215 protein-coding genes, 4 tRNA genes and 1 riboswitch (1 of these 220 cut by a window edge) are annotated in these 229,978 nt (G+C 69.2%); of the genes, 122 read left to right on the top strand and 97 right to left on the bottom strand.

Annotated features, from left to right (window positions below; translation table 11 throughout):
• Positions 1–43 carry the 5' portion of an oligoribonuclease gene (gene orn, locus DFR72_RS37710; protein ID WP_090071422.1) on the bottom strand. 563 nt of this gene lie to the left of the window's left edge, so only the first 43 of its 606 coding nucleotides appear in the window; it begins with the start codon at positions 41–43; its stop codon lies off the left edge, out of view.
• A 72-nt stretch (positions 44–115) separates the two neighbouring features.
• Here orn and DFR72_RS37705 point away from each other — a divergent pair, with 72 nt between their 5' ends.
• Positions 116–1,636 carry a helicase HerA-like domain-containing protein gene (locus DFR72_RS37705; protein ID WP_090071420.1) on the top strand — a complete coding sequence of 507 codons (1,521 nt, stop codon included), beginning with the start codon at positions 116–118 and terminating at the stop codon, positions 1,634–1,636.
• Here DFR72_RS37705 and DFR72_RS37700 read toward each other — a convergent pair.
• Positions 1,568–2,827: an MFS transporter gene (locus DFR72_RS37700; RefSeq protein ID WP_090071519.1), complete on the bottom strand. Its 1,260-nt coding sequence runs from the start codon at positions 2,825–2,827 to the stop codon at positions 1,568–1,570. The two genes, DFR72_RS37705 and DFR72_RS37700, sit on opposite strands and share 69 nt — an antisense overlap.
• A gap of 77 nt (positions 2,828–2,904) precedes the next feature.
• On the opposite strand from DFR72_RS37700, the gene DFR72_RS37695 reads away from it, so the two are divergent.
• Positions 2,905–3,840: a GlxA family transcriptional regulator gene (locus DFR72_RS37695; RefSeq protein WP_090071418.1), complete on the top strand. Its 936-nt coding sequence runs from the start codon at positions 2,905–2,907 to the stop codon at positions 3,838–3,840.
• Here the strand turns inward: DFR72_RS37695 and DFR72_RS37690 are convergent.
• From DFR72_RS37690 to DFR72_RS47600, 3 genes are all read right to left on the bottom strand, one after another.
• Positions 3,819–5,372 (bottom strand): PH domain-containing protein, encoded by a 1,554-nt coding sequence (locus DFR72_RS37690; protein WP_342768707.1) that lies wholly within the window; start codon positions 5,370–5,372, stop codon positions 3,819–3,821. The genes DFR72_RS37695 and DFR72_RS37690 overlap by 22 nt on opposite strands.
• Positions 5,369–5,851 (bottom strand): PH domain-containing protein, encoded by a 483-nt coding sequence (locus DFR72_RS37685; RefSeq protein WP_425459936.1) that lies wholly within the window; start codon positions 5,849–5,851, stop codon positions 5,369–5,371. Before DFR72_RS37685 ends, DFR72_RS37690 begins: the two co-directional genes overlap by 4 nt.
• 125 nt (positions 5,852–5,976) lie before the next feature.
• On the bottom strand, positions 5,977–6,108 hold the full coding sequence (locus DFR72_RS47600; protein WP_256239908.1) for a hypothetical protein: 132 nt from the start codon (positions 6,106–6,108) through the stop codon (positions 5,977–5,979).
• Between the two features lie 28 nt (positions 6,109–6,136).
• Here DFR72_RS47600 and DFR72_RS37680 point away from each other — a divergent pair, with 28 nt between their 5' ends.
• On the top strand, positions 6,137–7,375 hold the full coding sequence (locus DFR72_RS37680) for a helix-turn-helix domain-containing protein (protein WP_170176583.1): 1,239 nt from the start codon (positions 6,137–6,139) through the stop codon (positions 7,373–7,375).
• 228 nt (positions 7,376–7,603) lie between these two features.
• On the opposite strand, the gene DFR72_RS46530 is transcribed toward DFR72_RS37680, so the two are convergent.
• The 3 genes from DFR72_RS46530 to DFR72_RS37665 all read right to left on the bottom strand — a co-directional run bounded on the left by DFR72_RS46530 (position 7,604) and on the right by DFR72_RS37665 (position 10,854).
• The gene (locus tag DFR72_RS46530) at positions 7,604–8,917 is read right to left on the bottom strand and encodes a helix-turn-helix domain-containing protein (RefSeq protein ID WP_090071414.1); all 1,314 of its coding nucleotides are present in this window, start codon (positions 8,915–8,917) and stop codon (positions 7,604–7,606) included.
• A gap of 183 nt (positions 8,918–9,100) precedes the next feature.
• Complete coding sequence (locus DFR72_RS37670) at positions 9,101–10,600, bottom strand: AMP-binding protein (RefSeq protein WP_170176582.1); 1,500 nt, start codon at positions 10,598–10,600, stop codon at positions 9,101–9,103.
• Between the two features lie 53 nt (positions 10,601–10,653).
• Positions 10,654–10,854, bottom strand: a complete 201-nt coding sequence (locus tag DFR72_RS37665) for a hypothetical protein (RefSeq protein WP_090071413.1) — start codon at positions 10,852–10,854, stop codon at positions 10,654–10,656.
• Between the two features lie 175 nt (positions 10,855–11,029).
• Between DFR72_RS37665 and DFR72_RS37660 the strand changes: the two genes are divergently transcribed.
• Positions 11,030–12,217, top strand: a complete 1,188-nt coding sequence (locus tag DFR72_RS37660; RefSeq protein ID WP_090071511.1) for an NAD(P)/FAD-dependent oxidoreductase — start codon at positions 11,030–11,032, stop codon at positions 12,215–12,217.
• A gap of 5 nt (positions 12,218–12,222) precedes the next feature.
• Here DFR72_RS37660 and DFR72_RS37655 read toward each other — a convergent pair whose 3' ends face one another.
• A complete protein-coding gene (locus DFR72_RS37655; RefSeq protein WP_245983801.1) occupies positions 12,223–12,696 on the bottom strand; it encodes a MarR family winged helix-turn-helix transcriptional regulator in 474 nt (157 codons plus the stop codon).
• A gap of 82 nt (positions 12,697–12,778) precedes the next feature.
• Here DFR72_RS37655 and DFR72_RS37650 point away from each other — a divergent pair, with 82 nt between their 5' ends.
• The 8 genes from DFR72_RS37650 to DFR72_RS37615 all read left to right on the top strand — a co-directional run bounded on the left by DFR72_RS37650 (position 12,779) and on the right by DFR72_RS37615 (position 20,405).
• Positions 12,779–13,360: an FMN-dependent NADH-azoreductase gene (locus DFR72_RS37650; RefSeq protein WP_090071409.1), complete on the top strand. Its 582-nt coding sequence runs from the start codon at positions 12,779–12,781 to the stop codon at positions 13,358–13,360.
• A 10-nt stretch (positions 13,361–13,370) separates the two neighbouring features.
• A complete protein-coding gene (locus tag DFR72_RS37645) occupies positions 13,371–13,763 on the top strand; it encodes an NUDIX hydrolase (RefSeq protein WP_090071407.1) in 393 nt (130 codons plus the stop codon).
• A gap of 143 nt (positions 13,764–13,906) precedes the next feature.
• A complete protein-coding gene (gene rox, locus DFR72_RS37640; RefSeq protein ID WP_090071405.1) occupies positions 13,907–15,334 on the top strand; it encodes a rifampin monooxygenase in 1,428 nt (475 codons plus the stop codon).
• 45 nt (positions 15,335–15,379) lie between these two features.
• Entirely contained in the window at positions 15,380–16,330 is a 951-nt protein-coding gene (locus DFR72_RS37635; RefSeq protein ID WP_090071403.1) for a tetratricopeptide repeat protein, read from the top strand.
• Positions 16,330–16,653 carry a hypothetical protein gene (locus DFR72_RS37630; protein WP_090071401.1) on the top strand — a complete coding sequence of 108 codons (324 nt, stop codon included), beginning with the start codon at positions 16,330–16,332 and terminating at the stop codon, positions 16,651–16,653. Before DFR72_RS37635 ends, DFR72_RS37630 begins: the two co-directional genes overlap by 1 nt.
• Positions 16,654–16,695: 42 nt before the next feature.
• Positions 16,696–18,849 (top strand): protein translocase subunit SecD, encoded by a 2,154-nt coding sequence (secD, locus tag DFR72_RS37625; protein WP_090071399.1) that lies wholly within the window; start codon positions 16,696–16,698, stop codon positions 18,847–18,849.
• A gap of 10 nt (positions 18,850–18,859) precedes the next feature.
• Positions 18,860–19,231, top strand: a complete 372-nt coding sequence (locus tag DFR72_RS37620; protein ID WP_090071397.1) for a VOC family protein — start codon at positions 18,860–18,862, stop codon at positions 19,229–19,231.
• Positions 19,232–19,244: 13 nt separating this feature from the next.
• Positions 19,245–20,405 (top strand): lactate 2-monooxygenase, encoded by a 1,161-nt coding sequence (locus DFR72_RS37615; RefSeq protein ID WP_090071395.1) that lies wholly within the window; start codon positions 19,245–19,247, stop codon positions 20,403–20,405.
• A 51-nt stretch (positions 20,406–20,456) separates the two neighbouring features.
• On the opposite strand, the gene DFR72_RS37610 is transcribed toward DFR72_RS37615, so the two are convergent.
• Genes DFR72_RS37610 through DFR72_RS37595 form a run of 4 tightly spaced genes read right to left on the bottom strand, consistent with a single transcriptional unit; the run spans position 20,457 to position 23,530 of the window.
• Positions 20,457–21,239 carry an ESX secretion-associated protein EspG gene (locus tag DFR72_RS37610; RefSeq protein ID WP_090071393.1) on the bottom strand — a complete coding sequence of 261 codons (783 nt, stop codon included), beginning with the start codon at positions 21,237–21,239 and terminating at the stop codon, positions 20,457–20,459.
• A 9-nt stretch (positions 21,240–21,248) separates the two neighbouring features.
• Positions 21,249–22,589, bottom strand: coding sequence for a PPE domain-containing protein (locus DFR72_RS37605; protein ID WP_090071391.1), 1,341 nt, complete (start codon positions 22,587–22,589; stop codon positions 21,249–21,251).
• A gap of 4 nt (positions 22,590–22,593) precedes the next feature.
• Complete coding sequence (locus DFR72_RS37600; RefSeq protein ID WP_090071389.1) at positions 22,594–23,169, bottom strand: DUF3558 domain-containing protein; 576 nt, start codon at positions 23,167–23,169, stop codon at positions 22,594–22,596.
• Positions 23,170–23,185: 16 nt separating this feature from the next.
• Positions 23,186–23,530 (bottom strand): hypothetical protein, encoded by a 345-nt coding sequence (locus DFR72_RS37595; RefSeq protein ID WP_143086937.1) that lies wholly within the window; start codon positions 23,528–23,530, stop codon positions 23,186–23,188.
• A 216-nt stretch (positions 23,531–23,746) separates the two neighbouring features.
• Between DFR72_RS37595 and DFR72_RS37590 the strand changes: the two genes are divergently transcribed.
• Entirely contained in the window at positions 23,747–24,574 is an 828-nt protein-coding gene (locus tag DFR72_RS37590; RefSeq protein WP_090071385.1) for a prenyltransferase/squalene oxidase repeat-containing protein, read from the top strand.
• Here DFR72_RS37590 and DFR72_RS37585 read toward each other — a convergent pair.
• The 4 genes from DFR72_RS37585 to DFR72_RS37570 form a co-directional block, all read right to left on the bottom strand.
• Entirely contained in the window at positions 24,556–25,197 is a 642-nt protein-coding gene (locus tag DFR72_RS37585) for a helix-turn-helix domain-containing protein (RefSeq protein ID WP_245983800.1), read from the bottom strand. The two genes, DFR72_RS37590 and DFR72_RS37585, sit on opposite strands and share 19 nt — an antisense overlap.
• 68 nt (positions 25,198–25,265) lie before the next feature.
• Positions 25,266–25,337 (bottom strand) — tRNA-Val (locus tag DFR72_RS37580).
• A gap of 56 nt (positions 25,338–25,393) precedes the next feature.
• On the bottom strand, positions 25,394–26,776 hold the full coding sequence (locus DFR72_RS37575; protein WP_090071383.1) for a carbohydrate-binding protein: 1,383 nt from the start codon (positions 26,774–26,776) through the stop codon (positions 25,394–25,396).
• 112 nt (positions 26,777–26,888) lie between these two features.
• The gene (locus DFR72_RS37570) at positions 26,889–28,532 is read right to left on the bottom strand and encodes a bifunctional 3'-5' exonuclease/DNA polymerase (protein WP_090071381.1); all 1,644 of its coding nucleotides are present in this window, start codon (positions 28,530–28,532) and stop codon (positions 26,889–26,891) included.
• Positions 28,533–28,710: 178 nt separating this feature from the next.
• Between DFR72_RS37570 and DFR72_RS37565 the strand changes: the two genes are divergently transcribed.
• A complete protein-coding gene (locus DFR72_RS37565) occupies positions 28,711–31,125 on the top strand; it encodes a hypothetical protein (protein ID WP_143086936.1) in 2,415 nt (804 codons plus the stop codon).
• Here DFR72_RS37565 and DFR72_RS37560 read toward each other — a convergent pair.
• Both DFR72_RS37560 and pruA read right to left on the bottom strand, forming a co-directional pair.
• Positions 31,112–32,035: a proline dehydrogenase family protein gene (locus DFR72_RS37560; RefSeq protein WP_090071377.1), complete on the bottom strand. Its 924-nt coding sequence runs from the start codon at positions 32,033–32,035 to the stop codon at positions 31,112–31,114. The genes DFR72_RS37565 and DFR72_RS37560 overlap by 14 nt on opposite strands.
• 88 nt (positions 32,036–32,123) lie before the next feature.
• Positions 32,124–33,749, bottom strand: coding sequence for an L-glutamate gamma-semialdehyde dehydrogenase (pruA, locus tag DFR72_RS37555; protein ID WP_090071375.1), 1,626 nt, complete (start codon positions 33,747–33,749; stop codon positions 32,124–32,126).
• A gap of 93 nt (positions 33,750–33,842) precedes the next feature.
• On the opposite strand from pruA, the gene DFR72_RS37550 reads away from it, so the two are divergent.
• Positions 33,843–35,369 (top strand): PucR family transcriptional regulator, encoded by a 1,527-nt coding sequence (locus tag DFR72_RS37550; protein ID WP_090071373.1) that lies wholly within the window; start codon positions 33,843–33,845, stop codon positions 35,367–35,369.
• On the opposite strand, the gene DFR72_RS37545 is transcribed toward DFR72_RS37550, so the two are convergent.
• The 8 genes from DFR72_RS37545 to DFR72_RS37510 are packed head-to-tail and all read right to left on the bottom strand — an operon-like array spanning position 35,351 to position 41,415.
• Positions 35,351–35,968: a YidC/Oxa1 family membrane protein insertase gene (locus tag DFR72_RS37545; RefSeq protein ID WP_090071371.1), complete on the bottom strand. Its 618-nt coding sequence runs from the start codon at positions 35,966–35,968 to the stop codon at positions 35,351–35,353. The two genes, DFR72_RS37550 and DFR72_RS37545, sit on opposite strands and share 19 nt — an antisense overlap.
• Positions 35,969–36,009: 41 nt before the next feature.
• Positions 36,010–36,294, bottom strand: coding sequence for a DUF6412 domain-containing protein (locus tag DFR72_RS37540; protein WP_245983798.1), 285 nt, complete (start codon positions 36,292–36,294; stop codon positions 36,010–36,012).
• A gap of 10 nt (positions 36,295–36,304) precedes the next feature.
• The gene (locus tag DFR72_RS37535) at positions 36,305–37,027 is read right to left on the bottom strand and encodes a hypothetical protein (RefSeq protein WP_090071370.1); all 723 of its coding nucleotides are present in this window, start codon (positions 37,025–37,027) and stop codon (positions 36,305–36,307) included.
• The gene (locus DFR72_RS37530; protein ID WP_090071368.1) at positions 37,024–37,569 is read right to left on the bottom strand and encodes an RNA polymerase sigma factor; all 546 of its coding nucleotides are present in this window, start codon (positions 37,567–37,569) and stop codon (positions 37,024–37,026) included. Before DFR72_RS37530 ends, DFR72_RS37535 begins: the two co-directional genes overlap by 4 nt.
• A gap of 46 nt (positions 37,570–37,615) precedes the next feature.
• Complete coding sequence (locus tag DFR72_RS37525) at positions 37,616–38,203, bottom strand: nucleoside/nucleotide kinase family protein (RefSeq protein ID WP_090071505.1); 588 nt, start codon at positions 38,201–38,203, stop codon at positions 37,616–37,618.
• Positions 38,200–38,757 (bottom strand): ribonuclease FAU-1 family protein, encoded by a 558-nt coding sequence (locus DFR72_RS37520; protein WP_090071366.1) that lies wholly within the window; start codon positions 38,755–38,757, stop codon positions 38,200–38,202. Before DFR72_RS37520 ends, DFR72_RS37525 begins: the two co-directional genes overlap by 4 nt.
• Entirely contained in the window at positions 38,735–40,000 is a 1,266-nt protein-coding gene (locus DFR72_RS37515) for an FAD-dependent oxidoreductase (protein WP_090071365.1), read from the bottom strand. Before DFR72_RS37515 ends, DFR72_RS37520 begins: the two co-directional genes overlap by 23 nt.
• Positions 40,001–40,059: 59 nt before the next feature.
• Positions 40,060–41,415, bottom strand: coding sequence for a GAF domain-containing protein (locus DFR72_RS37510; RefSeq protein ID WP_245983796.1), 1,356 nt, complete (start codon positions 41,413–41,415; stop codon positions 40,060–40,062).
• Positions 41,416–41,612: 197 nt separating this feature from the next.
• Between DFR72_RS37510 and DFR72_RS37505 the strand changes: the two genes are divergently transcribed.
• The gene (locus DFR72_RS37505; protein ID WP_090071361.1) at positions 41,613–42,950 is read left to right on the top strand and encodes an aldehyde dehydrogenase family protein; all 1,338 of its coding nucleotides are present in this window, start codon (positions 41,613–41,615) and stop codon (positions 42,948–42,950) included.
• Here DFR72_RS37505 and DFR72_RS37500 read toward each other — a convergent pair.
• Both DFR72_RS37500 and DFR72_RS37495 read right to left on the bottom strand, forming a co-directional pair.
• Positions 42,947–44,515: a beta-N-acetylhexosaminidase gene (locus tag DFR72_RS37500; protein WP_090071359.1), complete on the bottom strand. Its 1,569-nt coding sequence runs from the start codon at positions 44,513–44,515 to the stop codon at positions 42,947–42,949. The two genes, DFR72_RS37505 and DFR72_RS37500, sit on opposite strands and share 4 nt — an antisense overlap.
• Positions 44,516–44,622: 107 nt before the next feature.
• Positions 44,623–46,095 carry a CYTH and CHAD domain-containing protein gene (locus DFR72_RS37495; protein ID WP_090071358.1) on the bottom strand — a complete coding sequence of 491 codons (1,473 nt, stop codon included), beginning with the start codon at positions 46,093–46,095 and terminating at the stop codon, positions 44,623–44,625.
• A gap of 150 nt (positions 46,096–46,245) precedes the next feature.
• Here DFR72_RS37495 and DFR72_RS37490 point away from each other — a divergent pair, with 150 nt between their 5' ends.
• Together DFR72_RS37490 and DFR72_RS37485 are read left to right on the top strand one after the other, a co-directional pair.
• Positions 46,246–47,055, top strand: coding sequence for a hypothetical protein (locus tag DFR72_RS37490; protein WP_090071504.1), 810 nt, complete (start codon positions 46,246–46,248; stop codon positions 47,053–47,055).
• A 39-nt stretch (positions 47,056–47,094) separates the two neighbouring features.
• On the top strand, positions 47,095–47,406 hold the full coding sequence (locus DFR72_RS37485) for an ArsR/SmtB family transcription factor (RefSeq protein ID WP_090071500.1): 312 nt from the start codon (positions 47,095–47,097) through the stop codon (positions 47,404–47,406).
• On the opposite strand, the gene DFR72_RS37480 is transcribed toward DFR72_RS37485, so the two are convergent.
• Together DFR72_RS37480 and DFR72_RS37475 are read right to left on the bottom strand one after the other, a co-directional pair.
• Complete coding sequence (locus DFR72_RS37480; protein ID WP_211335661.1) at positions 47,384–48,919, bottom strand: amidohydrolase; 1,536 nt, start codon at positions 48,917–48,919, stop codon at positions 47,384–47,386. The genes DFR72_RS37485 and DFR72_RS37480 overlap by 23 nt on opposite strands.
• Positions 48,916–50,166 carry a lysine N(6)-hydroxylase/L-ornithine N(5)-oxygenase family protein gene (locus DFR72_RS37475; protein WP_090071356.1) on the bottom strand — a complete coding sequence of 417 codons (1,251 nt, stop codon included), beginning with the start codon at positions 50,164–50,166 and terminating at the stop codon, positions 48,916–48,918. Before DFR72_RS37475 ends, DFR72_RS37480 begins: the two co-directional genes overlap by 4 nt.
• 93 nt (positions 50,167–50,259) lie before the next feature.
• Between DFR72_RS37475 and DFR72_RS37470 the strand changes: the two genes are divergently transcribed.
• Positions 50,260–51,207, top strand: coding sequence for a methionyl-tRNA formyltransferase (locus tag DFR72_RS37470; protein ID WP_090071498.1), 948 nt, complete (start codon positions 50,260–50,262; stop codon positions 51,205–51,207).
• A gap of 63 nt (positions 51,208–51,270) precedes the next feature.
• Positions 51,271–51,912, top strand: coding sequence for an HNH endonuclease family protein (locus DFR72_RS37465; RefSeq protein ID WP_090071355.1), 642 nt, complete (start codon positions 51,271–51,273; stop codon positions 51,910–51,912).
• Between the two features lie 67 nt (positions 51,913–51,979).
• Here DFR72_RS37465 and DFR72_RS37460 read toward each other — a convergent pair whose 3' ends face one another.
• Positions 51,980–52,630: a hypothetical protein gene (locus tag DFR72_RS37460; protein WP_245983795.1), complete on the bottom strand. Its 651-nt coding sequence runs from the start codon at positions 52,628–52,630 to the stop codon at positions 51,980–51,982.
• Between the two features lie 358 nt (positions 52,631–52,988).
• On the opposite strand from DFR72_RS37460, the gene DFR72_RS37455 reads away from it, so the two are divergent.
• Positions 52,989–53,204, top strand: coding sequence for a hypothetical protein (locus tag DFR72_RS37455; RefSeq protein ID WP_090071354.1), 216 nt, complete (start codon positions 52,989–52,991; stop codon positions 53,202–53,204).
• Here DFR72_RS37455 and DFR72_RS37450 read toward each other — a convergent pair.
• Together DFR72_RS37450 and DFR72_RS37445 are read right to left on the bottom strand one after the other, a co-directional pair.
• Positions 53,201–53,470 carry a DUF2277 domain-containing protein gene (locus DFR72_RS37450; RefSeq protein WP_090071353.1) on the bottom strand — a complete coding sequence of 90 codons (270 nt, stop codon included), beginning with the start codon at positions 53,468–53,470 and terminating at the stop codon, positions 53,201–53,203. The genes DFR72_RS37455 and DFR72_RS37450 overlap by 4 nt on opposite strands.
• Before the next feature lie 7 nt (positions 53,471–53,477).
• Positions 53,478–54,038 carry a helix-turn-helix domain-containing protein gene (locus tag DFR72_RS37445; RefSeq protein ID WP_090071352.1) on the bottom strand — a complete coding sequence of 187 codons (561 nt, stop codon included), beginning with the start codon at positions 54,036–54,038 and terminating at the stop codon, positions 53,478–53,480.
• Positions 54,039–54,088: 50 nt separating this feature from the next.
• On the opposite strand from DFR72_RS37445, the gene DFR72_RS37440 reads away from it, so the two are divergent.
• Positions 54,089–54,901: an NAD(P)/FAD-dependent oxidoreductase gene (locus DFR72_RS37440; protein ID WP_090071350.1), complete on the top strand. Its 813-nt coding sequence runs from the start codon at positions 54,089–54,091 to the stop codon at positions 54,899–54,901.
• On the opposite strand, the gene DFR72_RS37435 is transcribed toward DFR72_RS37440, so the two are convergent.
• Both DFR72_RS37435 and DFR72_RS37430 read right to left on the bottom strand, forming a co-directional pair.
• Complete coding sequence (locus DFR72_RS37435) at positions 54,885–56,594, bottom strand: sensor histidine kinase (RefSeq protein ID WP_090071348.1); 1,710 nt, start codon at positions 56,592–56,594, stop codon at positions 54,885–54,887. The genes DFR72_RS37440 and DFR72_RS37435 overlap by 17 nt on opposite strands.
• Positions 56,591–57,256, bottom strand: a complete 666-nt coding sequence (locus DFR72_RS37430; RefSeq protein ID WP_090071346.1) for a response regulator transcription factor — start codon at positions 57,254–57,256, stop codon at positions 56,591–56,593. Before DFR72_RS37430 ends, DFR72_RS37435 begins: the two co-directional genes overlap by 4 nt.
• Before the next feature lie 80 nt (positions 57,257–57,336).
• Between DFR72_RS37430 and DFR72_RS37425 the strand changes: the two genes are divergently transcribed.
• A complete protein-coding gene (locus DFR72_RS37425; RefSeq protein ID WP_090071344.1) occupies positions 57,337–58,134 on the top strand; it encodes a DUF3152 domain-containing protein in 798 nt (265 codons plus the stop codon).
• A gap of 96 nt (positions 58,135–58,230) precedes the next feature.
• Positions 58,231–59,136, top strand: a complete 906-nt coding sequence (locus tag DFR72_RS37420; protein ID WP_090071342.1) for a LysR family transcriptional regulator — start codon at positions 58,231–58,233, stop codon at positions 59,134–59,136.
• Here the strand turns inward: DFR72_RS37420 and DFR72_RS37415 are convergent.
• Positions 59,093–59,854, bottom strand: coding sequence for an AraC family transcriptional regulator (locus DFR72_RS37415; protein ID WP_090071495.1), 762 nt, complete (start codon positions 59,852–59,854; stop codon positions 59,093–59,095). The two genes, DFR72_RS37420 and DFR72_RS37415, sit on opposite strands and share 44 nt — an antisense overlap.
• An 88-nt stretch (positions 59,855–59,942) precedes the next feature.
• Here DFR72_RS37415 and DFR72_RS37410 point away from each other — a divergent pair, with 88 nt between their 5' ends.
• Entirely contained in the window at positions 59,943–60,746 is an 804-nt protein-coding gene (locus tag DFR72_RS37410; protein WP_090071340.1) for an NAD(P)H-binding protein, read from the top strand.
• On the opposite strand, the gene DFR72_RS37405 is transcribed toward DFR72_RS37410, so the two are convergent.
• Positions 60,722–61,105, bottom strand: a complete 384-nt coding sequence (locus tag DFR72_RS37405; RefSeq protein WP_090071338.1) for a hypothetical protein — start codon at positions 61,103–61,105, stop codon at positions 60,722–60,724. The two genes, DFR72_RS37410 and DFR72_RS37405, sit on opposite strands and share 25 nt — an antisense overlap.
• Before the next feature lie 98 nt (positions 61,106–61,203).
• Between DFR72_RS37405 and DFR72_RS37400 the strand changes: the two genes are divergently transcribed.
• The gene (locus DFR72_RS37400) at positions 61,204–62,691 is read left to right on the top strand and encodes an HNH endonuclease (protein ID WP_484169624.1); all 1,488 of its coding nucleotides are present in this window, start codon (positions 61,204–61,206) and stop codon (positions 62,689–62,691) included.
• Positions 62,692–62,728: 37 nt separating this feature from the next.
• Here the strand turns inward: DFR72_RS37400 and DFR72_RS37395 are convergent.
• Both DFR72_RS37395 and DFR72_RS37390 read right to left on the bottom strand, forming a co-directional pair.
• Positions 62,729–62,801: transfer RNA gene (locus DFR72_RS37395), tRNA-Arg, on the bottom strand.
• Positions 62,802–62,930: 129 nt separating this feature from the next.
• Positions 62,931–64,010 (bottom strand): LacI family DNA-binding transcriptional regulator, encoded by a 1,080-nt coding sequence (locus tag DFR72_RS37390; protein WP_090071334.1) that lies wholly within the window; start codon positions 64,008–64,010, stop codon positions 62,931–62,933.
• Between the two features lie 72 nt (positions 64,011–64,082).
• Here DFR72_RS37390 and DFR72_RS37385 point away from each other — a divergent pair, with 72 nt between their 5' ends.
• The gene (locus tag DFR72_RS37385) at positions 64,083–65,246 is read left to right on the top strand and encodes an MFS transporter (RefSeq protein ID WP_090071493.1); all 1,164 of its coding nucleotides are present in this window, start codon (positions 64,083–64,085) and stop codon (positions 65,244–65,246) included.
• Here DFR72_RS37385 and DFR72_RS37380 read toward each other — a convergent pair.
• On the bottom strand, positions 65,224–65,748 hold the full coding sequence (locus tag DFR72_RS37380; protein WP_143086935.1) for a hypothetical protein: 525 nt from the start codon (positions 65,746–65,748) through the stop codon (positions 65,224–65,226). The genes DFR72_RS37385 and DFR72_RS37380 overlap by 23 nt on opposite strands.
• 35 nt (positions 65,749–65,783) lie before the next feature.
• Between DFR72_RS37380 and DFR72_RS37375 the strand changes: the two genes are divergently transcribed.
• On the top strand, positions 65,784–67,715 hold the full coding sequence (locus tag DFR72_RS37375) for a bifunctional copper resistance protein CopD/cytochrome c oxidase assembly protein (RefSeq protein WP_245983794.1): 1,932 nt from the start codon (positions 65,784–65,786) through the stop codon (positions 67,713–67,715).
• Positions 67,716–67,732: 17 nt separating this feature from the next.
• Here DFR72_RS37375 and DFR72_RS37370 read toward each other — a convergent pair whose 3' ends face one another.
• Genes DFR72_RS37370 through DFR72_RS37360 form a run of 3 tightly spaced genes read right to left on the bottom strand, consistent with a single transcriptional unit; the run spans position 67,733 to position 70,066 of the window.
• Positions 67,733–68,530 carry an ABC transporter permease gene (locus DFR72_RS37370; RefSeq protein ID WP_090071329.1) on the bottom strand — a complete coding sequence of 266 codons (798 nt, stop codon included), beginning with the start codon at positions 68,528–68,530 and terminating at the stop codon, positions 67,733–67,735.
• A gap of 8 nt (positions 68,531–68,538) precedes the next feature.
• Entirely contained in the window at positions 68,539–69,462 is a 924-nt protein-coding gene (locus tag DFR72_RS37365; protein ID WP_090071327.1) for an ATP-binding cassette domain-containing protein, read from the bottom strand.
• Positions 69,455–70,066: a TetR/AcrR family transcriptional regulator gene (locus tag DFR72_RS37360; RefSeq protein WP_090071325.1), complete on the bottom strand. Its 612-nt coding sequence runs from the start codon at positions 70,064–70,066 to the stop codon at positions 69,455–69,457. The genes DFR72_RS37365 and DFR72_RS37360 overlap by 8 nt, the downstream gene beginning before the upstream one ends.
• 252 nt (positions 70,067–70,318) lie before the next feature.
• On the opposite strand from DFR72_RS37360, the gene DFR72_RS37355 reads away from it, so the two are divergent.
• The 4 genes from DFR72_RS37355 to DFR72_RS37340 all read left to right on the top strand — a co-directional run bounded on the left by DFR72_RS37355 (position 70,319) and on the right by DFR72_RS37340 (position 81,881).
• Positions 70,319–70,714, top strand: coding sequence for a single-stranded DNA-binding protein (locus tag DFR72_RS37355; RefSeq protein ID WP_170176581.1), 396 nt, complete (start codon positions 70,319–70,321; stop codon positions 70,712–70,714).
• A 259-nt stretch (positions 70,715–70,973) separates the two neighbouring features.
• Positions 70,974–72,650, top strand: coding sequence for an energy-dependent translational throttle protein EttA (gene ettA, locus DFR72_RS37350; protein ID WP_090071321.1), 1,677 nt, complete (start codon positions 70,974–70,976; stop codon positions 72,648–72,650).
• 18 nt (positions 72,651–72,668) lie between these two features.
• Entirely contained in the window at positions 72,669–76,556 is a 3,888-nt protein-coding gene (locus tag DFR72_RS37345) for a hypothetical protein (protein WP_090071319.1), read from the top strand.
• A gap of 381 nt (positions 76,557–76,937) precedes the next feature.
• Positions 76,938–81,881, top strand: coding sequence for an NAD-glutamate dehydrogenase (locus DFR72_RS37340; RefSeq protein ID WP_090071317.1), 4,944 nt, complete (start codon positions 76,938–76,940; stop codon positions 81,879–81,881).
• A gap of 57 nt (positions 81,882–81,938) precedes the next feature.
• Here the strand turns inward: DFR72_RS37340 and DFR72_RS37335 are convergent, their stop codons facing one another.
• Complete coding sequence (locus tag DFR72_RS37335) at positions 81,939–82,436, bottom strand: DUF2975 domain-containing protein (RefSeq protein WP_090071315.1); 498 nt, start codon at positions 82,434–82,436, stop codon at positions 81,939–81,941.
• An 85-nt stretch (positions 82,437–82,521) separates the two neighbouring features.
• On the opposite strand from DFR72_RS37335, the gene DFR72_RS37330 reads away from it, so the two are divergent.
• Both DFR72_RS37330 and DFR72_RS37325 read left to right on the top strand, forming a co-directional pair.
• Positions 82,522–82,953: an acyl-CoA thioesterase gene (locus tag DFR72_RS37330; RefSeq protein WP_090071313.1), complete on the top strand. Its 432-nt coding sequence runs from the start codon at positions 82,522–82,524 to the stop codon at positions 82,951–82,953.
• Positions 82,946–83,572: a DUF8010 domain-containing protein gene (locus tag DFR72_RS37325; RefSeq protein ID WP_090071491.1), complete on the top strand. Its 627-nt coding sequence runs from the start codon at positions 82,946–82,948 to the stop codon at positions 83,570–83,572. Before DFR72_RS37330 ends, DFR72_RS37325 begins: the two co-directional genes overlap by 8 nt.
• A 63-nt stretch (positions 83,573–83,635) precedes the next feature.
• On the opposite strand, the gene DFR72_RS37320 is transcribed toward DFR72_RS37325, so the two are convergent.
• The 4 genes from DFR72_RS37320 to DFR72_RS37305 all read right to left on the bottom strand — a co-directional run bounded on the left by DFR72_RS37320 (position 83,636) and on the right by DFR72_RS37305 (position 88,801).
• Positions 83,636–85,228 carry a glycoside hydrolase family 13 protein gene (locus tag DFR72_RS37320; RefSeq protein WP_090071311.1) on the bottom strand — a complete coding sequence of 531 codons (1,593 nt, stop codon included), beginning with the start codon at positions 85,226–85,228 and terminating at the stop codon, positions 83,636–83,638.
• 57 nt (positions 85,229–85,285) lie between these two features.
• Positions 85,286–85,669 carry a globin gene (locus DFR72_RS37315; RefSeq protein ID WP_170176580.1) on the bottom strand — a complete coding sequence of 128 codons (384 nt, stop codon included), beginning with the start codon at positions 85,667–85,669 and terminating at the stop codon, positions 85,286–85,288.
• Positions 85,670–85,787: 118 nt separating this feature from the next.
• The gene (locus DFR72_RS37310) at positions 85,788–86,618 is read right to left on the bottom strand and encodes a mechanosensitive ion channel family protein (RefSeq protein ID WP_245983806.1); all 831 of its coding nucleotides are present in this window, start codon (positions 86,616–86,618) and stop codon (positions 85,788–85,790) included.
• An 86-nt stretch (positions 86,619–86,704) separates the two neighbouring features.
• On the bottom strand, positions 86,705–88,801 hold the full coding sequence (locus DFR72_RS37305; protein WP_245983793.1) for a prolyl oligopeptidase family serine peptidase: 2,097 nt from the start codon (positions 88,799–88,801) through the stop codon (positions 86,705–86,707).
• Between the two features lie 151 nt (positions 88,802–88,952).
• On the opposite strand from DFR72_RS37305, the gene DFR72_RS37300 reads away from it, so the two are divergent.
• Positions 88,953–89,621 (top strand): HNH endonuclease, encoded by a 669-nt coding sequence (locus DFR72_RS37300; protein ID WP_372511352.1) that lies wholly within the window; start codon positions 88,953–88,955, stop codon positions 89,619–89,621.
• A 19-nt stretch (positions 89,622–89,640) separates the two neighbouring features.
• Here the strand turns inward: DFR72_RS37300 and DFR72_RS46005 are convergent, their stop codons facing one another.
• Positions 89,641–90,165 (bottom strand): DUF2345 domain-containing protein, encoded by a 525-nt coding sequence (locus DFR72_RS46005; RefSeq protein ID WP_170176579.1) that lies wholly within the window; start codon positions 90,163–90,165, stop codon positions 89,641–89,643.
• 270 nt (positions 90,166–90,435) lie between these two features.
• On the opposite strand from DFR72_RS46005, the gene DFR72_RS37290 reads away from it, so the two are divergent.
• The 3 genes from DFR72_RS37290 to DFR72_RS37280 are packed head-to-tail and all read left to right on the top strand — an operon-like array spanning position 90,436 to position 92,370.
• Positions 90,436–91,638: an MFS transporter gene (locus tag DFR72_RS37290; protein WP_090071301.1), complete on the top strand. Its 1,203-nt coding sequence runs from the start codon at positions 90,436–90,438 to the stop codon at positions 91,636–91,638.
• A 20-nt stretch (positions 91,639–91,658) separates the two neighbouring features.
• A complete protein-coding gene (gene ctaJ / locus DFR72_RS37285; protein WP_090071299.1) occupies positions 91,659–91,904 on the top strand; it encodes an aa3-type cytochrome oxidase subunit CtaJ in 246 nt (81 codons plus the stop codon).
• A complete protein-coding gene (locus DFR72_RS37280; protein ID WP_090071297.1) occupies positions 91,891–92,370 on the top strand; it encodes a DUF5130 family protein in 480 nt (159 codons plus the stop codon). The genes ctaJ and DFR72_RS37280 overlap by 14 nt, the downstream gene beginning before the upstream one ends.
• Positions 92,371–92,419: 49 nt before the next feature.
• On the opposite strand, the gene DFR72_RS46525 is transcribed toward DFR72_RS37280, so the two are convergent.
• The 3 genes from DFR72_RS46525 to pepN all read right to left on the bottom strand — a co-directional run bounded on the left by DFR72_RS46525 (position 92,420) and on the right by pepN (position 96,764).
• The gene (locus tag DFR72_RS46525) at positions 92,420–93,055 is read right to left on the bottom strand and encodes a GNAT family N-acetyltransferase (RefSeq protein WP_211335659.1); all 636 of its coding nucleotides are present in this window, start codon (positions 93,053–93,055) and stop codon (positions 92,420–92,422) included.
• Entirely contained in the window at positions 93,052–94,131 is a 1,080-nt protein-coding gene (locus tag DFR72_RS46520) for a barstar family protein (protein ID WP_211335658.1), read from the bottom strand. The genes DFR72_RS46525 and DFR72_RS46520 overlap by 4 nt, the downstream gene beginning before the upstream one ends.
• A 71-nt stretch (positions 94,132–94,202) precedes the next feature.
• On the bottom strand, positions 94,203–96,764 hold the full coding sequence (gene pepN, locus DFR72_RS37265; protein ID WP_090071295.1) for an aminopeptidase N: 2,562 nt from the start codon (positions 96,762–96,764) through the stop codon (positions 94,203–94,205).
• Between the two features lie 163 nt (positions 96,765–96,927).
• Between pepN and DFR72_RS37260 the strand changes: the two genes are divergently transcribed.
• The 5 genes from DFR72_RS37260 to DFR72_RS37235 all read left to right on the top strand — a co-directional run bounded on the left by DFR72_RS37260 (position 96,928) and on the right by DFR72_RS37235 (position 102,660).
• A complete protein-coding gene (locus DFR72_RS37260) occupies positions 96,928–97,536 on the top strand; it encodes a mycothiol-dependent nitroreductase Rv2466c family protein (protein ID WP_090071293.1) in 609 nt (202 codons plus the stop codon).
• Positions 97,537–97,595: 59 nt separating this feature from the next.
• Positions 97,596–98,441 (top strand): DNA-3-methyladenine glycosylase family protein, encoded by an 846-nt coding sequence (locus DFR72_RS37255; protein WP_090071291.1) that lies wholly within the window; start codon positions 97,596–97,598, stop codon positions 98,439–98,441.
• A gap of 821 nt (positions 98,442–99,262) precedes the next feature.
• Entirely contained in the window at positions 99,263–100,615 is a 1,353-nt protein-coding gene (locus tag DFR72_RS37245; protein WP_090071289.1) for an aldehyde dehydrogenase family protein, read from the top strand.
• 41 nt (positions 100,616–100,656) lie between these two features.
• A complete protein-coding gene (locus tag DFR72_RS37240) occupies positions 100,657–101,871 on the top strand; it encodes a GNAT family N-acetyltransferase (RefSeq protein WP_090071287.1) in 1,215 nt (404 codons plus the stop codon).
• Positions 101,872–101,928: 57 nt separating this feature from the next.
• The gene (locus DFR72_RS37235; RefSeq protein ID WP_090071285.1) at positions 101,929–102,660 is read left to right on the top strand and encodes a hypothetical protein; all 732 of its coding nucleotides are present in this window, start codon (positions 101,929–101,931) and stop codon (positions 102,658–102,660) included.
• On the opposite strand, the gene DFR72_RS37230 is transcribed toward DFR72_RS37235, so the two are convergent.
• Both DFR72_RS37230 and DFR72_RS37225 read right to left on the bottom strand, forming a co-directional pair.
• The gene (locus DFR72_RS37230) at positions 102,657–103,457 is read right to left on the bottom strand and encodes an Fpg/Nei family DNA glycosylase (RefSeq protein WP_090071283.1); all 801 of its coding nucleotides are present in this window, start codon (positions 103,455–103,457) and stop codon (positions 102,657–102,659) included. The genes DFR72_RS37235 and DFR72_RS37230 overlap by 4 nt on opposite strands.
• Positions 103,450–103,899 (bottom strand): ribose-5-phosphate isomerase, encoded by a 450-nt coding sequence (locus DFR72_RS37225; RefSeq protein WP_090071281.1) that lies wholly within the window; start codon positions 103,897–103,899, stop codon positions 103,450–103,452. The genes DFR72_RS37230 and DFR72_RS37225 overlap by 8 nt, the downstream gene beginning before the upstream one ends.
• Before the next feature lie 27 nt (positions 103,900–103,926).
• Between DFR72_RS37225 and DFR72_RS37220 the strand changes: the two genes are divergently transcribed.
• The gene (locus DFR72_RS37220) at positions 103,927–104,592 is read left to right on the top strand and encodes a 2-phosphosulfolactate phosphatase (protein ID WP_425459935.1); all 666 of its coding nucleotides are present in this window, start codon (positions 103,927–103,929) and stop codon (positions 104,590–104,592) included.
• Positions 104,589–105,197, top strand: coding sequence for an MBL fold metallo-hydrolase (locus DFR72_RS37215; RefSeq protein ID WP_090071277.1), 609 nt, complete (start codon positions 104,589–104,591; stop codon positions 105,195–105,197). Before DFR72_RS37220 ends, DFR72_RS37215 begins: the two co-directional genes overlap by 4 nt.
• Here DFR72_RS37215 and DFR72_RS37210 read toward each other — a convergent pair.
• The 3 genes from DFR72_RS37210 to DFR72_RS37200 all read right to left on the bottom strand — a co-directional run bounded on the left by DFR72_RS37210 (position 105,178) and on the right by DFR72_RS37200 (position 106,331).
• Positions 105,178–105,513: a histidine triad nucleotide-binding protein gene (locus DFR72_RS37210; RefSeq protein ID WP_090071275.1), complete on the bottom strand. Its 336-nt coding sequence runs from the start codon at positions 105,511–105,513 to the stop codon at positions 105,178–105,180. The genes DFR72_RS37215 and DFR72_RS37210 overlap by 20 nt on opposite strands.
• A gap of 186 nt (positions 105,514–105,699) precedes the next feature.
• Positions 105,700–106,035, bottom strand: a complete 336-nt coding sequence (locus DFR72_RS37205) for a VOC family protein (RefSeq protein WP_090071273.1) — start codon at positions 106,033–106,035, stop codon at positions 105,700–105,702.
• A complete protein-coding gene (locus DFR72_RS37200; RefSeq protein ID WP_211335657.1) occupies positions 106,032–106,331 on the bottom strand; it encodes a winged helix-turn-helix transcriptional regulator in 300 nt (99 codons plus the stop codon). Before DFR72_RS37200 ends, DFR72_RS37205 begins: the two co-directional genes overlap by 4 nt.
• Positions 106,332–106,388: 57 nt before the next feature.
• Here DFR72_RS37200 and DFR72_RS37195 point away from each other — a divergent pair, with 57 nt between their 5' ends.
• Positions 106,389–106,943 carry an NAD(P)-dependent oxidoreductase gene (locus DFR72_RS37195; RefSeq protein ID WP_090071271.1) on the top strand — a complete coding sequence of 185 codons (555 nt, stop codon included), beginning with the start codon at positions 106,389–106,391 and terminating at the stop codon, positions 106,941–106,943.
• 161 nt (positions 106,944–107,104) lie between these two features.
• On the opposite strand, the gene DFR72_RS37190 is transcribed toward DFR72_RS37195, so the two are convergent.
• Positions 107,105–107,175 (bottom strand) — tRNA-Gly (locus DFR72_RS37190).
• A 62-nt stretch (positions 107,176–107,237) separates the two neighbouring features.
• Between DFR72_RS37190 and DFR72_RS37185 the strand changes: the two genes are divergently transcribed.
• Positions 107,238–107,311, top strand: a tRNA-Pro gene (locus DFR72_RS37185).
• A gap of 46 nt (positions 107,312–107,357) precedes the next feature.
• On the opposite strand, the gene DFR72_RS37180 is transcribed toward DFR72_RS37185, so the two are convergent.
• Positions 107,358–108,119 (bottom strand): alpha/beta hydrolase family protein, encoded by a 762-nt coding sequence (locus DFR72_RS37180; RefSeq protein ID WP_090071269.1) that lies wholly within the window; start codon positions 108,117–108,119, stop codon positions 107,358–107,360.
• A 19-nt stretch (positions 108,120–108,138) separates the two neighbouring features.
• On the opposite strand from DFR72_RS37180, the gene DFR72_RS37175 reads away from it, so the two are divergent.
• On the top strand, positions 108,139–109,890 hold the full coding sequence (locus DFR72_RS37175) for a hypothetical protein (protein ID WP_143086934.1): 1,752 nt from the start codon (positions 108,139–108,141) through the stop codon (positions 109,888–109,890).
• A 9-nt stretch (positions 109,891–109,899) separates the two neighbouring features.
• Here the strand turns inward: DFR72_RS37175 and DFR72_RS37170 are convergent, their stop codons facing one another.
• A complete protein-coding gene (locus DFR72_RS37170) occupies positions 109,900–110,838 on the bottom strand; it encodes an ABC transporter substrate-binding protein (protein ID WP_090071265.1) in 939 nt (312 codons plus the stop codon).
• Positions 110,839–111,180: 342 nt separating this feature from the next.
• On the opposite strand from DFR72_RS37170, the gene DFR72_RS37165 reads away from it, so the two are divergent.
• The 3 genes from DFR72_RS37165 to DFR72_RS37155 are packed head-to-tail and all read left to right on the top strand — an operon-like array spanning position 111,181 to position 115,006.
• Complete coding sequence (locus DFR72_RS37165; protein WP_211335656.1) at positions 111,181–112,098, top strand: quaternary amine ABC transporter ATP-binding protein; 918 nt, start codon at positions 111,181–111,183, stop codon at positions 112,096–112,098.
• 1 nt (position 112,099) lies between these two features.
• Positions 112,100–114,040: an ABC transporter permease gene (locus DFR72_RS37160; protein ID WP_090071259.1), complete on the top strand. Its 1,941-nt coding sequence runs from the start codon at positions 112,100–112,102 to the stop codon at positions 114,038–114,040.
• 12 nt (positions 114,041–114,052) lie between these two features.
• Complete coding sequence (locus DFR72_RS37155) at positions 114,053–115,006, top strand: ABC transporter substrate-binding protein (RefSeq protein WP_090071257.1); 954 nt, start codon at positions 114,053–114,055, stop codon at positions 115,004–115,006.
• Positions 115,007–115,077: 71 nt separating this feature from the next.
• Here DFR72_RS37155 and DFR72_RS46000 read toward each other — a convergent pair whose 3' ends face one another.
• Positions 115,078–115,254 (bottom strand): hypothetical protein, encoded by a 177-nt coding sequence (locus DFR72_RS46000; protein WP_170176578.1) that lies wholly within the window; start codon positions 115,252–115,254, stop codon positions 115,078–115,080.
• A gap of 169 nt (positions 115,255–115,423) precedes the next feature.
• On the opposite strand from DFR72_RS46000, the gene DFR72_RS37150 reads away from it, so the two are divergent.
• A complete protein-coding gene (locus DFR72_RS37150; protein WP_090071255.1) occupies positions 115,424–116,560 on the top strand; it encodes a cytochrome P450 in 1,137 nt (378 codons plus the stop codon).
• Here the strand turns inward: DFR72_RS37150 and DFR72_RS37145 are convergent.
• From DFR72_RS37145 to DFR72_RS37110, 8 genes are all read right to left on the bottom strand, one after another.
• Positions 116,557–118,032 (bottom strand): PKD domain-containing protein, encoded by a 1,476-nt coding sequence (locus DFR72_RS37145; RefSeq protein WP_090071253.1) that lies wholly within the window; start codon positions 118,030–118,032, stop codon positions 116,557–116,559. The genes DFR72_RS37150 and DFR72_RS37145 overlap by 4 nt on opposite strands.
• A gap of 13 nt (positions 118,033–118,045) precedes the next feature.
• Positions 118,046–119,560, bottom strand: coding sequence for a PKD domain-containing protein (locus DFR72_RS37140; protein WP_090071251.1), 1,515 nt, complete (start codon positions 119,558–119,560; stop codon positions 118,046–118,048).
• Between the two features lie 120 nt (positions 119,561–119,680).
• Entirely contained in the window at positions 119,681–120,580 is a 900-nt protein-coding gene (locus tag DFR72_RS37135; RefSeq protein WP_090071249.1) for a glycoside hydrolase family 18 protein, read from the bottom strand.
• Between the two features lie 3 nt (positions 120,581–120,583).
• Positions 120,584–123,493, bottom strand: a complete 2,910-nt coding sequence (locus DFR72_RS37130) for an alpha-mannosidase (RefSeq protein ID WP_090071246.1) — start codon at positions 123,491–123,493, stop codon at positions 120,584–120,586.
• A 22-nt stretch (positions 123,494–123,515) separates the two neighbouring features.
• On the bottom strand, positions 123,516–124,634 hold the full coding sequence (locus DFR72_RS37125) for a glycoside hydrolase 5 family protein (protein ID WP_211335655.1): 1,119 nt from the start codon (positions 124,632–124,634) through the stop codon (positions 123,516–123,518).
• A 20-nt stretch (positions 124,635–124,654) separates the two neighbouring features.
• Complete coding sequence (locus DFR72_RS37120) at positions 124,655–125,476, bottom strand: carbohydrate ABC transporter permease (RefSeq protein ID WP_090071242.1); 822 nt, start codon at positions 125,474–125,476, stop codon at positions 124,655–124,657.
• Positions 125,473–126,342 carry a carbohydrate ABC transporter permease gene (locus DFR72_RS37115; protein WP_090071240.1) on the bottom strand — a complete coding sequence of 290 codons (870 nt, stop codon included), beginning with the start codon at positions 126,340–126,342 and terminating at the stop codon, positions 125,473–125,475. Before DFR72_RS37115 ends, DFR72_RS37120 begins: the two co-directional genes overlap by 4 nt.
• A 7-nt stretch (positions 126,343–126,349) precedes the next feature.
• Entirely contained in the window at positions 126,350–127,603 is a 1,254-nt protein-coding gene (locus DFR72_RS37110) for an ABC transporter substrate-binding protein (RefSeq protein WP_090071238.1), read from the bottom strand.
• 112 nt (positions 127,604–127,715) lie between these two features.
• Between DFR72_RS37110 and DFR72_RS37105 the strand changes: the two genes are divergently transcribed.
• On the top strand, positions 127,716–128,705 hold the full coding sequence (locus DFR72_RS37105; RefSeq protein ID WP_090071236.1) for a LacI family DNA-binding transcriptional regulator: 990 nt from the start codon (positions 127,716–127,718) through the stop codon (positions 128,703–128,705).
• 27 nt (positions 128,706–128,732) lie between these two features.
• Here DFR72_RS37105 and DFR72_RS37100 read toward each other — a convergent pair whose 3' ends face one another.
• Positions 128,733–129,632, bottom strand: a complete 900-nt coding sequence (locus tag DFR72_RS37100; protein ID WP_090071234.1) for a LysR family transcriptional regulator — start codon at positions 129,630–129,632, stop codon at positions 128,733–128,735.
• A 542-nt stretch (positions 129,633–130,174) separates the two neighbouring features.
• Between DFR72_RS37100 and tig the strand changes: the two genes are divergently transcribed.
• The 8 genes from tig to DFR72_RS37060 all read left to right on the top strand — a co-directional run bounded on the left by tig (position 130,175) and on the right by DFR72_RS37060 (position 139,088).
• Entirely contained in the window at positions 130,175–131,521 is a 1,347-nt protein-coding gene (gene tig / locus DFR72_RS37095; protein ID WP_090071232.1) for a trigger factor, read from the top strand.
• 199 nt (positions 131,522–131,720) lie between these two features.
• Positions 131,721–132,308, top strand: coding sequence for an ATP-dependent Clp protease proteolytic subunit (locus DFR72_RS37090; protein ID WP_090071481.1), 588 nt, complete (start codon positions 131,721–131,723; stop codon positions 132,306–132,308).
• Positions 132,309–132,343: 35 nt separating this feature from the next.
• On the top strand, positions 132,344–132,958 hold the full coding sequence (locus tag DFR72_RS37085; protein WP_090071479.1) for an ATP-dependent Clp protease proteolytic subunit: 615 nt from the start codon (positions 132,344–132,346) through the stop codon (positions 132,956–132,958).
• 328 nt (positions 132,959–133,286) lie between these two features.
• Positions 133,287–134,567: an ATP-dependent Clp protease ATP-binding subunit ClpX gene (clpX, locus tag DFR72_RS37080; protein WP_030479397.1), complete on the top strand. Its 1,281-nt coding sequence runs from the start codon at positions 133,287–133,289 to the stop codon at positions 134,565–134,567.
• Positions 134,568–134,632: 65 nt separating this feature from the next.
• Entirely contained in the window at positions 134,633–135,211 is a 579-nt protein-coding gene (locus tag DFR72_RS37075) for an RBBP9/YdeN family alpha/beta hydrolase (RefSeq protein ID WP_090071230.1), read from the top strand.
• A 43-nt stretch (positions 135,212–135,254) separates the two neighbouring features.
• Positions 135,255–136,556 carry a serine hydrolase domain-containing protein gene (locus DFR72_RS37070; protein ID WP_245983791.1) on the top strand — a complete coding sequence of 434 codons (1,302 nt, stop codon included), beginning with the start codon at positions 135,255–135,257 and terminating at the stop codon, positions 136,554–136,556.
• Positions 136,520–137,770 (top strand): serine hydrolase domain-containing protein, encoded by a 1,251-nt coding sequence (locus DFR72_RS37065; RefSeq protein ID WP_090071228.1) that lies wholly within the window; start codon positions 136,520–136,522, stop codon positions 137,768–137,770. The genes DFR72_RS37070 and DFR72_RS37065 overlap by 37 nt, the downstream gene beginning before the upstream one ends.
• A gap of 19 nt (positions 137,771–137,789) precedes the next feature.
• On the top strand, positions 137,790–139,088 hold the full coding sequence (locus DFR72_RS37060; RefSeq protein ID WP_090071225.1) for a serine hydrolase domain-containing protein: 1,299 nt from the start codon (positions 137,790–137,792) through the stop codon (positions 139,086–139,088).
• Here DFR72_RS37060 and DFR72_RS37055 read toward each other — a convergent pair.
• The 3 genes from DFR72_RS37055 to fdhD are packed head-to-tail and all read right to left on the bottom strand — an operon-like array spanning position 139,085 to position 141,953.
• A complete protein-coding gene (locus DFR72_RS37055; protein WP_090071223.1) occupies positions 139,085–139,969 on the bottom strand; it encodes an alpha/beta hydrolase in 885 nt (294 codons plus the stop codon). The genes DFR72_RS37060 and DFR72_RS37055 overlap by 4 nt on opposite strands.
• Positions 139,970–140,008: 39 nt before the next feature.
• Positions 140,009–141,139 (bottom strand): CaiB/BaiF CoA transferase family protein, encoded by a 1,131-nt coding sequence (locus DFR72_RS37050; protein WP_090071476.1) that lies wholly within the window; start codon positions 141,137–141,139, stop codon positions 140,009–140,011.
• A complete protein-coding gene (gene fdhD / locus DFR72_RS37045) occupies positions 141,126–141,953 on the bottom strand; it encodes a formate dehydrogenase accessory sulfurtransferase FdhD (protein WP_090071221.1) in 828 nt (275 codons plus the stop codon). Before fdhD ends, DFR72_RS37050 begins: the two co-directional genes overlap by 14 nt.
• A gap of 65 nt (positions 141,954–142,018) precedes the next feature.
• Between fdhD and DFR72_RS37040 the strand changes: the two genes are divergently transcribed.
• The 4 genes from DFR72_RS37040 to DFR72_RS45995 all read left to right on the top strand — a co-directional run bounded on the left by DFR72_RS37040 (position 142,019) and on the right by DFR72_RS45995 (position 145,213).
• Positions 142,019–143,533, top strand: coding sequence for a phytoene desaturase family protein (locus DFR72_RS37040; protein WP_090071219.1), 1,515 nt, complete (start codon positions 142,019–142,021; stop codon positions 143,531–143,533).
• 47 nt (positions 143,534–143,580) lie between these two features.
• Positions 143,581–144,072: a hypothetical protein gene (locus DFR72_RS47260; protein WP_090071217.1), complete on the top strand. Its 492-nt coding sequence runs from the start codon at positions 143,581–143,583 to the stop codon at positions 144,070–144,072.
• Between the two features lie 401 nt (positions 144,073–144,473).
• Positions 144,474–145,031 (top strand): ArsR/SmtB family transcription factor, encoded by a 558-nt coding sequence (locus DFR72_RS37030; protein ID WP_090071215.1) that lies wholly within the window; start codon positions 144,474–144,476, stop codon positions 145,029–145,031.
• A 23-nt stretch (positions 145,032–145,054) separates the two neighbouring features.
• Positions 145,055–145,213, top strand: a complete 159-nt coding sequence (locus tag DFR72_RS45995; protein ID WP_170176577.1) for a hypothetical protein — start codon at positions 145,055–145,057, stop codon at positions 145,211–145,213.
• Position 145,214: 1 nt separating this feature from the next.
• On the opposite strand, the gene DFR72_RS37025 is transcribed toward DFR72_RS45995, so the two are convergent.
• From DFR72_RS37025 to DFR72_RS37015, 3 genes are all read right to left on the bottom strand, one after another.
• Positions 145,215–147,503, bottom strand: a complete 2,289-nt coding sequence (locus DFR72_RS37025) for an FdhF/YdeP family oxidoreductase (RefSeq protein WP_090071474.1) — start codon at positions 147,501–147,503, stop codon at positions 145,215–145,217.
• Positions 147,504–147,653: 150 nt separating this feature from the next.
• The gene (locus DFR72_RS37020) at positions 147,654–148,526 is read right to left on the bottom strand and encodes a hypothetical protein (RefSeq protein WP_090071213.1); all 873 of its coding nucleotides are present in this window, start codon (positions 148,524–148,526) and stop codon (positions 147,654–147,656) included.
• 30 nt (positions 148,527–148,556) lie between these two features.
• Positions 148,557–149,312, bottom strand: a complete 756-nt coding sequence (locus tag DFR72_RS37015) for a hypothetical protein (protein WP_090071210.1) — start codon at positions 149,310–149,312, stop codon at positions 148,557–148,559.
• A gap of 85 nt (positions 149,313–149,397) precedes the next feature.
• Between DFR72_RS37015 and DFR72_RS37010 the strand changes: the two genes are divergently transcribed.
• From DFR72_RS37010 to DFR72_RS36955, 13 genes are all read left to right on the top strand, one after another.
• Positions 149,398–152,025 carry a valine--tRNA ligase gene (locus DFR72_RS37010; RefSeq protein ID WP_090071208.1) on the top strand — a complete coding sequence of 876 codons (2,628 nt, stop codon included), beginning with the start codon at positions 149,398–149,400 and terminating at the stop codon, positions 152,023–152,025.
• Complete coding sequence (gene folC / locus DFR72_RS37005; RefSeq protein ID WP_090071206.1) at positions 152,022–153,368, top strand: bifunctional tetrahydrofolate synthase/dihydrofolate synthase; 1,347 nt, start codon at positions 152,022–152,024, stop codon at positions 153,366–153,368. Before DFR72_RS37010 ends, folC begins: the two co-directional genes overlap by 4 nt.
• Positions 153,365–153,757, top strand: coding sequence for a DUF4233 domain-containing protein (locus tag DFR72_RS37000; RefSeq protein ID WP_090071204.1), 393 nt, complete (start codon positions 153,365–153,367; stop codon positions 153,755–153,757). The genes folC and DFR72_RS37000 overlap by 4 nt, the downstream gene beginning before the upstream one ends.
• Positions 153,758–154,259: 502 nt before the next feature.
• Positions 154,260–154,556 carry a PE domain-containing protein gene (locus DFR72_RS36995; protein WP_090071201.1) on the top strand — a complete coding sequence of 99 codons (297 nt, stop codon included), beginning with the start codon at positions 154,260–154,262 and terminating at the stop codon, positions 154,554–154,556.
• 13 nt (positions 154,557–154,569) lie between these two features.
• A complete protein-coding gene (locus DFR72_RS36990; protein WP_170176576.1) occupies positions 154,570–155,175 on the top strand; it encodes a DUF3558 domain-containing protein in 606 nt (201 codons plus the stop codon).
• The gene (locus DFR72_RS45990; protein ID WP_170176572.1) at positions 155,172–156,491 is read left to right on the top strand and encodes a WXG100 family type VII secretion target; all 1,320 of its coding nucleotides are present in this window, start codon (positions 155,172–155,174) and stop codon (positions 156,489–156,491) included. Before DFR72_RS36990 ends, DFR72_RS45990 begins: the two co-directional genes overlap by 4 nt.
• A gap of 1 nt (position 156,492) precedes the next feature.
• Positions 156,493–157,191 (top strand): ESX secretion-associated protein EspG, encoded by a 699-nt coding sequence (locus DFR72_RS36985; protein WP_170176575.1) that lies wholly within the window; start codon positions 156,493–156,495, stop codon positions 157,189–157,191.
• Positions 157,192–157,234: 43 nt separating this feature from the next.
• A complete protein-coding gene (locus tag DFR72_RS36980) occupies positions 157,235–157,663 on the top strand; it encodes a hypothetical protein (RefSeq protein WP_090071195.1) in 429 nt (142 codons plus the stop codon).
• Between the two features lie 51 nt (positions 157,664–157,714).
• A complete protein-coding gene (locus DFR72_RS36975) occupies positions 157,715–159,223 on the top strand; it encodes an alkaline phosphatase D family protein (protein ID WP_090071193.1) in 1,509 nt (502 codons plus the stop codon).
• A 21-nt stretch (positions 159,224–159,244) separates the two neighbouring features.
• Complete coding sequence (locus DFR72_RS46515) at positions 159,245–160,489, top strand: hypothetical protein (RefSeq protein WP_177224634.1); 1,245 nt, start codon at positions 159,245–159,247, stop codon at positions 160,487–160,489.
• A 94-nt stretch (positions 160,490–160,583) separates the two neighbouring features.
• Positions 160,584–166,022 carry a pullulanase-type alpha-1,6-glucosidase gene (pulA, locus tag DFR72_RS36965; protein WP_090071191.1) on the top strand — a complete coding sequence of 1,813 codons (5,439 nt, stop codon included), beginning with the start codon at positions 160,584–160,586 and terminating at the stop codon, positions 166,020–166,022.
• A 50-nt stretch (positions 166,023–166,072) separates the two neighbouring features.
• Positions 166,073–166,555, top strand: coding sequence for a MarR family winged helix-turn-helix transcriptional regulator (locus DFR72_RS36960; RefSeq protein WP_211335654.1), 483 nt, complete (start codon positions 166,073–166,075; stop codon positions 166,553–166,555).
• Positions 166,556–166,664: 109 nt separating this feature from the next.
• Entirely contained in the window at positions 166,665–168,038 is a 1,374-nt protein-coding gene (locus DFR72_RS36955) for a DHA2 family efflux MFS transporter permease subunit (RefSeq protein ID WP_245983790.1), read from the top strand.
• Here DFR72_RS36955 and DFR72_RS36950 read toward each other — a convergent pair.
• Positions 168,035–168,652, bottom strand: coding sequence for a hypothetical protein (locus tag DFR72_RS36950; protein ID WP_245983789.1), 618 nt, complete (start codon positions 168,650–168,652; stop codon positions 168,035–168,037). The two genes, DFR72_RS36955 and DFR72_RS36950, sit on opposite strands and share 4 nt — an antisense overlap.
• Positions 168,653–168,749: 97 nt before the next feature.
• On the opposite strand from DFR72_RS36950, the gene ndk reads away from it, so the two are divergent.
• Positions 168,750–169,160, top strand: a complete 411-nt coding sequence (gene ndk, locus DFR72_RS36945) for a nucleoside-diphosphate kinase (RefSeq protein ID WP_090071184.1) — start codon at positions 168,750–168,752, stop codon at positions 169,158–169,160.
• Between the two features lie 322 nt (positions 169,161–169,482).
• Here ndk and DFR72_RS36940 read toward each other — a convergent pair whose 3' ends face one another.
• Complete coding sequence (locus DFR72_RS36940) at positions 169,483–170,070, bottom strand: GNAT family N-acetyltransferase (RefSeq protein ID WP_090071182.1); 588 nt, start codon at positions 170,068–170,070, stop codon at positions 169,483–169,485.
• 55 nt (positions 170,071–170,125) lie between these two features.
• On the opposite strand from DFR72_RS36940, the gene DFR72_RS36935 reads away from it, so the two are divergent.
• The 4 genes from DFR72_RS36935 to DFR72_RS36920 are packed head-to-tail and all read left to right on the top strand — an operon-like array spanning position 170,126 to position 174,659.
• The gene (locus DFR72_RS36935) at positions 170,126–171,040 is read left to right on the top strand and encodes an ABC transporter ATP-binding protein (protein WP_425459934.1); all 915 of its coding nucleotides are present in this window, start codon (positions 170,126–170,128) and stop codon (positions 171,038–171,040) included.
• The gene (locus tag DFR72_RS36930; RefSeq protein ID WP_090071177.1) at positions 171,040–171,813 is read left to right on the top strand and encodes an ABC transporter permease; all 774 of its coding nucleotides are present in this window, start codon (positions 171,040–171,042) and stop codon (positions 171,811–171,813) included. Before DFR72_RS36935 ends, DFR72_RS36930 begins: the two co-directional genes overlap by 1 nt.
• The gene (locus tag DFR72_RS36925) at positions 171,810–172,652 is read left to right on the top strand and encodes an ABC transporter permease (protein ID WP_090071175.1); all 843 of its coding nucleotides are present in this window, start codon (positions 171,810–171,812) and stop codon (positions 172,650–172,652) included. Before DFR72_RS36930 ends, DFR72_RS36925 begins: the two co-directional genes overlap by 4 nt.
• Positions 172,653–172,697: 45 nt before the next feature.
• Positions 172,698–174,659, top strand: coding sequence for a TIGR03960 family B12-binding radical SAM protein (locus DFR72_RS36920; protein WP_090071173.1), 1,962 nt, complete (start codon positions 172,698–172,700; stop codon positions 174,657–174,659).
• A gap of 56 nt (positions 174,660–174,715) precedes the next feature.
• Here DFR72_RS36920 and DFR72_RS36915 read toward each other — a convergent pair whose 3' ends face one another.
• Complete coding sequence (locus DFR72_RS36915) at positions 174,716–176,146, bottom strand: S8 family peptidase (RefSeq protein WP_170176574.1); 1,431 nt, start codon at positions 176,144–176,146, stop codon at positions 174,716–174,718.
• Positions 176,147–176,351: 205 nt separating this feature from the next.
• Between DFR72_RS36915 and DFR72_RS36910 the strand changes: the two genes are divergently transcribed.
• The 7 genes from DFR72_RS36910 to DFR72_RS36880 all read left to right on the top strand — a co-directional run bounded on the left by DFR72_RS36910 (position 176,352) and on the right by DFR72_RS36880 (position 184,322).
• Complete coding sequence (locus tag DFR72_RS36910; RefSeq protein ID WP_090071169.1) at positions 176,352–177,077, top strand: TIGR03936 family radical SAM-associated protein; 726 nt, start codon at positions 176,352–176,354, stop codon at positions 177,075–177,077.
• A 213-nt stretch (positions 177,078–177,290) separates the two neighbouring features.
• The gene (locus DFR72_RS36905) at positions 177,291–180,350 is read left to right on the top strand and encodes a translation initiation factor IF-2 N-terminal domain-containing protein (protein ID WP_090071167.1); all 3,060 of its coding nucleotides are present in this window, start codon (positions 177,291–177,293) and stop codon (positions 180,348–180,350) included.
• 265 nt (positions 180,351–180,615) lie between these two features.
• Positions 180,616–180,927 carry a 50S ribosomal protein L21 gene (rplU, locus tag DFR72_RS36900; protein WP_030479431.1) on the top strand — a complete coding sequence of 104 codons (312 nt, stop codon included), beginning with the start codon at positions 180,616–180,618 and terminating at the stop codon, positions 180,925–180,927.
• A gap of 14 nt (positions 180,928–180,941) precedes the next feature.
• Entirely contained in the window at positions 180,942–181,199 is a 258-nt protein-coding gene (gene rpmA / locus DFR72_RS36895) for a 50S ribosomal protein L27 (protein ID WP_090071165.1), read from the top strand.
• 133 nt (positions 181,200–181,332) lie between these two features.
• Positions 181,333–182,781 carry a GTPase ObgE gene (gene obgE / locus DFR72_RS36890; RefSeq protein ID WP_090071163.1) on the top strand — a complete coding sequence of 483 codons (1,449 nt, stop codon included), beginning with the start codon at positions 181,333–181,335 and terminating at the stop codon, positions 182,779–182,781.
• A gap of 4 nt (positions 182,782–182,785) precedes the next feature.
• The gene (gene proB / locus DFR72_RS36885; protein ID WP_177224633.1) at positions 182,786–183,913 is read left to right on the top strand and encodes a glutamate 5-kinase; all 1,128 of its coding nucleotides are present in this window, start codon (positions 182,786–182,788) and stop codon (positions 183,911–183,913) included.
• Between the two features lie 10 nt (positions 183,914–183,923).
• Entirely contained in the window at positions 183,924–184,322 is a 399-nt protein-coding gene (locus tag DFR72_RS36880; protein ID WP_090071159.1) for a VOC family protein, read from the top strand.
• Here DFR72_RS36880 and DFR72_RS36875 read toward each other — a convergent pair.
• Both DFR72_RS36875 and DFR72_RS36870 read right to left on the bottom strand, forming a co-directional pair.
• Positions 184,285–185,550 carry an MFS transporter gene (locus DFR72_RS36875; RefSeq protein WP_090071157.1) on the bottom strand — a complete coding sequence of 422 codons (1,266 nt, stop codon included), beginning with the start codon at positions 185,548–185,550 and terminating at the stop codon, positions 184,285–184,287. The two genes, DFR72_RS36880 and DFR72_RS36875, sit on opposite strands and share 38 nt — an antisense overlap.
• Before the next feature lie 12 nt (positions 185,551–185,562).
• On the bottom strand, positions 185,563–186,141 hold the full coding sequence (locus tag DFR72_RS36870; RefSeq protein WP_090071155.1) for an alpha/beta fold hydrolase: 579 nt from the start codon (positions 186,139–186,141) through the stop codon (positions 185,563–185,565).
• Positions 186,142–186,197: 56 nt separating this feature from the next.
• Here DFR72_RS36870 and DFR72_RS36865 point away from each other — a divergent pair, with 56 nt between their 5' ends.
• A complete protein-coding gene (locus tag DFR72_RS36865) occupies positions 186,198–186,563 on the top strand; it encodes a VOC family protein (protein WP_245983788.1) in 366 nt (121 codons plus the stop codon).
• On the opposite strand, the gene DFR72_RS36860 is transcribed toward DFR72_RS36865, so the two are convergent.
• Positions 186,545–187,444: an AraC family transcriptional regulator gene (locus tag DFR72_RS36860; RefSeq protein ID WP_090071151.1), complete on the bottom strand. Its 900-nt coding sequence runs from the start codon at positions 187,442–187,444 to the stop codon at positions 186,545–186,547. The genes DFR72_RS36865 and DFR72_RS36860 overlap by 19 nt on opposite strands.
• Positions 187,445–187,526: 82 nt before the next feature.
• Here DFR72_RS36860 and DFR72_RS36855 point away from each other — a divergent pair, with 82 nt between their 5' ends.
• Positions 187,527–187,937, top strand: coding sequence for an anthrone oxygenase family protein (locus tag DFR72_RS36855; RefSeq protein ID WP_090071148.1), 411 nt, complete (start codon positions 187,527–187,529; stop codon positions 187,935–187,937).
• Here DFR72_RS36855 and DFR72_RS36850 read toward each other — a convergent pair.
• Positions 187,915–189,099 carry a cytochrome P450 gene (locus tag DFR72_RS36850; protein WP_211335652.1) on the bottom strand — a complete coding sequence of 395 codons (1,185 nt, stop codon included), beginning with the start codon at positions 189,097–189,099 and terminating at the stop codon, positions 187,915–187,917. The genes DFR72_RS36855 and DFR72_RS36850 overlap by 23 nt on opposite strands.
• 54 nt (positions 189,100–189,153) lie before the next feature.
• Complete coding sequence (locus DFR72_RS36845; RefSeq protein ID WP_090071146.1) at positions 189,154–191,238, bottom strand: RecQ family ATP-dependent DNA helicase; 2,085 nt, start codon at positions 191,236–191,238, stop codon at positions 189,154–189,156.
• A gap of 30 nt (positions 191,239–191,268) precedes the next feature.
• On the opposite strand from DFR72_RS36845, the gene DFR72_RS36840 reads away from it, so the two are divergent.
• From DFR72_RS36840 to DFR72_RS36745, 23 genes are all read left to right on the top strand, one after another.
• Positions 191,269–192,567 carry a glutamate-5-semialdehyde dehydrogenase gene (locus DFR72_RS36840; RefSeq protein WP_211335667.1) on the top strand — a complete coding sequence of 433 codons (1,299 nt, stop codon included), beginning with the start codon at positions 191,269–191,271 and terminating at the stop codon, positions 192,565–192,567.
• 16 nt (positions 192,568–192,583) lie between these two features.
• The gene (locus DFR72_RS47790; RefSeq protein ID WP_342768704.1) at positions 192,584–192,778 is read left to right on the top strand and encodes a hypothetical protein; all 195 of its coding nucleotides are present in this window, start codon (positions 192,584–192,586) and stop codon (positions 192,776–192,778) included.
• A 12-nt stretch (positions 192,779–192,790) separates the two neighbouring features.
• Positions 192,791–193,753, top strand: coding sequence for a cytochrome P450 (locus tag DFR72_RS36835; protein ID WP_342768703.1), 963 nt, complete (start codon positions 192,791–192,793; stop codon positions 193,751–193,753).
• Positions 193,754–193,934: 181 nt separating this feature from the next.
• Entirely contained in the window at positions 193,935–194,516 is a 582-nt protein-coding gene (gene nadD, locus DFR72_RS36830) for a nicotinate-nucleotide adenylyltransferase (RefSeq protein WP_090071143.1), read from the top strand.
• An 85-nt stretch (positions 194,517–194,601) separates the two neighbouring features.
• A complete protein-coding gene (cspE, locus tag DFR72_RS36825) occupies positions 194,602–194,805 on the top strand; it encodes a transcription antiterminator/RNA stability regulator CspE (protein ID WP_030468099.1) in 204 nt (67 codons plus the stop codon).
• Positions 194,806–194,947: 142 nt separating this feature from the next.
• Positions 194,948–195,331 carry a ribosome silencing factor gene (rsfS, locus tag DFR72_RS36820; RefSeq protein WP_090071141.1) on the top strand — a complete coding sequence of 128 codons (384 nt, stop codon included), beginning with the start codon at positions 194,948–194,950 and terminating at the stop codon, positions 195,329–195,331.
• A gap of 8 nt (positions 195,332–195,339) precedes the next feature.
• Complete coding sequence (locus DFR72_RS36815; RefSeq protein WP_090071139.1) at positions 195,340–195,945, top strand: histidine phosphatase family protein; 606 nt, start codon at positions 195,340–195,342, stop codon at positions 195,943–195,945.
• On the top strand, positions 195,942–196,655 hold the full coding sequence (gene octT / locus DFR72_RS36810) for a diglucosylglycerate octanoyltransferase (RefSeq protein WP_090071137.1): 714 nt from the start codon (positions 195,942–195,944) through the stop codon (positions 196,653–196,655). The genes DFR72_RS36815 and octT overlap by 4 nt, the downstream gene beginning before the upstream one ends.
• A 20-nt stretch (positions 196,656–196,675) precedes the next feature.
• Positions 196,676–197,569 (top strand): DegV family protein, encoded by an 894-nt coding sequence (locus tag DFR72_RS36805; protein WP_090071468.1) that lies wholly within the window; start codon positions 196,676–196,678, stop codon positions 197,567–197,569.
• 87 nt (positions 197,570–197,656) lie between these two features.
• The gene (locus tag DFR72_RS36800; RefSeq protein ID WP_090071135.1) at positions 197,657–198,355 is read left to right on the top strand and encodes a ComEA family DNA-binding protein; all 699 of its coding nucleotides are present in this window, start codon (positions 197,657–197,659) and stop codon (positions 198,353–198,355) included.
• A 587-nt stretch (positions 198,356–198,942) separates the two neighbouring features.
• Positions 198,943–201,051 (top strand): ComEC/Rec2 family competence protein, encoded by a 2,109-nt coding sequence (locus tag DFR72_RS36795; RefSeq protein ID WP_090071133.1) that lies wholly within the window; start codon positions 198,943–198,945, stop codon positions 201,049–201,051.
• A gap of 4 nt (positions 201,052–201,055) precedes the next feature.
• Entirely contained in the window at positions 201,056–202,558 is a 1,503-nt protein-coding gene (locus tag DFR72_RS36790; RefSeq protein WP_090071131.1) for a recombinase family protein, read from the top strand.
• Positions 202,555–202,887 (top strand): hypothetical protein, encoded by a 333-nt coding sequence (locus DFR72_RS36785; RefSeq protein WP_090071129.1) that lies wholly within the window; start codon positions 202,555–202,557, stop codon positions 202,885–202,887. Before DFR72_RS36790 ends, DFR72_RS36785 begins: the two co-directional genes overlap by 4 nt.
• Before the next feature lie 126 nt (positions 202,888–203,013).
• The gene (locus DFR72_RS36780; protein ID WP_114773898.1) at positions 203,014–203,256 is read left to right on the top strand and encodes a hypothetical protein; all 243 of its coding nucleotides are present in this window, start codon (positions 203,014–203,016) and stop codon (positions 203,254–203,256) included.
• Complete coding sequence (locus tag DFR72_RS36775; protein WP_090071127.1) at positions 203,253–203,540, top strand: hypothetical protein; 288 nt, start codon at positions 203,253–203,255, stop codon at positions 203,538–203,540. Before DFR72_RS36780 ends, DFR72_RS36775 begins: the two co-directional genes overlap by 4 nt.
• Entirely contained in the window at positions 203,537–204,112 is a 576-nt protein-coding gene (locus tag DFR72_RS45985; protein WP_090071125.1) for a hypothetical protein, read from the top strand. The genes DFR72_RS36775 and DFR72_RS45985 overlap by 4 nt, the downstream gene beginning before the upstream one ends.
• Positions 204,113–204,645: 533 nt before the next feature.
• Positions 204,646–204,933 carry a hypothetical protein gene (locus DFR72_RS36770; protein WP_090071123.1) on the top strand — a complete coding sequence of 96 codons (288 nt, stop codon included), beginning with the start codon at positions 204,646–204,648 and terminating at the stop codon, positions 204,931–204,933.
• Positions 204,930–207,239, top strand: coding sequence for a bifunctional DNA primase/polymerase (locus DFR72_RS36765; protein WP_090071121.1), 2,310 nt, complete (start codon positions 204,930–204,932; stop codon positions 207,237–207,239). Before DFR72_RS36770 ends, DFR72_RS36765 begins: the two co-directional genes overlap by 4 nt.
• A 255-nt stretch (positions 207,240–207,494) precedes the next feature.
• Positions 207,495–207,950 carry a helix-turn-helix domain-containing protein gene (locus DFR72_RS48005; RefSeq protein ID WP_090071119.1) on the top strand — a complete coding sequence of 152 codons (456 nt, stop codon included), beginning with the start codon at positions 207,495–207,497 and terminating at the stop codon, positions 207,948–207,950.
• Positions 207,951–208,168: 218 nt separating this feature from the next.
• Positions 208,169–208,339 carry a hypothetical protein gene (locus DFR72_RS45980; protein WP_170176573.1) on the top strand — a complete coding sequence of 57 codons (171 nt, stop codon included), beginning with the start codon at positions 208,169–208,171 and terminating at the stop codon, positions 208,337–208,339.
• On the top strand, positions 208,336–208,779 hold the full coding sequence (locus tag DFR72_RS36755) for a hypothetical protein (protein ID WP_090071117.1): 444 nt from the start codon (positions 208,336–208,338) through the stop codon (positions 208,777–208,779). Before DFR72_RS45980 ends, DFR72_RS36755 begins: the two co-directional genes overlap by 4 nt.
• Positions 208,776–209,039 (top strand): hypothetical protein, encoded by a 264-nt coding sequence (locus DFR72_RS36750; protein WP_090071115.1) that lies wholly within the window; start codon positions 208,776–208,778, stop codon positions 209,037–209,039. The genes DFR72_RS36755 and DFR72_RS36750 overlap by 4 nt, the downstream gene beginning before the upstream one ends.
• Before the next feature lie 9 nt (positions 209,040–209,048).
• The gene (locus tag DFR72_RS36745) at positions 209,049–209,759 is read left to right on the top strand and encodes a recombinase family protein (protein WP_090071113.1); all 711 of its coding nucleotides are present in this window, start codon (positions 209,049–209,051) and stop codon (positions 209,757–209,759) included.
• Between the two features lie 300 nt (positions 209,760–210,059).
• On the opposite strand, the gene DFR72_RS36740 is transcribed toward DFR72_RS36745, so the two are convergent.
• Positions 210,060–210,806, bottom strand: a complete 747-nt coding sequence (locus tag DFR72_RS36740; RefSeq protein ID WP_090071111.1) for a DUF3800 domain-containing protein — start codon at positions 210,804–210,806, stop codon at positions 210,060–210,062.
• A 707-nt stretch (positions 210,807–211,513) separates the two neighbouring features.
• Here DFR72_RS36740 and DFR72_RS36735 point away from each other — a divergent pair.
• The 3 genes from DFR72_RS36735 to DFR72_RS36725 all read left to right on the top strand — a co-directional run bounded on the left by DFR72_RS36735 (position 211,514) and on the right by DFR72_RS36725 (position 213,376).
• Positions 211,514–212,731, top strand: a complete 1,218-nt coding sequence (locus DFR72_RS36735) for a helix-turn-helix domain-containing protein (protein ID WP_090071109.1) — start codon at positions 211,514–211,516, stop codon at positions 212,729–212,731.
• Between the two features lie 61 nt (positions 212,732–212,792).
• Entirely contained in the window at positions 212,793–213,050 is a 258-nt protein-coding gene (locus DFR72_RS36730; RefSeq protein WP_090071107.1) for a hypothetical protein, read from the top strand.
• Entirely contained in the window at positions 213,047–213,376 is a 330-nt protein-coding gene (locus DFR72_RS36725) for a hypothetical protein (RefSeq protein WP_090071105.1), read from the top strand. The genes DFR72_RS36730 and DFR72_RS36725 overlap by 4 nt, the downstream gene beginning before the upstream one ends.
• 196 nt (positions 213,377–213,572) lie before the next feature.
• Here DFR72_RS36725 and DFR72_RS36720 read toward each other — a convergent pair whose 3' ends face one another.
• From DFR72_RS36720 to DFR72_RS36705, 4 genes are all read right to left on the bottom strand, one after another.
• Positions 213,573–214,145, bottom strand: coding sequence for a hypothetical protein (locus DFR72_RS36720; RefSeq protein WP_090071102.1), 573 nt, complete (start codon positions 214,143–214,145; stop codon positions 213,573–213,575).
• Between the two features lie 262 nt (positions 214,146–214,407).
• Complete coding sequence (locus tag DFR72_RS36715; RefSeq protein ID WP_143086932.1) at positions 214,408–216,582, bottom strand: cell division protein FtsK; 2,175 nt, start codon at positions 216,580–216,582, stop codon at positions 214,408–214,410.
• A complete protein-coding gene (locus DFR72_RS36710) occupies positions 216,575–217,489 on the bottom strand; it encodes a DUF2637 domain-containing protein (RefSeq protein WP_143086931.1) in 915 nt (304 codons plus the stop codon). Before DFR72_RS36710 ends, DFR72_RS36715 begins: the two co-directional genes overlap by 8 nt.
• A complete protein-coding gene (locus tag DFR72_RS36705) occupies positions 217,456–218,070 on the bottom strand; it encodes a helix-turn-helix domain-containing protein (protein WP_090071096.1) in 615 nt (204 codons plus the stop codon). The genes DFR72_RS36710 and DFR72_RS36705 overlap by 34 nt, the downstream gene beginning before the upstream one ends.
• Before the next feature lie 355 nt (positions 218,071–218,425).
• On the opposite strand from DFR72_RS36705, the gene DFR72_RS45975 reads away from it, so the two are divergent.
• On the top strand, positions 218,426–218,881 hold the full coding sequence (locus DFR72_RS45975) for a hypothetical protein (protein ID WP_090071094.1): 456 nt from the start codon (positions 218,426–218,428) through the stop codon (positions 218,879–218,881).
• 80 nt (positions 218,882–218,961) lie between these two features.
• Here DFR72_RS45975 and thrC read toward each other — a convergent pair whose 3' ends face one another.
• A complete protein-coding gene (gene thrC, locus DFR72_RS36690) occupies positions 218,962–220,218 on the bottom strand; it encodes a threonine synthase (RefSeq protein ID WP_090071092.1) in 1,257 nt (418 codons plus the stop codon).
• Between the two features lie 11 nt (positions 220,219–220,229).
• A riboswitch (SAM riboswitch) is annotated at positions 220,230–220,373 on the bottom strand.
• Between the two features lie 78 nt (positions 220,374–220,451).
• Here thrC and holA point away from each other — a divergent pair.
• Positions 220,452–221,429 carry a DNA polymerase III subunit delta gene (gene holA, locus DFR72_RS36685; RefSeq protein WP_090071090.1) on the top strand — a complete coding sequence of 326 codons (978 nt, stop codon included), beginning with the start codon at positions 220,452–220,454 and terminating at the stop codon, positions 221,427–221,429.
• Between the two features lie 10 nt (positions 221,430–221,439).
• Here the strand turns inward: holA and DFR72_RS36680 are convergent, their stop codons facing one another.
• From DFR72_RS36680 to DFR72_RS36655, 6 genes are all read right to left on the bottom strand, one after another.
• Positions 221,440–222,249 carry a class I SAM-dependent methyltransferase gene (locus tag DFR72_RS36680; RefSeq protein ID WP_090071088.1) on the bottom strand — a complete coding sequence of 270 codons (810 nt, stop codon included), beginning with the start codon at positions 222,247–222,249 and terminating at the stop codon, positions 221,440–221,442.
• A gap of 98 nt (positions 222,250–222,347) precedes the next feature.
• Positions 222,348–222,614 (bottom strand): 30S ribosomal protein S20, encoded by a 267-nt coding sequence (gene rpsT / locus DFR72_RS36675; protein WP_030479455.1) that lies wholly within the window; start codon positions 222,612–222,614, stop codon positions 222,348–222,350.
• A gap of 125 nt (positions 222,615–222,739) precedes the next feature.
• Positions 222,740–225,004: a glycoside hydrolase family 3 N-terminal domain-containing protein gene (locus DFR72_RS36670; protein ID WP_143086930.1), complete on the bottom strand. Its 2,265-nt coding sequence runs from the start codon at positions 225,002–225,004 to the stop codon at positions 222,740–222,742.
• Between the two features lie 115 nt (positions 225,005–225,119).
• Complete coding sequence (locus DFR72_RS36665; RefSeq protein WP_090071467.1) at positions 225,120–226,511, bottom strand: AAA family ATPase; 1,392 nt, start codon at positions 226,509–226,511, stop codon at positions 225,120–225,122.
• 17 nt (positions 226,512–226,528) lie between these two features.
• A complete protein-coding gene (locus tag DFR72_RS36660) occupies positions 226,529–226,756 on the bottom strand; it encodes a type II toxin-antitoxin system antitoxin (protein WP_090071084.1) in 228 nt (75 codons plus the stop codon).
• Entirely contained in the window at positions 226,756–227,688 is a 933-nt protein-coding gene (locus DFR72_RS36655) for an SPFH domain-containing protein (RefSeq protein WP_090071082.1), read from the bottom strand. The genes DFR72_RS36660 and DFR72_RS36655 overlap by 1 nt, the downstream gene beginning before the upstream one ends.
• A gap of 72 nt (positions 227,689–227,760) precedes the next feature.
• On the opposite strand from DFR72_RS36655, the gene DFR72_RS36650 reads away from it, so the two are divergent.
• Positions 227,761–228,195: an NUDIX hydrolase gene (locus tag DFR72_RS36650; protein ID WP_090071080.1), complete on the top strand. Its 435-nt coding sequence runs from the start codon at positions 227,761–227,763 to the stop codon at positions 228,193–228,195.
• A gap of 43 nt (positions 228,196–228,238) precedes the next feature.
• Positions 228,239–229,579, top strand: coding sequence for a polysaccharide lyase 6 family protein (locus DFR72_RS36645; protein ID WP_090071078.1), 1,341 nt, complete (start codon positions 228,239–228,241; stop codon positions 229,577–229,579).
• Positions 229,580–229,978 lie beyond the last annotated feature (399 nt).

Here is a 229,978-nt window from a genome sequence, read left to right as displayed (position 1 = left end):
GTCCGGTCATCTCGCAGTCGATCCACACCAGACGATCCATCACGCCGGAAACATTACTGCGCGGAGCGTCAACTTCGAGTGGCGGCGTGCAGCAACCTGATTACGCTCCTCGTGCATGACGGCTCAAGCTGAGATCGCTGCCGGGTACGCGTCGGAGAGCGCGGCCATCGAGCTCGGCGCCGTGCTGGTCGACGGGACGGTGGAGCCGAGCGCCCACGTCCGCATCCCGCTGGCCATGGTCAACCGTCACGGACTTGTCGCGGGCGCAACGGGAACCGGCAAGACGAAGACCCTCCAGCTGCTCGCCGAACAGCTGTCGGACAACGGCGTTCCGGTGCTGATGGCGGACGTGAAGGGCGACCTGTCCGGCCTGTCGCAGCAGGGTGCGGACAGCGACAGGACCAAGGCCCGGGCCGCGGACACCGGTGACGACTGGCAGCCGGCGTCGTACCCCGTGCAGTTCCTGTCGATCGGCACGGGCGGTCTCGGCGTTCCCCTGCGCGCCTCGATCACGAGCTTCGGGCCGATCCTGCTGTCGAAGGTGCTGGGCCTGAACGACACCCAGGAGTCGACGCTCGGGCTGATCTTCCACTGGGCCGACAGCCGCGGCCTGCCGTTGCTCGACACCAAGGACCTGCGCAGCGTCATCCAGCACCTCACCGGAGACGAGGGCAAGGCGGACCTGAAGGGCATCGGCGGTGTCTCCAGCTCCACGGCGGGTGTGATCCTGCGGGCGCTGGTCAACCTGGAGGCGCAGGGCGGCGACCGGTTCTTCGGCGAACCGGAGCTCGACCCGGCCGACCTGATGCGGCAGCGCGACGGCAAGGGCGTCGTGAGCCTGCTGGAACTGGCCGAGCTGCAGGGCAACCCCGCGCTGTTCTCCACGTTCCTGATGTGGCTGCTGGCCGAGCTGTTCGAGACGCTGCCCGAGGAGGGCGACGTCGAGAAGCCCAAGCTCGTCTTCTTCTTCGACGAGGCACATCTGCTGTTCTCCAACGCCTCCAAGGCGTTCCTCGACCAGATCACCCAGACCGTGAAGCTCATCCGGTCCAAGGGCATCGGCGTCTTCTTCTGCACGCAGCTGCCCACCGACATCCCGAACGACGTGCTGTCGCAGCTCGGTGCACGAGTTCAGCACGCACTGCGCGCGTTCACGCCCGACGACCAGAAGGCGTTGGCGCGCACGGTGAAGACGTACCCCACGACGCCGCACTACGACCTGGAGAAGGCCCTCACGTCGCTCGGCATCGGCGAGGCGATCATCACCGTGCTGAGCGAGAAGGGCGCGCCGACACCGGTCGCGTGGACCCGCCTGCGGGCACCGCGCTCGTTGATGGACACCATCGGCAACGACGCGATCAAGCAGGCGTCCCAGGCCTCGGACCTGCACGGCAAGTACGCGGAGACGGTCGACCGCGAGTCGGCCTACGAACAGTTGATGCAGAAGGTCGCGCCGCCGCAGGAAGAAGAACGAGCCCCGGACGCTCGTGCACGGCGACAGGAGAAGGAGGAACCGGGGCTCGTCGAGAAAGTGCTGGGCAACAGCGCCGTGAAGTCGTTCCTGCGCTCAGCGGGCAGCGCCCTGGCGCGCGAGATCACGCGCGGCATCTTCGGGACCTCGCGCAAGCGACGCTGACAGCACGGCCGCGCCGATGCAGAGGGCGCCCGCGACGTACCAGGCCAGGTCGTAGCTGCCCAGGTGGTCGCGGGTGAGCCCGGCCGCCGAGGCCGCGACGGCCGCGCCGAGCTGGTGCGACGCGAACACCCAGCCGAACACGACAGGGCCGGACATGCCGAAGTACTGGCGGCACAGCGCCACGGTCGGCGGCACCGTCGCGACCCAGTCCAGGCCGTAGAAGATGATGAACACCAGCATCGACGGGTGCGCCGCCTCGCCGAACAGCTGCGGCAGCAGCATCAGCGACAGGCCGCGCAACGCGTAGTAGCCCGCGAGCAGCAGCCGCGAGTCGACGCGGTCGGTCAGCCAGCCGGACGCGATGGTGCCCACGATGTCGAACACGCCGACCAGCGCGAGCAACCCGGCGGCGGTCGTCGTCGGCATGCCGTGGTCGTGCGCGGCGGGGATGAAGTGCGTGCCCACCAGACCGTTCGTGGACGCTCCGCAGATCGCGAAACCACCGGCCAGCAACCAGAACGGCCGGGTCCTGGCCGCCGTGGCCAGCGCACCCAGGGCGCGCTTGGCCGCGCCACCGGACGGTGGCGGGGGAGTGTCCTCGGTCGCGCCGAGCGGCAGCAGCCCGACGTCACGCGGGTACTCGCGCAGGAAGAGTCCCGCCAGCGGCACGACGGCCAGTGCGGCGATGCAGATCACCAGCGACGCGTACCGCCAGCCGTAGGACTCGGACAGCCAGGCCACGGTCGGCAGGAACACCAGCTGGCCGGCCGCGCCACCCGCCGTCAGCACGCCCGTGACCAGGCCGCGGTGCTTCACGAACCAGCGTCCGGTGATCGTCGCGACGAACGCCAAGGCCATCGAACCGGTGCCGACACCGACCACGACGCCCCACAACATGACCAGCTGCCAGGACGCGGTCATGAACACCGTCAGCCCGCTGCCGATCGCGACCATCGTCAACGCGCTGGTCACCACGATCCGCACGCCGAACCTGTCCATCAGCGCGGCCGCGAACGGCGCGGTCAGCCCGAACAGCAACAGGTTGATCGAGATGGCGAGCGAGATCGTGCCGGTCGTCCAGCCGAACTCCGCCTGCAGCGGCTCGATCAACGCACCCGGCGCGGCCCGGAACGACGCGGCGCCCACCAGGGCGATGAAGGACACACCTGCGACAACCCAGGCCCAATGCAGTCTCACGCCGACAAGGTTCGGCGATGGGCGACCCGGCGACCAGTGGCCCGATGGCCAACATGTGAAAGAATCAGGCCATGCACCGGATCGCCGTCCTCGCGCTCGAGAAGTCCGTCGCGTTCGACATCGGCAGCTCGACGCACATGTTCGCGCGGCTGGAGGACAGGTACGAGGTCGTCGTCTGCTCGCCGGACCGCCGCCCGATCCCGACCACCGGCGGCTTCACCATCGCGCCCGACCACGGCCTGGAGGTGCTCGAGGACGCGGACACGGTGCTCGTGCCGGGCACCCATTACCAGCCGGCACGGGAAGGCAGGCTCGAACCGGCCGTCCTGGAAGCCCTCACGACGACGAACGCCCCGCGGATCATGTCGATCTGCACCGGCGCGTTCGTGCTCGCCGCCGCCGGGCTGCTCGACGGCAGGCCCGCGACCACGCACTGGAAGACCACCGACCAGTTCAGCGCGCTCTACCCGAAGGTGCGCCTCAACCCGGACGTGCTGTTCATCGACGACGGCGACGTGCTGACGTCGGCGGGTGTCGCGGCGGGCATCGACCTGTGCCTGCACGTCATCAGGTCCGACCACGGCAGCGAGGTGGCGAACTGGGTCGCCCGCTACTGCGTCGTCCCGGCGTGGCGGCAGGGCGGGCAGTCCCAGTTCGTCGACCGGCCGGTGCCGAACTACCCGGACACCTCGACCGCGCTCGCCCGCGAATGGGCGCTGGAACGGCTCCAGGAGCCGCTCGACCTCGCCGCGATGGCCGCGCAGGTGCGGATGAGCGTGCGCACGTTCACCCGCCGGTTCCGCGCGGAGACCGGCATGTCACCGGGCCAGTGGCTGACGCAGCAGCGCGTCGACCAGGCCCGGCACCTGCTGGAGTCCACCGACCTGCCGATCGACCAGGTCGCGAGCCACGCCGGTTTCGGGACCGGCGCGGCTCTGCGGCAGCAGCTGGCCGCCTCGATCGGGGTCTCGCCGAGCGCCTACCGTCAGACGTTCCGCTCGGCTTGATCGTCCACAGTGGAGTCGACCAGGAACGGGCGCAACAGGTCCGGCACGGCCTCGTCGGCGAGCGCCAGCCCGTGCGACTCGCCGACGTCCGTGACGTGGTAGATGCCCGCACCCGCCGCGGTGGTCGCGCCGATCGTCATCAAACCGCTGCGGCGCTGGAAGAACGACCGCTGGATGCGCCAGCCGATGATGCCGGTGCGCTGCAATGCGACGGTGCTGCGCACCAGGGAGTTGTTGCGCGTCACCAGATAGCGCTCGTCCAGGGCGTTGCCGAGCGACCGGTAGTTGTCCCAGCCGACCAGAGCGGCGAACGGGATGATCGCCACCGGGATCGGCCACGCCCACGACGGCGCCCAGATCGCGAGGCCCGTCGCGATCACGACCCACGGCAGCACGTGCCGGAACATGCTGCGGCGCAACGCGGCGAACGGGTGCTTGTGGAGCCGCAGCGTCGTCGGGTCGTTGCCGACCTTCAGCACGTCCCGCGACACCTGGTGCGCCACCGACAACGGTGCGGGCGGCAGCAGCAGGTTGCTCTCGCCCTTCGAACCCAGGCCGGTGGTCACCGCGGCGAGCTTGGCGCCCTTGCCGGCGCGCACCAGCAGCGGTTCCTGGATGTCGACGCCGCGCAGGCGTTGCTCCTCCACCGAAACCGAGCGGGTGGTGAGCAGACCCCGTTGCACGCGCACGGTTCCGTCCGGCTCGCGGGTCAGCCGGTAGTTCCAGAACTGGAGGATGTAGAGGGGGATCGACAGGACCAGCCCGGCCACGGCCAGCACGACCACGAACACGGCGAACAGTGCGAGGCTCGGGTTCTCGAACAGCCACTCCCACAGGTCCTGCACCGGGTGCAGGCCGAGGTCGTCTGCGTAGTTCGACAGCACGCCGAACAGGGCGCCGATCGCGACGAGACCCGACAGGGACAACGGCGCGAACTTCAGCCACTTCAGGTCCAGCTGCGAGATGACCTCGGACTCGGGCACCGGAACCGGTTCCGCGTGCTCGCCCTCCGCCGTGGTCGCCGTTCGGGGAGCGACTCCCTTCTGCAGCAACAGCAACCGCAGCCGTTCGGCCTCCTGCTGCGTCACCGCGTCGAGCGTCAGGCCGTCCGTGCCGGGAACGTCCTGCTGGCCCGTGCCGATCCGCACCGCCGAGAGCCCGAAGATCCGGTGGCCCGGCTTGGAGGTGAGGTCGACGGTCCTGATGCGATCACGCGGCACCGCGATCTGCTTGCGGGTCAGCAGTCCCGTGTGCAGCTCGACCTGGTCGTCGGTGATGCGGTACCTCGTGGTGCGCCAGATGAGGTAGCTGAACACGAGGATCGCCGCGACCGTCGCGCCGCTGGCGATGAGCCGCCACTTCTCGCCGTTGCCGGTGAACAGCAGCACGAGGATCGGCACCAGCATCGCGATGCCCTCGTTGAGCGGCCGCACGACCAGCATCCGCACGTGCAGGCGGTGCCACTCCTGCAACGGCTCGACGAACTCCGGTGCGGCGGGAAGCCCGGCCGGCACCTCCGCGGGAGTGCTCACGTGGCATCACCGGGCGTGGCCTGCGTGGTGTTGGTCAGTTCCACCACGAGCCTCTGCGCGACCTCGTGCTCCAGGCCCTCGATCTCCACCGGCCCGGCGGCCGACGCCGTCGTCACGGTGACGGTGGACAGGCCGAGCATCTGCTGGAACGGCCCGCGTTTCGTGTCGATCGTCTGGATCCGCGACACCGGTGCGACTCTCCACTCCTGGCTCAGCCAGCCGGAGAGGGTGTAGACGGCGTCCGGCGTGGTCTCCCAGCGGTGGACGCGGTAGCGCCAGCTCGGTTCGACCGCGGTGTGCACGATCCCGACGACCAGCGTGGCGATCATGAGCACGAACTCCCACGTCGGCGGCTCGTCCACCAGCAGGAACACGACCAGCTGGGGCACGAAGAGCACGAGCCAGAAGAAGGCGGCCTGCATCGTCCACAGCAGGACGGACTTCGGGCTCACCTGGTGACGAGGCGTGCGCAGTTGCAGAGTCACCCCACAAGGGTGCCTCACCCGTACGCACCGGTGTGGCCAGGTGTGTCAATTGGTGTGTCGGTGGCCGGGGTGGTCCTGCTTGCGAGGGAGGCAGGACCACCCCGGCTCACGCGATCCGGTCAGGGCTGGGCGCAGTACGGCGGGGTGAACTTGTCGCTGTCGTCAGCCGAGGCCGCGCCCGACATCGCCAGCAGTGCCCCCAGACTGAGGATCACGGCGGCGACGGTCCGAGCGATAGTGTTCGACTTCATTGAGGGGCTCCTTCGTTAGGTGGCGGCCGTGGATGAGGGCAGGAAGTCGTTGACGAGGTTCGGTGCGCGGTTGCGGGCGGTCCGGCTGCAGCGTGGTTTGTCGCAAAAGGACCTCGCGTGCCCCGGAGTCTCGATGAGCTACGTGTCCCGGCTCGAGTCCGGCGAACGCGTTCCGTCGCCCACCGTCGTCCGCAGGCTCGCCGAGGTGCTCGGCGTCGACCCGTCCGAGCTGGTCGTCGACGAGGACCGCACCGCCATGCAGGACGAGGCGCTGGCGTGGTGCGAGGCGCTTCTGGCGTACCACGACGGAGACCTGGTCCTGGCCGTCGATCTGCTGGAAACACTGGGAAAGCGGTCGGACGAGGAGATGTTCGGCTGGTGCGTGCGCTGGACGCGCCTGGTGATGCTCGCGAGGCAGCGCGACCACGAGGGTCTGCTGCTGGCGGCGGCGAAGCTGCGCAAGTCGTGGTCTCCCGGTCCGGCGGTGGACGCGCTCGTGGAGATCCTGCGCGCATCCTCGTTGCGGCGCCTCGCCCGGACGGCCGAATCCGTGCGGGCGGCGACCGAGGCCGTCGAGCTGGCGAGCGGTGACGGCGAACGGGTGCGGCGCGTGCACACGCGCGCGCTGATCGCCTTGTGCGCGGAGCTCACCGCGGCCGGGCGGCTGGCCGACGCCGAACAGGTCGTGGACCAGCTTTCCGCGCGGCTGCCCGAACTCGGCCGCGACCGGCTCGCGATCTCCACGTGGTGGGTGCGCGCCAAGGTCGCGGATCGCCTGGGGGACCGGATGGAGGCCGCGCACTGCATCCGCGAGGCCGTCGCGCTGCTGGACGACTTCAACGGCGATCCCGAGTACCGCTGCCGGGTCCGCCTGGCCGGGGCGTCCATCGCGTTGCGCACGCCGGGCGCGAACCTCGACGAGGTGGTCGCGATGCTGGACGAGGTCGAGACGACGATCGCCGCGATGCGCCGGCAGGACGACCTGCTCGCGCACGCCCGTGCGTTGCGCGCGGAACTGGCTCTGCGCGACGGAGAGGTCGGCCGGGCCCGCGAGCTGGCGGAGGTCGCCCTCGCCACCGGACAGCTCGACGCCGAGCAGCAGCTGCGGTGCCACCTGCTGCTCGTGCGGGCGGCGGACGAGGTCGATCCGCATGGAGGTGGCGACGCGCGCACGGCACTCGCCGCGCTGCTGGAGAACATCAACCCCGAGGGCGTCGACCCGCTGCTGTGGCGAGACGTGGCACGCATCGCGCTCCGAAAGCACTGACGCGGGCGCCCGGCGGCGTTGCCTGCCCATGACCGTCCCTCGCTCATCAACTGGACACGTTGTTAACGGAGCATGACACAGACCAGTTACCCATCACATCACCCAATTCAACCGCACGGATGTGGGTAGAACACCCGGGAACCGGCAGTTCCTCGTCACCGGCAAGCGTCCGAACGGGCGATGGTCACCCGGTCCGCTCGGACCAGTTGTCAATCAGTTGACAATGCATTACTGGCCGGCGGTCAGGTTCATCCACCAGACGATCGCTCCGGAGCGGCCGTTGACGGCAAGGGTGGTGTAGATGCGCTGGAGGTGGTTCTGCACGGTCTTGGGGGACAGGCCGAGCGACTCCGCGATCATCGCCGTGCTCGCCCCGGCGGCCACGAGCCGCAGCACCTCGATGCCGCGTTTGGTGAGTCCGGCTCGCAACGCGCGGGCGATCCGGGCGTTCGTGTGCTCCGCGGTACCGGTCTCGTGCAACTCGCCCACGTTCGGCACGCGCACCACCGCGTTCTCCCGCTTGGGCTCAAAACGCTTGTGCGCCAACTGTTCCACGAGTCGTGACGACAGGTCGTGCTCGCGCATCCGCAGCAGGTCGCGACCCTCCTGCAGTTCCCACAGGCGGTACTGCTCCAGCTGCATCCGCGCGTGGCGCAGCGCCCGTTCGAGATCGCCGGTGCGTTCGTGCGCCTCGCTCAGCTGCTGGTGCGCGTGCACCGCCACTTCCCGTGCCAGGCAGCTCATCGCGAGTTCGGCGGCCTGGGTGAGCTGGGTGATCTGCTCGGGATGGCGCGCCCGCGCACCGCTGAGCCGCGCGCGTGCCATCAGCGCCTCCGCCCGCGCCACCGGACGGTTCCTTCCGGCAAGCAACTGGTCAGCGCGCTGCCAGCTGCGGTGCGCACGGTCAAGTTCACCCAGATCGATGCGCACGTGTGTCAGCAGGACGTTGACCATCGCCATCCGCACCGGGTCACCGAGCGACTTCCAGCGGTCGCGCACTTGAGCGCACAACGCTTCCGCGCGGCGGAGCTTGCGCACGCACGGCTCCCCGTCGAGGCTGCAGCGGCTCTCCTCGGTGCGGATCATGCAGTGCTCGTGGTACTGCATGCGCATCACCCGTGCCTGTTCGAACAGCACCGAGCCGATCAGCTCGTTGTCGCCGGTGAGCTCCGCGAGACCCAGTGCGCGGGCGAAGGAGTTGAAGCTCCGCTCCCGCGAGTCGAGCCGCAGTTCCACCACGGCACGGGAGAAGCTGCACCGCGCCTGGAGTCCGATGTGGCGGTTGGCGGCCGCGATCGCCTGCACCTTGTCGATCGTGTCGAGCGCGCTGGGCCACAGTCCCCGCTTGCCCAGAGCCACCGACTGGGCCAGGACACCCTCCGCCACGCCTTCCGCGTCGTCCAGCCACGAGTACGCGGCCACGGCCTTCTCCGCGTACTCCAGGGCCTCGCCCGGCCTGCCTTCGTCCAGCGCTATCCGCGCCTCGCGCAGGTTGTGCACGGCGTTGGATCGCGGATCCGCGGTCCTGCCCGGAACCGTCATCGTCGAGCCCCCTAGTTCGGAGGCTGAGCCTAGTGGTGCGGCCCAAAACCTTGGCGGTCCGTTTCACGCTCAGCAGGGCGGCTCGCGGCACCGCCCCCACACGTCCGGTATGAGGACGTGGGGGCGGCACCACGATCCACCCGTCTGACCGCGAAACGGCCCGGCAAATTTCGGGCCACACCACTAGTGCTGTTCGCGCAACTGACGTTTCAACACTTTTCCGGCTGCGTTGCGCGGCAACTCGTTGACGAAGAAAACATCACGGGGAACGGAGTAACGCGCGAGATTCGCCTTCACATGTTCACGTATGTGTTCGGCCGTCAGGGTTTTTGCGCCGACAACGAACGCGGCGAGGCGCTGGCCCCATTCCTCGTCCGGCACGCCGAGCACCGCCACCTCCGTGACGCCGTCCAGTGTCGAGAGGAGGTCCTCGACGTCGTGCGGGTAGACGTTCTCGCCACCCGAGACGATCATCTCGTCGTCGCGTCCGGCGACGAACAGCAAGCCGTCCTTGAGGTAGCCGAGGTCGCCGGTCGACATCAGGCCGTTCAGCGACTCCTTGCTGGTGCCGTTGGTGTAGCCGTCGAACAGCATCTCGTTGCCGACGAAGATCCGCCCGGTCTCGCCCGGTGCCACCGGTTCGCCCTGATCGTCCACAATGGCCAGTCTGGTGCCGAGCGGCGGTCGTCCCGCCGTGCCCGGCTCGCGCAGCATCTCCTCCGGGGTGGCGATGCTCGCCCAGCTCACTTCCGTTGAGCCGTAGAGGTTGTAGAGGACCGGGCCGAACTCCTCGAGCGTGCGGGCGGCGACCTTCGGCGGCAGGGCGGAGCCGCTGGACGCGATGATCCGCAGCTTCGGCCGGTGTCCCGCCTCCAGCATGCGTTGCAGCATCACGGGAACCACGAACATCGCGGTGCACCTTTCGGCGTCCTTCAGTGCCTGCGCCGGGTCGAACCTGCGGCGCAGCACCAGGGTGGCGCCGAGGACGAGCCCGAGCTGGAACGCGGCGAGGCCCCAGGCGTGGAAGAGCGGGGAGGTGATGGAGATGACGTCGCCGTGCCGCAGCGGGATCCGGGACAGCAGCGCGGCGGCGGGCGCGAGGCTCGCGGGCTCAGGCCTGCGGGCGCCCTTCGGCGTGCCGGTGGTGCCGGAGGTGAGGATGATCAGCCGGCCGCGCGGGGGCCTGCGGGGGAGTGACTTCGTGGGCCCGTTGGTGATCAGCGACTCGAGTTCGTCGGTGAAGAACACCGGCAGGTCGGGGACGACTTCGGCGAACTCGCGGTCGGCGACGATCCTGTCGATCTTCTGGTCCTGGGCGACCTGGGCCAGCTGCCCGCCGCTCAGGCTCGTGTTGAGCAGCACGGCGTCCGCGCCGATCTTCGTGCACGCGGTCATCGTCTCGATGAAGGCGCGGCCGTTGCGGCACAGCAGTCCGACGCGTTCTCCTGGGCGGAAGGCGTGCGCGAGCCTGCTCGTGCGCTCGTTGACTTCCGCGTACGTGAGCACGCCGTCGTCGTCGATGATCGCCGCGCGGTCCGGGTGCCGTCCCGCGCCCGTCTGGTAGCCCCACGCGAGTGTGATGTTCCAGTGCAGATACCCGCGTACGGTGCCGGCGAGCCCTCGCGGGCCCAACGGCCGGATCACTCCGGCTTTGACCAGGGTCAGCAGCACGCGGGTCACCATGCGACCCACTCTGCCAGCTACCTACTAGCGAGTAGGTAGCTGTGTGACGGCGGTCACACGTCGGTGTTGGACGCGCTCACCACGGCGTCGCGCAATGCCGCCCGCAGGCGGCCGACCTCCAGTGGTGTCAGCACGGCGGCCTCTCCCGGCGGCACGGTGATCACTATGTGCCCCTGGCTGACGAACACCGTCATGTCCCGTCGGCGCGAAGCGATGTCGCGGCAGCTCACCTGCCACTCCTCTTGGGCTCCCACGGGTTTCGTCCTCCAGCTCACTCGGCGCGCCGGCCCGGTGTTCCGGCGCTCGCGTCAGAGAGACGCGGGTCACCGCCGGTCATGACGGAGCTTCGGCCTTCTCCGTTCGGCGACCGCGCCGAGCTGCGGATAGCGTCGCACGTGGGACGAGACCAGGTCACCTGAAGGGGTGAAGATGGCGGAACCGCAACGCATTGTGATCGTCGGTACGGGCCTCGCCGGTGCCTCCGCTGCGGGAGCGCTCCGGGACCGCGGCTACGGCGGCAAGATCACCATGTTCGGCACCGAACTCCACCGCCCGTACGAACTTCCCGCGCTGTCCAAGGACGTGCTGCTCGGCAAGGCCGCGGAACCCGCGTGGGTGCACGAGCCGGGCTTCTACTCCGACAACGAGATCGACCTCCAGCTCGGAGTGTCCGCACTGGAGCTGCGGCCCGGCGATCACACGATCGTGGACTCGGACGGAGCGGTGCGCCCCTACGACCGGCTCCTGCTCGCGACCGGCTCGCGGCCGCGTGTTCTGCCTGGCGCCCAAGGACATGTGCTGCGCACGCTCGACGATTCGCTGGCGCTGAAGTCGGCGCTGCGCGAGGGCCGGCACGTCGTGATCGTCGGCGCGGGCTGGATCGGTTGCGAGGTCGCGTCCGCCGCCCGCGCCCACGGCTGCCGCGTCACGGTCGTCGACCCGCTGGCCGAACCGCTGGTGCGCGTGCTGGGCGCCGAGATGGGCGCGACGTTCCGCGGCCTGCACGAGGAGCACGGCGTGGAGTTCAAGCTGGGCACCGGTGTCTCGAGCTTCTCGCCGTCCGGTGTGCGCCTGGATGACGGCACCGAACTGATCCCGGACGTCACGGTGCTGGCCGTGGGAGCGGCACCACGACTCGAACTGGCCGAGGCCGCCGGTCTGGAGCTGGCGGACGGCGGCATCGCGGTCGACGCCACGTTGCGCACGTCCGCCCCCGACGTCTTCGCGGCCGGCGACGTCGCGGCGCAGGACCACCCGCGCTACGGCCACCGCGTCCGCGTCGAGCACTGGGCGAACGCGAAGGACCAGGGCACGCACGTGGCGGGGTCGCTGATCGGGCTGAACGACCCTTACGTGAAGTCGCCGTACTTCTTCACCGACCAGTACGACCTGGGCATGGAGTACCGCGGCCTCGCGGGCCCGGACGACGAGCTGGTCGTGCGCGGCGACCTCGCGTCGCGGGAGTTCATCGCGTTCTGGCTGCGCGACGGACGGCTGCGGGCGGCGATGAACGTCAACGTCTGGGACCACGGCACGGCGTTGAAGGCGCTCGTGGACGCGCAGGCGGCCGTGACGCCGGAGCAGCTGCGCGAGGCCGACCTGGGGGCGCTCGTCTAGATCGTCTAGATGCAGGAGCCGTGCATCGGGCCCTCGCCGCGCGAGAGGTCCTGCAGGGCCTTGCGGATGATCGCCATCTCCTCGGGGGAGAAGCGGGAGTGGAAGGCGCGTTCGACCTCGGCGAGCGCGTCACCCGCCTCCTTCTGCAGCTCCCGGCCCTTGTCGGTGATCACCGGGGTGCGTACGCGCCGGTCGTTGGGGTCGGGGACGCGCAGGACCAGACCGCTGCGCTCCAGCTTGTCGAGCTCGCTGGTGAGCGTGGTCTTGTCGAGGCCGAGCATCGCGCCGAGCTTGAGCTGGGTGCGCTGGACCTCCTCGTTGGCGAGGGCCTGCAGCACCAGCTGACCACGCAGCGAGATCCCGAACTTCGCGATCTCCTCGGCGTATGCGCCGCCGACGCGCTGGGTGGCGCGGTGCAGCAGCCAGTTGAAATCCCACTTCTCCAAGCAGGCTTCGACGATCTCCGGCTGCTCCTCCATGTGTCCCATCCTACATCCCGGAGGAGATGTTCTCAGATAAGAACATCTTGACTCGGAAGTTCTGCACTCGTATGTTCCGAGTATGACCAATTTGCTTCACATCGACACGAGCATTCGGTACGAGGGCTCCGTGACCCGCGAGGTCTCCAGCGCGTTCGCGGAGAGCTGGCGTGCCGCGAACCCCGGCTCCGGCTACACCTACCGCGATCTGCACGCGTCGCCGATCCCGCACAAGGACGGCACGGACCAGGGCATCGCCGCAGGCCTGATCGCCGAGGTCGACGCCGCCGACGTGCTCCTCATCGGCGCGCCGATGTACAACTTCTCGATCCCGTCCACCCTGAAGGCCTGGATCGACCAGGTCGCGACCTCCGCGAACTTCGCTCGCGAGGACGGCACGTTCGCGTGGGGCGGCAAGCGCGTAGTCGTCGTGACGGCCCGTGGCGGTTCGTACAAGCCGGGCACGCCGCGAGCGGGCTTCGACTTCCAGGAGCCGTACCTGCGCGCCGTGCTGTCGATGGTCGGCCTCGACCAGAACCTGGAGTTCGTGCACGCCGAGCTGACCCTGGCCGACGTGGTGCCGCAGATGCACCAGTTCCGCGAACTCGCCGTGGAGTCGCTGGCCGACGCGCACCGCGTGGTCAAGGAACTCGCCAGCGCCTAACCTCGGTCGCGTGATCGACAAGGTGGCTTGGATTTACCTGAAGGACGGCCGCGTGCTCGGCACCCGGTCGGCAGGCAAGGACACGTACTACCTGCCCGGCGGCAAGCGCGAGCCGGGGGAGTCCGACGTCGAGACGCTCGTGCGCGAGATCCGCGAGGAGCTGTCCGTCGAGGTCGACGCGGCGTCGGCGGAGCACGTGGGGACGTTCGAGGCCCAGGCGCACGGCCACACGTCGGGGGTGACCGTGCGGATGACCTGCTACACCGCGTCGTTCGACGGGGAACCGGTGGCATCGGCCGAGATCGAGGAACTCGCCTGGCTGACCACCGCCGACGCGGACCGGATCTCGCCGGTCGACCGGATCATCTTCGCCCACCTGAACGAGGCCGGGCTTCTCCTCTGACCCCCTGGAAACGGCGAAAGAGGAGAGCGCTGCTCTCCTCCCACTTCAACATATAGCGCACCCGGGGTCTTGCCACAAGACCCCGGGTGTACTCCATCATTTCCCAGCCAACGTCATCTACCTGGGGAAATGGGGAAAACTCCATGATCGACGTCATCATCGCCGGCGGTGGACCGACCGGCATGATGCTGGCTGGAGAACTGCGGCTGCACGGCGTGGGCGTGGTGGTGCTGGAACGGGATCCGGAGCCGACCGAGGTCGTCCGGGCGCTCGGCCTGCACGCCCGCAGCATCGAGGTGCTGGACCAGCGCGGCATCGCCGACCGGTTCCTGGAGGCGGGCACGACGCATCCGCTCGCCGGTTTCTTCGCGGGCATCGACAAGCCCGCGCCGGAACGGCTGGACACGAAGTACCCGGTCGTCCTCGGCCTGCCGCAGCCGCACATCGAACGGCTGCTCACCGAACACGCCGTCGAGGCCGGCGCCGAGATCCGGCGCGGAAGCACGGTGACCGCGTTCAGCCAGGACGACGACGGCGTGACCGTCGAACTGGCGGACGGCACCTCGTTGCGGGCGCGGTACCTGGTCGGGTGCGACGGCGGCCGCAGCACCGTGCGCAAGCTGGCCGGCATCGACTTCCCCGGTGAGCCGTCGCGGGTGGAGACGCTGCTGGGCGAGATGGAGATCGGCGTCCCGTGGGAGGAGGCGCTGCCGCTGATGCTGGAGGCCCGCAAGACGCAGAAGCGCTTCGGCATCGGCCCGATCGGCGGCACCGCGACGTACCGCGTCATCGTGCCCGCGGAGGGCGTGAACGAGGACCGGGCGGTCAAGCCGTCCCTGGACGACTTCAGGGAGCAGCTCGTCAAGATCGCGGGCACCGACTTCGGCGTGCACTCGCCGCGGTGGACGTCCCGCTTCGGCGACGCCACCCGGCAGGCCGAGCGCTACCGGTCCGGCCGCGTGTTCCTCGCGGGGGACGCGGCCCACGTCCACCCGCCGACCGGCGGTCAGGGGCTCAACCTCGGCGTGCAGGACGCGTTCAACCTGGGCTGGAAGCTCGCCGCGGCCGTGCACGGGTGGGCTCCGGAGGGGTTGCTGGACAGCTACGAGGCCGAACGGCATCCGGTGGCCGAGGAGGTGCTCAACAACACCCGCGCGCAGATCGAGCTGATGAAGGTCGAGCCCGGCCCGCAGTCCGTGCGGCGGCTGCTCACCGAGCTGGTGCAGTTCGAGGAGGTCAACCGGTACCTGATCGAGAAGATCATCGCGGTCTCGGTCCGGTACGACCTCGGCTCGGAGAACGACCTGGTCGGACGGCGGATCGGTGACCTCGCGCTCAAGCGCGGCGGCCTCTACGCCCAGATGCACGCCGGTCGCGGCGTCCTGCTCGACCAGGCCGGGACGCTGTCCGCCGCGGGGTGGGCGGACCGGGTCGACCACGTCGTCGACGTCACCGAGGACCTGGACGCGCCCGCGGTGCTGCTGCGGCCGGACGGCCACGTGGCGTGGGCCGGCGAGGACCAGGCAGGCCTGGAACGGGAGCTGACCCGCTGGTTCGGGACGGCTCGCTGAGGTCACCCGTTCGGGGGCAGGAGGCGCTTTGCCACACTGTGCGGCGTGTCCGAGCCGATGACAGCGGTACTCCTGCGTGCCGCCGACCTCACCGCCTCGGGGAAGCCGCGGCAGGCGATCGACCTGTTGCGGCCCCTCGTGGCGGCGAACCCTCGGCACGCCGAGGCGTGGTGCCGCCTCGCCGGCGCCCACCTCGACCTGGGTGAGGCGGACCAGGCCCTCGACTCGGCCAAGCGCGCGATGGTCCTCGACGGCGAGCCCGCCTGGCCTCAGCGGCTGGCGGCCCTGGCGCTGAGCGACCTCGGCCGGCACCAGGAGGCCGCGGTCGCCGCGCGCGAGTCCGTGCGGCGCAAGCCCGGCGACTGGCGCTGCTACGTCGTGCTCGCCGAGGTCCTGGCCGACAACCCGGACGGCGCCGTCGAGGCGTTCGACTCGGCCCTGCACGCCTCCCAGCTCGCACCGACCGAGGCACGGGCGTTCCAGGTGCTCGGCGACGCGGCACTGCGGATGCGCGACTGGGGCACCGCCGAGCACGCGTACCGCTCGGCGATCAAGCTCGACCCGTCCGACGCGGACTCCAAGGCGAACCTCGCGACCGTGCAACGGCGGCGCTCGTCCAAGCCCGCGCCGCTGCAGTTGAACAAGGTGCAGGTGTGGCGTTCGCTGCGCACGCTCTCGTTGCTGCTGATCGGCGGCGGTTTACTCGGGTTGATCGCCGGCATGCCCCGGCCGACGCCCTACCTGGGCTTCTTCACCGGCGCGCTGGTGCTGTGCTGCCTGGTCGTGGCGCTGCGGCTGCGTCCGTACAAGCTTCTTCTCAGCCTGCGCAAGCTCGCCGTGACGGTGTCCCTGCTCGCCGCTTCGGCCCTCGTCCTGCTCGGCTGGACCGTCGCTTTGTTCTTCGGGGCTACGACGATGCAGCCACTTGTGCTTTCCTGGTTGTGCGCTGTCGTGGGGGGAGCGCTCGTCTACGTCGGTGGAGGCAGGAAGCGGTGATGCGTCGCAACGCGGTCGCGCTCGCGTTCCTGCTGTTCCTCGGGCAGCTGTTCATCGTCGCCGCGCCCGCCGAGCCCGTCGCCGCCGGGTCCGTCATCCGGCACGGCCACGACTTTGCGAACCTGCCGGTCACCGCGCCCAAGCCGCACAACCCGAACGCCGCCCAGGTCCCGCAGGCCCAGGTGGCCTCCGACGTGCCGCCGATCGCGAAGCCCACGATGCCGCTCCGGTTCGTCGTCGCCTTCGCCCAGCGCCTGCACCGCACTCCCGACGGCCTCCGCTGGACGCCCCAGCCCGCTCGTTCACCGCCTTCCGGTCGCTGAGTCCCTCCTCCAGCAACCCACTTCCGGAAGGTCTTCTCACCCATGTCGCGCGACAACGCGCGACGAGGGCTGCTCGTGCGCGCACTCATAGCGCTCGGCGTCCTCGTCGCCTCCGCTTTCCTGCTGCTCACCACCGATCCCCGCCTCGGCCTCGACCTGCGGGGCGGAACCCAGATCGTCCTCGAGGCCAAGGGCGACGCCGACGCCGCCGACCGTTCGCTGGAGGTGCTGCGGCGCCGCGTGGACGCGTTGGGCGTCGCCGAACCGGTGATCGCCCGCTCCGGCGAGAACCGCATCGTCGTCGAGCTGCCCGGCGTCCAGGACCCGCAGGAGGCCGTGAAGGTCCTCGGTCAGACCGCGCAGCTCACCGTGCAGCGCAACGGCCAGACCGTCATGACCGGTGAGGGCATCTCCGACGCCCAGTCCGCGCGCAACCCGCAGGGCGCGGGTTTCGTGGTCAACATCCAGTTCCAGGGCGACGCCCCGGCGAAGTGGCAGAAGGTGACCGGCGAGGCGGCCTGCGAGCAGTCCGGCACCCCCGGCCGGCAGATCGCGTTCGTGCTGGACGGCAAGCCGATCTCGTCCCCCGAGGTCAGCCTCGACACGCCCTGCGGCGCCGGTCAGGCAGGCGGCTCGACCACGATCACCGGCCGTTTCTCCCAGGCGGAAGCCAAGGAACTGGCCCTCGTCGTCCGTTCCGGCGCGCTGCCGGTACCGGTCGAGGTGATCGAACAGCGCACCGTCGGCGCGACCCTGGGCGCCGAGGCCATCGAGGCCAGCGCCAAGGCCGCGATCATCGGCATCGCCCTGACGTCGCTGTTCCTGATGTTCGCCTACCGGCTCGCCGGGTTCCTGGCCGTGGTCGCACTGGTCGGCTACGCGGGCGTCGCGTACGCCGGGCTGCTGGCCGTGGGGGCGACGCTGACCTTGCCGGGCCTGGCCGGCTTCGTGCTGGCGATCGGCATGGCGGTGGACGCGAACGTCCTGATCTTCGAACGAGCCCGCGAGGAGTACGCGAGGAAACCCAACCTCCGGCGCGCCTCGGAGAGTGGTTTCCGCGGTGCCCTGAGCGCGATCGCCGACTCGAACGTGACGACCCTGCTGGCAGCCGGTCTGCTGTTCTGGCTGGCCACAGGCCCGGTCCGCGGCTTCGGCGTCACCCTGACCATCGGTGTGCTGGCGTCGATGTTCAGCGCCCTGGTGCTCTCCCGCGTGCTCGTGGTGTGGGCGCTCGGCACCCGCTTCGTCACCAAGCGGCCGCGCCTGAGCGGCCTGCACACCCTCGGTTTCGTCCGCCAGCGCCTGTCCGTCGTGCTGTACCGCCGCCCGTCGCTGTGGCTGATCAGCGCCGGTGCCGTCGTGCTCGTGGCTTTCGCGGGTCTCTTCGCACGGGGCCTGAACCTGGGCGTCGAGTTCACCGGTGGCCGCATGCTCGACTTCACCGCGGGCGGTTCCATCGACCCCGGCCGGGTGCGCACCGCCCTGGCGGACGCCGGCTTCTCCGACGTGGTCGTCTCGTCGTCGGGCAACGAGGTCTCCCTGCGCACGGCCCCGATCGACGACGCCACCTCAGCCCGCCTGGGCGAGGTCGTCTCCTCGGCCGTCGACGGCGGCGCCCGCCAGGCCAGCAACGAGCTCATCGGCCCGTCGCTGTCCTCCGAACTGCGCCGCAACGCCGTGATCGGCCTGGCCATCGCCGTAGCCGCCCAGCTGGGATACCTGGCCGTGCGCTTCGACTGGCGCCTCGGTCTCGCCACGGTGGCCGCGCTGCTCAGCGACGTCCTCGTGCTCATCGGCGTGTTCGCGTGGATGGGCAAGACGGCCGACGGCGTGTTCCTGGCGGCACTGCTGACCGTGATCGGCTATTCGGTCAACGACTCGGTCGTGGTCTTCGACCGCCTCCGCGAACTGCGCGGGTCTCGCTTGAAGGCCTTGTACCCGGACGTGGTGTCGGACGCGGTCGTCCAGACCGTGCCGCGCACCGTCAACACCGGCCTCGGCGTGCTCTTCGTCCTGGCGGCGTTGCTGGTGCTCGGCGACGGCTCCCTGGCCAACTTCGCGATCGCACTGCTGATCGGCCTCGTCGCCGGCACGGTGTCCACAGTGGTCACCGCCGCACCGATCGCGATCTGGCTGGAGTCGCGCTGGCCCAGGCGAGCGGTTTCGAAGAAGCGTCCGGTGGGGGCACACGCCTAGCGTTCTGCGCATGATCACTCATGTGCACTCGACCACCGTCAACGTCCGCGATCTCGACGAGGCAGCGAGCTTCTACGTGGACGTGCTGGGCTGGGAGAAGCGGCAGGACAGCACCGAGGCGGGCATGCGCTGGCTGACCGTCGCTCCTCCCGGCGCCCGGACGGCGTTCGCGCTGTCGCAGGCGGACGCGCCCAACGTGTCGTTCGCGATGGGCTGCGGGATCTCGCTGATCACGGACGACGTCGACGGTGACGTCGCTCGGCTCGTGGCGAAGGGGGTGAGGGTGAAGGGGAAGCCGGAGACCATGCCGTGGGGTGATCGGGCCACCTGGTTCAGCGATCCTTTCGGCAACGAGTTCTTCCTAGTGCAGCTCGCTTCGTAGCAAAGTAGGCGGCATGACCTCCTTCGCCGCGTACCAGAACGAGATCTACCTGCAGGGGCTCGGTGGCGCCGTGCCGCCGTTCACCACCGATCCCGACGCGCTGGAGCAGTCCGCGCGCGACAGGCTGGGACCGGGCCCGTTCTGGTACGTGGCGGGAGGCGCGGGTTCGGGCGCCACCGTGCGGGCGAACCGCGAGGCGTTCGACCGCGTGCGGATCGTGCCGCGGATGCTGACCAACGCGACCGAACGGCATCTGGGCGTGTCGGTCCTCGGCACGGAGCTGCCGGCGCCGGTGATGCTCGCACCCGTTGGCGTGCAGTCGATCCTGCACCCGGACGGCGAACTGGCGACCGCGCGTGCGGCCGCCGAGCTCGGGGTGCCGATGGTGTTGTCGACCGCCTCCTCGCACACCATCGAGGAGGTCGCCGAAGCGTCCGGTGACGGGCCGCGCTGGTACCAGCTCTACTGGCCGAACGACCCCGACGTGTGCGCGTCGTTGCTGGACCGGGCGCGCAAGGCCGGGTACACGGCGCTGGTCGTCACCTTGGACACCTGGACGCTGGCGTGGCGGCCGCACGACCTCGACCAGGCCTACCTGCCGTTCCTGCGCGCGGTCGGCACGGCGATCCCGTTCAGCGACCCGGTCTTCCGCGCCGGGCTGCAGAAGTCGCCCGAGGAGGACCTGCCGATGGCGATCCTGCGGTGGGTGCAGCTGTTCACCGGCACCGACAAGTCGTGGGACCAGCTCTCGTTCCTGCGCGAGCACTGGGACGGGCCGATCGTCCTGAAAGGAATCCAGCACGCCGACGACGCCCGCAAGGCCGTGGAGTACGGAATGGACGGTGTCGTCGTCTCCAACCACGGCGGGCGGCAGGTCGACGGTGCCGTCGGGTCGCTGGACGCGCTGCCGTCCATCGTCGAGGCGGTGGGGGAGCAGGTCGACGTCCTGTTCGACTCCGGCATCCGCACGGGCGCCGACATCGTGAAGGCGCTGGCGCTGGGGGCCAAGGCCGTGATGGTCGGGCGGCCCTTCGCGTACGGGCTGGCGCACGGCGGCCAGGTCGGTGTGCGGCACGTGCTGCGCAGCCTGCTCGCGGACTTCGACCTGACGCTCGGGCTGTCGGGTCACCGCAGCCCGGCCGACCTGGGGCCGGACGCCCTGCGGTTCTCCTGAACGACGTCAGCCGGGTCGCAGGAGCTGCGACCCGGCTGTCGTGACGTCCTCTTACGGCATCGTCGCGGTCATCCGCGTCAACGTGCCGAAGTCGGCCGGCTGCACCCGCAGCCAGCCGTCGCTCTTGGCCGCGAGGTACCGCCCGCTCGGCGTGTCGATGAACGTCAGCGGGTTGGCGCAACGCTGCTTGCGGCCCAGGTGGTCGCGCTTGGCCGAGAAGACCTGACCGCCGCCGGTGCGCGGCTGGCTCATGATCTCGTTGAGCTGCGCGACGAGCTGGTCGTTCGGCGTGCTCGTCGGCCGGCTCTGCTGCAGGAACGAGCCGGTGTCCTCGTAGGACGGCTGCGGCCGCTTCTGCTGCAGCGCCTCCTCGGGCAGCGTGATCGGGTTGCCCCTGCCCGCCGGGGTGGGCGGCAATGCGCCCACCAGCGCCTGCGGAGCCTCCTCCGCCCGCACCGGTTCGAGCACGAACTGCTGGTCCGGCGTGAGCACGATCCGCAGCGCGTCCTGGCCGTTCGACACGACCAGCACGCTCTGCTGCGGGCCGTCCTTCAAGCTGAAGAACGCCCAGTACTCCACGCCGGCCTCGACCACGAGCCGCAGCGCGTTCGTCAGGTCCGGGTGGATCTGACCGCCGCGCGCGAGCCCGTACTGCTCGAGCTGCGCCCACGCCGACCGCTGCAACCGTTCGAGCTCGCTCACGTCACCCGACTCGAGGAGGTCCTCGTCGAAGTCGACCTGAGCGAGCAGCGCACGGTGCATCGTCGGCAGGCCCGCGGCCTGCCACGCCTGGTAGAGCGCCGTGACAGGGATGGCGACCCTGCTCCGCAGCACGTTTCCCCCTTATCCGCCGATGACCGGCGGAGCGACCATCGTTCCATCGCCGAAGATGTCTTCGGTCTCCTGAAGGTACGACGCGGACTTGTGCTCCGAGTCCTCAGCACCTTCACCACGCCCACCACCGGCGCCCATACCGCCGGCACCCATGCCCGCGGCACCACCACGACCGGCGGCACCCGCGGCACCGGCACCGGACGGCCCGAAGCCACCAGCACCACCACGACCGTCACCGGTGACACCGGCCGCGCCACCGAAGCCGCCGCCCATACCGCCAGGTCCACCCATGCCCTTGGCCGCCGCAGCGCCACCGAGACCACCACCGGCACCACCGCCGGGCCCGCCGATACCGCCGCCGGCGCCACCACCACGACCGCCGCCCGCGCCACCACCTGCACCACCGCCGGGGCCGTTGAGCCCGCCGGGACGGTTGCGCGGGTTGTTGGGGTCGAGCGGACCGCCAGGCCTGCGCGGGTTGTTCGGGTCGAGCGGACCGCCGGGCCTGCGCGGGTCGTTCGGGTTGTACACGCCGTCCGGCGGCGTGATCGGAACGCCGATGTCGGGCCGCGGGCGGCCGATGTCGGTGGGCGGAGGGGTGAACTTGGGGTCGTTCACGCCGGCCGTGCCGGTGTCGTCGTTGCCGCCGGTGCCCGGCGGCTTCACGCCGGACAGGTCCGTGCCGCCGTCAGGTCCGCCGCCGATGCGGTCGCCCCCACCTCCGGGAGGCGTGCCGATGCTGGGCGGCGGCTGGGTCTGCATCCCGACCCTGTCGATCATGTGGTCGCCACCCGGCTGCTGTTCGACGGACCCGTCGTTGGCGGTCGGCGCGATGAACGTCGGCTGGTTGCTCATGCTCGCGTTGACGGCGCCCGCGTACTGGTTGAAGGCCCGGATGTTCTGCTCGCTGACCTGCTGGTTCTGTTCGAGCTTCTTGTCGTAGTCCGTGTCCCACGGACGGAAGTCGTTCAGGAACGGCTTGTCGGGGACGGTCGGCGGCTTGGACATCGAGTTCTTAGCATCGACGTAGGCGTCGCCGACGGTGTCGGCGGTCGTGCCCGCCTGAGTCGCCGAATCGCCCGTGACGGTGGCCCACGTCGCGAGCGGTGAGGTCCCACCACGCGCCGCGTCACCTGCGGAGCCTTCCCAGGCGGCGCCGGAGTCGCGCACAGCCTTCTCGATCAGTTGGGCGACGTCGCCGTGGCCGCTCGAAAGATCACGCCAGCCCTGCGCGGCGAGTGAGGTGCTCTGCCCCGGACCGCTGCCGTTCTCGAACCACTTGTAAATCGTTTCGCCACCCGCGAAGGGAAGAATCGCGAAACCGCCGATGTTCGGCTCATCCCCAGCCATCTCGCTATCCCTTCAGATTTGTGATGATCAGCTGCGCGACGCGCTCAGTCTCAGGGCAGGGCTTCTTGGTCGCGCGCTCGTCCGCGGCGCTAGCGAACTGAACCGTGACCGAGTCGCTTTTGGAGACCTGGATCGAGCTCAAGCAGTACATCGCTCCATCGGTCTGGTCAGTGGAGACGACCCGGACACCGTCGATCTTCTTGTCCACGAAGACCGGGTTGGACTTGACGTTCTCGACCTGGGTTTCGAAGTCCTTGCCCTTGGTCACCGAGATGTCGTAGGTGGAGTTCTTGATGACGTCTTGGCCCTTCCACACGCAGTTGGGGCCGAGTGCGGCACTACCTGCCTGGGGCGTTCGCACTGAACCGAGCGTCGTGACCTGGGTGGCGGTGAGGATGCTGCACGGGTCGTTGACGAACTTGGCGATGCTGAGCCCGGTGTCGGACCCGTCGCTGGTGGGCTGGCTGCTCGTCTGCTGGCCGCCGGTCGTCGGAGCGGTGGTCGGGTTCCCGCCGGTCTGAGTGGCAGCGCACCCGGCCAGTGCGACGGAGGCGAGCACGGCGGTGAGCAGAGCGGTCATGCGCTTCAAGATCGTGTCAGCCCTTCATCGCGGACTTCGCCGCTTCGTCGGTGGCCCGGTACTCGGCCAGGGCCTTCTCGATGTTGTTGATGGTCTGTTCCAGCGCCTTCTGGGCCTGCTCGTTCGCCCACTGGTAACCGCCGGGCTCAGCGCCTGCGGTCTTGCGCATGGCGAGAGTCGCGTAGCCGCTGTAGGGATCGGGGCCGGGAGCACCGGACATCTGGATCTTCTGGCCCGAAGTCCTCAGCTCCACCAGCTTCTCGATCGCTAGCTTGAGGCCGTCGATCATCTTCTGGGCCTGGTCCGGGTCGACGCTGAACTTGGCGACTCCGCCAGCGCCTGCACCAGCCGCGGCGCCCACGGCTGCACCGATACTCTTGCCCACCGCCCCGGCAGTCTTCACGGGTACGAGTGCGTCGAACATCAGCATCCTGGCCAGCTCCCCTCAGAACTCCACACCCCTGTCAGAGGATTTTCGCATAGGACCGGTTCCCTGCGGAGGCGAACGAATCAGCAGATCAGGTCACATGGCCGATTCGTTCAAGACCGCGCACCGCGAGCGGCATAGGTTCGGGGCATGATCGAGCAAGCGAGGACCTTCCTCTGGCACAACGCCCGCACGCTGGAACAACGCTGGTTCGAGCACGCCTTCGACGGCGGGAGGGCCGAGCACGTGGTCCAGGCGGTGCTGGCCTACCGCAACGACGACGGTGGTTACGGGCACGGGCTCGAACCCGACCACCGCGGGCCCACCAGCCAGCCGTTGCACGCCCTGCGCGCGCTCCAGGTGTTCGGCGAGGTCGGTGCCCCCGAACACGCTGAATCGGTCCTGACCTGGCTGAACAACACCTGCCCCGACGGGAGCGTCCCGTTCGGCATGTCGACCTCGAAGGACCACCCCAAGGCACCGTGGGTCGCCGCCGACGACCAGGGCGGACTCCTCCTGACCGCCCAGATCGCCGCCGCCCTCCACGCGCTCGGCGTGACGGACCCGTGGCTCGACAAGGCGACCGCCTACTGCTGGCAGGAGATCGAGGAACTCGAGAACACCCACCCGTACGAGCTGCGAGCTGCGGCGATGTTCCTGGACGAGGTGCCGGACCGGGCCAGGGCCGAACTCGCCGCCGAGAGGCTCAGGCACCTCAAGCCGAGCACCGAGGGGTACGCCGAGGGCGAAGGCCTGGACCTGCACATGTACGCGCAGAAGCCCACCAGCCTCGCCCGCGCGTGGTTCAGCGACGACGAGTTCGGCAAGGACCTCGACCAGCTCCAGAACGGTCAGCAGGAGGACGGCGGCTGGACCTTCGGCTTCCCCGCCTTCACCCCGATCGCCGACTTCGAATGGCGTTCCATCGCCACGGTCGACGCCCTGCTGACGCTGCGCCGCTACGGCCGGATCAGCTGACCGAGGGGCACGCCGGCCAACGCACGCACTTCGCGGGCCAGGTGCGCCTGGTCCGCATAGCCCGCTTCGAATGCCACGGCCGAGAACGGCACGCCCTTCCAGGCCAGCCGCAGCGCCGCGTCGAAGCGCAGCACCCGTTGCAACACCTTGGGCGGGTAGCCGAACGCGTCCAGGCACCGCCGCCGCAGCTGACGTGAGCTCAGCCCGATCTCCCAGGCGACCGCACCGACGTCACCGGACCGCAGCAGCGACGCGGTCGCGGCCAGCGCGGGATCGACGACAACCCGCGAAGCGCAGAACGACACCATGTCCGAGAAGGAGTCGAGCCGAGCCGCGGGAACCAGCTCGGACAGCGGCACGCGCAGGTCCCGGACGGCGTGCGCGGGCACCCCGAACACCGACGGGAACGCCCCGGGTGGCAGCCGCACGCCGTACAACGTGCCCGGAGCGACCGCGGCGAGCTGAGCCGAGGTGTCCGGTCCGGCTACGTACAGCGTGCCGGACGCGGGCGTCCACATCAGGTCCGTGCACCCGTCCGGCACCACGCGCTGCACTGTCGGCGATGACGCCGTGCGCGTCCACAGGCAAGCCAGGCCCGCGGGAGCGGGACGTTCGGCGTACACCAGCCGACCGTACCTGCTCGGCGACAACAAGAAACGGGCCCGGTCAAGTGACCGGGCCCGTTCTCTAGTGGACGATACTGGGATTGAACCAGTGACCCCTACCGTGTCAAGGTAGTGCTCTCCCGCTGAGCTAATCATCCGTGTCGTACGGATGACATCTTAGCGGACGAACTCTCCCCAATGCGCACGCAGGGGGTCAGAGGCCGAACTTCACCCAGTTCACGCTCACATAAGCCGCCGGCTGGCCGCTAGTGAACGTCACGTACACGTCGTGGGTGCCCGAGATGTTCGAGATGTTCGCGGGAATCGTTCTCCACGCGTCCCACCCACCGGTGTTGCCCACCGCGAACGAACCCGCCGGAGTCGCCGTGCGCGAGCCCAGCCGCACTTCGACCAGGCCGCTCACCCCGCCGCCGGCGCCTGAGGCGACCCTGGCGAGGAACTGCCGGGCAGGGCCGGAGCCGAAGTTCACGCCGGAGAACTTCAGGTAGCCGCCGTTCGCGATCTGGTGCACGCCGGAGCCACCATCCCCCGGCGCCACCGAACCACCGGAGCGTTCCGAGGCGTTCTCCGCCTGCAGTTCGCTGTACGCGGAACCACCGCCGCCGGGGTTCGACGTCGTGGTCGTGGTCGTCGGGGGAGTGGTGGACCCGCCGCCAGCCGAGTACACGGCCACGTAGTCCACGACCATCGAGTGCCCGGACTGGGTGGCCGCGACAGGGGTCGGCTGGTTGTTGTTCAGCGCGTTCGGGAACGCGCCGCCCATCGCGAGGTTGAGCAGGATGAAGTGCCCCGCGTGCGACGTCATCGCGTTCCACACGTTGACGCCGACACGGGCCTGCGTCACCTGGTGGAAGGACTGGCCGTCGACGAACCACGTGAACGTCTTCGCGGCGTCGTCCCACTCGAAGCGGTAGGTGTGGAAGGCGGACTGGCAGGACGAGCCGGGGCACGTCCGCGAGTTGCCGATGCCGGTGAACTCGCCGCAGGCACCGCCGGGAGCGACGTCGCAGTGCAGCACGCCCCAGACGGAGTTGATGCCGTTGACGTTCTCCATGATGTCGAACTCGCCGATGCCCGGCCAGTTCCAGTAGTTGCCGCGGTACGGCGCGCCGAGGGTCCAGAACGCGGGCCAGTAGCCCAGGGCTGCCTCGCCCGTGACGTTCGGCATCTGGATGCGACCCTCGATGGCGAGCTTGCCGCCGGCCGCCGGCTTGAAGTTGGAGCGCTGGGTCTCGATGCGCGCCGACGTCCAGCCGCCCCCGCCGTCCTTCAGGGCGGTGATGCGCAGGTTGCCGTTGCCGTCGAGCTTCAGGTTGTTCGTGCTGTTCGTGTAGTTCTGGATCTCCCCGGTGCCCCAGTTGGCAGGTCCGCCCGGGTAACCGTGGCCGGTGTCGATGATCCAGTTGGCGCTCGACGGCAGCGATCCGTTGGAACCGTTGAAGTCGTCGCCCCACACCTGCGTCCATCCCGCGGCAGGGGGTGGGATAGCAGCGTTGGCGGACATGGCGGCGATCGCCAGGGGTACCGCGGCAATAAGAGCTGTCGTGGCCGCCAGGATGCGGCGTCGTTGCCTCATGCGCGGGTGACCTCCTTGTCACGGGTGCAGTCCATTTATGAGAGCGCTCTCACGGTGTAAGAGCAAGCGCCCGTTCGGACCAACGGCCGAGAACGAACCGTCTCGTTTGGACTTATTTCGCGTCGGCGTAGCAGGTCACGGGCACCGCGTTCATCGGGAAGCGCACCGATGTCTCGCCGAACAGCAGCCGGGTCGCCTCGCGCCCGGCCGCGGCGATCGCCTCGACCACCGCGTCGGCATCCGCGCGCGGGCAGTGCACCAGCACCTCGTCGTGCTGGAAGAACACCAGGTGCGCGTCGGCGGGCAGCTTTCCCCGCAGCACGCCCAGCAGCGCCGCCGTCCAGTCCGCCGCACTGCCCTGCACCACGAAGTTCCGGGTGAACCGCCCCCAGTTGCGCGCCGCCTGCCGCGACGAGCTCGACGACTCGCCGGAGTCGTCGGCGCCCCCGGTCAGCTCCTGCCACGCCGCGGACGGTGTCGGTGACGTGCGGCCCAGCCGCGTGCGCACCATCCGGCCCTGCTCGCCGGCCCTGGCGGCGTCCTCCACGTACCCGACCGCGACCGGGAACCTCTTGCGCAGCACGGCGAGCAGCGGCCCGGCCTCACCGGACGTGCCGCCGTACATCGCCGACAGCATCGCGATCTTCGCCCGCGGCCGCTCGCCCTTGAACGAGTCCTCCGCCAGTGCCGCGTAGAGGTCGTCGTCCCCGCAGACCTCGGTCAGCCGCGGATCTCCTGACAGGGCAGCGAGAATCCTCGGTTCGAGCTGTGACGCGTCCGCCGCGACGAGGCACCAGCCGTCGTCGGCGATCACCGCCTGCCGCATCAGCCGCGGGATCTGCAACGCGGCCCCGCCTCGTGACGCCCACCGCCCGGTGACGACGCCGCCCACGACGTAGTCCGGCCGGAACCGCCCGTCCTCGACCCACGTGTCGAGCCACGACCAGCCGTGCGCCACCCACAGCCGTGCGCGCTCTTTGTAGTCCAGCAACGGTTTCACCGCGGGGTGGTCGACCTTCTTCAGCACCCAGCGCCGTGCGGACGGCACCTCGATGCCCGCTCGTGCGAACGCCCGGACGATGCTGGCCGGCGCGTCCGGGTTCATCTCCCGGCCGCCGAACGCCTCCTGGATCTCATCCGCCAGGTCCTGCAACAACTTCGGCCGCTGGCCGGGTGCCGGACGCGGCCCGAGGACCTCCTCCAGCAGCCTGTTGTGCACGTCCTCGCGCCACGGCAACCCGTGGTGCGTCATCTCCGCGGCCACCAGCGCCGACGCCGACTCCGCCGCGATCAGCAGCCCCAGCGCCGGATTCCGTTGCTGCGCGCGGAAAACCAGTGACAACGCGGCCAGCGGATCGGTGTCGCCCGGCAGCACCAACGGATCCGGCCCGAACAACGTGAGCGCGTCGTCCTTCTTGGGCGGCCCGACATCGGCCGGAGCGGGCAGCCCGAGCACCCGTGCCAACGCACCCGCGAGCTCCTTCGGCTCGCGGTGCCGGCCCTCCACGCCGAGCAGCAACGCCTCGGTCAGGTGCAGGTCCCAGCACCGGTCGACGCGCACCCCGGCGGCGAGCAGCACGGGGTAGACCTCGGACGTGTCCGCCCAGACCCAGCGCGGTCTGTGGGCGCGCTCCAGCGACGCGACGGCGGCGGCCGGCGACGAAGCCGTCATCGCGGGACCCGCCGGAGTCCCGTCGTCGTGCAGCTTCTGCCACCGGCCGGCGCCGTCAGCGTCGATGACGAGGGCGACCAGCACGTCTGAGATTGTGCCGGTGAGGTCTGACAATTTCAGTCCAGGGTGAAACCGACGCCATCACAGGTAGCTGTTGGACCTTCTCCAAGCCAGTAGACATTGGGGTGAAGGAAAAACGGGAAAAGGCCACGATGGTGTGGTCTTCCTACCCCTGGGCTGACCAGCGACCGACTATGGGACGGTGGACCGAGCACTCAGCGTTGCCGCATTGCTGGATCCCACCCAGCAGGTGGTCCCCTTTCACGGCAGAGAAACCGAGCTGCACACCCTCACGCTCTGGCGCGACAGCCCCGTGCCCCAGGCGTCCCTGCTGCTGCACGCCCCGGCGGGCGCGGGCAAGACCAGGCTGCTCCAGCAGTTCCAGGAGGAGTGCTGGGACGATGCCGAGCACGGCAGGCTGCTGGTGATCGATGACGCCGACCGGCTGCGCTGGCAGGACGTCTTCCTGCTGCTGCAGGACACGCTCCGGCACGGACCGCAGCGCACGCGCGTGCTGCTGGCGGCGAGGACCACGGGCTGGTGGTGGTCCTCCACGCGTCAGCGCATCGCGGACTTCGACCACGAGGTCATGGCCGTCGAGCTCGCCGCGACCCTCGAAGACCGCGAGGAGTCGTTCACGCTCGCCTGCCAGCACTTCGCCAAGGAGCTCGACGTCACGGCCCCGGACGAGCCGCCGCCGAACATCGCCCAGGAGACGGTCCTCGACCTGCACATGGCCGCGCTGACCGCGGTGCACGGCGATCCGTGCGACGTGAACCGCACCCAGCTCGTCCGGCAGCTCCTCAAGCACGACACCGGCCGCAAGACCGGCCGCATCGCGGAGGACTACCTGGCGGTCGCCACCCCGGACACCCCGGACCCTGACCTGCTGGCGCGCGCCGCCGACAGGTGGCCCGCGCTGAGGCCCCGGCTCGACGAGCTGGTCACGGGGAACCCGAAGATCGTGCGCGACATGGCCCGCGACAGCCTCCGCACCGCCGCGGAGATCGGGTCCACCGCCACCGCGGAGGCCATCGCCCGCGAGGTCTTCCGCGACGAGCGGTTCGCCACCGACGCGATCCCCTCGATCCTCACGCGCCGGCTGCTCGAGCGCGCCGACGACGTCCTCGAACGGGCCGAGATGTACGGGATGCTCAGCGCCCGCACGATGCTGTGCGGCCTGCGCCAGGAGTCCGTCGAGGCCTCCGAGGCGGAGGTCGGGTGCTACCGCGAGCTCGTGGCGCGCGACCGGGAGAACCGGCCGCTGCTCGCGGACGCGCTGGGAGACCTGGCGCTCAGGCTGATCAACGCCCAGCGGGGCGACGAGGTGCTCGCCGTCTCGGAGGAGGCGATCGACCTCTGGCGCGAGATCGCGGAGGACGACCCGGAGACCATTCCGCAGCTCGCGTCCGCGCTGGAGCAGATCAGCTACCGCTACCAGGCGCTCGGCCGCGACGAGGACGCGATGACCGCCATCAGCCGCGCCACCCTGCTCTTCCAGGAACTGGCGAAGACCCACCCGGCGCTCTTCCGCGCCGACTTCGCCAGGGTCGCCGCCGTGATGGCCCGCCGCTTCCACTTCGAGGGCAACAGGGAGCACGCGGCGGACTCGATGCAGCTCTCCATCGCGAACTGGAGGGTGGTCGCGCAGGAGGACCCGCGTTTCGAACCCGAGCTGGCCCGCAACCTCGTCGCGGCGGGCGCCATGTTCGTCGACCTGGACAGGGCGGAGGCCGCGAACGAGACCCTGAAGGAGGCCGTGGACCTGTTCCGCCGCCTCGCCGTCGCTCACCCCGAGACGTTCGGCACCGAGCTCGCCGACGCGCTGACGCGGCGCAGCCAGGCGTTGCTGGAGCTGGCCGACGACATCGACGCCGCGCTCACCGCGCGAGAAGCAGTCATGCTCTGGCGCGAGACGGGCGACCGCAAGGGCCTGGCCGCCGCCCTGGTCAACGTCGCCAAGGTCGTCGGTGACGTCGGCGCGGCCGAGGAAGCCGTCGAGGTGTACCGGGAGCTGGTCGCCGAGGACCTCGTCCGGAACCAGGCGGACCTCGTGATCGCCCTGGCGACTCTGGTCGATCAGCAGCTCCTGCACGACCAGGACGGCCAGGCGATGACCACGGCCGACGAGTGCCTCGACCTCTGCCGCCGCCTGCCGTCGCAGCTCGTGGAGTTCTTCGGCGCGAAACTGGCGCCACCGCTGCAGAACACGGCCCGCGCACTGTCCGATTCGGACCACCACGTCCGCGCGGTGGGGATGTCCGAGTTCACGGTCGAGATCTGCCGGGCGCTGCGGCCGCGGACGGCACCGACCGTCTACCTCTCGGCTCTCCAGCGGCACGTGTGCAGACTCCGTGCCGCGGAACGCAAGGAAGAGGCGCGCAACACCGCGCACATCGCGATCGTGTTGTGGCACATGGCCGGTCTCGATCTCGACGCGCACGCCGACTACGCCGACGCGCTGACGATCTACGGCCGGCTCTGCGCCGAGACGGGGTACGGGACGGAGAAAGCACTCCGGCTCACCCGCCGCGCGGTCGAGATCCTCCGCGGGGCGGGTGAGCCGGTGAAGTTGCAGTTCGCGCTGGAAATGGTCGAGGACCTCAGCTCTTGGTGAGCAGCGACCGGGCGAAGAACGCCACGTTGGCCGGACGCTCCGCGAGACGGCGCATGAAGTAGCCGTACCACTCGTCGCCGTACGGCAGGTACACGCGCATGCGGTTGCCCTCGGCGGCGATGCGGCGCTGCTCCTCGGGCCGGATGCCGTACAGCATCTGGAACTCGTAGGTGTCCTTCGAGCGCGCGGACGCCAGGTCGGCGGCGATCGCGATCAGGCGCGGGTCGTGCGAGGCCACCATCGGGTAGCCCTCGCCCTCCATGAGGATCTTCAGGCACCGCACGTACGACAGGTCGACGTCGTGCTTGTCCTGGTACGTAACGGAAGCAGGCTCCTGGTACGCGCCCTTGCACAGCCGCACGCGCGAACCGGAGTACGCCAGGTCGCGGCAGTCCTGCTCGGTGCGCTTCAGGTAGGCCTGCAGCACCGCGCCGACCCACGGGAAGTCCACCCGCAGCTGACGCAGGATGCCCAGCGTGGAGTCCGTGGTGGTGTGGTCCTCCATGTCCAGCGTCACGGTCGTGCCGACGACGGCGGCGGCCGTGCAGATGCGGCGAGCGTTCTCCAGCGCGATCTTCTCGCCGTCGATCGCCAGCGACTGGCCGACGGCGGACAGCTTGACCGACACCTCGGCGCCCTGCGTGAGGCCCTGCGACTCCAGCCTCGACAGCAGCGTCAGGTACGCCTCGACGGTGTCGTTGGCCTGCGACTCCTCGAAGGTGTCCTCGCCGAGGTGGTCCAGCGTGACCAGACGGCCGTCGCCGAGCACCTTGGCGGTCGCGCGGATCGCGGAGGAGACGTCGGCGCCGGCGACGAACCGCTCGACGACGGGCCGGGTCAGCGGCGTCGACTCGACGAGCTTGCGGGCACCCGCGCTGCGGGACGCCAGAAGGAGGCTGGAGCGCAACATGGTTCACGTCCTCGGGGTGTGAGAGGTGAGGGGAACGTCGATGTGCTTGTGGCTCAACGACGTTCCCCTCACTTCAGGAGGGCTGGATCTAGCCCTGGTGCGGGTGGAGGTGGGAGGTGGGCGCCGCGAAGGTCTCCTTGATGGAGCGCGGGCTGACCCAGCGGAGCAGGTTGTGGACCGACCCCGCCTTGTCGTTCGTGCCGGACGCGCGGCCGCCGCCGAACGGCTGCTGGCCCACGACGGCACCGGTGGGCTTGTCGTTGACGTAGAAGTTGCCGGCGGCGAACCGCAGCTCTTCCTGCGCGTGTGCCACGGCGGCGCGGTCACGGGAGATGATCGAGCCGGTCAGCCCGTAGGGCGCCGCGCTCTCCATCTGCTTGAGCACGGTCAGGTAGTCCGCGTCCTCGAACACGTGGATCGCGAGCACCGGGCCGAAGAACTCGGTGGTGAACACGGAGTTCGTGGGGTCGGAACCGAGGAGCACGGTCGGCCGGACGAAGAAGCCGTCGCTGTCGTCCGCGGTGCCACCGGCGGCGATCTCCAGCGACGAGTCCGCACGGGCGGCCTGCAGCACGCCCGACAGCTTGTCGAACGAACGGCGGTCGATCACCGCGCCACCGAAGTTCGAGAAGTCGGTGACGTCGCCGTAGGTCAGGGCGTCGACCTCGGCCAGGAACTGGTCGGAGATCTTGTTCCACACCGAGCGCGGCACGTAGGCGCGCGACGCGGCGGAGCACTTCTGGCCCTGGTACTCGAAAGCACCGCGGATCAGGGCGACGCGCAGCACGTCCGGGTCGGCCGACGGGTGCGCCAGGATGAAGTCCTTGCCGCCGGTCTCGCCGACGATGCGCGGGTACGAGCGGTAGTTCGCGATGTTCGCGCCGACCTGCGCCCACAGCTTCTGGAACGTCGGGGTGGAGCCGGTGAAGTGGATGCCCGCGAGGTCGGGGGAGTTGAGCGCCACCTCGGACACCGCGAGGCCGTCACCGGGCAGCAGGTTGATGACGCCGGGCGGCATGCCCGCCTCTTCCAGCAGCCGCATGGTGAGGTGCGCGGCGAACGACTGGGTGGGCGACGGCTTCCACAGCACCACGTTGCCCATCAGCGCGGGCGCGGTCGGCAGGTTGCCGGCGATGGCCGTGAAGTTGAACGGCGTGATCGCGTAGACGAAGCCCTCGAGCGGGCGGTGGTCCGTGCGGTTCCACACCCCGGGGGAGGAGATCGGCTGCTCGGCCATCAGGTTGCGGGCGAACTGCACGTTGAAGCGCCAGAAGTCGATCAGCTCGCACGCCGCGTCGATCTCCGCCTGGATCGCGGTCTTCGACTGGCCGAGCATCGTCGCGGCGTTCAGCGTCTGACGCCACGGGCCGGCCAGCAGGTCGGCGGCACGCAGGATGATCGCCGCGCGGTCGTCGAACGACATCGCGCGCCACGCCGGAGCGGCCTCACGGGCGGCCCGCAGCGCGTCGGTCGCGTCCTGCTGGGTCGCGCCGGCCAGCGTGCCGAGGACCGAACGGTGGTTGTGCGGCTGGACGACGTCGAAGCGCTCCCCGCCACCCATGCGCTGCTCGCCACCGATGGTCAGCGTCAGGTCGAGCGGCTCCTTCTGCAGCTCGACCAGCTTGGCCTGCAGCTCAGCGCGCTCCGGGCTACCGGGGGCGTACTGCAGGACCGGCTCGTTGACCGGGGCGGGAACCTGGGTGACCGCGTCCACTCGGACTCCTCTTTGACTCGGCGTCGGTACGCAAACCGTAAGTCCGCGCGACCTCGCCTCACTTGTTCAACAGGCCAAGATTCATCAGGTCAGATGTACGATCGAACAGTGTCGAGCCTTCGCCACGTTCTGATCGCGCTCGGCGACCCGCTCGTCGAACTCCAGGTCGCCCCGCGCGGCCTGGAGGTGGACGTGCGCGATGTGGTGATCATGGATCCGGACGATCCGCCGGACGTGGCGGCCGGAGACCTCGCCCTGCTCATCGGAGCCCGAGGCCGGGCCGCACTACCGCTGATCAGGGCCGCCGGACGAGCCAAAGCCGCCGCCGTCGCGGTCAAGGAGTCGTCCCAAGCCCTCGTGCAGGCCGCCACGGACGCGGGCGTGGCGTTGCTCGAAGTCCGACCCGAGGTCCGCTGGGGGCACCTGGAGTCCCTCGCCAAGGGCGTCCTCACGATCACGACCGACGACGGCGAGGTCCTCGGCGACCTGTTCGCGCTCGCGCAAACGATTGCCACGCTGACCGGCGGCATCGTCAGCATCGAGGACACCGCGAGCCGCGTGCTCGCCTACTCCCGCTCGTCCGACGAGGTCGACGAGCTGCGCCGGCTCTCGATCCTCGGCCGCCAGGGCCCCGAGCCGTACCTGAAGATGCTGCGCGAGTGGGGCGTCTACAACCTGCTGCGCTCAGGCGAGGAGGTCGTCCGCATCGACGAACGCCCTGAGCTGGGCATCCGCCGGCGCATTGCGGTCGGCATCCACGCGGGCCAGCAGCCGCTCGGCACGATCTGGGTGCAGGAGGGCGACCAGCCGCTGACCGAGCAGGCCGAACGAGCCCTGCTCGGCGCCGCCCGCGTCACCGCCCCGCACCTCATCCAGCAGCGCAACCAGCCCACGTCCAGGTTCCGCGAGAACCTCCTCGCCGCCCTGCTCACCGGCCGGATGGACGCCGTCACCGTCGCCGGTCAGATCGGCGCCGACCCGAAGAAGCCCGCAGCGGTCGTGGTGTTCGCGGTGCGCAGCGCCGAGGGCGACCGCAGCGAACACGAACTCCGCCGCGCCGAGATGACCGGACTGATCTCCGTGCACGCGGCGGCGTACCGGCGCAGCGCGCTGGTCAGCGAGTCCGGCGGCCGCACCTACGTCCTGCTGCCCGACCTCGCCCCGAACGCCCAGCTCCTGAGCCTCACGCGGGAGATCGTCACCACCGCACGCCGCCACCTGCACACGGCGGTCCAGGCGGCGGTCGGCTCGACGGTGTCCACACTGGACGACGCGCAGATCTCCCGCCAGGAGGCCGAACGCGTGCTGGACGCGATGGCCCGCGACCTCGACGCCGAGGTGGCGACGCTCGCCGACGTCCGCTCCCAGGTCCTGGTGAGCGAGATCCTGGCGCTGCTCCAGGACAACCCGCGCATCAGGGACCCGAGGATCGACGCGCTCGACCCGGAGCTCGCGAAGTCACTGCTGGCCTACCTCGACGCGCTGGGCGACGTGCGCGCCGCGGCGGACCGGCTGCACGTGCACCCGAACACGTTGAGGTACCGGCTCAAGCGGATCGACCTCGACCTCGACGACCCGCTCGTCCGGCTCATCGCCCAGCTTCAGCTCAGGATGCGGTAGAGCAGCGCCCGTTCCGCGATCGTCCACGTCGTCGTGGTGAGCAGGTACAGCCCGGCGGCCAGCGGCAGGTACGCGGCCACCAGGATCGTCCCGAACGGCAGCACCTTGACCAGCCCGGTCATGAACCCCGGGGTGGGCGTGGTCGTCGTCCGCGACTGCTGCCACTTCACGGTCACATAGGCGACCACGGCCAGCAGCCCGAACAGCACGAAGAACACCCACGCGAAGCCGGTCGTGAAGTGCGTGCCGAGCGAGATGCCGAACAACGTGCCCTCCAGCAGCGGGTTCGGCGTGGTGACCACCTGGTAGATGACCATGAAGAACGGGACCGTCGCGAGCATCGGCAGCATGCCCGCGAACATCGAGACGCCGTTCTTCTTGTAGACCTTCTGCGACTCCTCCGAGAACCGCATCATGTCCTTGCCGTACTTCTTCTGCAGCTTCTGGATCTCGGGCGCGAGCTTGGCCTTGGCCTTCTCCCCGCGCACGGCCGCGCGGTAGAAGGGGTGCAGCGCGAGCCGCACGACGATCGTGAACAGAACGATGGCGAGCGCGGGCATGCCGAAGCTCGCCAGGGCAGCGCCCAGGTCAGCGAACAAGGGAGGTCTCTCCGTCTTGAGTCGGGGATTTGCGGGACGTGTCAGAACGTCCGGCATCCCGGTGCTCGAGGACGGGACTTGCCTGCGGCGTCGGGGTTTCGCAGCCGCAGTTGCGCTGTTCGCTGGGCCCGTCCGCGGATCGAGAGCGACCGCGCCGGTGCCACCGACAGCGGCACCAGCGCGACGACCACGATCAACGCGAGGGCGAGCGCGGTCACGGCCGCGACGACCTCGGTCGGAGACGAGAACAACGTGAAGGCGTAGAGGGCAGGCAGGAAGACCGCGAGCACGAGCATCGCGCGCTGTTTGGTCTCCGGCCGCCACATGCCTTGCAGGTTACCTGGACTTGACGGGAATGGGGGCGGTCTGCAGGACAACGCCTGCTTCGTCGTAGAGCCTGACGTCCTTCGGCTTGCCCAGGCTCGGCCACCAGGACACAACCCGGCCGTTGCCGATGGTCGCGGTCACCTCCAGCCCGTCCTCGGTGCTGATGACCACCTTGCCGACCGCGCGGCTCACCCGTCCGGTCAGGACGGTCATGGCGTTGCGACCACCCACTTCGTGCATGCTCACGGACGGGAGGAAGTCGGCGAACAGCCTGTCGCCGAGCGGTTCCTGGTCCTGGAGGTTTCCCCTTCCGTTCATGCCGACGCCTGCCGGTGTCCGCAGGCACAGCATCTCGGACTGCGGACCGATGTACTGCACCATCGTCATGTCCCCGCGCTGGTCGACGACGGCCACGTCCCGGGGGGCCGGCCAGTCCGGCCCGTTCACCCCCCGTCCGGCGTCGTGCTGGTCGAGCGTCCTCCCGCAGTCCGCCAGCACGGGTGCCAGGTCGCCGGGCGCCCTCGGTTCGGCGGTCCACGCCGCGGAGGCGTCCTGGTTCGTCGGGGTCCACAGCACCAGCGTCACGGCGACGGCGGCCACGAGAGCCGTCGCGGGCACCGTGAAGCGCCACCACCGGCGGGACGGCTTCGAGCTGATCTCGTTCAGCAGCGCGTGTTCGCGGACCTGGAGCCGCATCGGGTCGAGCTGCGGGATGTCCGGGGTGATGTTCACCGTGCCTCCTCAACCAGTGCGCCACGCACGGTGCGTTGCGCGCGAGCGAGCCGGGACTTCACCGTGCCGACCGGGATGCCGAGCACCTGGGCGATCTGCGCCTGGCTCAGGTCCGACCACGCGGACATCTCCAGCACCTCCCGGTCCCCGGCGGACAGCTTCTCCAGTTCCGCGATCACCTCCCGGGTCCTGGCCTCCGCGTCCACCCGCCGTGCCACGTCATCGGCGTGGTCGTCGTCGGCGTGCTGCGGCGGAACCTTGCCCAGCGCGGCCTTGTACCGCGTGCGAGCGCGTTGGTGGTTGCGGGTGACACCCAGTGCGACTGTGTAGAGCCACGGCAGTAAGGAGTCCTCCACGGTCACGGACGTGCGTTTGCGCCAGGTCTCCATGAACACCACGGACACCAGGTCCTCGGCGACCGCCCATGTACCGGTGCGGCGCAGGCAGTAGGCGAACACGGCCTGGGCGTGGCGTTCGAACAGCTGCCCGAACGCCTCGCTCACACCGGCCCGGACCTGCCCCCAGAGTTCTTCGTCGGTCACGGACCCTCCTCTCTGCCCCGCCTATGTCCGCGGCGGGCAGAGCGGTTCACGACTCGACCAGGCCCGGCCGTGCGGGGTGGTCGTAGCGCACGAAGAGGTCGGCCACAGGGTCGTAGTCCTCGAACGCGGGCAGCGTCCACTCCTCGGTGGTCTTGCGCTTGAGCGCGCCGGGGGAGAGCCACAGGTGCACGGTCAGCTCGGCCGGCAGCCACCGGTCGAGCATCAACGTGCCGTCGACGAGCACGACCCCGTTCTCCGGCAAGTCGACGTACTCGGCGCGGCTGGCGCGGTCCGTGGCGGCGTTCCACAGCGACGGCAGCACCTTGCCGTCCATCGCCGGGTCGAGGACCTCGCGCTGCAGGCCGCCGAAGTCGAACCAGTCGTGCCGGTAGGAGTACGAGTCGGTGCGGCCGTGTTCGAGCCGCACCGAGGCCGGGCGCAGGAAGTCCTGAAGGGACACTCGCTGCACCGCGCGGCCCAGGGCGCGCAACGGTTCCACGACGGCGTCCGCGAGCCTGCCGGGTTCGGCGGCGGGTGCGCCGTCGACCAGCACGCGCACCCGCCCGTCGATCTCCGACACCTGGCCGGCGATCTCGGCGACGAGCGTGTCGAACGTGAGCGGACGGACCTTCACCGCCAGTCCGATGAGGGTCGCCAGTCCGCCCAGGCCGTGTCCCACCAGATCTCACCGGACGCCAGCATCTTCTCGATCTTGAGCCCCTCGGCCCTGATCGCTTCGGCCTCGCCGGCGGAGTACTTGCCCGACGCGACCTGCTCCTCGAACTCGTCGAGGTCGCGCTGCGCCCAGGTGCCATCCGGGGCCAGGGTGTAGTCCAGCGCGTGGTCGAGGGTCTCGAACCCGTCCTCGACGCGGCGGTAGGGCGCCTGCAGGTTCAGGTAGTAGTTGCCGAACACCCGGTCGTCGCCCTTCCAGAACAGGTCGACGGAGTAGGCGTCCTGCGGGCGGTGCAGCATGAGCTTGCCGTGACCGCGCCAGAAACCGCGTTCGGGCTTGTCCCACGGGTGCGGGTGGTGGTGGTCGGGGTAGGTGAGCCTGGTGCCCGGCTCGACGAACACCGCGAGCAGTCCCGGTTCGTCGACGATCACCCTGGTCGGCATCTCCGACCAGACCTTGCCGTGCAGCACCTCACGCCGCACCACGACCTCACCGGGCGTGAACAACCTCATGGTCAGAACTTACGTGATCACGCTCCGCCGCGTCCTCGGCCAGCATCCTGCGCTTGAGCACGGGCACGGCATTGGTCACGCGCAGGAACGTCCGCTGGAACACCGCCGCGACCCGTCCGATCACCGGCTTGTGGACCAGACTGCTGCCGTTCATCATCTCGCGCGACGATTCCACGGCCTGGAAGCCGTACTCGATCATCTCCCGCTCGTACTCGCCGATCGCCCGCACCGCGTCCTCGCCCTCGGTGAGCTTGCGGCACAGCAGTTCCGCGTCCCGCAGCGCCGTGTTCGCGCCTATGCCGCGGCCGGGGGTCATGAGGTGCACCGAGTCGCCGATCATCGTGACGTTGCTCGGCTGCCACGGCCGCAGCCGCTCGGACGTGCGGACCCTGATCTGGAACACGGTCTCCGGTGTGGCCAGCGCGAAGAGCTTGCGCAGGTGCGGGTGGAACTTCGGGGTCAGGTTCAGCACGACCTGCTTGAGCTCGGACTGGCTCATGTCCTTCATGTCCGGGAACTTGTCGTGCGAGGCCGCGTAGCCCCACATGATGTAGTCGTCCTCGACGCCCGTGCCGTCGAAGCGCATCACGTGGATGATCACGAACTCGCCGCGCGTCCCGAACAGCAACGTGATGCCGCCGTCGGCAAGGGGCGGCAGCAGTTTGGCGTTCTCCTCGGTCAGCGGCAGCTTGCCCGCGATCGAGGTGATGCCGGTGTCGACCACCTTGGCGTCCGGCAGGTACTGCCTGCGCACCCTGGACTGCGCGCCGTCCGCGCCCACCAGCACGTCACCCGTCTCGGACGTGCCGTCGTCGAAGAACGCGGTGACGGTGCCGTCGTCGTTCTGGGCGAAGCGCGTGAACGTCTTGTCGAACCGCACGACGTCGTCCAGGCCGCCGAGCAACGCCGTGCGCATCGCGATCCGGCTGACCGACTTCTCGCTGCGGCTGGCGTCGCGGTCCGTGTCGACCTCGCCGACCAGCAGTTCCCCGTACTTCTCGGTGCGCATGACGATGTGCTTCGGCGGCCGGGCGGTGGTGCGGACGAACTCGGCGAACACGTCCGGGGGTAAGCAGCTGTGCAGCGCTCTGCTCCCGTCCGGGCTGATCCCGACCCGGTAGCCGATCAGCATGCTGCGCGGCGTGCGGTCGCGTTCGAACAGCGCCACGTCCACGCCGGCCTTCTTCAACCCGTGCGCCAGGCACAGGCCCCCGGTCCCCGCCCCGATGATGAGTACGCGCATGGCAACCCCCCGTTGCTAAGTCTCTTAGCAACGAAGATATTCAGTCTTCGAGAGGCTTGTCAATCGTCCTGGCTGAGTCTCCGAAGGCGCGCGGTGGCGATGGCGAGTCTGACGTCGTCCGGCGGCAGCAGCTTGACCAGCTGTTCCAGCGCCTCGACGTCGTGTTCGCCCGAGTCGGTCTGGGTGAACGTCCACAGCGCGTTCGCGTCGCCGCGCTGCAGGACCGCCTTGCGCACCCCGGTCGCCAGGTCGTCCCGTTCGGCCAGCACGACGGGCGCCTCGGAGCGGCGCAGCAGCGAGCCGCGGTACCTGCTCGCGGCCAGCGGCACGTCGGCGGCCTTGAGTGCGGCCCGCACCGCCAGGAAGTCGGTCTCGACGTCGGCGGTGAGCCGGTACGGCCTGGTCGCGAGGACGTCCGGGCCCAGCTGGGCGCGCAACCGGTGCAGCTCGGCGCGCACGGTCGTGGGGTTGCCACGCTCACCGTAGAGGCGCAACGCGAGCTGGTCGGCCGTCAGCCTTCCCTGCAACGTCAGCGCCGCCAGGATCTCCGCGTGCCGCAACGAGATCGGCACCTCGCGGCCGTCCAGCACGACCTTGGGCTCCGGCAGCAGGAACGACAGCGACAGCACGCTGCGCCGCACGTGCCGCTGCCGGGGAATGCGCAGCAGGTAGCCGTGGGCGAGCGGCTCCAGCACCGCCTCGCGGCCGTCCGGCAGCTCGACCCGGTCGGTGGAGACGTCGACGCGCGAGGGCAGCAGCCCGTACGGCTCGACGGCCACGACCCGGCCGGTCGGGCTGAGCAACGCGCCGGGCTCACCGCGCAACGCGATCAGGTGGCGCATGTTGCGCGCCCGCAGTTCCTCGTCCTGCGCGTGCATCCTGGCGAGCATCTCCGACTCGGCGAGCCGTGCCGACGCCGACACCAGCGCCACCATCGAGGGATGGACGGTCTCTATCGGGCCGCTGAGGTCGACGACCCCGATCGTGGTGCCCGTGTCGGGGTCGCGGATCGGGCTCGCCGCGCAGGTCCAGTGGTGGTAGGTCCGCACCAGGTGCTCGGCAGAGTGGACCGTGACGGGCGAGTTCACCGCCAGCGCCGTGCCCATGCCGTTCGTCCCGGCCGCACCTTCCGACCAGAGCGTTCCCTCCGCCAGGCCGACGTCCTCGGCACTGCCGCGGGTGTCCTTCGAGCCCTCGCACCACAGGATGTGGCCTTGGGCGTCCGCGACGATCATGATGTGCTTCGCCTCTTCCGCGAAGCCCAGCAACGTCTCGCGCAGCAGCGGCAGCGTCGGGTGCAGCGGATGCCGTTCGCGCAGGTCGGAGAGCTCGTCGGCGGCGAACACGGTCGGCGCGGTGTGCAGGTCGGGATCGACGTTGGCGGCGAGTGACCGCTGCCACGACGCGGAAATCACTGAGCGTGGCAAATCAACCGTGTGAGTACCACTCAACACGGCATCTCTGACTCGACTCAGCAACAGCGCGTGTTGCCCGGGTTCGTGGGTCACTGATCCATCCACGGCTTGCAACGAGCATGCAACGTTCTGCTGCCTACTTTCTCATTTTCCCCACCCCAGGTATCCGGTGGGCCGTCTTTGGCAGGGAGTCGAAAATGACGCAGTACGCGGCGCCGGGGCAGCCCGGCAGCGTGGTCGCGTACCGGGCGAGGTACGACCACTTCATCGGAGGCGACTACGTGTCGCCCGTGACCGGCGAGTACGTCGAGATCGTCACTCCGGTGACCGGTGACGTCTTCACCGAGGTCGCCCGTGGCACCGACGCCGACCGTGCCCGTGCGATGCACGCGGCCAGTGGCGCCGCACGCGCCTGGGGGAACACCACGCCCCGAGAGCGCGCCACCGTGCTGTGCGAGATCGCGGACCGCATCGAGGAGCACGCGACCGAACTCGCCGTCGCCGAGACGTGGGACAACGGCAAGCCGGTCCGCGAGGCCCTGGTCGCCGACCTGCCGATGCTGATCGAGCTGTTCCGCCAGTACGCCGCCGTCGTCCGCGCCGAGGTGGGCGAGGTCGAGCAACTCGGCCGCGACACCTTCGACTACCGCTCGTTCCAGCCGGTCGGCGTCGTGCACGAGCGCATCTCGTGGACGTTCCCGCTGATGAACGCCTGTCGCGTCCTCGCGCCCGCGCTGGCCGCCGGCAACGCCGTGGTGCTGGAGCCCGCGCTGCAGACCCCGGCGTCGATCCACGTCCTGCTGGGCGTGATCGCGGACCTGCTGCCGCCCGGCGTCGTCAACGTCGTCACCGGCTCCGACGACCACCCCGTCGTCGCCGGCCGCTGCCCGAACATCTTCTTCTCCGACGTCACCGCGCGGCGCGACAGCTTCCTGGACAAGGCGCTGGAGGGCTTCGCGATGTTCGCGGCCAACCAGGGCGAGATCTCCACGGCCCCGTCGCGCGCGTTGATCCAGACCGCGGTCTACGAGGAGTTCCTGCACCTCGCGACGGTCCGCACGGAGGCGTTGCGTGCGGGCGACCCGCTCGACACGGACACGATGATCGGCGCTGTCGTGAGTCTTGCGCAGCGCGATCGAGTTCTTGCGTACGTGGAGCGCGGCAAGGCCGAGGGCGCCCGCCTGGTGACGGGTGGCGAGGCCTCCGGTCACTTCGTGCAGCCCACGATCTTCGAGGGCGACCACCGTTCCGGCGTGTTCTCCGACGACGTGCTCGGTCCCGTCGTGTCGGTGACCCGGTTCGACGACCGCGACGACGCCCTGAAGATCGCCAACGAGTCCGCCGCCCAGTTCGGCGCCGGCATCTGGTGCCGCGACGTCGCACTCGCGCACAACGTCGGCCAGGACCTGCGCGCCGAACGGGTGTGGGTCAACAACTACCACGCGTACCCGGCGAACACCGCCGTGCTCGCCGGGTACCGCCGCGTGAAGCACCTGCTGGTCAGCTACTCCGACCGCGGGCAGGGGTATTTCTAACGCTTCCAGGGCACCTGGGCGCTCGCGTAGAAGTTGACGCCCTGGACCTTCCAGCGCGGTCCCTGTGCGCCCAGGCGCGGGGCGAAGCGGTCCCAGTCGTGGACGGCTGCCGGAGACCAGCCGAGCTCGGCCGCGACCGGCAGCCTCGGGAACGCCATGTACTCGATGTCGGCGGAGGTCCTGATGGTCTCCGTCCACAGTGGAGCTTCGACGCCGCGGACGTCGGCCTCGGTCACGCCGTTCAGGTACGCGCCGGGGTTCCAGCTGTACGCGTCCCGGACCTCGACCAGGCCCGCCCAGTCCAGGCCGAGCTCGGTGTTCTTGTCGTACTTCATGTCGAGGTAGATGCGGTTCGCCGGCGACATCAGGACCTTGTTGCCGCGCTGGGCCGCCGCGGCCACGTTGGCGTCCGTCGTGGTGGTGCCCCAGAACTGCGGGACCACCGTCGTGTCCTTGGTGGTCTTGATGAACTCGTGCCAGCCGACGGTGGTCTTGCCGTACTTCTTCACGATGGGCAGGACTCGGTTCATGAACGTCACGTAGTCGGCGTCGGGGGTGCTGAGGGCCTCGTCGCCGCCGATGTGGAAGTACGGGCCCGGGGTGATCGCGGAGACCTCCCGGATCACGTCCTCCACGAACTTGTAGGTGATGTCGTTGTTGATGCAGAGGGAGCTGAAGCCGACCTCTGTGCCGGTGTAGAGCGGGCGCTTCCTGCCGTCGCAGTTCAGCTCGGCGTAGCTCGCCTGGGCGGCGTTGGTGTGGCCCGGCATGTCGAACTCCGGGATGACCGTGATGCCCCTGCTCGCCGCGTGGGCGACGATGTCCCTGTACTGGTCCTGGGTGTAGAAGAGCTTGCCCGTCCGGCCACCCACCTCCGTGCTGCCCCCGATCCTGGTCAGCTCGGGCCAGCTCTTGATCTCCAGTCGCCAGCCCTGGTCGTCGCTCAGGTGGAGGTGGAAGTAGTTGATCTTGAAGGCGGCGATCTGGTCCACGTAGCGCTTCACCTGGTCCGGGGTGAAGAAGTGGCGGGAGACGTCCAGCATCGCGCCTCGGTGGTGGTACCTGGGGTGGTCCAGGATGCTCGCGCCTGGCACCGTCCACGGGCCTGGCTGTGTGGTCTTGGCCTCGGCCTTGGGCGGGAGGAGCTGGCGCAGGGTCGCGATGCCGTTGAAGTGGCCGGCCGGTGAGTTCGCCCGGATGACCACCTGTTTCGGGGTCACGTCCAGCTGGTAGCCCTCAGGGCCGGTCCTGGGGTCCGCGCCGCCGGTCAGGACCACGCCGCCGCCGGAGACGCCGTCCACGACCGGGAGTGCGTAGCCCGTGGAGGGGCGGAGGACCTTCGCCAGCAGCTCGGCCGGTTTGCGGGCGTCCTGGGTCGTCAGCTGGATCTTGGCGGCCGCGGTGAGGGTGAAGGTGATGTCCGGACGGGCCTTCACCTGGACCGGCTGGGGGACCAGCTCCTGCAACGGGGTCGGGGCTGCCGCTTCTGCCGTGTTGGTCACCAGCACTCCTGATCCGGCGATCACCAGTGCCGCGAGCGCGGCCTGCAGTCGTTTCGCTTTCACGCCATCCTCCACAGGGCATGGGCGGACCTGGCGGCGTTCGGTCACGGTTTCAGGGGCGGGGATTCGGTGTCAAGGTTCAGACCAATTTCGCCGCTGTGCCCGTGTGGTCAGAGGTGTTCCTTGCTCAGCTTGTGCCACAGGGCGGGGAGAGCTGCTTCTGTTTTGTGCGCCAGCTCCACCTCTTTGCCGTAGAGCAGGCCGAACGTGAAGCCGTTCTCGTCGCCCCTGCCCAGGTCCAGCAGAACTGGGCGTGCGACTACCGAGTCCTGGTGGTCGCCCAGGAGGGTCTGGACGTCCTTCGCGCGCTTGCGCAACGCCTTGGCGTGCTTGCCCAGTGCTGGTTCGGCGACCTCGGCCGAGTAGCGGAGGCGCTTCGCCGCCTTGCGGGCCTCGTGGAGCGGTTCGTCGCTGTTCGTGGTGGCGAGGGCCTCCTCCACGCGGACGTCGAGGCGGTGACGGGCCTTCTCCACGAGGCGCGGGAGGACGTCCTTCGCCTTGCCCGAAGCCAGCGAGGTCAGCGCAGGCGTGGTCAGCAGCGTGTCGATGGTGTTGAGGAGGGTGAAGTAGCGCTCGCTGTTCAGCGCTGCCACGGAGTCCTTGTGCGCCTTGGCTTCCAGGGGCGCGAAGTGGCGGGTCATGCGGGCTGCCACGTCACCGAGGACCAGTTCGGGCGGGAGGGCGTGCAGGCCCTCTTCGAAGCGCATGCGGAGCACTTCGAGGTCGCGCGAGGTGCCCAGGACCGAGGCCAGCCACTTCAGCTCGTCGGTCAGGGCGCGGGTCTGTTCGCGGTCGACGATCTTGCCGAAGGCCTGGAGGGCCGAGCGCATGCGGCGGGTGGCCACTCGCATCTGGTGGACGGCGTCGTCCTCGTTGCGACGGACTCGCGGGTCCTGGTTCTGGAGGGCGGCTCGTTGTTCGTAGAGGTAGGCGAGGACGACGTCGCCTGCCGTCGGCTTCTTGCCGAGGGTGGGGCCGGAGTCGCGTTTCACGCCGATCACCTGGGAGAGCTTGGACTTCGAGGACGACGGGACGATGCCCGCGTCGCCCAGGTGGCGTTCCACGGTGTCCAGGAGGGCCCGGTCGCCGCTCTCGCCCAGTTCCACCTCGATCTCGCGCCACGAGGTGGTGGTCGTGGAGGAGCCCATGGTCTGGGCGGTGACGACGTCGTCGACCACCTCGGCGAGCATGTCGCCCTTGTCGTTGGTCAGCTGCCAGCGGCGGCGGTTCGTGCGGATCTCCGCCACCGGGGTCAGGTCGCCGCCCCTGGTGTGGGCGCGGACCAGGGAGGAGAGGTCCTTCGGGGGCTTCTTCACCGCGCGGCCCAGGGGGACGTGGAGTTCCTGGCGGGAGTCCTCACCTGCCGGGAGCTTGAGGTGCCAGCCCTCGTCGTTGCCGCCCACCCGCCTGCGCAGGGTCACGCCCGCGCGGGCCAGGCGGTAGTCGTCCGTGTCGAAGTAGGTGGCTTCGAGGTCGAACTCCTCCGGGCCGGTCGCCACGCCGGTGATCTCGGTGAGGTCCGGCAGACTCGCGTCCGATGGTGCCTCGTACTTGCGTTCGGTCTCAGTAACGGAGGTCGCCATTATCTATTAATACCTCGTTTTGTCCGGGTTCACCCAGCGTTGTGACGGTGCGTGAGGGTGGTTCCACGGCTGGGCGGAACCACGCCTCTAATGCGTGCATTCGCCGGGTACCCGCTTTTCGCGGTCCACTGTGTCCGGTTCGCTGGTCGGGTGCCCACGGAGAAGGAACGGCTCGACGTGGTCGAGCCGCAGGTCGCCACGTTGATCAGTCACGTCGGTCAGCTCACGGCGGAGCTCGAGCGCGTCACGGCCCGGTTGACGGTGCTGCAGCGGCGGTTGTCCGGTGCCGGTGACGGGCCGCCGGCCGAGCTCGACGCGGTGACCGGTGAGGTCGAGCCGCTGGTCGAGGCGTTGCGCAGGGCGTGGGACGCGGAGCAGGAGATCCTCGCTGATCCGGCTCGGGTCGCACTGCGGCAGGAGGTGCTGGAGTTCGACGGGCTCAAGGCCCGCCGCGACGACGCCAGGTCCAAACTGGACGGTGGGCGGGTGCCCCGGTTCGAGCGGGACGCGCTGTCGCACGAGGTGCGCCAGATGGAGTGGCTGATCAACGCGAACGAGGCCAGCGCGCAGCGGGCGGCCGAGCGGCTGGAGGCCGACGAGGACGCCATGGGCGAGGAGTGGCGCACCGAGGCCGTGCTCGCGGGGGAGAAGGCTCGCGGCGAGATCAAGGACGCGGCCGCGCGGCGCCTCTCGGAGGCGCTCGGGCAGTACGCGCGGATGCCGGTGTGGTTCCGGGTCGGGCTGGGCGAGATCCCCACGCCGGACCCGTCGTTCTGGCTCGAGTCGGCGATCGCGGTGCTCGCGTACCGGCTGGAGTACGGCGTCACGGACGCGGTCACGCCGCTGGGCACCCCGCCGTCCGCGGCGTCGGGCAGTGAGAACTGGGTCCGGCGCGCGAACGTCCACGCCGACATCACCGACCGCCTGACGACGTTGGCCGCGACCTTCCACCTGCAGTAGCCTGTTCTGCAACCGTCCGGTTGCAGAAAGGGTGTGCGCGTGAGTCAGGTCGACGACGTCTTGGCCGCGCTCGCCGATCCGATGCGCCGGCGGATCCTCGACCTGGTCGCGGCGAAGGGGGCCGCGTCGGCGTCGGCGCTCGCCGCCGAACTGCCGGTGAGCCGGCAGGCGATCGTGAAACACCTGGCCGTGCTGGAGAAGGCGGAGCTGGTGGCGTCCGAGCGCGCCGGCCGGGAGAACAACTTCTCCGTCCGGTCGGTCGCGCTCGACGCCACCGCCTCGTGGATGGCCTCGCTCGCCTCCCAGTGGGATCAGCGGCTGGCCGCCATCAAGAAGATCGCTGAGTCATGAGGGTGCCGCCGACCATGGTGGCCAGCACGGGGATCTCCGCGATCGCGTCGCTCGTGCGCGGGTCGTCGCCGAGCACGACGAGGTCCGCGAGCTTGCCCGGGGTGAGGCTGCCCAGCACGTGCTCCTTGCGGCACGCGTAGGCGCTGCCGAGCGTGTACGCGCGGATCGCCTCCTCGACGGTGATCGCCTCGTCCGGCCCGACCGCCCGGCCGCTGGACGACCTCCGGCGCACCATGAACTCGATGGCGCGCAACGGGGCTCCGTCCGCCACCGGCCGGTCCGAGCTGCCCGCGATCGTGATGCCGTGGTCGAGGAACGCACGTCCGCGGTACATCCACGGGGCCCGGTGCGCGCCCATGATCTCGCTGTAGTCGTCGCCGTAGGAGTGCAGGAAGGTCGGCTGGATCACGGGAACGACGCCGAGTTCGGCGATCCGGCCGAGCTGGTCCGGGCGGACGAGACCGCAGTGCTCGATGCGGTGCCGCGCTTCGGGGCGCGGGCGTTGCCGTTGCGCTTCCTGGACGGCGTCCAAGGCGAAGTCGATGGCCCTGTCGCCGATCGCGTGGATCGCGAGCTGCCAGCCGGCGTGGTGACCGTCGACGACCGCCGCCCGCATGGACTCCTCGGAGTCGGCGAGCTGGCCCGAGCCACCGGTCCCGAGGTACGGCTCGGACAACGCGGCCGTGCGCGCCATCATGCCGCCGTCGGTCCACAGCTTCAGGGCTCCGAGCGACAGCATGTCGTCGCCGAACCCGGTGTGCAGGCCGAGGTCGATCGCGCGCGGAACGCCGTCGGACGCATCCGCGGTGACGTCGTGCAGGACGTGCGCGGACACCATGAGCTGCACGCGGATCGGCAGCCGGGCGCGTTGGTACGCGGCGGCTTCGAGCGGGCTGCTGGCGATCAGGCCGGCGCCGATGCCCGCCTCGGCGCACATCGTGACGCCCTCGGACAGCACTTGGCGGGCGCTCTCCTGCAGCTCGGCGGTGATCTCGCCGAGCGAGTACGGCAGCCGCAACGTGCGAGCGGCCAGCTGCTCGTCCTCGGTCAGCCAGCCGTCGCTCGTGATTCCTGGAAGACGGTTCAGCACCACGGAGTTCACGACGCAGGCGTGCCCGGACAGGTCGGCGACGTACACCGGCCTGCCGCCGCTGATCCGGTCGAGGTCCAGTGCGGTGAGCGGGCGGTCCATGATCCGGCGGTCGTAGCCGGACGCCTCGATCCAGCCCGTGCCGGGCGCACCGGCGAGCCGGTCGAGGATCTGGGTGATCGCGGTCAGCCCGGTGATGTCGATCGTGCGGCGGCCGTTCCACGCGAGGTGCGTGTGGGCGTCGATGAAGCCGGGCAGCACCACGGTCCCGCCCAGGTCGACGGTCTCGGCGGCGGGCAGGTCCGCGACCTGCCCGTCCAGTCCCGCGATGCGGCCCTGCCAGATGCCGATGGTGTGCGCGGCGGGGCGTGCCGGGTCCATCGTGATGGCCCGGCAGCCCGTCAGCTTGAGATCGAGTTTCACGCGGTCGCGAGGACCGGGACAGGAGTGTTGGTCAGCACGGACGTCAGGATCTCACCCGAGCGCACCGCGACGTTGGACAGCAGCGACGACGTGATGCCGTGCGAGTGCTCGGTGCCGCCCTGCAGGTAGATGCCGCCCCTGAGCGACGTCTGCACGCGGTAGTCGCGGCCCACGACGAGACGACCCGTCTCGTCTCGGGAGCAGGTCTCGTCGAGCGCACCGAGCATCGGCGCGGCCTCGTCGTAGCCGGTCGCGAGCAGCACGAGATCGGTGTCGACGAACTCCTGTTCGCCGGTGACGAGCGACTGGACCACCGCACGCGCGCCGTCCGCCGACTCCTCGACCGCGACGAGCCGGGTCATCTTCATCATCTTCAGGCGCTCGGTGCCCAGCACCTTCTCCTGGTACTCGGTGCGGTAGAGCTGCGCGATCAGGTCGACGTCGACCACGGAGTAGTTGGTGTTGCGGTGGTAGTCCATCAACCGCTGCTTCACGGCGTCCGGGGCGTCGAAGTAGTGGTCGACGGCATCGGGGTCGAAGATCCGGTTCGCGAACGAGCTGTCGTCCGCGGGGGAGTAGCCGTAGCGGGAGAACACCGAGCACACCTCGGCGCCGGGGAACTCGCGGTGCAGGTACGCCACGGCCTCCGCGGCGCTCTGCCCGGCACCGACGACGACACAGCGCTTCGGGTCCTTCAACGTGCCGACGCGGTGCAGGAACTCGCTGTTGTGCCACACGCGATCCGACAGCGTGATGCCCTCGGGCACGGCCGGGCGCAGTCCGGTCGCGAAGATCAGGTTGCGGGCGTGGTACACGTCACCCGTGGCCGTCGTCACCTCGTACAGGTCGTCCTGGATCGCTTCCACGCCAACGGCTTCGGTGCCGTAAGAGACCACATCGTCGACCTGGGCGGCGGCCCACTCGAAGTAGTCGTGGAACTCGACGCGCAGCGGGAACAGGTTCTTGTGGTTGACGAAGTCGATCAGCCGTCCCCGGTCCCGCAGGTAGCAGAGGAACGAGAACCGGCTGGTCGGGTTCCGCATGGTGACGAGGTCCTTGAGGAACGACACCTGCATGGTGGCGTCGTCCAGGAGCATGCCCCGATGCCAGCCGAACGCCTGTTGGCGTTCCAGGAACACCGCCGTGACAGGGGTTTCGGCCTGCTCGTTGTGCTCGGTCAAAGCGATGGCGAGCGCCAGGTTCGAGGGACCGAACCCGATACCGACGATGTCGTAGATCGGATGCATGAGCACCGAACTTAGGGGAGCCTAAGCTATCTTCGCAAGCCGTCAGTTAGGTTAGCCTGACCGTATCGCACCGAAGTGAAGGAGGACACCCCCATGAGGGTCGTCATGTTCGGGTTCCAGACCTGGGGTCATCGCACCCTGCAGGCACTTTTGGCGTCCGAGCACGAGGTCGTCCTGGTGGTGACCCACCCCAAGGGTGAAGGCGCGTACGAGAAGGTCTGGAGCGATTCGGTCGAGGACCTGGCCCGCGAGAACGGCGTCGACGTCCTCGTCCGCGAACGGCCGGAGGACCAGGAGCTGCTCGACGCGCTCAAGGCCGCCGAGCCCGACGTGATCGTCGCCTGCAACTGGCGGACGTGGATCCCGCCGCAGGTCTTCGCGCTGCCCGAGCACGGCACGTTGAACGTGCACGACTCGCTGCTGCCGAAGTACGCGGGCTTCTCGCCGTTGATCTGGGCGCTTCTCAACGACGAGAAGGAAGTCGGCGTGACGGCGCACATGATGGACGACACGCTCGACGCCGGCGACATCGTGCTGCAGCGCTCGGTCCCGGTCGGCCCGCGCGACACCACGGCCGTGCTGTTCGAGAAGACGCTGGAGCTCTTCGGCCCGATCACGGTCGACGGTCTCGCCGAGATCGCCTCCGGCCGCACCGACTTCGTGAAGCAGGACCGTTCGCAGGCCTCGTTCTTCCACAAGCGCGCCGAGGAGGACCTGCGCATCGACTTCACCTGGACCGCCGAGGAACTGGACCGCCTGGTGCGAGCGCAGTGCGCGCCGTACCCCAGCGCGTTCTGCTTCCACCGCGGCCAGCGCCTGGAGATCATCGAGGCGGACGTCTCCGCCGAGGTCTACGGAGGCACTCCCGGCCGCATCTTCTACCGCGAGGGCGACGGCGTGACGATCGTCGCCGGCGCCGAGGCCCGCCGCGGCAAGAGCAAGGCGTTGCTGGTCAAGAAGGTTCGTACCGCCGATGGCACCGAGCTCGAGGCGCAGGAGTACTTCCGGCACATGGGCGGCTACCTGACCTCGCGCCCGTAGACCCGACACGCTGATCACGGGCCGGGTGACCGGTCCGTGATCGGCATGGTCGATCATGGGCGCATGAATCGCGCGGCGGTGACGTCACTGGTGGTCTTCGTGCTGCTCGTGGCGGTCGGCTGGTACCTCACGAATCTCCAGTCGTCACAGGAGAACCCGCCCACCACGCCCGTTCCCGTTCCGACCGGTTCGGCGGACCTCGCCGCCCTGAAGATCGCGCCCGAGGGCAAGATGGCCGGCTACAGCCGCGACCGCTTCCCGCACTGGGCCTCGCAGGGGAACTCCTGTGACACCAGGGAGATCGTGCTGCAGCGCCAGGGCACCGACGTGAAAGCGGACAAGGACTGCAAGGCCACCTCGGGCGCCTGGAACAGCGTCTACGACGGCGTGGTGGTCAAGGAGGCCGGCGAGGTCGACATCGACCACACCGTGCCGCTCGCCGAAGCGTGGCGCTCGGGCGCCGACAAGTGGACCGACGACGAGCGCAAGGCGTTCGCCAACGACCTCGGCGGCATCCAGCTGATCGCGGTGACCGCGAAGTCCAACCGCTCCAAGGGCGACCAGGACCCAGCGAAGTGGAAGCCGCCGGTCGCGGCGTACGGGTGCACGTACGCGCGGCACTGGATCTCGGTGAAGGTCAGCTACAAGCTGACCGTGGACCAGCCGGAGTACGACGCGCTGGCCGCGCTTCTCCAGACCTGCTGATCACACGAACTGGAACGTGCCGACGACACGGCCCGACCCCCCAGGCGGGCCGCGTCGTCTCATCCCCCTACCCGACCTGAACGGACTCGAACAGGCCGGACAGCTTCCAGTGCGTCACGTACCCCATCGCCTCGGCGGCGATCAGCACGTCGAGCTTCCCGAGGTTCGTGCGCGCCGGCATCTGGTACGCCTTGCCGCGCCGCGCGTCGAGCACCATCGGGATGGCGCCCGGCAGTGTGTCGGCGACCGTGTGCTGCAGGATCCGCAGCCCGACGTTCGCCGCCTCCCTGGTCAGCGGCACCTCCTTGGTGTGCACGAGCACCGCGTACGTCGTGCCGTCCTTCTTGCGCAGCCCCAGGTGCGGCCGCACCTTCAGCGTCAGTTCGCCGGCGCGGTAGGTGGCGCCCTCCACCGGCACCCCCGTCGCCTTGAACGACGCCAGCCAGGGCAGGAAGCCGTCGGCGATCTCCTCGAACGCCCGCGGCTGCCCCGTGCGGTTGGCGTTCATGATCGCCTTCTTGAGCTCGATCTCGGGTTCGGTCGCGTTGACCGCTCGTCGCATGGCGTCGCGGATCGGGTTGTAGAACCCGCACACCCGCGTATCGGAGGCCAGGTACATCCCCCGCTGTTCCGACACGATGTTGATGCGCCCACGCTGACCGCTCATGACGTACTCGGTGAACGACAGTGCGGTGACGCTGACGTTGTTGTCCGGCAACGTTTTCTCCCCTCGTACCGCGAGCTTCACCTGACGTTATCCAAGAGGTCTGACAGAAACGGGGCTGCTCCGAACGGCGCAACCGCTACTCAGCGTCGATCAGTCACCCGAGTGGGTGACACGTAGCGTTGCGACCTACGTCGCAATCGGTGAACGGATGGTGACCGACCGGTAACCGATCATGCGCATGACCGTTCGTCTGCCGTTCGCCGACGCTCACCGAACGCTCACCGCAAGACCAGCGGGAGTAACCCTCCGTAGAAGATCAACTCAGGAGAATGGAGTTCACCAGGAGGCGTCACGACGAGGGAGCACGATGGCGGTCAAGGCGGAGCGTTCACCCGATAGAGCGGGTGACGTGGAGGTTCCGCAGCCTCGGCAGCTGGAGAGGTGGCTCGTCCACCCCGGCAACTGGCCGCACGCGATGCAGGTGACGATCATCCTCGTGCTGATCGCACTGCTGCTGTGGGCCATCGCCGTCACGCTGGGCCCTGACCAGGCCTTCATCGTCGGCTCCGCGGGCATCGCGGCCAAGCTGATCTGCATGTACCTCGACACCCGCGTGCGGAACTAACTGCCGTAGCGCTCAGCCGCACGCGCCTTGGCCTTCGCAGCCTCGACCTCGCGGTCCTTCGGCGGCGCCGTGGTCACCAGCGCGTCGAGCAGTTCCTGCGTCGCCGCCGCCACGGCCGCGACGGCCTTGTCGTACGCGGCCTGGTTCGCCGCGGACGGTTTCGCGGCCCCGCCCACCTTCCGCACGTACTGCAGCGCGGCGGCCTGCACCTCGTCGGACGTGGCGGGCGGTTCGAAGTTGTGGAGCACCCGGATGTTTCGGCACATGCCTCCACTATGACCTGTTCGGCGGCGCCGCGCGGGTGTGGATGCGTTCTCCCTGCTTGCCGAACAGGCTGATGATCTCAGCGGGCTTGCCGTCCGCGCTGCTGAAGCTGTGCGGCTGCCGGCAGTCGAACTCGGCCACCTCGCCCGCGCGCAGCACGATCTCCTTGTCGCCGAGGCGCATCCGGATCCGCCCGCTCAGCACGTAGAACCACTCGTAGCCCTCGTGCACCCGCGGTTCGTGCAGCTCTGAATCCGTGATGATCATCTTCCACGCTTGCAGCGGCCCGAGCGAGCGGGTCAGCGGGATGCCCACGCGGCCGTGGTCGAGCTGGCGCGGCTTCATGGTGACGCGCGGATCGCCCACCTCGGGCGCCCCGACCAGGTCGTCCAGCGACACCTGGTAGGTCCGCGACAACGGCAGCAGCAGCTCCAGCGTCGGCTTGCGCTGGTCGGTCTCCAGGCGCGACAGCGTCGACTTCGAGATGCCCGTCATCTCGGACAACGACGCCAGTGTCAGGTCGTGCTCGGCCCGCAGCGCGGCGAGCCGTTGCCCCACGGTTGTTGCCATAACAGCAACTTACTTTGCCAAAACTGGACTGTCGACCGCACTCTCGAACCATGACGTACGAAGTGGTGATCATTGGTGGGGGAGCGGCCGGACTGAGCGCCGCTCTGATGCTGACCAGGGCGCGCCGCAGCGTGCTCGTGGTCGATGGTGCCGAGCCGCGCAACGCGCCGGCCGCGCACATGCACAACTACCTCTCTCGCGACGGCTTCTCGCCGTTGGAACTGCTCAAGCACGGCAGGGCGGAGGTCGAGGGCTATGGCGGAGAGATCGTCAACGACGAGGCTCGCGGCGTCACGGCGCTCGACGACGGGTTCGCGGTCGACCTGAGCGAGCGCACGGTGCGTGCGAAGCGCCTGCTGTTCGCGACCGGCCTGGTCGACGAGGTGCCGGACAACCTGCGTGAACGCTGGGGCCGTGACGTCTTCGGCTGCCCGTACTGCCACGGCTACGAGGTCCGCGACCAGAAGCTCGTCGTCTTCGGCGAGGAGATGAAGGTCGCGCTGGTCCGTCAGTGGTCGGACGACGTCACCCACGTGCCGTCGGTCGACGGCATCGAGGTCGAGGACGACCGGCTGGTCGCCGTGATCTCCGGCGGCGAGCGGGTGCCGGCCGACGCGCTCGTGTACTCCGCACCGGTCAAACCGCGTGACGAGTTCCTGCTGGCGTTGGGTGCCGAGACCGAGGAGACGATGGCCGGCCCGTTCGTGCGCACGGACGCCAAGGGCCGCACGAGCGTGCCCGGGGTCTACGCGGCCGGCAACGTCACGGATCCGACGGCCATCGTGATCGTCGCCGCCGCTCAGGGAGCGCAGGCGGCCGGGATGATCAACGTGGACCTGCTGGGCCTCATGCCAGCAGGCTGATCCGGAACGTCGACCCCTCGCCGAGGGTGCTCGTCACCGACACCGTGCCGCCGTGCGCCTCCACGAGGTGCCGCGTGATCGCGAGGCCGAGTCCGCTGCCGCCCGTGCGGCGGCTGCGGGACTTGTCCGCCCGCCAGAACCTGTCGAACACGTGCGGCACGTCGTCCGGCGCGATGCCGGTACCGGTGTCCGTGACCTCCAGGACGGCCTCGTCCTGCCACCGGAACAGCTTCACGACGACCTCGCCGCCGGGCGGGGTGTAGCGCACGGCGTTCGCGACGAGGTTGCCGAGCGCCTGCCGCAGCCGCACCGGGTCCGCGGTGATGTGCACCGGAGTGGTCTCCGCGCGCAGCAGGATCTCGCGGTTCTGCTGCGCGTTGACGACCTGGTCCACGACGTCGTCCAGCGCGATCGGCTCGGGGTGCAGCCGCAACGTGCCCGCGTCGGCCTGGGCGAGGTCGTGCAGGTCGTCCACGAGTCGTTGCAGCAGGAGGGACTCCTCCAGCAGCATGTCGATCAGGTGCGGGTCCGGTTCGGCCAGTCCGTCCTGCGTCGCCTCCAGCCAGCCGGTGATGTTGCCCAGCGGCGTGCGCAACTCGTGCGCGACGTCGCTGACCATGGCCTGCCGCTGGCGTTCGGTCTCGGCGAGCTTCTCCGACATGGCGTTGAACGACCGCGCGAGCTCGCCGATCTCGCCCGAGCCGCCGTCCACCCGTGCCGTCCGATCGCCTTCAGCGGTGCGCTTCGTGGCGGCGGTGAGGGCTCGGATCGGCCGCACGAGCTGTGTGGCGGTGAGCCACGACGCGAACCCGGCGAGTGCGAGAATTCCCAGCGCCACCACCGTGATCCGGGTGGCGCCGGTCGTCGAGAGGTCGATCGCCAACGGCTCGTCGCCGGTCGGTGAGGTGAGGAACAGCTGCGCGGGCGCCGCGACGAACGGCCTGAGCTGTTCGCGACGCGAGCTGTCCATGCACGCCACCACCTCCGGTGGCGCGCCGTTGACGGTCGTGATCTCCCAGTCGAACGTGTTGGGGCCGGGCGACTTGTCGTAGTTCCTGCCCTCGAAGGTGCGCTGGCCGAGGCACTTCGAGAACAGCGCCTGGAGCTGTCCGTACGCGGCCTTCTCCGTCACCGTGAGCGTGTAGAGCCGGTAGCCGACCGAGCAGTCGTCCCACTGCGAGAGCTCACCCGGCCCCAGGTTGGACAGCCGCGGCCGTCCGTTGGGCGCTTCCACGATCGTGATCCTGCTGACGCACTGGAGGAGCTGGTCCGCGTAGGCGTGCAGCGTGCGGTACTCCTCGTCGTCGAGCTTGAACGGCCCGACCGCCCTGGGATCGATCTTCCCGTTGACGTTCAACGGGTCGACCAGCGCCTTGGGCGTGATAGGCAGCTGCGGTGAGTTCTCGTCCCCGGTGTCGACCAGTGTCGTGCCGTTGCCGTCGGTCAACGCGATGCGGCGACCGTACTTCCGCGCTATGTCGTCCACAGTGGACTTCGCGCCCGTCCAGTCCCTGTGCGTGGCCGCGTACCGCACCAGCTCGTCGAAGATCTGCGCGTCCGTCTCGAGCGCGTCGCCCTGCTCCTGCCGGATCGCCCCCGTCGTCGCCTGCGACGCGAGCCACGCCGTGACGGCGATCGAGCAGGCCGCGATCACCAGGGAGAACAGGAAGAACCGGACGAGGAGGCTTTTCATACCAGCTTGTACCCGATGCCGTAGACGGTGAGGAGTCGTTCCGGCCGGCGCGAGTCCTGCTCGATCTTGCGGCGCAGCTTCATCATGTGCACGTCGACCGTGCGAGCGGTGATGAACCCGTCCTCCAGCAGCTGCTCGCGCGTGAACACCCGTTGCGGCTGCGCGGCCATCTTGGCCAGCAACCGGAACTCGGCCGGAGTGAGGTTCACCAGCTCGTCCTTGATGCGCACTTCATGCCGGATCGGATCGACGGTCAGATCGCCGACCTTGAGCACCGTGGCGTTCGTCTCGCGCGCACGGCCGGTGCGCCGCAGGATCGTCCGCACCCGCGCGACCATCTGCCGTGGCCGGAACGGTTTGGTGATGTAGTCGTCGGCGCCCAGGTCGAACCCGAGCAGCACGTCGTCCTCGGTGGACCGCGCGGTGAGCAGCACGATCGGCACGTCCGACTCGGTCCGGACGGCGCGCATCACGTCGATGCCGTCCACCAGCGGCATCATCACGTCGAGGACCAGCAGGTCGGGGTTGCGGCGCCGCGTCTCGTCGATCGCCGCCCGTCCGTCGTGGACGACCACCACGGAATGCCCGTCGTGCTCGAGGTACCGGCGGACGAGTTCAGCCTGGTGAACGTTGTCCTCCGCGACGAGGATGTGGGCGCACACAGTCCGAAGTATGCAGGCCTTCACGACAGTCAAGCGGGACGCAAACAGGTTCTTCATCAGTTCCGGCGAGCGTTGCCGTCATGAGGGTGCACCTGGCTCTGGCGGCGGTCGGGCTGACCGCGATCCTGCTGACGACGACGCAGCCGGCAGGCGAGACGTCCCCCGCGGCCGCTCCGGCCACGCCGCCGGTCACGTCCGACGCCACGCGCGCCGAGGTCCCGTCCTCGCCGGCACCACCACCGCCTCCACCGCGCGTCTACGCGTCCAGCTCGGACCTGCCCGACGGCCCGGAGTTCCCGGTGGCCGGCACCGGCACGTTCCACGTCGTCCCCGGCAGCGGTCCGGTGGTCGGCTCGGGTCCGTTGCGCACCTACGCCGTGGAGGTCGAGAACGGCATCACCGTCGACGAGCAGGCCTTCGCGGCGTTCGTGGACGCAACTCTCGCTGACCCGCGCGGCTGGACGGCTCGTGGCGCGCGCTCGGTGCAGCGCGTCTCCGGTGCCGCGTCGGTGCGTGTGCGGCTGACGTCCCAGCAGACCGCCCGCACCGTCTGCGGCTTCGAGATCCCGGTCGACGTCTCGTGCCGTGACGGCAACTTCGTGTTCCTCAGCGCCGCCCGCTGGATCCGCGGCGCCGTGGCCTTCCTGCCGGACCTCCACACGTACCGGACGTACATGGTCAACCACGAGGTCGGGCACGCGTTCGGGCAGGGCCACCAGCCCTGTGGCGTCGCCGGTGGCCCGGCGCCGGTGATGATGCAGCAGACGTTCAGCGTGTCCAACGACGAGATCGTCCGCATCACCGGCGGCGTTCCTCAGGGTGCGTTCATCCCGCAGGACGGGAAGGTGTGCGCGCCGAACGGGTGGCCGTATCCATGACCTTGAGCCGGCAGACCGTGCGCATGAGCCTCGTGGATCACCAATTGGCGCGTGTGCTCACTTGTGGTTGATGTCCGGCTCCATAGCCTGGGCGGCATGGACGTGGACACGAGGCTGCTGAGGTACTTCGCCGCCATCGCCGAGGAGGGCAACCTCACGCGCGCTGCGCACCGGCTCTTCGTGTCGCAACCGTCGCTGACAAAGCAGCTCAAGCACCTGGAATCGCAGCTGGGCGTGCGGCTGTTCACGCGGTCCAGCACCGGGATGAGGCTGACGGAGGCCGGTCACGCCCTCGCCGCGCGCGTCCCGCCGATGCTCGCGGGCTGGGACGTGGCGGTGAGCGAGACCAGGAGCGCCGCCCGCGTGCTGCGCGTCGGCTTCCTGGCCAGCGCGGCGAACGACGCGACGCCGGCCATCGTCCGCGAGTTCGGGAGGGTCCGGCCGGGCTGGCGGGTCGACCTGAAGCAGGCCCCCTGGTCGGACCCGTCGGCGGGCCTCGCCGGCGCGGAGGTGCCCGTCGCGTTGCTGCGATTACCGTTCCCGGGCGAGGAGACGTTCGGCGTGCGGACGTTGTTCAGCGAGTCCCGTTGTGTGGCAATGCCTTCCGCGCACCGGCTGGCCGGCCGTTCCTCGATCGACTTCCCCGAGCTGTGGGACGACCCGGTCATCGTCGCCCCCGCCCTGAAGGGGACCTGGCGCGAGCACTGGCTGGCGTTGTCCGAAAGAGACGGTCGCGAGGTCCGCGTCGGTGCTGTGACCGAACACCCCGACGAGTTCCTCAGCGCGATCGCCGGAGGCTGCGGCATCGCCCTGGTTCCGGCTTCCACGTCCCACTTCTACTCGCGGCCGGACATCGTCTACGTGCCCGTGCGAGGCGTGAGTCCCAGTGAGGTGGCTGTGGCGTGGCTGCCGGACCCCGGTGAGGCGGCCGTCGACTTCGTCCGCTGCTGCCTCGACGTCACGCGCTCGCGGCGCACCGGGTGCGGCACTCGCTCGGGCTGAACCCGTGCACGCGCTTGAACGCGGCGCTGAACCCGAACGCGTCCGCGTACCCGACCCTGCGCGCCACCGAAGCCACCGTCGCCGACGACTCGGCCAGCAGATCGGCCGCCAGCGCCATCCGCCACTCCGTGAGGTACGTCAGCGGCGGCACCCCGACCAGCCTCGCGAACCTGCCCGCCAGCGTCGTCCGCGCCACACCGGCCTCCTTGGCCAGCAGGGCGAGCGTCCAGGAGCGTTCGGGACTCGCGTGCATCGCCTCGAGGACGGGCCCGACCACCACGTCGGCCCGGGCACCGAGCCACCCGTCGCCGTGCTCGCGGTCGAACCACTCCTTGAGCGCGCACACCATCAGCCAGTCCAGCAACCGGTCCGCCACCACCCCCGGCCCTTCCATGCCGATGGTGGCGTAGAACTCCGCGCACCCGTCCACGCCCGGCGCCACCAGCGCGTCCGGCAACACCGCGGTGAGCCGCCGCGCCACGGCCCCCGTGATCTCGTACGTCCCGCTCACCACCGACGCACGCCCCTGCGCCGCGACGGACTCCTGCACCACCAGGATGTCCCCGGCCCTGGCGGTCTCCCCGCGCACGCTGATCTCACCCGACGCCACCGCGTACAACGTGAGCCCAGGCAACACCCGCGTTCCGTCGATCTCGGTCCGGCGCACACCGGCGCCATCCGCGCGCACCCCGCGCAGCAGTTCGTCGAACGGCTCCATGCCGTCCACGATACGGCCCGAACGATCGAACATCGTCGATGAACTCTCGCCCATGTCCTCTCCCCGCCCACACGGGTTGGCTGAGCACATGACCGAAGAGATCCTCGTCCTGGGCGCAACCGGCAAGACGGGCCGCCGCGTGGTCCGCACCCTCGAAGCCGCCGGCGCCACCCTCCGCAAGGCCTCCCGCGCGACCGGCTTCGACTGGAACGACCAGTCGACCTGGAAGCAGTTCCTGCACGGCGCCACCGCCGCCTACCTGATCGCCCCGGAAGACCCGGCCGCAGCGTCACCGTTCGTGGAACTGGCCGCGGCCTCAGGCCTCCGCCGCGTAGTCCTGCTCTCAGGCCGTGGCCTCGACCAGATCCCACCGGACGTCTTCCGGGGCATGCACGCCGCCGAGAAGGCGGTCACCTCGAGCGACCTGCCGTGGACCGTCCTGCGGGCCAACAACTTCCACCAGAACTTCTCCGAGCAGGTCTGGCAGCCCGAAATCGACGCGGGCCGCCTCTCCCTGCCCGTCGACGACACCCCGGAACCGTTCGTGGACGTCCAGGACATCGCCGAGGTAGCCGCCCTGGCGCTCACCACCGACGACCACCAGGGCCGGATCTACGACCTCACCGGCCCGGAAGGAGTCACCTTCGCCACCGCAGTCGCCAAGATCGCCGCAGCCACCGGCCGCACCATCGAACTGGTCAAGCTCACCCCGGCCGAATACCGCGAAGCCCTGCTGGCCCAAGGCGCCCCAGAAGAGGTGACCACCGAACTGAACGGCATGTTCGAAAGCATGCGCAAGGGGAAACTGGCCACCCCGACCGACGACGTAGCCCGCCTCCTGAACCGCCCAGCCACCAGCTTCGACGCCTACGTCTCGGAAACCTGGCGCTGACGAGGCAACAACAGGTGCACGGCAAACCCGGCCGCCGTGGCCAGCACCGCCTGGTAGACGACCGACCCCTGGTACCCGCCCCCGACGAGGAACGCGGCGTCCAGCCCGGTCGTCCACCAGCCGGCCAACTCACCGAGCCCCAGCACGTGCCACCCGAAGAACCCGGCACACCACCCGCCGACCACCCAGGCAGCCTGCCCGCCCCGCCGCACGAAGAGGAACGCCGACACCGCGGCCACGGCGTTGAAGGCCAGCGCGATGCCGGTCAGCGTCGCGCCGGGGCTCCACAGCAGGGTCGCCGCCGTCTGCACCACGAGCACGCCGACGACCAGCCCGATGCCCAACCGCGTCTTGTCCACACGCCGATTATTCAGCTCTGCACGTCACCGCCCGATAGCAGTCCTCATTGCGGCATATGGCGGCTGTTTGTGCGGCGTCTGGTTGAAATCGTCCTTAGGTGGGTCTTGGGGACATCACCGCAGATGCGGTACGCACGGCAATGGCGGAGCACGACCGTCTTGGGTTGGTCGACTTCTGCGACGAGCGCGGCTTCGACCACTTCCGCAACTACGTGATCGCAGACAGCGCCCGCAGGTACGGCACGCGGGTGATCGCAGCTGCCGCTCACGGCGAACTGCCCGGCCAAGCACCCCTGACGCCACTGGAAGTCGCGGACGACGCCCTCGTCAACCAAGTCCTGGAAGGACTGGGGTTCGAGGTGAAGGAGCTGCGCCCACCCAAGTGGACACGCGAGGAGCTGATCCTCGCCTGCTCGCAGCTGTTCTCGAACGACCGGGTGGCCCAGCGGGTCAACGACCCCGCTGTGCAACAGCTCGCGGCGTTCCTGCGCCAGCTGCCGTTCCACGCTCCGCAGGACCGCGGGCTCAACTTCCGGTCGGTCAACAGCGTGCAGCGCAAGCTCTTCGACCTCGGAACCAGATTGCCTGGATACAAGGGCAAGCCGACCCGTGGCGGAGCCTTGGACAAGGTCATCATCGGTGAGTTCCGCGCCGATGAGGCGGAGATGCACCGCCGGGCTGCCGCGATCCGCGCCGAGCACGAGCCGAAGGCGTGGGCGCTGTTCTCCGCTCAGGGCCAGCCGAGCGACGAGGCAGGCGTGCTGGGTTCGAGTTTCGTCTACGACAACGGGGCCAGTCGTTCGCAGGAGCTCCGCGAAGGCCACGTGGTTGTCATCCACGACGACGAGGACGTACTCGGCATCGCCCGGATCGGTCGCATAGACCAAGAAGACGGGCATGCGGGTGCCACTCGGTACGTCGCGCATTACGGCGGGACCTGGTGTGCGCTCGACGGGGCCGTCAGTGCCGACGATCTCAAGGACGCGTCCGCCGACATGGTGGCGCAGGACGCGATCACGCCTCTCGACCTCGACAAGGTCGAGGCGATGCTGGCGCGAGTTGCCGTGTCACTGCCCTCCGAGGCAGCCGAAGCCCGTTCCGTTGCGAAGATCAGGTCGATACGGCGCAGAGTCACCGGCAAGGACGCACCTGTCGGAGGGAACGGAGAAGCACCTACAGGTGGACGGCGCGAGGTCAAGGCGAAAGCCCGCAAGGGCCAGGACAAGTTCCGGAAGAACCTGATCCAGCGCTACGGGTACGTGTGTGCGGTCACTGGTCGATGTCCGGCTGAAGTGCTGCAGGCGGCGCACCTTCGCAGCTTCGCCGAACACGAGACGCACAACCTCGACGAAGGCGTGCTGTTGCGCGCTGACGTGCACCTGCTGTTCGACAGCGGCCTGTTGACGGTCGATCCAACGACCCGGCGCGTGGTTCTGGCTCCTTCGCTGAGCTCCTACGGCCAGTACACCCAGTTCGACGGCGCGGAGTTCGCTGAGGGGCCCTGCGAGAAGGCCATCACTGACCACTTCCTCGCGGTCACCGGGACGTGGACCGGGCAGCAGGATGGTGACGAAGAAGGCCTCTGACCTGTTCACACAGGTCAGAGGCCCTTCATCACTGAGGCGCCCCTGGCAGGATTCGAACCTGCGACCTCGGGATTAGAAGTCCCTCGCTCTCTCCACTGAGCTACAGAGGCTGGAGGGGTGCGAAGGCCGCCACGAAGTGCGACCACCGGTGCCCCCACCGGACACATCGTCCGGAGTCGATCGACTGTTTCCGCCCTACGACCAAACGGGTGACGAAAACCGTCTAAACGTGACACGGATCACGTTCGTGGGGCCGTTGAGGCTCTCTCCACGAGGGAAACGTCGAGTCTCGTTGGCCGTGGCGGTCTCCCGCCGGCCAGTAATTTCAGGGCCAGTTCGCCGGCTCTGCGGCCCTTGTCGGCCAGGGGTTGACGCACGGTAGTCAACGGCGGGTCGCTGTAGGCCGCTTCGGGGACGTCGTCGAAGCCGACGACCGAGAGGTCTCCTGGGACGGTCAGGGTCAGGTCCCGGGCCGCTTGGAGGGCTCCGAAGGCCAGTTGGTCGGACGTGCACAGCAAAGCGCTCGGGCGTGGCGTGCGGGTGAGTAGCCACCGCGCGCCTAGACGTCCGAGTTCGCGATCACTGCCGCGCGCCTCCCACACCGGGACATTGTCCGGTTCCACCCCGGCTTTTTCCAAAGTGTCGAGGTAGCCGCCCAGGCGGTCTCGGCTCACCCGGAACGGCACGGCCGAACGGCGCTCGGGTGAGACCGGTCCTGATAGGCCGTCCGGGTGCAGTGCGAACGTCAGGATGCCGAACCTGAGGTGTCCCAGGGCGAGCAGGTGTGCCGCGGCCGCGCACGTGCCGGTGTAGTCCTGCACCTCCACTCGCGCCGAGTCCGGCAGCACCGGCTGGTCGATCACCACGAGTGGCAGTCCGCGGGCGGCGACGGCGTCGAACGCCGGGGCGGAGTCGGGTAGCGAGTAGGCGACCATCACGTCTGCCTGTGCGCGCGACACGATCGACGGGCGTGGGCCCCCCGTGGAGTCGCCTGGCATCAGGACGAGGCTGTGGTCGTGGCCGTCGACGGTCTGGGCCAGGCCGTCGAGCACGATCGAGAGCGCCGGGTCCGAGAACGCGCCGGACAGGCCCTGCGGCAGCATGAAACCCACGGCGGCGGACGAACGGGTCGCGAGTGAGCGGGCTACCGGGTCGGGGCCCGCGTAGCCGAGGGAACGCGCTGTCTCGAGGATGCGTTCGCGCAGGGTCGACGACAGCTGATCAGGCCGGTTGTACGCGTTCGACACCGTTGCCCTGGAGACCCCGACGGCCGCGGCGACGGTGTCCAGCGTCGGCCTGCGTCGGCGGTCGGAGTCCACGGACGCATCGTATGCGAGAGATCGCATCCCCATCGCTGGCGCTGCTGAAGCGCTTCAGTCATGCTGGAACGCATGTCCCCACGCCTGGCCACGTTCGTCGTCTTCCTCTTGAACGGCGCGGTCTTCGGCACCTGGGCCTCCCGCGTGCCCGCGCTCGCCGAACAGATCGGCGCGGAGGTGGGCAGCCTCGGGCTGGCGTTGCTCGGGGCGAGCGCCGGTCTGGCGTTCACGGCGCCGTTGGCGGCACGGATCTGCGCGGTCTACGGGTCGCGTGGGGTCCTGATAGCGAGCAGTCTCCTCAGTCCGCTGCTTCTGCCCGTGCTCGCGCTGTCGCAGTCACCGCTGCAGTTCGGACTGACGCTCATCGCGCTGGGAGCGAGCGTCGCGGCGATGGACGTGTCGATGAACATCGCCGCGGTCGTCGTCGTCCGAGCCTTGCAACGGCCGTTGATGCCGCAGTTCCACGCGGGCTTCAGCGTGGGCGGGCTCATCGGGTCGTTGGGCAGCGCTGCGGCCGCTCAGGCGCATTGGACGCCCATGGAGCACTTCGTCCTGGCGGCGGTTGTCGGCGTGCTGGTGACCGCGCTCATCGCCAAGAGGATCCCCGGAGGAGTAGGGGAGCGTCATAGGGAAGAAGTCACCGAACGAGCGAGCGTGCTCAAGAGCCCTGTTCTCTGGCTGTTGGCGAGCGTCGCGCTGTGCAGTGCCATCGCGGAAGGGGCGGCGGCGGACTGGTCGGCGTTGTTCATGGTGCGTGAGCGCGGAATGAGCGACGCGGCGGGTGCATACACCTATGCGGGCTTCTCCGTCACGATGGCGCTCTCACGGTGGTTCGGCGAACCGATCCAACGGCGCCTGGGCCCGCACCGCCTGCTCGCCACGGGTGGAGGCCTGGCCGCGACGGGTCTGGCGCTCGCGGTGGTCGTCCCGTTCCCCGCGGCCGGCTACGTCGGGTTCGGCCTGGCCGGACTGGGCCTCGCGTTCTCGTTCCCCGTGGTCATGGACCTCGCGAGCGAGACCGGCAAACGTGCGGACGGCAGCGGTGGCGAGCGTGAGCTCGGGCTCGTGACGACGATCGCCTACACCGGGTTCCTCGCGGGGCCGCCGATCGTGGGCGGGCTCGCGCACGTCAGTTCTCTCGTGGTCTCACTCGGGTTCGTGGCGCTCGTCACGGCGCTGATCATTCCTACGACCTTGCTGGCCAGGAGGGCTGCTAGGCAGGCGGCATCCGTTTGAGCGCTTCCCGGCGGATCGGCTCCAGCGCCTTGCTCGCCGTGCTCTCGGTGGCGTCGCCGCCCATGCCGATGGCGACCAGCAACGACTCGTCGCGCGTCACGGCGATGGTGGCCGTGCACACCATGTCCTTGTCCGAGGACTGCCGGGCGCAGCTGAGCCACGTGGCGTGCTTGGCGGTCTCGATCTCGCGCCCGTCCGCCTGGGACTTCTTCGACTCGTCGAACGACCGGTAGGGCACCGCCACCATCACGTACGGGCCCTCGTTGAGCGTGTACAGGCACGAGTTCGCCAGCTCGGTCCGCGGCACGGGCTTGAACTTGAGCGTGCCGAGCGGCTTGAGGTCCTTCTCCGTCACCAGGGCGCACGGGTCGACGCCGGCGGTCTTGCGCGGCGTCTCGATGGCGAGCGGCGGAAGCGGTGCCGCGACGGGTTCGCCCTGGATGGAGTACGTGCATCCGGTCAGCGGAAGCAGCACGAGCAGGAGAAGGACAGAACGTCTCACACGGCGCAACACTAGAGGGTCGTAGGCTCCGGGGCGTGGCAATCGAACGCTCCACCAGAACGGGTTTGGTGCCCCTCGTCGTCATCGGCTTCGCAGTGGCGGCCATCGCGGCCGTCCTGCTGAGCTCGTTCGAGAGCGACCCCCCGGCGGGGGTGCAGATCGTGCGAGTGCTGACCGAGACGGGTGCGGTGGTGACCATCGGCTCGTTGTTGCTGGCGGCGTTCCTCGTGCCACCGCAGAAGTCCGGCACTCTCGCAGCGGACGGCTACGCGGCGATGCGCACCGCCGGGTGGTTCGCGCTCGTGTGGCTTGTGGGCGCCCTGCTGTCAGTGCCGTTCACCACAGCGGCCGCGATCGACCGTCCGGTGAGCTCGTTCAGCTTCAGCCAGATGATCGCGACGGCGATGCTGCTGGAGCAGTCCAAGGCGTGGCTCCTGACGGCGATCATCGTGGCGTTGCTCGCACTGGGCTGCCGTCTGGTGTTGTCGTGGGGATGGACGACGGTCCTGCTGTTCGGTGCCATCTTCGCGTTGGTCCCGGTTGCGGTCACGGGACACTCGTCGTCCGGCGGCTCGCACGACATGGCGACCAACAGCCTGCTGTTCCACCTCGTCGCGGCGGTGCTGTGGGTGGGCGGCTTGATCGCGCTGCTCGCGCACGGCAGGCGTGGCGGCGCGCACCTCCCTCTCGCCGCGACGAGGTTCTCGAAGATCGCGCTGGTCTGCTGGATCGTGATGGCCGTCTCGGGCGTGGTGAACGCGCTGGTGCGCATCACTCCGGCCGACCTCGTGACGTCCACCTACGGCTGGCTGACGCTCGGCAAGCTGGCGTGCCTGCTGCTGCTCGGCGTGTTCGGCTACTTCCAGCGCGAACGCGGTGTGAAGGGCGTGGTCGACGGCAAGCCGCACGCGTTGCTCAAGCTCGCCGGCCTCGAAGTCCTGCTGATGATGTTCACCATCGGCCTGGCCGTGGCGCTGGCCCGCACGCCTCCTCCCGGTGGCAGCACCGAACTGCCCAGCCGCACGGAGATCGCGATCGGCTACGACCTCGACGGCCCGCCGGCGCTCGCGGCCATCCTGTTCGACTGGCGCTTCGACCTGGTCTTCGGCACCGCGGCGCTGGCCCTCGCCCTGCTCTACGTCCTGGGCGTGCGCCGGCTGACCAAGCGCGGTGACAAGTGGCCGGTGGGACGCACCGTCGCGTGGCTGTGCGGGTGTTTCTCGCTGTTGTTCGCGACGTCGTCGGGCATGGGCCGGTACTCGCCCGCGATGTTCAGCGTGCACATGGAGGCGCACATGGTGCTGTCCATGCTGACGCCGATCCTGTTCGTCCTGGGTGGACCGGTCACGCTGGCGTTGCGCGCGCTGCCGGTCAACAAGGAGGTGCCGGGGCCGCGGGAGTGGGTGCTGGCCTTCGTGCACTCACCGGTCGCGCGGCTGCTGACGAACCCCTTCGTGGCGCTGGCGTTGTTCGTCGGTTCCTTCTACGCCCTGTACTTCTCGGGGCTCTTCGAGGCCGCGCTGCCGTTCCACTGGGCGCACCTCGCGATGAACGCGCACTTCATCCTCGCGGGCTACGTCTTCTACTGGCCGGTGATCGGCGTGGACCCGTCGCCTAACAAGCTGCCGCCGCTCGGCCGGTTGGGGCTGCTGTTCGCGTCGATCCCGTTCCACGCGTTCTTCGGCGTCGTGCTGATGAGCTCCGCGAACGTCATCGGCGAGCAGTTCTACCGCGGCCTCGCGTTGCCGTGGGTGCAGAACCTGCTGGAGGACCAGCGGCTCGGCGGCGGCATCGCGTGGGCGGCGGGCGAGATCCCGCTGCTGGTGGTCATGGTCGCCCTGCTCACGCAGTGGGCGCGGCAGGACGGCCGTGACGCGAAGCGGTACGACCGCAAGGCCGACTCCGATGGAGACGCCGACCTCGAGGCCTACAACGCGATGCTGAAGAAGATGGCGGGCAAGGACTAGCGCAGCAAGGACACGAATCAGACGGACAGGGGGCGGCGGAATCCGCGGACCGCGAAGAACGCGCCGATCGCCGCGATCGCGCCGCTCGTGACCAGTGCGCCGAGCACACCCGTGACGGGGTGGGCGAGCGCCAGGCTGCGGGCGGCGTCGACCGCGTAGGTCAGCGGGTTGACCTTCGCGATCGCCTGCAGCCAGCCCGGCAGGCCGTTGACCGGCACGAACGCGCTGGACGCGAACATCAGCGGGAACATCGCCAGGAAGCCGACGGTCTGCATGAGCTCGGCCTTGCGCACCCACGCGGCGATCGCGATGAACACCCAGCTCAGCGCCCAGCCGACGACCAGCGCCAGGCCCAGCGCGGCGAGGGTGCCGAGCATGCCGCCGTCCGGCCGGAACCCGAACACCAGGACACCGAACGCGATCATCAGCACCAGCTGGAACGCCGTGCGGACGGCGTCGGACAGGTTGCGCGCCAACAGAACCGTGCTCGGGCGGATGGGCAGCGAACGGAACCGTGCGAGCACACCGTTCGACATGTCCTGCACGAGCCCGATGCCGGACGCGAGAGAGGACTGCATCGCGGTGTTCACGAGGATCGCGGGCAGCAGGTAGTTGATGTAACTCATGCCCGGCGGGAAGTTCGCCGTGGACGTGATGCTGCTGAAGATCTGGCTGAACAGCGTCAGCATGATCAACGGCTGCAGGATGCTGAAGAAGACGAGAGCGGGTGTGCGCAGCAGTGCGCGCAGAGAACGGCCAGTCAGCACGAGGACTTGCGTCGGGTAGCTGCTGCCGTGCCAGGTCAAAGTCGCCATGATTCCCCCTAGTTCGCAGCGAGAGTGAGGTAGACGTCGTCGAGAGTCGGCTCTTTGAGGCCGATTTCGTGCGCCTCCAAGCCGTTGTCGTCCAACGCGCGCACGACCGTCGCAAGGTCGCGTGACGCGCTGACGGGGGTCGTGAGCGTGAGGCCTTCGGCGACGGGGGTGAGCCCCACGGAGCTGATGGCTGCCAGCGCGGTGTCCACTTCGGACACCGAGTCGAGCGTGACGGTGACCGTGCGCTGGCCGACCTGGGCCTTCAGTTCGGCGCTCGTGCCGGACGCGACGACCTTCCCGTGCGACAGCACGGTGATCGAGTCGGCCAGGCGGTCGGCCTCGTCCAGGTACTGGGTCGTGAGCAGCACGGTCGTGCCGTCCGCGACGAGCTTCTCGACGATCTCCCACATCGCGAGGCGGCTGGCCGGGTCGAGGCCGGTGGTCGGCTCGTCCAGGAACAGCACCTCGGGGTTGCCGACCAGCGACGCGGCCAGGTCGAGACGCCGTCGCATGCCGCCGGAGTAGGTCTTGGCGTTGCGCTTGGCGGCGTCGACGAGGTCGAACTGCTCCAGCAGGTCGTCCGCGCGCGAGTGGGCCTGCTTGCGGCTGGCGCCGAGCAGACGGGCGATCAGGACGAGGTTGTCGTGGCCGCTGAGCTGCTCGTCGACGGCGGCGAACTGACCGGTCAGGCCGATGCGGCTGCGGACCTCGTGGCTCTGCTTCACGACGTCGAACCCCGCGACCCTCGCGCTGCCGCTGGACGGGGGCAGCATCGTGGTGAGCAGGTTGACCAGCGTGGTCTTGCCGGCGCCGTTGTGGCCGAGCAGGCCGAGCACGGAGCCCTTCTTCGCGGTGACGCTCACGCCGTCGAGCGCGTTCACGTCGCCGAACCTCTTGCTCACCTCGTGCGCTTCGATCATGAGCTCAGACATCTGTTCCCCCTGTTTTGAGTGCTCCGTGCAGGAACAGCTCCACGATGGCGGCGGGTTCGGCCTCGGTCTGGCCGAAGCCCGAGCCCATGCGGTTCGTGAAGACGGCGCCGAGCAGCATCCGCCCGGCGAGGTCGGGGCTGACGCGCAGTTCCGCGTCGCCGAACAGGCCGGCGACGGCGTCGGACAGCTGCTGCATGCCGATCGGCGGTCCCTTGTGCTTCTTGTGGTCCTCGTCGCGCGGCTGGTAGCCGGACTCCCGCAGCGCGCCGATGACACCCCACATCCGGTCGAGGTAGCCGCTGAACGTCGCCACTCCCGCGGTGAGCCGCTCTTCGAGCGGTACGTCCGCCGGGATCGCTTCGAGGCGTGCGACCTCTTCGTCCGAGTGCAGCGCGCGCTGGATGCACGCGTCGAGCAGCTCCGCCTTGTCCTTGAAGACGCGGAACACCGTGCCTTCCGCGATTCCGGCCGCGGCGGCGATCTGGCTGGTGGTGACGTTCGCGCCGGCTTTCACGACGAGCGGCAGCGTGGCCTGGACGATCGCCTCGCGGCGGTCTTCCGGGCTCATCGCGGGGGCGCGGCGGCGGCGTGGTTCCTCTGACACGTCCGCAACTGTATGAGTGAGTACTCACTCATGTCAATGAGTGGGCGCTCACTCACTCGACGCGCTCCAGCGTCGCCCTAGCACGGACCCCCGACGATTCCGCGGTCCGAGGCCGTTCAAGATCTCGACCTGTCCACAACCCGCGAGTTGTCCACAGATCCGCCGCCACCCCACCCCGGCCACCCGCCTCCGGAGCAACCTGGTCCAGAACCCCGCGACCTGGAGGCAAGCCCGATGTCCTGGAATTCCACCGTGATCACCGTTGTTGGCACTGTCGTCAGCGACATCACCTACAAGCACGGCGAGGACGGCAAGACGAACGCGTTCTTCCGCATCAACTCGACCGAGCGCCGGTACAACACGGTGATCGGCGACTGGGAGGACGGCGAGACGCTGTGGATGGGTGTGTCGTGCTGGCGCAAGCTCGCCGACAGCGTGAAGACCACGCTGTCCAAGGGTGACCCCGTGATCGTCCAGGGCAAGCTGCGGATCCGTCATTACGAGAAGGACGACGTGAAGCGGCAGGCGTTCAGCCTCGACGCGTTGCACGTCGGGCTGGACTTGAGCCGGGTGCAGTCACTGGGCTCCGCCCCGCTCGTTGAACCGCGGGTCGCCGAAGATCCGGCAGAGGAACCCGTTCCGTTCTGAGCCGTTCGGGGCAACCCGGTTCCGGACTTCGGGAACACGCCCGAACCGGCGGCACCGCCGGAGAAGAATGCACGTACCGAGATCCACGAAGGAGGGAAGCTCGTAGATCGGAGCCGCTGAGGACCGATCGCCGAGGGTCGTTCACGTTCGAACGGAACGGGCTGGTCACCGAGTCGCGTGACGCTCGATCCGGACGTGCGCGCCTGCTTGTCGGCGACCGAGGTCAGGAGCCTCTGGGCACCGCTCTACGATCGCCGCCATGGCCGAGTTCATCTACACCATGAAAAAGGTGCGCAAGGCGCACGGTGACAAGGTCATCCTCGATGACGTCACGATCATGTTCTACCCCGGCGCGAAGATCGGTGTGGTCGGTCCCAACGGCGCCGGCAAGTCGAGCGTGCTCAAGATCATGGCGGGGCTGGACACACCTGGCAACGGTGAGGCCTACCTGGCCCCCGGCTACACGGTGGGCATCCTGCAGCAGGAGCCGCCGCTCAACGAGGAGAAGACCGTCCTCGGCAACGTCCAGGAGGGCCTGGGCGAGATCAAGGTGAAGCTGGACCGCTTCAACGAGATCGCCGAGCTGATGGCGACCGACTACTCCGACGAGCTGATGGAGGAGATGGGCAAGCTCCAGGAGGAGCTCGACCACGCCAACGCGTGGGACATCGACTCGCAGCTCGACCAGGCGATGGACGCCCTGCGCTGCCCGCCGCCGGACTCCGACGTCACCAAGCTCTCCGGTGGTGAGCGCCGCCGTGTCGCGCTGTGCAAGCTGCTGCTGAGCAAGCCCGACCTGCTGCTGCTCGACGAGCCCACCAACCACCTGGACGCGGAGAGCGTCCTGTGGCTGGAGCAGCACCTCGCGCAGTACACCGGCGCCGTGCTCGCCGTGACCCACGACAGGTACTTCCTGGACAACCTGGCCGAGTGGATCCTCGAGATCGACCGCGGCAAGACCCATCCCTACGAGGGCAACTACTCCACGTACCTGGAGAAGAAGGCCGAGCGTCTCGCGATCTCGGGCAAGAAGGACCAGAAGCTGCAGAAGCGCCTCAAGGACGAGCTGGAGTGGGTGCGCTCCGGCGCGAAGGCCCGCCAGGCCAAGTCGAAGGCGCGTCTCGACCGCTACGAGGAGATGGCGGCCGAGGCGGAGAAGACCCGCAAGCTCGACTTCGAGGAGATCCAGATCCCGCCGGGCCCGCGTCTGGGCAACGTCGTGGTCGAGGCCGACAAGCTCAAGAAGGGCTTCGGCGACAGGGTCCTGATCGACGGTCTGTCGTTCACGTTGCCGCGCAACGGCATCGTGGGCGTCATCGGTCCGAACGGCGTCGGCAAGACGACGCTGTTCAAGACGATCGTCGGTCTCGAGGAGCCCGACGCCGGCAAGGTCAAGGTCGGCGAGACGGTCCTGCTGTCCTACGTCGACCAGAACCGCGGCGGCATCGACCCGAAGAAGAACGTGTGGGAGGTCGTGTCCGGCGGACTCGACTACATCCACGTCGGCAACGTCGAGATGCCGTCCCGCGCGTACGTCAGCGCGTTCGGCTTCAAGGGCCCGGACCAGCAGAAGCCCGCGGGCGTGCTGTCCGGTGGTGAGCGCAACCGCCTCAACCTCGCGCTCACGCTCAAGCTCGGCGGCAACCTGATCCTGCTGGACGAGCCGACCAACGACCTGGACGTCGAGACCCTCGGCTCGCTGGAGAACGCTCTCGAGCAGTTCCCCGGCTGCGCCGTGGTCATCTCCCACGACCGGTGGTTCCTCGACCGCGTCGCCACGCACATCCTCGCGTGGGAGGGCACGGACGAGGACCCGTCGAAGTGGTACTGGTTCGAGGGCAACTTCGAGGGCTACGAGAAGAACAAGCTCGAGCGCCTGGGTGCGGACGCCGCGAGGCCGCACCGTGTCACGTACCGCAAGCTGACACGGGACTGAGAGGGCAACGGCGACGTCGTGGCGGCGAGGGGCGAGACGCAGGCGAACGTCGAGGTGAGCACGCTGGTCGTGCCCGCCTGGATGCTGCGTTGGCGCGCACCCGAGCTCGCTCTGGTGCTGGGCGAGCGAGCGGTTGCGCTCGCCTCCACCCGCCGCGACGAAGCCGACCGCCTGCGTGCGGAGTCGCTGGTGGTCTTCGCGGGCAACCGCATGGGCCGCGGCGTCCGCATCGCCGACAGGGCGATCGACGCCCTGAAGGCGGCGGAGGCCGCCGGTGAGTACGAGACCGCGTGGCTGCTGCGGGTCGAGCTCGCGGCGTGCGCGCGGTCCGTGGGAGCCCCGCTGACGGGGTTCGCGGCGGTCACGCCGGTGCTCGAAGCGCCGGACGTGCCCGCGGAACTGCGGGCCTCCGCGCTGGTGCAGGCCAGCGAATGCCTCGTCACGGTCGGCCGCGGCGACGAGCCCACCCAGGCTCTCGCCGAGGCGGACCAGCTCTACGTCGCCGACACGACGCTCGACGACGACACACGTCTGCTGCTGCGTGGCCTGATCCGCGCGGTGCAGGCCGCGCAGCACCGGCGGTGGGGTGATCTCGCCGCCGCCATCGGTGCCGCCCGTGAAGGCCTCGACCTGCTGAGCAGGTTCTCCGATCCGTGCGCGGACAGCGGCCAGGCAGCCGGCCGGCTCACGCTGGAGCTGGTGCTCTCGCTGATGGACGCGAACCGCCTGCTCGACGCGAGCGACGTCGGCGCGCCGCTGCTCGACCGCCCGGTGCGTGCGCCGTCGGCGTCCGAGGTGGGGTGGTTGCGCCTGGCGCTGGCCACGCGCGTGCACCTGCCCGCCGGCAGGGTCGCGCTGGCCAGGGAGATGCTGCGCGAGGCCGCGGCGAGCGCCGAACGCCACCAGCTCGACACGTTGCTGGCCGAAAGCCTGCTCGCGCTGGCCCACGTGCACGAGGTGTCCGGTGATCTGGCCGACGCGCTGACAAATCTGCGCTCCGCCCACGCCGCCGAACGCCGCCGTGCGCGCGCCGTCTACGCGGTGCGTGCCCGGCTCGCCGCCGAGTTCTCCGGCGTCCACCGCCAGCCCGCCGACCTGCACCAGCAGCTGGCGAGCGTGCTCCGTCCCGTCGAGGGCATGCAGGTGGTCACCGACGGCGTGCTGTCCGCCGCACTGAAGCAACAACTCCGGCAGTGGCGCCCGGTCCAGGTCCGCAAGGGCGACGGGCTGAAGGTCAAGCGCGTCCGGCGCGCTGCCGAAGACATGACCGTGGAAGGTTTGTCCGCGGCCCGACAACACGCCGCCGACCGGTGGCGCATGGTCCAGCCGTTCGGCGAGCCCGATGACAAGACCCCGGAAGCCGTGGAACCGCCACCCGCACCCCTGCCGTCCTCCTCTCCGTCTTCGTCTTCCTCCGACCGCACCGTCCCCGCCTCCGGCCTGATCGCCTCCGCGGGCGCGATGGTGAGCGGCCGCCGCCGTGCCGCCCGTGTGGCCGCCGGCGAGATCGACGACCGGCCGACCACCATCGCCGAAATTCCCATCACACCGGCACTTCCTGATCCAGAGCCTCCGCAGGAGCAGCCGCCGCTCACCGTCGAGCAGGAGCGCAAGCGCAAGGTCGAGCAGCAGCTCATGGAGCTGCAGCGCGAGGCCCGCCGCCAGATCGAGGCGGAACGCGCGGCCCGCGCCGAACAGCGCGCCCAGGCCGAACGCGAAGCCCAGGCCGCCGAGGAAGCCGCTCGCCGGGAAGCGGCCCGCGAAGAGGCGGCGCGCCAGGAAGCCGCCAGGCAGGAAGCCGCGCGCCAGGAGGAAGCTGCCCGGCAGGAGGCAGTCCGCCAGGAGGCGGCGCGTCAGGAACTGGCCAGGCAGGAAGCCGCACGCCAGGAAGCCGTGCGCCGGGAGGAAGCCCGCCGCGAGGCAGCGCGCCAGGAAGCGGTCCGCCGCGACGTCGCCCGGCAGGAGGCGGCGCACCAGGAGGTCGCCCGCCAGGCCGTCGAACGCGAAGAGGCCGCCAAAGAAGCTGCTGCCCGCGAGGAAGCCGCTCGTGCGGAGGCCGCCGCGCGCGACGAGGCGTCCGGATCCCAGTCGGAGAGCGTGCTGGACATGCTCAAGGCCCAGGGCCTGCGAGCAGGCGGCCGCCGCCGCCGTGACGCCGAGCCCGAGACCAAGACGCCGTCGTGGCGCGTGGAACCCCCGTCGGGCCTGCGCCAGGACAGCCCCGCCGGGGAACCGTCGCAGAACTACTTCGAGGACTCCGGCATCTCGGCCCGCCCCGGCTACTTCGGCGACGACGCGGCCTCCCCGGACAGCCCCGGCCGCTCGGGTCTCGCCGCGGCGTTCTCCCGTCCACCGGCGGCCCCGGACTTCGGTCCCCACGTCGACGACCCGGCCTACCCGCTGCACACCCCTGCGGCGGGCTTCCCGGCCGCCGCCGACCCGGACGAGCGCAAGCTCCCGGACCTGGACTTCAGCGGTCTCGACTTCAGCGCCCCGAAGCCGAGGTCCGTCGCCTCCATCCCCGTCCCGCCCACTCCGGCGGAGGCCCCGGACCAGGAGCCGGAACCCGAGCACAAGCCGCTCCCGCCCCTCCCGGACCCGATCCCGTCCGTGCCGGTCCCGGCCGAGATCCCGCCGGCCCCGGAACGGGACCTGCTGTCGGCGACGTTCCTGAGCTCGGCGGACGTGGACGACGACCCCTCGGACGCCCCGACGACCCCGGTGCGCGTGCAGTCGCAGCCGGACCAGGCCCAGCCGGCGTCCGGCGTCCAGAGCAGCTTCGGCACGCAGGCCACCTTCGGCACCCAGTCCTTCGGCTCACCGGCGGCGTTCGGCACCCCCTTGGCCTACAGCACCGAACCGGCGACTCTCGCCGAGCAGCAGGACGGTCCGGTCTCGCCCGACTCCGACGCGCCGACCGAGAAGCGCTTCCGCGCGGTCGGCGAGCCCGATCCGGCAGGCGACGCCCCGCGCACCACCCCGGCGAGCGAGCCCGCCGACCGGTCGGGCCGCCCCAGCAGCCGTCGCAGGCCCAGTGAGCTGAGCCTCGCCGACCTGCTGGCCGAAGCACTGGTCGCCTACGAGACGGGCCGCCGCACCGACGAGGAACTGCTCGAGGTCTCGGAACTGAGCACCTCGGACTGGTCCGCCACGCCACCGGGACCGGACGCGACGACGCCAGACCAGCCGGCCCGCCCTGCCGAAGCCGAGCCCTCCGCCGATGCGAACCTCGCGTTGCCGGCGGGGGAGTCGTTCGGCGCGGCCACCGGTTTCCAGACCGGCTCGCAGCCGGCGGCGGAAGTCACGCCCGGCTCGGACGCCTACTTCCAGCCGGGCCGGCCTGTCGGCGACCAGCAGGCCGCGCCGGACGCGGAGTTCGGTTCGAGCCGGCCGTTCGCTTCCCAGCAGGACTCGACGGCGGAGGCCACACCTTCGTCAGACGCGGTGTTCGGTTCGGACCGTCCGTTCGGTGCGCAGCAGGACCCGGTAGCGGATCCTGTGGCCACGTCGGACGAAGCGTCCGGCGCGCACCGGCGGTTCGGGAGCCAGCGGGATCCGGCGGCGGACACTCCGCCGAGTTCGGAGGCGTTGTTCCGGCCAGGCCTGTCCTTGGACGCCCAGCAGGATTCGGAGGCGGCGGGTCGGCGGTTCCGGGCCGAGCAGGACTCGGCGGCGAAGACCCCGCCCAGTGGGGTCCCGCTGTTCGGGGCGAGCCAGGCCTTCGGTTCCCGGCAGTCCACAGCGGAGTCGTCGAGCCAGTTCCTCGCGGAGCCGGCGCCGGAGTCAGCGCAGGAGAAGACCGGGCCGATCGCCGCGGTGCCGGCGGCGTCGGACAGCGAGACCACCGGCCCGATTCGTCCCTTCCGGGCGGACGGGTCTCCCGGCTGGACGTTGCCGGGGGCGTGAGGGTGGTCAGCACCACACCTCAAGCCTTGCCCAACCCCGCCTGCCCGGCGCCGGGAGAGGAGTCGCGGGAGCGGCTGCCCGGCGACCAGTGGTGGGCCGGCCGGTGACGTGGTGCGGTCCGGCGGTGGTCACGATGCCGCTGGGCCCATGATCGGATGAAAGCTGTGGGTCGAACGGGTGTCGGGGCCGGTGCAGTTCGCCGGTGCCCGGTCGGGTCCACGGTGCGGAAAGCCTTGTCGCCACTGATGATGTGACTCGATTCAGCCCACGATTCAGTGGTCCGTCAGAGCCCCTCCCGTTGCCGGTGACGGCCGCCACCCCATCTAGGGTGGGGTCGGACCCGGCACACAGAGGTGCCGGATAGCGTGGAGTCGCCTGAAGATGACCTCGACTGGAGCCCCGACCCGAACCGACGACGTCTCCGCGGCCCCCGCCGCGGGTGATGGGAGTCCAACGGCCAGTCCTGAGCAGGTCCGTGACGAGCTGATCGAACGGGCCGCCGCCAATGCCCCCGAACTCGCTGATCTGATCCGCCTCTTCTACCGGCACGTGCCCGCCGAGGAAGTCAACGACGACGACCCGGTGGACCTGGTCGGAGCGGTGCGGTCGAACTACCAGCTCGCCGAGAGCCGCGTTCCCGGACGCGCCGCGGTGCGCATCCTGAACCCGACCCGCGGGAACGACGGGTGGCAGTGTCCCGTCACCGTGGTCCAGGTCGTCACCGACGACATGCCCTACCTCGTCGACTCGGTCGCGTCCGAGCTCACGCGGGGTGGCGTGCAGGTGCAGCGAGTCGTGCACCCGATCGTCGTGGTGCGGCGTGATCCGGTCACCGGCGAGCGCACCGAGGTGCTGCCGACCGCCGATCCGGCTGATCCGCCCGCCGACGCGCTGGCCGAGTCGTGGATGAACATCGAGGTCGACCTCATCACCGACCCCGATCGTGCCCGCGAGCTCGAGACGCGGCTGTTGTCGGTGCTGACCGACGTCCGTGAGGTCGTCGAGGACACCGATCGCATGGCCGCCACGGCGCTGCAGCTGGCCGAGCAGCTGGAGAAGGAGCCGTCCGAGGCGACCGAGGACGGCTCGAAGCTGCTCAGGTGGCTCGCGGACGGGCACTTCACGTTCATGGGCTACCGGCAGTACGAGCTGGTGCACGAGGACGGCGAACCGGCGCTGCGGGCCGTGCTCGCGAGCGGTCTCGGCGTGCTGCGCCAGGACAGCCTCGCCGCGCGCAGCCTGACCGCCGGGCCGGACAACGGCGTGCAGGCGCTCAGCCCGGACCTGCTGGTGCTGACGCAGGCGAGCGCGCAGAGCAGCGTGCACCGCAGCGTCTACCCCTACTACGTGGGCGTGAAGACGTTCGACGCCGAGGGCAACGTCTCCGGCGAGCACCGCTTCCTGGGCATCTTCAGCACCACCGCGCTGCACGAGAACGTGCTCGACATCCCGGTGATCGAGCGCCGCGTGCGCGACGTGATCCACCGCGCGGGCTTCCCGCTGCAGTCGTACTCCGGCCAGCGGATGCTCGAGGTCATCCAGAACTACCCGCGCACCGAGCTGTTCTCGGTGGACGCCGAGACGCTCTACCAGGTGACGACGGGTGTCATCGCGCTCGCGGAACGCCGCCGGCTGCGGCTGTTCCTGCGCCGCGACCCGTTCGGCCGGTTCTTCTCGTGCCTGGTGTACCTGCCGCGCGACCGCTACACGACGACGAGCCGCCTCGCGATGCAGGAGGTGCTGCTCGCCGAGCTCGGCGGCCTGAACCTCGAGTACAGCGCGCGCATCGGCGAGTCCGCGCTGGCCCGCGTGCACTTCACGGTGCACACGGACCCCGCTCGCACGCTGGAGCCGGACGTCCACGCGATCCAGGCCAAGCTCGCCGAGGCCGTGCGCAGCTGGGACGACCGGATGGTCGAGGCCGTCGTCGGCGGCAACGGCGAACTCGGTGCCGAGTCGGCCACGGAGCAGGGCCAGCGGTTCGCCACGGTCTTCCCCGAGGCCTACAAGGAGGACTTCCCCGCGGCCACCGGACTCGAGGACTACCGGCGCATCGAGGCCCTCGTCGAGGGCGACCTCGACATGGTCTTCTACGTGCCCGAGAACGCCGAGGCGGGGGAGCGGCGCTTCAAGCTCTTCGTGACCGGCGAGGGCATCACTCTGTCCGACGTGCTGCCGATGCTGCAGCGCATGGGCGTCATCGTGGTCGACGAGCGGCCGTACGAGATCGCCCGCGAAGACGGCGTGCAGTGCTGGATCTACGACTTCGGCCTGCGCATCGACAAGGCCGCGCTCGCCCAGCTGTCCGAGGCCGACCTCGACCAGGTGCGCGTGCGGTTCCAGGACGCGTTCGCCGCCGCCTGGCGCGGTGAGGCCGAGGTCGACAGGTTCAACTCGCTGGTGCTGCAGGCCGGGCTCACCTGGCAGCAGGCCGCGATGCTGCGCGCGTACGCGAAGTACCTGCGGCAGGCGGGCACGCCGTACTCGCAGGACTACATCGAGGACGCCGTGCTCAGCCACACCAGCGTGGCCATCGCGCTGGTCGCGTTGTTCGAGGCCCGGTTCGACCCGAGGCTCGACGACGCCACGCGCGCCGACCGCACCGAGACGATGGTCGTCGAGACCGGCAAGCTGATCGACGACGTCACGAGCCTCGACGCGGACCGGATCCTGCGCAACCTGCTCACGCTGATCAACGCCACGCTGCGGACGAACTACTTCTTCCGCGACGCGGACGGCAACGCGCGGCCGTACCTGTCGGTCAAGCTCGACCCGCAGTCCATCCCGGACCTGCCGCAGCCGCGGCCGAAGTTCGAGATCTTCGTGTACTCGCCGCGCGTCGAGGGCGTGCACCTGCGCTTCGGCAGCGTCGCGCGCGGTGGTCTGCGCTGGTCCGACCGCCGCGAGGACTTCCGCACGGAGGTGCTCGGCCTGGTCAAGGCACAGGCCGTGAAGAACGCGGTGATCGTGCCGGTCGGCGCTAAGGGCGGCTTCGTCGTCAAGAAGCCGATCGCCCCGACCGGCGACCCCGGCATCGACCGCGAGAACTTCATGTCCGAGGGCATCGCCTGCTACAAGATGTTCATCTCGGGCCTGCTCGACCTCACCGACAACCTGGTGAACAACGAGGTCGTGCCCGCGTCGCAGGTCGTGCGCTACGACGCCGACGACACGTACCTGGTCGTCGCCGCGGACAAGGGCACCGCGACGTTCTCCGACATCGCGAACGGTGTGAGCCAGAGCTACGGCTTCTGGCTGGGCGACGCGTTCGCCTCCGGCGGCTCGATCGGCTACGACCACAAGGCCATGGGCATCACGGCCAAGGGCGCGTGGGAGAGCGTGAAGCGCTCGTTCCGCGAGCTCGGCGTGGACACGCAGACCGAGGAGTTCACCGTCGTCGGCATCGGCGACATGTCCGGTGACGTGTTCGGCAACGGCATGATGCTGTCCGAGCACATCCGGCTCGTGGCCGCGTTCGACCACCGGCACGTCTTCATCGACCCGAACCCGGTCGCCGCCACGTCGTTCGCCGAGCGCGTGCGCCTGTTCAACGTGCCGCGCTCGTCGTGGGACGACTACGACCGCTCGCTGATCAGCGAGGGTGGCGGCATCTTCCCGCTCACGGCCAAGTCGATCCCGATCTCAGAGCAGGCCCGCGTCGCGCTCGGGCTCGACGAGGGCGTCGTGAAGCTGTCCCCGCCGGAACTCAAGAAGGCGATCCTGCTCGCGCCGGTCGACCTGCTCTGGAACGGCGGCATCGGCACGTACGTCAAGGCGTCGACCGAGTCGCACGGGGACGTCGGCGACAAGGCGAACGACTCGATCCGCGTCAACGGCGACGAGCTGCGCGTCAAGGTCATCGGTGAGGGCGGCAACCTGGGGCTGACCCAGCGCGGCCGCATCGAGTTCGCGCGTGCCGGCGGCAAGGTCAACACCGACGCGCTCGACAACTCCGCGGGCGTCGACTGCTCCGACCACGAGGTCAACATCAAGATCCTGCTGGACCAGCTGGTCCGGGAGGGTTCGCTGGAGCAGGTGCAGCGCAACGAGGTCCTCGCCGAGATGACCGACGAGGTCAGCGACCTCGTGCTGGCGGACAACTACTCGCAGAACAACGTCCTCGGCGTCAGCCGGGCGCACGCGGCCCCGATGTTGTCGGTGCACGCGCGCCTCACGGCCGACCTGGAGGCTCGCGGCGCGCTCAACCGCAAGCTGGAGGCGATGCCGAGCGCGGCGGAGTTCAAGGCGCTGGAGAAGAGCGGTGCCGGTCTCACGTCGCCGGAGCTCGCCACGCTGCTCGCGTTCACGAAGCTCACGCTGAAGGAAGAGCTGCTGGCGAGCGACATCCCCACGATCGACACGTTCACCCGCAAGCTCCCGGACTACTTCCCGAGCCTGCTGCGCGAACGCTTCGGCGCCGCGATCCCGAACCACCCGCTGGCACGGCAGATCATCACGACGGTCGTCGTGAACGAGGTCGTCGACGGCGGCGGCATCTCCTTCGCCTTCCGCCTGGCCGAGGAGATGAGCGCGTCGGTGACGGACGCGGTCCGCGCCTACGCCGTGGTCACCCAGGTCTTCGACCTGCCGTCTGTCTGGCGCGAGATCGAGGCGCTGGACACCGTGGTGCCGACGGACGTCCAGGACAACATGGTGCTGGAGACCCGCCGCCTGCTGGACCGCGCGTCCCGCTGGCTGCTCTCCAACCGTCCCCAGCCGCTCCCGGTCGGCTCCACGATCAACCGCTTCCGCGGCGTGGTCGAGGAGCTCAGCCCCTTCGCCTTCGAACTGTTGCAGGGCAAGGAACTGGACGTCGTCGCCGGCAAGGCGGACCGGTACGTCGAACAGGGCGTCCCCGCCGAGCTGGCCCGCAAGGTGGCCGCGCTGCTCTACATGTACGGCCTGCTCGACGTCACCGAGATCGCCGAGCTGGCCGAACGCGAGTTCGGCCCGACCGGCGGCGCGGGCCCGGAGCGCACGCACCGGGAGACGGCCGAGCTGTACTTCACGCTGTCCGACCACCTCGACATCGACCACATGCTGGACTCGGTGACGAGCCTGGAGCGCGGCAACCGCTGGCACGCCCTGGCGCGGCTGGCTCTCCGCGACGACTTCTACTCGTCGCTGCGAGCCATCTCCGTCGACGTGCTGAGGGCGAGCGACGAGGGCGACACGGCGACCGAGAAGATCTCCAAGTGGGAGCAGGCCAACGCTTCCCGCCTGGCTCGCGCGCGCGGCGCGCTGGAGGAGATCAACCGGGTCCACCAGCTGGACCTCGCGACCCTGTCCGTCGCCGCCCGCCAGGTGCGGAGCATGGTCAGGTAGGAGCACGGACGAAGACCGGGGCGCCGCGGAATCCCCTCCGCGGCGCCCCGGTCTTTTTCAGACGACCTGCTCCAGCTCCGCGCGCTGGGCGATCGCGCGACCGAGCCACTGCCGCCCCACGACGACGAGCAGCGCGACACCGATCGCCGCGATCGTGCCGACGGCGGACCCCATCCACAGGCCCAGGACCTCCATGCCGTCCGCGGGCGAGGGGATCTCGGCGAACGTGACGTAGACGAACAACCAGGCGAGCACAGCGGCTCCGGCGGCGATGGCACCGATCGCGACGCTGGTCCACGTGAGCGAGCCGGACTCGAACACGGTGCCCTCGGCCGCCCTGTGCAGCATCCCTCCCAGCGCCACCGCCAGAACCTGGAGGCACGCGACGAAGATGATCGCCGAAGCCACGAACGGCACCCGCACCGCTTCGTAGGGCGGGAAGAGGTCGACCTCGTTCGCCGCGGTCGCCGGGATCACCGCGACCTGCGCGAACAGGCCACCCAGGACCGCGACGGCGAGCAGGGCCTGCAGGAAGAACACCACGACGCGAGACATAGATCGAGTATCGAGAGCTGCCTATCGCTTTTCAATCGGCTGGTGTGGAGGTCCTGTGAAGGTCGGTCAACGGTAGGGTCCCTGCATGGGTGTCTTCGTCACTGGTGTGCGGCCTCGATGGTCGGACATGGATGCGTTCGGCCACGTCAACCACGCGAACACGGTGACGTTGCTGGAAGAAGCCCGGATCGAGCTGCTGTTCACCGAGGCCGCCCGCCACGGGGTCAAGGAACTGGCCGAGGGCATGGTCGTGGCGAAGCTCGTGGTCGAGTACCTCGCGCCGATCGTGTTCACCGGCGAGAGCGTCCTGGTGGAGATGTCGGTGCGGGAGCTGAAGTCCGCGTCGCTGACGCTCGACTACGTGGTGCGTGGCAGCCGTGAGGCAGACAGCCCGGTGGTGGTCAGGGCGGAGACGCTCATGGCGCCCTACAACGTGACGACAGCACGACCGCGCAGGCTGACCGAGGCCGAGCGCGACTTTCTCGCCGGGTGGCGTGCAGGGGGAAATGGTGCCTGAGCTGGTGTTGGCCGACGCGGCCGAGAGAGACGACCTCGGGGCGTTCGCCGCGCGGGCCGTGCGGCTCGACGCGCAGACCGTGGTGCGGCTGCGCAACCGCGACGAAGAGATGCTCGACGCGTGGGTGGCCACGCCGTTCGACGCGCTCGCGACGCGAACCGTTGCGGGACAAGCGACTCCGGCGGACGTCACGGTGTCCGGCTCGGAGCTGCTGACGGGCCTCGCGGTGATGCGCGACGAACGCATCGACCCGGGCCCCGCCAAGGACCTGATGTGGCGCTCGGCCCTGCCGCCCACCGACGGCTGGCTGATGGTCGACCGGCTGCCGGTCGAGGTCGTCGCCAAGCTGGCGGACGAGGGTGTCGAGGTGGCGCGGGAGAACACCGGGCCGCAGGGCACGCCGCCGGCGTCGTTGCTGGACCAGACGGTGCTGACCGTCAGCGGGTCCGGCCTGGACGTCAAGATCCCGCTGCGGGTCCTGTTCGCGTTGTCGGGCATGGGTTTCCTCGGCGAGGACGGCGACGTGCGGGTGACCGGGACCGACTCGTGGCTGCGGATCGACGCCCGTTACGGCGCAGTCGTCCGCCGCCGCCACTCCATGCTGCCGCTGCTGGTCTGACTCTCCGGAACAGGAAACAGCGCCCCAGGCAACGGCCTGGGGCGCTGTTTCGCGATCAAGAACTCAGACGAGCCAGACGGCCGTGTCCGGCGGCAGCTGGTCGCCGTCCATCGGACCGGACGACAGCAGCACCTGGCCGGGAGGCAGCGGCACGGACGCGCCCGAGGTGTTCAGGGCGCAGATCAGCCCGCCACCCTTGCGGCGGAACGCGAAGCAGCCGGCCGGGGCGCCGTACCACTCGAGCTCCTCGCCGGCGAAGCCCGCGTTGGACTTCCGGTGCTCCAGCGCCTCGCGGTAGAGCGAGAGCATCGAGCCCGGGTCCTCCAGCTGCGCCTCGGCCGTGAGGTGGTCCCACTCGTTCGGCTGCGGCAGCCAGGTGTTCACGGCCGTGGAGAACCCGAACGGAGGGCTGGTGCCCTCCCACGGGATCGGCACGCGGCAGCCGTCGCGCCCGCGCTCGGTGTGGCCGGAACGCTCCCAGGTCGGGTCCTGCAGGGCCCAGTCCGGCAGCTCCACGTTGGGCAGGCCGAGCTCTTCGCCGTTGTAGAGGTAGATCACGCCCGGCAGCGCCAGCTCGACCAGCGTCATCGCGCGGGCCCGCTGCTCGCCCAGCGCGCCGCCGCCGTAGCGGGTCACGTGACGCACCACGTCGTGGTTCGACAACGTCCACGTCGCGGGCGTGCCGCTCAGGGCGACCGCCGCCAGCGAGTGTTCGATGGCCGTGCGGACGGCGTCGGCGTCGAAGCCGGCCTCGACCAGCCGGAAGTTGAAGCCCAGGTGCAGCTCGTCGGGACGGACGTAGGCGGCGAAGCGCTCGTCGTCCTTCACCCAGATCTCGCCGACGGCCATGGTGCCGGGGTAGCCGTCCATGACCTTGCGGATCATGCGGTGGATCTCGTGCACGCCGTCGTTGTCGAAGCGCGGGTCGTGCACGTCGTCGGACAGCACGCCCGGGGCCTGGACGCGGATCTCCATGTCCGGCAGGCCTTCCGGCTTGGCCATGCCGTGGGCCACGTCGATGCGGAAGCCGTCGACCCCGCGGTCCAGCCAGAACCGCAGCGTGCGCTCCAGGTCGGCGCGGACCTCCGGGTGCTCCCAGTTGAGGTCGGGCTGCTCCGGGGCGAACAGGTGCAGGTACCACTGGCCGTCCGGCACGCGGGTCCACGCGGGGCCGCCGAAGACGGACGTCCAGTTGTTCGGTGGCTGCGAGCCGTCGAAGCCGCGGCCCTCGCGGAAGATGTAGCGGGCGCGCTCCATGCTGCCTGGACCGGCCTGCAGGGCCTCCTGGAACCACTCGTGCAGGTCGCTCGAGTGGTTCGGGACCAGGTCGACCGTCACGCGGATGTTGTGCTCGTGCGCGTCCGCCACCAGCCGGTCGAACGCGGCCAGGTCGCCGAAGATCGGGTCGACGTCACGCGGGTCGGCCACGTCGTAGCCGTGGTCGGCCATCGGTGAGCGGTAGAACGGGGTGAGCCACAAGGCGTCGACCCCGAGCAGCTCCAGGTAGCCGAGGCGGGAACGGATGCCGTCGAGGTCACCGACGCCGTCGCCGTTGGAGTCGGCGAACGAACGCACGTAGACCTGGTAGAAGACGGCGTCACGCCACCAGGCGGACTCTTCGGCGATCTCGGGGGTGAGGTCGGAGGATCGGCGCACGGGGGGTCATCCTGCCATTCGTCTCGCTGCTAAAGGACCCGAACGGGTGATGGGCGGTCAGGAGAAGCTGTTCATCAAGCTGTTCGCCGCCATCTCCATGTAGTCCCAGAGCTGCTTGCGGTGAGCCTCGTCCAAGCCGGCCTCGTCGACGGCGATCCTCATGCAGCGCAGCCACGCGTCCCGCTCGATCGGTCCGATCTTGAACGGGACGTGACGCATCCGCAGCCTCGGGTGGCCCCGGTTGTCCGAGTAGGTGTGGGGTCCGCCCCAGTACTGCACCAGGAACAGCCTCAGCCGCTCCTCCGCAGGTCCGAGGTCCTCTTCCGGGTAGAGGGGGAGGAGGACGTCGTCGGCCTTCACCTCTTGGTAGAAGCGCGCGACGATGCGGTGGAACGTCTCCTCGCCACCGACCTGTTCGAAGAAGCTCACGGGGTTTCCCACGTACCCATCCTGACTCACGGGGGCCACTGCCTGCAGGCCGCCCCGGCTGTTGGCTCCGCCATAGGGTTGTGAACTGGCAGGACGCCGGATGATCATCGTCTCGAATGGGTGTTCTAACTCACTTGGCGGTGAAGCCGGCTTCCTCGAGGGCGGGCATCAGTTGCGCGCGCAGGTTGCGCTGGACCGCCCACTGGCGGCCGGGGCGCGTCTTCGCGGTGACCCGCAGGGTGATGCCCTCCGGCGTGAACTTCTCGACGCCGAGCACCTCGGGCTTGGCCGTGATGTCCGCCTTCAGCGGGTCCTTGTCGGCCACCTCGGTGACCTTGCGCTCCAGCACCTGGGTGGCCTCGACGAGGTTCGCGCCGTAACTCAGCGGAAGGTCGACGACGGCGACCGCGAAGCCCTGCGACGAGTTGCCGACGCGCAGGATCTCGCCGTTGCGGACGTACCAGACCGTGCCGCCGGTGTCCCGGATCGTGGTGGTGCGCAGCGCGACGGCCTCGACGGTGCCGGTGGCGGGGCCGAGGTCGACGACGTCGCCGACGCCGTACTGGTCCTCCAGCAGCATGAACATGCCGGCCAGGAAGTCCTTCACCAGGTTCTGGGCGCCGAAACCGATGGCGACGCCCAGGATGCCCGCCGAGGTCAGGATCGGCGTGATGTTGATGCCCACCACGATCAGGATCTCGAGGAAGGCGATGCCGAAGATCAGGATCGTGACGATCGACTTCAGCACGGAGCCGATCGTGCGGGCGCGCTGCTCGCGGCGCTCGGAGATGAGGTTCCCGAGCGCCTGCGGAGCGCGTTCCCGCAACGGCTTGAGCAGGCCCGGCTTCTTGCCTTCCTTGCCGGGCGTGGTGATCCGGTCGATGACCTTGCGCAGCAGAGCCCTGATCACGAAGGCGGCGATCAGGATCACAACGATCTTGATCGCGCCCGTGATGATCACCGCGCCGTACTTGTCGACGAAGGTGACCGCCTCGGCGGCCTTGTTCGTGACGTCATCCACGGGACTGGTCACCTGGTCGTGCCCTCCTACAACTCCATGCCGGTGGCATTCGCGAGAAACGTCAGCTGGTCCACGGCGAGAGCCACCGTCCGGCTGACGGACCGGCCCGCGTGACCGACCTCGGTCTCGCGGCGGATCAGCACGGGGTGCTTGGTCGGATCACTTGACGAAGCGTGCTGCAGTGCCGCGCACATCTTCCTGGCGTGGTTGGGGTCCACACGAGAATCCGACTCGAACACCGTGAACAACACAGAAGGGTACTCAACGTCCGTTACCACTCGGTGATAAGGCGAGTAGGAGAGCAGCCAGCCCAGCTCCTCGGAAACGCTTGCGCTGCCGTACTCGTCGGCCCACAACCGTCCGAGCAGGAACTTCTCGTAGCGCACCATGTCGAGCAGTGGCGCTGAGCACACCACGGCCGCGTAGAGCTCGGGGCGCTGGGTCAGCGCGGCGCCCACGAGCAGGCCGCCGTTGGACCCTCCCATGATCGACAGCTGCTGCGGCGTCGTCCACCCGTCGCGGATCAGGCGCTCCGCGGCGGCGTGGAAGTCGTCGAACACGTTCTGCTTGTTGGCGCGCATACCGGCGACGTGCCAGTCCTCGCCCTCCTCGTCGCCGCCGCGCAACGACACGTGCACCCACACGCCGCCCGCCTCGACCCACGCCAGCGTGGTCGCGCTGTAGCCGGGACCGCGGCCGATCGCGAAGCCGCCGTAGCCGGTGAGCAGTGCGGGACGGGGCAGGTCGGGCTTCTGCTCGCCGCTGACGACGAACATGTGGACCGTCGTGCCGTCCTTGGACGCGTACGCGATCTGCTGCGTCGTCACGGCCGGCAGCTCGACGCGGCCGGGCGCGGCCTCGTGCAGCACCGTTTCACCCGTGGCCTTGGAGAACCGGAACACCGACAGCGGCGTCACGAAGTCCGTCCACCCGAACCACAGCGTGTCCTGGTCGTGGGGCGTCTGGGCGTCCACAACGGACATGCCGTGCAGCGAACCCGTGCCGGGCAGCGGGATCTCCCGCTTGTACGCACCGGTCGCGGCGTCGTGCAGGTGCAGTTCGGACACCGCGTGCCTGGTGCGCAGGACGACCAGGTCGCCGTTCAGCAAGCGCACCCCGTCGAGGACCGAGTCCGGTTCCTCGGCGATGAGCTCGGTCCACTCGGTGGGGTTCGCCGGGTCGGCCACGCACAGCCGCTGCCGGGGCGCGCCGTGGTTGGTGTGCAGGTAGAGCCTGCCGTCGCGGGCGACGGACGCCGAGCACTGCACGCCGGCCTCGGTCAGGACCACGGGCACGAGCGCGCCGTCGCCGTGCAGGTCCGCGATCCACACGGAGTCGTGCTTCAGCGTGCTGGGGGCGCCGCTCACGACCAGCCAGCGGCCGTCGTGCGAGAGGTTCAGCGAGTAGTAGAAGGTGTGCGCCTCGCCGTCGCCGTGCACGTTGAGGTCCGTGTCCGGGTCCGTGCCGACGCGGTGACGCCACACGCGGCGGTGGAACAGCTTCTCGTCCTCGGGCAGCAGGGCAGGGTCGAGCTGGCGGACGTAGAAGAACTCCTCGCCGCCCGGCAGCCAGCCGATCGAGGAGTAGCGGCAGCGGTCGATCGGGCCTTCGACGTGCTCACCCGTCGCGACGTCCATGACGTGCAGCAGCGAGTGCTCGTTGCCGCCGACGGACACCTGGTAGGCGAGGCGCTCGCCTTCGAGGCTGGGGGACCAGCCGTCCAGGGTGGTCCGGCCGGACGGGTCGAGCGCGCTCACGTCGAGGAGCACGCGCTCGGTGCCGTCGCTCTCGCGCACCATGACGACGGGGTGGTCCTGCTCGGGGCCGCGGCGGGTGAAGAACGCCCTGCCCGCGCGCCAGGTCGGCGTGGACACCGAACCCGTGCGCATCAGCTCCTTGAGGCGCTCGCCCAGGCGTGCACGGCCGGGCATCGCGTCCAGCCAGGAGCGTGCGAGCACGTCCTGCGCCTGCGACCACTCCGCGGTGCGGGGGTCTGCCGTGTCCTCGAGCCAGCGGTACGGGTCCGAGACTTCGCGCCCGTGGATCTGCTCGGCGAGGTTTAGCCGCTCGGCGATCGGGTAGGCGATCGTCGCAGGCAGTGGAGTGGAAGGTGCCTCTGTCACCTTGTCAAGAGTAGCGGCTCTTGAAAACCATCTCCGATAGGGAGCTCGTTCACCCCAGGTTCGATCACACATCCGTGACGCGTCACTTATCACACGTGATTTTTTCCTGGTAAGTGTGGTCTCCTATGGCTGAACCGGTGGAGGTGGTCGCGTGCCAGACCGACAACCGACCCCTATCGGCGGCTCGTCGCCAGGCGAGACGGCGCCGACGGTCCTCCCATGCCGAAATCAGCCCGAGCTGCGGGCGGTGCCGGATGTGGATCGAGACGGGGGAGGTTCCGGTCCGATGCCGGCGGTCTTCCCCTGGGGAAGACGCAAGGTCCTGCTGCTGAACGCCACGTTCGAGCCGCTCACGGCGTTGTCACTGCGCCGCGCGGTCGTCCTCGTGGTGTGCGGGAAAGCCGAAGTCGTGCACGGAGACGCCTCCGGGCTGGTGCTGCACTCGTCGAAGTCCGAGGTGCTTGTACCGTCCGTGATCCGGCTGAGCTCCTACGTCCGCGTGCCTTATCGAGGTCGCGTGCCGATGACCCGTGCCGGGCTCATGCACCGCGACCGTTATCGCTGCGCCTACTGCGGCGGGCGGGCCGAGACGATCGACCACGTCGTGCCGCGCTCGCGTGGCGGACCTCACACCTGGACCAACTGCGTCGCCTGCTGTGCGAAGTGCAACCACCGCAAGGCGGACAAGATGCTGTCCGAGCTGGGCTGGCGGCTGCGCGTCGTTCCCGCGGCGCCGCGTGGCCCGCACTGGCGGCTGCTCGCCGGGGTGGCCGAGGCTGATCCGCAGTGGTTGCCGTACCTGGGTGAGCCGGCGGCCTGATCCCGCCGTTCGAGCCGGGTCAGGCCGCGAGGGAGAAGTCGTTCTGACGTGCGGTGATGCGCACGGAGTCCTGCTGCGCCGTGATGCGGACCGAGTCGTCCATGGTGATGCGGACGCTGTCGTCGTGGGCGGTGATGCGCACCGAGTCGTCGTGCGCCGTGATCCGGACGCTGTCGTCCATCGTGATGCGGACGGAGTCCTGCGCGGTGATGCGGACGCTGTCGTCGTGGGCCGTGATGCGCACGGAGTCGTCGTGGGCGGTGATGCGCACGGAGTCGTCCATGGTGATGCGGACGGAGTCCTCACGCGCAGTGATCCTGACCGAATCCTGCTGAGCGGTGATCCGAACGGAGTCTTCACGCGCAGTGATCCGGACGGAATCGGCACACGTGATCCTGACCGAATCGCTCGCCGTGATGCGCACCGAGTCTGCCATGGTGATGCGCACGGAGTCGTGGGCCGTGATGCGCACCGAATCGGTCGCGGTGATCCGAACGGAGTCGTCCATCGTGATCCGGACGGAGTCACTCGCGGTGATACGCACTGAATCGTCCTTGTAGCTCGGAAGAGTGAAGGTCACGGCCTGGGGGCGGGTCATCGTGAACATTTTGTGTCCTCCAGCTCGTTCGGGGCGGGTGCGCAAGACCCGTATAGGTGAAAAGCTAAGAGCTGAGTGTTCCGGGAACAAGACCCCAAACCGGCACCCGTTCGCCTCCGACCGGGTGAGGACTGACCGGGTGTAACCGCTGCGCCGCACGAGAGCACACGCTGCCCTTACTGGCCGGTATGGACACGCTCTGTAGCGTTCAACCTGATGGAACGTGACGTGCGTCATACGGCAAAAGGCGTGCACGGACGGGGTTTCCGAGCGCTCACCGGAGCTTGGGCGGTGTCGCTCGTGGGCGACGGTGTGCGCGTCGTCGCGCTGCCCTTGTTCGCCGCGGCCAGCACCCGCAGCCCGCTCGCGGTGTCCGCCGTGGCCGTCGCCCTGACCCTGCCGTGGTTGCTCGTCGCGCTGCCCGCGGGCGCCCTTGTGGACCGTTGGAGACCGAGAACTGTTGTCCTCGCGGCACATTGGCTGCGCGCCGGGGTGACCGGACTGCTCGCGCTGGCGGTCCACACCGGACACGCGACGGTCGTCGTCTTGTGCGCCACGGCTTTCGTGCTGACCTCCGCGGAGACGTTCGCGGACTCGGCGTCCCAGGTGCTGCTGGTCGAGCTCGCGGGGCCGGACGACCTGGAGGCGGCCAACGGCCGGTTCGTGACGGTCGAGACGATCGGCATGGACCTCGCCGGCCCGCTGGCCGCCGCGGTGCTCTTCTGGTGGGCTCCGGCGGCCTGTTTCGCCCTCGACGCGCTCTCGTTCGTCGTCGCCGCGGTGCTCGTGTCCCGAGTGCCGGACGTCGCTCCCGACCGTTCCGGAAGCGATCTTCGCGGGCAACTGGCCGAGGGCGCGCGGTTCCTGGTGCGGACTTCTGGCCTGCGGTCACTGGTAGTTGCCGTTGCAATCACAGCTCTCTGCGCGGCCGCGATCAACGCCATGTTGGCGCTCTACTCCATCCAGGTACTCGGCCTCGCCGAACCGGTGGTTCCGTTCCTCGTCGTGTGCATGGCGGCCGGTGCTCTGCTAGGCGCCCGGTTGTCCCCTCTGCTCGCGGCGCGGTGGGGCGCCGGACGGGTCATGGTCGCGTTCCTGGCGTTGCTCGGCGCCGCGTTCGCGTTGTTCGGCCTCACGCCGTGGCTGCTGGTGGCGGTGCTCGCGTGCGTGCTGTGCGGAGTGGCGTCCGCCGGCTGGAACGTCCTGTCCGCGACGCGGCGGCAACGGCTCACACCAGGTCCGATGATGGGCCGTGTGACCAGCGCCTATCGGGTGCTCGCCTGGGGCCTCTCGCCGCTGGGCGCGGGCCTCGCCGGTCCGCTCGCCGACGCGACGTCATTGGGCACCGTGTACGTCGTGGCGGGCTCGATAGTGGGATTGACCGCGATCTTGCTGGCCCGGCCGCTCGCGCGCGGCTGAGTTCGGCTACCGTACCCGCCGTGACCATCGTGGAGACCGTTCTCGTCTTCGCGCTGATCCCGCTGGCGATCTACGGCGTGATCACGCTGCTGACGGTGAGGCCAAAGGCCACCCGGATTCCCCGGTACAGGCCCGGCCAGGAGTGGGGCTACGCCCCGGTGTGGTGGAGCGCGAACCCGGCAGGGTTGAGCGTCGAGCACCACAGCGCCGCCGAGTCCGGTACCTCGGGCTCGACCGCCAAGGGAGGCGCACGTGGCAACTGGTAAAGCGATCGAGGCCGTCGACCCGTCGACGCTGCCCCTCGGTGCCGTCGTGACGAACAGCGGCCGGGTGTCCGTGGCGAAGATGTACGAGCCGCACGCGCCGGAGCTGCCGTTCACGCCCGCCCAGCTCGCGCAGCTGGACGAGGCGCTGACGCTCTCCAGCCGCAGCACGGGCCTCGACTTCAGCGTGTACCTGGGCGAGCTCGGCTCGAACGCCCACCAGCGCGCGCAGGAGCTGCACGGCTCCACGGAGCGTCCGTCGCACCACGTCCTCGTGGCCGTGTCGCCGGGTGAGCGCGTCGTCGAGATCGTCACGGGCGAGGAGTCGCACCGCCGTCTCGCCGACCGCGGCGCCAAGCTCGCGGTGATGAGCATGGTGGCGTCCTTCAAGGAGGGCGACCTCGCGGGCGGCCTCGTGTCGGGCCTGCGCATGCTGACCGACCAGGCGGGCAACGCGCCCCGTTCCTGATCCCACTTCTCCGAACGCCCCCGGTGTCGCACCGGGGGCGTTCGCGTCTCTAGGGGCTGACCGCGTTGTGGCCGACGACGAGGTCGGAGATCTTCTCCCAGCCGAGCTTGCGGTAGAGGTGCACGCCGTCGGCGGAGGCGAACAACAGACCGGTCTTCGCGCCGTCCTCCACCGCCGCCCCGATCAGCGCGCCCATCACGACACTGCCGAGGCCCCGCCGCCGGTGTGCCTCCGCGGTCTCGATGCGGTGGGCGACGGCGTCCTCGCCCACGACGGCCATCAGGCCGCTAGCCGCCACCTCGCCGTCCGCCAGCACCCGCACGCCGATCACAGGGCCCCTGGTCACCTCCACCGCATAGCCCGCGGGCGGTTCCGGTGCCGGGTGGCCCGCCAGCGCGCGCCTCATGAACGTCTCGTCCGGCCGTGCCACGACCATTCCGGCCGCTTCGAGGTCCGCGCAGACCTCCGCCGGCGCGTGCGTGGGGACGCTCAGCCAGTTCGGTTCGCTCGTGGCCGCCACGATCCTGGCCAGCGCGGCGGTCTCGGCGTCGTCCGTCGCGATCCACTCGAACCGCCGGTGCGGCCGGTCCACGTGCACGACCAGGTAGCCGTCGCGGTACTCGGACGTCAGCCCGTCGGCCGCGATCCAGCCGCGGTGCCAGCGCTCGACCAGTTCGCCGATCATGCCTTCTCCTCCAGTCGCACGGTGATGCCGCTGTCCCGCATCAGTTCCACCACCTGCCGGAGGTAGTCGGGGATCGCGTCCCCGGCCACCTGCGCGTCGTTCCACACCAGGGTGAAGCCCGGCTTGACGCCCCAGCCGCCGTGCAGGCAGTCCTGCAACGCGTTGACCTCCCTGCCGAAGTAGCCACCCGGCCCCACCAGCGCCTCGTTCAACGCCAGGTGCAGACTCCTCCAGTCGGTGACGTACCGGCCGTCCACTTCGTACCTGCCGCCCACCTCGTCGGACTCGAACCGCTTGCGCGCCAGGTACGTCAGGTCACCCCAGGCCTCGCGTCCGCCGTCGTCGAAGGGTGCCCAGAGGTTGCGTTCGGCCGGAACACCCTCGCGCCACAGGTCCCACACCGCACGCGCCGACGGCGCCGGGCGGTCGCGCCAGCGCGGCGGTGTCCGGGTGGGCGGCTGGTCGAGGACGACGTCGAAGAGCCCGTCGCCCAGCGCGGACGGGGTCACCGATGCGGTGTCCAGGGCGATCGGCACCTCGGCCATGACCCTGCCGTGCCGGTCCAGCGCGTGCAGGCGATCCCCGAAGGTGTACAGGTGCGAGCACTGCCGCATCGGTCGAACGCGTTCAGGGTGCTCGACCCCGATCAAAGTGATGGGCGGCCACTCGTGGCCGTGCCAGGGCCGGGGGAACCCGTCGGCGCCGAGGAAGTCACCCAGTTGCTCGTCGTCGCGGAACAGCAGATGTCGTGGCGCGGGCCCGAAAGCGGAGCCGGCGTCGTCCAAGCGCACGGCCGCACTGGCGACGACGTCCACCAGGTCGCCGTTCGGCACGGTGCCGTGCACGACCAGGTCGGTCAGATCCCACCACTGCGCCTCGTCGTCCACGCACACCTCGAGCGCGAAGTCCCCGGCGAGATCCGCGAACTCGCGCGGGCACCCGCGCAACACGACTCGTTCACGCGCGACCGGCACCGGGTCGGTGAACAGCCCGTCGACGTCGATGGCGCGTGCCACGACCTCCGCGACTTCGTCATCGCCGGTCTCGTGCCAGTGCACGACTTCGTAGCGGAACAAACACACCCCCAGAAGACGGGAAGGCCCCGTGCCGCATTCAAAGCGACACGGGGCCTTCCTGCCAAGCGGATTCAGGAGCGGTCGAACTCCTGCGCGGCGAGCGCTCGCACGATGCCCGCGCGGCCCTCGGACACCAGGCGGCGCAGCGACGGCGGGTGCTCGTCGGCGAGCCACGCGTCGGCGGCCTCCACAGTGGACTTCGCGATCGACCACGCCGGGAACATGCCGACGACCATCGACTGCGCGCGCTCGGACGAGCGGCGGTCCCACACGCCCTTCACGTCGCGGAAGTAGCGCTCGACGTACGGTGCGAGCAGCTCCTTCTGACCGGGGTGCGAGATGCCCGCGATGATCGCCTCGCTGACCGCGTTGGGCAGGTCGTCGTCGTTGACCGCCCGGTCCCACGCCTCGTCCTTGGCCGCGACCGTCGGGCGCAACGCACGCGCGGACTGGGCGCGGCGGTGACCGGTGGAGGTCGGGTCGCGCTCCTCCTCGGCGTTGATCTCCGGCAGGTCCGCCTTGCCGTGGGCGACGAGCGCCTGCAGCAGACGCCAGCGCAGGTCCGTGTCGACGTCCAGGCCCTCCAGCACCGCGGTGCCGTCGTACCAGCCGCGCAGGACGTCCACAGTGGAGTCGTCGAGCACCGACGAGGTCAGCGCGTTCACGAACGCCAGCTGGTGGTCGGAGCCCGGCTCGGCCGCCTGCGCCAGTTCCAGTGCCTTCGCCACGAACCGGCGCCAGCCCTCCGGGCGCCACGAGGCGTCCGCGTAGGACGACAGCGAGGTCTGCGCCTGCAGCAGAAGCCGTTGCACCACACCGACCTCGGACTCGGAGCCCAGGCCGCCGAGCACCAGGTTCACGAAGTCGCGGGCCTTCAGCTCGGCCTCACGCGTCATCTCCCACGCGGCCGACCAGCACAGCGTGCGCGGCAGCGGTTCGGCGATGTCGGAGATGTGGTCGATCAGCCCGGCCAGCGAGTCCGGGTCGAGGCGCATCGTGCAGTACGTGAGGTCGTCGTCGTTGACCAGCACGATCTTGCCGCGGTGCACGCCGACCAGCTCGGGAACCTCGGTGCGGTCGCCCGTCACGTCCAGCTCGTGGCGGTGCGTGCGGACGAGCTTGCCCGTGCCGTCGTCGTCGTAGACGCCGATCGCGATGCGGTGCGTGCGCAGTTCGCCGGCACCCGGACGTGCGCCGCCCTGCAGCACGGCGAACTCGGTGAACTTGCCGGACGCGTCAACGGTGAACTTGGGGCGCAACAGGTTCAGGCCCGTCGTCTCCAGCCACTGCGCGCTCCACCACGACAGGTCGCGGCCCGACGCCTCCTCCAGCGCGCCCAGCAGGTCGGCCAGCGTGGCGTTGCCCCAGGCGTGCTTGCCGAAGTAGACCCGCAGGCCCGCCAGGAAGTTCTCCAGCCCGACGTACGCGACGAGCTGCTTGAGCACCGAGGCGCCCTTGGCGTAGGTGATGCCGTCGAAGTTGACCTCGACCGCCTGCACGTCGGAGATGTCGGCGGCGACCGGGTGCGTCGAGGGCAGCTGGTCTTGCCGGTACGCCCACGACTTCTCGATCTTCGCGAACGTCGTCCAGGCCTGGCGGTACTCGGTGGCCTCCGCCTGCGCGAGCACGGACGCCCAGGTGGCGAACGACTCGTTCAGCCACAGGTCGTCCCACCAGCGCATGGTCACCAGGTCGCCGAACCACATGTGCGCCATCTCGTGCAGCACGGTCTCGGCGCGGCGCTCGTAGAGGTAGCGGGTGACGCGGCTGCGGAAGACGTAGTCCTCGAGGAACGTGACGCAGCCGGCGTTCTCCATCGCGCCCGCGTTGAACTCCGGCACGAAGCACTGGTCGTACTTGCCGAACGGGTACTGCACGCCGAAGGCCTTGTGGAAGAACCCGAAGCCCTGCTTGGTCTCGGTGAACAGCCGCTCGTGGTCCATGTGGGGAGCGAGCGAGGCTCGGCAGTAGATGCCGAGCGGGATCTTGAAGTCGCCCTCGGCGAACTCGTCACGCCACTCGGCGTACGGGCCCGCGACCAGCGCCACGATGTAGGTCGACATCGGCTTGGTGGTGGCGAACGTGTGCACGTCCGCGCCGCCCTCGCCGGGCTCCGTGGCGGTGATCTCGCCGTTGGAGATGACCTTCCAGTCGTGCGGCGCCGTCACCTTCATGGAGTAGACGGCCTTGAGGTCGGGCTGGTCGAAGCACGCGAACATGCGCTTGGCGTCCGCGGTCTCGAACTGCGAGTACAGGTACACGCCGCCGTCGACCGGGTCGACGAACCGGTGCAGGCCCTCGCCGGTGTTCATGTACCGGCAGTCGGCCTCGATCGTGAGCTCGTTGGTCTCCGCGAGGTCCGGCAGCTTGACGCCGTCCTCCTCGCGGTAGCCGGAGACGTCGAGCTCGCTGCCGTTGAGCACAGCGCGGTGCACGGTCGCCGCCACGATGTCGATCCACGAGGAAGCACCCGGAGTCCGGCTGCGGAACACCACTGTGGTGGTGGAGCGGAACGTGTCCGAACCCGGCTTTCCGCCGCCGTCGGTCAGGTCCAGCTCGATCCGGTAGGACTCCACTTCCAGCAGCTCAGCACGGTCCTGAGCCTGGTCGCGGGTGAGGTTGGGCGCGGCCACTGGTCACCTCGTCTGCCGCGCGTGTGGTTACGCGCTGACGTCGTCGGGAATGGTTATGACTCCCGCATCCAATCACGGAACCGGCGCTCGGGAAGAGATGACAGGGTGATCTGGTTGGGCTGATGGGGCGATAACGCCACCGACCGTCACTAAAGGGGCACGCATGACCGACAAGGCGAAGGTCGACTTCTACTTCGACCCTCTTTGCCCGTTCGCCTGGATCTCCTCCCGGTGGATCCTGGAGGTGGAGAAGGTCCGCGACATCGACCTGAGCTTCCACGTGATGAGCCTCGCCGTGCTGAACGAGGGCCGCGACCTGCCCGAGCAGTACCGGGAGCTCATGACCAAGGGCTGGGGCCCGGTTCGCGTGGCCATCGCCGCGGAGCAGAAGTTCGGCAACGAGGTGCTGCCGAAGCTGTACACCGCGATGGGCACGCGCATCCACAACGAGGGCAACCAGGACTTCGACGAGATCATCAAGCTCGCGCTGGCCGACGCCGAGCTGCCGGCCGAGCTCGCCGAGGCCGCGCACTCGACCGAGTACGACGAGGCGCTGCGGGCTTCGCACCACCGCGGCATGGACCCGGTGGGCATGGACGTCGGCACGCCGACCATCCACATCGACGGGGTCGCGTTCTTCGGCCCGGTGCTGACGAAGATCCCGCGGGATGAAGAGGCGGGCACGATCTTCGACGGTGCCCGGATGCTCGCCGGCTTCCCGTACTTCTTCGAGCTCAAGCGGACCCGTTCGGGTGAGCTCGACTTCAGCTGAGGCTGACCGGCCCGTCCGGCCGGATTTTTTGTCAGGGGTGCTCGCTAGCGTCTCCTGACATGGCAGACCACCGCGTAGAAGTCGCAGTTCAGGGGCCCTGGTCGCTGGCGACCTCCAGGGCTTTCTGGGAGGGCTTCACGCCGTCGGCGTTGCCCGAGCGCGAGGGCGAGGCGCTGCGGGCGGCGTTCCTGGTCGAAGGTGAGTGGCGCCGTGCTGAGGTCTCCGTGACCCAGCGCGGCGCCACTGCCGTTCTGTCCCTGTCCGGCGACGGTGATCTGGACCTGGCGGCGGCCCAGGTGTGCCGGTTCCTGTCGCTCGACGTCGACGGGCGGGCCTGGCCGGAGGTCGCGCTGCGCGATCCGGTGATCGCGTCGGCTCAGGCGTCTTTACCCGGTTTGCGGCCGTGCGGCTTCTACTCGCCGTACGAGGCGGCGGCCTGGTCGGTGCTGGCGCAGCGAGTCCGCATGGCGCAGGCGGCCGCGGTGAAGGCTTCGCTGCTGCGGGAAGGCGTGTTCCCGGCACCCGCGGAGTTGCTGGCGCTCGACCTGGACCTGCCCGGCCGCAAGCCCGAGTACCTGCGGGCGGTGGCGGAGGCGGCGCTGGACGGGCTGCTGGACGCCGTGACGTTGCGCGCGATGAAACCCGCGGCCGCCGTGCTGGCGGTGCAGCAGGTCAAGGGGCTGGGACCGTTCGCGGCCGAGCTGGTCGTGCTGCGCGGGGCGAACGCTCCGGATGCCGTGCCGCACAACGAGTCTCGCCTCGCCGACGAGGTGGCTGAGCGGTACGGGCGGCCGTTGGCCGAGGTGTCCGAGGCCTGGCGGCCGTACCGGACCTGGGCCGCGGTGCACCTGCGGGTGCTGCGGGAGCGGCGGCTGGGAGGTGCGATGGCTGCTTCTGGCCGGTGAACGGCCGGCGGGCGTAGCGGCCGTGACTCGCGGCCTCGCGAAGGTGCTCGACTGCTGGGTGGCCTCTTTTGGGCGGGTGTTGTGACGCTCAGGGGTGGCGCGGTCTGTCCGGCGCCAAGCACTTGACGCCGGGCACCTGACGTCGGGCACTGGGCACCTGACGTCGGGCACTGGGCACCAGGCGCTGGACACCGGGTACCGGGCGCTGACGCGGGGCGCCGGCACCGACGCCGGCCACTGACGCCGGGCGCCGGGCACCTGATGCTGGGCACCAGACACTGGGCACCTGACGCCGGGCACTTGACGTCGGGCACTGGGCACCAGGCGCCGGGCACTTGACGTCGGGCACTGGGTACCAGGCGCTGGACAGCGGGTACCGGGCGTGGACGCGGGGCGCCAGCACCGACGCCGGCCACTGACGCCGGGCGCCGGGCACCTGATGCTGGGCACCAGACACCAGACACCAGACACCGGGCACCAGACACCAGACACCGGGCACCAGACACCGGGCACCAGACACCGGGCACCAGACACCGGGCACCAGACACCGGGCACCAGACACCGGGCACCAGACACCGGGCACCAGACACCGGGCACCAGACACCGGGCGCTGGGCGTCTGAGGCCCGGCGCGCCGGGCCTCGGACGCTGGGTGTGGGTACCTGGCGCCGGGTGTGGCTATTGCCCGCACGGCTTCTCCGGCCACCGGCCTGACCACCACTTCACCCGTTCAGCACCCAGGTCGGCGTGACCCGCGCAAGCAGATGTGACAGTCTGGACCCCATCAGCGTTGAAAGTGTCACATCCGCCTGGAGGGCTCTCGTGATCGAGGTCGTCAACCCCGCCACTGAGGAAGTCATCGGCACGCTCGCCGAGGGCACACCGGCCGACGTCGACGCGGCCGTGGCCGCGGCGGTCAAGGCGTTCCCCGCGTGGGCGGAGACCTCGGCGGACGAACGGGCGAAGGTCGTCCGGGCGATCATCGACGGGTTGAAGGAACGGGCCGGTGAGCTCGCGGCGGCCATGACGCGGGAGATGGGGACGCCGCTCACCTTCAGCCAGAAGGTGCAGGTCGCGAACCCCGTCGCCATCGCAGAGGGTGTCGCGGACGTGCTGGAACGCGGGTACTTCGAGCCCGAGGAGATCGGCAACTCGCTGGTCTTCCGCGAGCCGGTCGGGGTGGTCGCGGCCATCACGCCGTGGAACTTCCCGTTGCAGCAGATGGTCGCGAAGGTCGTGCCGGCGCTCGCGGCGGGCAACACCGTGGTGCTCAAGCCGAGCGAGCTCGCGCCGCACACCGCCGACCTGCTGGGCGAGATCGTCTCGGCCGCCACTCCGGCCGGGGTGTTCCAGCTGGTGCACGGCACCGGGGCGGTGGTCGGTGAGGCGCTGGTCGCGCATCCGGACGTGGACATGGTGTCGTTCACCGGTTCCACGAAGGCCGGGCGGCGGGTGTCCGCGGTGGCCGCGGAGACGGTGAAGCGGGTCGCGCTCGAACTGGGCGGCAAGTCCGCGTGCGTCGTGCTCGACGACGCCGACCTCGGGCGGGCCGTGAAGATCGCGGTCGCGAACTCGTTCATGAACAACGGTCAGGCCTGCAGCGCGTGGACCCGGTTGCTGGTGCCTGCCGAGCGCCACGACGAGGCCGTCGAGCTGGCCGCGCAGGCCGCGAAGAAGTACACGCCCGCGGATCCGGCCGAGCCGTCCACCCGGATCGGGCCGGCGGTGTCGAAGGCGCAGCGCGACCGGGTCGTCGGGTACATCCGCAAGGGTGTCGATGAAGGTGCGACGCTGGCCGCCGGTGGGCCCGAAGCGCCGCTGCCGCAGGGGTTCTACGTCGCGCCGACGGTGTTCGGCGGGGTGACGCCGGAGATGACGATCGCGCAGGAGGAGATCTTCGGGCCGGTGCTGTCGGTCATGCCGTACGCCGACGAGGACGACGCGGTGCGGATCGCGAACTCCACCATCTACGGGCTCGCGGGTGCCGTGTTCTCCGCGGACACCGAGCGCGCCCTGCGGGTCGCCCGGCGGCTGCGCACCGGGCAGGTCGACATCAACGCCGCCGCGTTCAACACGAGCGCGCCGTTCGGCGGGTACCGGCAGTCGGGCAACGGGCGCGAGTTCGGCAGGTTCGGGCTGGACGAGTTCTGCGAGGTCAAGTCGGTCCAGCGGTAATTGAGCTGCGAGTCGCGCCGCACCCGCGTATCACTGCGGGCATGGCTGACTCGGCGCTGAGCATCCGGACCATCGACGAATCCGACCTGCCCGACTTCCAGCGGGTGATGGCCTGGGCGTTCCTCGGCGATCACTCGGGGGAGGACAGCAAGTGGCTCAAGGTCCTCGAACGGGACCGGGCGCACGCGGTGTTCGACGGCGACGAGATGATCGGCACCGCCGGGATCCTGACCCGCGAGATCACCGTTCCCGGCGGTCGTCAGGCTCCGGCGGGCGCGGTGACCGTGGTGTCGGTGAAGCCGGGCCATCGGCGTCGTGGCGTGGCGTCGTTGCTGATGAAGACGCAGCTGCACGGCATGCACGAGGACGGTGAGGCGCTCGCGATGCTGTGGGCGTCGGAGGGCTCCATCTACCGCAGGTACGGCTACGGCGAGTTCGCGACGAGCATCGCCATGCTCACGATGCCCACGCGTATGGCGTTCCACCCTGGTGTGCACGTCAGCGATGCACGGATCCGTCAGGTGTCGCGAGAAGAAGCGCTGCCTGTCATGCGTGAGTTCCACGAGCAGGTGCGGACGACGCGCGTCGGCTGGCTGAGCCGTGTCGAGCACACCTGGGACGTCCACCTCGCGGACCGCGAGGTGGACCGCGACGGGCTCACCTCGTACCGCTACTGCCTGCATCCCGAGGGCTATGTGGTGTTCCGGGTCAAGGCGAACCGTGATCCGGGCGGCCCGGCCAGCGAGCTGCACGTGCGCGAGCTGGTGTGCACGACCGAGCAGGCCTACGCCGACCTCTACCGGTTCCTGCTGGACATGGACCTCGCCGGGGAGATCTCCTTCTACACCGCCTGGGACGACCCGATCACGCACATGGTCGACAACCCGCGGAAGGTGCGGCGCGAGGCCGGAGACGCGTTGTGGGTGCGCCTCGTCGACGTCGACCGGGCGCTGCCGCTGCGCGCTTATTCGTCCGATGTGGACAGTGTCCTGGAGGTCGAGGACTCGTTCTGCCCGTGGAACTCCGGCCGCTGGCGCTTCACGGTCAAGGGCGGCGAAGCAACGGTGACGCGCACCGAGGACCCGGCCGACGTGTCGCTGGACGTGGCCGCACTCGGCAGCGCTTTCCTCGGTGGCGTACGGCTTTCCGTGCTCAAGCGGGCACACCGCGTGGTCGAGCACACGCCCGGACACGTGAACGCGCTGACGACGGCGTTCCTCGGTGTGACTGAGCCGCACTGCCCCGAGGTGTTCTGACGGAACTCACGGCGGTCGTTGCTCGTTGACGGATTACCTGGTGTGGGAGGTAATGCCGTGGGCACCATCGTGTGGGTCGTAGTGCTGGTACTGCTGGTCGCAGGCGTGTTCTACCTGGTCAGCCAGAGCAACGCGCGCAAGGCGCGGGAGCTCGACGACGCCAAGGCGGAAGCACGCCGCTGGGTCGAGCGGCTGGGCGGGCAGGTGATGAGCCTCACCGGCAGCAACACCGCCTCGACGCAGGCGATGGCGGACGCGTCCGAGCGCTTCACCGCCGCGGGCTCCCAGATGGAGCAGGCCCGCACGATCCCGCAGGCCCGGCTGGTCACCGAGACCGCGATGGAGGGCCTGCACTACGTGCGCGCGGCGCGGGAGGCCATGGGCATGGACCCCGGCCCCGCACTGCCCGAGAGCGCGGCCCAGAAGCAGGCGGGTGCCGTCAGCGAGGACCGCCAGGTCGCTGTCGAGGGCCACCAGTACGCCGCGTCGCCGAACTCCGGTTCGGGCACGCCCTACTACTACCCCGGTGGCGTGGTCGCCGGACGCCCGGTACCGCGTGGCTGGTACTCCGAGCCGTGGTGGAAGCCCGCGCTCGTGGCCGGTGCCTGGGGCGTCGGCACGTTCCTGCTGATGGACGCCATGTTCTCCGGCATGCACGGCGTTGGCGACTACGGCATGGGCGACATGGGCATGGGCGACGCCGGCATGGGTGACATGGGCGGTGTCGCCGACGCGGGCGACACCGGTGGCTTCGACTTCGGCGACATGGGCGGCGGGTTCGACTTCTAGGGCTGGCAGGCAGGGCACCAGAAGAGGTTGCGAGCCGCCAGTTCGGTGGTCAGGACCTCGGTGCCGCAGACCAGGCACGGCTCCCCGGCACGGCGGTAGACGTACACCTCACCGCCGTGCCGGTCCACGCGTGGCGCGCGGCCCATGGCACGGGGCATGTGCTCGGCGCGGACGGTGTTGATCTGCCCGACCTTCACGCCGTCCTTCATCAGCACGACCAGGTCCGCCCAGATGGCGTCCCACAGCTCGCGGCTGACCTTGTTGCCGACCAGCAGCGGGTTCACGTTGTGCCGGAACAACACCTCGGCGCGGTAGACGTTGCCGACGCCCGCGAGGACGCTCTGGTCCATCAGCAGCACGGCCAGCGACTGCTTCGACCGGATGATCCGCTGGTAGGCGCGGTCCGAGTCGGCGTCGCGGCGCAACGGGTCGGGCCCGAGCCGGTCGCGGATCGCCTTGACCTCGGCCTTGTTCAGCACCTCGCACGCGGTCGGGCCGCGCAGGTCCGTCCAGTGGGTCTCGCCCACCACGCGCATGCGGACCTGGCCGACGGGCAGCAGGACCGGCAGCGGCGACTCGGTGAACGTCCCGTACAGACCGAGGTGGACGTGCACGATCGCGTCCGGGCCGTAGACGTGGAACAGGTGCTTGCCGTGGGCCTCGGCGCGAACGAGCGTGCGTCCGTCCACAAGGGACGCCGAGAAGCGTCCCTGCGGACTGGTGACGGACACGGGCCTGCCCGCGTACCGGCGCTGGTGCAGCCGCGCGAGGCGGTGCAGCGTGTGGCCCTCAGGCACGGTCTTCGTAGGCGCTGACCTGGTCGATCCGGCGCTGGTGGCGCGGCTCGCCCGAGAACGGCGTCTTGAGGAAGGCCGACACGATCTCGGTCGCCTCCTCGGCGGTGTGCTGGCGGGCGCCGATGCCGACGAGCAGGGCGTCGTTGTGCTGGCGGGCGAGCTGCGCGGTGTCGACGTTCCACGCCAGCGCGGCGCGGGCGCCCTTCACCTTGTTCGCGGCGATCTGCTCGCCGTTGCCCGAGCCACCGATCACGACGCCGAGGCTGCCGGGGTCGGCGACGACCTTCTCGGCCGCGTCGACGCAGAACGACACGTAGTCGTCCAGCGCGTCGTACTCGTGGGCGCCGACGTCGACGACCTCGTAGCCCTGCTCGGTGAGAGCGGTGGACAGGTGGGACTTCAGCTCGAAGCCAGCGTGGTCTGCTGCCAGATAAACGCGCACGTCAAGGAGTCTGACACGCTGGTGGGTGTGTTCAGCCAGGAGGGGTACCAGCTGAGGCTGGAATGGGGGCCCGAGGGCGTTGACGCCCTGCGGGGCTGTGACGTGCTGGTCATCGTCGACGTGCTGTCGTTCACGACGTCCGTCGACCTGGTGGTGGGCAACGGCGGCCAGGTGCGCCCGTCGCGGTGGAAGCCCTCGTCGGGGAAGACTCTGCGACCAGCGTCACTCGCCGGGGAGAGCGGACTGGTCGAGCTGCCGTCGCCGAACGGCTCGAACCTGTGCTTCCTCGCCGCCGAGACCGGAGCCCACGTGCTGGCGGCCTGCCTGCGCAACGCCACGGCGGTGGCCAGGCGGGCGCAGGAGCTGGGGAAGACCATCGGGGTGATCCCCGGCGGCGAAAGGTGGGGGCTCGACATCCTCCACTCGGGTCCGCGTGAGTTCGGGCCGTTGCGGCCGTGCGTCGAGGACTACCTGGGTGCCGGAGCGGTGCTGGCCGCGCTGACGGGTACGGCGTCGCCGGAGGCCAGGCTCGCGGCCACCGCGTTCCGGACCACCGACGTGCCGGCCGCGGTGAGGGGCTGCGGCTCGGGACGGGAACTGGTCGAGAACGGTCACTCCGCCGACGTCGACCTCGCGGTGCGGATCAACGTCAGCACCGCCGCTCCCGTGCTGGTCGACGGGGTGCTGCGGTGATCGAGATCGCGGACGGCGTCTTCATCCGCCGCCACGCCGAACTCGACCTCACGCTGGGGCTCGTCACCGGGTCGGGCGACTCGCTGCTCGTGGATTCCGGCATGGACCTCGCCCTGGCGAGCGAGGTCCGGCCGTCGCGGATCGTGTTGACGCACAACCACTTCGACCACGTGCTGGCCACCGAGGCGTTCCTGCCGTGCGAGGTGTGGGCGCACGAGGGATGCGTGGTGGACGAGTCGCTGCTCGAAGAGCGCGCCAAGTACTACGACGAACCGTTCGAGGGCACACTCGTCGCGCCCACCCACACGTTCCGCGACACCATCGCGCTGGACGTCGGCGGCCGGCGGGTCGACCTGCACCACTTCGGTCCCGCGCACACCTCGCACGACGTGGTCGTGCACGTGCCCGACGCCGGCGTCGTGTTCGCGGGCGACCTGGTGGAACAGGGCGCTCCCGCCCAGGCGGGCCCGGACGCGACGCCGTCGAACTGGCGCCACGTCCTCGACCTGCTGCTGGAACTCGCACCGCGGATCGTCGTGCCGGGCCACGGTGACCCGGTCGACGCGAGGTTCGTGCGCGAGATGGTCATCCCGGAGGCCACGTGAGGCCGCGTCCACCGAGGATGTGGCAGTGCACGTGGAAGACGGTCTGGCCGCCGTCCCGGCCGGTGTTGAAGACGAGGCGGTAGCCGGACTCGTCGATCCCCTCGGCCTTCGCGACCTGGTGCGCGGTGGCGAGGACCTGCCCCGCGAGCACCGGGTCGACGTCGCCGATCGCCGTGTGGTGTTCCTTGGGGATCACCAGGACGTGCGTGGGCGCCTTGGGGTCGATGTCGCGGAACGCGAGCGTCGTGTCGGTCTCCGTCACGACGGCCGCCGGGATCTCGCCCGCGACGATGCGGCAGAACAGGCAATCGGTCACAACGGCATCGTATTGGTCCCCAAGGACTCTGTTGCCGTTGCTCGCCGCGGACTACTCATGGCGGCGTGAAGGGCGCCAAACTGCTGCTCGTCGTGCGGTGCCTCATCAGCTTCGCGATCGGCGTGCTGCTCCTGGTCCTCGCGATCCGCTTCGGTGAGGTGCTCTGGCGCGCCGTCCAGTAGCGGCTCAGCGGACGAAGCAGAACTCGTTGCCCTCCGGGTCGCGCATGACCTGGAAGCTGCCCTTCTCGTCGGTGTGCACGACACCTTCGCGGGTCGCCCCGAGGCTCACCGCCTTCACGACCGCCGCCTCGATGTCCTCGACCTCGAAGTCGAGGTGGAACCGGTTCTTCACGTCCTTGCGCTCCGGCACCGGCTGGAACGACATCCGCACGCCGCCGGGCGGCTCGACGTGCGACCAGCCGTGCTCGCGGTCCACCGGCTCACCGCCGAGCAGTTCCGCCCAGAACCGCACGAGCCGGCCCGGGTCGTTGCTGTCGAGCACGATCTGTTCGAGCCTCACGTCTCCACCAGGTTCTCTCGGGCCCAGTCACAACACAGGTCGAGCAGTCCGAGCACCCTGCGCCCCTGCTCCGTCAACTCGTACTCGACCCGCGGCGGGTTTTCCGCGAACGCCTCGCGCGAAACCGTGCCCTCGCGCTCCATCGCCCGCAACGTCTCGGCGAGCACCTTGGGCGTCACGCCCGGCATCTCGGCGCGGAGCCCGGTGAACCGCCGCCGCCCGTCCTGCAACGCCCGCAGCACGTGCGCGGTCCACTTGTCACCGATCTGGTACGGCAGGTCGTGCGCGCATTTCACCTGCTCACCCCCGATATCGTTGCGGTAACCGGACCCCCGCACCCTACCTTCGCGCTCATGGCGAAGATCGTTGTTTTCGGAGCGTCCGGCAAGGCCGGCAAGGAGATCGCGGCCGTCGCGGAAGCTCGCGGCCACGAGGTGACCAGGATCGGGCGCGACCCCGGTGTGCAGGCCGCGGCCGAGGTGGCGGCGGGCTACGACGTGGCGGTGAGCTCGGTGGCCGACCTCTCCCGCGACCCGGCCGAGTTCTACACCGAGGCCGCCCATGCCCTCGTCGCGTCCGGTGCCGGTCGGATCATCGTGGTCGGCATCTACACGTTGCTGGAGACCGCACCGGGTGTGCGCGTCATCGACGGTCCGGACTTCCCCGCCGAGCACAAGCCGTTCTGCCTGGGACACGCGGCCGGCGTCGAGGTGCTGGCCGCGTCCGACGCCGACTGGCTGGTGATGAGCCCGTCCGGCAACTTCGGCGGCACGCCCACGGGCACCTACCGCTTGGCCTCGGCCGATCCGTCGGACGAGCTGACCTACGAGGACTTCGCGCTGGCCGTGGTGGACGAGATCGACGACCCGGCGCACCGCCGCACGCAGGTCGGCATCGCCTCGGCGTGATCCAGCTCACTGAGCAGGGCTGACCGTTTCGAGCGGGCAGCCCAGATTGGGGGTCCGGGGGTGGGCCGCCCGGCGTGGGGTCTGGGGGCTCGGCCCCAGAGAAAAGACGAGAGGCCGGCCCGGTCTGCGCTCTCCGCAGACATGGGCCGACCTCGGTCGCGAGCGGGCGACGGGAATCGAACCCGCGTAGCTAGTTTGGAAGACTAGGGCTCTACCATTGAGCTACGCCCGCGTTGCCGCCCCGTGTGGGGCTGCGATCAATACTTTAGCGGGTGGCGGTAAGATGAGTGCAACCGGGGCGTGGCGCAGCTTGGTAGCGCACCCGCTTTGGGAGCGGGGGGTCGCAGGTTCAAATCCTGTCGCCCCGACGGTTGACGAAAGCCCTCGACGAGCACGCCGTCGAGGGCTTTCGGCTCACTTCACGAGGTAGCGGCCGGCCCAGGCCGCGAGCACCTCCGCCACGTACGCGGCGTCCGCGCGGTCGGTCAGCAGGTGGTCGGCGCCGTCGAGCGAGACGAACGACTTGGGGTGGCGCGCCGAGTCGAAGACGAGCCTGGCGTTGTCGACGCCCACCGTGTCGTCCTGCGGGGAGTGCATGACGAGCAGCGCCCGGTCCAGGCCGGCGATGCACGCGGTCTGGTTCTGCCGGTTGATGTCGAGCAGGAAGCCGTTGCTGATCCGGAACGGGCGGCCGGCCAGCTGCACCTCGGCTACCCCATGAGTCTCGATCTGCTCCTTGGACGAGCCGAGCAGGTGCTCGACGTGCGAGGTGTCGAAGGGCGCGCCGATCGTCACCACGGCCTTCACCTCCGGGATCTGGTGTGCGGCGGCCAGCACGGCGGCGCCGCCCAGTGAGTGTCCGATGAGGACGCTCGGGGCTCCGATGGTGTCGCGCAGGTGGCCCGCGGCGCAGACGAGGTCGTCGACGTTGGAGGTGAACGTGGTGTTGGCGAAGTCGCCGTCGGACTGGCCGAGGCCGGTGAAGTCGAACCGCAGCACCGCCACGCCGCGTTCGGCCAGGCGGCGGGAGATCCGGCTGGCGGCCACCGAGTCCTTGCCGCAGGTGAAGCAGTGCGCGAACACGGCGGTGGCCACGACGTCGCCTGCGGGCAGTTCGAGGCGGCCCGCCAGTACCTGGCCGTCGTTGCCCGCGAAGACCGCTTTCCGGTTGTCCATGACCTCTATGGTGCGTCACGTGCGCTACCAGTACCTCGACGCCCGGCTGCGGCAGGCTTTCGACGACGCCGGGCTCGATCGCGGGCAGCGGGCGTTGCTGCAGGGTGTGCTGCGTGCGCTCGACCCCGACGCGCACCTCGGTGAGCACGTCGCGGGGCTCAACAGCGCGTACCTCGCCGTCACTCGGGTTCAGACCGCGCTGGAGAGTCACGCGACCGAGGACCAGCCCCGGTGGAACCTGTTGCGGCGCATCATCGCCACCTCGCTCGCGTGCATGGACGCCGCCAAACCCGCCTACGCGCACGGCGGCGGGCTGGAGCTCGCCAAGGCCCGCAGGGTGCTCGTGAAGGTCGACGCGGCCATCGCCGCCGACGGACAGAAGTTCGATCCCCAGGTGGCGGCCGACGCGGCGGCGAAGCTCGATCCGAAGAAGCTGCGCGCCGCGGTGCAGAGGTGGGTCACTCCACTGTGGAACGGCGTCGAGCTCCCGTTGCGCGCCAGGATGATCGCCGAGGTCGCTGTGGTCGTGGCGGTGCACGGCAGGGACGGCAGGCAGCTCAGGACAGACCTGCTGCGGTGGCTCAAGAAGCGCGGTGATCTCGCCGAGGTGCTGTGGCCCCGCAGGCAGAAGCACGTCGTCGCGTTCGTGGTCAGGGGCGCTCGGGTCCTCCGGCACCTGGACGGGCTGTTGCCCGGTGCGCGGCAGGAGCCCCTGCACCGCAACAGGTTGCCGAAGGACGACTTCCTGAAGGAGGCGGTCAGCGGGTCGTCGGTGCTGGTGCGGGTGCCGGTCGAGGCGGCGGACGTGCACACGGCGGCGCTGAGGGGGCGCCGGATCCTCAGCGAGGTGCTCGACCAGTACGCGGCGGGGGAGCGGCTCACCGAACTGACCATCGCGCCGGTCTGGCAGGTCAGCGAGCCGGGCGGACGGGTCACGCGCGGCACCGAGCACCGGCGCACGGTCGGCAATGCCTACCCGCTCACCGCGTACTGGCCGGCGGAGCTGCGCAGTGCGATGCGGGTCGCGAACCTGGCGCGGCAGGTCGACGCGCCGATGGCCAGCGCGGGGCTCGCGTGGAGTGCACTGGAGGCCACCGGGCTCGATCCGGGCAAGATCGCGTGGCTGGCCAAGGCCTGTGCGCTGCAGATGCTGCGCCAGCACCTCGTCAGCCTGCACGTCGTGGTCACCAACCACGACACGGACCTGCGCAAACCGCTCGACGCGCACGTGCCGACCACCGGCGTGAAGCACCACCTGAAGTCGGTGGACGCCCGGCTGGAGGCACTCGTCCGGCACAACCGGCCCGACGCCCAGCTCGACGCCGCCCAGAAGGCCATCACCGCGCTCGCCGAGAGCGAGGGCGGTCTCGTGCAGGACCTCACGGAACTCTGGCGCGCCAGGCTCGCCGACTCGAAGGTCCTCGCGGGCTGGTTGCGCGAACAGGAGAACACCGCCGCCGCGCTGCTGGAGTGGCTCTACGTCACCAGGAACCTGGCGTTCCACGCGGGACGGTTCGCCTCGCCCGCCGACACCCTGACCGCGCACGCCGGGCAGGCCGTCGCCGACCTCACGCTCGAGTTCCTCGGGAACTGGCGCACCGTCGAACGGCGGAGCCGGCAGGAGACCTCCGCCGTGGAGATCTACCGCCGGCTCGCACAACGTCAGGACCAGCTGGTGGCCCGGCTCAAGCGAGCGGGGTCCGTGCGCAGGCTCAGCGTCGAGGACATCTCCGGGCCCGACGAGAAGTGGTGGTCGCGCGGCCGGAACTGAGGCCGATAGTTACGGCTTGGCCTTCGTCAGCCAGTCCTCGACCCGGTCCGGGTTCGCCTCGACCCACCGCTTCGCCGCCTCGTCCGGTGACATCTTGTACTTGGCGATGAACGAAGCGACCGTGTCCTGCTCGTCGTTGCTCCACTGGAAGTTCCGCACGAGCCTGGCCGCGGGGCCGCCCTTGTCCATGAACTTCTTCGACGCGATCTTGTCGAGCTCGTAGCGCGGGTAGTCGCAGGCGACCTTGGCCGGGTCCGCGTCACATCCCGCCGTGTACTCGGGCAGCTCGATCTTCACCAGCTCGATGTCGAGGTGCAGCCACTGCGGTTCGAAGAAGTAGCCGATGAGCGGCGTCTTCTTCTCCTGCGCCTGGCGGAACGCCTTGATCGAGGCTTCCTCGCTGCCCGCGTAGACGACCTTGTAGTTGAGGTTCAGGTTCTTGACCAGGGCCTCGTCGTTGGTCACGAACGACGGGTCGCCGTCGAGCACCTGACCCTTGCCCTCGGACTGGACGGTCTTGAACTTCTCCGCGTACTTGTTGAGGTTCTGCCAGTTCGTGATGTCCGGGAATTCCTTCTTCATCCACGGCGGCACGTACCAGCCGATCACACCTTTGTTGCCGGACGGGCCCACCCGCACGGCGGTGTGCCTCTCCTCGATGTACTTCTGCTTCAGGTCCTCGTGACCCCAGTTCTCCAGGATCACGTCGATCTCGCCGGAGTCGAGGCCCTGCCAGGCGGTCTGTTCGTCGACTTCCTTCTTCGTCACCTTGCAGCCGAGCCGCTTCTCGGCGAGGTACGCGACAACGGCCGCGTTCGCCGCGTAGCCGACCCACGGGTTGACCGCGATGGTGATGGAGTCGCAGGGCTCGGTGGGTGCTGCGGAACTGGAGCGCGGTGACGCCGTCGACCCACTGCCACAACCGGCAAGTGTCAACACGAACGTCATTGCCAGAGCGATTCTGGGGGCTTGCACGAACAGCTCCTCGTCGGGGGGAAGAGCGGCGCAGGAAACCGCTCAGTTCACTTTTTCCCCATCGATCAGACCGAGTCAAGTCATGGGATGATTGGTTGTCCACAAAGGATTTTGTTTGTGCCGGCCCTTGACCGTATCCGTGCGAAGGTCAATGCTGTCGCGCATCGAGAAACGGTGTGCGCAGTCCGCAACAGGTCGGAGTGGTTTGGCGTGGATCCCGTGATTTCGGTCAGGGACCTGTGGAAGGTGTTTGGCCCCAAGGCATCTCAGCTGGCTGCCTCGGACGAGCTCAAAGCGTTGTCGCGGCAGGAGTTGATGGAACGCACAGGTTCCGTCGCCGCCGTGCGGGGAGTCGACTTCGACGTCGCTCCCGGTGAGATGTTCGTGGTGATGGGACTGTCCGGTTCGGGTAAGTCCACACTGGTGCGTTGTCTCACGCGGCTGGTGGAACCGACCGCGGGCACGATCATGTTCGAAGGCGAGAACATTCTCGAAGCGGACCCGAAACGCCTGCGCGACCTGCGCAGGAACAAGTTCTCCATGGTGTTCCAGCACTTCGGTCTGCTTCCGCACCGGACCGTCGCCGAGAACGTCGGTTACGGACTGGAAATCCGCGGGGTACCGCGCGCGAAACGCGGGGAGCGCTCCCAGGAAGTGATCGACCTGGTAGGACTGTCCGGAAACGAGAAGTCCTATCCGGATCAGCTCTCCGGTGGCATGCAGCAACGCGTCGGTCTCGCGCGCGCACTCGCCGGCGATCCCGACGTCCTGTTCTTCGACGAACCCTTCTCCGCGCTCGACCCGCTGATCCGACGCGACATGCAGTCCGAGGTCATCAGGCTGCACCGCGAGGTCGGCAAGACGATGGTCTTCATCACCCACGACCTGAGCGAGGCGCTGAAACTGGGCGACCGCATCCTGATCATGCGCGACGGCCAGGTCGTGCAGGTCGGCACCGGTGACGAACTGGTCGGCGCGCCCGCGGACGACTACGTGCGCGACTTCGTGCGGGACGTGCCCAAGTCGCACGTGCTGACGCTGAAGTGGATCATGCGTCCGCCGCGTCCCGACGACGAGCTCGACGGGCCGGAGCTGTCGCCGGAGACCGTGGTGCGGGAGGCCGTCCGCAGCGTGCTGAGCGCGGACAAGCCGGTGAAGGTCGTGCGGAACGGCGAGTTGCTCGGTGTGGTCGCGGACGAGGAGATCCTCGGGGTCGTGGCCGGGGAGGCGTGACATGGTCGCCGTCGCCGCCGCTCGGCAGCCACCTCGGGTGTTCCAGCACAAGAAGTCCCTGATCTTCGCCGGCATCGTGCTGGCCTGGCTGGTGCTGTGGCTGGTGTTCCGCAACGTCGGGACGCTCGCGCTCGGCGCCGCCGACCTCACCCCGCTGCACCGGTGGATCAACGAGGTCAACGACGCCGTCGGCGCGTCCAGGAACTCGAACCCGCTGTTCCTGTACTTCTTCAACGAGATCCGGCTCGTCATCGACGAGTTCGTGACCTTCATCCAGGCCATGATCGCGCAGCCGTCGTTCGGCCGGCCCGTGCCGGTGATCGGCTGGCTCGGCGTGGTCGCGATCGCGGGCTTCGTCAGCCTCGCAGTGGCCGGCTGGCGGATCGCGCTGCTCGCCGTCGCGGGCTTCGTGTTCCTCGGCCTGCAGGGCTTGTGGCAGGAGAGCATGGACACGCTCTCGCTGACCCTGGCCGCGGTCGTGATCTCGTTGCTCATCGGCATTCCGCTGGGAATCTGGGCGGGACTGTCCGATCGGGCCAACCGGATCCTCACGCCGGTGCTCGACTTCATGCAGACCATGCCGACGTTCGTGTACCTGGCGCCGTTGACGTTGTTCTTCCTCATCGGCCCCGCCTCGGCGACGATCGCGACGCTGATCTACGCGGCACCGCCCGCGATCCGGATCACCGCGCACGCCATCCGCTCGGTGCCGCGCAACACCGTCGAGGCGAGTGAGTCCCTTGGTGCGACGCGGAGCCAGACGCTGGTGAAGGTGCTGCTGCCGTCCGCGCGCAAGACCATCGTGCTCGGCGTCAACCAGACGATCATGGCCGCGCTGGCCATGGTCACGATCGCCGCGCTGATCGACGCGCCGGGCCTCGGCAAGACCGTCGTGAAGGCGTTGCAGACGCTCGACGTCGGCACGGCGTTCAACGCGGGCCTCGCGATCGTGGTGCTGGCCATCGTGCTGGACCGAGTGACGACCGCCGCCGCGAACGAGCGCCGCACGCTCCCGCGCTGGGCGCTGTTCGGCGGTCTCGGCGTCACCGGTGTCTGCGTCTACCTCTCCTACACCTACCTGTGGGCGGCGGAGTTCCAGTCGGACGTGGAGATCGGCACCGCGATCCGCAAGGGCGCGACCGCCGTGACGGAGTGGGCGCAGGACTCGCTGCCGGTGATCACGGACGGCTTCAAGGACTTCGTCACGTTCGCGTTGATCAACCCGCTGCAGGCGCTGCTGGCCGAGTCGCCGTGGTTCCTGGTGGCACTGGTGATCGTCGCGCTGTCCTTCATGATCGGCGGTGTGCGACCCGCGATCGTCTCGGCCGTGTGCGTCGGCCTGCTGATCGCGACGGGCCTGTGGCAGGACTCGATGATCACGCTGGCGTCCACGCTGGTCGCCACGATCATGGTGATGGCCCTGGGCGTGGTAGTGGGTGTCTGGATGGGACGGAGCACGCGCGCCGACCGGTTCATCCGGCCGGTCCTCGACGCCGCCCAGGTGATGCCCGCCTTCGTCTACCTGGTGCCGTTCCTGGCGTTGTTCTCCGCGTCGCGCTTCACCGCGATCATCGCGGCCGTGGTGTTCGCGGCGCCGGTGGCCATCAAGATCATCGCGGACGGCATCCGCGCGGTGTCGCCCGCGACCGTCGAGGCGTCCACGGCGCTGGGGTCGAGCTCGTGGCAGACGATCGTGAAGGTGCAGCTGCCCATGGCGCGCGGCGCGCTCACCCTCGCCGCCAACCAGGGGCTGATCTACGTGCTCTCGATGGTCGTCGTCGGCGGTCTCGTCGGCGCCGGCGCGCTCGGCTACGACGTGGTGGCCGGGTTCTCGCAGGGCCAGTTGTACGGCAAGGGGCTCGCGGCCGGTGTCGCGATCGTCGTGCTGGGCGTGATGCTCGACCGCCTCACCCAGGCGGCCGCCAAGCGGTGGACCAACTAGGAGGTCTGGAAAGTGGCTAGGCACAGCGTGCTGGGAGCAGTGCTCGTAGGAGCACTCGCCCTTGCTGGTTGCGGTGGCGCCAAGGTCGGTGACACCTCCTCGGGTGCGACCGGCGACTGCGGCACGTTCAACCTCGCGATCAACCCGTGGGTCGGTTACGAGGCGAACGCGGCCGTTCTCGCGTACGTGGCCGAGAAAGAGCTCAAGTGCAAGGTCACCAAGAAGGAGCTCAAGGAAGAGGTGGCCTGGCAGGGCTTCGGCACGGGTGAGGTCGACGCCGTGGTGGAGAACTGGGGCCACGACGACCTGCGCAAGAAGTACATCGACGAGCAGAAGACCGCCGTCAGCGCGGGGTCCACGGGCGTGAAGGGGCAGATCGGCTGGTACGTGCCGCCGTGGCTCGCCAAGGAGCACCCCGACATCCTCGACTGGAACAACCTCAACAAGTACGCCGACAAGTTCAAGACCTCGGAGTCCGGCGACAAGGGCCAGCTGCTCGACGGCGACCCGTCGTTCGTGACCAACGACGAGGCTCTGGTGAAGAACCTGAACCTCAACTACAAGGTCGTCTACGGCGGCAGCGAGACCGCGCTGATCCAGGCCTTCCGCCAGGCGGAGAAGGACAAGAAGTGGGTCCTGGGCTACTTCTACTCCCCGCAGTGGCTGCTCAACGAGGTCAAGCTGGAGAAGGTGAAGCTGCCCGCGTACACGCCGGGCTGTGACGCCGACGCCGAGAAGATCGCCTGCGACTACCCCGACTACGACCTCGACAAGCTCGTGTCGAAGAAGTTCGCCGACGCCAACGGCCCTGCCTTCCAGCTGGTCAAGAACTTCAAGTGGACCAACGAGGACCAGAACACCGTGGCGAAGTACATCGCCGAGGACAAGATGAAGCCCGAGGACGCCGCCAAGAAGTGGGCGGACGCCAACGCCGACAAGGTCAAGGCCTGGCTGCCCACCGCCTAGCGAGAGCACGAGTCGCAGGGGGTGTGGTTCCTGGACGAGAGGAACCGCACCCCCTGCGACCACCCCCGGCATCACGCAGCCTGCGGCCCGGCGGGAACCTCAGGCTCGTGGCGGTGTGTCATGCGGTGCCACCACGAACGCGGCTTCCCGCCGTGGCGGTAGTACTCGCGGGTCCGGCGGGCGTCCTCCCGCAGAGCTGCCTGCCGGTAGTCCATCTCCGCCTTGATCGCTTCGGGCGTCCACTCCATCTGACTCACTCCTCGGTTCGTCTTCCTGATGACGATGAGATTGCGCCTGAGGGGCGGCCTCCGACATCGGACGATCACCTAAGGCATCGCCGTGAGACCCCTTACGCCGCGCCCCGGTAGCCGGATCAGCGGATCCCGGCGGGCCGGGTAAGGGGCCACGATCGAGGGCATGACTGCCGCCCACTTGCCCACGCGACCTGGAAAGTTCTTCGATCCCACCACCGAGGTCCACTTCGACGAGGCACTCGACACCTGGCACGTCTTCAGCCTCGGCGACGTCCAGCGGGTGCTCTCCGGCGAGGAGCACTTCTCGTCCGGCTACGGCCTCACCGACGAGACCAGGCCGCTCGCCAACCCCGTGCTGAGCGGCATGTGGGCCGCGGACGGGCAGCGCCATCGCGACCTGAGGGCCGCGGTCGCCGACCCGTTCAGCCCGCGGGTGATGTCCCGGCTGGAGACGCAGATCCGCGCCATCGCCACCGAACTGGTCGACGGGCTCGAACCCGGCGGCTTCGACGTCGTCCCGCGCATCGCCAAGCCGTTGCCCACCAGGGTGATCTGCCACCTGCTCGGCCTCGACCTCAGCGCCGAGGAGCGGATGACCGAGTGGCTGGAGCAGTGGTACCAGGACTCCGTCACGACCAACACCGTGCCGCGGCAGGCCGAGATGGCGGAGTTCTTCGCCGCCGAGCTGGACCGCCAGCGCGCGGAGCCGGGTGACGGGCTGATCGCCGAACTGCTCGCCGTGCAGGCCACCGGCTACCAGGTCGGCGGCAGGCCGATGTCGGACTGGGACCTCATCGGCTACTGCGCGATGCTGCTCGGCGCCGGCGTGGACACGACCGCCGCGACGATCCCGAACGCCGTGCTGTTCCTGACCGAGTTCGGCTGCTGGGAGGAGCTGCGCGCGGACCCGTCGCTGATCCCGGGGGCGGTCGAGGAGACCATGCGCTGGTACCCGGTCTTCCCGGCCCCGCGCAGGCTGGTGCTGCGGGACGTCACGATCGGCGGCCAGGAGATCAGCGCGGGGCAGTGGGTGAGCGGATGGCTCAGCGCGGCCAACCGCGATCCCGTGCGCTACGCCGACCCGGACACGTTCGACATCCGGCGCAGGACGCGGATCATGACGTTCGGGCACGGGCCGCACCACTGCCTGGGCGCCGGACTCGCGCGGCTGGAGAAACGAGTGCTGCTCGAAGAGATGGTGCGCCGGCTTCCCCTGTTGCGCAGGGACACCGGCGCACCGCTCGTGCGGCGTCAGTGGATGCTCGACAACCTCGAGACAGCCACCTTCCGCTTCGACTAGTCGATCACGGCGTTGGTGCCCGCCGCCTTGCGCACGCTGGTCGTCTTCGCGCGCGCCTGGTTGTCGTCGGGCTTGGCGTCCGCACCCCAGCCGCGGTCGGGCATGGTGGCCTCCACCCGGAACTCCACCGAGCCCTTCGCGGCGTCCTCCGCCGAGTAGGTGTAGGCGAACGGGAAGTCGGTCCGGCCGGACGCGGACGCCGCGACCCACTGCGTGCCGTGGCCGATCTCCAGGTCGTAACCGCTACCCGAGGTGCTGACCTTGTAGAGCGTCACGCGGACGTTCTCGTCGTGCCGGGTGTTGGCGACGCTCACCTTGATCGGCTTGGTCTGGCCCGCCCGTGCCGACGCCGGAACGGAGAACGCGGTCACCGCCACGTCGTGCGTGTCGACCTTCAGCACCTCCGAACCGGTGCCGGTGCGGCCGTCCTTCGTCGAGCCGGTCACCGTGACCGTGTACTCGCCGTCGGCGGCGTACCGGTGCTTGATCTGCTGACCGGGCACGATCGGCGCCGAGCCGCCGTCGCCGAAGGACACCGTCCCGGTGACCAGTGGCCGCTGGTCACCCGAGAACGGCTCCAGCGTGACGTCGGTGAACACCGTGGGGTTGTTGGGGTACGTCCCCACGGACGGAGCCAGTGGTTCCGCCTCGGCGAACTCCACGAAGAACGGCGCCGCGGACTCCGGCGAGTCCGCCACCCGGACCAGGTACGACTCACCGGGCGTCGCCGAGAACACGTTGTGCTGGTAGTTGTTGCCGCCCGACGGCTCGCAGTCCACTTCGGACAGGTCGGAGGCGCGGTACACGCTCACCGCCGTGCGGTCGGACAGCACCTGCACGAACTTCGGCGAGGCCGGCGTGTAGCGGTACCAGGCAGACTGCGTCGCACCGGCGTCGCAACTGGCTGCCGGTTCGCCGGGCTCCGCCGACGCGCGCCGCAGATCTCCCTCGTGCCGCTCGGAGATCTCCACCGGCGCGGCCGACGCGCGGTCGTCGTTCGGTGCGGGGGCGACGGGGGTCAGGGACACGTTCACCGGGCCGCCGTACCACGAGTAGTACTCGACGAGCAGGACGTGGTAGGTCACGCCGGCCTGAACGCGGAACGTGTCGTCGAACGGGCTGCTGGAGGTGCAGGCACCCGCCACCGGCGTGAGCGAACCGCGCTCGCCGGTGAACACGCCGAAGAACGGCCCGAACCGCGTCGACTGCGCCCGCAGCCGGACGAGGCCGTCGGCGGATGCGGTGTGGCGCAACCAGACCGAGCCCTCACCCCAGTGGTTGCAGGCGCTCGGGTCGTCGGCCGCCTTGGTGGCGCCGGTCGTGTCGATCGTCGACTGGAACGGCAGCGCGGAAACCTCGGCCGCGCTGTCGAAGTCGTCGGCGGCCGGAGCGGCCAGCGCCACGGCGGGAGCGAACGTCGCGAACACGGCCGCGGCGAACGCGGACGCGAGAATTCTCTTGGACAGTCTCATGATCTCCCCCGGATCAGTTCGCGACGGCGGCGGCGGACACCAGCGCCGGCCGGACGGTCGTGGCGATGGTGATGACCTCGTTGTCCGACGGGATCGCGTCCCGCACCGGGTACTCGAGCTGCGGTTCGACGACCGCGCGGAACGAGACCTTGCCGGTCACCGCGTCCTGCGGGGTGAAGGTGTAGGCGAAGGGGAACTTCACCTTGCGGGTCGGGTGCGCGGGCACGTCGATCGTGAGCGTGCCGACCTCCTGCCAGCCGTTGCCGTTGCCGTTGTCGCGGTAGACGGTGGTCTTCACCTTCTCCAGGTAGCGGGTGTTCGACACCTGGACGGCGATCTGCTTCTGTTCACCGGCCCGCGCACTGGCCGGCACGGTGAACTTGGAGATGCCGACGTCGTGCGTCTTCACCGTGACCGTCGTCGTGTCCGTCGCCGTGCGGCCGTCTCCGGCCGTCGACCGCACGGTCACCGTGTAGACGCCGTCCGCGGCGTAGCGGTGCGACTTGCTGGTCTCCGTGCTGGGCGCCGCGGTGGCACCGTCGCCGAAGTCCCACTCGGTGGTGACGGGGTCGTTGTAGTCGGCCCGGTGGTCCACCTGGAAGCCGATGTTCTCGAAGAGGGACCGCTCGTGGCTGTAGCCGGTGTAGACCTGCGTCGTGAACGGCGCCGACTCGCTGAGCCGCAGGGTCGAGGGGGAGCTGTAGTAACCGCCGCCGGACCACTGGAAGTAGTAGGTCTTGCCCGCGGTGACCGCGACCGACTTGCCGTCGTAGTGCTGGGAGCCCTCGCAGCCGACGAGCGTCAGGTCGTTGATCGAGGTGCCCTCGTAGACAGCCGCCGTGGGGCCGGAACCCCAGCCGTCGACGTGCATGAGCACCGAGTGGTTCCTCGTGGGCGTGTAGGCGTACCAGACGGACGGCGCGCCCGAACCGGCGCACCCGCCGGCGTTCGGCTCGCCGACCTCGCGGGAGGCACGGGTGAGGTCCGGGTGCGGCGCGCTGAACGGCAGTGCCGTCACCTGCTCCGCGTTCGCGAGATCGTCGTTGGGCAGGTGGGAGATCCGGTCCAGCGCGAGCTTCACCTGACCGCCCGCCGAGCTCGTGCCGCCCACCATGAAGTGGTAGGTCGTGCCCGCCTTCGCCGGGAACGTGAGCGGCGTCGCCCGATCGGTCGTGCACCCGTCGTAGAACGCGTTCCAGACCTGCTCCAGGTCGCCGCGCTCACCCGTGAACGTCGCCACGTTGAGGTCGCGGTCACTGCCCTCGGTCTTCAGCCGCAGCAGGCCGTCCTCGGTCGCGGTGTAGCGGAACCAGGCTGAACCCTGGACCGAGTAGCCGCGGCAGCCGTACGGGTCGTCGCTCGCCTTGGTCGACTCCGTCGTGTTCTGCTCGACGGAGTACGGCAGCGCGCCGACGACCGTGGCGGCGTCGAAGTCGTCGTTGGACGGTGGCGCCGCCTGTGCCACACCGGGCACCAGCACCCCCATGAGCACGGCGGCCGCGACCGCCAGCGATCTCGCAGAAGGCATGCGAAAGTTCCCCCTAGAACCCCAGAACCCCGCGCCTCCGAACGGCCGGGGTCACCCCGGCCTTTAATCGCACCGGGCGGGGATTTCGTTGCCCGCCCGGTGCAAGTTGCTCCGTTCGGCCTACTTCTGCCAGGCCGTGACCTCGCCTGCCCACCGCCACGGCTCGGTGGTGCCACCGGGCAGCGAGTTGAAGTACTCCCAGCCGGCCACACCACCGAAGTCGGCGTACTTGGTCTTCAGGCTCGTGACGGTGTTCTTCAACGTCGTCATGTTCACGTAGCCCGACCCGCCGTTGGCCGAGCTGGTGAGGGCGCCGAGCACGACCTTGTTCGCCGGGATCACCTGCCGGTTGACGATCTGGTCGTAGTGCGCGGTGCTGCCCGCGTTGCCCCAGCCGTTGTAGAACTGGCCGTTGAACCACGCGATCTTCGAACCGTGGCTGCGGTACAGGTCCTCGTAGTTGAAGCCCGACAGGTTGCCGCCGCCCCACAGCGCACTCGCCACCGGGGAGAGCGTGACGATGAAGTTCGCGCCGAAGTCGGTCTTGAGCTGGTCGATCACCCTCCGGATGCCCGCGATCGACATCCGCTCCTCGACGTCGAGGTCGACGCCGTTGAGCTTGTAGGTGCGGATCGTGTCGCGCAGCAACGGGTAGTACTCGGCGAACCGGGTGTCGAGCCGCTGGAACGAACCCGGCGCCGCGCCGCCGACCATGCCGATCACGTTGACGCCGCGTGCCTGCATCGCGGCGAGGTCCGTCCACATCTGCGCGTACCGCGAGTGCGACGGCGGGTGGTCGTTGAGGTGGACGACCTTGTTGTCGTTGAGGTGGATCGCGGCGACGAGGACGTCCGTGACGTCGGTGTTGCGGTCGACCAGGGGCTTGGGCGAGACGTACGTGCCGGTCGCGCCGTTGCTGTACTGGGTCTGGTAGTAGACGACGGTTCGCTTCTGGGTGGCCGCCTGGGCCGGTGGCGTGGCGAGCGCCACCAGCAGCAGGGCGAGGAACAGCTTCTTCATGCGCTACCTCGTGAATCGCAGGGTGATCACTTGGAACGGACGCAGCACCACCTCGGCCGACGCGCCGGCCAGGGGCCGTTCGAGCAGGTCGGTCTCCTGGATCGCCTGGTAGGCGAAGGAGGTGCTGATGGAGGCGCGGGCACGGCCGCCGTGCGCCTCGTAGAGCCGGACGACGACGTCGCCCGACCGGTCGTCGGCCAGCTTCACGGCCTCGACCCTCACCGCCGGGTTGTCCGTGCGCACCAGCGGTTCTGGTGCGTTCGAACCCCGGACGGCCTGTGGCGGCAGGTTGATGCGGTACCCGGCGTCGATCGCCTCCGGGATGCCGGCGCCGACCACGAGGGCGTAGCGGAAGCGGTGCTCGCCCTGATCGGTCTCGGGGTCGGGGAACCTCGGTGCGCGCAGCAGGGACAGGCGCACGGTCGTGGTGGTTCCGCCGTCGTCACGGGTGGTGCGGGTGACCTCGTGGCCGTAGGTCGAGTCGTTGACCACCGCGACGCCGTAGCCGGGTTCGCCGACGTGCAGGTAGCGGTGGGCGCAGATCTCGAACTTCGCCGCCTCCCACGAGGTGTTCGTGTGCACCGGCCGGTGCAGGTGGCCGAACTGGGTCTCCGCCGTGGAGACCTCGGCGCGCAGGTCCAGCGGGAACGCGATCTTGAGCAGCTTCTCCCGTTCCTGCCAGTCGACCTCGGTGTCGAAGTCGACCTGCTTGGCGCCTTCGCGCAGCCGGATGGTCTGGGTGAGCACGGAGTTGCCGAACTTCGCCCGCACGACGACGCCATCTTGCGCGTCGACGCGTTCGGACGGGATCAGGTCGGCCTTCCAGTTGCGGTAGAACGGGTCGATGTCCCAGGCGTCCCACTGGTTCGGGTTGTCCCGGTGCAGCTGCGGCATGCCCGCGAACCCGTGCGGTGGCAGGACTTCGCGGTCCTCCTCCAGGTCGAGGACCGAGAGCACGATGCCGTCGGCGTCGATCGTGACGCGCAGCCGGCCGTTGTCGAGGACGCCGTCCACGGGCGCGACGAACGGGCGAGGGGCGTCGCCGCCGAGCACGTCGAACGTGAGCTGGTCGTCGCCGTCGCCCTTCAGCGCGTCGATGGCCTGTGCGGTCAGCGCTTTCAGTTCCGACGCCACGCGGGCGTAGGTGGCCTCGGCCTCGCGGTGCACCCAGGCGATCGAGCTGCCCGGCAGGATGTCGTGGAACTGGTGGAGCAGCACGGTCTTCCACAACCGGTCGAGATCCTCGTACGGGTACTCGTGGCCTGCCAGAGCCGCCGCGGTGGACCAGTGCTCGGCCTCGCGCAGCAGGTGTTCGCTGCGGCGGTTGCCCTGCTTGGTCTTGGCCTGGGTGGTGTAGGTGGCGCGGTGCTTCTCCAGGTACAGCTCGCCCGCCCACACCGGCGCGTCCGGGTACTCGTCCTGCGCGGCCTGGAAGAACTCGCGCGGCGGCTCCACACGAACGGTCGGTGAGCCTTCGAGGTCCGCTACGCGGTGCGCGGTCTCCATCATCTCGCGGGTGGGGCCGCCGCCGCCGTCGCCGTAGCCGAACGGGACCAGCGAACGCGAGGCCTTGGCGTGCTCGGCGAACTGACGTGACGCTCGTGCCAGCTCCTCGCCCGAAAGCGACGAGTTGTAGGTGTCGACGGGCGGGAAGTGCGTGAAGATCCGCGTGCCGTCGATGCCCTCCCACCAGAACGTGTGGTGCGGGAACTTGTTGATCTGGTTCCACGACAGCTTCTGGGTGAGGAACCAGCGCGAGCCCGACAGCTTGATCAGCTGGGGGAGCGCGGCGCTGTAGCCGAACGAGTCCGGCAGCCACACCTCCTCGGTCTCGACGCCGAAGTTGTCCAGGAAGAAGCGCTTGCCGTGCACGAGCTGGCGGGCCATCGCCTCGCCGCCGGGCATGTTCGTGTCCGACTCGACCCACATGCCGCCGACCGGCACGAACTGTCCACTGCGGACCTTCTCGCGGACGCGGTCCCAGACGTGCGGGTGGTGCTCCTTCATCCACGCGTACTGCTGGGCCTGCGAGCAAGCGAAGTAGAAGTCCGGGTACTCGTCCATCAGCTTGGTGACGTTCGAGAACGTGCGCGCGCACTTGCGGACGGTCTCCCGCAGCGGCCACAGCCAGGCGGAGTCGATGTGCGCGTGCCCGATCGCGGAGACCTTGTGCGCGGAGGCGTTGGCGGGCAACGAGAGCACGCCCGCCAGTTCCGCGCGGGCCAGCTCGGCCGTCGCGGCGACCTCGTTGAGGTCCAGCGCGTCCATCGCCCGGTCCAGTGCGTGCAGGACCTTGTGCCGGCGCGGGTCGTGGTCCGGCAGCTCCCTCATCAGCGACTGCAGCACCTCGATGTCGAGCATCAGGTGCCACACCTGCGGCCGGAACACCGCGAGCTCGGCCTTGAGGATCTTGTACAACGGCTCGGTGCCCGCCGTCTCCTTGTCGCCCAGAGGGGTCGGCAGGAACGGGTGGAAGTCGAGGATCGTCGGGTTACCGGCCGCCTCCAGGTAGAAGAGGACCTCGCGGCCGTCGACGGGCAGGTAGGTGTTGCGCGGCTCGATGCCCTTGATGGGCAGGCCTTCCGCCGTGTACGCGAGCCCCTCCGACTGGAAGCCGGGGCCGGGGTGCGTGAAGCCGAGGTCCAGCACGACCTCGACCTGTTTGCCCTGCCACGACTCCGGGACGCTGCCGGTCAGCCGGAACCAGCTCGTGCTCCACGGCGCGCCCCAGTCGTCGCCGACGGCGGCCGGTTCGTAGGTGGCCCGCAGTGCCTCGGCGACCGGGACGGGCTCGTCCGGCACGGTCCAGACGGCGAGCTCCAGCGGCGCGGTCTCGCCGTAGACGGCCGGGCGGATGCGTTCCTTCAGCGTGCGGTTGAGTCGTTCTTCCAGCAGCGCGCGTTCGTCATGCACAGTGTTCAATCCCCTTTTTGGTTCAGCCCCGCGCAATCGAAGCCCGCACGCCGTCCCGCGCGAGGCTCATCCACTCTTCGAAGAAAGCACCGCCCGGTCCCCACGAGGGCCGGTCGCCGTGCAGCTTGATCGGCGTGCGCTCGACCGGTTCGTGCGCTGCCTCGCGCACGATCCGGGCGATCGCCTCGCCGAGCGGCTTGACCTCGCGTTCCGTCGTCAGCAGCCCCAACTCGTACTCGCGTTCGGGGAAGTCCACCAGCGCACGGTCGACGTCGTGCGAGCACCACCACGTGACGCCCCACAGGTTCGAGCAGGTCAACACGTTCGCAAGCGTTTGCTCGGCGAACTGCGGTGCCTGCTCGGCGGTGATCTCGGGCTGTGCGGCACCGACCTCTTGCAGCCACACGGGCCGTTGCGGGTCCTCGGCGTGCGCTTTCGCCAGTTCGACGAGGTACTCGGCGTGATGGACGCTCTCCGGTGACATCGACCCGTAGCGCTGCGCGGTGCCGTTGAAGACCCAGGAGTGCACGGTCGTCATCGCGCCCTTGTTGGCTGCGTGCTCCGGCAGGAACGCGTGCTCGCTTTCGTACCAAACGGCGTCGTACTCGGAGTGGACGTGCGGGAAACCGGGTGCGGCCTTCTCGCACTCGTCGAGCAGCGCGTCGATCCACTCACCGGCCTGTGCGGGTGCGCAGGGGTTCGACTCGGTGAGCAGGTTGACCTCGTTGCCCAGCGTGAACCCGAGGAAGTTCGGCTTGTCCCTCAGCGCCTCGGCGAGCGTGCGGACGTAGAACCGCTGCCCGTCGATCACGTCGGGGTCGGTGAAGATGTTGCGGCGGTGCCAGGTCTGCACCCACGACGGGTAGAAGTCGAAGCTCGACAGGTGCCCCTGCAGCACGTCGACCTGCACGTCCAGGCCTGTCTCGTGCGCCGCGTCGAGCATCTGGGCGAGGTGCTCGACGGCCTGGGGCCGGACCAGACCTCTGTTGGGCTGGAACACCGGCCACAGCGGGAAGACCCGCACGTGGTCCAGGCCCAGGCCCGCGATGGACTCGAAGTCGGCCTTGACGTCGTCGAGCGAGAAGTCGAGCCAGTGGTGGAACCAGCCGTGGGAAGGGGTGTAGTTCACGCCGAAACGCAAGGCAGAACTCCTTCTGGGGATCATCCCTTGATCGCGCCTTCTCCCACTCCGCGGAAGAAGTGCTTCTGCAGCAACAGGAACAACAGGATCAGCGGCACGACGGCGATGATCGTGCCCGCCGCGACCAGCCGCTGGTTCTGCACGAACGTGCCCTGGAGGTAGGCCAGGCCGATGGTGAGCGTGTACTTCTCCTGGTCGCTCAGCACGATGAGCGGCCACAGGAAGTCGTCCCAGCTGAACATGAACGAGAACAGAGCCACCACGACCAGCGTGCCCTTCACCGACGGCAGCGCGAGGCGGGTGAAGCGCTGCCACGCGTTGGCGCCGTCGATGATCGCCGCCTCCTCGACTTCGGCGGGCAGTGCGAGGAAGGCGTTGCGCAACAACAGGACGTTGAGCGCGGCGACCGCGCCGGGCAGCACGACGCCGGTGAGGGTGTTGGTGAGCCCGAACCCGCGCATGACCAGGAACAGCGAGATCATGATCGCCTCGAACGGCACCAGGATGCTGCTGGCGAAGACCACCGCGGCGAACCTGCGGCCCCGGAACTCGAGCCGTGCCAGGGCGTAGCCGGCCATCGCGGCACCGAGGCAGTTCGTGATCACGTTCACGCTCGCGACGCCGAGCGAGTTGAGCGCGAAGTTCCAGACCGGCACCACGTCCGCGACCGCGGCGTAGTTGCCGAACGTCGGGTCGTCCGGGATGAAGTCGGGCACGAACACGTCCTCGTTCGGTCCCTTGATGCTCGTGGCGAACTGCCACAGGAACGGCCCGATGCTGATCGCGAGGACGGCCAGCAGCCCGAGGTAGCGCAGGGCCAGGTGCAGATGGGCGCGCTTCACAGCTGGTCCTCCCTGCGGTTGAGCTTGAGGGTGACCAGCAGCAGCCCCAGCAGGACGACGAACAGCACGATGCTCAGCGCCGACGCGTACCCGACCTCACCGGTCAGGCCGCGGCCGGTCAGCTGGATGAGCATCACCAGCGTGGTGCTCGCCCCGCCCGGCCCGCCGGACCCGCCCGACAGCAGGTAGATCTCCGAGAACACGCGGAACCCGTTGACCGCGCTCAGTGCCGCGACCAGCACCATCGTCGGCCTGATGCTCGGCACGGTGACCGACCAGAACCTCCTGACCGGTCCCGCGCCGTCGACCATCGCCGCCTCGTGCAGGTCCTTCGGCACGTTCGCGAGCGCGGCCAGGTAGATCACCATGTAGTAGCCCAGGCCGCGCCAGATCGTCACCACCATCGAGCTGATCAGCAGCAGCGTCGAGTCGGTCAGGAACCCGATCCTGCTGCCACCCAGCGCCTCCACCACGTTGTTCACCAGGCCGCGGCTGTCGAGCAGCCACGTCCAGATGAGCCCGACCACGACCGTGGACGCGATCACCGGCGTGAAGAACGCCGTCCGGAAGATCCCGATGCCCGGCACGACCTTCTGCACCAGCATCGCGATCAGCAGCGGCAACAGCACCAGCGGTGGCACGACACCCACCATGTAGAGGCCGCTGTTGCGCGCCGCGGCCCAGAACTTGGGGTCCTGGGCCATCCGCACGAAGTTGTCCACACCGGTGAACTGGCCGCCGCCCAGCGCGCTCGCGTCCGTGAACGCGAGCACGATCATGTTCAGGAACGGGAAGATCGTGAACATGAGGCAGATGGCCAGTCCTGGAGCCAGGAACAGCCACGGCGTGTACGGGCGATGAGTCATGTGCGGCCTACTTGAGGAGCCGGTTGCACTCGGCGACGGCGTCGTCCAGCGCCTGTTTCGGCGACTTCTTGCCGAGCATGGCGTCGGCCAGCTGCTGCAGGAGGGCTTCGCGCATCTGGTCGCTGAACTGCACGGGCGTGTAGTTCACCGCGGTCTTGAGCTGCTTGGCCGCGGCCACCCGCACACGCGCCTCGTCGGTGCCGTCCTCCGTGGTGAAGTACGGGTCGTCCCCGCCCTTGGAGGTGCTCGGGAAGATCGAGGCGAGCTTGGCGAACTTCACCTGGTTCTCGGCGTTGGTGACGAACCTGCCGAACGCCAGCGCCGTCGCCTGGTTCTTGCTGCTCTTCGGCACGCTCACGCCGTGCAGGAACATGTTGGCGCTGCCCGTGTTCGTGATGGGCGTGGTGATGCCGATGTTCGCGTAGAGGCTGGGCGCGTCGGTCTTGAACTTCCCGAGGTCGTACGCGCTGCCGGAGTTGAGCGCCGTCTGCTGCGCCATGAACTTGGCGCCGGCACCGGTGTAGTTCTGCGTGAGCGCCTCGGGGATCAGCGCGCCCGCGTCGTACATGCGCTTGTAGCTCTCGGCGAACTCGACGCCCTTGGGCTCGTTGAACGTGAACTTGTCGTTCTCGAACAGCTTCACGCCGTAGAGCCCGAAGTCGGCGATGCTCGGGGTCTGCCCGAGGATCGCGATCTTCTTCCCGGCGAGCTTGAGCGCCTGCTCCTCGAGCTCCTTGAAGTTCGTGGGGGGCTTGTCCGGGTCGAGGCCCGCCTGCGTGAACAGGGCCTTGTTGTAGAAGATCGGGCCGGTGTTGAGGTACCAGGGGAAGCCGTAGCAGCCGCCCTTGCCGGGGATCTCGAACGCCTGCCAGGCGTTGCCGAGGTACTCGGCCTTGGCGTCCTCGAGCGACTCGTCGAGGTTGACGAGCTGGCCCGCCTTGGCGAGCGGGAAGCTCAGGTCCGGCGGCACGTTGATGACGTCGGGGAGGCTCCCCGCGCTCGCGTCCGCCATGACCTTGGCCAGGTACCCGTCCGCGGGCTGGTCGACCCACTTCACCGTGGTGCCCCGGTGCTGCTTCTGGAAAGCTTCCACGACACCGTTGACGTAGTCGGTGTACTTGGGTTTGAGCGACCAGGTCTGGAAGGTGATCTCACCCGTGACCTGGCCGGTTCCGCCTGTGGACGTGCTGGACGTGCCGGACAGTCCGCATCCTGCGACGGGCACCGCCGCCAGGCCCGCGAGGAACGTGCGCCTCTTCATCGAAAGCCACCTCCTTGGTGGCGGACCCTAGCTAAACCGGTTTATCTCCGGCTAGCCTCCGACCGTCTTGTTGTCTTGTTCCGGACAGGGCGCGGCACTTGAAGGGCACTGGGTGAAGAGGCCAACGATCAAGGACATCGCGGCGGCGGCAGGCGTGTCCAAAGGAGCGGTGTCGCTGGCGTTGAACGGGCGCTCCGGCGTGTCCGAGTCGACGCGGTCGCGGGTGCTGGAGGTCGCCTCGACGCTCGGGTACCGGCCGTCGGTCACCGCTCGGGCGCTGTCGTCCGCGTCCGCCGACGCGGTGGGGCTGGTGCTGGTGCGGCCGCCTCGCGCGCTGGGGGACGAGGCGTTCTTCTTCCAGCTGATCGCCGGGATGCAGTCCGAGATGTCCTGCGCCCTGCTGCTGCAGGTGGTCTCCTCCCGTGAGGAGGAGGTCGAGTTGTACCAGCGGTGGTGGGCCGAGCACCGGGTCGACGGGGTGTTCCTGGTCGACCTGCTGGTGTCGGATCCGCGGGTCGAACTGATGCCGTCGCTGGGGTTGCCGGCCGTGGTCGTCGGCGGGGCCGGGCACCACGGGGCGCTCGCCTCGGTCTGGGCCGACGACTACGCTGCCATGACCTCCGTGGTGGAGCACCTGAAGGCGTTGGGGCATCAGCGGATCGCCAGGGTGGCCGGGCTGGCGTCGTTGTTGCACACGGTCCGGCGGGACTCGGCGTTCGCGTCGTCCGTTGTGGACGGTGTGGTGGTGGCCGGGGATTACACGGCCGAGTCCGGGGCTCGCGCCACGCGGGAGCTGCTGGGGATGGCGGAGCCGCCCACGGCGATCGTCTACGACAACGACGTGATGGCGGTGGCCGGGGCCGAGGTGGCTGCCGCGCTGGGCGTCGCTGTGCCGTCCGAGCTGTCGATCGTGGCCTGGGACGACTCGGTGCTGTGCCAGCACGGGCGGCTGACCGCGCTGTCCCGGGACACGTTCGCGTTCGGGGCCCGGGCCGCTCGGGCGCTGGTGGCCGTGATCGGCGGTGCTTCGCCGACCGACGTCGAGGACGTGCTGCCCGAACTGGTGGTGCGGGGGAGTTCCGGGCCGGCGCCCGCGGTGTAGGTGGGGTGGTGCCACCCCACCCACGCGTCAGGTCAGCGAGGCGACCTGGTCGCTCACCACTTGGGCCGCAGCCGACACCAGGGCCGTCACCGCGGGGTTCGTCGAGTTGTCCTGGCGCCAGCCGAACTGCGTGTAGACGCGGAACGTCGGGGACCAGGGCAAGCGGACCAACCTGCCGTCGGCCAGTTCCGAGGACACCGTGACCTCCGGCATCAGGGCGATGCCCAGGCCCGAGGCGACCGCTCGTTTCGCGGCGTCCACCGAGTCCAGTTCCAGGACCGGGGCGCGGGTGTCGTCGTAGCCGAGGGAGTGTTCGAACAGCTCGTGGTACGAGGCGCCGTTCTCCGCCCGGATCAGCGTGCTGCTGGTGATGTCGTCCTCGGCCAGCGACTGTCGCTGGGTGAGCATGTGGTTCGGGCCCGCCACCATGACCAGTGGCTCGGGGCAGAGGACCGTCGTCTCCAGACCCTCACGCGGTTCGATGGCGCCGATGAAGAAGGCGCAGTCGAGTTGGCCGTCGCGCACCGAGTTCAGGTTGTTCAGCGCGTTGCGCGAGTGCAACGAGAGTTGTACCGACGGGTAGCGCCAGCACATGTATTCGATGAGTGGTAGCAGACGGTAGTCGGTCAAACTCTGTGCGGAACCGATGACGAGTTTGCCGTGCGGCTCGCCGTTCATCGTGATGGCTTTTCGGGCCTTTTCGGTGAGGTTGATGATGTTTCGCGCGAACGGGAGTAGCTCCACGCCCGCGGACGTCATCTGGATACCTCTGGGAAGGCGTCGGAAAAGGACGACCCCGAGGCCCTCCTCCAGTGCCTTGATGCGGGTGGTGATGGTCGGCTGCGAGCAGTTGAGCGTGGCAGCGGCCTTGGTGAAGCTCCCTGTCTGAACCACGGTCGTGAACGCGAGAAGCTGGCGTGTCTCCATCAGGCGGATCCTCGGGGTAAAACGGTGCGACGACTTTTTCTCGTTCGTTCCCGTGGTCCTGTTACGGATGGTGCGGGAGCAGTAACGCTACCTGTCCGCTGCGGAGGGCAGATTGGTGCTTATGGAGTCATCTTGATCGGTCGCGAAAGGCGGCTGCGGCCGAAAGAGTGAAATTGTCCGGAGCGCTTTGACGGGCGGTAGCTGGGTGACTCTTTTCAGTTAAGCCTTTCGCCAGGCGAACAAAACAACGCCGCCACCCTGAGTGGGTGACGTCGTGGAGGACCCGGGCAGGGCGGTGGCGAGCAGGCTGGAAGAAGTCATCGAGATCGATGTCCTCCAAGATCACGGTTGACGCCCCGCGGCGGACCGGGCGGGCCCTGGAGACCACGCCATCGGCAGGGGCGGGAAGCCCGTCACCGGCCCAAAGCGGGGTGGCGGCGGTCACAGTGCGGGTCTCGCCTAGACTCGCTGGGAATCCGGGCGTCCCGAAGTGGCGGTATCCGGCTGTCTTGCACGTTCTTGTTCGTATCGAGGAGTCCACGTTGAAGAGCACCGTCGAGCACCTGAGCCCGACGAGGGTCCGGATCAACGTCGAGGTGCCGTTCGACGAGCTCAAGTCGAACTTCGACCAGGCGTACCGGAAGCTCGCGAAGCAGGTCCGCATCCCCGGCTTCCGTCCTGGCAAGGCCCCCGCCAAGGTCCTGGAGAACCGCATCGGCCGCGCCCCGGTGCTGGACGAGGTCATCCAGGAGGCGATCCCGGCCAAGTACCTGGAAGCCGTCAACGCGGGTGAGGTGCGCACGCTCGGCCGGCCCGACTTCGAGGTCACCAAGATCGAGGACGGTCAGACCCTCGAGTTCACCGCCGAGGTCGACGTCCGTCCCGAGATCACCGTGCCCGCCTTCGGCGAGCTCGCCGTGACGGTCGACGAGCAGGAGGTCACCGACGAGGACGTGACCACCCAGCTCGACGAGCTCCGCGCGCGCTTCGGCACGCTGACCGGTGTCACCCGCCCGGTCGAGACCGGTGACTTCGTCATCGTCGACCTGTCCGCGACCGTCGACGGCGAAGAGGTCGAGGAGGCCCGCACCAGCGGCCTGTCCTACGAGGTCGGCTCCGGCCAGCTCGTCGAGGGCATCGACGACGCGCTCGTCGGCGCGTCCGAGGGCGAGACCAAGACCTTCGCCACCACGCTCGTCGCCGGTGAGCACGAGGGCCGCGAGGCCGAGGTCACCGTCGTGCTGAGCAGCGTCAAGGAGCGTCAGCTCCCCGAGCTCGACGACGAGTTCGCGCAGCTCGCCAGCGAGTTCGACACGCTCGACGAGCTCAAGGGCGACCTGCAGACCCGCCTGGCCCGCGTCAAGAAGATGCAGCAGGGCGTGCAGGCGCGCGACAAGGTCCTCGAGGCGCTGCTGGAGACCACCGAGGTCCCGCTGCCCGAGGGCATCGTCCAGGGTGAGATCGACGCACGGAAGCACGACGCCGTGCACGCCTTCGACCACGACGACGCGAAGTTCGCCGCGTGGCTGACCGAGCAGGGTCAGTCCGAGGAGGAGTTCGACGCCGAGCTGCGCAAGGCCGCCGAGCAGGCCGTCAAGACGCAGCTGGTGCTCGACTCGATCGCCGACGCCGAGCAGGTCACGGTGTCCGACGGTGAGCTCACCGAGCGGATCATCTACCAGGCCCAGCGCTTCGGCATCAGCCCGGACGAGTACGTCAAGCGCGCGCAGCAGTCCGGTCAGCTCGGCGCGATCTTCGCCGACGTCCGCCGCGGCAAGGCGCTCGCGAGCGTCGTGCGCCAGGCCGAGGTCAGCGACTCGGCCGGCCAGAAGCTGGACCTCGAGGAGCTCTTCGGCGAGACGAAGTCCGATGAGGACGGCCAGGAGTAGCGACGACCGAGTTGTTCGCCCTTCCCCCGCGAGTGGGCGAGCTCCGGAAATACAGCTGATAGCGAACGCGGGCGGTGTCGGGCATCTGACGCCGCCCGCCTTCGTTAAGGTCGATCGCAGAGAGTTTTTCGCTTCCAGATTCGTTCCACCTGGAGTTAGGCAGGCAGACGTGACGCAGCACTCCTTCCCGACCCCCGAGATGCGGTCGGTGACCGCCGGGATGAACCTCAACGACTCGGTGTACGAGCGGCTGCTCCGCGAGCGGATCATCGTCCTGGGATCACAGGTCGAAGAGGGCATCGCCAACCAGATCACCGCTCAGCTGCTGCTCCTCGCCGCTGAGGACCCCGACAAGGACATCACGCTCTACATCAACTCGCCGGGTGGCTCCGTCACGGCGGGCATGGCCATCTTCGACACGATGCAGCTGATCCAGCCGGACGTGGCCACGTACGCGATGGGCCTCGCTGCCTCCATGGGGCAGTTCCTGCTCTCCGCCGGCACGCCCGGCAAGCGCCACGCGCTCCCGCACGCCCGCATCCTCATGCACCAGCCGTCGGCCGGTGTCGGTGGTACGGCCGCGGACATCGCGATCCAGGCGGACATGCTGACGCGCACCAAGCGCGAGATGGCCGAGCTCATCGCCGAGCACACCGGGCAGAGCCTCGAGACCATCACCCGCGACTCCGACCGCGACCGTTGGTTCACGGCGCAGGAAGCGCTGGAGTACGGCTTCGTCGACAAGGTCGTCACCAGGGCCCAGCCCGTCGGCGACTCGAACAACTGACGTCAGCTAGGAGACCTCAAGTGAGCCAGTTCCACATGCCTCAGTCGCGGTACGTGCTGCCGTCGTTCGTGGAGCGCACCAGCTACGGCATGAAGGAGTCGAACCCGTACAACAAGCTCTTCGAGGAGCGCATCATCTTCCTCGGCGTGCAGGTTGACGACGCTTCGGCGAACGACGTCATGGCGCAGCTGCTGGTGCTCGAGTCCGAGGACCCGGACCGCGACATCCTGATGTACATCAACTCGCCGGGTGGCTCGTTCACCTCGCTGATGGCCATCTACGACACGATGCAGTTCGTCCGCCCGGACATCCAGACCTACTGCCTCGGCCAGGCGGCCTCCGCCGCGGCCGTGCTCCTGGCGGCTGGAACGCCTGGTAAGCGCCACGCGCTGCCCAACGCGCGAATCCTGATCCACCAGCCTTCGATGGAGGGCGCGTACGGTCAGGTGTCCGACCTGGAGATCCAGTCGAACGAGATCCAGCGCGTGCGCCGCCTGATGGAATCCACCCTCGCGCGGCACACGAACCGGACGGCGGAGGAGGTTCGCGAGAGCATCGAGCGCGACCGCATCCTCACGGCCGAAGAGGCCAGGGAATACGGCATCGTCGACACGGTGCTGCCCTACCGCAAGCTTTCCGCCAAGTCCTGACGGGCGACGGTGGGTGAGGTGCGCTCGTGAAGAGCGCTCGCCTCGCCCGCCGCCCGGTGTCCGCCTGGGAACGCTCCAGGTTCCGGGCCTTGTCCTGGTGGCTGGGAAAATCCCCGGCTCCTGGGCATCGCGCACCACCCGACACGCCGATGTGACCGGTTGTCCGGCCTGATCGGCGCGTCGGGGGACGCGGGTCCTCCCCTGAAACGGGGTCGGCCAGGTACCGTCAGGAGAACGGGCTCAGCACCCACAGCCAGTGGGACTGCCACAGCAAGTCAGCAGGCGCACTACAGCAGGTGTGCGCCGGAGGGGACATAGGTCAGCGGTCATGGCGCGTATCGGTGACGGCGGCGACTTGCTGAAGTGCTCTTTCTGCGGAAAGAGCCAGAAGCAGGTGAAGAAACTCATCGCCGGCCCCGGCGTCTACATCTGCGATGAGTGCATCGATCTCTGCAACGAGATCATCGAGGAGGAGCTGGCCGAAGCCGGCGACGTGAAGCTCGACGAGCTGCCGAAGCCCGCCGAGATCCACGAGTTCCTCGACCAGTACGTCATCGGACAGAGTGACGCCAAGCGCACCCTCTCCGTCGCCGTCTACAACCACTACAAGCGCATCCAGGCGGGCGACCGCGGGCGCGAGGGTCGTGACGACGGCGTCGAGCTGGCGAAGTCGAACATCCTGATGCTCGGCCCGACGGGGTGCGGCAAGACCTACCTCGCGCAGACGCTCGCGAAGATGTTGAACGTGCCGTTCGCCATCGCCGACGCGACAGCGCTGACGGAGGCCGGGTACGTCGGTGAGGACGTCGAGAACATCCTCCTGAAGCTCATCCAGGCCGCCGACTACGACGTGAAGCGCGCCGAGACGGGCATCATCTACATCGACGAGGTCGACAAGATCGCTCGAAAGAGTGAAAACCCGTCGATCACGCGCGACGTGTCCGGTGAGGGCGTGCAGCAGGCACTGCTGAAGATCCTGGAAGGCACCACCGCCTCGGTGCCCCCGCAGGGCGGCCGCAAGCACCCGCACCAGGAGTTCATCCAGATCGACACGACGAACGTGCTGTTCATCGTGGCCGGTGCCTTCGCGGGTCTGGAGAAGATCATCCAGGACCGCGTCGGCAAGCGGGGTCTGGGCTTCGGTGCCGAGGTCCGCTCCAAGGCCGAGGTGGAGTCGTCGGACTTCTTCGCCGACTCCATGCCGGAGGACCTGATCAAGTTCGGTCTGATCCCCGAGTTCATCGGGCGTCTGCCGATGGTCGCCTCCGTCACGAACCTCGACAAGCCGTCTCTGGTGATGATCCTCACCGAGCCGAAGAACGCACTGGTGAAGCAGTACCAGAAGCTCTTCGAGATGGACGGCGTGGAGCTCGAGTTCACCAAGACCGCGCTCGAAGCGATCGCCGACCAGGCGATCCTGCGCGGGACCGGTGCTCGTGGCCTCCGGGCGATCATGGAAGAGGTCCTGCTCCCCGTGATGTACGACATCCCGAGCCGCACGGACGTCGCCAAGGTCGTCATCACCGAGCAGACGGTGAAGGAGAACGTGAACCCGACCATCGTGGCTCGGCAGCCCTCGCGCCGGGAACGCCGGGAGAAGTCCGCGTAAGTGATCTTCTTGGACCGGCCCCGGCAACTCGTTGCCGGGGCCGGTCTTCGTTCTAAGGTGGAGCCATGTCGCTGCCTCACGTGCTCCTGCTCCACGGCTACACCGGTTCCGGCCCCGGCCACTGGCAGCGCTGGCTGGCCCAGACGGTGTCCGAGCACGGCGGCCTCGCCGACCTGCCGCACTTCAGCAGCCCCGAGGCACCCGACCGGGACACGTGGCTGCGTGAGCTCGACACCCACCTCGAAGCCCTGCCCACCGACCGCGAACGGGTCGTCGTGGCGCACTCGCTCGGCTGCTACCTCTGGCTGCACCACGCGGCCCGCGAGTCCATCGCCCACGTCGACCGCGTGCTGCTCGTCGCCCCGCCGGCGCTGGACCACCCGGAACCGGCCATCAAGTCGTTCTTCCCGGCCCCGCTCGACCCGGCGAACCTGCGCCGCGCCGCCACCGACACCCGCCTGATCGCGGGTGAGGGCGACCCGCACTGCTCGATGCAGGCCGCGAAGGAGCTCGCCGAGGCGTTGCGGATCGAGATCGACGTCCTGCCGGGTGCCGGCCACGTCAACATCGACGCGGGCTACGGGGAGTGGCCCGCGGTGCTCAAGTGGGTGCGGTCGAGGACGGTGCCGCTCTCACCGCGCTAGGCCCGCGCAGGACAGGGCCTGCACATCACTTCCTGGGGGGAACGTGAACGAAGCGATCGACTGGTTGCGGAGCAGGCTGCCCGAACTCGTCGCGGAACACGGCGTCGGTGCCCAGGTCGCGGTGTTCGCGGACGGCGAGCTCGCCGACGCGGCCGCAGGCGTGCTCAGCACCGCCACCGGTGAGCCGGTGACCACCGGGTCGTTGTTCCAGATCGGGTCGATCACGAAGGTGTGGACGGCGACGCTGGTCGCGCAGCTCGTGGAGGAGGGCCTGCTCGACCTCGACCGTCCGGTGCGGGAGGTCCTGCCCGGCTTCCGCCTCGCCGACGAGCAGGTGGCGCGAGTGGTCACGCCGCGGCAGCTGCTGTGCCACCTGGGCGGCTTCGAGGGCGACCAGTGGTTCGACACCGGGACGGGCGACGACTGCGTCGAGAAGTTCGTGGCGCGGCTCGCCGACGCCCGTCAGCTCACCGAGCCGGGGGAGCTCTTCTCGTACTGCAACGCCGGCTACGTCGTCCTGGGCCGGATCGTGGAGGTGGTGCGCGGCAAGCCTTTTCACGTGGTGCTGCGTGAGCGGCTCGTGGCGCCGCTGGGCTTGACGAACGTGGCCACGCACTACGACGAGTACCCGGAGCACCAGGTCGCGGAGGGCCACCTGCCCGTCGGAGGGACGCAGCGGCCCGTCGACAGGATGATGCCGGGCTCCGACGCTCCGGCCGGTTCGGCGTTCGCCATGAACGCGCGCTCTCTCGTGAGTTTCGCTCGCATGCACCTGGAGACGACGACCTACGACTCGATGCGCGTGGAACAGGTGAAGACGCCTGACGGCGGTGGCTGGGGTCTGGGGTGGACGGTGCACAACTACCCGGACGGCACCGTCGGCATCGGTCATGGTGGCGCCACCATGGGCCAGGACGCGGCCCTGCGCGTGCTCCCGGACGCGGGCGTGGCGATCGCGGTCCTCACCAACGGAGGTGCCGCCGGGAAGCTCCAGTACGCCGTGTCGTCCCACCTGCTCGCCGAACTGGCCGGCGTCCGCCTCGCCGAGCTACCCGTGCCGCCGACGTCGGCGATCCCCGTGGACGCCGACCGCGTCACCGGCGTCTACCGCTCATCCGCGGTGAACATCCACGTGACTCCCGCCCCGCCCGGCCGGGTGCGGGTCCGGTACGAGCCGCGGAACTGGATCGCCGAGGCGACGATGGCCGACGAGGGCACCGAGTACACCGCCCTGGACCACGACGCCCTGATCGCCGTGGACGAGCCGCACACCGTGCTCCGGCTGGTCCGTCGCGGTGACCAGGTGAGATGGGTCCACTTCGGCAGGGCGGCGGTGCGGCGGTGAACGCCGCCGAGTGGATCACCCGCAGGCTCCCGGAACTGCTCGACGAACACGGCGTCGTCGGTGCACAGCTCGCCGTGCTGGCCGACGGTGAGATCACCGACGTGGCCGCAGGAGTGCTGAACACCGGCACGCGGGCGCCGGTGACGACGGAGTCGCTCTTCCAGATCGCGTCGATCACCAAGGTCTGGACGGCGACACTCGTCCAGGAACTGGTGAACGAGGGCAAGCTCGACCTCGACGGTCCGGTGTCCGGCGTTCTGCCGGGCTTCCGCCCGGTGATCACGCCGCGACAGCTGCTGACGCACACGTCGGGCCTCGACGGCGACCTGTTCCACGACACCGGCTCGGGTGACGACGCGGTCGAGAAGTTCGTGGCACGGCTGGCGAACGCCTCGCAGATCGCGCCGCCGGGTGAGGTGTGGTCGTACTGCAACAGCGGCTTCACGGTGCTCGGACGGATCGTGGAAGTGTTGCGCGGCAATCCTTTCAACACCGTCCTCAAGGAACGGCTGGCAGCACCGCTGGGGCTCGCCGTCGCGACGACCTACGAGGAACGCACCGCATCGCACGCCGTAGGGCACGAGGACGGCAGGCCGGTGCCCGATCCGGGCCCGGAGTCCGACTGGCCCGCGGGGTCGGCGCTCGCGATGAGCGCGCGGACCCTGCTCGCGTTCGCGCGCATGCACCTGGCGACGCCGGCGTTCGCGGTGATGCGCGAGCCGGCGGTCTCGTTGCCGGACTTCGGGAATCACGCTTCCTGGGGCCTGGGCTGGGAGCTGCCGGGCTACTCCGGCGGCCTGGTGATCGGCCACCACGGCGCGAACAGGGGCCTGGCCTCGTTCCTGCGGATGGCACCGGAACGCGGGATCGCGGTCGCCCTGCTGACCAACGGCGGCGAGGCACGCGAAGTGTTCGACGACGTCATCGAGAACGTCTTCAGCGAACTCGCGGCCGTGCGCAGGCCGGAACCACCGACGCCGCCCGGTGCACCCGGACCGGTGGACGAGCGCTTCCTCGGCACCTACCGTTGCGCCGGCCACGAAGTCGTTGTCACGCAAGCAGATCACGGCGGCGTGCGGGTCGTGCTCGACGGTGAGGACCGCGAGTTCGTGGCTTTGCGCGACGACGCCTTGATCGCCTTGGAGAAGCCGCACACCGTGCTGGTGCTGATGGGTGATCTGGTGCACTTCGGGCGGGCCGCCGCCCGGATCTGAATCCTCCTGGGGGAGAAACATGATCAAGCTGGACGAACTGGTCGAGGAACACGGCGTCGTAGGCGCCCAAGTCGCCGTGCTGCACAACGGCGAAATCGTCGACATGGCAGCAGGTGTGCTCAACAACGTCACCGGCGAGGAGGTGACGACGGACTCGATCTTCCAGATCGGGTCGATCACCAAGGTCTGGACGGCCACGCTCGTGCAGGAACTGGTGAACGAGGGCCTGCTCGACCTCGATCGCCCTGTGCGCGACGTGCTGCCGGAGTTCAGGCTCGCCGACGAGCAGGCCGCGCGGATCATCACGCCACGGCACCTCCTCACCCACACCGGTGGCTTCGACGGCGATCTCTGGCACGACACCGGCAGCGGTGACGACAAGATCGAGAAGTACGTCGAGCTCATGGCAGACGCACGGCAGGTGGTGGCGCCCGGTGAGTTCTACACGTACTGCAACAGCGGGTTCGTGGTGCTCGGCCGGATCGTGGAGGTGTTGCGCGGCAAGCCTTTCAACACCGTGTTGCGGGAACGCCTGATCGAGCCGCTCGGTCTGCGCACCGCGGCTACCAGCCACGCCGAGTACGCCGCCCAGACGTGTGCCACGGGGCACCTGGGCAAGGAGCTGAAACCGGCCGAAAAGCTGATGACCGAGGGAGACGCTCCGGCGGGTTCGGTGCTCGCGATGAGCGCCCGAGATCTGGCGGCGTTCGCGCGGATGCACCTGGACACCGGCGAGTTCGTCGCGATGCGGGAGACCCAGGTCGTGATGCCGAATTTCGGGCTCGGCGGCACACAGGGCCTCGGCTGGATCGTGCAGCGCTACGCCGACGGCCAGACCGGCGTGGGCCACACCGGATCGACGCTGGGGTTCGAGGCGTACCTGCGGGTGATGCCCAGTGCCGGGATCGCGATCGTCGTCCTCACCAACGGCGGGCAGAGCCTGCCGTTGGTGCGCGCTGTCTTCCAGAAGGTCCTGGGTGACCTGGCGGGCGTCACACTGTCCACATTTCCCACGCCACCCCTGGTGCCGGTGCCGGTGGACGTGGAGAAGGTCGTCGGCGTCTACCGGTCCGCAGGGATGGAGGCGCACGTCAGCGAGGGGGACGGAGGCAGGGTGAGGTTGCGGTTCGTGGCTCTCGACCACGTCTTCGCGGCTCTCGTCGACGACGAGGAGCGCGAGTTCACCGGGTTGCGCGACGACGCCCTGATCGCCGTCGAGAAGGAGGACGGGTACCACCCGGTGATCGTCCTGTGCGGCCGCGACGAGCAGGACCGGGTGAAGTACCTGCACTGGGGCAGGGCGGCCCGGCGCGTCTAGACCGCGCGCTTGGCGTACTTGGCGAGGAACCGCACGACGTCGGGCGTCACCTTCCGGTACAGCCCGTCGTCGTGCCCGCCGCCCTTGACCGCGCTCGCCTCGGGCCGCACGTCGCGGATGAACCGGCGGGTGCCCTCGATGAACCTGTCGCGGTCGCCGATCCACACACCCAGCGCGGTCGGTCCGGTCGACTTCAGGTGGCGCAGCGGGTCGAGCGACGCCCACTCGCGCTCGTTCTTGAACGCACGCCGCTTGGCCATCTCCGGCCACGTCGTGATCAGGCCGGGGGAGATGGCCGCGGCGGCCGCGACCGGGTCGCCGCGCTCTGCCCGGCGGCGGGCGTAGAGCAGCGAACCGAAGCCGCCCATGGACACGCCCGTCACCGCGAACGGCTCGCCGTAGCCGCGTTCCTTGAGCCAGCGCGGGACCTCGTCGAGCAGCATCGCCATCGGGTCGTCGCCGGGGACGTTCTCGTGCCAGTAGCTGTCCCCGCCGTCGACCGCGACGAAGCCGAACGCGGGTACCGAACCCTTCGCGACGGCGGCGGCCAGGACCTCGGTCAAGTTGCCCACGGCGGCGTGCCTGGCGTCGCCGTGCAGGCCGTGCAGGAGGATCGACATCGGCAGGCCGCGGGTGTTCGCGCCGGCCGGGAGGTAGAAGGCGAGGGTGACCTCGCGGTGGCGGGCGGCCGAGTACACGCGCTCGAAGCGGATCATCGGCTTCGCGGCGGACGTGGCCCGCACCTTGTCCGCCGTCGCGATCTGCCGCTCGACGGCGTCGGACGACGACGAAGACACGTACGTCACGACGCCGGTGGCCGTCGCGACGACCACGCCGATCGCCGCGAGGAGGGTGCGGCGGCTGTACCTCGGTTCCCCCATGCTCACCTCATCGCGTGGGCACCGTTCCTCGTTTCCTTCTCAGAGGACGGAACGCACGCGCAGGGAAGACAGTTCCTCACTCGAATAGCCCAGCCACGTCAGCACGTCCTGATTGTGCTCGCCGAGTGCCGGGACCGCACCCGGTGACCACTCGAAACCGGCTACCGGCGGCGGCAGCATCCGCGCCGTTCCGCCGGGAACCCGCACGTCACACCACGTGTCGAGCTGCGGGTGGGTGGGCAGGTCGGTGATCGGGCGGGTCAGTGCGGCAGGCACGTCGGCGGCGTCCAAGGTGGTCAGCAACTCGGCCGCCGTGAGGTCCGAGAACGCCTGTTCGAGCAGCTTCTGCAGCTCCTCCCGGTGCTCCACCCGCGACGCCACTGTGGCGAACCTCTCCTGCGGGGCGAGCCCGATGAGGCCGCACAGCCGCTGCCACTGGCCGTCGTTCTGCACGGCCAGGTGCACGGCGCCGTCCGCACAGGCCACCGGCCCGTACGGCGCGATGCTCGGGTGGTGCGCGCCCGAACGCGGGGCCGCGGCGCCCGTGCCGGCGGCGTAGAGCATCGGCTGGTGCATCCACTCGGCCATCGCCGCGAAGAGTGACAACCGCAGCCGCGCGCCTTCACCCGTCCGGCCGCGTCGCAGCAACGCCGCGAGCACGGCGGCCTGGAGCTGGACGCCCGCCGCGATGTCCGCGACCGAGATGCCCGCCCGGGCCACCACGTCACCCTCGCCGGTCAGCGACACCAGCCCGGCCTCGGACTGCACCAGCGCGTCGAACGCCTTGCGATCCGCGTACGGGCCGTCCCAGCCGTAGCCGGACAGCTCACCGACGACCAACGCCGGCGGCAGCTCCAGCGCCAGCCGCTGCCACACCCGCGGCGACAGGTTGCACAGCAGCACGTCGGCCCGTGCCACGAGCCGGTCCAGCACCTCACGGCCGTCGGGGTGGCTGATGTCCAGCGACACCGACTCCTTGCCGGCGTTCGTCCACGCGAAGTACGACGACACCTCACCGCACGACGAGTCGTAGTGGCGCGCGAAGTCGCCGGTGCCGGGCCGCTCGACCTTGATGACCCGCGCGCCCAGATCGGCCAGCAGCCGCGTCGCGTACGGCACGGCGACGGCCTGCTCCAGGCTCACCACCACGACGCCGTCAAGCGGTCTCAACCACGCGCTCCCCACCGGTGTAGACGTTCATCGAGTCGCCGCGCAGGAAACCGACGAGCGTCATGCCCTGCTCCTCGGCCAGCTCGACCGCGAGCGACGACGGCGCCGACACCGCGGCCAGCACCGGGATCCCGGACATCGCGGCCTTCTGCACCAGCTCGAACGACGCCCGCCCGGACACCATCAGCACCGCGCCGCGCACCGGCACGAGGTTCTGCAGCACGGCCCAGCCCAGCACCTTGTCGACGGCGTTGTGCCGGCCCACGTCCTCGCGCACGACCAGCAGCTCACCGTCGACGAACAGCCCGGCCGCGTGCAGCCCGCCGGTGCTCTCGAAGACCTTCTGCCGTTCCCGCAACGCGTCCGGGAAGCCCGTCAGCGCCTCGGGTGTGACCCGGACCTCGTCCAGTGCGGGGGAGTAGCGGGTCTTGAGCTTGACCGCGTCCAGCGCGCCCTTGCCGCACACCCCGCACGACGAGGTGGTGTAGAAGTTCCGCTCCACTCCGGTGTCCGGCGGCGGCACGCCCTCGGCCAGCGCGACGTCCAGCACGTTGTAGGTGTTCATCCCGTCCGGCCCGGTGCCCTCGCAGAACCGCGCGATCGAGATGTCCTCCGACGACCCGATGACGCCCTCGCTGAGCAGGAAGCCGTGCGCGAGCTCGACGTCGTGGCCGGGCGTGCGCATCGTGACCGCCAACGCCTTCCCGTTGACCCGCAGCTCGAGCGGCTCCTCGGCGGCGAGCGAGTCGACTCTGCGCCGACGACCGCTCGGCGACACCCGTTCGACCGCTCGGCGCACCGTCACTCGGCCCATGTGCACATCTCCTTCGGACCGCTATGTTCCCCACCGACCAGGCTACGTGGGAGGGATTCCGGGGCATGGACGACGTCGTGATCGTGGGGGGCGGCCACAACGGGCTGGTGGCGGCCGCGTACCTCGCCAGGGCGGGGAAGTCGGTCAGGGTGCTGGAGAAGTTGCCGCACGTCGGCGGGGCCGCGGTGAGCGCCTCACCGTGGGAGGGCGTCGACGCCCGGCTCTCGCGCTTCTCGTACCTGGTCTCGCTGCTGCCCGACCAGATCGTGTCGGACCTGGGGCTGGAGCTGGCGCTGAAGTCCCGTTCGGCCTCGTCCTACACGCCGAACGGCAAGGGCGGGCTGCTGGTCGAGCGCTCGCCGGGCGAGGCGACGGTGAGGTCGTTCGAGGCCGTGTGCGGGTCGCTCGACGACTGGGAGCGGTGGCAGCGCTGGTACGCCGACCTGGAGCTGCTGGCGCAGGCGCTGGCGCCGACCCTGCTGCAACCGCTGGTGTCCCGCGAACACCTGCGCGTGCACGTCGACGCGGTGGTGCGCGGCCGGTGGTGGGAGCAGGTCTTCGAACGGCCGCTCGGCGCGACGCTGCAGGAGCTGTTCGATGACAACCTGGTGCGCGGTGTCGTCGCCACGGACGCGTTGATCGGCACGCACTCGTCGCTGCATTCGTTGCGCGCCAACAAGTGCTTCCTCTACCACGTGATCGGCAACGGGACAGGGGAGTGGAAGGTCCCGGTCGGTGGCATGGGCGGGGTCACCGCCGAGCTGGAACGGGTCGCGCGCGAGGCCGGTGCGCGGATCGTCACCGGTGCCGAGGTCACGTCCGTCGAGTCGGACGGCAGGACCGCCTCGGTGACGTACGGGGGCGAGACGGCCGAGGCCCGGTTCGTGCTGTCGAACGTGGCGCCGTCGGTGCTGGGACGGTTGCAGGGCAAGGAGGTCCACGACGCGCCCGGCTGCCAGTTGAAGATCAACATGCTGCTGCGGAAGCTGCCCGAGCTCAAGTCCGGTGTCGACGCGCGGCTGGCGTTCGCGGGCACGTTCCACCTCGACGAGTCCTACGACCAGCTGGAGATCGCGTACCTGGAGAGCGCCGCCGGGCAGGTGCCGTCGGTGCTGCCGGGCGAGATGTACTGCCACTCGCTGACCGACCCGTCGATCCTCGGGCCGTCGCTCGCGGGCCACGAGACGCTGACGCTGTTCGGCCTGCACCTGCCGGCGTCGTTGTTCGAGGGCCGCAACGCCGAACTGCGCGACGAACTGGTGCAGCGCTACCTCGGCCAGCTCAACGCCCACCTCGTGGAGCCGATCCAGGACTGCCTCGCCGTCGACGCGCAGGGCACCCCGTGCATCGAGGCGCGCACCCCGCTCGACCTGGAGGAGGAGCTCGGCCTGCCGGGTGGCAACATCTTCCACGGCGAGCTCGACTGGCCGTTCGCCGAGACCGACGAGCAGGTCGGCAGGTGGGGCGTGGAGACCGACGTGGACAACGTCTTCGTCTGCGGTGCGGGCTCCCGTCGCGGCGGCGGCGTGAGCGGCATCGGCGGCCACAACGCCGCACAGGCGGTGCTCGAACGCATTTGAGACATTTTTGATGACACTCCGCGTCATCTCTGGTTACAGTTGCCGGCGTGGGGGACTTCTACGGGATCGCTGAGATCGCCGACGCCATGGGGCTCAGCCGGCAGCTGGTGGCCGTCTGGCGCAAAAGACGGTCGCACGGCATCCCCGAGCCGGACGCGGAACTCGCGTCCGGTCCGATCTGGCGCCGCGAGACGGTGGAGCCGTGGATCGAACGCACGCGTGGCCGCCTCGGCCTCGCGGGCACGCGGGAGTCCGCGAGCAGGAGCCTCCGGCTCCGCACCTGCCGCCGCGTGCTGCGGCTGGCGGCGCTGATGCTGGAGGACCCGCAACGGCCGCGTGTGCTCAACGAGGCCGCGGACCAGTTGCGCGACCTGATCCACGAGGTCGACCAGTCCGCGGACGACGTCGTCGGCGCGCTGCTGCGCGAGCTCATCGAGCCCGTGCGCGACCCGGACGTTCCCGCGGAGTTGTTGCGGGTGCCGGTGATCGAGTCGTTGCCGCTGGTGACCGCCGTCGCGCGCAACTCGCCAGACTGGTGACGAGGGTGCCCGGCGCGGCCAGTGCCATGTCGGCGTGGGCGTCCCACATGTCGCCTTGCTGGCCGTTGCAGGCATCGGGGCGAGCGTCATCGCGAGCATGATCTCCAGCGACCGCAACCACTTCCGTCGCAGCACCGCGGTCAGGCGCAGGTCGTACGCGAAGTGCACGAGCCGGTCGAAGTGGTTGCGGTCCCAGGAGAACGCCTCCGGCAGCCGTACGCCGAACAGCGCTTCCGTGGCCTGCGCCTCGACGCCCACGGAGCCACGAGCGCCACTGCCGTCAACGAGCTGTGCAACGCCGTGTCATGCACACATCGTGGCTGATCTTGGACCGCGTTATATCAGGACTTCTATATCAAGGAATCTTGCTAAGGGTTCCTTGATAAGCGTACGGTGGTGCCATGACCGAGGCTCCGCTCAGTGATCCCAAGGCGCTCCGCGCGTTGTCGCACCCCTTCAGGTGGAAGCTGATCCAGCTGCTCACCGAGCAGGGTCCGCGCACCGCGACGCAATGCTCCGAGAAGCTGGGCGAGAGCGTCGCGAGCTGCTCCTACCACCTGAACATGCTGGCCAAGTACGGCTTCGTCACCGAGGTCGAAGGTCCGGGCCGGCAGAAACCGTGGCAGATCGTCAGGGGTCGCCAGTCCATCTCTCCGGAAGGGCTGGAGGGGGAGGCGGCGATGGCGGCCGAGGCCGCGGCGATGGCCTACCTGGACCAGGAGTTCGAGCGCACGCGGGAGCGCTTGCGTCAGCGCGAGCACCTGCCGGAGGACTGGCGCAAGTCCGTCGGCACGGAGGGGCACATCAAGTTCCTCACCGCCGAGGAGACCGCGGAGTACCTCGCGGAACTGCAGGCGGTGCTGAACAAGTACGACGAGCGCAGGACCGACGAGTCGCTGCGGCCTGAGGGTGCCAAGCCCGTCAGGGTGTTCCTGAGCGTCACGGTCGCCACCGAGTAACAGCCATCCGAGGGAGAACTGTCATGATCTCGCACCACGAAGCGTTTGCTATCGCGAAGTACCGGCAGCAGGAGTTCGAGGCCGACGCGGCCGCGCGCCGGCTCGTCAAGAAGTCCGAAACCGTTGCGGCCAAACCCGAACGACGCCTGTTAAGGCTCTTCGTCCGGGTCCGGCCCGCGTAGGTCAGGCGACGGGCTCCAGGCGCACGATCACCGACTTGGAGGTCGGCGTGCCGGAGATGTCGGCCTTGGAATCCAGTGGCACCAACGGGTTCGCCTCGGGGAAGTACGTCGCCACGCACCCGCGCGCGGTCGAGTAGGAGACGATCCGGAACGACTCGGCGCGGCGTTCGACGACGCCCGTCGGGTCGTCCTTCCACTCCGACACGATGTTCACCATCTGGCCGTCGGAGAACCCGAGGGCCTTGACGTCGTCCGGGTTCACGAACACCACGCGACGGCCGTCCTTCACGCCGCGGTAGCGGTCGTCCAGGCCGTAGATCGTGGTGTTGTACTGGTCGTGGCTGCGCAGGGTCTGCATCAGCAGCCGGCCCTCGGGGATCTCGATGACCGTCAGTTCGTTCGCGGTGAAGTTCGCCTTGCCGGTGGTCGTCGCGAACTCCTGCGAGTCGCGCGGCGGGTGCGGCAGCACGAAACCGTCGGGCTGACGCACGCGCGTGTTGTAGTCGGTGCAGCCCGGCACGACGCGGGAGATGTGCTCGCGGATGACGTCGTAGTCCTTCTCGAACTCCTCCCACGCCACGGGGTGCGAGGCGCCGAGGGTCTTGCGCGCGAGCCGGCAGACGATCGAGATCTCGGACAGCAGCTGCTCCGATGCGGGCTTGAGCCGGCCCCGTGAGCGGTGCACGACCGACATCGAGTCCTCGACCGTGACGAACTGCTCGCCCGAGTGCTGCACGTCGCTCTCGGTGCGGCCCAGCGCGGGCAGGATCAGCGCCGTCCTGCCGTGCACCACGTGCGAGCGGTTGAGCTTCGTGGAGACGTGCACCGTCAGGGAGCACTGCTCCAGCGCCTTCTCGGTCACCGGGGTGTCCGGGGTGGCGCTGACGAAGTTGCCGCCCATCGCGATGAACACCTTGCCGCGGCCGTGGCGCATCGCGTTGATCGCGTCGACGGTGTCGAAACCGTGCTTGCGCGGCACGGAGATGCTGAACTCGCTCTCCAAGGCCTGCAGGAACTTCTCCGGCATCTTCTCGTAGATGCCCATCGTGCGGTCGCCCTGCACGTTCGAATGGCCGCGTACCGGGCACAGGCCCGCGCCCGGCTTGCCGATCATGCCGCGCAGGAACATGACGTTCGTGATCTCGCGGATCGTGGGCACGCTGTGCTTGTGCTGCGTCAGACCCATGGCCCAGCAGGCGATCGTGGCCTTCGAGTCGACGAACATGCCGGCCACGCGCGTGATCTGCTCGCGGGTCAGCCCGGTCGCGGCGATCACCCGCTCCCAGTCGAGCTCGCGCACGCTCTCCGCGTACTCCTCGAAGCCGTGCGTCTTCGCCTCGATGAACGTCTTGTCGAGCTTGTCCCACTGCAGCAGCAGGTGACCGATCGCCTGGAACAGCGCCTGGTCCCCGCCGACCCTGATCTGCACGAACTCGTCGCACAGCGCGGTGCCCTTGCCGACGATGCCGGCGACGTTCTGCGGGTTCTTGAACCGCATCAGGCCCGCTTCCGGCAGCGGGTTGATCGCGATGATCTTCGCGCCGTTCTTCTTGGCGTCCTCCAGCGCGCTGAGCATGCGCGGGTGGTTCGTGCCGGGGTTCTGGCCGATGACCACGATCAGGTCGGCGAGGTCGAAGTCCTTGATCGACACCGAGCCCTTGCCGATGCCGATCGTCTCGTTGAGCGCCGAGCCGGACGACTCGTGGCACATGTTCGAGCAGTCCGGGAGGTTGTTGGTGCCGAACGAGCGGACCAGCAGCTGGTAGAGGAACGCGGCCTCGTTGCTGGTGCGGCCGGAGGTGTAGAAGATCGCCTCGTCCGGTGATGACAACGCTGTCAGCTCGTCGGCGATGAGCGTGAACGCGTCGTCCCAGCTGATCGGTGTGTAATGCGTCGCACCGGGCCGCAGAACCATCGGTTCGGTGAGCCGGCCCTGCTGGCCGAGCCAGTAGTCGGTCTTCGTCCGCAGGCTCCCGATGGAGTGCTCGGCGAAGAACTCGGGCCCGATTCGTCGTTTGGTGGCTTCCTCCGCGACGGCCTTCGCGCCGTTCTCGCAGAACTCCGCCATCTTGCGGTGACCCTGTGGTTCGGGCCACGCGCAACCAGGGCAGTCGAAACCTTCACGCTGGTTGAGCAGTCGCAACGTCTTGACCGTGCGCCCGACCCCCATCTGCTCGACCGCGCGGTCGAGCGACACGAGCACGCCGGGAATACCCGCCGCCCAGGTCTTGGGAGTGCTGACTTCGAGCGCGGACTCGTCGACGTCGTGCTGCGGGGGCTTGCTGCTCATGCGTCCCATTGTTCGCTGATCGACGTCGGCGCCGCCAGCGCCCCCGAAGAACGCGGCGGCGTCGCCCGTCACGGGCCCCAAGGGGTTGAACGGTCCGTGCCGGTCAATTGTGATCGCCGTCACTGCGTCCCGGCACCTCTGAAAGAGTGATCAATCGCAGGTGTCGGAGATCGGCATCTGACCGTCGGCCGAGAAGTACTGCTTCTTGTCGCCGGGAGCTCCTTCGCCGTGCAGCCGCGGTTCGGTGAACGGCGGCGCCAGGAAACCGTCCTTCGCCGCCTTGCACGCGATCGAGTACTGGTGGCCGGAGGCGTCCGACGGCCACAGGCCCTGCGGGGTGATCGAGTAGGTGACCTTCTCGCGGACGACCGAGACGATCTCCATCTGGTCGAACAGGCTCTTCGGGTCCGGCGGCTCGAACGCGTAGGCGAACACGTAGTCGGCCGTGACCGCGGGGAGGCCGTCCTTCTCGCCGAGCGTCATCTTCCCGGACGCCTTCACACCGTTCGGCAGCAGCTTCGTGCCCTGCTTGAGACGCGTGGTCCAGCCGCCGATGTCCTTGGTGACGTGGTCGCGCACCTCGGGCGCGAGCAGACCGAGGAACTTGTCCGGCTTGTGCTCGCCGAGCATCACCGGATCGATGCGCGCCGCGACGAGGGCCTGCCGGACCTGCTCGAACGCCGGATCGGCGTCCGGCGCGACGATGCCCTTGTCGCCGTCAGGCCACTGCTCGGCGGGCGTGCCGGTGAAGGGGATCGCGACGTTCACGCCCGAGTACGGCAGCTCGACCTGCGGCAGGTCCACCGACGGCAGCGAGGCCCCGCTGAACCTCCCGGTCCTGTACAGGCCGAACAGCACCGCGCCGATGACGACCAGCGCGATGGCGGAGACGACCTTGCCGCTGTGCCTGCGCATCCGTGCCTGCCGCCGTTGCCTGCGGATCTCCCGCTTGGCGCGTCTGTTCGCGGCGCGGATCCAGGCCGCGTCCTTGAGGTCAGGATGATCTTCGATGTCGTGCTTCACTTCGTCCCCCAGTGCTTCTTCATCGGTTGGTCACGCGCTCACGCCGCAGGTCGAGCCGCCGGCGAACTGCGGCGCCAGGTAGCCGTCGGTCTTGGTGGAGCACGCCGCGTGGTCGATGCGGATCTTCGTGGTCCTGATCTGCAGGCCCTGCGGGATCAGGCGGTAGTCGGCGATCGCGTGCAGCAGGACGACGAAGTCCTCGGGACCGCCCACGGCTGTCCGGTCAGCGGGCGCGAAGGCGTAGGCGATCAGGTAGTCGCTCCGGACGACGTCGACGCCCTCGTCGTCGACGGCGGGCGCGATGGTGCCCTTGACCTTGATGCCGCCCGGCAGCAGCGTGGTGCCCTGCTTGAGCCGGGTCACCAGCGTCGGCAGGATCGGCATCCAGGCCTCGCGCGCCTCGGCGGGCACCAGCGAGAGGAACGCGCTGGGGTCGTGCCCCACCAGCACCGCGGGGTCCAGCCTGGCCGCGACGACGGCCTTGCGCACCTGTTCGTGCTCGGATGCCGCGACGACCCCCTTCTCGCCGTCCGCCCAGGTCTCGAACTCGGTGCCGGCGAACGGCCGGTCGAAGTCCACGGCGGACGCGGGGTGCGCCGGTCCTTCCGCGACACCGCCCACCAGCAGGCCGCCGGCCACGAGACCGGTGACCGCGAGCGCCGCCACGAACCCGACGACCACGCCCCGCTTGCCGCGTCTCTCCCGGTTGAACTCGCGCTCGACCCGACGGCCCCAGTCGGCGTCGTTCAGGTCTGGATGATCTTCGATGCCCCCGTAAAGACTCACGAGGCGGGGATCGTAGAGGTTGGCCCGCTCGTTAGCAGGTATCTCGGTGTAAGTCGATAGCCAGCCCTCCGTAGACTTGCGTGCTGTGACTGAACTCGACACCGCAACCCAGCGTCCCGACCTCCCCGCCGCGTGGACTCCGGCGGAGGTAGAGGCGGAGCTGTACCAGCGGTGGGTCGACCGGCGGTACTTCGAGGCGGACGTCAAGAGCGACAAGCCGCCGTTCACGATCGTGCTGCCCCCGCCCAACGTCACCGGCAGCCTGCACATGGGCCACGCCATGAACCACAGCGTGATGGACGCGCTGTCCAGGCGCCGCCGCATGCAGGGCTACGAGGTGCTGTGGCTGCCCGGCATGGACCACGCCGGCATCGCGACGCAGAACGCCGTCGAGCGCGACCTCGCGAAGCAGGGCCTGTCGCGGCAGGACCTCGGGCGCGAGAAGTTCGTCGAGCGCGTCTGGGAGTGGAAAGAGGAGTACGGCGGCAAGATCCTCGACCAGATGAAGCGGCTCGGCGACGGCATCGACTGGTCGCGTGAGCGCTTCACCATGGACGAGGGGCTGTCGCGCGCCGTCCAGACGATCTTCAAGAAGATGTACGACGACGGCCTGATCTACCAGGCCGAGCGGATCATCAACTGGTGCCCGCGCTGCCAGACGGCGCTGTCGGACATCGAGGTCGACCACAGCGAGGACGAGGGCGAGCTCGTCTCGATCCGCTACGGCGACGGGGAGAACTCGATCGTCGTCGCGACCACGCGCGCCGAGACGATGCTGGGTGACACCGCGGTCGCCGTCCACCCGGACGACGAGCGCTACCGGCACCTCATCGGCACCGAGGTCGAGCTGCCGCTGACGGGCCGCCGCATCCCGATCGTCGCCGACGCGCACGTCGACCCGAAGTTCGGCACGGGCGCCGTCAAGGTCACGCCCGCGCACGACCCGAACGACTTCGAGATCGGCCAGCGCCACGGCCTGCCGAACCTCACGGTCATGGACGGCCGCGCCACGATCACCGCGAACGGGCCGTTCCTCGGCCTCGACCGGTTCGAGGCGCGCCCGGCGATCGTCGCCGCGTTGCGCGCGGAGGGCCGGATCGTCGCGGAGAAGCGGCCGTACGTCCACTCCGTCGGGCACTGCTCGCGCTGCAACACGGTCATCGAGCCGCGCCTGTCGCTGCAGTGGTGGGTCAAGGTCGAGACCATCGCCGAGGCCGCGTCCGCCGCCGTCCGCGACGGCCGCACCAAGATCCACCCGGCCGAGCTGAACAAGCGGTACTTCGACTGGACCGACAACCTGCACGACTGGTGCATCTCGCGCCAGCTGTGGTGGGGCCACCGCATTCCGGTCTTCTACGGCCCGAACGGCGAGGTCGTCTGCGTCGGACCGGACGACGAGGTGCCCACCGGTGAGGGCTGGCGTCAGGACGAGGACGTCCTCGACACGTGGTTCTCGTCGGGTCTGTGGCCGTTCTCCACGCTGGGCTGGCCCGAGTCCACTGAGGACCTTCGCAAGTTCTACCCGACCTCCGTTCTCTCGACCGGCTACGACATCCTGTTCTTCTGGGTCGTCCGGATGATGATGTTCGGCCTGTACGCGATGGACGGGGTCCAGCCGTTCGACCACGTCTTTCTGCACGGTCTGATCCGGGACCAGAACGGCAAGAAGATGTCGAAGTCCAAGGGCAACGGCATCGACCCGCTGGACTGGATGGAGCGCTACGGCGCGGACGCCACCCGGTTCACGCTGCTGCGCGGCACGAACCCCGGTTCGGACATGGCCGTCGCCGAGGAGTGGGCGGCCGGTTCGCGCAACTTCACCACGAAGCTGTGGAACGCCACGAGGTTCGCGCTGGCCAACGGTGCGACGGTCGCCCGTCCGCTGCCGGCCCGCGAGGAGCTGACGGCGGCCGACCGCTGGATCCTCGACGAGCTCGACGCGCTGGTGTCCACTGTGGACTCCAACTTCGAGGCGTTCCAGTTCTCCCGTGCCTGCGAGGCGCTGTACAGCTTCACCTGGGACGAGTTCTGCGACTGGTACCTGGAGATCGCGAAGGTCCAGATCGCGGACGGCCGCGCCGAGGCCACGCAGTCCGTCCTGGGCCACGTCCTCGACGTCGTGCTGCGCCTGCTGCACCCGGCGATCCCGTTCATCACCGAGACGCTGTGGACGTCGCTGACCGGTGGTGAGTCGCTGGTCGTCGCCGACTGGCCGAAGGCGTCCGGCGCCGAGCGCGACCTCGACGCGCTGGCCGAGGTCGAGGGCCTGAAGAAGCTCGCGACCGAGATCCGCCGGTTCCGTTCCGAGCAGGGCCTCAAGCCGGGCCAGAAGGTCGCGGGCAAGGTCCGCGGCGCGTGCTGCGTCGGCCTGCTCGACCAGGTCCCGTCGGTCCGCGCGATGACGCGGCTGACCGAGCCGGGTGACGAGTTCACCGTCTCCGCGACGCTCGAGGTCGGCCTGCCCAAGGGCGCCGTGAAGGTCGAGCTGGACCTGTCCGGCACGATCGACGTGGCGGCCGAGCGCAAGCGCCTCGCGAAGGACCTGGCCGCGGCGCAGAAGGAACTCGAGGGCACGACGAAGAAGCTGGGCAACGAGGCGTTCCTCGCCAAGGCGCCCGCCGACGTCAAGGCCAAGATCGAAGAGCGCAAGGCCGTCGCCGAGTCCGAGATCGCCCGCATCAACGAGCGCCTGGCCGCGCTGCCGGAGGCGTGAGCAAAGTGGAAGCCAACCTCGACGAGTTCCTCGACGTCGAGAACGAGCTCAACCAGCGGTGGCCCGAGACCAAGCTCGAGCCGTCGCTGGACCGGATCAAGGCGCTCGCCGACGTGCTGGGCGACCCGCAGTCGTCCTACCCGGTCGTGCAGCTGACGGGCACGAACGGCAAGACGTCGACGTCGCGCATGGTCGATGCGCTCTTCACGCGCATCGGCCTGCGCACCGGCCGGTTCACGAGCCCGCACCTGCAGCTCGCGACCGAGCGGATCAGCATCGACAACCAGCCGATCTCGCCGGAGCGCTACGTCGAGGTCTACCGCGACATCGAGCCGTACGTCGCGATGGTGGACACCCGGTCCGAGATCCGGATGAGCAAGTTCGAGGTGCTCACCGGCATGGCGTACGCGGCCTTCGCGGAAGCGCCGGCCGACGTCGCCGTGGTCGAGGTCGGCATGGGCGGCACGTGGGACGCGACGTCCATCGTGGACGCCCGCGTCGCCGTGCTCACCCCGATCGGCGTCGACCACACCGAGTACCTGGGCAACCGTCCCGAGGACATCGCGGTCGAGAAGTCCGGCATCATCAAGCCGGGCTCCGTCGCGATCGTCGCGGAGCAGACGCCCGAGGTCATGAGGGTGATCCTGGAACGCGTCGCCGAGGTGGACGCGATGGTGGCCCGTTTCGGCAGCGAGTTCGGCGTCCTGTCCAGGGCCGTCGCCGTCGGCGGCCAGATGATCACGTTGCAGGGCCTGGGCGGCGTCTACGAGGACATCTTCCTGCCGCTGCACGGCGAACACCAGGCGAAGAACGCCGCCCTGGCGCTGGCCGCCGTCGAGGCGTTCTTCGGCGCGGGCCCCGAGCGCAAGGTCGACATCGAGATGGTCCGCGAGGGCTTCGCCTCGGTCGTCACGCCGGGCCGCCTGGAGCGAGTCCGTTCCGCGCCCAACGTCTTCGTCGACGCCGCGCACAACCCGCACGGCGCCGCCGCTCTGGCTCGCGCGCTGGAGTCGGAGTTCGGCTTCCGCAAGCTGGTGGCCGTGGTTTCCGTCATGTCCGACAAGGACGCCGAGGGCATCCTCGCCGCACTGGAACCGGTCGTGCAGGAACTGGTGATCACCACCAACTCCTCGCCGCGCGCAATGGACCCGGACGTCCTCGCGGGCCTGGCCGTCCCGATCTTCGGCGAGGACCGCTTCGAGGTGCGTCCCCGCCTCGTCGACGCCGTGGAGGAAGCCATCCACCTCATCGAGGACGAGCAGTCCGGCGGCGGCGTGATCATCACCGGCTCCGTCGTCACCGCGGGCGAGGCCCGCGCCCTGTTCGGGAAGGAGCCGGCATGACCACCCCGGCCCCTCTGAAGAAGGACCCGATGAAGGCGTTCCGGGGCATCATGGCCGGAACGCTGATCCTCGAGGTCATCGTCGTAGCCCTGGCCCTGCCGGTGATCGCCAAGCTGCACGGCGGCGTCACGTCCCTGGTGGGCTGGGTCGCCTTCGGCTTCATCGCGGTGTTCATCGCGATGTGCGCCTTCGTCCGCAAGCCGTGGGCGATCGGCGCCGTCGTGGGCCTGCACGTGCTGCTGATCGCCACCTGGCTGCTGCTGCCCGCGATGGGCGTGATCGGCGTGATCTTCGGGCTCGTCTGGGCGTACCTGCTGTGGCTGCGCAAGGACCTGCTCAAGCGCATGGCCGAGGGCCGTCTCCCGGCGCAGCAACAGCAGCAGTCCTGACGAGAGTCAGGTCCGTTCGCAGACCGTCACGCGCCGATCGCCGGCAGGATCCGGCGATCGGCGTCGTCACCTCGGTGACCCGGCCGAGCGGGTTCGGCTCCACGAACCAGTCGCAGGCATCATTTTCCGGCTCGTAAGGCGCCAGGTGAATGCGGAGGTTCTTGTCGAGCCTGGACTTCCTGTAATCGTCCTGCGCGATTTCGCAGAGTATTCACCGGTGACCACCCTGATGACGTTCTTAGTGCCGAGATCTTTCTCCGCGACGTCGTCGGTGATGACGGTGCACCAGTAATACGGCCCCCATTGCATCCATTCCCGATGCCCACCTCGTCCTCGACGAAAGCGCTGAAGAACGACGCATGCGGCTCTTCGTGCCGGCGCTCGTCGCAATGCCGCGGAGCCACTTCGCCTTGTTCACCCGATCGTGCTTTGAAACCGGGACGGGTGCTGCGACCTGGCGCTATGCTGTTCGGCGCACGATTCTGCAGGGAGGGCACGGGGGATGAGCGGGATCAAGGTCGATCTGGAGACACTGCGCGCGGCCATCAAGGAGTACGAGGCCATCCGCGACGAGCTGGCGATGGCACACCACGACGGTCATGTCCTGGCCACCGTTCAGGGTGCGGGCAAAGACGCGCCGAGTCAGGTCTACGCGAACTGGGCCCGTGCGACGGGTGCTGCTCATCAGCGGTCCAACAAGCAGCTGCAGGACACGTTGACCACCAGGATCGAAAACCTGAACGCCACGCTGCGGCAGTACGAGCAGACGGAGCAGGGCAACCGGGACAACCTCAAGTAGAAGGACTGAGCTGTTGCGCATCCGAAGCATCGCCATCGGTACGGCCGCACTCGCACTGCTGGCCGGCTGTGGCGACAGCGGTGGCACGACCGGTACGCCGACGACCGCCTCTCAGCCGACCAGTTCCAGCAACGCCGGCGAAGGCCCCAAGATCGAGAACCCGCTCGACGTCAAGGCCTTCGAAGCCGACCCGTGCAGTACGGTCACCCCGGCTCAGGTGCAGGCGTTCGGGCTGCCGGGAGTCGCCGGAAGGGTCAACGACACCCCTCTCAGCAAGGGCTGCGTCTGGCTGGGTGCGAGCACGCCGGCGAAGATGTCTCCCGGCCTCGCGTTCCTGCCGGACGGTACGAACCTCTCGACGATCCTCCCCAACAAGGACTCGAGCTACGAGGTCTTCGAGGTGCAGCCCGCGATTCAGGGCTATCCGACCTACCTCTCGCTCGTCGCGGACGACCGCAAGAAGGGCGACTGCGCGCTTCTCGTCGGTGTCTCCGACGAGAAGGCCCTGACCTTCACCTTCCAGAGCACCCAGGGCAGTGCGAAGCTGGCTGACCCGTGTGCCGCGATCACCGAGTTCGCGAATCTCGCCATCACCACGATCAAGGCAGGTGCGAAATGACACGGCCCGCGCCCAGTTGCTTCACCGAGGACAACACCAGAGCCGAAGGGTTGTCGGGAGCGGAGATCTACTCCCAGATGACCGGCGGGCCGGGAACGGTCTCGGCCGATGCCGCGGCGAGGGCCGCGAAGAACCTGGAGCGCAGCTACGCCGGCATCGAGGCCAGGCTCAAGCGGGTCGGCGAGACGCTGGGCGAAGCGTGGACGGGTGCGAGCGCGAGTGCCGCTCAGTCCGCCGCGAACCCGATCAACCAGGCCATGGTCCAGATGCAGGACGCCCTGCGGCAGGCCGACCACTCCATCTCGAACCAGGTCTACCAGTTCACCCTGAACAAGAACCAGCTCAAGGACATGCCGGCGTCCAAGCCGGACACGAACTTCTGGGACGACGCGACTCCTTGGGACACCGACACCGAGGACAAGGTCAACAGCTACAACGCCGAGGAGAAGCACAACCGCGAGGTCTACAAGGAGTTCCAGAGCGCCAGCAACACCAACCGCGGTGAGCTGCCCAAGGAGTTCCCCGGCGTCATGACTGACAGCCTCGTGGTCGAGATCGCCGAGACCGGCGGCCACAACGGTGAAGAGAAGACGTCGAACAACACGACGAACACGCGGACGTCGAGCACTTCGACCAGTTCCTCGACCAGCACGCCGCAGAGCACGGTCGGCACCCCGTGGACCGTGCCGACCACCAACGGCGACCAGACGACCACCAGTTCGTCGGACACCACGAACACCAGCAACACCAACAACACCGGCAAGCCCGGCGTCGACAACCTCACCGGCAAGCCCCCGGTCGGCAGCGTGATCGACCGGCCGGGCAACACGGGCCTCCCGCCCATCGGCGTGCCCGTCCGCCCGAACACCGGCGGTCCGAACGGCCCCGGTGGCCCAGGCGGTCCGGGCGGCAGTGGCCGCGGCGGTCCTGGCGGGCCCGGTGCAGGTGGCGCGGGCGGCAAGTTCGGCGGAGGCGCCGGTGGTGGCGCCGGCGGTGCCGGGGGCAAGTTCGGTGGCGGCGGCCTCGGTGGCAGCAGCGCGGCGGCCGGTGGCACGGCGGCCCAGCAGCCCGGTGGCAAGGCCGGGGTGTTCGGCGGCATGGGCGAGACCGGGCAGAACGCGGCCCGCGGTGGCGCGGCGGGTGCGGCCGGACGCGGTGGCGCGGCCGGCATGGGTGGGATGGGCGGTCAGGGGCAGAAGGGTCAGGGCGAGGACGACCTGGAGCACAAGTCCGCCGACTACCTCATCACCGAGGAGAACACGAACGAGATCATCGGCGACATGCCGATGGTCGCACCGCCGACGATCGGGGGCTGACGTGCTTCGGTCGTCGATCCAACTGTCCGACCTCGCCTTCGACGTCCTGTGGAAGCAGGAGAAGCTGGGGCAGTACCACCCCGCGCTCTCCGTCGACTCGCCCGGTGAGACCGAGGACGAACGCGCGCTCATCGAGCGCGACGTCATCGGTGAGCTGCGGCGGGTCGGGCTCGACCACCCGGACGTCCGGGGCACGCTGCACCTGATCGCCAAGGCGGATCACGACTACTCGGCCTGGATCGCGGTCACGCCGAACGCGACCAAGCCCGTGGTGGTCGCGGCGAACTCGCAGCACGGTGTGCTCGCCCTGCACGACAACGGGTTCGTGCAGCTGCACCCGATCCGGCCGGACAACGCCCCGGAGGTCCTCGCGATGCAGCTGCCGGACGTTCCGGCTGGCCGCGGCGCGTCGATCAACGTGCACGAGACCGAGATCAACCTGCACCAGCCGGGCAAGGCGTCGCCGTCGATCTCGTTGCGGCAGCTTCTCGCCCAGCCCCGCAACGGCACGGCGAAGCTGTACGCGGCGAAGCGCAACGGCGAGGGCAGGCAGCGCGCCAAGACGTTCCTCACCACGATCGACTTCGAGGACGGCCGCTGGCTCGTGGTCAAGTACACCGACCAGAACCAGCAGACGTGGGTGCACGCCACCCCGGCGTCGCGCCAGATCATCACCGACTGGCTCAAGCGCCTCACATAACGGATTTACCGCCACCTAACCGACGTGCACCAGCGTCGCGGCTGTGAGAAAGCCATTCGCCATCGCCGCCGCACTGGCCGCGACGCTGCTGTCCGTCGGTCTGAGCTCCGGCACCGCCCACGCCGAGACCGTTCCCGGTTGTGCCTCTGCCAAGCAGATCGGCACCACGGGCCACGTGAAGTACCAGGGCGCGACCATCGCGTCGGTCAAGCAGTTCGCCGGGTGCGGCAAGAACTACGCCTACACCTGGGTCTGGGACTCCTACGCCAAGAGCCACTCCTACCGCGTCTCGAACTGGATCGCGGTGATCGAGAACGGCGAGGAGTACCCGCGCGGCGGCGGTGAGGCCGCGAACAAGCAGGAGCTGTGGGGCGCCGGGGCGGCCACACTCAACAAGTGCACGCGCGCGGTCGCCAGCGTCACCGTCCCCGGCGGCGGCTACGTGAGCGGCTGGACCGACCTGCGCTGCTGAAGTTCACCTCGGGTTTCAGCACCGGCCAGAACCGGCGACTAGAAACCGCGCATGACCTTCGACCGTCGTACGTTGTTCAAGGCAGGCGCACTCGGTACGGCCGCGGCGCTGGTGCCCTCGGGCATCAGCCTCGCGAAGTCCGACCGCCCGATCCTCACCCACGGCGTGCAGTCCGGCGACGTCACCTGGGACGGCGGCATCGTGTGGACGCGCGCCGACCGTCCCTCGCGGATGTTCGTCGAGGTGTCCAACGACCCGAGGTTCCGCCTCTCGCGCCGCGTTCGTGGCCCGTTGCTCACCCCCGAGACAGGGGGCACCGGCCAGGTCAGGGTGTCGAGCCTGCTGCCCGGCCGCCCCGCCTACTACCGCGTCACGGCCGAGGACCTGCACGGCCGCACCTGCAGCGCACCCGTCACGGGAAGCTTCACCACCGCCCCGCTCGGCCGCGACGACGTCAGCTTCGTGTGGTCCGGCGACGTCGCGGGCCAGGGCTGGGGCATCAACCCCGACATCGGCGGCATGCCGATCTTCAAGGCGATGGCCGACCGCAGGCCCGACTTCTTCATCCACAGCGGCGACAGCGTCTACTCCGACGGCCCGATGCAGGCGAGCGTGACGCTCCCGGACGGCCGGATCTGGCGCAACGTCGTCACGCCCGAGAAGTCCAAAGTGGCCGAAACCCTCGACGAGTACCGAGGCCAGTTCGCCTACAACCTCCTCGACGACAACGTGAAGCGCTTCGCTTCCCAGGTGCCGGTCTTCGCGCAATGGGACGACCACGAGGTCACGAACAACTGGTACCCCGGCGAGATCCTCGACAGCCCGCTCTACACCGAGAAGCGCGTGGACGTGCTGGCGCAGCGGGCTTTCCAGGCGTTCCACGAGTGGATGCCGATCGACCAGAAACGCGCGGTGGACGGTCGCGTCTACCGGAAGTTCTCCTACGGCCGCAACGTCGAGATCTTCGTGCTCGACATGCGCACCTACAAGGACAAGAACACCTCGCCCAAGGACAAGCCCGGCGTGATCCTCGGCGCGCAGCAGGCGAAGTGGCTCGTCGACGGGCTCAGCCGCAGCACCGCCACCTGGAAGATCATCGCGGCGGACCTGCCGATCGGCCTGACCGTGCCGGACGGGACCGACATCGAGGGCGTCGCGAACGGCCTGCCGGGCGCGCCCAACGGCCGTGAGCACGAGATCGCGTGGGTGCTCAGGGAGCTCAAGCGCCGCCGCGTCAAGAACACCGTGTGGCTCACGGCGGACGTCCACTACACCGCCGCCCACCACTACTCGCCCGACCGCGCGGCCGTGGGCGACTTCGACCCGTTCTGGGAGTTCGTGTCCGGTCCGCTGCACGCCGGTGCGTTCGGCCCGAACACGCTCGACCCGACGTTCGGTCCGCAGGCCGTGTTCGTGCACGCTCCGCCCGCCGCCAACACCTCGCCGCTGGACGGGTTCCAGCACGTCGGCGAGGTCAAGGCCTCGCGGCACGAGCTGACGGTGTGGCTGCGTGACGCGACCGGCACCTCCCTCTGGTCCAAAACGCTCAGGGCCGCCTGACGGGAGTCGTAGGGTCGGTGGGTGCCCATCTCGTTCGACACCACCGGCTTCCGTCAGCTCGACCAGAACACCTGGCAGCACCCCAGCGGTGACCAGGCCGAACTGGCCTACTACGGCCTGGTCCCCGACCTCCCGGCCGGGCTGGACGACCTGCCGAGGCTCCGGCACGACCTCGCCCTGGTCCACGGCGAGACCGGCTGCCTGATCGAGGCCCACGTCGTCCAGCTCGGAGGGGCGCCGGCGCTGCTGCGGATCGTCAAGCTGCCGCTGCCGAACCAGCCGAACGGGCAGGTGTTCGTCGGCTCCTTCACCATCCCCAAGGAGAGCTGCAGCGCCGTGTTGCAGCTCGGGGCGGTGGAACGCGGCATGACGGGCACGCGGGAGGCCATCCTCGCCGCCGAGCTCGGGTTCCAGAGCTGGGTCAAGCCGCACCCGTACGCGCCCGAGCTGGAAGGCGTGCTGCCGTTCCACGCGGGCGACGACCCCCGCCACGACGTGAGGTTCCCCGACCACCCGTTGTCGCGCGTGCGGGCGTGGGCACACCACGTGGTCCGCACGGCGCGGGTGGATCCGGGGTTCGCCTCGTTGCCGCCGTTCCGGGTGCAGGCGCCGCCGCCGCCGGTCGCACCTGGTCAAAGCCTCATCACGGCGCTGCCGAGCTTGCCGGTCAAGGACTTCATCGGGTTGCAGATCGGCGAGCAGACGACGTACTGGCGGACCACCGACCCGAAGCTCGGGGAGATGCTCGGCCGCGGGCTCATGGGCCGGTCGCCGCTCGCCGAGACCCGGTTCCGCGACATGCTCCTCATTGACGTCGAGACCGGCGAAGCGATGATCCCCGACCGCTTCACCACCAACGGCCAGATGACCGCGCACGGCACCCGCTTGCAGCGGGTCACGCTGCCCGAGGCCAACGCGGCGCTCTCCGACGACGACGTCATGGACGCCTTCAAGTGGGCCGGCCGGATGGCGGGGGCGGCGGCGGAACGCGGTGAGTTCCTGTCCCTGGAACCGATCGAGAACCAGGGCGAGCAGGCCGATCCGCACATCCTCCTGGCCGTGCAGCCGCACGAGGGCCAGCCGATGGTCATCGCCCAGTTCTCGCCGCCGCCGACCGAGGGGCCGCTGGCGGGTTCGCCGAGCCGCAGCGCACCCGCGACGACGGAGTCGGTCGAGGGCATCGGCGTGATCGCCGGGCTCGCGGTCAACGAGTGGCGCTCACATCCGCTGCGGATGGCGATCACCTACCGGCGTCCGGCAGACTGATTGCAAACATTTGCGGTGCTCGACGTATTGTTTCCCGCTGTTTGTCGTGGTTTCGTGCAGCAACCCTGCAAGAGTTTGCGACAAGGAGGTCGCGATGCGTCGGGTCGTCGCCGCGCTCGCTGCACTGGCTTTGCTCCCTCTCACACCCGTTCAGGCCGTTGCCGCACCATCGCAACGCCTGGCCGTGGGGGAGGTGGTGGACATAGCGCCCGGTGTGCGCGACGGAGATTCGAGGCTCGCGTTACCGCCCAAGCGGGACGACCTGCGGGGCGAACGCTTCTACTTCGTGATGCCCGACCGGTTCGCGAACGGGGACACGGGCAACGACCGGGGTCGTTCGAACGCCGCCGAGCACGGCTTCGACCCCGCTGACAAGGGCTTCTACCACGGTGGTGACCTCAAGGGGCTGCACCGGAAGCTCGACTACCTCGACGGCATGGGCATCACGGCGATCTGGATGACGCCGATGTTCCTGAACCGCTGGGTGCAGGGCGACAGCGCGGGCTACCACGGTTACTGGACGCTCGACTTCACCAAGCTCGACCCGCACTTCGGCACCACGCAGGAGATGCGAGACCTGATCAGGGACGCGCACCGGCGCGGCATCAAGGTCTTCTTCGACATCGTCGCGAACCACACCGCCGACGTGATCAAGTACGCGGAGAACAAGACCCAGTACGTCAGCACGGGCGCGCAGCCGTACCTGGACGCCTCCGGCAAGCCGTTCGACCTCGCCGACTACGCGGGCCGCAAGGACTTCCCGAAGCTGGACGCCCAGAAGTCCTTCCCGTACACGCCGGTCAAGGACGGTCCGACGAAGTACCCGTTGTGGCTCAACGACTCCACGCTCTACCACAACCGCGGCGACTCGACGTTCTCCGGCGAGTCGAGCGAGCAGGGCGACTTCTCCGGTCTCGACGACCTGATGACCGAGCACCCGCGCGTGGTCAACGGCATGAAGGACATCTTCACCAGCTGGATCGACACGCTCGACATCGACGGCTACCGCGTCGACACCGTCAAGCACGTCAACCTGGAGTTCTGGCAGGCCCTCGCGCCGCACGTGAAGCAGTACGCGAACCGCAAGGGCAAGAAGGACTTCTTCGTGTTCGGCGAGGTCTTCGACTCCTCGCCCGAGAACACCTCGAAGTACACGACCGACGGCAGGATGCAGGCCACGCTGGACTTCCCGTTCCAGAGCAGCGCGCTGACCTTCCTGTCCGGCAAGGGCTCCCAGCGGCTCGGCGAGGTGCTGCTCGACGACGACCGCTACACCGACGCCGACTCCAACGCGTCCTCGCTGCCCACGTTCCTCGGCAACCACGACATGGGCCGCATCGCGTGGATGATCCGCAACGACCGGCCCGGCATCTCGGACGCCGAACTGCTGGAGCGGCTCAAGCTCGGCAACCAGCTGATGTACCTGTGGCGCGGCAACCCGGTCGTCTACTACGGCGACGAGCAGGGCTTCGCGGGCACGGGCGGTGACAAGCTGGCACGCCAGGACATGTTCGCCTCCAAGACGCCGGAGTACATGGCCGAGAAGCTGGTCGGGAGCGACCGCACCGGCGCCCAGGACAACTTCACCACCGCGCACCCGCTGTACCAGCAGCTCAAGGCGCTGGCCGCGCAGGTCGACCGCGACCCCGTGTGGCGTGACGGCAACCAGGTCCTCCGGTACGCCGACGGCGACGTGTTCGCTTTCAGCCGCATCCTCGGCCGGGAGCACCTCGTCGTCGCGAACGCGGGCACCTCGCCCGCGACCGTGACCGTGCCGGTGTCCTCGTCCGGTTTCGAGAACGCGCAGGTGCAGAACGGCCGCGTCACGGTGACCGTGCCCGCGCTGTCCTCGTTGGTGCTCAAGGGAACCAGCGACGTCGTGAAGTCCAAGCCCGCGCCCGTCCTGGTCGCCCCGGCGGCCGGAACCGTGCTGGACGAACGCGTCGAGCTCAGGGCCGACGGCATCAGCGCGCCCAACGCGGCGGCCACGTTCGCCGCCCGTGTCGAGGGCACCCGCGACTGGACCGTGCTCGGCACCGACGACGCCGCTCCGTACCGGGTTTTCGCGGACCTGTCGGCACTTCCGGGTGCGGCAGTCGGCAAGCGCGTCGAACTGCGGGTGGTGGCGAAGTCCGGCGAGATCGGCGCGGACGGCGCGTTCGTGTCGCTCGTGGCCGCACCGCCGCTCCCGGACCCCGGCACGAAGAACCCGGACTGGCTGGTCGTGCACTACGCACGCGACAACTACGACGGCTGGGGCCTGCACGCCTGGGGCGACGTCGAGACGCCGACCGAGTGGAACGCGCCGCTGCCGTTCGCGGGGGAGGACGCCTACGGGCGCTTCGCGTGGATCAAGCTGAAGCCCGGCGCCAAGTCGGTCGGTCTCATCGCCCACAAGGGCGACGAGAAGGACACGTCGGTCGACCGGTTCGTCGACCCGAGCGTGACGCCCGAGATCTGGCTGAAGCAGGGCGACCCGGCCGTGTACGCCTCCGAGCAGGCGGCCACGGGCAAGGCGGTCGTGCACTACGTCGGTGACGCCACCGGAGCCGTTGTGCGCGTCGCCGGACGGGGTGACGTGCCGTTCGTCAACGGCGTTGCGGAACTGCCGCCCACCACCGACTTCTCCGTCGTGCGCGGCACGACCGTGGAGGCCTCGGGCAAGTTCGCGGGCGGCCACGCGTGGGTCGCAGGCGGGAAGGTGCACGCCACGAAGGCGGCGGCCGAGAACCGGGCGGTGATCCACTACAACCGCCCGGACGGCGACTACGCGGCATTGAATGCCGCCTCAGCTGAGGAACGTACTTCGGCGGGCTGGACGATGTACCACTGGACGGGATCCGCGGAGCCGTCACCGGGCTGGAACCAGTCGCGGGTGCCGGACGGGCAAGACCAGTTCGGCGTCTACTGGTCGGTGCCGCTCGCCGCCGGTGCCGCGGGGCTGAGCTACATCCTCCACCGCGGCGACGCCAAGGACCCCGGCCCCGACCAGTTCCTCGACCTGGGGCAGAAGGGCAACGAGGTGTGGCAGCTGCAGGGCAACGAGACCTACCTGCTGCCGCCCAACGCCGGTCCGGCCGCCGATGACGACCTGACCAAGGCCAAGGCGATCTGGATCTCGAAGGACAAGGTCGTCTGGGACGTTCCGTCCGTGCAGTCCGACGGCTACCGGCTGGAGTACGGCTCGCGCGTGCTGCGGCTGTCACCCACGACCGAGGAGGTGCCGGCGCAGTTCCCGCACCTCAAGGGCAAGCCGGTCTTCGCCGTTCGCGGGTTCGTCGACGAGGCGTTGCGCGACAAGCTCTCCGCCGTGCACGTCGACGCGGGTGGCGCTATCCGGCACCGCACGAGCGTGCAGATCGCGGGCGTGCTCGACGACCGTTATGCCGCTGCCGCGACGAAACTGACGTTCGGACCGACCTTCGACCACGGCCGTGCGTCGGTCAGGTTGTGGGCGCCCACCGCCCGGAACGTGAAGCTGCGCCTGTTCGACCGGCCCTCCGGCGAGCCCAGGAAGGTCGTGCAGCTCAAGCGCGACGACGCCTCCGGTTCGTGGACCGGCAAGGGCGACTGGAAGGACGAGTACTACCAGTTCGAGGTCACGGACTGGCAGCGCACGGTCGTGGTCACCGACCCGTACTCCGTCGCCCTGTCGGTGAACTCGACGCACTCGCAGTTCGCTGACCTGACGGACGCCAGGTCGATGCCCTCCGGGTGGTCCCGTGACGTCGCGAAGGGCATGGGCGGCGCGATCACCGAGTTGCACGTGCGGGACTTCTCGATCAACGACCAGTCCGTCCCCGCGGCGGACCGCGGCACCTACAAGGCGTTCACGCACCGCGACTCGACGGGCATGAAGCACCTCAAGACGCTGGCCGCGGCGGGCATGGACACCGTGCACCTGCTGCCGACGTTCGACATCGCGACGATCCCCGAGAAGCGCTCCGACCAGGCCACCCCGGCCTGCGACCTGCCGGCGCTCCCCGCGGACTCCGAACAGCAGCAGGCCTGCGTCGGTGCCATCGCGGCGAAGGACGGCTTCAACTGGGGTTACGACCCGTTCCACTACGACGTACCCGAGGGCTCGTACGCCACGGCGGACGCGCAGAACGGCCAGGCGCGCTCGAAGCAGTACCGCGAGATGGTGAAGTCGTTGCACGACAACGGCAACCGCGTGGTGGTGGACGTCGTCTACAACCACACGGCGGCCTTCGGCGACGCACCGACGTCCGTGCTGGACAAGGTCGTGCCCGGCTACTACCAGCGGCTCAACCTCGACGGCTCGGTCGCGAACTCCACGTGCTGCGCGAACACGGCCACGGAGAACGCCATGATGGGCAAGCTCGTCGTGGACTCCGTGGTGCGCTGGGCGCGCAACTACAAGGTCGACGGGTTCCGCTTCGACCTGATGGGCCACCACCCGAAGGCGAACATCCTCGCGGTGCGGGCGGCTCTGGACGCGCTGACCGTCGAACGTGACGGCGTGGACGGGCGCAGGATCGGCGTCTACGGCGAGGGCTGGGACTTCGGCGAGGTCGCCGGCAACGCCCGGTTCGAGCAGGCCACCCAGGCGAACATGGCCGGCACGGGCATCGGGACGTTCAGCGACCGGCTGCGCGACGCCGTGCGCGGCGGCGGCCCGTTCGACGACGACCCGCGCGTGCAGGGCATCGGCTCCGGACTGGCAGGCGGCGTGAACTCCTCGCCCGCCAACGGGAACGTGGCCGCGCGGCTGGAGAACTACAGCGACCTGGTGAAGCTGGGCATGGCCGGCAACATGGCCTCGTACCGGTTCCGGTCGACGGCCGGGCCGGTCGTGTCGGGCCGGGACGTGCAGTACAACGGTTCGCCCGCCGGGTACACCGGGCAGCCGCTGGAGGCGATCACGTACGTCGACGCGCACGACAACGAGACGTTGTTCGACGCGCTGGCCTACAAGCTCAAGCCCGAGACCTCGATGGCCGACCGCGTGAAGATGCAGACGGTCTCGCTGGCGCCGGCGTTGCTGGGGCAGGGGCGGCCGTTCGTGCACGCGGGCACCGAGTTCCTGCGCTCGAAGTCGCTGGACCGCAACAGCTACGACTCGGGTGACTGGTTCAACCCGTACGACCCGTCGTTGCGCGACAACGGTTTCGGCCGAGGCCTGCCGCCGAAGGCCGACAACGAGTCGAAGTGGCCGTACGCGAAGCCGTTGCTGGGCATGGCCAAGCCTTCGTCCGCGGACATGAGGGCCTCGCTCGACGCGACCCTGGAACTGCTGCGGATCCGCCAGTCGTCGCCCCTGTTCTCGCTGGGGTCGGCCGATCTGGTGCAGCAGAAGGTGTCCTTCCCCGCCGCGGAGTCCGGTGTGATCGTCATGCACGTCGACGACACGGCCGGCCCTGACGTGGACGGCGCCCGCAAGGGAGTGCTCGTGGTGATCAACCCCTACGAGACGGACCGTCTCGTCTCGTTGCCCGCCGGCGACTGGAAGCCGCTGACCAGGGAGAAGAAGGTGGGAGCCGCACGCTCGGTCGTGGTGCTGGAGCGATAGTCCCGCTGAGAAATAGTTTCGTTCCAGATTAGTTTGGTACCGTCGTGTCCATGGGCACGACGGGGTGTACTGACCTGATGATGCTGCTGCATCGGACGGGCCACGCGCTGGAGACAGAGCTGACGGCGAGGCTCGCGGAGATCGGACTGACTCCGCGGGCCCGCTGCGTTCTGTCCAGCGCGCTGGACGCGGGACTCACGCAGACCGAGATCGCCGACGTGGTCAACATCGACAAGACGACCATGGTCGTGACGATGGACGCCCTCGAATCCGCCGGCTACGCCGAGCGGAAGCCGTCGCCGACAGACCGCCGCGCCCGCGTGGTGGTCGTGACCGAGCAGGGTCGCGAGATCGTGGCGAAGGCCGACGACCTGTATGCGGACGTGGTCGGCAGCGTGCTGGGTTCGTTGCCCGATGACGAGCGCGCGGGCCTGGTCAACGGCCTGACAAGACTGGTCGAGGGTCGTCTGGGCACTCCCGTGGCGTGCGAGAAGCCTCCCCGCAAACGTGCGCTGCGTCATGCCGTTGGGTAGAAGATAGTCCCGTACAAAACTATCTGTTACGGTTCCTCTTATGACTTCAGGGGGATCGAGAACTGATTCGCGCTGGCTCGCGCTGATCGTGTTGTGCGCAGGGATGTTGATGATCGTGCTGGACCAGACGATCGTGAACGTCGCGCTGCCCGCGATCGCGGAAGACCTCAAGTTCGGCCAGGCGGGTCTCGCCTGGGTGGTGAACGCGTACCTGATCGCCTACGGCGGTCTGCTCCTGCTCGCGGGCCGGCTGGGCGACCTGATCGGGCACAAGAAGGTGTTCCTGATCGGCCTGGGCGTCTTCACGGTGGCGTCGCTGCTGTGCGGACTCTCGTTCAGCGCCGAGATGCTGATCGTTTCGAGGTTCGTGCAGGGCGCGGGCGGTGCGCTCGCCACGTCCGTGACGCTGGGCATGGTCGTGACGATGTTCCCCGAGCCCAACGAGCAGAGGCGCGCCATCGGCGTGTTCAGCTTCGTCGCGGCGGCGGGCGCGTCCCTCGGCCTGTTGCTCGGCGGCGTGCTGACGGACGCCATGTCGTGGCACTGGATCTTCTTCGTGAACATCCCGATCGGCATCGTGGCCGCGGTGGCCGCCGTGCGCCTGGTGCCCGACTCCGTTGGTCTTGGGCTGAAGGAAGGCGCGGACGTCCTCGGCGCACTGCTGATCGTGGCCGCGGTGATGCTCGGCGTCTACACGATCGTCAAGGCGGAGCACTACGGCTTCGGCTCCGCGCACACGCTGGGACTGGGCGCCGTCGCGCTGGCGTTGCTGGTGGGGTTCGTGCAGCGTCAACGGACCGCCGAGAAGCCCTTGCTGCCGTTGCGGGTGTTCAAGTCCCGCAACGTGACCGGTGCGAACCTGGTGCAGATCTCCATGGTCGCCGGCATGTTCGGCCTGTTCTTCCTCGGCACCCTCTACATGCAGCTCGTGCTGCAGTACACGCCGTTGCAGATCGGCCTCGCGTTCATGCCCGTCGCCGGCGCGATCGCGGTGTTCTCGGTGTCGCTGTCAGCCCGCCTGAACATCCGCTTCGGCGAACGCAACATGCTGATCGTGGGCCTGCTGTTCATGCTCGTCGGCATGGTGGTGTTCACGCAGGTGCCGGTCGACGGCTCGTACGTCGCGCACATCCTGCCCGCCGTGGCACCGCTGGGCATCGGACTCGGGTTGTCGTTCCCCGCGTTGATGACGCTGGCGATGTCCGGCGCCGCACACGACGAGGCGGGCCTCGCGTCCGGCCTCGTGAACACGACCGCGCAGGTGGGCGGTGCCCTCGGACTGGCGGTGCTGGCCACGACCTCGACCACCTACACCTCGTCGCTGCTGGCCTCGGGCGTCGGCCGCCTGGAAGCGCTGACCTCGGGCTTCCACCTGGCGTTCTGGATCTCGGCGACGCTCGTGGCGGTGGCGCTCGGGCTGGCGGTGTTCGTGCTGCGGCAGGTCACCGTCGACCGCGAGGCCCAGCCGGTGCTGGTGCACTAGTGATCGGCTAGCTCCACGCGCTTGCGGACGTCCTCGGTGCGAAGGATCGTGAACTCGCGGTCCTTCGCCTTGAGGACCTTGAGGAAACCCGGGCTCGTCTCGAACACGTAGACCTCCTCGGCGTCGTTGATCTTCTCCTTCGGCACCCACGGCGTGCTGACGATGGCGGCCACCGCGAGCGCGGAACCGGCGAGCAGCCACGCGAACCACTTGAGCAGCCAACGCGCGTTGCGAATGGCCAGCATCATGGCCGCACCGATCGCGACGGCGCCCGCGGAGAGCCACCAACGGTGGTACGTCAGCGTGTGGGACACCATCAGGGCGATGAGCACGATCAGCGTGAGAAGTGCCGTGGTGTTCGCGCGTTCCGGGTCTTCGCGGGTGCGGAAGTAGAAGAAGAACGTCGCCGGGGTGACGATCATCAGCAGCACCGTGCTGATCCTGTCGTCCGCCATGAACGTGCCCAGGAACAGACCGGGCGCGTCGTCCAGTTCCAGGGTGTGGAGCAGGGCGAACGCGGTGTGCCAGTCGTAGTGCGACACCGCGAGGAGCCGGAGCAGGACGAACAGGACGGCGGCGCCGGTCAGAGCTGATCCGGTGTGCTTTGAACTCACGCGCAGAACTATGACGTATCCCGGGTCACAGCCCTCCCGACGTGCGCGGCTACCCTGTTGGCACATCCCGTACCTGTTTTCGAGGAGTCACACCGTCGTGTCCGAGCGCACCCTGGTTCTCGTTAAGCCCGATGGCGTTGCCCGTGGTCTCGTCGGCGAGGTGATCGCCCGCATCGAGCGCAAGGGCCTCAAGCTCGCCGCTCTGGAGCTGCGCACCGCCGACCGCGCCACCGCCGAGCAGCACTACGCGGAGCACGACGGCAAGTCGTTCTACGCCGACCTCGTCGACTTCATCACCGGTGGGCCTCTGGTCGCCATCGTGGTCGAGGGTGTTCGGGCCGTGCCGGCGTTCCGTCAGCTCGCCGGTGGGACCGACCCCGTCGAGAAGGCCACGCCCGGCACGATTCGCGGGGACTTCGGGACCGAGGTCCAGTTCAACCTGGTGCACGGGTCGGACTCGGCCGAGTCGGCTGAGCGCGAGATCAAGATCTGGTTCCCGAACCTCTGATCTTCTCGGCTGTCTTTCTGGGGCTCCGCCCCAGAACCCGCCAATCTGATCCGAAGCCGGGGTCCACGCCCCACGCGGGTAGATGGCACGCCTGTTGCTTCGGGCGGAGGCGCGTTGCGTAGATGGTTGCGTCACGAGCCGTACCAAGAGCGGGCCACATGCAAGAAGGGGTGTCAACCCGACGAAAAGCGTGTCGGGTTGACACCCCTTCTTGCATGCAGCAAGAGCTGTGGCACGACTCGTGACGAAGCCACCCCACCCAGCCCGCGCGGTAAGGACGGCTCGCCTTCGGCTTCGCGTGCGATCAGGCGCGTGCGAGAGGTCAGGTCCGTCGCGGGCTGCTGCCCAGGCCGCCTGCTTTGTCGCCGTTCAGGGTGGTGCCCTCCGGGTAGCCGAGCGGCAGGTACATCCACACGTCGTCCCACCGTTCGGTGCCCACGGCGATCGCGTTCGGCATCCGCCCGCACTCGCGGAACCCTAGGCTCTCGTACAGCTCGATAGCGCCGTGGTTGTTGCCCCGGACGCCGAGCATGACGATTTCGATGCCCTGTTCGCGGGCGTTCGCGACCAGGCCCTCCATCACCCGCTTGCCCAGGCCCAGGCCGCGGGCCGAGGGGTGGGCCATGATCTGTTGCACTTCGGCGCGGTGCTGGAAGACGGCGGTCGAGCCGCGGCGCCAGAGGCCCACTGCTCGCACCACGCCGTCGACCGTGGCCGCGGTGAAGGCGGCGTCGCCGTCGCGGACCTGTTTGAGGACCGTGTCCAGCCAGGTCGAGATGCGGTCGTAGGTCGGGGGTTCGTGGTAGCCGACGGCGCCGCCTGCCGCGACCACGTCGTGCACGACCGCGTGGATCTCGGCGCGGAGGTCGTCGTCGGCTTCCGAGAGCCAGAGCAGGTTCGTCGTGGGCATGGGGTGATCGTAAATGCGTCGAGAATTGTCAGACCTGTTCGTTAACGTCGGGCGGGTGGACAACCTTGTTGAGGCCAAGGCTCTGACCAAGCACTTCGGGTCGTTCGAGGCCGTGCGCGGCATCGACGTCGAGGTGCGGCGGGGGGAGGCGTTCGGGTTTCTCGGGCCCAACGGGGCCGGGAAGTCGTCGACCATGCGGATGATCTCGTGCGTGTCGGGGCGGACCGGTGGCGAGCTCAAGGTGCTCGGGATGGATCCGGGGACCGAGGGGCCCAAGATCCGGGCCCGGCTCGGGGTGGTGCCGCAGCTCGACAACCTGGACACGGAGTTGACGGTCCGGCAGAACCTGCAGATCTACGGGCGGTACTTCGGCATGTCGCGGCAGAAGTGCCGGGAGAAAGCGGAAGAGCTGCTGGAGTTCGCCCAGCTGACCGACAGGGCGGACCACGAGGTCGAGCCGCTCAGCGGCGGGATGAAGAGAAGGCTCACGATCGCGCGGTCGTTGGTGAACGACCCGGAGTTGCTGCTGCTCGACGAGCCGACCACCGGGTTGGACCCGCAGGCGCGGCACCTGTTGTGGGACAGGCTGTTCCGGCTGAAGCAGGACGGCGTCACGCTCATCATCACCACCCACTACATGGACGAGGCCGAGCAGCTGTGCGACCGGCTCGTGGTGATGGACGGCGGGCGGATCGCGGCCGAGGGGTCGCCCAGCGAGCTGATCAACCGGTACTCCACCAGGGAGGTGCTGGAGCTGCGGTTCCAGCCCGGCGCGCAGAAGCCCGACCTGGAGAGGTTCGCCGACCGGGTGGAGGTGCTGCCGGACCGGTTGCTGCTCTACACGCAGGACGGGGAAGCGACGCTGCAGAGAGTCCACGAGCACGGGGTGCAGCCGGTGCAGAGCCTGGTGCGGCGCAGTTCGCTGGAGGACGTGTTCCTGCGGCTCACCGGCCGGACGTTGGTGGACTGATGCAGACGCTGAGGGCTTCCTGGTTCGGGTTCGAGAAGCACTGGACGTGGTACCGGCGCAACTGGCGGGCCACGGTGGTGTCGAGCTTCCTGACACCCGTGCTGTTCCTGCTGGCGCTCGGGCTCGGGTTCGGGTCGCAGGTGCAGTCGACGGCGTTGATCGGCGGTGTGCCGTACCTGGAGTACCTCGCGCCCGCGCTGGTCGTCGTCACGGCGCTGCAAGGCGCGACGTTCGAGTCGACTTACGCGATCATGTCGGCGTTCCTGTGGCAGAAGACGTACGTCGGGATGGTGGCCACGCCGATCACCCCGGCGCAGGTGCTCTACGGGCAGATGTTGTGGATCGGCTCGCAGATGTTCGTGCGGTCCGCCGTGTTCGTGGGCATCGCGGTCGTGCTCGGCGCTGCGGCGGGGCCCGGCATTCTCGTCGCGATCCCGGTCGCGACGGTGGCGGCGCTGGCGTTCAGCGCGCCCCTGGTCGCGTACAGCGCGACCTTGGACAAGCCGGACGGGTTCACGACCATCTTCCGGTTCGTGATGATGCCGATGACGCTGTTCACCGGTGCGTTCTTCCCGGTCAGCCAGCTGCCGGACTGGTTGCTGCCGCTGGTGTGGCTGACGCCCGCGTGGCACGGCATCGAGCTCGCCAGAGGCGCGACGTTCGGCACTGTCGACTTCTTACCGGCGTTGGGGCACCTCGTGTACCTCGTGGCGCTCACGGCCGCGGGCATCGCGCTCGCCGTGAAGTTCTTCCACCGGAGGCTGGCGGTATGACGCAGACCCTCGATCGCGAGAAGGCCGTGCCCGCCAGCGTGGGGCTGTTGTGGCGCGTGATTCCGCCGGGGCTGTACGGCGGCAAGGCGAGCATGCTCGTCGAACGCGCTGCGGTCGTGAACCGGCGCGCGTGGTTCGTGCTGGTCGGCGGGGCGTTCGAGCCCGTGCTGTTCCTGTGGTCGCTCGGGCTCGGGTTCGGGCAGATGGTGTCGGCGGTGGCCGGGCCGGACGGGCGGCCGATCAGCTACGCGGCGTTCGTGGCGCCCGCGCTGCTGGCGGCGAGCGCGATGAACGGGGCCGTGTACGACGCGACGTTCAACGTGTTCTTCAAGTTCAAGTACGTGAAGCTCTACGACGCGATGCTCACGACGCCGATGGGGCCGATGGACATCGCGATCGGCGAGATCGCCTGGGCGCTGCTCAGGGGCGGCCTGTACTCGGCCGGGTTCCTCGCGGTCATGCTCGGAATGGGGCTGATCTTCTCGCCGTGGGCGTTGCTCGCGTTGCCGGCGGCGCTGCTGGTCGCGTTCGCGTTCGCGGCGGTGGGCATGGCGGCGACGACGTTCATGAGGTCGTGGCAGGACTTCGACCTCGTGCAGCTCGCGGTGCTGCCGCTGTTCCTGTTCTCGACGACGTTCTACCCGCTGTCGGTCTACCCGGGGTGGCTGCAGACGGTGGTGACGTGGACGCCGCTCTACCACGCCATCGAGCTGATGCGGGGCCTCACGCTGGGCGTTGTCGGCTGGGGCATGCTCGGCCACGTCGCGTACTTCGCGGTCCTCGCGGCCGTGGGAACGGTGGTGGCGGCACGGCGATTGGGGAAGCTTTTGCTCGACTGAACCCGCGATTCGGTCGGCGCCCGCGGGGGCCGTTACTCTGGTCGTGTGAGTGCCGAGTCTGTTTTCCCCAGGTTGGAGCCCCTGCTGCCGCGGATCTCCAAGCCGGTGCAGTACGTCGGCGGCGAGCTCAACGCGACCGTCAAGGACTGGGACGAGGCGTCCGTGCGCTGGGCGTTGATGTACCCCGACGCGTACGAGGTGGGCCTGCCCAACCAGGGCGTCATGATCCTCTACGAGATCCTCAACGAGCTGCCGGACGTGCTCGCCGAGCGCACGTACGCCGTGTGGCCGGACCTCGAGGCGCTCATGCGCGAGCACGACGTCCCGCAGTTCACGGTCGACGGGCACCGCCCGGTCAAGGCGTTCGACCTGATGGGCATCAGCTTCGCGACGGAGCTGGGCTACACGAACATGCTGACGGCGCTGGACCTCGCCGGCATCCCGCTGCACGCGAAGGACCGCACCGAGGCCGACCCGATCGTGGTCGCCGGCGGGCACGCGGCGTTCAACCCCGAGCCGATCTCGGACTTCGTGGACGCGGCGGTGCTGGGCGACGGCGAAGAGGCCGTCCTCGAGATCACCGAGATCGTGAAGAACTGGAAGGCCGAGGGCTCGCCCGGCGGCCGCGACGAGGTGCTGACGCGCCTCGCCGAGACCGGCGGCGTGTACATCCCGCGCTTCTACGACGTGGAGTACCTGCCCGACGGCCGCATCCAGCGCGTCGTGCCGAACCGCGACCGGGTCCCGTACCGCGTCTTCAAGCGCACCACGATGGACCTGGACGCGTGGCCGTACCCGAAGCAGCCGCTGGTGCCGCTCGCCGAGAGCGTCCACGAGCGGATGAGCGTCGAGATCTTCCGCGGCTGCACGCGCGGCTGCCGCTTCTGCCAGGCGGGCATGATCACCCGCCCGGTGCGCGAGCGGTCCATCGAGGGCATCGGCGCCATGGTCCAGAAGGGCCTGGCGGCGACCGGCTTCGAAGAGGTCGGCCTGCTGTCGCTGTCCAGCGCGGACCACAGCGAGATCGCCGAGATCACCAAGGGCCTCGCGGACCGCTACGAGGGCACGAACACGGGCCTGAGCCTGCCGAGCACGCGCGTCGACGCGTTCAACATCGACCTCGCGAACGAGCTGTCCCGCAACGGAAGGCGCTCGGGTCTCACCTTCGCGCCCGAGGGCGGCAGCGAGCGGATGCGCCGCGTCATCAACAAGATGGTGTCCGAAGAGGACCTCATCCGGACGGTGTCGGCCGCGTTCTCCAACGGCTGGCGGCAGGTGAAGCTCTACTTCATGTGCGGCCTCCCGACCGAGGAGGACGAGGACGTCCTGCAGATCGCGGAGATGGCGAAGAACGTCATCCGCGCGGGCCGGCAGGCGAGCGGCCGCAACGACGTCCGCTGCACCATCTCGATCGGCGGGTTCGTCCCGAAGCCGCACACGCCGTTCCAGTGGGCCGCGCAGTGCGCCCCGGACGTCGTCGACGACCGCCTGCGCAAGCTGCGGGAGGCCGTCAACAGCGACCGCAGCCTCGGCCGCAACATCGGCATGCGCTACCACGACGGCAAGCCGAGCCTCATCGAAGGCCTGCTCAGCCGGGGCGACCGCCGCATCGGCAAGGTCATCGAGGCAGTGTGGCGCGACGGCGGCCGGTTCGACGGCTGGAGCGAGCACTTCTCCTACGACCGCTGGACCACCATGGCCGCGCGGGAGCTGGAACCGCTCGGCGTCGACCTCGCCTGGTACACCACCCGCGAGCGCGAGGAGCTGGAGGTCCTGCCCTGGGACCACCTCGACTCGGGCCTCGACAAGGAATGGCTCTGGGCCGACTGGCAGGACGCGCTCGACGAGCGCGAGCAGGACGACTGCCGCTGGACCCCGTGCTTCGACTGCGGTGTCTGCCCGGCGATGGGCACGGACATCGAGGTCGGTCCCACGGGCCGCAAGCTGCTGCCGATCTCCCCGGTCGGCGTCGGCTCGCCGGTGAAGAACCCCTCGCTCACGCCGTGACCTGAGTGCCTGTGGGGCCGTGCGCGGGCCCCACAGGCACACCAGCGGACGAGCGGCTACTTCGTGACGGCGGCGCGTGCGTCCACGAGTCCGTGGCCGTAGAACGAGTTGTACTCCGAGTAGCCGGTGCAGAACGCGTCCTGCACACCTGTGCCGTTCAGGTCGTAGTCGGCGGGGCAGGCCAGCGTCTGGGCCTGCGCGTTCAACATGCGGCCCAGCGACACCGCGTCCGTCTCGGGACGCACCGACGCGATCAGCGCCGCCACCCCGGCCGCGTGCGGGGTCGCCATCGACGTGCCGCACGAGTAGTCGTAGCCGGACGGCACGGTCGAGAGCACGCACCCGTTCGGCGTGCGCGAGTCGCCACCCGGCGCCGTCACGTCGATCGCACCCAGCCCGTACGAGCTGTACCCGGCCTTGGTCTTGGTCGAGTCGACCGCGGACACGCCCACGACGTTCTTGAGCTGCGCCGGGAGCACCACGCACGTCGAGTCGACCGGCCGCGTCCGCGCGTCGCCGTTCGTCGGCGACATCGAGTCGCGCCCCGGCCGGGACAGGTCGGCGGCCGCGTTCCCGGCGGCGGCGACCGTCAGCACGTTGCGCGAGGTCGCGTAGTCGACGGCACGGCGCACGGCCTCGTAGACGATGCGCTGGCCGGGCTCGTTCTGGCACGTGAACAGGTACGGGTCGATGAAGTAGCTGTTGTTGGTGATCGTCATCTGCTGCGCTGCGGCCCACATGAAGCCGCACACCGCGTACTCGGGGTAGATGAAGCCCTCGTCGTCCACGACCTTCACGGACGCGATGCGCACGCCCGGCGCGACGCCGGTGGTGCCGCGGCCGTCGTCCGCGGCGGCGATGGTGCCGGCGACGTGCGTGCCGTGGGGCGAGGTCGTCGGGGTCCAGGCGGAGGGTGACGTGTCGGGCTTGCCGGTCAGGCACCCCGCGGACAGTTCCGGTGCGAGCGCGTCGACGAGGTCGGGGTGGCGGGCGTCGACGCCCGAGTCCAGCACGCCCACGACGACGGACTTGGAGCCCGTGGTGATCTCGTGCGCGGCCGGGGCGTTGATGAGATCCATGTCCCACTGCTCGGCCGAGCGCCCGCCCGAGGGCCGGAACAGCTCCGTGTCGTCCTTCTTGCGCTTCGCGGACCGCTTGGCGATGCCCTCGGCCTGGGCGCTGTACGCGCGCTGCGGGCCGATCCGATCCAGGAATCCGGGGTCGGGCGAGGTGGCCACGGCGACCGAGATCTGCGGGTAGTAGACGGTGGTCAGGCCGCACGCCTCGGTGATCTCGGAGTTCGCCGTCTCAGCGGGCGTGGCCTGCGGGAACACCACCAGGTAGCGCAGCAGGGGACCGGGCTGGATGCAGGTGGGCGCCGCGGAGACCGGGTCAGGTTCCGCGTCTGCGGGCAGGGATGCCGCCAAGCACCCGGCCACGAGCAACGCGGTCATCGCCGCCGCTCGTGCGCGGTGGGGCAGAGGCACCAGGGACCTCCAGGTCGGCAGGGCGTCCAGTCAGCCGGACCGTAGCCACGCGCAACGATCTAGACAAGCTGAACGTTCTGAATCAGGTTCACGGTACCGTCCTCATGGACGAACAGCCTGCGCCGATGGGACCGCTCACCCGTCGGAACACCACTCGGGAGCACCGCTGAGCCGCAACCTGCCGAACAACCCTTCCGCTGTCGCGGTGCAGAAACTGCGCCTGCGCTACACCAAGCGGGGGAGGTTGCGTTTCACTTCGCACCGCGACATCGCTCGCACGTTCGAACGTGCGCTGCGCAGGGCAGGCGTACCCATGGCCTACTCCCAGGGGTTCAGCCCTCACCCGAAGGTGTCGTGGGTCGGCGCCGCGCCGACCGGGGTGGCCAGCGAGGCCGAGTACGTCGAGGTCTCGGTGGTCGAGTTCGTCGACCCGGTGGCGCTCAGGGCTGTGCTCGACGAGGCGTTGCCACCTGGCATCGACGTCGTCGACATCGTCCAGGCGCGAGGTGGCAACCTCACCGAGCGCATCGACGCGAGCGAGTGGAGGATCGAGCTCGACGGGGTCGAGCCCGACGAGCTCGCGAAGGCGGTGAGCGTCTTCCTCGCGGCCGAGTCCGTCGAGGTCGAGCGGCTCACCAAGAACGGCACGAAGATGCTCGACGTGCGGCCCGCCGTCGTGTCAGCGCTGGTCGAACCCCGTTCGAGCGACGCCGGACACGATGACACCGCTTTGTCACGACCGTGTGGGATACTCATGACGGTTGTACGGCAGGTAACGCCTACCGTGCGACCCGACGACGTGCTGAATGCGCTTCGAGTCGTGGCCGATCTCGTGCCGCCGGTACCTGCGAGAGCAACCCGGATGGCGCAGGGAAGGCTCGACGGCGAGGGCAGGCTGGTGGACCCGCTCCAGCAGGACAGAGAGTCCTGACGAGCGCAGGAACGTCAACCGTGACGCGCAAACAGGAGGAGCGGCGCTGACAGCGGCGTCGTCGTGGGACCTGCGCAAGCGTGCGCCCAGTGAGGCGCCACGCCGCTGCGCGCGAGGCAAGGATTCCCGCCGCGAGCAGCGGCGGAGAGAGACCAAGAGAGGCCCCTGCGCGGCCGCGTCCTCACGGGACGCGCCCGGGGGTGGAGGAGCTGCATGTCGAACAAGGACAAGCCTGCCGGTGTCACCGGCGGGCAGGGCGTGGTTGCCGCACGCCCTCAACTGGCGGACCTGCCGGACAAGTTGCGGGTCCACGCACTGGCGAAACTGCTGGACGTCAGCAGCAAGGACGTGATGACGGCGCTGGCGGACCTCGGTGAGGTCCCCAAGAGCGCGCAGTCGAGCGTCAGCCGCGACGTCGCGCTGAAGGTCGCCGAGACACTCGTCGACTGGGACGACGTGGTCACCGGTGAGGTCACCGAGGACTACGAGGCGCCCGCGATCCCGGCGTTCGAGGCACCGGCGCTCGCGCCGATCTTCGCCGCGCCGAGCGCGGTGTTCCTGCCGCCTCAGCCGATCGAACGGCCCAAGGCCCCGCCCTCGCCGTTCGTCGTCGAGGAGGAGCCGGTCGTCGAGGAGAAGTCCGTCGGTGAGATCGCCGCGGACGAGCTCGACGCCGCCGAGGCAGCCGAGGCGGAGACCGACGCCGAGGTCGACGGTGACGACGAGGCGGACAGCCGCCGTCGCCGCCGCCGTGGCCGTCGTGGCCGCGGCCGCGGCAAGGGCACGGACGCCGAGGGCAACGAGGAGGGCGACGAGGCTCCGGCCGAGGACGCCACCGAGAGCGCCGACAGCGACGACGCCGCCGAGGCCGAGGACGAGGGCGACGAGAGCTCGACCCGCCGTCGCCGCCGCCGTCGTCGCCGCAAGACCGGCGCCGAGGACGAGGTCACGTCCGAGGACGACCCGCCGAACACGGTCGTGCACGTCCGCGAGACGCGGGACGCGCGCGACGACAAGGCCGACTCCGAGGCCGCGCAGAGCGAGGTGCGCAGCATCCGCGGCTCCACGCGCCTGGAGGCCAAGCGCCAGCGCCGCCGCGACGGTCGCGAGGCCGGCCGCCGCCGTGCCCCGGTCCTGACCGAGGCCGAGTTCCTGGCCCGCCGCGAGGCAGTGGCCCGCACGATGGTCGTCCGCGAGCGCGGAGACCGCACCCAGATCGGCGTGCTGGAAGACGGCGTGCTGGTCGAGCACTTCGTCACGTCGTCGGGCTCCGGCTCGATCGTGGGCAACGTCTACCTCGGCCGCGTGCAGAACGTGCTGCCGAGCATGGAAGCCGCGTTCATCGACATCGGCCGCGGCCGCAACGCCGTGCTCTACGCCGGTGAGGTCGACTGGGACGCCGCCGGTCTCGAGGGCAAGTCCCGCAAGATCGAGCAGGCGCTCTCCAGCGGCGACTCGGTGCTCGTCCAGGTCACCAAGGACCCGGTCGGCCACAAGGGCGCCCGCCTGACCACGCAGATCAGCCTGCCCGGCCGCTTCCTCGTGTACGTGCCGGGCGGCGGTGCCACGGGCATCAGCCGCAAGCTGCCGGACAACGAGCGCAAGCGCCTCAAGGACATCCTCAAGCGCGTCGTCCCCGAGGACGCCGGCGTGATCATCCGCACCGCCTCGGAAGGCATCGTCGAGGAGGAGCTGGGCCGCGACGTCACCCGTCTGCAGGCGCAGTGGAAGGTCATCAAGGAGAAGTCCGCCAGCTCCTCCACCAAGGCGCCGGCGCTGCTCTACGAAGAGCCGGACCTGCTGGTGAAGGTCGTCCGCGACCTGTTCACCGAGGACTTCGCCCAGCTCGTCGTCCAGGGCGACGAGGCGTGGGAGGTCATCGACTCCTACGTCCGCCACGTGGCGCCGGACCTGCAGGACCGCCTGAAGAAGCACGTCGGCAACAACGACGCGTTCGTCGAGTACCGCATCGACGAGCAGCTGATGAAGGCCCTGGACCGCAAGGTCTGGCTGCCGTCGGGTGGGTACCTGATCATCGACCGCACCGAGGCGATGACGGTCATCGACGTCAACACCGGCAAGTTCACCGGCTCGGGCGGCAACCTCGAAGAGACCGTCACGCGCAACAACCTGGAGTCGGCGGAGGAGATCGTCCGCCAGCTCCGGCTGCGCGACATCGGCGGCATCATCGTCATCGACTTCATCGACATGGTCCTGGAGTCGAACCGCGACCTGGTGCTGCGCCGCCTGACCGAGTGCCTCGGCCGCGACCGCACGCGTCACCAGGTCGCCGAGGTCACCTCGCTGGGTCTCGTCCAGATGACCCGCAAGCGCGTCGGCACCGGCCTGCTCGAGGCGTTCAGCCAGACGTGTGAGCACTGCCGCGGCCGTGGCGTCGTCGTGTCCACCGAGCCCATGCACTCGCATGGCGGTGGCAACGGTGGCGGCCAGCAGCAGCAGCAGCAGCAGACCAGTGGCCGCAAGTCGCGCCGCAACAAGGGCGGTGGCGAGCAGACCGCCGAGACGACCGAGGTCGTCGAGGCAGCCGTCGAGGCGCCGGCCGAACCCGAGGTCGTCGAGGTCTTCGAGCCCGGCGACCCGGAGGACACCACCGAGGACGTGGTGGCCGCCGACCAGGAGCAGGAGGCCCACGGCCGTCGCCGCCGCCGCCGTCGTGGCCGCGACAAGGAGCCGCAGGCCGTGGTCGACGCGGTCGTGGTCGAGGAGCAGGAGCTCAACGGTCACGTGCCGCACGAGGTCGCCGAGGACCCGGCGCCCGTCGAGCTCGACCCCGTGGTCGCCGAGCCCGAGGTGATCGAGGAGACGGCCGAGGAGCTCGTCGAGCCCGTCGCCGAGCAGCCCGTCGCCACGGGTCGCATCGGTGCCCAGCGGCCCGCCGAGCCCGAGCAGGAGCAGCCCGTCGTGACGGGTCGCATCGGCGCTCAGCAGCCCGCGGTGACCGGCCGCATCGGCGCCCAGCGGCCCCTTCCGGCCGCCGAGCCCGAGCAGGAGCCCGCCGAGGCCCCGCAGCCGGTCTCCGCACCCGAGCCCGTCGCCGCTGCCCCTGTGGCCGCGGTGGAGCCCCCTGCGGCACGTCCACGGCGTCGCGCGGCCAAGCGCGCCGCCGGTGCCCCCGCGGCCGAGGCACCCGCCCCGATCGTGGTCGAGGTGCCCAAGCAGCCCGAGGTCCAGATGCCCGCACCGGTGGTCACCACCACCCGCAGGCGCCGCGCCGTGTCGCGGCCCGCGGGACCGCCGGTCCAGGAGGACTGACGCGAGGAAGCGAAACCGGGGTCGCCTGCGGGCGGCCCCGGTTTTGCGTTGCGGGACAACGTTGTGAGGGACCGCACAGCCTGCGGGAACGTGATCGGGGCACCCCGGTTTGCTCCGGGAGCACCCACTCCCGTAACCTTGTTGACGGCCCGCCATCCGACGGGTCCTGTCGTGTGCCTCCTCTGGTGCCTATTGGTGGAAACACCTTCCCAGACTGGTTGGCGCGCGGCCCGTCACCATCGAGTAGCAGGAGACTTCCGTCCTGATGTACGCGATCGTCAAGACCGGCGGCAAGCAGTACAAGGTCGCTGTCGGCGACATCGTCGAGGTCGAGAAGCTCGAGGGCGAGCCGGGCACCGAAATCTCCCTCCAGGCGCTGCTCGTGGTCGACGGCACTGACGTCACCGCAGACGCGGCGGCCCTGGCGAAGTTCTCGGTTACCGGCAAGCTGGTCGAGCACACCAAGGGCCCGAAGATTCGCATCCACAAGTTCAAGAACAAGACCGGCTACCACAAGCGACAGGGTCACCGTCAGAAGTTGACCCGTGTCGAGGTCACCGGCATCACCGGTAAGTGAGGACCTGACTTCTCATGGCACACAAAAAGGGTGCATCCAGTTCCCGCAACGGCCGTGACTCCAACGCGCAGTACCTGGGCGTGAAGCGGTACGGCGGTCAGGTCGTCAAGGCCGGCGAGATCCTGATCCGCCAGCGCGGCACCAAGTTCCACCCCGGCGTCGGCGTCGGCATCGGCAAGGACGACACGCTGTTCGCCCTGCTGCCCGGTGCGGTGGAGTTCGGTTCGAAGCGCGGTCGCAAGACCGTCAACATCGTTCCGGTCGCGGTCTGAGGACCGTTTCCGCAACGTAGTTAGACCTCTGCGAGGGGCGGGCCCGGTCATCCGGCTCCGCCCCTCGTTGTTTGTCCAGACCGTTGGTTGCCCGCAACCAACGTTGGTTGTTCGTTTGAGAGGAAGTATTTCCGTGGCCCGCTTCGTAGACCGGGTGGTGATCCACGCTGCCGCCGGCAACGGGGGCAACGGTTGTGCTTCAGTGCACCGCGAGAAGTTCAAGCCCCTCGGTGGCCCGGACGGCGGCAACGGAGGCAGTGGCGGCAACGTCATCCTCGTCGTCGACTCGCAGGTGCACACCCTGCTGGACTTCCACTTCCGCCCGCACGCCTCCGCCACCAGCGGCAAGGCCGGTGCCGGTGCGAACCGCGACGGCGCGAACGGCGAGGACCTGGTCCTGCGCGTCCCGGACGGCACCGTCGTGCTGACCGAGGCCGGCGAGATCGTCGCGGACCTCGTGGGCGAGGGCACCCAGCTGATCGCGGCGGCCGGTGGCCGTGGCGGCCTGGGCAACGCCTCGCTCGCGTCCAGGGCCCGCAAGGCTCCCGGTTTCGCGCTGCTCGGTGAGCCGGGCGAGACGCGGGACCTGGTGCTGGAGCTCAAGTCCGTCGCGGACGTGGGCCTGCTCGGCTTCCCGTCGGCCGGCAAGTCGTCGCTGATCTCCGTGCTCTCCGCCGCGAAGCCGAAGATCGCCGACTACCCGTTCACGACGCTGGTCCCGAACCTCGGCGTGATCACCGCGGGCGACACCATCTTCACGATGGCCGACGTCCCCGGCCTGATCCCCGGCGCGTCGCAGGGCAAGGGCCTCGGCCTCGACTTCCTGCGCCACATCGAGCGCACCGCCGTCCTCGCGCACGTCGTCGACTGCGCGACGTACGAGCCGGGCCGCGACCCGATCGCGGACATCGACGCGCTGGAGAAGGAACTCTCGGAGTACACCCCGGCGCTCGGCGGCAACTTCGAGGACCGCCCCCGCGTGGTGATCCTCAACAAGGTCGACATCCCGGACGCCCAGGACCTCGCCGACATCGTCCGCCCGGAGATCGAGGCCCGCGGCCTGCCGGTCTTCGAGGTGTCGACGGTGTCCCGCCAGGGCCTGCGGGAGCTGACGTTCAAGCTGGCCGAGGTCGTGCGCGAGTACCGCGCGGCCAAGCCGAAGCAGGAGTCGACCCGAATCGTGCTGCGGCCGACCGCCGTGGACGACCAGGGCTTCACCGTGACCGAGGACCCCTCGGTCGAGGGTGGCTTCATCGTGAAGGGCGAACGCCCCGAGCGCTGGATCCGCCAGACCGACTTCTCCAACGACGAAGCCGTCGGTTACCTCGCGGACCGCCTCAACAGGCTGGGCGTCGAGGAGAAGCTCGTGAAGATGGGCGCCGTCCCCGGTTGCCAGGTCACCATCGGCGACCTGATCTTCGACTGGGAACCGACCACCCCGGCCGGCATCGCGATGACGATGACCGGGCGAGGCACGGACATCCGTCTCGAGCAGAACGACCGCATCGGAGCCCACGAGCGCAAGGCCCTGAAGAAGGCCCGCCGTGCGCCCGGCGACTACGGTGATCTCAGCGAGGAGTAACACAGTGACGGCCCCCGTGGTCTCACAGGCTCGGCAGGCGGTCGCTTCGGCGAACCGCATCGTGGTCAAGGTCGGTTCTTCTTCTTTGACCACAGCGGAAGGTGGTCTCGACCCAGCGCGTCTCGACGCGCTGGTCGACGCCGTCGCCGCGCGTGCCGCAGCAGGCAGCCAGGTCGTGCTCGTGTCGTCGGGTGCGATCGCCGCCGGTCTGGCTCCGTTGAAGCTCTCCCGCCGCCCCCGCGACCTCGCCACCCAGCAGGCCGCGGCGAGCGTCGGCCAGCTCACCTTGGCGCACGCCTACGCGAACTCGTTCGGCCGCTACTCGCTGACGGTCGGCCAGGTGCTGCTGACCGCCGACGACGTGGTGCGCCGCGCGCACTACCGCAACGCCCAGCGCACGTTCTCGCGTCTGCTGGCTCTCGGCGCGGTCCCGGTCGTGAACGAGAACGACACCGTTGCCACCGAAGAGATCCGCTTCGGCGACAACGACCGTCTCGCGGCCTTGGTCGCTCACCTCGTCGGTGCCGACGCGCTGTTCCTGCTGTCCGACGTGGACGCCCTCTACTCGGGCGACCCGCGCAAGCCGGGAGCCGTCCGCATCGCCGAGGTCGCGTCAGCGTCCGATGTGGACGGTGTGCAGGCCGGCACGGCGGGTGCTTCGGGTCTGGGCACCGGCGGGATGGCGTCGAAACTCGCGGCGGCGCGACTGGCCTCGTCCGCGGGCATCCCGGTGCTCCTGACCGGTTCCGCCGAGGCAGGCCGTGCGCTGACCACCGCCGATGTCGGCACCGCGTTCGCCGCCACGGGATCACGTCTCACCGCCCGCCGCTTCTGGCTGGGCTACGCCACCGACGCCAACGGCCGCCTGCACCTCGACGACGGCGCGGTCGCCGCGGTCGTGGGCCGGCGTCGCTCACTGCTGGCCGCCGGGATCACCGGCGTGGACGGCGACTTCGAGGCAGGCGACGTGGTCGAGCTGGTCAGCCTGGCGGGCGAGGTCGTGGCCCGCGGCGTGGCCGGTTACGACTCGGCCGAACTGCCGTCGCTGATCGGCCGCAAGACCCACGACCTGCCGGAGGAACAGCGCCGCGAGGTCGTGCACGCCGATGATCTGGTGCCCTTGCATCGCTAGGGTCGGGTGCATGGCCCGGATGCACGATGTCGTCATCGACTGCGCTCATCCCGCGTCGCTCGCCCGGTTCTGGGCGCAGGCGCTCGACGACCACGAGATCGCCCCGTACGACGAGCCTGAGCTGACGCGGCTCAGCGCCATGGGAGTCGACGACCCCGAGGACGACCCGTCCGTGCTGCTCGACGGGTCGCCGCGGTTCTTCTTCAACCGCGTGCCGGAGCCGAAGACCGTCAAGAACCGGGTGCACGTCGACCTGTGGTGTGACGACGTCGAGGCCGAGGTGGCGCGGCTCGTCGACCTCGGTGCCTCGGTGGTGAGCCGCGACGGCATCTGGTTCGTGCTGGCAGACCCCGAAGGCAACGAGTTCTGCCTCAGCTCAACCGAACACCCCTTGTCTCCGGAAGCGTGAGCACCACGAGGAACGTGATCACCGCGGCGACCGCCACGTACCAGAAGAAGACGGTGCCGCCCACGGCCTGGATGACCAGCGGCGCGGTACCGCCGAACACCGCGACGGTCAGGTTGTACCAAGCCCCGATGCCGAGCCCGCGCAGTTCCGTCGGGAACAGCTCGCTCATGATCGCGGGCGCGATCGACGTGATCGCCGTGTACAGCCCCAGTCCCACGGCGAACACGATCACGAGGTTCGCCAGCCCGGGTTTGACCAGTGTCGACAGTGGCACGACCAGCAACGCCATCGCCGCCGACCACACGAGCATCTGCGGTTTGCGGCCGTAGCGGTCGGCCGTCCACCCCATCGGGTACTGCAGCGCGATGAACACGACAGTGCCGATCGACAGCGCCAGGAACACGTCGATGTCGTTGGCGCCCTTGGTCTTCACCGCGAACGGCGTCAGCGCGCTGAAGAACGTGTAGAAGCTCAGCGTCGAGAGCAGCGTGATGCCGATGAGCTGTCCGACGGCCTTCGGGTGTTCCTTCAACGTCGTCAGCAGCGGGTTGCGCAGGCTTTCGGCCTTGGCCCTGTTCTCCTCGAACTGCTCGGTCTCCTTGAGCTCCCGCCGTAGCCACAGCCCGACCAGACCGAGCACACCACCGATCAGGAACGGCACGCGCCAGCCGTAGGAGGCCATCGCGGCCTTGTCGAGGTTGCGGGACAGGAAGAACCCGAGCAGCGACGCGATCAGCACCGCCGCGCCGGTCGAGATGTAGAAGAACGACGAGTACCGGCCGCGGTGCGTGGCGGGAGCGATCTCCGCCAGGTACGCCGAGGCGTTCGACACCTCGCCGCCGAGCGCCATGCCCTGCGCGATGCGGGCGAGCACCAGCAACGCCGGTGACAGCCAGCCGACCTGCTCGAACGTCGGCAGCAGGCCGATCATGACCGAGCCGCCGGACATCAGCACGATCGTGAACAGCATCGCGGTGCGACGGCCCTTGAGGTCCGCGAACCGGCCCAGCAGATAGCCGCCGAGCGGGCGGAAGAAGAAGGCGAGAGCGAACGTCGCGAACGTGCTCAGCAGCGCGGCGGCCTCGTTGCCGGAGGGGAAGATCTGCGTGGCGAAGTAGATGCTGAACGCCGTGTAGATGCCCCAGTCGTACCACTCCACCGCGTTGCCGGCGCTGGAAGCGACGAGCGTGCGCACGGGCAGTCGATGCGTTTCCGAAGTAACCGCCATAGACGCACCCAATCACATAGGGCGACGAATTGGCGCGTACGTCTCAACCGGTTCATTGGTCAAGAAGTCGACGATCATCGCGTTGCACAGCGCGGGTTTCTCGTGCAGCAGCCCGTGTGACGTGCCTGGGACGACTGCGAGCTCGGCGTTCGGCAACGCCCGGTACATGGCCGTGGCGTGCTCCAGCGTCACCTCGTCGTCATCGCCGATCATGATCAGCGTCCGGTTCGGCAGCGTCCCGAGCTCTTCCTCGGTCAGCGCGGGCGAACGGCGGTGCATCGCCGTCAGTTCCGTGGCCGGGTCCCAGCCGTCGTGGTGGAAGACACCGCACACGACCACAAGGCGTTGCACGAGGTCTGGTCTGAGCACGGCGGTGAGGAGTGCGACAGTGGCGCCGTCGCTGCAGCCGAGCAGGTGGGCGGGCCCGGTCTTCTCCAGGAACGCCACGGTCTCCTGGGCCATTTCTGTGTGGTCCTGAGTGGCCTGGTCGACACGATGGGGCGCGTGCACGTCGAAGCCGCTGAGTGCGTCGAGTTGCGGGCTGAACGCGGACGGGTCGGCGCCGCCGGGGTGCAGGAGTACGAGAGTCATGTGCGGGCAGACCCCTCTCGTCGTCGATACTCATCGCCGTGCGATCTATTGGTTTGGTGACATTGGTGGTCCGCGACTACGACGAGGCGATCCGCTTCTACGTGGAGGGACTCGGGTTCACGCTGGTCGAGGACCTGCCGCAGGGCGACAAGCGCTGGGTCGTGGTGTCGGCGGGGGAGGGGACGTCGCTGCTGCTGGCACAGGCTGACACAGGTCAGCAGCAGGCACGAGTGGGCGACCAGACCGGTGGCCGCGTCGGGTTCTTCCTGAACACCGACGACTTCGACGGTGACCACGCCCGCATGGTCGCCTACGGCGTGCACTTCCGCGAGGAGCCGCGCGAGGAGGTCTACGGGAAGGTCGCCGTGTTCGAGGACCTCTACGGCAACCGCTGGGACCTGCTTCAGCCCGCCCGCGCCTGACCGGGCGACACCCCGACGATCCGTTTGAACGCCCGGCTGAACGCGGCCTCCGACTCGTAGCCGAGGCCGCGGGCGACCTCGCTGACCGTGCTGTCGCGGTCCTTCAGCCGGTTCATCGCGACGTGCATGCGCCACCGCGTGACGTAGCGCATGGCCGGTTCGCCGACGAGTTCGGTGAACCGAGCCGCGAACGCCGACCGCGACATGGAGGTCTGGTGCGCGAGGCGTTCGACGGTCCACGGCTGCGCGGGATCGCGGTGGATCAGCGCGAGTGCCTGCCCGATCTGCTGGTCCTGCAACGCGCCGAGCCAGCCGGTGCGCGCGGCCGGGTCGTTGGCGAGCCACGAGCGGATCGTCTGGATCACCAGCACGTCCGCGAGCCTGGTGATGACCGCCTCGCCGCCGGGGCGCACGGCCTGCGACTCGGTGGCCATCAGGTCGATCGTGGCGCGCATGTCGTCGGCGCGGCGCACGTACAGCACGTTCGGCAGCACGGTGATGAGGTGCTTCGCGGCCGGGTGGTCGAAGCGGACCGCACCGCACACGAGGTGCGTCACCGCGCCGCCGCCACCGTGCCGCAGGATCGCGTAGTTGTCGGTCTCGAACTCGTGCGGCAGCGTCGTGACGACCGGCGACTCCGCCTCGCCGTAGAACAGCCGGTGCCGCTGGCCACCGGGGACGAGCAACACGTCGCCGGGTTCGAGCGAGACGACCTGGCCGTCGACCTCGACGTCGCACCGGCCGCTGGTCAGGACGTGGAACCACAGGCAGTCGCCCATGTCGGGCATCGTCGCGCCCCACGGCTCGGTGAGCTCGTTGCGGCAGTAGAAGGTGCCGGACATCCTCAACAGGTGCAGTGCCTCGCCCAGCGCGTCCGTCATGCCGTTGATTCTGGACGAACGAGCAAGCCCGCGCGATGAATTGTCATTGAGAGTCCTGGCCTGGAGCGTCAGAGTGAGCGCCATGGGGACAATCACGCTGATCGCAGCCGCCGCTTCCGGCCTCATGGCCGGGCTCTTCTTCGCCTTCTCCGTCGCTGTCATGCCCGGCCTCGCCGACCTGCCCGCCTCCACCGCGCGCGAAGCGATGCGCCGGATCAACGTGCGGATCCAGAACCCGCTGTTCCTGCTGGTGTTCCTCGGCAACGCCGTGCTGTGCGGCATCGAGGTCTTCCAGGGCAGGATCGCCGGCGGTCTGCTCTACGTCGTCGGCTGCGTCCTGCTCACGATGGTCGTCAACGTGCCGATGAACAACCGCCTCGAACAAACCGACGACGCTTACTGGCCGCAGTACCTGCGCACGTGGACGATCTGGAACCACGTGCGCGCCGTTGCCTGTCTCGCCTCGACGGTCACCCTGCTACTCGGATTCTGAGACCGTGCTTGGGCCGCATCGCGGCGAGTCCGGTCGGCGTGAGGCGCTGGGGGAGCAGTTCGGGTTTCGGCTTCTGCAACAACGCTTTCAGCATCACGGTCAGCTCGGTCGTGGCGAGCCCGGCGCCGACGCAGCGGTGCGGGCCACCGCCGAACGGCAGGAACTCGTGCAGCGCAGGCTTGGTCTCCCAGCGGTCCGGGTCGAACTTCAGCGGGTCCGGGAACACCTCGGCCAGCCGGTGCGTGACGTACGGGCTGTACAACAGGAACGTGCCCTGCCTGATCTTCTTGCCGGCGAACTTGAAGTCCTGAGTCGCGACCCGCGCCGAGACGACCGCCGGCGGGTAGAGCCGGAGGGTCTCGTTGACCACGTTGCCCAGGTAGTCGTCGTCCTGCTGGGCACGCTCCCAGACCCCGTTGTGCCGCAACAGGTTGAACACCGCCCACGCCATCGCGCCGCTGGTCGTCTCGTACCCGGCCGCGATCAGCGTGACGATCTGGTCGCGCACCTCCAGATCACTCAGCCCGTCACCTTCCACGAGAGAGGTGAGCACGTCACCGGCCGTGTTGCCCTGCCGAGTCTCCTCGATCGCCCGGTACACCCGAGCGTCGACGGCCCTGCGCGCCCGCATCGCGTTGCGCCAAGCCGGGGCCCTGATCGTCCTGAGAATCTTGACGACCGCCGGGTTGCGGTCGATCAGGTTGATCAGCACCTGCAGGTGCGCGCCGAAGAAGTCGGAATCCTGCGCCAGCTCCTCGCCGAACAACGCGTGGATCGTGCTGCGCCGGATCGCCCGGCGGAACTCCTGGTACGCGTCGACCGTGTCGCCAGGCCGCCACGCGTTGATCGTCGCCTCGGCGTTGGCCCGCATGACCGGCACGTAGCTCGCGATCTGCCGGTGCGCCAGCGCGGGCTGCACGAACCGCCGCCGCCGCTTGTGGTCCTCGCCGTCGCTCACGATCAACGACGTGGGCCCGTCCACCGGCACCAGCGACTGGAACGCCCGCTCCACCTCGAACAACTCGGAGTGGCCGAACACGAACCGGTTCGCCTCAGGCCCGAGGAGGTAGGTGTACGGACCCATCCGCACGACCGGTCCGAACCGCCGGTACAGGCCCGCGAGGAGATCGGCCTGCCGGTACCGCACGACGTCCGGAGTCATGCCGCTGACAGTGCCACACAGCAGGCCCGGTCCGGCACCGTCAGTTCGGCACCGTCAGTTCGTCACCGCCAGCGCGAACGGCAGCACGGCGGACACCCCCTCCTTCCTGAGCATCCGAGCCGCCACCGTCATGGTCCACCCGGTGTCGATGTGGTCGTCCACCAGCAGGACCGGACCGTCCACACCGGACACATCCGGTGTCTCACCGGCCCGCACGAGCCCGGCCAGCCGCTGCGCGCTGTTGGCCCGGTGCGTCGACTCGCCGAGCCACACGGTGCCCAGGAACGGCAGCCGGCCGATCGCCGCGATCTTGTGCCCGAAGCTGCCGACGAGCTCTGGACGCCGCCGCGAACCGACCGTCACCACGCCGACCGGCCGTTCGTCCCAGTTCCACGCCGTCAGCACCTTCACGCACGCCGCGAACACGTCGTCCGGGATCTCGCGGTCGGCACCGTCCGCGAGCAGGTCGCGCAGCCGGTTGCCCCAGCCGATGTCGGTGAGCCTGCCGAGCGCCCGTCCCGTGGCCGCCACCTCGGTCGCGGGGATCTTGCCGGACAACGGGACACCGATGGCGCTCATGCCGGTGGGCCACATCTTGCGCGGCGCCACGTCCAGGCCGGGACGCAGCAACCGTTCGCGAGCCGCTTCCGCCGCCACCTCGGACACCTCGACAGACAGCCGCTCGCCGGTGCAGTTGTCGCAGCGGCCGCACTCGTGCGAGGTCGGGTCGTCGAGCTGGTCCTGCAGGAACTTCATCCGGCACGCGTCGGTCCGCAGGTACTCGATCATCACCTGCTGCTCGGCCTTGCGCGCCTGGGCGATGCGCGCGTACCGCTCGCCGTCGTACTCCCACGGCCGGCCCGTCGACTCCCAGCCGCCGCGCACGCGCCGGACCGCGCCGTCGACGTCCAGCACCTTCAGCACCACCTCGAGCCTGCCGCGGGACAGCTCGACCATCGGCTCCAGCGCCGCCGTCGAGAGAGGCCTGCCCGCGCCGTCGAGCGCGGACAGCACCTGCCGCACGACCACCTCGGGCGGGAACGCCAGCGACGCGAAGTACGCCCAGATGTCCTTGTCCTCGTGGCCCGGCAGCAGGACCACCTCGGCCCGTTCGACACCGCGGCCCGCACGGCCGATCTGCTGGTAGTACGCGATCGGGGAGGACGGGGCGCCCACGTGCACGACGAACCCCAGGTCCGGCTTGTCGAACCCCATGCCGAGGGCGGAGGTGGCGACGAGCGCCTTGACCTTGTTGTTCAGCAGGTCTTCCTCAGCGCGCTCACGCTCCGAGGGTTCGGTCTTGCCCGAATACGCGGCCACCGCGAACCCGCGCGAGGAGAGGAACGCCGCGATGTCGTCCGCCGCCGCCACCGTGAGCGTGTAGATGATCCCGGAACCAGGCATGCGGTCGAGCTGCTCGGCGAGCCATCCGAGGCGTGACTCCGCGGTCGGCAGCAACGCGACCGACAGCCGCAGGCTGTCGCGGTCCAGCGGCCCGCGCAGCACCAGCGTGCCCTCGTCGGCGCCGAGCCCCAGCTGCTCGGTGACGTCGTGGACCACCCTGTTGTTGGCCGTCGCCGTCGTCGCCAGCACCGGCACGCCCGGTGGCAGCTCCGTCAGCAACGTCCGCAGCCTGCGGTAGTCCGGCCGGAAGTCGTGACCCCAGTCCGAGATGCAGTGGGCCTCGTCGACGACGAGCATGCCCGCCGACGCCGTCAGCGACGGCAGCACCGCATCGCGGAAATCAGGGTTGTTCAGCCGCTCCGGACTCACCAGGAGCACGTCGACCTCGCCGGCCGCGACCTGCTCCTGCACGGTGTCCCACTCGCCGGGGTTCGCCGAGTTGATCGTCACCGCGTGCACGCCCGCCCGCGCCGCCGCGTCGATCTGGTTGCGCATCAACGCGAGCAACGGCGACACGATGACCGTGGGGCCCTCACCGAGCTGACGCAGCAACGCCGTCGCGATGAAGTACACGGCCGACTTGCCCCAGCCCGTGCGCTGGACGACGAGCGCTCTGCGCCGCTGGGCCACGAGGGTGTGGATCGCGGTCCACTGGTCCTCGCGCAGCACCGCCCCAGGGCCCGCCAGTGCCCGGAGCCGTTCCTCCGCCAGTCCTCGCAACGCGATGTCGTCCATGAGGCGCAAGCTTGCCAGGCCACTCTGACAATTGTGATTGTCGCAGGTCGTAAGCTGTGCGGTGTGACTGATGACCTGCGCGATCAGGTGCACGCGGCAGCTCGCCGCGCCCGTGTCGCCGCCGACGAACTCGTCCTCGCCACCCGTGAGCGCAAGGACACCGCGCTGCTCGAGATGGCCGCCGCGCTCCGCAAGCGCGCGCCAGAGATCATCGAGGCCAACCAGAAGGACCTCGAAGCCGGCAGGGCAGCAGGTCTCCCGGACAACATCCTGGACCGGCTCACGCTCACCGAAGCCCGCATCGACAGCGTCGCCACGGGCCTCGAAACCGTTGCGGGCCTTCCGGACCCGGTCGGTCAGGTGATCACCGGCGGCATCCTCCCGAACGGGCTGGAGCTCAAGCAGGTGCGCGTCCCGATGGGCGTCGTCGGCATGGTCTACGAGGGCCGCCCGAACGTCACGGTCGACGCCGCCGGTCTCGCGCTGAAGTCGGGCAACGCCGCGCTGCTGCGGGGTTCCTCGACCGCCGAGCACTCCAACACGACGCTCGTCGCCGTCCTGCGCGACGCACTCGAAAGCGTGAACCTGCCGGCGGACTGCGCGCAGCTCCTGCCGTGCCACGACCGCGCGTCCGTCACCCACCTCATCACCGCGCGCGGCCTGGTGGACCTGGTCATCCCCCGCGGCGGCTCCGGACTGATCAACGCCGTGGTCGAGCAGGCGACGGTTCCCACGATCGAGACCGGCATCGGCAACTGCCACGTGTACGTGGACGCGCACGCCGACCTCGACATGGCCGAGGCGATCGTCCTCAACGCCAAGACGCGGCGCACGAGCGTGTGCAACGCGGCGGAGTCCCTGCTGGTGCACAAGGACGTCGCGGCGGAGTTCGTGCCGCGCATCACCAAGGCGCTGCAGCAGGAGAACGTGACCATCCACGGCGACGAGCAGTTCGCTCAGGAGTCCGACGTGGTCGCCGCCAACGACGACGACTGGGGCACCGAGTACCTGAGCCTCGACATCGCGGCGAAGGTCGTCGGCTCGCTGGACGAAGCCGTGAAGCACATCGCGACGTACGGCTCCGGCCACAGCGAGGCGATCGTCACGAACGACGTCACGGCAGCACGCAGGTTCACGGCCCGTGTGGACGCGGCGGCGGTGTTCGTCAACGCCTCCACGGCCTTCACCGACGGCGCGGAGTTCGGCATGGGCGCGGAGATCGGCATCTCCACGCAGAAGCTGCACGCACGCGGTCCGATGGGCCTGACTGAGCTGACGTCCTCTAAATGGGTCGTATGGGGCGAAGGACACACACGGCCGAAGGCGTAGCTCTACGTTCGGAGACATGGCTCCCACCTATCCGTTCTCCGAAACCGACGGCCTGACCCTCGATCCGACCTATGAACGGTTACGGCGCGATGAGCCCGTCTCGCGCGTGACGTACCCGTACGGCGGCGAGGGTTGGCTCGTCACGTCCTATGAAGAGACGAAGTTCGTCCTGGGCGACCCGCGGTTCAGCCGTGCGCGCACGGTCGGCTAGGACGTGCCGCGGATGCAGCCCCTCATCGCACCGGGCGGGTCGATCCTCACGCACGACGGTGCGGACCACTCGCGCATGCGCAGGCTGGTGTCCAAGGCGTTCACGGTGCGCCGGATCGAGGAACTGCGGCCGCGTGCCCAGCAGATCACCGACGACCTGCTCGACCGCCTGGACAACCCCGGTGACCTGGTCGAGGGCTTCAGCACGCCGTTCCCGATCACGATCATCTGCGAGCTGCTCGGCGTGCCGTTCGAGGACCGCGAGGACTTCCGCAGGTGGTCGAACCAGGCGTTGTCCACGATCGGTGGCCACACGCCGGAAGAGGCGATGGACGGCGTGGCGAAGCTGTACGCCTACTTCACCGAACTCGTCGCGAAACGCCGTGCGCGCCCCATGGACGATCTGATCAGCGCGCTCGTCGCCGCGCGGGACAACGAGGACCGGCTGAGCGAGGACGAACTCGTCCGGTTCGGCATCACGTTGCTGGTCGCGGGCCACGAGACGACGGCGAACATGCTCGCCAACAGCGTCGTGACGCTGTTCGAGCACCCGGACGCCATGAAGAGCCTGCGTGAGTCCCCCGACAAGCTCCCGAACGCCATCGAGGAGCTGCTGCGGTTCATCCCGCTGGGCAGTGGCGCCGGCTTCCCCCGCATCGCGACCGAGGACGTCCAGGTCGGCAACGCGCTGGTGAAGGAAGGCGACACCGTGCTGGTGGTCGCGTCGTCGGCGAACCGCGACGAGGCGATGTACGCCAACGGCGCCGAGCTGGACCTGGAGCGTGAGGTCGGCCAGCACCTGCAGTTCGGGCACGGCATCCACTTCTGCCTCGGGTCGCAGCTCGCGCGGATGGAACTGCAGGTCGCGCTGGGCACGCTGCTGCGCCGCATGCCCGGCTTGCGGCTCGCCGAGCCCGTCGAGTTCCGCAAGGGTTCCCTGGTCAGGGGCCCGCTGAGGCTCGTCGTGGCCTGGTGAGAAAAATCTTGGGCCAGTCGCGTAATGGGGGAGCGGTCCGTGCGTTCCTCCTGTGCGCGCGGCTTTGCTTCGGGGTGAGCCGCGACCCGAACGGCTCGTCCTCCCCCTGAGCCGTGCGGTGTGATCAGCACGACCGGCGTTGGGCCACGGGAGCGGCCCGACGCCGGTCTACGCTGTTTTGATGCGCATCGGCGTCATGGGTGGCACGTTCGATCCCATCCACCACGGCCACCTCGTGGCCGCCAGCGAGGTGCAGGCCAGGTTCGACCTGGACCGCGTGATCTTCGTGCCGACGGGTCAGCCCTGGCAGAAGGCGTCGCGGGAGGTCTCCGCCCCCGAGGACCGCTACCTGATGACGGTCATCGCCACGGCCTCGAACCCCCGCTTCTCGGTCAGCAGGGTCGACATCGACCGCGACGGCCCCACGTACACCGTGGACACGCTCTCAGACCTCAAGAAGCAGTACCCGGACGCCGACCTGTTCTTCATCACCGGCGCGGACGCGCTGGAGCAGATCCTGTCGTGGAAGCGCGCGGCGGACGCGTTCGAGCTCGCCCACTTCATCGGCGTCACCCGTCCGGGCTACACGCTGAACGACCGCCACCTTCCGCCCGGCTCGGTGTCGCTCGTCGAGGTCCCCGCCATGGCGATCTCTTCGACCGGATGCCGCGCGCGTACTGCATCCGGACAGCCCGTTTGGTACCTGGTCCCCGACGGTGTCGTCCAATACATCGCAAAAACAGGCCTGTACTCCGAGTCGTAACCACGTTCGAGTGGATTTTGCGTGCATTGGAGCGCTCGGGGAGCAACAATCAGCGGGTTGTTGCTGGTTCGTGGAAGGCAAGACTTTGGCTACTGGCACCGTGAAGTGGTTCAACGCCGAAAAGGGCTTCGGCTTCATCGCGCCCGACGACGGCTCGGCCGACGTCTTCGTGCACTACTCGGAGATCCAGTCGAAGGGTTTCCGTTCGCTCGAGGAGAACCAGAAGGTCGAGTTCGAGGTCGGACAGGGCCAGAAGGGCCCGCAGGCCCAGCAGGTCCGCCCGCTCTAAGGCTTCGGCACCGGTGAAGGCCACCTCAGGGCGCTGAGGTGGCCTTCGTCATGCGTGGGTGTGAAGTACCCGTTGGCGCGCGCCGGTACCCTCAGTAACTCGTGTGGGCGTATCGACGCCTGCCGGAAGTCAGAGGAGTGACGTGGCAGCCACCGACGAGGCACGACGGCTGGCGCTGGTCGCGGCGAACGCAGCGGCCGACAAGAAGGCGCACGACGTGACGGTGCTCGACGTCTCCGACCAGCTCGTGATCACCGACGTGTTCGTGATCGCGTCCGCTAACAACGAGCGGCAGGTCGGCGCGATCGTCGACAACATCGAGGAGAAGCTGCGGGAGGCCGGCACGAAGCCGGTGCGCCGCGAAGGGGCCCGCGAGGGCCGTTGGGTGCTGCTGGACTTCGTGGACGTCGTGGTGCACGTCCAGCACACGGAGGAGCGCAGCTTCTACGGCCTGGAGCGGCTGTGGAAGGACTGCCCGCGCATCGAGTTCGAAGCGGACGTCCCCGCCGAGTCCACGGCTGAATGAGGTAGCTGATGGCCCTGAGCCGGCTCGTGCTGTGGCGGCACGGTGAGACCGACTACAACGCGACCGGTCGTCTGCAGGGTCATCTGGACTCGGCGCTCACCGAGACCGGCTTGAACCAGGCCAGGTTCGCCGTGCCGGTGCTCGCCGGGTTCGAACCGGAGATGGTGGTCGCCTCCGACCTGCAACGGGCGCGCAACACCGCAGGGGTGTTCACGTCGTCGACGGACGTTCCGCTGCGGATCGACGAACGGCTGCGCGAGACCCACCTGGGCAAGTGGCAGGGCCTGACCACCGCCGAGGTGGAGCAGGAGTGGCCGGGCGCCATCACCGTGTGGCGCACCGACCCGACCTACACGCCGCCCGAAGGCGAGTCGCGCGTCGAGGTGGCCGAGCGGGCCATCCAGGTCGTGCACGAGGTCGACGCGGAGTTCTCCGAGACGGTCCTGCTCTGCGCGCACGGTGGCCTGATCAGCGCCTTGACCGGGCGATTGCTCGAGCTGCCGGTGGAGAGCTGGTCGCAGCTCGGCGGCATCTCGAACTGCCACTGGACGGTGTTCACCCGCCGCAACGACCGGTGGCGGCTGTCGTCCTACAACGCGGGCACCACGCGTTGAGACTGCTCGTCCTCGGGGACTCGCTGTCGTTCTTCGGGCCTTCCGGTCCGCTGCCCGCTGATCATCCACAGCTCTGGCACAACATCTGTGCCGAGGCGCTGGGTGGTTCGGCGGAGCTGGCGGCCGGGTTCGGCTGGACGGCGCGGGACGCCTGGTGGGCGTTGACCGGGGATCCGCGGATCTGGTCGCTGCTGCCCCGTACGGACGTGCTGGTGTTCGCGGTGGGCAGCATGGACACGCTGCCCTCGCCGTTGCCTACGTACCTGCGCGAGGGGCTGCGTTATGTGCGGCCGGACTGGCTGCGGCGGTGGGTGCGTGCGCGCTATCAGTTCGTGCAGCCCCGGTTGGCGCCTTATACGCGGGCGTCGCTGCCTCCCGCGCTGACCGCGCGCTATCTGCGGGACATGCTGCAGTCCGTGCGCAACCTCCAGTACACGATGCCGGCGGTCGGGATCGTGCCGTCGGTGCATCGCGCGGCTACGTACGCGTATGCCCATCAGGGGCACGCGGCTGCGGTTGCGGCCGTGCGTGGCTGGGCCGCGGGTGCGGACGTGCCGTTGCTGAACCTGCCCGCCGTGATCGGGGAGCACGTGCGGTCCGGTGCAGGGAACCCGGACGGGATGCACTGGGGCTGGGAGGGCCACGAGCTCGTGGGCAAGGCGATGGCCGCATTGATCTCGTCCGTGGCGTTGAGTCCCTCGGAGGAGTGAGCCCCGTAGGCTCGTCGCTCGTGCGCATCTCCATCGTCACCGACTCCACGGCATACCTGCCCGAGGGGTTCGCGAAGCGCCATGCGATCACCGTGGTGCCGCTGCACGTCGCGGTGGACGGTGCCGGACGCCTCGACGGCGTCGACTTCGGTCCTTTCGAACTGGCCAGTGCCCTCGCCGAGCACCGCCGGGTCACCACCTCACGTCCCACGCCTGGCGAGATGGCCGCCGTGTACCGCGAGGCCCTGTCGTCGTCAGATGCGGTCGTGTCCGTGCATCTCTCTCGTGAGCTGTCCGGAACGTGGGAGGCCGCGCGGCTGGCGGCGGAAGAGGTCGGTCCTTCTCAGATTCGTGTGGTCGACTCGCGGTCGACGGGCATGGGGCTCGGGTTCTCGGTGTTGCGCGCCTGTGCTGCCGTGGCCGCAGGGCACTCACCCGCCGAAGTCGAGGCCGCTGCTTCCTCGGCTGCTCACCAGACGCGGATGTTCTTCTGCCTCGAGACGCTGGACCACCTGCGCCGGGGCGGCCGGATCGGTACGGCGGCGGCGCTGGTGGGCACGGCGCTGGCCGTGAAACCGTTGCTGCACATGGACGACGGCCGGATCGTCCCACTGGAGAAGGTGCGCACGATCAGCCGCGCGGTGGGCCGTCTGGTCGACCTGGCGGCGGCTGCGGCGGGCGATGGTCCCGTCGGACTGGCCGTGCACCACCTGGCCGCTCCCGAACGTGCCGCCGAGTTGGCGACCCGCCTGGACGAACGGCTGCCCGGGTCGACGGGATGCGTGATCTCGGAGGTGGGCGCGGTGATCGGCGCGCACACGGGCCCAGGCGTGCTGGGCGTCGTGGTGCTGCCGGGAGGACCCGACAGCCTCCCACAGACCCCCGACAATTCCCCGTCCCCGAAGCCCGAGTGATCGCGACCTGTCCACAACCCGCGAGTAATCCACAGCCCCGGAGCTCACCCCACCTCCCCACCCACCCCGCTCCGTAACGTCCCTCGCATGTTCCCCCGCTCCCACCAGGACTCCCTCCCGACCGAACGCCTGGCCGCGCTGGCCGACAAGGTGAGAGCCGACCCGACCCTGGTCTACGCACGATCAGAGGACTCGGACGAACACGGCTCGCCCCGCCGCCGCTTCCGCCTGCCACGCCTCCCGCGCCGCGGCCTGCTCGCCCTAGGCGTGGCCGTGGCGTGCACGGTGATAGGCCTGGGCAGCTGGTGGCAGAGCCCCGCCGCCGAACCGGCCCCGGACCTGGCTCTGGTGAGCACCACGGCCCCGGCCCCCGAACTGGTCGTGGACGTGGTCGGCGAGGTGGCCACCCCAGGCCTGGTCACAGCACCGTCAGGCGCCCGGGTGGCCGACGCCATCCGTCTCGCCGGAGGCATGAAGCCGGGCACGAACCTCCACAACCTGAACCTGGCCCGCAAACTCACCGACGGCGAACAGATAGCGGTGGGCATCCCACCCCCGCTCCAGGCAGGCGCGGCCCAGGCCGGCGGGTCCCAGCCGAAGCTGAACCTGAACTCCGCCAGCGCCACCGAACTGGACGGCCTCCCCGGAGTGGGCCCGGTGACGGCTCAACGCATCGTCGACCACCGCACCCGCAAGGGCCCGTTCGCCTCGGTGGACCAACTCCGCGACGTGGAGGGCATCGGCGAATCGAAGCTCGCCAAGCTGGCCGACCTGGTCCACACATGACCCTCGCCGCGAAGGCCCTGGCCCTCTATCACCGCTCCAGGGCCCAGTACCTCCAGCTGACCAGCCCATCCCGTTTCCCAACCGACCACAACCGCCTACCCCGCCCATTGGCCCTCGCCTTCCCCCTGCATCGCTCGCCGCCACTTGCTGGCCGCTTCCTCGGCGCCGCCCCACCACCGCACGCGGCTCCACACGTTCCGCTCGCTTCTCCGCCCGTCGCCACGCAGCGGCAGTGCCGCATGTGCGCCGCAACCGTGCACCAGCCCTGAACCTCAGCTGTACCAACAAAACGGGCGCACACCTCCAACCTTCTTCACCACGGCCAGGCACTACTGGCCTGCATTCGCCTGCGTTCTGAGCCGCGGTCCCAGCCCGGAAGCCACTTCCCGTCACCGATCGGAGTCAGCCATGCCCTCAGTCCGCACCACCCGACACCCGCGCATCGACACCGCCTGGCACCACCCCGCAGCCAGGCATCCCCAAGCGCAGCCGCAATCCCTCCCACACGGCACCCCAAAGCGTCCGCAGCCACGCCAAGGCAGCCCCACCCATGACCCAAGACCTCCCACCGGACAGGGGAGGCCCAGATGGCCCGCAAACACCCGGTAGCCCACGACTACCGCCTGGTCCCAGCGGCCGCGGCAGTCTGGGCCACCGCCGTGGCCGGTCTCTTCCTGAGCTGGCAGGTGGCAGTGCTCACCGGCCTGGCAGCAGGAGCCGTCGGCCTGCTGGCATGGCGAAGATCCTGGTGGAACAGGACCTGCGCGATAGCCCTCCTGATCTCCGGCCCGGTCGCCGCGGCCTGGGTGGGCGGCACCGTCCTGCGAGCCGAGTCCCACCCACTCCGCCTGGCCGCTGACGAAGGCCGCAGCACCACCCTCACCGTCGAACTCACCACCAGACCGAAGGGAATCCGGGCCGCGGGTTTCGGCGGAACGCAGGCAGGCGTGGAGAACGTCGTGATCAGAGCGACGGCCAACGGCGCCCAGCTGGTGCTGCTGGCTCCGGCGGACAAGTGGCGAGATCTCTTGCCGGGTCAGAAGGTCACGGTCAAAGGCACCCTCGCGCCGTCCAGGGGCGGCGACCTGGCGTCGGCGTTGCTAAGAGTGCGCGGGCCGCCGCAAAACCCGCTGCCGGCGCCGGTCTGGCAGACCTGGGCCGACGAACTGCGCGACGGCCTGAGAGAGGCCAGCGAAGTCCTCGGCGACGAGGAAGCCGGGCTCTTGCCGGCCCTCGTGGTGGGCGACACCGAGCAGATGGTGCCGCGCATCGTGGAGGAGTTCCGGACCGCCGGCCTCGCCCACCTGCTCGCGGTGAGCGGGGCGAACCTGGCCATCGTCTGCGGAGCGGTCTACCTGCTCACCAGACGTCTCGGCCCACGTCCGGCGGCCTTTGCCGCCCTGGCGGCGCTGGTCGGGTTCGTCGTCCTGGCCGGGCCGGAGCCGAGCGTGCTCAGGGCCGCTGTCATGGGTGCCGTTGCCTTGCTGGCGTTGGTGCTGGGGCGGCAACGGTCCGCGGTGCCGAGCCTGGCGACGGCGGTGCTCGTCCTGGTGTTGCACGATCCGGCGCTGGGTGGTGATCCGGGGTTCGCGTTGTCCGTGGTGGCGACGGCGGCGTTGGTGCTCGTCGCGCCGAAGTGGGCGCGGGCGCTCAAACGGCGTGGTGTGCCGAACGGGTTGGCCGAGGCGATCGTCGTGCCGATGGCCGCGAGTCTGGCCACGGCTCCGGTGGTGGCCGGACTCTCCGGGCAGGTGAGCCTGGTGTCGGTGCTGGCCAACCTCGTGGCTGGGCCGGTGGTCGCGCCGGCGACGGTGCTGGGTGTGGTGGCGGCGGTTTTCGCGCCGTTCTCGCCTCAGGTGGCCGAGGTGGTCACCCATGTCGCTGGGCCCGCCGTGAGTTGGTTGATCACGGTCGGGCGGCAGGCGTCGGCCGTGCCTGGCGCGGCGGTCGGCTGGCCGGACGGCTGGGGCGGGGCGGTCGCGCTGACGGTGGTGACCGCGGTGGTCGTGTTGTTGCTGCGGTTCAAGAAGACGCGGACGTTGGTCGTCGCGGTGCTCGTCGGCGGGTTCGTGGTGCTGGTGCCGTTGAGGGTCGTGGCGCCGGTCTGGCCGCCCGACGGGTGGAAGGTCGTCAGCTGCGACGTGGGTCAGGGCGACGCGCTGGTCCTCGCGACCGACGACGCCGACACGGCGGTGCTGGTCGACACCGGGCCTGATCCCGGTGCGGTCGACCGGTGTCTGAAGACGTTGGGGATCAAGCGGATTCCGCTGGTGGTGTTGACGCACCTGCACGCGGACCACGTCGGCGGTCTCGACGCCGTGCTCGCCGGGCGTGCGGTGGGGGCGGTCGCGGTCGGGCCGCTCAAGGAGCCCGCGTGGGCGTGGAGGGAGGTCGGCGAACGGGCTCGCGCTCATGGTGTGCGGGTCGTGGAGCCGAAGGCGGGCGAGCGGTTCGCCCTGCCAGGACTGGAGTTGGAGGTGATGGGACCGCGGCGGCCGCCGATCGCCGAGGCCGAGAACACGACGGTGAACGACTACTCGCTCGTGCTCAGAGCGCACACGAGGGCCGGCCGGGTGTTGCTCACCGGCGACGTGGAACTGGCCGGCCAGGCGGCGTTGCTGGGGGAGCGGGACCTGAGCGCCGAGGTGCTCAAGGTGCCGCACCACGGTTCTCGGTACTCACGCAGAGTACCTTGATTTCATGCCGCCCAGAAGCCTCAGAGCCAAAACACTCCGCGCATGCCTCTACCTGCGGATATCGCAGGATTCGACCGGTGAAGGGCTCGGTGTCGAGCGCCAAGAGGCCGAGTGCCGCGCCCTGTGTGAGCGCCGGAACTGGGCCGTGGCGGACGTGATCACCGAGAACAACCGGTCCGCGACGAAGGGGCGGCGCCCCGGCTTCGATCGGCTGCTCGAACTCATCGCCAGCCACGAGATCGACGTGATCGTCATCTGGGCGATCGACCGGCTGACCAGGCAAATCATCGAGATGGAAGAGATCATCAACGCCTGCGAGATGCACGGCGTGAAGCTCGCGACCGTGTGCGGGGATCTCGACCTGTCCACTGTGGATGGTCGGCAGAACGCCCGGATCCTCGCCTCCGTCGCCAGGGCCGAGATCGAGCGGAAGTCCCAGCGGGCGGCCTCGAAATTCCAGCAGAGCGCCGAAGCGGGCAAGCCGAGCGGGGGTGTCCGGGCGTTCGGCTACACCAAGGACGGGCTGCACCTGGAGCCTGAAGAGGCCGCGCTCGTAGCGGAGGCGTACGACCGGTTCAACAGCGGCGCCACGCTCGGCGAGATCTGCCGCTTGTTCAATGAGCGCAACGCTTCCACGGCGCGCGGCAACACGTGGAAGACGTCCTCCATGCGCGCGTTGCTGCTCAACCCTCGCAACGCGGCCCTACGCGGTGTCCGCTGGCTAGCCCGCGACGAGGACGGACGGCCGGTGCTCAACGAGCACGGCCAGCAGCAGCGCTCCCAGTTCCACGAGATTGTGGGCAAGGCCGTCTGGCCTGCCGCCGTGGACGAGGCCGTGTGGCGCGCGGCCGTGTCGAAGCTCAAGGACCCCGTCCGCCGCAAGCATTACAAAGGCTGCACGCGCAAGCACTTGCTCTCCGGCATCGCCGTGTGCGCCGTGGACGGGTGCGGCCTGGTGCTGCGCAACAAGACCAACAACAAGTCCCGCAACCTGTTCTGCCCCGCGCTCACCCACGTGTGCCGCCGCGCGGACGCCGTGGAGGACTTCGTGGAGGCCGTGATCCTGGAGCGGCTCCGGCAGCCCGACGCGATCGACCTCGTGCAGGTGCGCGCCCAAGGTGTCGACCTCGCCGCGCTGCGGGACGAGGGGGCCGCGATGCGCGAGCGGCTGCGGGACATGGCCCGGCTCGAAGCCTTGGGGCAGCGCACACGGGACGAAGTCGAGGCCGCGCGTGACGCCGTCAACGAGCGTCTCGGCGAGATCGACCGGATCGTCACGGACGCTGGCCGCGCGGACATCGTCGCGCGCTTCGTCGGCACCGGCCGTGACCCGGTGGAGGTCTGGGAGGACCCTGGCACGACGCTCGCCATGCGCCAGGCGCTGATCACCACACTGGCGACGATCCGCGTCGGCTCTGGCCGCAACGGCAGGCCGCCGAAGTACTCGGCGGACGAGCCGCCGCCGCGCGTCTTTGTGGACTTCCGCAAGCGTGAGGCCCAGTCGTGAGCGATCTGTGGGTCTCTGTGCACTGCGAAGGCACCGGCGGTGCACGTCATGACTCCAAGCTGATCGAGCGGTTCTCGCGCGTGGACGGAGCCTGGTACGCCCACGTGCACGGCGGCATCGGCAACGCCGTGCTGGGCCACGCGCGTCAGCGCGGCGGGGTCGAGCAGACGCGCACCGGCTACCGGTTCGAGTGCCCAAGGTGCGGGGTCAACTCGCGCGTCTCGATGGCGCTCATCGCGTCCACGCTCGACACGTTGGAGGCGAACGGTCTGGACCGGATCGACCTCAACACGTTGAACGCGTTGGCGCACAACGGATCTACGGCCTGATAGATTGCAGTTCACGACCAGCGCTTATGCGCTGGATGCGGGCCGGTGGCCGCTGACCACCGAGCATCCCGTCCCACGAGCTTCTGCTCCTTCGGGCGGCGTTTTCGGCTGTCCACGGAGGACCCGATGGCCCACAGCAACCCCGAAGTTCGGCAGGCTCAGTCGCGCTATGCGACCCGCACCCGTGAACTCGGCCCTAACCACCCGGAAACCCAGGCGGCACAGGCCGAATTCCGCTCAGAGCGCTATATGGCCGCTGTCCGTGCGGCCGTCGCCGACGCACCGCCGCTGACCTCCGAGCAGCGCGCCAGGATCGCCGCGATCCTCGCGCCGGTCACTGTCGCGTCCGGTACGGAGGAGGCAGCATGAGCCACTGGATCAGGTTCGACATCCCCGAAGCCGCACACGCACGCGCCGAACGAGACGCCTACGTCGCCGTCGTCCGCCAACACGGCACCGACAGCCCTGCCGCCGCTGAGGCCCGTACCCGCTGGCGCCTCGCCGCACGGGCGTCTGTCGCCGCCTCCCTCGCCCTCCTGGCCCCGGCGGAGCGCGAGCGCGTGCTCGCCGACCGCGCACGCGACCGCGAACGCGTCCTCGCCAGGGCCGCCCAGTACGCGGCTGAGGATCTGGAAGAGGCGGTGACGGCGTGAGCCTCTTCAGCGCGAACACCCCGCCGGTGCAGGCCCGCCCGGACGCCGCTTACGGCCACTGCGACCGTCCCGACTGGATGGGCGAGGAGTCCGATCGAGACTTCCGGGCCAGCATCGAAGCCGTGGCCGGCAAAGCCTCCGCGGTTCCGTTCTCGGCGACGCTCGCCGACTTGCTAGGCGCATGGTTCGCGCCCGTAACCGCAGGTGACGACGGTTCTCTGCTCGGACGCCTCGACGGCGCCACGGTGCAGCTCACCGTGCCGACGATCCGGCAGCACGTGCGGACGGCGAACGTCGTCACGCAGCTCGGCGTCCAGATCACCGACGCGGCGATCACGGCGGCCCTGCCGATCGTCACCCGCCGCGCGAAAGCCGAACGGGAGCGCGACGTGGTGGCCGCTGACGCTCGTGCCGACCGCGAACGCCGTGAACTGGCGGAAGACGTCGAGGTCGCCGAGAAGCGCGCGCGGCTGCTGCGCGAGCTGGCGGAGCTGGACACCCCGCCGTCCGCGCCCGTAGCGGACGTGCGGCCGGTGCCGGGGCCGCCGCCGAAGCGCTGGCGACGGAGCTGACGAGGGTGCGCCCCGGCCGGTTCTGGCCGGGGCGCACCTATTTGAATAGCCGAGTTAATTCGGTTCGATTCTTTTGACCTGCGGTTTTCTGGCAACTTGATGCGCCGGATAAAAATGGCTCCCGAACATTGCTGGATTTGCTCGACATCGAGCAAATTTCGATCTAGTTTTTCGGCATCCACCGGAGTGAACGGAGAACGCGATGGACCGCGACGAGCTGCGAGCGAAGCGAGCGGAAGCGGGACGCGCCCGCTGGGTCGGGACCACTGCCGAGCAGCGCCGAGAGGCAGCAACCAGGGCTAGCCGCGCTGGTCAGGCGCGTGCGGCCCTCGCGCGCCGACTGCTGGCCGAGTACGAGGCGGCGAACGGTAACAGCGCCGCATAAGCAAGAACCCCGCTCCTGGTCTCGGTGTTGGTCGCACCGAGGGAGCGGGGCCTGAGGTTTCAGCCACGTGACGGACAGGAACCTTGCCTCGATTCTAGCCGAGACAACTCGGTTAAAAAAGGGCGGGTGTCCGGGATTGGACTATCCGATGGTAAGCGAAAGAGCCGACCTGCGGCGACGGTACGAGTCGAAGCAACTGCTCGAATTCTTCGGTTCAGCGCGCCTGTGCTGGGAACCGACGCTCGATGACAAGGGCCGCCCCGTGCCGTACGAGGGCGCCACCGTCGAGATCACGGCGGAAGTAGTCGCCGCGCTGGGACGCGAGGGCAACGCGTTCGGGCCGAACACGGTCGTCCCGTCCCAGGTGGCGCGGGACGTCGCGCTGGCACTGCGTGGGCAGGCCTTCCTGGCCGCGCACGGAGAGGACGCGCGATGAGCGCGGCACTGGTGGCGCCCGGCAACGAGCGATTGGGAGCCGCGCTGGACTACGCCGCACGCGGATGGCGGGTCGTTCCCCTGCACCACGTCAGCGATCACGGCATGTGCTCGTGCGGTCGGGAATGCGGCTCAGAAGGCAAGCACCCGCGACTGAGTCAGTGGCAGATCACCGCGACGACCGACGCGAACCAGATCACCGCGTGGTGGGCGGCAACGCCGTCCACCGGGGTCGGGCTCGCGACCGGCCCAGAGTCGGACCTGTTCGTGCTCGACATCGACCCCGACCACGGCGGGGACGCGACGTTGACCGCGTTGGAGCGCACGTACGGGCCGCTGCCCATCACGCGGACCGTGATCACTGGCAGCGGCGGCACGCACTACTGCTTCAAGTGGCCGGAGCGCGTACGGCGTGACGGCCGCGAGTGGCGCAACAGCGCGGGCAAGCTCGGGCCCGGACTGGACACCCGAGGCGCCGGAGGACAGGTTGTCGCCCCTCCCTCGGTATCGGCGAAGGGCGCCTACGCGGTCGCCGTGGACGCGCCGCTGGCGGACGTGCCGGAGTGGGTGCTCGACCTGCTGGACGCTCCGGTGCCTTTGCCGGCCGAAGTGCCGCAGGCCGGTGCCACCGTGACCCGGCTGCCCATCGCCGCTGGTGACGACCGCGTGGCCGCGTACGTGCACGCAGTCGTCACCGCCGAGTGCAACGCGATCGTCACCGCCCCGGACGGCACGCAGAACAACGCGATCAACTCGGCGGCGTTCGCCCTCGGGCAGCTCGTCGCAGTCGGCGCGCTCACCGAAACCGAGGCCGAGAACGCACTCACCGACGCCGCGCGTCAGGGCAACCATCCGGCTGACCGCGCGGCCAGCGCCATCCGATCCGGCTTGGGAGCGGGAGTGCAGGTACCTCGCACCCCGTGGCCACCACAGGACCGCGAGAACCTCAACGGCTTCCGCGTGACGCCTGTCGAGATCGCGGCGTACGCCGCGATCAACGGCACGACCGAGGACGAGGCGCGCGAGTTCTTCGGCGTCACGTCGAGCACCGACGAGACCGACGCAGCCGGGATCACGGTCGTCCCGGTCGGCGACCCGGCAGAGCTGCGGTGCGAACTGGTCACCGCACTGCGGAAGTGGTTGCACGTCAACGACTTCGCGCCGTTCTGGATCGCGCTCGGCGCGGCCGTCACCGCCGTGGACGACGACGACCAAGAGCCTGTGTGGATTCAGGTCGTCGGCGCCAGTAGCAGCGGCAAGACCGAGGTCGTTCGGCTGCTCAAGGGCGTGCAGGTCGAGCAGCTCGACGAGATCACGCCCGGCGGTTTGCTGACCTGGGGCAAGATCGGGAAGGTACCCAAGCCGACCGGGCTGTTGTCCCGCGTAAAGCACGGCATCGTGACGTTCTCGGACTTCAGCACGCTGCTCGCCGGAGCGCAGCGCGGCGGCAAAGACGAGACGTTCGCCCTGCTGCGCCGCGTGTTTGACGGCGAGGTCACCCGCGACGTTCAAGCACCCGGCGGCAACGCTCCCGGCCAGCTCCACTGGAAGGGACGACTCACGATCATTAGTGCCGTCACCGGCGAGATCGATCGGCAGCTCGCGTTCCACCAGGCGCTCGGCGAGCGCTGGCTCTACGTGCGGGTGCCCGACGCCAGCCGCACCGACCAGCGAGCGGCGGCCCGCAAGGCACGAGACCGCCACAACGGGGCGCGAGCCGACGCCGAGCAGCTCGCGACCCGGTTCGTGCTCTCTGGGCAGGCCGCCTACCACGAGGTGGAGCTGTCGGACCACGTGCTGGACGCGATCGAGGACGCCGACCAGGTGGCACGGCTCGGCCGGGCCAGCGTGCCTCGGTCCTCTGTCGGCAAGATGGAGATCATCGGCGAGGCATCGGTGGAGGGCGCGGGCCGCCTGCTCAAGCAGCTCGCAGGTCTGGCCCGGGGGCTCACCGCCCTCGGGTTCACCGAGGACGAGGTGACCACGCTCGCGCGCCGCGCTGCACTCGACTCGATGCCAGCGAAGCGGCACCGGGTCCTCGCGGGTCTCGCCGCCGTCGCATGGGACGGGACCGACAAGGGGCACGCGGGAAGCACTCGGCTCGCGCCACTCGCACGAGAGATCGGCCTCGACCGGCGCGTGGTGCGCCGCGTCCTGGAGGAATTCGCCGTCATCGAGGACGGCGTCGTCGAGGCCGTCAGCGAGTCCAACGAGTTCGAGATCGACTCCGGCACGTGGCGACTCGCCCCCGACTACGCCGAAGACCTCCGGCGGGTACTCCTCGCGCCCGTCCGCATCACGGCATAGCCGCCTACCTGTCAGAAGCCCCGCCACCCATCCCGGGTAGCGGGGCTTCTGACTGCTCAGGGGGTGGGCAGAAGCGCAAGGGGCCCGTACACGGGCCCGCCCTCACTGTGAGCCTCTTATATTGAATCTCTCTCTCACCATATATAAGGTCCTTGCACTTCTGCCCACCCTCTGGTCAGCGGTGATCCTTGATCGACTTAGGGCTGTGCGGCGTGGCTAGCTGGCCCTGGAGCCTTCGGGGCGCAGCCTGGACCTATGCCAAGAGGTGACGCAACGCCAACCACCAGGCCCGATTCGGCACCTCACCGCGGCGAGGTCGTCGGCGCCGAACGCGAAGCACTTCGCGCAGGGTTTGGCCGTCTCGTTCGTCGTGAACGTCTCGCAGGTGGGCTGCTGCAAGTCGACCTCGCGGAGCTGCTCGCGACGGACCGGACGGCGGTCAGCAGGCTAGAGGCGGGCCGTGTGCGGCCGACGAGTTCGATGTGCAGGCGGTTGTCCCGCGCGCTTCGCACAGGACGTGGTGAGCGCGAGGTGCTCGCGTTGGAGGTCGCGTTGCACGAGGCGGCGGGGGCGAGCTTGCGTGGTGTCACTGACCGGACGCGGCGGCGGCGCGATCGTCTTGACGCTGTGGCTCTCGCTGCCGCACGGGCAGACGGGGCCGATCCCTATACGGACCACCTCCTCCGGCTGCTGGAGGAGCCTCGTGTCTGAGCGGGGAAGCGAGCTGCGGGGCCGCTGGCCTGCGCCGACGCCGTCTGATCGCGAGTTGGAGGCTCTGGCCGGCCGCGAGCTTCTGCGTCACGCGCGTCGCGTCGGTCGTCGCCGCGTTCGTGATCGGCTCGCTGCTGATGCGCTGCTCCGTGACGCGCTGCGTGAGCTGGACGGCGCGGCGGCCGAGAACCGTTCCTCGCGAGGGTGATCATCGGGCCATGGCGATTTTCGAGGCTGGGAAAGCGGATGGCGGCCTGACGTGGCTAGAGCCGGACCTGCTGCCGTCCGGGGTGCTGCCGACGACGGAGCCGCGTGAGATCGACACGAGCGCGCTGCGGTTGGCGGGCCCGGCGGCCGAGTTCGTGTGGTTCGGAGGTGATGCAGCGTGACCAGGGAGATGAAGGCGCGGCCGATTTCGCACGTGCCGGACGCGGAGCTGTACCGCGAGACGTTCGCCGTCAAGAGCGCGGCATGGGGCCATGCGACGTGTGCGCGTTGCGGTCATTCCTCGCACGGCCGGTCAGTGGCGCATATCCGGCCGTCCGATCTGTGGGTGTGTTCCGGCTGCCACAAGCGTGCGCGTGAGCGTCGGACGCACCTGAGCGTGTTCGACCTCAAGGCTGCGGGTCTGGAGGCACCAGAGGCGGTTTTCGGGGACGCGGTCCGGGACGACGTGGAGTGGAGCATGGACTCCAGCGGCAACCTCGTCCGGTCGGTCTGCACGTTGTGCGACACGTTCGCGGGTCCGGTGTGGGGTGGTCACCGGATCGAGGGCGGTTGGTTGTGCCGTTGGTGTGCGGGTGGCCCGTCTGGTTGGGGTGTGGAGTGAGCCAAGGGTCCCCGCGTCTGTCGGCGACGGAGGTCCGCCGCAACGCAACCGCGCTTCTCGATCAGCTTCGGGAGTTGCTCGCGGCGGCCGAGTCTGGCGAGTTGCCGGTGGGCGCGGAGTACCGGCACCGGCTGGAGGGGGCGATCACGGCCGTGGAGGCGGTGCTCGGCTTGCCGCCGTCGCTCGCTCCAGACCTCTTGGAGCCCCGCGAGCGTAAAAAGTTCTGTGGAAATATTTACACCGCAGTTCAGGGCGTTTAGGCTCTGAACATGCGCCTCGCCGGTTACCTCCGCGTCAGCTCCACCGGTCAGCTCGACGGCTACGGCTTCGACGTCCAGCGCGCCGACATCGAGCGGTGGGCGAAGGCGAACGGCCACAAGATCGTGGAGTGGTTCACCGATGCGGTCACCGGCAAGTACGACGCCCCCGACCGTCCCGGCCTCACCGACGCCGTGCAGATGATCCGGCGCCCGGCTCAGGCCGAGGGCATCGTGGTCGGCAAGCTCGACCGGCTCGCCCGCGCGCTCACCGTGCAGGAGGCGATCTTGGCGCTCGTGTGGCGCGAGGGCGCGAGCGTGTTCACCGCCGAGGACGGCGAAGTCCAGCAGGACGACCCGGACGACCCCATGCGCACCGCGATCCGCCAGGTTCAGGGCGTCTTCGCCGAGTTGGACCGCAAGACCGTCGTGAAGCGCTTGCGCGACGGCCGCAAGGAGAAGGCCAAGACCGGCCGCAAGGCGGTCGGCGAGTACGCGTACGGCTTCGCCGGGCAGGGTCAGGGGCGCGAGCGTGACGCCGCGCCGGAGCCGACCGAGCAGGCCGCCGTCCGCAGGATCGTGGAGTTGCGCGAGTCCGGGGCGTCGTACCGCGTGATCGCGTCCACGCTGGACGCGGAGGGGCACAAGCCGCGCAGGGCGGCGGCCTGGTCGGCGATGGCGGTCCGCAACATCGTCCAGCGGCAGGAGCAGCAGTCGGGCTGAATCGTGGCGTGATGCTGGCCGGCCAGTCTTAACAACCGAAGAGGCGATGTTGTCGAACGGATGCTCGAACGACATCACCTCATCCGGCATCTGCCCTGTTCAGACGCTTGCAGACAAGTTCGCAATAAGCCGAACTATCGCTCAATTCACAACGATTCGGGGGTCAAAATCGAACACATGTTCGACTGTGCGGTTGTGGTCACGATCGGGTGACCCTACACTTGTGACCTGCGTGGATAGTCGTCTGCTGATGGAAACATGGGCACCCGCCGACAGGGCGGCAAAGGCGGCTGACGCGCTTCACAAGGCCGCTGCCCACGGGTACGCGGCCTTTGTGCTGTCACGCCACGGATGCATCTTCAGGCCGTAGGACGTCAGAGGCGCGTTCCCGCGTCGGTACAGGCGGGGTGCCAGTTCGGTGAGGTACCGGGTCTCGGTGTTGCCGAAGGAGTCGACGTTGAACGCCGCCGCCGTCGCGGATGCCACGGCGTCCGCGAGCTGGAGCTGTTCGAGCGTTCCGGGCTGGTTGAGCTTGCCGCCGCTCGGGTCGAGGTACGCCCAATCGATCTGGCACCCGTAGGACGACCGCAGCTTCGCCTCGTACTCGCGCAGCGTCGCGAGCTTGAAGCGCACGACGTGTGCCAGCGTGTAGTCCAGGACGCGACCCTGGGAACGCGCGAACCATGACAGGCGTTCGAGCAGGTAGCGGAGCGTGTAGCAGTACACCTGGTCGTCGTTCATGTCGCCGCCGTCGAGGTGGCGCTTGGCCACGACGACGCTGGAGGCCGTCAGCCACGGCTGAGCGCCCAAGGTCTTGGCGAGGTGCAGGCGCTGGGAGTGTGCCTTGATCTGGTTCCAGTGCAGCGCATCTCCGGGCCGTCGACCGAGGGCCGTCCGGAGCTGGTCGAGGACCGCCGCTGACGTGGGTAGATCCTCGTCCCCGATGATCACGGCAGACATGACGAAGTGGTCGCTCGAAGCCTTGGACTTCGAGCGCTGACCGGACTCGTCGATGAATGCGTGCAGCGTGGGTGGTGAGCTTGCCATCCTGCGTCCTTTTGCCGTGTGGCGCAGGCTGGCCTCGACGTCCGGCACGCGCTCTAGGAGGACGAATCTAGACGATCGAGATGTGCCGTGTCACCTCGGATCGTCAACTGGCCCGAGTGAATCTACTTTGATCACTTTGAGTTATCACCTGAAAGAGTGGATACCGTTTGATAGCAGGTTCTTGCAGGTGAGGTGCGGTACGCGTCCCATGAGTACCGGCGCCCGTTGCCGGGGCGACATCATCGCACCGTTGCACTTATAACTGTCATGGTTGCCGACACGGTCTGTCGTTCCAGCCGACTAACCCAGGTTTCTAAACGCTCATTTAGTATCTCTAACGCACACCAACTCTCTTTAACGCACATTAACGCACCAGTAGTTTCTGGGATTAGTTTCGAACTTAGATACCTTCACAGGAACTTCTGCGGCGCCGTCCGGCTGCGCTGGCCGCTGCGCACATACCGCTCTACCTGCGGTTCTGTGCGCTGACGGCCCACTGCTGACGGCCTACCCGCCGAACGGGGCCGTCGCGACGCCGTCTCACTTGTAGGTCTTGTGGGCCCAGTGGAGGCTGATCAGCGACACCGATGGGACCGGCCGTGGTTCCGGTGCGCATCAGCCGAACTTCATCCTGTGCAGACGAACTGCGCACCGATGATGCTCCGAGCCGACCCGGTTACCCTTGGAAGTGACGAGGGGAGGCGCGGATGGACATCGAGGACGCCCACATCGGCCGCCGCCTGCGAGAGGTCCGCTCCTGGCGGCGCCTGTCCCTGACGGCCGTCGCCGGGCTCGCCGGGATCACACCCGCCTACCTGAGCATGCTGGAGCGCGGTCTGCGGCCGGTCGCCCGTCGCCAGACGCTGGAGTCGCTGGCCCAGGCCTTGCGCGTCTCGCCCGCCGAGCTGACCGGTAGGCCGTGGGATCAGCCGACGTCACGGGGCAGCGAGGCCCATCCTGACCTTGTCGCGCTGGCCGCGTCGCTCGACGCGTTCGAGCTGGGCGATGATCCCGGTGGCGAGGTGAGGGATTGGCCGGCCGTGGCCGCCGACGTGGACCGCCTGGTCCACCTGATGCAGATCACCGCTGACTACGTGACGCAGGGCGAGATGCTTCCCGGCCTGCTGCGCGAGTTGCACGCCCTCTACTTGCGCGACCCGCAGCACCGCCCGGACGTGCTGCTGGCGTTGACCCGTTGCTACTCGTCGGCGACGTGGGTCGCGAAGATCCTGGGCAGCGACGGCCTGACGCTGATGGCCGCGATCCGCGCCCAGCAGTGCGCCGATGAGCTGGGCTCGTCGCCGTGGAGCGGCTATACGACGTGGTTGCGCGGCGTCACGACCGGCTCTTTGAACAGGGCGAAGCAGTACGAGCGCGCGGTGGCGAAGGCCGACACGTTGGTGTCGGGCCTGGACGACCCCGAGGTGGTGCAGGCCTATGGCCAACTGCACCTGTCGGCCGCGCTCGCCGCCGCCGCTCAGGACGACCGGGACACGGCGATGACGCACCTCGGCGAAGCGGACGCGGTCGCTGGTCGGCTGGACACCGAGGTCGGCGACTTCGCGCAAGTGTGGTTCGGCCGCACGAACGTCGGCATCTGGCGGACGACGCTCGGGCTGGAGTTCGGCGACGGCGCGAAGGTCGCGGAGGACGCGCGCAGCGTGCACATCGACACGATCCCGTCCCCGGCCCGGCGCGCGGTGTTCTTCGCGAACGTGGGCCGGGCGTTGTTGTCCGATAAGAAGTCGACCGCGTCCGGCTTGAACTTGGTGCTGAAGGCCGAGCAGCTCGCGCCGCAGCACATCCGCGGTGACGTGTTCTTGCGCGAGGCGGTGGCGGACCTGCTCCGGCAGGCGCGGCGTGACGCGGGCGGCCGTGATCTTCGCGGTCTGGCGTGGCGGATGGGCATCGCTCCGACCGGGTGAAACCGGCCCGGTTTTAACTAGCTGTTAATCCGCGCTGACCAGGCGTTTCTATGGTCTGCGCATGGTCGTCATCCTCGCCTTGCTCGGTGCCGTCGCCGTAGCCACCTGCGTGTGGTGCGGGCACCACGTGCGCCGCGAGACGCTGCGCCGACGCCAGGTCGACCGAGTCCGGGCGGCGTTGGCCGGCAAAACCTCCGTGGCCGAGCTTCGCGAGCGCTGCGGCGCTGACTCCTTGGCTCGTTTCCCAGCCCCGCGCGCGGCGGTCACGGCCCCCGACCCTGCCGCTGCGCGCGGTTCCATCAGCGAGCGTGCGGCATGACGCTGATCGTTCCCGGCTCCTCGCTCGTCGCGATCTATCCGGTGCTGCAACACCTTCTCGACTTGAAGGACGGTGGGTGGAAGTTCCTGCCGATGGAGCCGGGGCACGACTACTTGGACGGCTTCCATGCGTGGGGAGGCGGCTGGAGGGACTCGCTCCGAGTCAAGGACGAGGGCGACGCGCTGGGCATCCGCACCGACCGGGACAACTCGATCACGTGGGAGTTCGCCGGGTCGCTCGCGGACGTCGTGCACGAGTTCATGGTGTTGCCGCATCCCGGCGACCGGCTTGCGCCGCGTCTGGCGCGGGGCCACGGGCCGCGCTGACGTGGAGGGTCCGGCCCGGCCCGCGATCGGTGTGTTCCGCCACCTGACGCACCTCGTCGGCCCGGAGAGCCGCGTCATCGACTTCCGGGGCGTCCCCATGCACTTCGCGGATTGCGGGGCGGCCTGCGCGCCGCTGATCGGCTCGATGCGACCTCGCTGGCCGTGGTGTCCGGCGTGCTGTCGCTGATGTGCCGTGTCAGCGTGCGTTGCCGGGCTTCTTGAGATGCTGATCGGCGAGCTTTTCCAGCTGGTCCAACAGTTCGTTGGTCGCGTTCGGGATGACGGTCGCGTCCACGATGTCCTTCGTCGCCGCGTGCCCGCGCGCGTCACGCTTGCTCTGGAGCAGTTTGGTAGTGCGTTCGGTCATCTTCGTGCCGACCATCTCCAGGTCGTCGATCACGGCGGAGATCTCGGGTGCCTCGACCGTGTAGCGCGCGTGGAGCAACGCCTTCGTGTACGGGTCTTTGGCGCGCTCGAAGGCTTTCCACGTGTCTGAGTTGGTGAGTTCGATCTGGTCCGCGATCACGCCCATGAAGAGGATCAGGCCGTTGATCGACCCCGCGTAGGTTCGCCCGGTGCGCAGCAACTCCAGTACGGCGTCCCGCTGCTCCTGCCGACCTCGGTCCTCTCGATCGGCGAGCAGGATGGCTGCCTGCGTCTCGGCGGCTGCCGCTTGGCGCCTGGAGTAGTTGGCGGCGATCAGCGCGATGAACGCCGCGCCCCCGGCGACCGCCGCCGCGATCCAGGCTGCCGTGCTTGCTGCGTCCACAGGCTGCTCCTTGCCGCGCCGCGTCTGTTCGGCGCATCTCTGTCGTGCGGAGCAGAGTACGACCGGACCCCGACAGTCCGAGCACACCGTGAAGCGCCGTGGCCGGCCACCGGTCGTGCGGGCCTGTGGGCACCGTCATGGACCGCTCGGCACGGAAGCCGCGGTGACCCCTCTTCGCAGCTCGGAGCGGCTTTCCGGCCCGCACAAACACGTGAGCGGGGTCCGCACGTGGTGTGCGGACCCCGCTCGTCGGTGTGCGGACCTAGTGGCCGTCGTTCAGCTCCACCACGGCGGCCCGGATCGCGTCCAGGTCCGTCACGCTGATCGCGTGTACCGAGCCTCCGACCCGCTGCCGTGGCGTGGACGGCGCAGGCACACCGGCCCGTCGCAGGGCCTCGCCGAGAGCCTTCGCGGTCCAGCCGATGCGGCCCGCCAACTCCTCCGTCGCGATGACGCCGTGCTCCTCGTCCTCGATCACCTCGACCAGCAACCCGAGCACCTCCGGCAACTCGACCATCTCCGCGTCCACGGGCCCGTTCTCGCCGCCCGTGGTCACGACCTCGTCCGCCAGGCGCGCGGCCATGCCCGCGTCCATCTCGGACAGCTCGCGCTGCCCTGCCGCGTCGCCGGTGAGCGTCCCGGCCTGCTCACGCAGCGCCCGGCCGCGCTCGCAGGCCTGCCGGATCTCCCGGATGTGCAGCAGGTGCGTGCGCACGGTCGTGGCCGTGCCCGCGTCCAGCTCCGTCTCCCCGTCCGCGCCCAGCAACAGACCCACTCCCTTGTGGCTGGTCAGCAGCCGCGAGGCGTCCATCCCGGCCTTGTACGTGCCCGCGCCGAGGATCGTCTCCGACGCCTGGTAGGTCATCACCTTCAGCGCGAACCGCGTGCCGAGCTGCCCGCGCAGCCCGTCCGGGATCACTTTCGCGTCCGGCTTCTGCGTCGCGAGGATCAGCGAGTACCCGGCGGCCGGACCCGTCTTCGCGATGTAGGTCAGCAGCTCGCAGATGCGCGTGCCGATCTTCTTCCCCTTGGGCTCGTCCTCGTCCAGCGGCACGTCCATGCCGAGGAAGTTCTGCACCTCGTCGATGCCGACGACCGTCAACGGCATGCCGTGCGCGGGGTCGCGCGTGATCTCCGGCGTCACCTTCGACTCCGGGCACAGCTCGTCGTCCATTTCGGACAGCCGGTCGAAGCGGTCGGCGACGTCGGCCGCGCATTCCTCCAGCACGCGGATCAGCCGACGCGCGTCGCTTTCCCGCGCGCCCCGGATGAACCGGTGCGCCACCTGCTCGAACGGACGGAAATCCTTGCCGCCCTTGCCGTCCGCGATGATGATCCGCACGTGCGGGTCCAGCGCGGCGGCCGTCAGCGGCAGGCGTGCCACGAACGTCTTGCCCTGGCGGGGAATCGCGCCGATCAGCAACGACGTCCACACCACCGGCAGGCGCACGTCCGTGCCCCGGGCCGTGGTGCCGAACGGCACCGGGTTCCACAGGTCCCAGGACGCGGCCGTGCCGAGCGGGCTCGCGATCGGGGCCGCCGCGTACGGGTCCGCGTCGCCGACCCACAGCGCGAGCCGTCCGGCGTGGCCGTCGTCGCCGCGCACGCGCTCCACGATCAGCCGCACCTCGTCCACGGCGAGCGCGGACGCGAGCGACTCGCGCTTGCTGATCACGTCGGAGGCCTTGCGCGACGGCGGCAGGTCGATCGTCAGCGCCCAGCCGGTGCCATCGTGGCGAGGAGCTTTGACCAGCATCAGGCGTTCGTCCTTGCCGATCAGCTTCGCGTCGCGGAACGCGACCACCAGGTGATCGCCGTTCATCAGCCACGCCAGCGACCGCGAACCGAGCTGCGTGCTGCGTCCACCGGCGCCGTCCTTGCGTCGGCCGGCCACCGCCAGCGCGGTGGAGACCGCACCACCGGTGACGAGCAGCGGCAGGGACCCGGCGGTCAGCTCGGTGATCAGGCCGCCGAGCGCGGTCGCGCTGCTGGCCACGACGGTGATCACGCCGCGTCGGCGACGGATCACCGCGATTTCCTGCCACCGGTCGGCGAGCTTCTCCGCTGCTTTCGAGGCGTCATAGAAGTCCGCCACGCGCACCCACTGCCACCAGGCGCGGGCGGATACCGCCAGGCCTCGGCCGACAGCGGCCGGGAACTGCACTGGTGCCAGGACAGCGCGGCCCGCCAACTCGGCCCCGGCCTGCCGGGCGGACTCGCGCGTCTGCCACTGCGCGGGCAGGCGGGACACGGCCGACTCGGCGAGCTGCCGGGCCTTCGAGCGTCGGTACTCCTCATCGGTGATCAGTTCCGCGTCCAGCACCGGCCCGGCGGGCTCGACCTCGGCGGCCGGGCCCGAGGTCACCGGCTCCGGCACGGGACCGGGGAACGGCACGAGCTTGCCCATCGCGTCGTCGGTCGGCATCGGCTCAGACATGTGCGGCCACCTCCTCGGCGGGTTCGATGTGGACGGCTGCCAGGTGCGGGCGCCGGGCCTCGGTGAGCACCTGGCGGGCCTGGCTCTCGGTGATGCCCAACTCGCGCGCCAGCCTGGTGCGGCCAACCTGGCGGCCCTCGTCGCGTGCGGTCGCCAGCACCTGGCGCGCCCGGTCCACCAGGTCGCCAGCAGGTGCCTGGTGGACCTGGTGCGGCCTGGTAGCGCCAGCCTGGCGCGGCACCGCCACCAGGTCGGCGCCAGCCTGGTCCGTCTGGCTGGTGGGCTTGACCTGGTGAGCTGGTTCGCCCTGGTCACCAGGCTGGTGGTCGACTTCGCCAGGTGCCGCGTCCGGCGTGGTCACCAGGTCGGCGCCAGCCTGGCGCATCGGCTCCACCAGGTCCGCCACCACCTGGTGACCACCAGGTGCCGCCAGGTCCTCACCAGGTGCGCCAGCCTGGTTCGCCAGCTCGCGCGCCAGGCTGGTGAACTCGCGCTGATACGCCCCGGCGGCTTCGGTCGCCACCCACAGCAGCACCGGCCCGACCGCGTGCAGGGCGACGCCGACGATGTTGCGTTCCAGCGCGCTCGGGGCGATGTTGAGGCCGAGCGTCACCAGGCCGGTGACGGCCCGCAGGGTCGTGCCCCACCCAGTGGTGCGGCCATGCTGGGCGAGCGTGCGATCACCGACGAGGGCTAGGACGAGAGCGGCATCGACGGCGGGCGGGAGCATCCAGGCGGACCACTCCGGGATGCCTTCCGCGACTAGCCATGGCGTCACCGTGAGCACGCCGTAGACCATCACCACGGCCGCGATCGCCCACGTGCTCATCGCGATGATCCGGCCTGTGCGCTCCAGGCGCTTCGCGTCGGTGCTCATCGGGTCACCGCCGGAGAGCAGATAGGACATGGAGTCGAGCGAACGCGGTCGGCGTCGAGCCACACGACGCGGGCGCTGATCGGGTCGCCAGGCCGGGCGTCGCACTGCCCGCACTCCGGCCGCGAGCGCGCCTCAGGCGCGCGCTCGCGCGAAGGACGGTTCTTGGAAGGATTAAGTACGGTTCGGGGGCAATGCTTGCCCCCCGTGGCGTCGCCGCTTGCCCCTCGTTCGTGCGCTGCTTGCCCCCCGTGCTGGTCAGCGGGAGGCAGAGTCTGCCCCCCGCTGGAGTTGTGCACAGGTTCGCGGCGCTCGATCGCGAGGTCATAGCCGTTCGGGCGTCGGTCGGCTCGCTTGACGTAGGCGGCGACGATGTCCGGGTCAGCGGGGCGGATCAGCCCCAGGTCCTCCAGCGCGCGGATCGCGTAGCGGACGGACCGCTCCGACAGACGCGTGTAGCGGGTGAGGGTGCCGAGCGACGGGAAAGCGTTGCGGCCGAACGGATCGGCGTGGTTCGCGAGGCCCAGCAGCACGACCGTCAGCGACGAGGCGTCGCGGCGGTCGCGGGGGATCGGGGCGTCGTTCAACGCCCAGACGATGCTTTCGATGCTCACCAGGCCACCACCGGTGAACGAGAACTACGGCAGAATGAGGGCACGTCGGACCTCCACGTCCGATCTAGGCCCCGCTGTTGGTGTTACCGCACCCGGCGGGGCCGCTTCATGAGGCCCCTGCCCCCGAAACCTGAGTTTCGGCGTGAGCATGGATCGCGGTACTCGCTGCCCGCGTTCCTGAAGGCCGTGCGGCCTCGGGTGGCGCTGGTGAGCGTCGGCGCGGGCAACAGGTACGGGCACCCGAGTCCACACGTCATCGACGTGTTGCGGACGGGAGGTGCGTTGGTGTTGCGCACGGACAAGGACGGCGACCTGGCGGTGTTGCCAGGAAGCCGAATCGTACGAAGGAGAAGAGATGGTCTGGGTCAGGTTGTTCAACGCGCGTTACCCGCTTCCCGGCGGCACGCCGGGCCTTGCGTGGGCGCTGTGGCAGACGAACTACAAGGCGACGCCGTGGCCGCACGACGAGCTGAAACCCGATTTCGGTTACTACATCTGCGAAACACTCGAAGACGGCACCCGCGCCGTCACGTACAAGGCGACGACCACGCACGTGCTGCCGCCGACGAAGGCGGCGACACCGGAGGAGGCGTACGACCTCGCCGCGGAGCACGTGTTCGACGACGCTCTGCGGGTCGCACCGGACGTCTGGCACGACTACCACTACAACGCGCTCAAGGCGGAAGCCCCGTGGCCGCAACGGATCGTGGCGTGGCGAGCGGCCGTGGAACCGGTCGGGCCGCACGTGGTGGAGGGCCTGCAACGGTTTCCGCGCACGGGCTGGCTCAAGACGGACGCGATTACGTTGTGAGCCTTCGGTTCGCGCGCCGCGCTGCTCAGACGTGAAACGGCTCGGGGACGCGAGTGCGTCCCCGAGCCGGAGGGAGGTGGTTAACCCAGTGCGTTGATGACGGCCTCGGCCGACGGCGGGACCGTCGCGCGCGGGCCGATCGTGTCGCCGAGCGCGTCGAGGGTCTTGAGGCCGTCGCCGGTGATCAGCAGCACGGTCTCGGCGTCGGGGTCGAGCTGGCCCGACTCGAACAGCTTCTTCGCCGTCGCGACGGTCACGCCGCCGGCGGTCTCGGCGAAGATGCCCTCGGTGCGGGCGAGCAGCTTGATGCCCTCGACGACCTCTTCGTCGGTGACGTCGTCGATGGCGCCGTTGGTGCGGCGCACCGCGTCGAGGACGTACGGGCCGTCGGCCGGGGCGCCGATCGCCAGCGAGCGGGCGATCGTGTCCGGGCGGACCGGGCGGATGACGTCGTGGCCCGCCTTGAACGCGGCGGAGATCGGGGAGCATCCCGTGGCCTGCGCGCCGAACACCTTGTACGGCGTGGCCTCGACGAGGTCGAGCTGGCCGAGTTCGCGGAACGCCTTGTCGACCTTGGTGAGCTGCGAGCCGGACGCGATCGGCACGACGATCTGGTCGGGCAGGCGCCAGCCGAGCTGCTCGGCGACCTCGTAGCCGAGCGTCTTCGAGCCTTCCGCGTAGTACGGGCGGACGTTGACGTTCACGAACGCCCAGTCCTCGTTCTCCGCGGCGAGCTCCTGGGCGAGGCGGTTCACGTCGTCGTAGTTGCCGTCGACTGCGATCAGGGCGCCGTCGTAGACCGCACTCATGAGGATCTTGGCGCGCTCGAGGTTGGAGGGGACGAGGACGACGGACTTCCAGCCCGCACGGGCGGCGGCCGCGGCGACGGCGTTCGCCAGGTTGCCGGTGGACGGGCAGGCCAGCACCTTGAAGCCGAGTTCGCGGGCGGCGGCGAGTGCGACGCCGACGACGCGGTCCTTGAACGAGTGCGTGGGGTTGCCGGTGTCGTCCTTCACCCAGATCTTGCGGACGCCCAGGGCCTTGGCGAGGTTGTGCGCCTCGACCAGGCGGGTGCCGCCGGGATCGGTGTTCGGGTGCTGTTCCACAGTGGACGGAACGGGGAGGAGGCCGCGGTAGCGCCAGATGGACCTGGGGCCGGCCTCGATGTCCTCGCGCCGGATCTTCCCGAAGTCGTAGGCCACTTCCAGCGGCCCGAAACACTCGAGACAGGCGTACTCAGGAGCGAGAGGGGTTTCGTTCCCACACTCCCGGCACAGCAGTGCCCGGGCAGGGCCGAGGTCGAACTTCGTGCTCGTGGGCACAGTGACAGCAGTCATCGCGAGGTATCTCCTCATCTTTCCCGCGAAATCGAACGGGTCGGAATTGGCACCGTGATCGTCTGCGCGGAGCTGTGCGCACAGGTGTGCACATAGCGCTGACGCCGGTTGCCGGGGCTTCTTCGGGCCGTTCCCTCTGCCCCTCTGGATGAGCGGTGTTCAGTTGTGGCCGTCAACTTACGGCAACAGGCCGTTGCGCATCCACAGACGTCCACGATCCGGGACGTGGGAAGATGCGGAGCGTGAGCGCACCGGAGTCACTGCACCTCGTCGTCGGCGAGGAGGAGTTGCTGGTCGAACGTGCTGTTCGGGCGGCTCTCGAGGCGGCACGGGAGGTCGATCCGACCGCCGACCTGACCCGCGTCCAGGTGACTGATCTCACGCCTCCCGAGCTGGCCGAACTGGTGAGTCCGTCGCTGTTCGCGGAGGGTCGCGTGATCGTCCTGCAGAACGGGCAGGACATCAGCAAGGAGGTCGCCGACATGGTGCTCTCCTACGTCAAGGCGCCCGCGGACGGTGTCACGCTCGTCGTGCTGCACACGGGCGGTGGTCGCAGCAAGGCGGCCAAGGACCTGCCCGGGCAGCTGAAGAAGGCCGGCGCCGCGGTCACGGAGTGCGCCAAGGTCACCAAGCAGGGTGATCGCGAGGCGTTCGTGCGCAACGAGGTGCGGCGCGCGGGCGGCAAGATCGACTCCGAGGCCGTCGCCACGCTCATCGACGCCGTCGGCACGAACCTGCGTGAGCTCGCCGCGGCCTCGTCGCAGCTCGTCTCCGACACCGACGGCAAGGTGACGGTCGAGGAGATCCGCCGCTACCACCAGGGCAAGGCCGAGGTGACGGGGTTCGCCGTCGCGGAGAAGGCCGTCGTGGGTGACCGGGCGGGCGCCATGGAGGCGTTGCGCTGGGCCATGCAGCTCGGCGTGCCGCACGTGCTGGTCGCGGACGCGCTGGCGGACGCGGTGCGCACGGTCGCGCGCGTGTCCGCGGTGGGCCGCGCCGACCCGTTCAGCCTGGCCGGGCCGCTCGGCATGCCGCCGTGGAAGATCAAGAAGGCGCAGGCACAGTCCCGAGGCTGGGACCAGTCGGGTCTCGCCGACGCGATGCAGGTGGTCGCCGGGCTCAACGCCGACGTGAAGGGTGTGGCGGCCGACGCCGACTACGCGCTGGAGCGTGCCGTGCTCCGGATCGTGGCCGCGCACAGCCGCCGCTGATCTCGCCAGATCACGACTGGCGCGGGATCCCGATCAGGTACTGGGCACCCGTGAAGCCGGGTTCGACGCCGATCGTCCACTCGAACGACTCGGTGCCGTCCAGGCCGTCGACGATCCGCCGCAGTTCCGCGCGCCCGTACATGCGCAGGAACGACACGACGCTGTCGAAGAACATCATGAACGGCAGCACCGGCACGAGGTAGGTCAGCGCCAGCCGCAGCAGGTACCGCGGCAGGGGGTTGCGCTGGAACGGCGCCGCGAGCAGCACGGCCAGCGTGAGGAAGAACGGGAACACCAGCACGTAGAGCCACGACCGCTTGGTGTCCACGACGACCATCGGCTGCCGGGTGTCGACGGCGTTCTGCAGCATGCGCGCGGCCAGCGCGGGCGGGAAGTGGTGGAAGGCGCCGTAGATCGTCCGCGTCCCTTCGAGACGGCAATCGGTGGCGTCGACGGACGTGGGCACGTGGTCCACCGAGCAGCACGGGTCGGGCAGCCGACGTCGGTTCCGCGCGGCGACGCGCTCGAACGCGGGCACGTTCGGCACCAGGTCCGTCAGCGTGACCTGCGTGTGGACGCCCTGCGCGTGCAGCCGCCGCTGGATCAGCGGCACCGGTCCGCCCGAACCGGCGCAGAGGTCGACGATCCGGTGGTCCGCGCCCGACCGCAACGCCAGAGCCAGCGGCCGCGAGTACTCGCGCGCGGCGTCCGTCAGCCGGTAGATCGTCATGATCGACTCGGTGTGCAGGGTCCGCAGCACGGGCGGGGTGCCGTCGAGGTCGTGCAGCTCGAAGAAGTCGATCCGCGGAAGCGATTCCATGGACCTACGCCTACCGTGCCCGAGGCCCCATGCGAAAGGGCTCCACTTCCCGGAGGAGGTGGAGCCCTTTGCAGAAGCTGGAAGCGCTACGAGCGAGATCAGCCCTCGAGGGAGTTCGCGCGCAGGGCCATCGCCGACTTCTTGTTGGCGGCCTGGTTGGCGTGGATGACGCCCTTGGTGGCGGCCTTGTCGAGCTTGCGGGACGCGTCCTGCAGCAGCTCCAGGGCCTTCGCCTTGTCACCGGCCTCGGCAGCCTCGCGGAACTTGCGGATGGCCGTCTTCAGGGACGACTTGACCGACTTGTTGCGAAGGCGAGCCTTCTCGTTGGTCTTGATCCGCTTGAGCTGGGACTTGATGTTCGCCATGCGACATCACCCTTCTTGTCGAAACCGGAGTTCGTGACGCGCTATGTCGGCACCGGCCACAAGGGCCAGGTCTCCTCCACGGCGGAGAGCCGCGCGTTCACGACGACGAAGGATATCAGGCCAGCTCAGCGCACCGTGAAGGTGGCCTTCTCGGCACCGACCACCGCCTCGTAGCCACCTCGGGCGACCTCACGGCGCCCGTCACCGTCCACGTCGCCGACGGTCAGGGCCAGCTGCGAGAGCTTGAACGACACCTCGACCTGCTTCGACTGCCCCGCAGCGAGTTCCACGCGGGTGAAGCCCACCAGGCGGGCGTCCGGGGTCAGCACCGGTGAGGCCGGCTGGCGCACGTAGACCGGCACCACCGCGGTGCCCGCACGCGCACCGGTGTTCGCCACCGTGAACTTCACCACGCCGTCACGACGATCGACGGACACCGTGGTCCCCGAGGTCGTGAACGACGTGTACGACAGTCCGTGCCCGAACGCGTAGAGCGGGTCGTACTTCGCACCCGCCGAGGTGTTCGCACCTGGCAGCTGGTCGTAGGTCAGCGTCGGGTCGCCCAGCGCCTTCGGCCACGAGATCGGCAGCTTGCCGCCCGGGTTGACCGCGCCGAACAGCACGTCGGCGATCGCCCGGCCGCCCTCGCTGCCCGGCAACCAGCCCGCGACCAGCGCGTTCGCGTCGGCCGCCGCACCGAGCACCTGCGGACGAGCGGTGAGCAGCACCACGACCACCGGCTTGCCGGTCGCCTGCACCGCGTCCACCCACGCCTGCTGCTCGGCCGTGAGCACCGGGTTCTCCGTGTCGGCGGGACCCTCCGCGCCGGGCTTCTCGCCCAGCACGACGACGACCGCGTCCGCGCCGTCCGCCTCGGCCACCGCCGCGGCCTGAGTCGGGGCGTGCACGACGGACGCACCGGGAACGGCCTCGCGAACACCGGTCAGCACGGTCGCGGTCGGCGGCAACGGCGAGTCGTCCGGCACGCCCTGCCACTCGACGGTCCAGCCACCGAGCTGACGGCGCACGTCGTCCGCCGTCTCACCGGTCACGACGATCTTCTTGGCTGCGGAGGACAACGGCAGCACGCCGTCGTTCTTCAGCAGCACGGTGCCCTCGGCCGCCGCCTGGCGAGCCAGCGAGCGGTCCGCGTTCACCACGTTGCCGTCGGCCTTGGCCGGGTCGACGTAGGGCTTCTCGAACAGCCCGAGGTCGAACTTGAGCTTCAGCACCCGCCGCACGGCCTGGTCGATCCGCCCGCGCGACACCGAACCGTCGCGCACGTTCGCCAGCAGCAACGACGTGAACTCGGCCGCGTTCGACGGCTCCATCGCCATGTCCACACCGGCGTTGACGCTCATGGCGATCGCCGTCTTGTAGTCGGGCGCGACCTTGTGCCGGTCCACCAGGTACTTCATGTCCTGCCAGTCCGAGACCGCGACACCCTTGAAGCCCATGCGGTCGCGCAGCTGCGTCTGCAGCATGTACTTCGACGCGTGCACCGGCACGCCGTTGAGCGAGCCGGAGTTGATCATCACGGTCTTCACGCCCGCGTCGAACTGCGCCTGGAACGACGGCAGCACGAGGTCCTGCAGCTGCCTGATCGGGACCTGCGCCGCCGCGCGGTCGTGCCCGTTCGCCGGCGCCGAGTACCCGGCGAAGTGCTTCGCCGTCGCGGTCAGCTGCGCGGTGTCGTCCACCCTGGCCTGCTGCCCGCGCACGTTCGCCGCCGCCAGCTGCCCGGACAGGAACGGGTCCTCGCTGTAGGTCTCGTAGTAACGGCCCCAGCGCGTGTCCCGCGCGATGTCGGACACCGGGGCGAAGTTCCAGAAGACACCGGTGGCGCGCAACGCCTTCGACGCCGACACCCCGATCTTCTCCTGCAGCCCGGGGTCCCACGTCGCACCGAGCCCGATCTGGTGCGGGAACATCGTCGCGGAGATGACGTTGTTGTGCCCGTGCACGCCGTCCGAGCCGTAGATGATCGGGATCTTCAACCTGTTGTTCTCCAACGCATAGCGCTGGATCGCGTTGTTCATCTCGGCCCACGCCCTGGGCGTGTTGTCGAGCGGCGCGTCACCACCGCCGGACAGGATCGAGCCCACGTGCGCGTCCGCCAGCACCGCCTTCAGGCAGGAGTCGACCAACGGCCCGTTGACGTTGTTGCAGTCACCGCGCAGCTTCCCGACGCGGATCTGGGCCATCTGCCCGATCTTCTCCTCGAGCGTCATCCTGCGCAGCAGGTCCTCGACCCGCCGCTCGGCTGACGCCCGACTGTCCAAATAGATCTCTCTACCCGCTGCGAGACCGCCCGCCGGTGTCAGCGACGCGATCACCACAGCCACGCCCAGCACGCCGAGACCGGCGCGTTTGCGGGAGAACAAAGTCAAGACTCCTCCACGTTCCCGGTGCGCCCGCCGCACACGATCGCGTGGAGGAGTCAGCCAGCACACCCCCGAACGGCTGAACTCAATGACAGCGTTTTCATGCTGGTGAAACGCCTGTTCAGCCGCCCAGGATCGTGCGCGTCAGCAACTGTTTTTCGTCCGTCATCTCAGCCAACGCGGCCGAGATCGTCGGTTCGTCGAGCCGGACGCGCTCGATGCCGGGCTGCTCGTCCAACGCGAGCAGCGTCGCCCGCCGCACGAGCTCCTTCACGAACGACGCCGTGACGCCCTCGCTCGCCGCCACGATGGCCGAGGCGTCCGGAAGATCGAGATCCGTGCGGGACGCGTAGAGCCGCAGCAACCGTTCGCGGGCCTCCGCGTCGGGTAACGGCACGTGCGTGGCGAGGTCGATCCGGCCGGGCCGCTGGGCGAGGGCCTGCTCCATCACGTCCACGCGGTTCGTGGTGAGCACGAACGTCACGTCCGCCTCGGAACCGACGCCGTCCATCTCGTTCAGCAGCTCGAACAGCGCCGGGTTGCCGAACTCGGTGTGCCGCCGGTCCTCCGCGATCAGGTCGACGTCCTCGACGACCACCACTGACGGCGCGAGCTTCCGCGCCATCGACGTCGCCACCTTCAGGAGCTTGAACATCGCGACGCCGCTCAGCACGATCACCGTCGTGGACTCCAGCCGTCCCATCAGGTACCGGATCGTGTGCGTCTTGCCGGTGCCGGGCGGGCCGTGAAGCAGCAGTCCGCGTTTCAGATGCTGTCCGTGTGCTCTCAGCCGTGCGCTTTGTTCTGCCGTGCGCACGACATGGCGTTCGATGGCGTCGAGCACGCCCTCTGGCAGAACGACGTCCTCGGGCCGCAACGACGGTCTTGGCAGGAAGGTGAGGAGCTGGTTGCGCCGGTGCTCGCTGAGGCCGAACGCCATCACCTTGCCCTGGAACAGGTTGTGGCGGGCGATGTGTCCTTCGACCGCCTCGCGGGTGGCCGTCGCTGTCTCTCGCGACCCCGCCAGCACCTGCAGCGAACATTGGGAGTCGCAGTCCTCGCCTGGACCCTGCAGCGCGATCACCACCGGTTCGCCGTCCGGTGACCGGGAGAGGACCAGCCCGAGCTGCACCGCCTCGACCGCGGTGTCCGGGCCGGTGGCCACCGTCGCGTAGTCGACGGGACCGAGCCCGAAGCTGCCGTCGTGGACCGCCCCGCTCAACATGTCCACGAGGTACTGGAACGCGCGCTTCCCCGCTATGCCGAACCACTCCGATCCCGGGGAGTGCTCGGCGACGTACGTCTCGATCCCGCGGTGGACGTTGACGTGTTCCCAGGCCATGAACTTGGCCGTGACCGTGGGAACCTGTGCCATCGGAATGCCTATGTGCCCGGAGACCTTCCGGACCAGCGTCGACTCCGCGCCGTCGGAGACCAGTTTCCTGGCCTCCTCCAACAACCCCTGCAGAGCCGACGCGAGCGATCGTGCGTCAGATGTGTGGAGATCCGTCATCGATTCCACCGTACGCACTAACCCTCTGGTCCGGCCTCGGTGTTCTCCTCGGGATCCTTCGGTGGCCTGCCCCGACGCGGCATCTTCTTTGCCTCATTGGGCAACCGGCCCGCCTCCGCCAGCGCACGCCGCAGCAGGAACTCGATCTGCGCGTTGGTGCTGCGCAGCTCGTCGTTCGCCCACCTGCTCAACGCGTCGTGCACCGCCGGGTCCAGCCTGAGCAGAACGCTTTTGCGCTCAGCCATCAGGTGTAAAGCGATCCCGCGTTCACCACGGGCTGGGTGGATCGGTCACCGCACAGGACGACGAGCAGGTTCGAGACCATCGCCGCCTTGCGCTCCTCGTCGAGGTCGACGACGTCGTGCTCGGCGAGCCGCTCCAACGCGAGCTCGACCATGCCGACGGCGCCTTCCACGATCCGCGTCCGTGCCGCCACGACCGCGCCGGCCTGCTGCCGCTGCAACATGGCGTGGGCGATCTCCGGCGCGTACGCGAGGTGGGTGAGCCGCGACTCGATCACCTTCACGCCGGCGGACTGCACGCGTGCCGAGATCTCGATCGCGAGCGTCTCGGTGATCTCGTCCGCGTTCTCCCGCAGCGACAGACCGGTCTCCTCGTGGTTGTCGTACGGGTAGCTGTTCGCGATGTGCCGCACCGCGGTCTCGGTCTGGATGCCGACGAACCGCACGAAGTCGTCGACCTCGAACCGTGCGCGCGCAGTGTCCTCGACCTGCCACACGACCACGGCCGCGATCTCGATCGGGTTGCCGTCCGCGTCGTTGACCTTGAGAGTCGCCGTCTCGTGGTTGCGGATCCTGGTCGAGATCTTCTCCCGCGTGGTGAACGGGTTCGCCCACCGCAGACCGTCCGTGCGCACCGTGCCCACGTAACGGCCGAGGAACTGCAGCACCCGCACCTCACCCGGCGCGACGGTGAAGAGCCCCTTCCAGACCAGCGATCCCGCCAGGAACAGCAGGACCATCATCACGATGATCGCGCCGGCCGGGTCACCGCCGTCGGCCGCCGTGCCGATGACGCCGTCGACCAGCAGCCACACGCCCACCGCGTACACCGCCAATCCTGCGAAGAACATCGGCAGACCCGACAAGTCCCGTGCGCGCTTCTCCCGCACCACCGGTGCAGGCATCTGCACCGTCGTCTCCACTGTCGCGCTCATCCGAACCCCCTGTCGAAGTACTATCTAAGTGATATCACTTTTCCGGGGTGACCGCCAGTTACGCTGGATCGCATGAGGGCGAAGAAGCAGCGCGTGGCGGCGTACGGGGTCTGCATCAACGAGCGCGACGAGATCCTGCTGGCGCGCTGGCTTGGCCCAAAGGGCAAACGTTGGATCCTGCCCGGAGGCGGCATCGACCACGGCGAGCACCCGTACGACGGGGTCGTCCGGGAGATCGAGGAGGAGACCGGCTACCTCGCGGAGGTGGTCCGCCTGCTCGGCATCGACTCCGAGCTCCGGGAAGAGCCCGACCGCGACTACCACGCGCTTCGCATCATGTACGAGGTGCGGATCGCCGGCGGCGAGCTGCGCAACGAGGTGGGCGGCACGACCGACCTCGCCCAGTGGTTCCCCCTCGCAGACATCGGACAACTGGAGCGGGTGCCGTCGCTCGATACGGCACTTGGTTTGTACCGAACTACCCCACCTGCCGGAATCTTGCGCTAGCTTGGATCTACCGCCGCCGCGGACCCAACATCGGAGTTGGCGAATGATCCGATCACTGGCCGCAGTCGGCGCGGCCGCCCTGCTGTCGTCCCTCGTCCAAGTGCCTGCCTTCGCTGCCGTCGTCGGCGTGTCGGACGTGTCCTCCTTGCAGGCCGCGCTCGACACCGCGCGACCCGGTCAGCGAATCGTGCTGGCCGACGGCGTGCACGCTCCCGCCGAGCCCATCAAGATCACCACGCCGGGCGTCACCGTCGCCGCGAAGAACGTCGGTCGCACGGTGTTCACGCGGGGCGGCTTCGAACTAGGGGCCGTTCGAGACGTGACGATCGAAGGCTTCGTCTTCAACGGGAGCAGCACGCTCTCTGTCCCGGTGGAGGCGCAGGCCACGCGCATCACCCGGAACACGTACAACGGGAACAAGGACGGCGCCTCGCTCTCCGTCAGCGCCGACGACGTCCAGATCGACCACAACACGTTCTCGAACCGCAGCAACGAGGGCGTCTACCTGCAGATCACCGGTCCGGGCAGTGAGATCGCCAAACGGACCTGGGTGCACCACAACTACTTCTACAACCACAGCTTCACCGGAGCGAACGGCGGCGAGTCGATCCGGCTCGGGTACAGCCACAAGCAGTCGAAGTCGGCGTACGCGGTCATCGAGCACAACCTGTTCGAGAAGGCGAACGGCGACCCGGAGGCGATCTCCGTGAAGGCCTCCGACAACACGGTCCGCTTCAACACGATCCGCGACAGCAAGGGCTACATCGTCCTTCGTCACGGCAACCGCACCACCGTCGAGGGCAACCTGCTGTTCGGCAGTGGCATCCGGTTCCACGGGAACGACCACAAGGTGTTCAACAACTACGTGCAGAACACCGGGGACCGGGCGATCGTGTTCGGCAAGGGCTCGGAGACGGACAGCGGCCCGTCCTCCACGTCGCACGACCGTCCCGACCGCGTGACGGTCGCGTTCAACACCCTCGTCGGCACGGGCGCCGTGGTCGACAGCGACACCGGTACTTATGCACCCAAGGACTGCGTGCTCGCGAACAACGTCATCCAGGGCTCGTCGTCGAAGCTGATCGACATGATGAGCGGCTCGACCGTGAAGTACGAGGGCAACATCGTGTGGGGCGGCACCGCCGGCATCCCGTCCGGGTACAGGTCGGTGGACCCGAAGCTGGTGCGCGACTCGAACGGTCTGTTGCGTCTCGCCTCCGGAAGCCCGGCGGTCGACACCTCGGCCGGCACCTACTCCTATGTGACGCGTGACTTCGACCTGCAGTCGCGCTCGGGCAAGCCCGATGTCGGGGCCGATGAGTACAACTCTTCTGCGGTGAGGAAGCCGCTGACGAAGGCCGACGTCGGGGTCTCCGCACCCTGACGAACGCATTTGTCCTGGTGATCGCACGTTTCGCGGTCACCAGGACCCCCCGATTTGGAGATCGAAACAGCCCCGTGTAATGTTCTCCATGTCAGAGCGACACGGGCCGGAAAGACAGACCGGAACGAGCCTGGCAAAAACCGGAGAGATAAAGCCTCCTAGAGGCCGATTTGACACCGGCGAGCAAGACCAAATAAGCTTCAGCAACACAAGCCCCGGAAGTAAGTCAGCGAAAAGCTGATGTGACTGCGGTGTGCGCGTGTTCTTTGAGAACTCAACAGCGTGCCGAAACACAGCCAGTAATATATGAATTACCTCCTCGTCGAGGTAGTTCCTTTGAGGCAAGACTAGATTGATGCCAGACATATTCCGTCTGGAGCGATCAAACACAATCCTTAT

Source organism: Lentzea flaviverrucosa, assembly GCF_003350445.1.
GTDB lineage: Bacteria > Actinomycetota > Actinomycetes > Mycobacteriales > Pseudonocardiaceae > Lentzea > Lentzea californiensis.
Note: the sequence above shows the minus strand (reverse complement) of the source record. Positions and strands in the feature narration are given on the sequence as shown.

Coding starts and splice junctions, on each gene's coding strand:
- DFR72_RS37195 (WP_090071271.1), top strand. CDS start 106,389: ATGGCGAAGATCGTTGTTTTCGGAGCGTCCGGCAAGGCCGGCAAGGAG.
- DFR72_RS36875 (WP_090071157.1), bottom strand. CDS start 185,550: ATGGCGGTTACTTCGGAAACGCATCGACTGCCCGTGCGCACGCTCGTC.
- DFR72_RS36850 (WP_211335652.1), bottom strand. CDS start 189,099: ATGACTCCGGACGTCGTGCGGTACCGGCAGGCCGATCTCCTCGCGGGC.
- DFR72_RS36780 (WP_114773898.1), top strand. CDS start 203,014: ATGGCCCACAGCAACCCCGAAGTTCGGCAGGCTCAGTCGCGCTATGCG.
- DFR72_RS45980 (WP_170176573.1), top strand. CDS start 208,169: ATGGCGATTTTCGAGGCTGGGAAAGCGGATGGCGGCCTGACGTGGCTA.
- rox (WP_090071405.1), top strand. CDS start 13,907: ATGATCGACGTCATCATCGCCGGCGGTGGACCGACCGGCATGATGCTG.
- DFR72_RS37060 (WP_090071225.1), top strand. CDS start 137,790: ATGATCAAGCTGGACGAACTGGTCGAGGAACACGGCGTCGTAGGCGCC.
- DFR72_RS37085 (WP_090071479.1), top strand. CDS start 132,344: ATGCCTCAGTCGCGGTACGTGCTGCCGTCGTTCGTGGAGCGCACCAGC.
- DFR72_RS36855 (WP_090071148.1), top strand. CDS start 187,527: ATGGGGACAATCACGCTGATCGCAGCCGCCGCTTCCGGCCTCATGGCC.
- rplU (WP_030479431.1), top strand. CDS start 180,616: ATGTACGCGATCGTCAAGACCGGCGGCAAGCAGTACAAGGTCGCTGTC.
- DFR72_RS37260 (WP_090071293.1), top strand. CDS start 96,928: ATGACCGACAAGGCGAAGGTCGACTTCTACTTCGACCCTCTTTGCCCG.
- DFR72_RS37435 (WP_090071348.1), bottom strand. CDS start 56,594: ATGAAAAGCCTCCTCGTCCGGTTCTTCCTGTTCTCCCTGGTGATCGCG.
- DFR72_RS37560 (WP_090071377.1), bottom strand. CDS start 32,035: ATGTTGCGCTCCAGCCTCCTTCTGGCGTCCCGCAGCGCGGGTGCCCGC.
- DFR72_RS37505 (WP_090071361.1), top strand. CDS start 41,613: ATGACGCAGTACGCGGCGCCGGGGCAGCCCGGCAGCGTGGTCGCGTAC.
- DFR72_RS37695 (WP_090071418.1), top strand. CDS start 2,905: ATGCACCGGATCGCCGTCCTCGCGCTCGAGAAGTCCGTCGCGTTCGAC.
- DFR72_RS36765 (WP_090071121.1), top strand. CDS start 204,930: ATGAGCGCGGCACTGGTGGCGCCCGGCAACGAGCGATTGGGAGCCGCG.
- DFR72_RS37140 (WP_090071251.1), bottom strand. CDS start 119,560: ATGCCTTCTGCGAGATCGCTGGCGGTCGCGGCCGCCGTGCTCATGGGG.
- DFR72_RS37240 (WP_090071287.1), top strand. CDS start 100,657: ATGGCTGACTCGGCGCTGAGCATCCGGACCATCGACGAATCCGACCTG.
- DFR72_RS37605 (WP_090071391.1), bottom strand. CDS start 22,589: ATGGCTGGGGATGAGCCGAACATCGGCGGTTTCGCGATTCTTCCCTTC.
- DFR72_RS37170 (WP_090071265.1), bottom strand. CDS start 110,838: ATGACGTTCGTGTTGACACTTGCCGGTTGTGGCAGTGGGTCGACGGCG.
- DFR72_RS36680 (WP_090071088.1), bottom strand. CDS start 222,249: ATGGAATCGCTTCCGCGGATCGACTTCTTCGAGCTGCACGACCTCGAC.
- DFR72_RS37520 (WP_090071366.1), bottom strand. CDS start 38,757: ATGAGGTTGTTCACGCCCGGTGAGGTCGTGGTGCGGCGTGAGGTGCTG.
- DFR72_RS37410 (WP_090071340.1), top strand. CDS start 59,943: ATGACCGAAGAGATCCTCGTCCTGGGCGCAACCGGCAAGACGGGCCGC.
- pulA (WP_090071191.1), top strand. CDS start 160,584: ATGCGTCGGGTCGTCGCCGCGCTCGCTGCACTGGCTTTGCTCCCTCTC.
- DFR72_RS36775 (WP_090071127.1), top strand. CDS start 203,253: ATGAGCCACTGGATCAGGTTCGACATCCCCGAAGCCGCACACGCACGC.
- DFR72_RS37165 (WP_211335656.1), top strand. CDS start 111,181: ATGGAACGCACAGGTTCCGTCGCCGCCGTGCGGGGAGTCGACTTCGAC.
- DFR72_RS37055 (WP_090071223.1), bottom strand. CDS start 139,969: ATGGGGGAACCGAGGTACAGCCGCCGCACCCTCCTCGCGGCGATCGGC.
- DFR72_RS37470 (WP_090071498.1), top strand. CDS start 50,260: ATGAGGGTCGTCATGTTCGGGTTCCAGACCTGGGGTCATCGCACCCTG.
- DFR72_RS36925 (WP_090071175.1), top strand. CDS start 171,810: ATGACGCAGACCCTCGATCGCGAGAAGGCCGTGCCCGCCAGCGTGGGG.
- DFR72_RS36795 (WP_090071133.1), top strand. CDS start 198,943: ATGGCCCGCAAACACCCGGTAGCCCACGACTACCGCCTGGTCCCAGCG.
- DFR72_RS37385 (WP_090071493.1), top strand. CDS start 64,083: ATGTCCCCACGCCTGGCCACGTTCGTCGTCTTCCTCTTGAACGGCGCG.
- DFR72_RS37670 (WP_170176582.1), bottom strand. CDS start 10,600: ATGGTGACCCGCGTGCTGCTGACCCTGGTCAAAGCCGGAGTGATCCGG.
- DFR72_RS37090 (WP_090071481.1), top strand. CDS start 131,721: ATGCGGTCGGTGACCGCCGGGATGAACCTCAACGACTCGGTGTACGAG.
- DFR72_RS48005 (WP_090071119.1), top strand. CDS start 207,495: ATGCCAAGAGGTGACGCAACGCCAACCACCAGGCCCGATTCGGCACCT.
- nadD (WP_090071143.1), top strand. CDS start 193,935: ATGCGCATCGGCGTCATGGGTGGCACGTTCGATCCCATCCACCACGGC.
- DFR72_RS36960 (WP_211335654.1), top strand. CDS start 166,073: ATGGGCACGACGGGGTGTACTGACCTGATGATGCTGCTGCATCGGACG.
- rpmA (WP_090071165.1), top strand. CDS start 180,942: ATGGCACACAAAAAGGGTGCATCCAGTTCCCGCAACGGCCGTGACTCC.
- DFR72_RS37370 (WP_090071329.1), bottom strand. CDS start 68,530: ATGGCGACTTTGACCTGGCACGGCAGCAGCTACCCGACGCAAGTCCTC.
- DFR72_RS37145 (WP_090071253.1), bottom strand. CDS start 118,032: ATGAGACTGTCCAAGAGAATTCTCGCGTCCGCGTTCGCCGCGGCCGTG.
- DFR72_RS36995 (WP_090071201.1), top strand. CDS start 154,260: ATGAGCGGGATCAAGGTCGATCTGGAGACACTGCGCGCGGCCATCAAG.
- DFR72_RS37540 (WP_245983798.1), bottom strand. CDS start 36,294: ATGTGGCGGCCGGAGACCAAACAGCGCGCGATGCTCGTGCTCGCGGTC.
- DFR72_RS36905 (WP_090071167.1), top strand. CDS start 177,291: ATGTCGAACAAGGACAAGCCTGCCGGTGTCACCGGCGGGCAGGGCGTG.
- DFR72_RS37590 (WP_090071385.1), top strand. CDS start 23,747: ATGATCGAGCAAGCGAGGACCTTCCTCTGGCACAACGCCCGCACGCTG.
- DFR72_RS37655 (WP_245983801.1), bottom strand. CDS start 12,696: ATGGAGGAGCAGCCGGAGATCGTCGAAGCCTGCTTGGAGAAGTGGGAT.
- DFR72_RS37025 (WP_090071474.1), bottom strand. CDS start 147,503: ATGAGCAGCAAGCCCCCGCAGCACGACGTCGACGAGTCCGCGCTCGAA.
- DFR72_RS36845 (WP_090071146.1), bottom strand. CDS start 191,238: ATGGACGACATCGCGTTGCGAGGACTGGCGGAGGAACGGCTCCGGGCA.
- DFR72_RS37660 (WP_090071511.1), top strand. CDS start 11,030: ATGGCGGAACCGCAACGCATTGTGATCGTCGGTACGGGCCTCGCCGGT.
- DFR72_RS37150 (WP_090071255.1), top strand. CDS start 115,424: ATGACTGCCGCCCACTTGCCCACGCGACCTGGAAAGTTCTTCGATCCC.
- DFR72_RS37110 (WP_090071238.1), bottom strand. CDS start 127,603: ATGAAGAGGCGCACGTTCCTCGCGGGCCTGGCGGCGGTGCCCGTCGCA.
- DFR72_RS37075 (WP_090071230.1), top strand. CDS start 134,633: ATGTCGCTGCCTCACGTGCTCCTGCTCCACGGCTACACCGGTTCCGGC.
- DFR72_RS46525 (WP_211335659.1), bottom strand. CDS start 93,055: ATGATCGGCGAACTGGTCGAGCGCTGGCACCGCGGCTGGATCGCGGCC.
- DFR72_RS36860 (WP_090071151.1), bottom strand. CDS start 187,444: ATGACGGACGCGCTGGGCGAGGCACTGCACCTGTTGAGGATGTCCGGC.
- DFR72_RS36790 (WP_090071131.1), top strand. CDS start 201,056: ATGCCGCCCAGAAGCCTCAGAGCCAAAACACTCCGCGCATGCCTCTAC.
- DFR72_RS37290 (WP_090071301.1), top strand. CDS start 90,436: ATGGAACGTGACGTGCGTCATACGGCAAAAGGCGTGCACGGACGGGGT.
- DFR72_RS36655 (WP_090071082.1), bottom strand. CDS start 227,688: ATGAGCGCGACAGTGGAGACGACGGTGCAGATGCCTGCACCGGTGGTG.
- DFR72_RS36930 (WP_090071177.1), top strand. CDS start 171,040: ATGCAGACGCTGAGGGCTTCCTGGTTCGGGTTCGAGAAGCACTGGACG.
- DFR72_RS37255 (WP_090071291.1), top strand. CDS start 97,596: ATGGCAGACCACCGCGTAGAAGTCGCAGTTCAGGGGCCCTGGTCGCTG.
- DFR72_RS37115 (WP_090071240.1), bottom strand. CDS start 126,342: ATGACTCATCGCCCGTACACGCCGTGGCTGTTCCTGGCTCCAGGACTG.
- secD (WP_090071399.1), top strand. CDS start 16,696: ATGTCGCGCGACAACGCGCGACGAGGGCTGCTCGTGCGCGCACTCATA.
- DFR72_RS36725 (WP_090071105.1), top strand. CDS start 213,047: ATGACGCTGATCGTTCCCGGCTCCTCGCTCGTCGCGATCTATCCGGTG.
- DFR72_RS37420 (WP_090071342.1), top strand. CDS start 58,231: ATGGACGTGGACACGAGGCTGCTGAGGTACTTCGCCGCCATCGCCGAG.
- DFR72_RS37065 (WP_090071228.1), top strand. CDS start 136,520: ATGGGTCCACTTCGGCAGGGCGGCGGTGCGGCGGTGAACGCCGCCGAG.
- DFR72_RS37335 (WP_090071315.1), bottom strand. CDS start 82,436: ATGTCTCGCGTCGTGGTGTTCTTCCTGCAGGCCCTGCTCGCCGTCGCG.
- DFR72_RS45975 (WP_090071094.1), top strand. CDS start 218,426: ATGGTCTGGGTCAGGTTGTTCAACGCGCGTTACCCGCTTCCCGGCGGC.
- DFR72_RS36800 (WP_090071135.1), top strand. CDS start 197,657: ATGTTCCCCCGCTCCCACCAGGACTCCCTCCCGACCGAACGCCTGGCC.
- DFR72_RS36665 (WP_090071467.1), bottom strand. CDS start 226,511: ATGACGGATCTCCACACATCTGACGCACGATCGCTCGCGTCGGCTCTG.
- DFR72_RS46000 (WP_170176578.1), bottom strand. CDS start 115,254: ATGGAGTGGACGCCCGAAGCGATCAAGGCGGAGATGGACTACCGGCAG.
- DFR72_RS36815 (WP_090071139.1), top strand. CDS start 195,340: ATGGCCCTGAGCCGGCTCGTGCTGTGGCGGCACGGTGAGACCGACTAC.
- DFR72_RS46530 (WP_090071414.1), bottom strand. CDS start 8,917: ATGACGGTTCCGGGCAGGACCGCGGATCCGCGATCCAACGCCGTGCAC.
- rpsT (WP_030479455.1), bottom strand. CDS start 222,614: ATGGCGAACATCAAGTCCCAGCTCAAGCGGATCAAGACCAACGAGAAG.
- DFR72_RS37650 (WP_090071409.1), top strand. CDS start 12,779: ATGACCAATTTGCTTCACATCGACACGAGCATTCGGTACGAGGGCTCC.
- DFR72_RS37620 (WP_090071397.1), top strand. CDS start 18,860: ATGATCACTCATGTGCACTCGACCACCGTCAACGTCCGCGATCTCGAC.
- DFR72_RS37465 (WP_090071355.1), top strand. CDS start 51,271: ATGAATCGCGCGGCGGTGACGTCACTGGTGGTCTTCGTGCTGCTCGTG.
- DFR72_RS37440 (WP_090071350.1), top strand. CDS start 54,089: ATGACGTACGAAGTGGTGATCATTGGTGGGGGAGCGGCCGGACTGAGC.
- DFR72_RS37160 (WP_090071259.1), top strand. CDS start 112,100: ATGGTCGCCGTCGCCGCCGCTCGGCAGCCACCTCGGGTGTTCCAGCAC.
- DFR72_RS36955 (WP_245983790.1), top strand. CDS start 166,665: ATGATCGTGCTGGACCAGACGATCGTGAACGTCGCGCTGCCCGCGATC.
- DFR72_RS36975 (WP_090071193.1), top strand. CDS start 157,715: ATGACCTTCGACCGTCGTACGTTGTTCAAGGCAGGCGCACTCGGTACG.
- DFR72_RS37575 (WP_090071383.1), bottom strand. CDS start 26,776: ATGAGGCAACGACGCCGCATCCTGGCGGCCACGACAGCTCTTATTGCC.
- DFR72_RS36660 (WP_090071084.1), bottom strand. CDS start 226,756: ATGGCTGAGCGCAAAAGCGTTCTGCTCAGGCTGGACCCGGCGGTGCAC.
- DFR72_RS37495 (WP_090071358.1), bottom strand. CDS start 46,095: ATGGCGACCTCCGTTACTGAGACCGAACGCAAGTACGAGGCACCATCG.
- DFR72_RS45995 (WP_170176577.1), top strand. CDS start 145,055: ATGATCTCGCACCACGAAGCGTTTGCTATCGCGAAGTACCGGCAGCAG.
- DFR72_RS37040 (WP_090071219.1), top strand. CDS start 142,019: ATGGACGACGTCGTGATCGTGGGGGGCGGCCACAACGGGCTGGTGGCG.
- DFR72_RS37630 (WP_090071401.1), top strand. CDS start 16,330: ATGCGTCGCAACGCGGTCGCGCTCGCGTTCCTGCTGTTCCTCGGGCAG.
- DFR72_RS36710 (WP_143086931.1), bottom strand. CDS start 217,489: ATGTCCTATCTGCTCTCCGGCGGTGACCCGATGAGCACCGACGCGAAG.
- DFR72_RS36745 (WP_090071113.1), top strand. CDS start 209,049: ATGCGCCTCGCCGGTTACCTCCGCGTCAGCTCCACCGGTCAGCTCGAC.
- DFR72_RS36730 (WP_090071107.1), top strand. CDS start 212,793: ATGGTCGTCATCCTCGCCTTGCTCGGTGCCGTCGCCGTAGCCACCTGC.
- DFR72_RS36650 (WP_090071080.1), top strand. CDS start 227,761: ATGAGGGCGAAGAAGCAGCGCGTGGCGGCGTACGGGGTCTGCATCAAC.
- DFR72_RS37100 (WP_090071234.1), bottom strand. CDS start 129,632: ATGGAGACACGCCAGCTTCTCGCGTTCACGACCGTGGTTCAGACAGGG.
- DFR72_RS37515 (WP_090071365.1), bottom strand. CDS start 40,000: ATGCGCGTACTCATCATCGGGGCGGGGACCGGGGGCCTGTGCCTGGCG.
- DFR72_RS45990 (WP_170176572.1), top strand. CDS start 155,172: ATGACACGGCCCGCGCCCAGTTGCTTCACCGAGGACAACACCAGAGCC.
- DFR72_RS37330 (WP_090071313.1), top strand. CDS start 82,522: ATGGGTGTCTTCGTCACTGGTGTGCGGCCTCGATGGTCGGACATGGAT.
- DFR72_RS47790 (WP_342768704.1), top strand. CDS start 192,584: ATGGCTCCCACCTATCCGTTCTCCGAAACCGACGGCCTGACCCTCGAT.
- DFR72_RS36735 (WP_090071109.1), top strand. CDS start 211,514: ATGGACATCGAGGACGCCCACATCGGCCGCCGCCTGCGAGAGGTCCGC.
- holA (WP_090071090.1), top strand. CDS start 220,452: ATGCGGAGCGTGAGCGCACCGGAGTCACTGCACCTCGTCGTCGGCGAG.
- thrC (WP_090071092.1), bottom strand. CDS start 220,218: ATGACTGCTGTCACTGTGCCCACGAGCACGAAGTTCGACCTCGGCCCT.
- DFR72_RS36770 (WP_090071123.1), top strand. CDS start 204,646: ATGGTAAGCGAAAGAGCCGACCTGCGGCGACGGTACGAGTCGAAGCAA.
- DFR72_RS36740 (WP_090071111.1), bottom strand. CDS start 210,806: ATGGCAAGCTCACCACCCACGCTGCACGCATTCATCGACGAGTCCGGT.
- DFR72_RS36880 (WP_090071159.1), top strand. CDS start 183,924: ATGGCCCGGATGCACGATGTCGTCATCGACTGCGCTCATCCCGCGTCG.
- DFR72_RS37450 (WP_090071353.1), bottom strand. CDS start 53,470: ATGTGCCGAAACATCCGGGTGCTCCACAACTTCGAACCGCCCGCCACG.
- DFR72_RS37425 (WP_090071344.1), top strand. CDS start 57,337: ATGAGGGTGCACCTGGCTCTGGCGGCGGTCGGGCTGACCGCGATCCTG.
- DFR72_RS37600 (WP_090071389.1), bottom strand. CDS start 23,169: ATGACCGCTCTGCTCACCGCCGTGCTCGCCTCCGTCGCACTGGCCGGG.
- DFR72_RS37180 (WP_090071269.1), bottom strand. CDS start 108,119: ATGGACAACCGGAAAGCGGTCTTCGCGGGCAACGACGGCCAGGTACTG.
- DFR72_RS37705 (WP_090071420.1), top strand. CDS start 116: ATGACGGCTCAAGCTGAGATCGCTGCCGGGTACGCGTCGGAGAGCGCG.
- DFR72_RS37365 (WP_090071327.1), bottom strand. CDS start 69,462: ATGTCTGAGCTCATGATCGAAGCGCACGAGGTGAGCAAGAGGTTCGGC.
- DFR72_RS37445 (WP_090071352.1), bottom strand. CDS start 54,038: ATGGCAACAACCGTGGGGCAACGGCTCGCCGCGCTGCGGGCCGAGCAC.
- ettA (WP_090071321.1), top strand. CDS start 70,974: ATGGCCGAGTTCATCTACACCATGAAAAAGGTGCGCAAGGCGCACGGT.
- DFR72_RS37550 (WP_090071373.1), top strand. CDS start 33,843: ATGTACGATCGAACAGTGTCGAGCCTTCGCCACGTTCTGATCGCGCTC.
- DFR72_RS37340 (WP_090071317.1), top strand. CDS start 76,938: ATGACCTCGACTGGAGCCCCGACCCGAACCGACGACGTCTCCGCGGCC.
- DFR72_RS37030 (WP_090071215.1), top strand. CDS start 144,474: ATGACCGAGGCTCCGCTCAGTGATCCCAAGGCGCTCCGCGCGTTGTCG.
- DFR72_RS36940 (WP_090071182.1), bottom strand. CDS start 170,070: ATGCCCACGACGAACCTGCTCTGGCTCTCGGAAGCCGACGACGACCTC.
- DFR72_RS37135 (WP_090071249.1), bottom strand. CDS start 120,580: ATGAAGAAGCTGTTCCTCGCCCTGCTGCTGGTGGCGCTCGCCACGCCA.
- DFR72_RS37475 (WP_090071356.1), bottom strand. CDS start 50,166: ATGCATCCGATCTACGACATCGTCGGTATCGGGTTCGGTCCCTCGAAC.
- DFR72_RS36715 (WP_143086932.1), bottom strand. CDS start 216,582: ATGTCTGAGCCGATGCCGACCGACGACGCGATGGGCAAGCTCGTGCCG.
- clpX (WP_030479397.1), top strand. CDS start 133,287: ATGGCGCGTATCGGTGACGGCGGCGACTTGCTGAAGTGCTCTTTCTGC.
- DFR72_RS47600 (WP_256239908.1), bottom strand. CDS start 6,108: ATGAAGTCGAACACTATCGCTCGGACCGTCGCCGCCGTGATCCTCAGT.
- fdhD (WP_090071221.1), bottom strand. CDS start 141,953: ATGGGCCGAGTGACGGTGCGCCGAGCGGTCGAACGGGTGTCGCCGAGC.
- DFR72_RS37415 (WP_090071495.1), bottom strand. CDS start 59,854: ATGGAGCCGTTCGACGAACTGCTGCGCGGGGTGCGCGCGGATGGCGCC.
- DFR72_RS37615 (WP_090071395.1), top strand. CDS start 19,245: ATGACCTCCTTCGCCGCGTACCAGAACGAGATCTACCTGCAGGGGCTC.
- DFR72_RS37000 (WP_090071204.1), top strand. CDS start 153,365: ATGACCACCCCGGCCCCTCTGAAGAAGGACCCGATGAAGGCGTTCCGG.
- DFR72_RS36835 (WP_342768703.1), top strand. CDS start 192,791: ATGCAGCCCCTCATCGCACCGGGCGGGTCGATCCTCACGCACGACGGT.
- DFR72_RS36645 (WP_090071078.1), top strand. CDS start 228,239: ATGATCCGATCACTGGCCGCAGTCGGCGCGGCCGCCCTGCTGTCGTCC.
- DFR72_RS36870 (WP_090071155.1), bottom strand. CDS start 186,141: ATGACTCTCGTACTCCTGCACCCCGGCGGCGCCGACCCGTCCGCGTTC.